This is a genomic window from uncultured Marivita sp., from assembly GCF_947488135.1.
Taxonomy (GTDB): Bacteria; Pseudomonadota; Alphaproteobacteria; order Rhodobacterales; family Rhodobacteraceae; genus Marivita.
Genome location: NZ_CANKYW010000003.1, coordinates 165,402 through 337,787 on the forward strand (window position 1 = coordinate 165,402; position 172,386 = coordinate 337,787).

At 62.0% G+C, this 172,386-nt stretch carries 190 protein-coding genes, 4 tRNA genes and 1 other RNA gene (1 of these 195 cut by a window edge); 115 read left to right on the forward strand and 80 right to left on the reverse strand.

Annotated elements, in window-relative coordinates:
• The 6 genes from Q1B16_RS11640 to Q1B16_RS11665 form a co-directional block, all read left to right on the forward strand.
• Positions 1-231, forward strand: the 3' end of a protein-coding gene (locus Q1B16_RS11640; RefSeq protein WP_299788375.1) for a hypothetical protein. Its footprint begins 345 nt before the window's first position; 231 of the gene's 576 nt are visible here — the last part of the coding sequence; the start codon falls outside the window, past its left edge; it ends in the stop codon at positions 229-231.
• A gap of 44 nt (positions 232-275) precedes the next feature.
• The gene (locus Q1B16_RS11645; protein ID WP_299788377.1) at positions 276-758 is read left to right on the forward strand and encodes a bacterioferritin; all 483 of its coding nucleotides are present in this window, start codon (positions 276-278) and stop codon (positions 756-758) included.
• 53 nt (positions 759-811) lie between these two features.
• Complete coding sequence (locus tag Q1B16_RS11650; RefSeq protein WP_299788380.1) at positions 812-1,369, forward strand: HdeD family acid-resistance protein; 558 nt, start codon at positions 812-814, stop codon at positions 1,367-1,369.
• A gap of 105 nt (positions 1,370-1,474) precedes the next feature.
• Positions 1,475-1,831 (forward strand): carboxymuconolactone decarboxylase family protein, encoded by a 357-nt coding sequence (locus Q1B16_RS11655; protein ID WP_299788383.1) that lies wholly within the window; start codon positions 1,475-1,477, stop codon positions 1,829-1,831.
• Between the two features lie 30 nt (positions 1,832-1,861).
• Positions 1,862-3,703, forward strand: a complete 1,842-nt coding sequence (ftsH, locus tag Q1B16_RS11660; RefSeq protein WP_299788386.1) for an ATP-dependent zinc metalloprotease FtsH — start codon at positions 1,862-1,864, stop codon at positions 3,701-3,703.
• Between the two features lie 31 nt (positions 3,704-3,734).
• On the forward strand, positions 3,735-4,313 hold the full coding sequence (locus Q1B16_RS11665; protein WP_299788389.1) for a hypothetical protein: 579 nt from the start codon (positions 3,735-3,737) through the stop codon (positions 4,311-4,313).
• A gap of 61 nt (positions 4,314-4,374) precedes the next feature.
• Here the strand turns inward: Q1B16_RS11665 and Q1B16_RS11670 are convergent, their stop codons facing one another.
• The 9 genes from Q1B16_RS11670 to Q1B16_RS11710 all read right to left on the reverse strand — a co-directional run bounded on the left by Q1B16_RS11670 (position 4,375) and on the right by Q1B16_RS11710 (position 14,217).
• Complete coding sequence (locus Q1B16_RS11670; RefSeq protein ID WP_299788392.1) at positions 4,375-5,229, reverse strand: universal stress protein; 855 nt, start codon at positions 5,227-5,229, stop codon at positions 4,375-4,377.
• A gap of 184 nt (positions 5,230-5,413) precedes the next feature.
• Positions 5,414-5,848 carry a hypothetical protein gene (locus Q1B16_RS11675; RefSeq protein WP_299788395.1) on the reverse strand — a complete coding sequence of 145 codons (435 nt, stop codon included), beginning with the start codon at positions 5,846-5,848 and terminating at the stop codon, positions 5,414-5,416.
• Between the two features lie 208 nt (positions 5,849-6,056).
• Positions 6,057-7,502: an efflux transporter outer membrane subunit gene (locus tag Q1B16_RS11680; protein WP_299788397.1), complete on the reverse strand. Its 1,446-nt coding sequence runs from the start codon at positions 7,500-7,502 to the stop codon at positions 6,057-6,059.
• A gap of 27 nt (positions 7,503-7,529) precedes the next feature.
• A complete protein-coding gene (locus Q1B16_RS11685) occupies positions 7,530-8,774 on the reverse strand; it encodes an acetate/propionate family kinase (protein WP_299788400.1) in 1,245 nt (414 codons plus the stop codon).
• The gene (locus Q1B16_RS11690; RefSeq protein ID WP_299788403.1) at positions 8,771-10,168 is read right to left on the reverse strand and encodes a bifunctional enoyl-CoA hydratase/phosphate acetyltransferase; all 1,398 of its coding nucleotides are present in this window, start codon (positions 10,166-10,168) and stop codon (positions 8,771-8,773) included. The genes Q1B16_RS11685 and Q1B16_RS11690 overlap by 4 nt, the downstream gene beginning before the upstream one ends.
• A 30-nt stretch (positions 10,169-10,198) precedes the next feature.
• Positions 10,199-10,468: a hypothetical protein gene (locus Q1B16_RS11695; protein WP_299788406.1), complete on the reverse strand. Its 270-nt coding sequence runs from the start codon at positions 10,466-10,468 to the stop codon at positions 10,199-10,201.
• A 34-nt stretch (positions 10,469-10,502) separates the two neighbouring features.
• Positions 10,503-11,690 (reverse strand): acetyl-CoA C-acetyltransferase, encoded by a 1,188-nt coding sequence (locus Q1B16_RS11700; protein WP_299788409.1) that lies wholly within the window; start codon positions 11,688-11,690, stop codon positions 10,503-10,505.
• A gap of 34 nt (positions 11,691-11,724) precedes the next feature.
• Positions 11,725-12,495 carry an enoyl-ACP reductase FabI gene (fabI, locus tag Q1B16_RS11705; protein WP_299788411.1) on the reverse strand — a complete coding sequence of 257 codons (771 nt, stop codon included), beginning with the start codon at positions 12,493-12,495 and terminating at the stop codon, positions 11,725-11,727.
• Between the two features lie 6 nt (positions 12,496-12,501).
• A complete protein-coding gene (locus tag Q1B16_RS11710; protein WP_299788974.1) occupies positions 12,502-14,217 on the reverse strand; it encodes an alpha/beta fold hydrolase in 1,716 nt (571 codons plus the stop codon).
• A 323-nt stretch (positions 14,218-14,540) separates the two neighbouring features.
• On the opposite strand from Q1B16_RS11710, the gene Q1B16_RS11715 reads away from it, so the two are divergent.
• From Q1B16_RS11715 to Q1B16_RS11805, 19 genes are all read left to right on the forward strand, one after another.
• Entirely contained in the window at positions 14,541-15,521 is a 981-nt protein-coding gene (locus Q1B16_RS11715; protein ID WP_299788414.1) for an HlyD family efflux transporter periplasmic adaptor subunit, read from the forward strand.
• Positions 15,518-18,250: a ribosome-associated ATPase/putative transporter RbbA gene (gene rbbA, locus Q1B16_RS11720; protein WP_299788417.1), complete on the forward strand. Its 2,733-nt coding sequence runs from the start codon at positions 15,518-15,520 to the stop codon at positions 18,248-18,250. Before Q1B16_RS11715 ends, rbbA begins: the two co-directional genes overlap by 4 nt.
• A gap of 1 nt (position 18,251) precedes the next feature.
• Positions 18,252-19,379: an ABC transporter permease gene (locus Q1B16_RS11725; protein ID WP_299788420.1), complete on the forward strand. Its 1,128-nt coding sequence runs from the start codon at positions 18,252-18,254 to the stop codon at positions 19,377-19,379.
• A gap of 108 nt (positions 19,380-19,487) precedes the next feature.
• Positions 19,488-20,870 carry a glutamate decarboxylase gene (locus Q1B16_RS11730; protein WP_299788424.1) on the forward strand — a complete coding sequence of 461 codons (1,383 nt, stop codon included), beginning with the start codon at positions 19,488-19,490 and terminating at the stop codon, positions 20,868-20,870.
• Positions 20,863-22,737: a transporter gene (locus Q1B16_RS11735; protein WP_299788427.1), complete on the forward strand. Its 1,875-nt coding sequence runs from the start codon at positions 20,863-20,865 to the stop codon at positions 22,735-22,737. The genes Q1B16_RS11730 and Q1B16_RS11735 overlap by 8 nt, the downstream gene beginning before the upstream one ends.
• 135 nt (positions 22,738-22,872) lie before the next feature.
• Entirely contained in the window at positions 22,873-24,342 is a 1,470-nt protein-coding gene (arcD, locus tag Q1B16_RS11740) for an arginine-ornithine antiporter (RefSeq protein WP_299788430.1), read from the forward strand.
• A 27-nt stretch (positions 24,343-24,369) separates the two neighbouring features.
• Positions 24,370-25,602: an arginine deiminase gene (locus Q1B16_RS11745; protein WP_299788433.1), complete on the forward strand. Its 1,233-nt coding sequence runs from the start codon at positions 24,370-24,372 to the stop codon at positions 25,600-25,602.
• A gap of 17 nt (positions 25,603-25,619) precedes the next feature.
• Entirely contained in the window at positions 25,620-26,621 is a 1,002-nt protein-coding gene (locus tag Q1B16_RS11750; RefSeq protein ID WP_299788436.1) for an ornithine carbamoyltransferase, read from the forward strand.
• Between the two features lies 1 nt (position 26,622).
• A complete protein-coding gene (gene arcC, locus Q1B16_RS11755) occupies positions 26,623-27,549 on the forward strand; it encodes a carbamate kinase (RefSeq protein ID WP_299788439.1) in 927 nt (308 codons plus the stop codon).
• Positions 27,546-28,316 carry an SDR family oxidoreductase gene (locus Q1B16_RS11760; protein WP_299788442.1) on the forward strand — a complete coding sequence of 257 codons (771 nt, stop codon included), beginning with the start codon at positions 27,546-27,548 and terminating at the stop codon, positions 28,314-28,316. Before arcC ends, Q1B16_RS11760 begins: the two co-directional genes overlap by 4 nt.
• 3 nt (positions 28,317-28,319) lie before the next feature.
• Positions 28,320-29,708 (forward strand): F0F1 ATP synthase subunit beta, encoded by a 1,389-nt coding sequence (gene atpD / locus Q1B16_RS11765; RefSeq protein WP_299788445.1) that lies wholly within the window; start codon positions 28,320-28,322, stop codon positions 29,706-29,708.
• On the forward strand, positions 29,705-30,115 hold the full coding sequence (locus tag Q1B16_RS11770) for an ATPase (protein ID WP_299788448.1): 411 nt from the start codon (positions 29,705-29,707) through the stop codon (positions 30,113-30,115). Before atpD ends, Q1B16_RS11770 begins: the two co-directional genes overlap by 4 nt.
• On the forward strand, positions 30,112-30,399 hold the full coding sequence (locus tag Q1B16_RS11775; RefSeq protein WP_299788450.1) for an AtpZ/AtpI family protein: 288 nt from the start codon (positions 30,112-30,114) through the stop codon (positions 30,397-30,399). Before Q1B16_RS11770 ends, Q1B16_RS11775 begins: the two co-directional genes overlap by 4 nt.
• Positions 30,400-30,404: 5 nt before the next feature.
• Complete coding sequence (locus Q1B16_RS11780; protein WP_299788977.1) at positions 30,405-30,695, forward strand: ATP synthase subunit AtpR; 291 nt, start codon at positions 30,405-30,407, stop codon at positions 30,693-30,695.
• A complete protein-coding gene (locus tag Q1B16_RS11785; RefSeq protein WP_299788453.1) occupies positions 30,692-31,387 on the forward strand; it encodes a F0F1 ATP synthase subunit A in 696 nt (231 codons plus the stop codon). The genes Q1B16_RS11780 and Q1B16_RS11785 overlap by 4 nt, the downstream gene beginning before the upstream one ends.
• Positions 31,384-31,671, forward strand: a complete 288-nt coding sequence (locus Q1B16_RS11790; protein ID WP_299788456.1) for a F0F1 ATP synthase subunit C — start codon at positions 31,384-31,386, stop codon at positions 31,669-31,671. Before Q1B16_RS11785 ends, Q1B16_RS11790 begins: the two co-directional genes overlap by 4 nt.
• Positions 31,672-31,675: 4 nt before the next feature.
• The gene (locus tag Q1B16_RS11795) at positions 31,676-32,431 is read left to right on the forward strand and encodes a F0F1 ATP synthase subunit B (protein WP_299788459.1); all 756 of its coding nucleotides are present in this window, start codon (positions 31,676-31,678) and stop codon (positions 32,429-32,431) included.
• Positions 32,428-33,975, forward strand: a complete 1,548-nt coding sequence (locus Q1B16_RS11800; RefSeq protein ID WP_299788462.1) for a F0F1 ATP synthase subunit alpha — start codon at positions 32,428-32,430, stop codon at positions 33,973-33,975. Before Q1B16_RS11795 ends, Q1B16_RS11800 begins: the two co-directional genes overlap by 4 nt.
• The gene (locus Q1B16_RS11805; RefSeq protein WP_299788465.1) at positions 33,959-34,909 is read left to right on the forward strand and encodes a F0F1 ATP synthase subunit gamma; all 951 of its coding nucleotides are present in this window, start codon (positions 33,959-33,961) and stop codon (positions 34,907-34,909) included. Before Q1B16_RS11800 ends, Q1B16_RS11805 begins: the two co-directional genes overlap by 17 nt.
• A 60-nt stretch (positions 34,910-34,969) precedes the next feature.
• Here Q1B16_RS11805 and Q1B16_RS11810 read toward each other — a convergent pair whose 3' ends face one another.
• Positions 34,970-35,593, reverse strand: a complete 624-nt coding sequence (locus Q1B16_RS11810; RefSeq protein WP_299788468.1) for a cyclic nucleotide-binding domain-containing protein — start codon at positions 35,591-35,593, stop codon at positions 34,970-34,972.
• Positions 35,594-35,991: 398 nt separating this feature from the next.
• On the opposite strand from Q1B16_RS11810, the gene Q1B16_RS11815 reads away from it, so the two are divergent.
• The 11 genes from Q1B16_RS11815 (at position 35,992) to Q1B16_RS11865 (ending at position 47,720) form a co-directional block, all read left to right on the forward strand.
• A complete protein-coding gene (locus Q1B16_RS11815; RefSeq protein WP_299788471.1) occupies positions 35,992-37,611 on the forward strand; it encodes a hypothetical protein in 1,620 nt (539 codons plus the stop codon).
• A gap of 158 nt (positions 37,612-37,769) precedes the next feature.
• Positions 37,770-38,075 (forward strand): hypothetical protein, encoded by a 306-nt coding sequence (locus Q1B16_RS11820; protein WP_299788474.1) that lies wholly within the window; start codon positions 37,770-37,772, stop codon positions 38,073-38,075.
• 440 nt (positions 38,076-38,515) lie between these two features.
• Positions 38,516-39,256 (forward strand): hypothetical protein, encoded by a 741-nt coding sequence (locus tag Q1B16_RS11825; protein WP_299788477.1) that lies wholly within the window; start codon positions 38,516-38,518, stop codon positions 39,254-39,256.
• 28 nt (positions 39,257-39,284) lie between these two features.
• Positions 39,285-39,944 carry a PEBP family protein gene (locus Q1B16_RS11830; RefSeq protein WP_299788480.1) on the forward strand — a complete coding sequence of 220 codons (660 nt, stop codon included), beginning with the start codon at positions 39,285-39,287 and terminating at the stop codon, positions 39,942-39,944.
• Positions 39,945-39,996: 52 nt separating this feature from the next.
• Positions 39,997-41,289 carry a DUF1566 domain-containing protein gene (locus Q1B16_RS11835; RefSeq protein WP_299788483.1) on the forward strand — a complete coding sequence of 431 codons (1,293 nt, stop codon included), beginning with the start codon at positions 39,997-39,999 and terminating at the stop codon, positions 41,287-41,289.
• A 38-nt stretch (positions 41,290-41,327) separates the two neighbouring features.
• Complete coding sequence (locus Q1B16_RS11840) at positions 41,328-42,668, forward strand: ferric reductase-like transmembrane domain-containing protein (protein WP_299788486.1); 1,341 nt, start codon at positions 41,328-41,330, stop codon at positions 42,666-42,668.
• Positions 42,669-42,690: 22 nt separating this feature from the next.
• Positions 42,691-42,900, forward strand: coding sequence for a 4Fe-4S dicluster domain-containing protein (locus Q1B16_RS11845; RefSeq protein WP_299788489.1), 210 nt, complete (start codon positions 42,691-42,693; stop codon positions 42,898-42,900).
• A gap of 4 nt (positions 42,901-42,904) precedes the next feature.
• Positions 42,905-43,576 carry a ferric reductase-like transmembrane domain-containing protein gene (locus Q1B16_RS11850; protein ID WP_299788492.1) on the forward strand — a complete coding sequence of 224 codons (672 nt, stop codon included), beginning with the start codon at positions 42,905-42,907 and terminating at the stop codon, positions 43,574-43,576.
• Positions 43,577-43,649: 73 nt separating this feature from the next.
• Entirely contained in the window at positions 43,650-44,501 is an 852-nt protein-coding gene (locus tag Q1B16_RS11855) for a hypothetical protein (protein WP_299788496.1), read from the forward strand.
• Between the two features lie 124 nt (positions 44,502-44,625).
• Complete coding sequence (locus Q1B16_RS11860) at positions 44,626-46,368, forward strand: FAD-binding protein (protein ID WP_299788499.1); 1,743 nt, start codon at positions 44,626-44,628, stop codon at positions 46,366-46,368.
• Between the two features lie 59 nt (positions 46,369-46,427).
• The gene (locus tag Q1B16_RS11865) at positions 46,428-47,720 is read left to right on the forward strand and encodes a sulfatase-like hydrolase/transferase (RefSeq protein WP_299788502.1); all 1,293 of its coding nucleotides are present in this window, start codon (positions 46,428-46,430) and stop codon (positions 47,718-47,720) included.
• Between the two features lie 111 nt (positions 47,721-47,831).
• Here Q1B16_RS11865 and Q1B16_RS11870 read toward each other — a convergent pair whose 3' ends face one another.
• On the reverse strand, positions 47,832-48,377 hold the full coding sequence (locus tag Q1B16_RS11870; RefSeq protein WP_299788505.1) for an EF-hand domain-containing protein: 546 nt from the start codon (positions 48,375-48,377) through the stop codon (positions 47,832-47,834).
• Between the two features lie 238 nt (positions 48,378-48,615).
• On the opposite strand from Q1B16_RS11870, the gene Q1B16_RS11875 reads away from it, so the two are divergent.
• On the forward strand, positions 48,616-49,326 hold the full coding sequence (locus Q1B16_RS11875) for a response regulator (RefSeq protein WP_299788508.1): 711 nt from the start codon (positions 48,616-48,618) through the stop codon (positions 49,324-49,326).
• Positions 49,323-50,660 (forward strand): ATP-binding protein, encoded by a 1,338-nt coding sequence (locus Q1B16_RS11880; protein WP_299788511.1) that lies wholly within the window; start codon positions 49,323-49,325, stop codon positions 50,658-50,660. The genes Q1B16_RS11875 and Q1B16_RS11880 overlap by 4 nt, the downstream gene beginning before the upstream one ends.
• A gap of 230 nt (positions 50,661-50,890) precedes the next feature.
• On the opposite strand, the gene Q1B16_RS11885 is transcribed toward Q1B16_RS11880, so the two are convergent.
• Positions 50,891-50,966, reverse strand: a tRNA-Thr gene (locus Q1B16_RS11885).
• 147 nt (positions 50,967-51,113) lie between these two features.
• Here Q1B16_RS11885 and Q1B16_RS11890 point away from each other — a divergent pair.
• Positions 51,114-51,995: a hypothetical protein gene (locus Q1B16_RS11890; RefSeq protein WP_299788514.1), complete on the forward strand. Its 882-nt coding sequence runs from the start codon at positions 51,114-51,116 to the stop codon at positions 51,993-51,995.
• Between the two features lie 31 nt (positions 51,996-52,026).
• On the opposite strand, the gene Q1B16_RS11895 is transcribed toward Q1B16_RS11890, so the two are convergent.
• A complete protein-coding gene (locus tag Q1B16_RS11895) occupies positions 52,027-52,287 on the reverse strand; it encodes a DUF2312 domain-containing protein (protein WP_299788517.1) in 261 nt (86 codons plus the stop codon).
• Positions 52,288-52,408: 121 nt separating this feature from the next.
• Here Q1B16_RS11895 and Q1B16_RS11900 point away from each other — a divergent pair, with 121 nt between their 5' ends.
• Positions 52,409-52,624, forward strand: coding sequence for a hypothetical protein (locus tag Q1B16_RS11900; RefSeq protein WP_299788520.1), 216 nt, complete (start codon positions 52,409-52,411; stop codon positions 52,622-52,624).
• Positions 52,625-52,626: 2 nt separating this feature from the next.
• On the opposite strand, the gene Q1B16_RS11905 is transcribed toward Q1B16_RS11900, so the two are convergent.
• Together Q1B16_RS11905 and Q1B16_RS11910 are read right to left on the reverse strand one after the other, a co-directional pair.
• Complete coding sequence (locus tag Q1B16_RS11905) at positions 52,627-54,603, reverse strand: enoyl-CoA hydratase-related protein (protein WP_299788523.1); 1,977 nt, start codon at positions 54,601-54,603, stop codon at positions 52,627-52,629.
• A gap of 93 nt (positions 54,604-54,696) precedes the next feature.
• Entirely contained in the window at positions 54,697-55,680 is a 984-nt protein-coding gene (locus tag Q1B16_RS11910) for a glyceraldehyde 3-phosphate dehydrogenase NAD-binding domain-containing protein (RefSeq protein WP_299788526.1), read from the reverse strand.
• Between the two features lie 119 nt (positions 55,681-55,799).
• On the opposite strand from Q1B16_RS11910, the gene bhcR reads away from it, so the two are divergent.
• Entirely contained in the window at positions 55,800-56,624 is an 825-nt protein-coding gene (bhcR, locus tag Q1B16_RS11915; protein WP_299788529.1) for an HTH-type transcriptional regulator BhcR, read from the forward strand.
• Here bhcR and metF read toward each other — a convergent pair.
• Positions 56,621-57,487 carry a methylenetetrahydrofolate reductase [NAD(P)H] gene (gene metF, locus Q1B16_RS11920; protein WP_299788532.1) on the reverse strand — a complete coding sequence of 289 codons (867 nt, stop codon included), beginning with the start codon at positions 57,485-57,487 and terminating at the stop codon, positions 56,621-56,623. The genes bhcR and metF overlap by 4 nt on opposite strands.
• A gap of 95 nt (positions 57,488-57,582) precedes the next feature.
• Between metF and Q1B16_RS11925 the strand changes: the two genes are divergently transcribed.
• Positions 57,583-58,488 (forward strand): LysR family transcriptional regulator, encoded by a 906-nt coding sequence (locus Q1B16_RS11925; protein ID WP_299788535.1) that lies wholly within the window; start codon positions 57,583-57,585, stop codon positions 58,486-58,488.
• A 3-nt stretch (positions 58,489-58,491) separates the two neighbouring features.
• Here Q1B16_RS11925 and Q1B16_RS11930 read toward each other — a convergent pair whose 3' ends face one another.
• Entirely contained in the window at positions 58,492-58,698 is a 207-nt protein-coding gene (locus Q1B16_RS11930) for a cold-shock protein (protein WP_299788538.1), read from the reverse strand.
• 185 nt (positions 58,699-58,883) lie between these two features.
• Between Q1B16_RS11930 and Q1B16_RS11935 the strand changes: the two genes are divergently transcribed.
• Positions 58,884-59,198 carry an ArsC/Spx/MgsR family protein gene (locus Q1B16_RS11935; protein WP_299788541.1) on the forward strand — a complete coding sequence of 105 codons (315 nt, stop codon included), beginning with the start codon at positions 58,884-58,886 and terminating at the stop codon, positions 59,196-59,198.
• On the opposite strand, the gene Q1B16_RS11940 is transcribed toward Q1B16_RS11935, so the two are convergent.
• Positions 59,195-60,940: an ABC transporter ATP-binding protein gene (locus tag Q1B16_RS11940; protein ID WP_299788544.1), complete on the reverse strand. Its 1,746-nt coding sequence runs from the start codon at positions 60,938-60,940 to the stop codon at positions 59,195-59,197. The genes Q1B16_RS11935 and Q1B16_RS11940 overlap by 4 nt on opposite strands.
• A complete protein-coding gene (locus tag Q1B16_RS11945) occupies positions 60,937-61,653 on the reverse strand; it encodes a tyrosine-protein phosphatase (protein ID WP_299788547.1) in 717 nt (238 codons plus the stop codon). Before Q1B16_RS11945 ends, Q1B16_RS11940 begins: the two co-directional genes overlap by 4 nt.
• Before the next feature lie 146 nt (positions 61,654-61,799).
• Here Q1B16_RS11945 and Q1B16_RS11950 point away from each other — a divergent pair, with 146 nt between their 5' ends.
• The gene (locus Q1B16_RS11950; protein ID WP_299788980.1) at positions 61,800-62,996 is read left to right on the forward strand and encodes an aminotransferase class V-fold PLP-dependent enzyme; all 1,197 of its coding nucleotides are present in this window, start codon (positions 61,800-61,802) and stop codon (positions 62,994-62,996) included.
• Here the strand turns inward: Q1B16_RS11950 and Q1B16_RS11955 are convergent.
• Positions 62,985-63,194, reverse strand: a complete 210-nt coding sequence (locus Q1B16_RS11955; protein ID WP_299788550.1) for a histidinol phosphate aminotransferase — start codon at positions 63,192-63,194, stop codon at positions 62,985-62,987. The two genes, Q1B16_RS11950 and Q1B16_RS11955, sit on opposite strands and share 12 nt — an antisense overlap.
• 116 nt (positions 63,195-63,310) lie before the next feature.
• The gene (locus Q1B16_RS11960; RefSeq protein WP_299788553.1) at positions 63,311-64,417 is read right to left on the reverse strand and encodes a pyridoxal phosphate-dependent aminotransferase; all 1,107 of its coding nucleotides are present in this window, start codon (positions 64,415-64,417) and stop codon (positions 63,311-63,313) included.
• 349 nt (positions 64,418-64,766) lie between these two features.
• Between Q1B16_RS11960 and Q1B16_RS11965 the strand changes: the two genes are divergently transcribed.
• From Q1B16_RS11965 to Q1B16_RS11975, 3 genes are all read left to right on the forward strand, one after another.
• Positions 64,767-66,053, forward strand: a complete 1,287-nt coding sequence (locus tag Q1B16_RS11965) for a lipoprotein-releasing ABC transporter permease subunit (protein WP_299788556.1) — start codon at positions 64,767-64,769, stop codon at positions 66,051-66,053.
• Positions 66,046-66,729 carry an ABC transporter ATP-binding protein gene (locus tag Q1B16_RS11970; protein ID WP_299788559.1) on the forward strand — a complete coding sequence of 228 codons (684 nt, stop codon included), beginning with the start codon at positions 66,046-66,048 and terminating at the stop codon, positions 66,727-66,729. Before Q1B16_RS11965 ends, Q1B16_RS11970 begins: the two co-directional genes overlap by 8 nt.
• A 114-nt stretch (positions 66,730-66,843) precedes the next feature.
• Positions 66,844-67,506 carry a DUF3047 domain-containing protein gene (locus Q1B16_RS11975; protein WP_299788562.1) on the forward strand — a complete coding sequence of 221 codons (663 nt, stop codon included), beginning with the start codon at positions 66,844-66,846 and terminating at the stop codon, positions 67,504-67,506.
• A 24-nt stretch (positions 67,507-67,530) separates the two neighbouring features.
• Here the strand turns inward: Q1B16_RS11975 and Q1B16_RS11980 are convergent, their stop codons facing one another.
• Positions 67,531-67,965: a DMT family transporter gene (locus tag Q1B16_RS11980; RefSeq protein WP_299788565.1), complete on the reverse strand. Its 435-nt coding sequence runs from the start codon at positions 67,963-67,965 to the stop codon at positions 67,531-67,533.
• Positions 67,966-68,111: 146 nt separating this feature from the next.
• Between Q1B16_RS11980 and Q1B16_RS11985 the strand changes: the two genes are divergently transcribed.
• On the forward strand, positions 68,112-68,534 hold the full coding sequence (locus Q1B16_RS11985) for a c-type cytochrome (RefSeq protein WP_299788568.1): 423 nt from the start codon (positions 68,112-68,114) through the stop codon (positions 68,532-68,534).
• 66 nt (positions 68,535-68,600) lie between these two features.
• Here the strand turns inward: Q1B16_RS11985 and Q1B16_RS11990 are convergent, their stop codons facing one another.
• From Q1B16_RS11990 to Q1B16_RS12005, 4 genes are read right to left on the reverse strand one after another with little or no spacing between them, the layout of a single operon-like run.
• Positions 68,601-68,795, reverse strand: coding sequence for a PLDc N-terminal domain-containing protein (locus tag Q1B16_RS11990; RefSeq protein ID WP_299788571.1), 195 nt, complete (start codon positions 68,793-68,795; stop codon positions 68,601-68,603).
• Between the two features lie 20 nt (positions 68,796-68,815).
• Positions 68,816-69,028, reverse strand: a complete 213-nt coding sequence (locus Q1B16_RS11995; RefSeq protein ID WP_299788574.1) for a DUF2945 domain-containing protein — start codon at positions 69,026-69,028, stop codon at positions 68,816-68,818.
• A 4-nt stretch (positions 69,029-69,032) separates the two neighbouring features.
• Positions 69,033-69,296, reverse strand: coding sequence for a Rho termination factor N-terminal domain-containing protein (locus Q1B16_RS12000; RefSeq protein ID WP_299788577.1), 264 nt, complete (start codon positions 69,294-69,296; stop codon positions 69,033-69,035).
• A 5-nt stretch (positions 69,297-69,301) separates the two neighbouring features.
• The gene (locus Q1B16_RS12005) at positions 69,302-69,490 is read right to left on the reverse strand and encodes a hypothetical protein (protein ID WP_299788580.1); all 189 of its coding nucleotides are present in this window, start codon (positions 69,488-69,490) and stop codon (positions 69,302-69,304) included.
• A 164-nt stretch (positions 69,491-69,654) separates the two neighbouring features.
• Here Q1B16_RS12005 and Q1B16_RS12010 point away from each other — a divergent pair, with 164 nt between their 5' ends.
• Entirely contained in the window at positions 69,655-71,037 is a 1,383-nt protein-coding gene (locus Q1B16_RS12010; RefSeq protein ID WP_299788583.1) for an MATE family efflux transporter, read from the forward strand.
• A gap of 4 nt (positions 71,038-71,041) precedes the next feature.
• Here Q1B16_RS12010 and Q1B16_RS12015 read toward each other — a convergent pair whose 3' ends face one another.
• The 8 genes from Q1B16_RS12015 to Q1B16_RS12050 form a co-directional block, all read right to left on the reverse strand.
• Entirely contained in the window at positions 71,042-71,755 is a 714-nt protein-coding gene (locus tag Q1B16_RS12015; protein ID WP_299788586.1) for a gamma-glutamyl-gamma-aminobutyrate hydrolase family protein, read from the reverse strand.
• Entirely contained in the window at positions 71,740-72,723 is a 984-nt protein-coding gene (locus Q1B16_RS12020; RefSeq protein ID WP_299788589.1) for an amidoligase family protein, read from the reverse strand. Before Q1B16_RS12020 ends, Q1B16_RS12015 begins: the two co-directional genes overlap by 16 nt.
• Position 72,724: 1 nt before the next feature.
• Entirely contained in the window at positions 72,725-73,750 is a 1,026-nt protein-coding gene (locus Q1B16_RS12025) for an AI-2E family transporter (RefSeq protein WP_299788592.1), read from the reverse strand.
• The gene (locus tag Q1B16_RS12030) at positions 73,750-74,514 is read right to left on the reverse strand and encodes a hypothetical protein (protein ID WP_299788595.1); all 765 of its coding nucleotides are present in this window, start codon (positions 74,512-74,514) and stop codon (positions 73,750-73,752) included. The genes Q1B16_RS12025 and Q1B16_RS12030 overlap by 1 nt, the downstream gene beginning before the upstream one ends.
• Entirely contained in the window at positions 74,507-74,908 is a 402-nt protein-coding gene (locus Q1B16_RS12035) for a phage holin family protein (protein WP_299788598.1), read from the reverse strand. The genes Q1B16_RS12030 and Q1B16_RS12035 overlap by 8 nt, the downstream gene beginning before the upstream one ends.
• A complete protein-coding gene (locus Q1B16_RS12040) occupies positions 74,905-75,348 on the reverse strand; it encodes a hypothetical protein (RefSeq protein WP_299788601.1) in 444 nt (147 codons plus the stop codon). The genes Q1B16_RS12035 and Q1B16_RS12040 overlap by 4 nt, the downstream gene beginning before the upstream one ends.
• A gap of 25 nt (positions 75,349-75,373) precedes the next feature.
• Entirely contained in the window at positions 75,374-75,808 is a 435-nt protein-coding gene (locus tag Q1B16_RS12045) for a DUF2383 domain-containing protein (protein WP_299788604.1), read from the reverse strand.
• Positions 75,809-76,096: 288 nt separating this feature from the next.
• Positions 76,097-76,825 (reverse strand): Crp/Fnr family transcriptional regulator, encoded by a 729-nt coding sequence (locus tag Q1B16_RS12050; RefSeq protein ID WP_299788607.1) that lies wholly within the window; start codon positions 76,823-76,825, stop codon positions 76,097-76,099.
• Positions 76,826-76,905: 80 nt separating this feature from the next.
• Here Q1B16_RS12050 and Q1B16_RS12055 point away from each other — a divergent pair, with 80 nt between their 5' ends.
• Positions 76,906-77,274 carry a hypothetical protein gene (locus Q1B16_RS12055; protein WP_299788609.1) on the forward strand — a complete coding sequence of 123 codons (369 nt, stop codon included), beginning with the start codon at positions 76,906-76,908 and terminating at the stop codon, positions 77,272-77,274.
• Here the strand turns inward: Q1B16_RS12055 and Q1B16_RS12060 are convergent.
• Entirely contained in the window at positions 77,271-77,561 is a 291-nt protein-coding gene (locus Q1B16_RS12060; protein WP_299788612.1) for a hypothetical protein, read from the reverse strand. The two genes, Q1B16_RS12055 and Q1B16_RS12060, sit on opposite strands and share 4 nt — an antisense overlap.
• 116 nt (positions 77,562-77,677) lie before the next feature.
• On the opposite strand from Q1B16_RS12060, the gene Q1B16_RS12065 reads away from it, so the two are divergent.
• Entirely contained in the window at positions 77,678-77,839 is a 162-nt protein-coding gene (locus Q1B16_RS12065; protein ID WP_299788615.1) for a DUF1328 domain-containing protein, read from the forward strand.
• A 56-nt stretch (positions 77,840-77,895) separates the two neighbouring features.
• Here the strand turns inward: Q1B16_RS12065 and Q1B16_RS12070 are convergent, their stop codons facing one another.
• The gene (locus Q1B16_RS12070; RefSeq protein WP_299788618.1) at positions 77,896-78,705 is read right to left on the reverse strand and encodes a response regulator; all 810 of its coding nucleotides are present in this window, start codon (positions 78,703-78,705) and stop codon (positions 77,896-77,898) included.
• A 108-nt stretch (positions 78,706-78,813) separates the two neighbouring features.
• Here Q1B16_RS12070 and Q1B16_RS12075 point away from each other — a divergent pair, with 108 nt between their 5' ends.
• The 15 genes from Q1B16_RS12075 (at position 78,814) to Q1B16_RS12145 (ending at position 87,733) form a co-directional block, all read left to right on the forward strand.
• A complete protein-coding gene (locus Q1B16_RS12075) occupies positions 78,814-78,975 on the forward strand; it encodes a NepR family anti-sigma factor (protein WP_299788621.1) in 162 nt (53 codons plus the stop codon).
• Entirely contained in the window at positions 78,972-79,520 is a 549-nt protein-coding gene (locus tag Q1B16_RS12080; RefSeq protein ID WP_299788624.1) for an RNA polymerase sigma factor, read from the forward strand. The genes Q1B16_RS12075 and Q1B16_RS12080 overlap by 4 nt, the downstream gene beginning before the upstream one ends.
• Positions 79,521-79,560: 40 nt before the next feature.
• Positions 79,561-81,072 (forward strand): phospholipase D-like domain-containing protein, encoded by a 1,512-nt coding sequence (locus tag Q1B16_RS12085; RefSeq protein ID WP_299788626.1) that lies wholly within the window; start codon positions 79,561-79,563, stop codon positions 81,070-81,072.
• Positions 81,073-81,130: 58 nt separating this feature from the next.
• Positions 81,131-82,099 (forward strand): YihY/virulence factor BrkB family protein, encoded by a 969-nt coding sequence (locus Q1B16_RS12090; protein WP_299788629.1) that lies wholly within the window; start codon positions 81,131-81,133, stop codon positions 82,097-82,099.
• Between the two features lie 37 nt (positions 82,100-82,136).
• Positions 82,137-82,295, forward strand: coding sequence for a YqaE/Pmp3 family membrane protein (locus tag Q1B16_RS12095; RefSeq protein ID WP_299788632.1), 159 nt, complete (start codon positions 82,137-82,139; stop codon positions 82,293-82,295).
• A complete protein-coding gene (locus Q1B16_RS12100; RefSeq protein WP_299788635.1) occupies positions 82,267-82,665 on the forward strand; it encodes a DUF4112 domain-containing protein in 399 nt (132 codons plus the stop codon). The genes Q1B16_RS12095 and Q1B16_RS12100 overlap by 29 nt, the downstream gene beginning before the upstream one ends.
• A complete protein-coding gene (locus Q1B16_RS12105) occupies positions 82,658-82,870 on the forward strand; it encodes a hypothetical protein (protein ID WP_299788638.1) in 213 nt (70 codons plus the stop codon). Before Q1B16_RS12100 ends, Q1B16_RS12105 begins: the two co-directional genes overlap by 8 nt.
• A complete protein-coding gene (locus Q1B16_RS12110) occupies positions 82,860-83,324 on the forward strand; it encodes a host attachment family protein (protein WP_299788641.1) in 465 nt (154 codons plus the stop codon). The genes Q1B16_RS12105 and Q1B16_RS12110 overlap by 11 nt, the downstream gene beginning before the upstream one ends.
• A gap of 60 nt (positions 83,325-83,384) precedes the next feature.
• Positions 83,385-83,627: a hypothetical protein gene (locus tag Q1B16_RS12115; protein WP_299788644.1), complete on the forward strand. Its 243-nt coding sequence runs from the start codon at positions 83,385-83,387 to the stop codon at positions 83,625-83,627.
• A gap of 16 nt (positions 83,628-83,643) precedes the next feature.
• On the forward strand, positions 83,644-83,841 hold the full coding sequence (locus tag Q1B16_RS12120; protein ID WP_299788648.1) for a CsbD family protein: 198 nt from the start codon (positions 83,644-83,646) through the stop codon (positions 83,839-83,841).
• Between the two features lie 159 nt (positions 83,842-84,000).
• Positions 84,001-84,708, forward strand: coding sequence for an ABC transporter permease (locus tag Q1B16_RS12125; RefSeq protein ID WP_299788651.1), 708 nt, complete (start codon positions 84,001-84,003; stop codon positions 84,706-84,708).
• Positions 84,701-85,456: an ATP-binding cassette domain-containing protein gene (locus Q1B16_RS12130; RefSeq protein ID WP_299788654.1), complete on the forward strand. Its 756-nt coding sequence runs from the start codon at positions 84,701-84,703 to the stop codon at positions 85,454-85,456. The genes Q1B16_RS12125 and Q1B16_RS12130 overlap by 8 nt, the downstream gene beginning before the upstream one ends.
• A gap of 25 nt (positions 85,457-85,481) precedes the next feature.
• Positions 85,482-86,300, forward strand: a complete 819-nt coding sequence (locus Q1B16_RS12135) for a substrate-binding domain-containing protein (RefSeq protein WP_299788657.1) — start codon at positions 85,482-85,484, stop codon at positions 86,298-86,300.
• Between the two features lie 150 nt (positions 86,301-86,450).
• A complete protein-coding gene (locus tag Q1B16_RS12140; RefSeq protein WP_299788661.1) occupies positions 86,451-87,416 on the forward strand; it encodes a fatty acid desaturase family protein in 966 nt (321 codons plus the stop codon).
• Positions 87,413-87,733, forward strand: coding sequence for a non-heme iron oxygenase ferredoxin subunit (locus Q1B16_RS12145; RefSeq protein ID WP_299788664.1), 321 nt, complete (start codon positions 87,413-87,415; stop codon positions 87,731-87,733). Before Q1B16_RS12140 ends, Q1B16_RS12145 begins: the two co-directional genes overlap by 4 nt.
• An 8-nt stretch (positions 87,734-87,741) precedes the next feature.
• Here Q1B16_RS12145 and Q1B16_RS12150 read toward each other — a convergent pair whose 3' ends face one another.
• Both Q1B16_RS12150 and Q1B16_RS12155 read right to left on the reverse strand, forming a co-directional pair.
• Complete coding sequence (locus tag Q1B16_RS12150) at positions 87,742-88,779, reverse strand: aromatic ring-hydroxylating dioxygenase subunit alpha (protein WP_299788667.1); 1,038 nt, start codon at positions 88,777-88,779, stop codon at positions 87,742-87,744.
• A gap of 96 nt (positions 88,780-88,875) precedes the next feature.
• Positions 88,876-89,823, reverse strand: a complete 948-nt coding sequence (locus Q1B16_RS12155; RefSeq protein ID WP_299788670.1) for a LysR substrate-binding domain-containing protein — start codon at positions 89,821-89,823, stop codon at positions 88,876-88,878.
• An 89-nt stretch (positions 89,824-89,912) separates the two neighbouring features.
• On the opposite strand from Q1B16_RS12155, the gene Q1B16_RS12160 reads away from it, so the two are divergent.
• On the forward strand, positions 89,913-91,019 hold the full coding sequence (locus Q1B16_RS12160; protein WP_299788673.1) for a hypothetical protein: 1,107 nt from the start codon (positions 89,913-89,915) through the stop codon (positions 91,017-91,019).
• Here Q1B16_RS12160 and Q1B16_RS12165 read toward each other — a convergent pair.
• From Q1B16_RS12165 to Q1B16_RS12180, 4 genes are read right to left on the reverse strand one after another with little or no spacing between them, the layout of a single operon-like run.
• A complete protein-coding gene (locus Q1B16_RS12165) occupies positions 91,016-91,891 on the reverse strand; it encodes an amino acid ABC transporter permease (protein WP_299788676.1) in 876 nt (291 codons plus the stop codon). The genes Q1B16_RS12160 and Q1B16_RS12165 overlap by 4 nt on opposite strands.
• Positions 91,892-91,948: 57 nt before the next feature.
• Positions 91,949-92,782 carry a transporter substrate-binding domain-containing protein gene (locus Q1B16_RS12170; RefSeq protein ID WP_299788679.1) on the reverse strand — a complete coding sequence of 278 codons (834 nt, stop codon included), beginning with the start codon at positions 92,780-92,782 and terminating at the stop codon, positions 91,949-91,951.
• 50 nt (positions 92,783-92,832) lie between these two features.
• Positions 92,833-93,672, reverse strand: a complete 840-nt coding sequence (locus tag Q1B16_RS12175) for an amino acid ABC transporter permease (protein WP_299788682.1) — start codon at positions 93,670-93,672, stop codon at positions 92,833-92,835.
• The gene (locus Q1B16_RS12180) at positions 93,672-94,418 is read right to left on the reverse strand and encodes an amino acid ABC transporter ATP-binding protein (protein ID WP_299788685.1); all 747 of its coding nucleotides are present in this window, start codon (positions 94,416-94,418) and stop codon (positions 93,672-93,674) included. The genes Q1B16_RS12175 and Q1B16_RS12180 overlap by 1 nt, the downstream gene beginning before the upstream one ends.
• 216 nt (positions 94,419-94,634) lie before the next feature.
• On the opposite strand from Q1B16_RS12180, the gene Q1B16_RS12185 reads away from it, so the two are divergent.
• Positions 94,635-95,642 carry a succinylglutamate desuccinylase/aspartoacylase family protein gene (locus tag Q1B16_RS12185; RefSeq protein WP_299788688.1) on the forward strand — a complete coding sequence of 336 codons (1,008 nt, stop codon included), beginning with the start codon at positions 94,635-94,637 and terminating at the stop codon, positions 95,640-95,642.
• Here the strand turns inward: Q1B16_RS12185 and Q1B16_RS12190 are convergent.
• From Q1B16_RS12190 to hutI, 5 genes are all read right to left on the reverse strand, one after another.
• On the reverse strand, positions 95,630-96,205 hold the full coding sequence (locus tag Q1B16_RS12190; protein ID WP_299788691.1) for a peroxidase-related enzyme: 576 nt from the start codon (positions 96,203-96,205) through the stop codon (positions 95,630-95,632). The two genes, Q1B16_RS12185 and Q1B16_RS12190, sit on opposite strands and share 13 nt — an antisense overlap.
• A gap of 67 nt (positions 96,206-96,272) precedes the next feature.
• Positions 96,273-97,943, reverse strand: a complete 1,671-nt coding sequence (gene hutU / locus Q1B16_RS12195; protein WP_299788694.1) for a urocanate hydratase — start codon at positions 97,941-97,943, stop codon at positions 96,273-96,275.
• Positions 97,940-98,731, reverse strand: a complete 792-nt coding sequence (hutG, locus tag Q1B16_RS12200) for an N-formylglutamate deformylase (RefSeq protein ID WP_299788697.1) — start codon at positions 98,729-98,731, stop codon at positions 97,940-97,942. Before hutG ends, hutU begins: the two co-directional genes overlap by 4 nt.
• Positions 98,728-100,254: a histidine ammonia-lyase gene (gene hutH / locus Q1B16_RS12205; protein ID WP_299788700.1), complete on the reverse strand. Its 1,527-nt coding sequence runs from the start codon at positions 100,252-100,254 to the stop codon at positions 98,728-98,730. Before hutH ends, hutG begins: the two co-directional genes overlap by 4 nt.
• Positions 100,251-101,453: an imidazolonepropionase gene (gene hutI / locus Q1B16_RS12210; RefSeq protein ID WP_299788703.1), complete on the reverse strand. Its 1,203-nt coding sequence runs from the start codon at positions 101,451-101,453 to the stop codon at positions 100,251-100,253. Before hutI ends, hutH begins: the two co-directional genes overlap by 4 nt.
• A gap of 72 nt (positions 101,454-101,525) precedes the next feature.
• Between hutI and Q1B16_RS12215 the strand changes: the two genes are divergently transcribed.
• The 3 genes from Q1B16_RS12215 to Q1B16_RS12225 all read left to right on the forward strand — a co-directional run bounded on the left by Q1B16_RS12215 (position 101,526) and on the right by Q1B16_RS12225 (position 104,446).
• Positions 101,526-102,890, forward strand: coding sequence for a formimidoylglutamate deiminase (locus Q1B16_RS12215; protein WP_299788706.1), 1,365 nt, complete (start codon positions 101,526-101,528; stop codon positions 102,888-102,890).
• Positions 102,887-103,588, forward strand: coding sequence for a GntR family transcriptional regulator (locus tag Q1B16_RS12220; RefSeq protein ID WP_299788709.1), 702 nt, complete (start codon positions 102,887-102,889; stop codon positions 103,586-103,588). Before Q1B16_RS12215 ends, Q1B16_RS12220 begins: the two co-directional genes overlap by 4 nt.
• A gap of 78 nt (positions 103,589-103,666) precedes the next feature.
• Entirely contained in the window at positions 103,667-104,446 is a 780-nt protein-coding gene (locus Q1B16_RS12225) for an inositol monophosphatase family protein (RefSeq protein WP_299788712.1), read from the forward strand.
• 5 nt (positions 104,447-104,451) lie between these two features.
• Here the strand turns inward: Q1B16_RS12225 and Q1B16_RS12230 are convergent, their stop codons facing one another.
• The 5 genes from Q1B16_RS12230 to Q1B16_RS12250 are packed head-to-tail and all read right to left on the reverse strand — an operon-like array spanning position 104,452 to position 109,863.
• The gene (locus Q1B16_RS12230) at positions 104,452-105,018 is read right to left on the reverse strand and encodes a histidine phosphatase family protein (protein WP_299788715.1); all 567 of its coding nucleotides are present in this window, start codon (positions 105,016-105,018) and stop codon (positions 104,452-104,454) included.
• 3 nt (positions 105,019-105,021) lie between these two features.
• Positions 105,022-106,095 (reverse strand): ABC transporter ATP-binding protein, encoded by a 1,074-nt coding sequence (locus tag Q1B16_RS12235; protein ID WP_299788718.1) that lies wholly within the window; start codon positions 106,093-106,095, stop codon positions 105,022-105,024.
• Positions 106,092-108,311, reverse strand: a complete 2,220-nt coding sequence (locus Q1B16_RS12240) for an iron ABC transporter permease (protein ID WP_299788721.1) — start codon at positions 108,309-108,311, stop codon at positions 106,092-106,094. The genes Q1B16_RS12235 and Q1B16_RS12240 overlap by 4 nt, the downstream gene beginning before the upstream one ends.
• A gap of 3 nt (positions 108,312-108,314) precedes the next feature.
• Positions 108,315-109,340, reverse strand: a complete 1,026-nt coding sequence (locus tag Q1B16_RS12245; RefSeq protein WP_299788724.1) for an ABC transporter substrate-binding protein — start codon at positions 109,338-109,340, stop codon at positions 108,315-108,317.
• Between the two features lie 55 nt (positions 109,341-109,395).
• Positions 109,396-109,863 (reverse strand): NUDIX hydrolase, encoded by a 468-nt coding sequence (locus Q1B16_RS12250; RefSeq protein ID WP_299788727.1) that lies wholly within the window; start codon positions 109,861-109,863, stop codon positions 109,396-109,398.
• A 235-nt stretch (positions 109,864-110,098) separates the two neighbouring features.
• Between Q1B16_RS12250 and Q1B16_RS12255 the strand changes: the two genes are divergently transcribed.
• From Q1B16_RS12255 to ugpC, 10 genes are all read left to right on the forward strand, one after another.
• Positions 110,099-110,914 carry a DeoR/GlpR family DNA-binding transcription regulator gene (locus tag Q1B16_RS12255; protein ID WP_299788731.1) on the forward strand — a complete coding sequence of 272 codons (816 nt, stop codon included), beginning with the start codon at positions 110,099-110,101 and terminating at the stop codon, positions 110,912-110,914.
• A gap of 42 nt (positions 110,915-110,956) precedes the next feature.
• Positions 110,957-111,931, forward strand: coding sequence for a phosphate/phosphite/phosphonate ABC transporter substrate-binding protein (phnD, locus tag Q1B16_RS12260; protein WP_299788734.1), 975 nt, complete (start codon positions 110,957-110,959; stop codon positions 111,929-111,931).
• Between the two features lie 65 nt (positions 111,932-111,996).
• Positions 111,997-112,791: a phosphonate ABC transporter ATP-binding protein gene (gene phnC / locus Q1B16_RS12265; RefSeq protein ID WP_299788737.1), complete on the forward strand. Its 795-nt coding sequence runs from the start codon at positions 111,997-111,999 to the stop codon at positions 112,789-112,791.
• Positions 112,788-113,603: a phosphonate ABC transporter, permease protein PhnE gene (phnE, locus tag Q1B16_RS12270; protein ID WP_299788740.1), complete on the forward strand. Its 816-nt coding sequence runs from the start codon at positions 112,788-112,790 to the stop codon at positions 113,601-113,603. Before phnC ends, phnE (Q1B16_RS12270) begins: the two co-directional genes overlap by 4 nt.
• Positions 113,603-114,418: a phosphonate ABC transporter, permease protein PhnE gene (phnE, locus tag Q1B16_RS12275; RefSeq protein ID WP_299788743.1), complete on the forward strand. Its 816-nt coding sequence runs from the start codon at positions 113,603-113,605 to the stop codon at positions 114,416-114,418. Before phnE (Q1B16_RS12270) ends, phnE (Q1B16_RS12275) begins: the two co-directional genes overlap by 1 nt.
• Positions 114,415-115,320, forward strand: coding sequence for an HAD-IIA family hydrolase (locus Q1B16_RS12280; RefSeq protein WP_299788746.1), 906 nt, complete (start codon positions 114,415-114,417; stop codon positions 115,318-115,320). Before phnE (Q1B16_RS12275) ends, Q1B16_RS12280 begins: the two co-directional genes overlap by 4 nt.
• Positions 115,321-115,420: 100 nt before the next feature.
• Positions 115,421-116,731, forward strand: a complete 1,311-nt coding sequence (gene ugpB, locus Q1B16_RS12285; protein WP_299788749.1) for a sn-glycerol-3-phosphate ABC transporter substrate-binding protein UgpB — start codon at positions 115,421-115,423, stop codon at positions 116,729-116,731.
• 45 nt (positions 116,732-116,776) lie between these two features.
• Positions 116,777-117,658: a sn-glycerol-3-phosphate ABC transporter permease UgpA gene (gene ugpA / locus Q1B16_RS12290; RefSeq protein ID WP_299788752.1), complete on the forward strand. Its 882-nt coding sequence runs from the start codon at positions 116,777-116,779 to the stop codon at positions 117,656-117,658.
• A gap of 17 nt (positions 117,659-117,675) precedes the next feature.
• Positions 117,676-118,512, forward strand: coding sequence for a sn-glycerol-3-phosphate ABC transporter permease UgpE (ugpE, locus tag Q1B16_RS12295; RefSeq protein ID WP_299788983.1), 837 nt, complete (start codon positions 117,676-117,678; stop codon positions 118,510-118,512).
• Complete coding sequence (gene ugpC / locus Q1B16_RS12300; RefSeq protein ID WP_299788755.1) at positions 118,512-119,513, forward strand: sn-glycerol-3-phosphate ABC transporter ATP-binding protein UgpC; 1,002 nt, start codon at positions 118,512-118,514, stop codon at positions 119,511-119,513. The genes ugpE and ugpC overlap by 1 nt, the downstream gene beginning before the upstream one ends.
• Before the next feature lie 76 nt (positions 119,514-119,589).
• On the opposite strand, the gene Q1B16_RS12305 is transcribed toward ugpC, so the two are convergent.
• Positions 119,590-119,663: transfer RNA gene (locus Q1B16_RS12305), tRNA-Cys, on the reverse strand.
• Positions 119,664-119,825: 162 nt separating this feature from the next.
• Here Q1B16_RS12305 and Q1B16_RS12310 point away from each other — a divergent pair.
• From Q1B16_RS12310 to Q1B16_RS12320, 3 genes are all read left to right on the forward strand, one after another.
• A complete protein-coding gene (locus tag Q1B16_RS12310) occupies positions 119,826-120,479 on the forward strand; it encodes a protein-L-isoaspartate O-methyltransferase (protein WP_299788758.1) in 654 nt (217 codons plus the stop codon).
• A gap of 53 nt (positions 120,480-120,532) precedes the next feature.
• Positions 120,533-121,942: a TolC family outer membrane protein gene (locus Q1B16_RS12315; RefSeq protein ID WP_299788761.1), complete on the forward strand. Its 1,410-nt coding sequence runs from the start codon at positions 120,533-120,535 to the stop codon at positions 121,940-121,942.
• A gap of 69 nt (positions 121,943-122,011) precedes the next feature.
• Positions 122,012-123,217: a hypothetical protein gene (locus Q1B16_RS12320; RefSeq protein WP_299788764.1), complete on the forward strand. Its 1,206-nt coding sequence runs from the start codon at positions 122,012-122,014 to the stop codon at positions 123,215-123,217.
• Positions 123,218-123,324: 107 nt separating this feature from the next.
• On the opposite strand, the gene Q1B16_RS12325 is transcribed toward Q1B16_RS12320, so the two are convergent.
• Entirely contained in the window at positions 123,325-123,648 is a 324-nt protein-coding gene (locus Q1B16_RS12325) for a DUF6280 family protein (RefSeq protein ID WP_072776460.1), read from the reverse strand.
• 215 nt (positions 123,649-123,863) lie between these two features.
• Between Q1B16_RS12325 and efp the strand changes: the two genes are divergently transcribed.
• Both efp and Q1B16_RS12335 read left to right on the forward strand, forming a co-directional pair.
• Positions 123,864-124,427, forward strand: a complete 564-nt coding sequence (efp, locus tag Q1B16_RS12330) for an elongation factor P (protein ID WP_299788767.1) — start codon at positions 123,864-123,866, stop codon at positions 124,425-124,427.
• 86 nt (positions 124,428-124,513) lie between these two features.
• Positions 124,514-124,975, forward strand: a complete 462-nt coding sequence (locus Q1B16_RS12335) for a GNAT family N-acetyltransferase (protein WP_299788770.1) — start codon at positions 124,514-124,516, stop codon at positions 124,973-124,975.
• A gap of 6 nt (positions 124,976-124,981) precedes the next feature.
• On the opposite strand, the gene Q1B16_RS12340 is transcribed toward Q1B16_RS12335, so the two are convergent.
• The 6 genes from Q1B16_RS12340 to thrS all read right to left on the reverse strand — a co-directional run bounded on the left by Q1B16_RS12340 (position 124,982) and on the right by thrS (position 130,535).
• Positions 124,982-125,716 (reverse strand): folate-binding protein, encoded by a 735-nt coding sequence (locus tag Q1B16_RS12340; RefSeq protein ID WP_299788773.1) that lies wholly within the window; start codon positions 125,714-125,716, stop codon positions 124,982-124,984.
• Between the two features lie 59 nt (positions 125,717-125,775).
• The gene (locus tag Q1B16_RS12345) at positions 125,776-126,348 is read right to left on the reverse strand and encodes a DoxX family protein (protein WP_299788776.1); all 573 of its coding nucleotides are present in this window, start codon (positions 126,346-126,348) and stop codon (positions 125,776-125,778) included.
• A 27-nt stretch (positions 126,349-126,375) separates the two neighbouring features.
• The gene (locus Q1B16_RS12350; RefSeq protein WP_299788779.1) at positions 126,376-127,110 is read right to left on the reverse strand and encodes a DNA-binding domain-containing protein; all 735 of its coding nucleotides are present in this window, start codon (positions 127,108-127,110) and stop codon (positions 126,376-126,378) included.
• On the reverse strand, positions 127,107-127,964 hold the full coding sequence (locus tag Q1B16_RS12355; RefSeq protein WP_299788782.1) for a DUF692 domain-containing protein: 858 nt from the start codon (positions 127,962-127,964) through the stop codon (positions 127,107-127,109). The genes Q1B16_RS12350 and Q1B16_RS12355 overlap by 4 nt, the downstream gene beginning before the upstream one ends.
• Positions 127,965-128,048: 84 nt before the next feature.
• On the reverse strand, positions 128,049-128,354 hold the full coding sequence (locus tag Q1B16_RS12360; protein WP_299788785.1) for a DUF2282 domain-containing protein: 306 nt from the start codon (positions 128,352-128,354) through the stop codon (positions 128,049-128,051).
• A gap of 234 nt (positions 128,355-128,588) precedes the next feature.
• On the reverse strand, positions 128,589-130,535 hold the full coding sequence (gene thrS / locus Q1B16_RS12365) for a threonine--tRNA ligase (protein WP_299788788.1): 1,947 nt from the start codon (positions 130,533-130,535) through the stop codon (positions 128,589-128,591).
• A 307-nt stretch (positions 130,536-130,842) separates the two neighbouring features.
• Between thrS and Q1B16_RS12370 the strand changes: the two genes are divergently transcribed.
• The 13 genes from Q1B16_RS12370 (at position 130,843) to Q1B16_RS12430 (ending at position 141,671) form a co-directional block, all read left to right on the forward strand.
• Positions 130,843-131,088: a hypothetical protein gene (locus tag Q1B16_RS12370; RefSeq protein WP_299788791.1), complete on the forward strand. Its 246-nt coding sequence runs from the start codon at positions 130,843-130,845 to the stop codon at positions 131,086-131,088.
• A gap of 132 nt (positions 131,089-131,220) precedes the next feature.
• On the forward strand, positions 131,221-132,468 hold the full coding sequence (locus Q1B16_RS12375) for an MFS transporter (RefSeq protein WP_299788794.1): 1,248 nt from the start codon (positions 131,221-131,223) through the stop codon (positions 132,466-132,468).
• A 69-nt stretch (positions 132,469-132,537) separates the two neighbouring features.
• A complete protein-coding gene (locus Q1B16_RS12380) occupies positions 132,538-133,278 on the forward strand; it encodes an alpha/beta hydrolase (RefSeq protein ID WP_299788797.1) in 741 nt (246 codons plus the stop codon).
• Positions 133,279-133,379: 101 nt separating this feature from the next.
• A complete protein-coding gene (gene hisD / locus Q1B16_RS12385; RefSeq protein WP_299788800.1) occupies positions 133,380-134,705 on the forward strand; it encodes a histidinol dehydrogenase in 1,326 nt (441 codons plus the stop codon).
• 117 nt (positions 134,706-134,822) lie between these two features.
• On the forward strand, positions 134,823-135,830 hold the full coding sequence (locus Q1B16_RS12390) for an ester cyclase (RefSeq protein ID WP_299788803.1): 1,008 nt from the start codon (positions 134,823-134,825) through the stop codon (positions 135,828-135,830).
• Positions 135,809-136,237 (forward strand): VOC family protein, encoded by a 429-nt coding sequence (locus tag Q1B16_RS12395; protein ID WP_299788805.1) that lies wholly within the window; start codon positions 135,809-135,811, stop codon positions 136,235-136,237. The genes Q1B16_RS12390 and Q1B16_RS12395 overlap by 22 nt, the downstream gene beginning before the upstream one ends.
• A 14-nt stretch (positions 136,238-136,251) precedes the next feature.
• The gene (locus Q1B16_RS12400; RefSeq protein WP_299788986.1) at positions 136,252-136,860 is read left to right on the forward strand and encodes a hypothetical protein; all 609 of its coding nucleotides are present in this window, start codon (positions 136,252-136,254) and stop codon (positions 136,858-136,860) included.
• Between the two features lie 75 nt (positions 136,861-136,935).
• Complete coding sequence (locus Q1B16_RS12405) at positions 136,936-137,694, forward strand: SDR family oxidoreductase (RefSeq protein ID WP_299788807.1); 759 nt, start codon at positions 136,936-136,938, stop codon at positions 137,692-137,694.
• Positions 137,691-138,704 carry a LacI family DNA-binding transcriptional regulator gene (locus tag Q1B16_RS12410; RefSeq protein ID WP_299788809.1) on the forward strand — a complete coding sequence of 338 codons (1,014 nt, stop codon included), beginning with the start codon at positions 137,691-137,693 and terminating at the stop codon, positions 138,702-138,704. The genes Q1B16_RS12405 and Q1B16_RS12410 overlap by 4 nt, the downstream gene beginning before the upstream one ends.
• Positions 138,701-139,663, forward strand: a complete 963-nt coding sequence (locus Q1B16_RS12415) for a nuclear transport factor 2 family protein (RefSeq protein WP_299788811.1) — start codon at positions 138,701-138,703, stop codon at positions 139,661-139,663. Before Q1B16_RS12410 ends, Q1B16_RS12415 begins: the two co-directional genes overlap by 4 nt.
• A gap of 17 nt (positions 139,664-139,680) precedes the next feature.
• The gene (locus Q1B16_RS12420; RefSeq protein WP_299788813.1) at positions 139,681-140,649 is read left to right on the forward strand and encodes a cupin domain-containing protein; all 969 of its coding nucleotides are present in this window, start codon (positions 139,681-139,683) and stop codon (positions 140,647-140,649) included.
• A 66-nt stretch (positions 140,650-140,715) separates the two neighbouring features.
• Positions 140,716-141,225, forward strand: coding sequence for a GNAT family N-acetyltransferase (locus Q1B16_RS12425; protein WP_299788816.1), 510 nt, complete (start codon positions 140,716-140,718; stop codon positions 141,223-141,225).
• A gap of 38 nt (positions 141,226-141,263) precedes the next feature.
• The gene (locus Q1B16_RS12430) at positions 141,264-141,671 is read left to right on the forward strand and encodes an STAS/SEC14 domain-containing protein (protein WP_299788818.1); all 408 of its coding nucleotides are present in this window, start codon (positions 141,264-141,266) and stop codon (positions 141,669-141,671) included.
• A 65-nt stretch (positions 141,672-141,736) separates the two neighbouring features.
• On the opposite strand, the gene Q1B16_RS12435 is transcribed toward Q1B16_RS12430, so the two are convergent.
• Together Q1B16_RS12435 and mgtE are read right to left on the reverse strand one after the other, a co-directional pair.
• On the reverse strand, positions 141,737-142,297 hold the full coding sequence (locus tag Q1B16_RS12435; protein WP_299788820.1) for a 5-formyltetrahydrofolate cyclo-ligase: 561 nt from the start codon (positions 142,295-142,297) through the stop codon (positions 141,737-141,739).
• Positions 142,294-143,688, reverse strand: coding sequence for a magnesium transporter (gene mgtE / locus Q1B16_RS12440; RefSeq protein ID WP_299788822.1), 1,395 nt, complete (start codon positions 143,686-143,688; stop codon positions 142,294-142,296). The genes Q1B16_RS12435 and mgtE overlap by 4 nt, the downstream gene beginning before the upstream one ends.
• A 137-nt stretch (positions 143,689-143,825) precedes the next feature.
• On the opposite strand from mgtE, the gene guaD reads away from it, so the two are divergent.
• A complete protein-coding gene (gene guaD, locus Q1B16_RS12445) occupies positions 143,826-145,115 on the forward strand; it encodes a guanine deaminase (protein ID WP_299788824.1) in 1,290 nt (429 codons plus the stop codon).
• Between the two features lie 39 nt (positions 145,116-145,154).
• On the opposite strand, the gene Q1B16_RS12450 is transcribed toward guaD, so the two are convergent.
• The 8 genes from Q1B16_RS12450 to Q1B16_RS12485 all read right to left on the reverse strand — a co-directional run bounded on the left by Q1B16_RS12450 (position 145,155) and on the right by Q1B16_RS12485 (position 151,729).
• Entirely contained in the window at positions 145,155-146,099 is a 945-nt protein-coding gene (locus Q1B16_RS12450) for an aminoglycoside phosphotransferase family protein (protein WP_299788827.1), read from the reverse strand.
• Between the two features lie 184 nt (positions 146,100-146,283).
• Complete coding sequence (rpmG, locus tag Q1B16_RS12455; protein ID WP_028958297.1) at positions 146,284-146,451, reverse strand: 50S ribosomal protein L33; 168 nt, start codon at positions 146,449-146,451, stop codon at positions 146,284-146,286.
• 123 nt (positions 146,452-146,574) lie between these two features.
• An RNA gene (gene rnpB, locus Q1B16_RS12460) (RNase P RNA component class A) lies at positions 146,575-146,951 on the reverse strand.
• Positions 146,952-147,087: 136 nt separating this feature from the next.
• The gene (locus tag Q1B16_RS12465; protein ID WP_299788847.1) at positions 147,088-147,798 is read right to left on the reverse strand and encodes an alpha/beta hydrolase; all 711 of its coding nucleotides are present in this window, start codon (positions 147,796-147,798) and stop codon (positions 147,088-147,090) included.
• A gap of 3 nt (positions 147,799-147,801) precedes the next feature.
• Complete coding sequence (locus Q1B16_RS12470) at positions 147,802-148,935, reverse strand: cobalamin-independent methionine synthase II family protein (RefSeq protein WP_299788849.1); 1,134 nt, start codon at positions 148,933-148,935, stop codon at positions 147,802-147,804.
• Positions 148,936-149,045: 110 nt separating this feature from the next.
• Positions 149,046-150,377 carry an 8-oxoguanine deaminase gene (locus Q1B16_RS12475; protein WP_299788851.1) on the reverse strand — a complete coding sequence of 444 codons (1,332 nt, stop codon included), beginning with the start codon at positions 150,375-150,377 and terminating at the stop codon, positions 149,046-149,048.
• Positions 150,378-150,494: 117 nt separating this feature from the next.
• Positions 150,495-151,295: a histidinol-phosphatase gene (hisN, locus tag Q1B16_RS12480; RefSeq protein ID WP_299788852.1), complete on the reverse strand. Its 801-nt coding sequence runs from the start codon at positions 151,293-151,295 to the stop codon at positions 150,495-150,497.
• A 53-nt stretch (positions 151,296-151,348) separates the two neighbouring features.
• Entirely contained in the window at positions 151,349-151,729 is a 381-nt protein-coding gene (locus tag Q1B16_RS12485; protein WP_299788888.1) for a helix-turn-helix transcriptional regulator, read from the reverse strand.
• A 297-nt stretch (positions 151,730-152,026) separates the two neighbouring features.
• Here Q1B16_RS12485 and Q1B16_RS12490 point away from each other — a divergent pair, with 297 nt between their 5' ends.
• Positions 152,027-152,992 (forward strand): NADPH:quinone oxidoreductase family protein, encoded by a 966-nt coding sequence (locus tag Q1B16_RS12490; protein WP_299788891.1) that lies wholly within the window; start codon positions 152,027-152,029, stop codon positions 152,990-152,992.
• A 24-nt stretch (positions 152,993-153,016) separates the two neighbouring features.
• Here the strand turns inward: Q1B16_RS12490 and Q1B16_RS12495 are convergent, their stop codons facing one another.
• Entirely contained in the window at positions 153,017-153,895 is an 879-nt protein-coding gene (locus tag Q1B16_RS12495; protein ID WP_299788894.1) for a LysR family transcriptional regulator, read from the reverse strand.
• A gap of 124 nt (positions 153,896-154,019) precedes the next feature.
• Between Q1B16_RS12495 and Q1B16_RS12500 the strand changes: the two genes are divergently transcribed.
• Positions 154,020-154,241 (forward strand): DUF1127 domain-containing protein, encoded by a 222-nt coding sequence (locus Q1B16_RS12500; RefSeq protein WP_299788897.1) that lies wholly within the window; start codon positions 154,020-154,022, stop codon positions 154,239-154,241.
• A gap of 165 nt (positions 154,242-154,406) precedes the next feature.
• Positions 154,407-155,150: a Bax inhibitor-1/YccA family protein gene (locus Q1B16_RS12505; RefSeq protein WP_299788900.1), complete on the forward strand. Its 744-nt coding sequence runs from the start codon at positions 154,407-154,409 to the stop codon at positions 155,148-155,150.
• Positions 155,151-155,321: 171 nt separating this feature from the next.
• On the opposite strand, the gene Q1B16_RS12510 is transcribed toward Q1B16_RS12505, so the two are convergent.
• Positions 155,322-155,723 (reverse strand): hypothetical protein, encoded by a 402-nt coding sequence (locus tag Q1B16_RS12510; protein ID WP_299788903.1) that lies wholly within the window; start codon positions 155,721-155,723, stop codon positions 155,322-155,324.
• Between the two features lie 189 nt (positions 155,724-155,912).
• Here Q1B16_RS12510 and Q1B16_RS12515 point away from each other — a divergent pair, with 189 nt between their 5' ends.
• The 4 genes from Q1B16_RS12515 to Q1B16_RS12530 all read left to right on the forward strand — a co-directional run bounded on the left by Q1B16_RS12515 (position 155,913) and on the right by Q1B16_RS12530 (position 160,666).
• Positions 155,913-157,598, forward strand: a complete 1,686-nt coding sequence (locus Q1B16_RS12515; RefSeq protein ID WP_299788906.1) for an NAD(P)H-dependent oxidoreductase subunit E — start codon at positions 155,913-155,915, stop codon at positions 157,596-157,598.
• 64 nt (positions 157,599-157,662) lie between these two features.
• Complete coding sequence (gene ftsY, locus Q1B16_RS12520) at positions 157,663-159,063, forward strand: signal recognition particle-docking protein FtsY (RefSeq protein WP_299788909.1); 1,401 nt, start codon at positions 157,663-157,665, stop codon at positions 159,061-159,063.
• Positions 159,064-159,160: 97 nt separating this feature from the next.
• Positions 159,161-160,063, forward strand: a complete 903-nt coding sequence (locus Q1B16_RS12525) for an EamA family transporter (RefSeq protein WP_299788989.1) — start codon at positions 159,161-159,163, stop codon at positions 160,061-160,063.
• Between the two features lie 3 nt (positions 160,064-160,066).
• On the forward strand, positions 160,067-160,666 hold the full coding sequence (locus Q1B16_RS12530) for an inner membrane-spanning protein YciB (RefSeq protein WP_299788912.1): 600 nt from the start codon (positions 160,067-160,069) through the stop codon (positions 160,664-160,666).
• A 64-nt stretch (positions 160,667-160,730) separates the two neighbouring features.
• Here Q1B16_RS12530 and Q1B16_RS12535 read toward each other — a convergent pair whose 3' ends face one another.
• Positions 160,731-161,165: an Lrp/AsnC family transcriptional regulator gene (locus Q1B16_RS12535; RefSeq protein WP_299788992.1), complete on the reverse strand. Its 435-nt coding sequence runs from the start codon at positions 161,163-161,165 to the stop codon at positions 160,731-160,733.
• Positions 161,166-161,282: 117 nt separating this feature from the next.
• Here Q1B16_RS12535 and Q1B16_RS12540 point away from each other — a divergent pair, with 117 nt between their 5' ends.
• The 4 genes from Q1B16_RS12540 (at position 161,283) to Q1B16_RS12555 (ending at position 166,493) form a co-directional block, all read left to right on the forward strand.
• Positions 161,283-162,464, forward strand: a complete 1,182-nt coding sequence (locus tag Q1B16_RS12540) for a type III PLP-dependent enzyme (protein WP_299788915.1) — start codon at positions 161,283-161,285, stop codon at positions 162,462-162,464.
• Positions 162,465-162,504: 40 nt separating this feature from the next.
• Complete coding sequence (locus tag Q1B16_RS12545; protein ID WP_299788918.1) at positions 162,505-164,802, forward strand: xanthine dehydrogenase family protein molybdopterin-binding subunit; 2,298 nt, start codon at positions 162,505-162,507, stop codon at positions 164,800-164,802.
• The gene (locus tag Q1B16_RS12550) at positions 164,780-165,838 is read left to right on the forward strand and encodes a DUF2235 domain-containing protein (protein ID WP_299788921.1); all 1,059 of its coding nucleotides are present in this window, start codon (positions 164,780-164,782) and stop codon (positions 165,836-165,838) included. The genes Q1B16_RS12545 and Q1B16_RS12550 overlap by 23 nt, the downstream gene beginning before the upstream one ends.
• A 187-nt stretch (positions 165,839-166,025) precedes the next feature.
• The gene (locus Q1B16_RS12555; RefSeq protein ID WP_299788924.1) at positions 166,026-166,493 is read left to right on the forward strand and encodes a CoA-binding protein; all 468 of its coding nucleotides are present in this window, start codon (positions 166,026-166,028) and stop codon (positions 166,491-166,493) included.
• A 99-nt stretch (positions 166,494-166,592) separates the two neighbouring features.
• On the opposite strand, the gene Q1B16_RS12560 is transcribed toward Q1B16_RS12555, so the two are convergent.
• Together Q1B16_RS12560 and hisF are read right to left on the reverse strand one after the other, a co-directional pair.
• A complete protein-coding gene (locus Q1B16_RS12560) occupies positions 166,593-166,898 on the reverse strand; it encodes a phosphoribosyl-ATP diphosphatase (RefSeq protein WP_299788927.1) in 306 nt (101 codons plus the stop codon).
• Positions 166,895-167,656 (reverse strand): imidazole glycerol phosphate synthase subunit HisF, encoded by a 762-nt coding sequence (gene hisF / locus Q1B16_RS12565; RefSeq protein WP_299788930.1) that lies wholly within the window; start codon positions 167,654-167,656, stop codon positions 166,895-166,897. The genes Q1B16_RS12560 and hisF overlap by 4 nt, the downstream gene beginning before the upstream one ends.
• 87 nt (positions 167,657-167,743) lie before the next feature.
• Between hisF and Q1B16_RS12570 the strand changes: the two genes are divergently transcribed.
• Together Q1B16_RS12570 and Q1B16_RS12575 are read left to right on the forward strand one after the other, a co-directional pair.
• Entirely contained in the window at positions 167,744-168,502 is a 759-nt protein-coding gene (locus Q1B16_RS12570; protein ID WP_299788933.1) for an SDR family oxidoreductase, read from the forward strand.
• 85 nt (positions 168,503-168,587) lie between these two features.
• Positions 168,588-169,040, forward strand: a complete 453-nt coding sequence (locus Q1B16_RS12575; RefSeq protein WP_299788936.1) for a DUF302 domain-containing protein — start codon at positions 168,588-168,590, stop codon at positions 169,038-169,040.
• 59 nt (positions 169,041-169,099) lie between these two features.
• Here Q1B16_RS12575 and hisA read toward each other — a convergent pair whose 3' ends face one another.
• On the reverse strand, positions 169,100-169,825 hold the full coding sequence (hisA, locus tag Q1B16_RS12580; RefSeq protein WP_299788995.1) for a 1-(5-phosphoribosyl)-5-[(5-phosphoribosylamino)methylideneamino]imidazole-4-carboxamide isomerase: 726 nt from the start codon (positions 169,823-169,825) through the stop codon (positions 169,100-169,102).
• A 137-nt stretch (positions 169,826-169,962) separates the two neighbouring features.
• Here hisA and Q1B16_RS12585 point away from each other — a divergent pair, with 137 nt between their 5' ends.
• Complete coding sequence (locus tag Q1B16_RS12585) at positions 169,963-170,346, forward strand: DUF2147 domain-containing protein (RefSeq protein WP_299788939.1); 384 nt, start codon at positions 169,963-169,965, stop codon at positions 170,344-170,346.
• Between the two features lie 93 nt (positions 170,347-170,439).
• Here Q1B16_RS12585 and hisH read toward each other — a convergent pair whose 3' ends face one another.
• Together hisH and hisB are read right to left on the reverse strand one after the other, a co-directional pair.
• Positions 170,440-171,072, reverse strand: a complete 633-nt coding sequence (hisH, locus tag Q1B16_RS12590) for an imidazole glycerol phosphate synthase subunit HisH (protein ID WP_299788942.1) — start codon at positions 171,070-171,072, stop codon at positions 170,440-170,442.
• On the reverse strand, positions 171,073-171,660 hold the full coding sequence (gene hisB, locus Q1B16_RS12595) for an imidazoleglycerol-phosphate dehydratase HisB (RefSeq protein WP_299788944.1): 588 nt from the start codon (positions 171,658-171,660) through the stop codon (positions 171,073-171,075). It lies immediately after the preceding gene.
• A 126-nt stretch (positions 171,661-171,786) separates the two neighbouring features.
• Between hisB and Q1B16_RS12600 the strand changes: the two genes are divergently transcribed.
• Positions 171,787-172,197: a hypothetical protein gene (locus Q1B16_RS12600; RefSeq protein ID WP_299788947.1), complete on the forward strand. Its 411-nt coding sequence runs from the start codon at positions 171,787-171,789 to the stop codon at positions 172,195-172,197.
• A gap of 15 nt (positions 172,198-172,212) precedes the next feature.
• On the opposite strand, the gene Q1B16_RS12605 is transcribed toward Q1B16_RS12600, so the two are convergent.
• Positions 172,213-172,287 (reverse strand) — tRNA-Gly (locus tag Q1B16_RS12605).
• Positions 172,288-172,309: 22 nt separating this feature from the next.
• A tRNA-Gly gene (locus Q1B16_RS12610) sits at positions 172,310-172,384 on the reverse strand.
• Positions 172,385-172,386: the final 2 nt, after the last annotated feature.

The window sequence follows — 172,386 nt, forward strand, 5'->3', positions numbered from 1 at the left end:
GCGGCCTCAATCGCCGCGATCGCCATCGGGGGTGGACCTGCGGCTGTCGTCGGGGCGCTTCTGGCCCGACGGGTGGGAAAACACCACAAGGATTACTACGCGCAACAGATCAGCAACGGTGGCATCCTCCTTTGGGTCAGGACGGTCGACAAGGAGCATGAGGACTTGGCCGTGAAGATCCTGAAAGGCCATTCGGGCCGGGATGTGCACGTACACGATTGGAGCGAATAGCGATCGACCATCGTGGATTTAATCAGAACGGAAAGGTCAGAAAGATGAGCGACATCCAAAAGACACTTGAAAACCTGCAAACGGCCCTGTCGATGGAGCTCTCAGCGGTCAGCCAGTACCTCCATCACATCCTGACCACCGAGGATTGGGGCCTCGACAAGCTGGCCGAAAAGATGCGTGCCGAAATGCTCGAAGAGCTGGGCCATGCCGAGGAATACGCAAGACGGATGATCTTTCTCGGCGGCGTTCCCGAAATGAAACCGGCAAAGATACCGGCCCAGGCGCAATCCTTGCAGGACATGTTCGAAGCCGATCTGGCCGATGAAAAGGAGGCGATCAGCTTTTATTCCCGCGCCGCGCGGGAGGCGGATCAGGCCCATGACATCGGGACGCGCACATTGTTCGAGCGCACGGCAATGGACGAGGAAGGCCACATGGCGTGGTTGGACCTACAATTGTCGCTCTTGAACCGAATGGGAGAACCGGCCTTCATCGCGATGCAAATCGGCCAGCCCAACGCTGAGTGACACGGCGCGTCTGCGATGATGTAAACGACCAAACTGAAGAGGGATGCAAATCCATGGCCCATGACCCGAACGCCGACCCGAATGAAAGCGTGTTGCAGCGACTTCAAAAAATCTGGCTTTGGGTCGGGATCGTGATGATCGTCCTTGGGGCAGGGGCCTTGATCATGCCTGTGCTCAGTTCGCTGGTCATCGGCATCCTGATTGGCTGGCTGTTATTCATCAGTGGCGTGATAGCCGTGGCTTCGGCGTTTTCGGTTCGGGGCACCGGGCTGTTCGTATGGCAGCTTGCGGCTGGTCTGGTCCCGCTGCTGGCGGGCGCGTTGCTGATCGTGTACCCGGCGCAGGGGCTGATCGCGCTGACGCTTATCGTCGGCATCGTTTTCCTTTTGACCGGCGTTGCGCAGTCCTCTTTTGCGGTCTGGATGCGTCCGGCTCCCGGCTGGGGCTGGATGCTTGCTTCGGCCGTGGTGAGTATCGGGCTGGGTGTCTTCATTCTCGTCGCGCTTCCCGAAGCCTCGGCCGTGATGCTGGGCATCCTGTTCGGTTTCGATTTTCTGAGCACGGGTCTTGCCATGGTTTTGATAGCGACATCCGCCCGCCAAAATCCCTGATCGGGACAAATGATTGAATGCGGAGAGACCGGCGTCCAAACATGGTCTCGGCACCCCGCATGTGCATGGCGGGCGGAACCTCAAGGAAACGGAAAGGCGACTATCGTGAAAGACTATCAGACCATCGCCCGCGAATATCGTATGGGCTACGCCGATCTGGCGGCCGAGATCCCGGACCCGACCGCTGCCTTCGGGCGGTTGGTGATGGGCGCGACCGCAGGTGGGGCGCTGTCGACCAAAGTCAAGGAACTGATCGCGTTCGCCATTGCGATCTCGGTCCGGTGCGACGGTTGTATGGCGCATCACTCGCAGGCTGTCGTCAAGGCCGGTGCCACGCGGCGGGAAGTGGCCGAGATGATCGGCGTTGCCATTGTCATGGGAGGCGGTCCTGCTTCGGTTTACGGCGCTGAGGCTCTGCGCGCCTACGACGAAGCGGCAGGGTCCAAGTCCGCTTCGACATAGGCATGTGGACCGGGGGAAGAGGAAGCCGCAATGGAAAAGCGAAATCAATTCAACTGGGGCTTCTGGCTGATTGCGGCGCTTGTCTGGCTGGGGATACAGGCGTGGATCGGGTATCGTGATGTCGTGTCGATGTCTTACAGCGACTTCCTCGCCGCTCTCGAAGAGGGCAGCGTCGCCGAGTTGATTGTTACCGAAAGCATGATCGAAGGCAGCTTCACCACGCCGCGCGATGGCCGCGACCGCTTTATCGTGCATCGTGTGGACCCGGATTTCGCGGAGCAGCTGGAGCAATACGATGTCTCCATCACCGGCGCATCTGACCAGACGTGGCTGACAACTCTGCTGTCCTGGTTTCTGCCGGTCTTGCTGTTCTTCGGCCTCTGGATGATCCTCATCCGTCGCATGTCAGGGTCGCAGGGGTTCGGAAGCCTCGTCAATATCGGCAAGTCGAAGGCCAAGGTCTACCTGGAGACGAAGACCGGCGTGACCTTTGACGATGTGGCCGGGGTCGACGAGGCCAAGGGCGAATTGCAGGAGATCGTCGCATTCCTCAAAGACAAGGAGAAATACGGTCGCCTCGGGGCGCATATCCCCAAGGGTATTCTGCTCGTGGGTCCGCCGGGAACCGGCAAGACGCTGCTGGCGCGCGCAGTGGCGGGCGAGGCGGGCGTGCCGTTCTTTTCGATCTCGGGATCGGAATTCGTCGAGATGTTCGTGGGCGTCGGGGCCGCCCGCGTGCGCGACTTGTTCGAACAGGCGCGTCAGGCCGCGCCCTGCATCATCTTCATCGACGAGTTGGACGCGCTTGGCCGCGCGCGCTCGGCCGTGTCGGGCTATGGCGGTGGCGACGAGAAGGAGCAGACGCTGAACCAGCTTCTGTCCGAGTTGGACGGGTTCGACCCACGCGTGGGCATCGTCCTGCTGGCGGCGACCAACCGGCCCGAGGTGCTGGACGCGGCGCTTCTACGGGCAGGCCGCTTTGACCGGCAGATCGTCGTGGACCGGCCCGAGCGCAAGGGGCGTACGGCGATCCTGAAGGTTCATGCCAAGCGCGTGAAACTTGCCGCCGATGTCGATCTGGATCAGGTCGCCGCGATCACCGCAGGGTTTACCGGTGCCGATCTTTCCAATCTGGTCAACGAGGCGGCCATCGTCGCCACGCGGCGTGACGGCGACACGGTGACGATGGAGGATCTGACGGCGGCGGTCGAACGGATCGTCGCGGGCGTTGAACGCAAGTCTCGGGTTCTGGGCACGGAGGAACGTGCGCGCGTCGCCCATCACGAGATGGGTCATGGGCTTGTCGCGGCGCACGTGGTGCATGCCGACCCGGTCCACAAGGTCTCGATCATTCCGCGTTCCATCGGGGCGCTTGGCTACACCATGCAACGCCCGACCGAGGATCGCTTTCTTATCACGTTTTCCGAGCTGAAGGACCGCATGGCCGTTCTCATGGCGGGCCGCGCGGCGGAGGAGTTGATCTTCGACGAGGTTTCGACCGGTGCCTCGGACGATCTGGCGAAGGCGACGGACATCGCCCGCGAATGCGTGACCCGCTTCGGGATGACGGCGGAGGTCGGCCAGGCCGTTCTCGAGGACAAACCCGGCCAGTATCTTGACCAGCATGGTCCCATGTTGACGACCCGTGACTACGCGGAAGAAACGGCACGGGAGATCGATCTTGCGGTGCGGGAATTGATTGAACAGGCTTACGAGCAGGCCAAATCCATCCTGGCCGCGCATCTGGCCGATCTCAAGACAGGGGCTGCCCTGCTGCTGGACCGCGAGACGATCACCCCGGAAAATTTTCCGCCGATTGCCCGCCGGTCGAAGATCGTTGCTGGCGCGGCAATTGTCGACCGGGCCGGTTGATCGGGTTCAGGATCAACAGAGGAGACACGCAATGAGCGACAGAATATCCGGCCTTGTCCAGCGCATCCGTGATCTGGAAAGCGAGCTTGAGGAAGAGATCGACCGTCGGCGTGCCGCCTTCGAATACACGGTCGAAAAGCGCCGGGTCGTTTTCGAGACAGAGGTCAGGGAGCGCCATCGCGCATTGCGGCAGACGCTGACCTCCTATCTCTCCGAGGCCCGCCCGATGGTCATCCTGACGGCGCCGGTCATCTATTCGGTTATCGTACCGCTGGTCTTGCTCGATCTTTTCGTAACGCTCTATCAGGCGATCTGTTTTCCGGTTTACCGGATCGAAAAGGTGCGCCGTGCCGATTACGTCTCGATCGACCGTCGTCATCTGGCCTATTTGAACGGCCTTGAAAAACTGAATTGCGTCTACTGTGGCTACGGCAACGGCCTTCTGGCCTATGCGTCCGAGATTGCCGCCAGAACCGAAGCTCATTGGTGCCCGATCAAGCACGCAGCGCGTATGAAAGGCACCCACGCGCATTACGCCGGTTTTCTCGATTATGGCGATGCCGAAGGGTACAAGCAGAAAAAACGCGAACTGCGCGAAAGCACGCGATGATCTGCACCCGACCCTGACTCGGATCGGGTGCCTTACGCATCACCGGACGGGAGCGGGCCGGTCAATGCGCCAGGAATACGGGTTGATCCCTCTGATCGATCAGTGTTCGCGTGGTGCCACCGAACAGAGCCTCGCGCGCACGGGAATGGCTGTAGGCGCCCATGACGATCAGATCGGAACCGATCTCTCCGGACCGCTCGAGAATGCACTGCCCGACATCGTGGCCGCCAGAGGGATACTGCTGGACGGTCACATTGCACCCATGATGCGTGAGCCATTTCGCGACATCGACACCAGGGTCTTCCCCGGAACGGTCTTCGTTCATGACCGGGTCGATGATCCCGATTGTGACCTCTTGGGCCGCGCGCAGAAGGGGCAAAGACTGATGAACCGCACGCGCCGTATGCAGGTGCGTCGTCCAGGCGACAAAGATACGCTTCGGCCGATCAAGTGTCGCGGCCGCCGCGTCGTTCAATAGAACGCCGACTGGAGATTGGAAGAGCACGCCGTGAACAACCTCCCGAAACAGCGCGTCGGTATCGCGCAGATCGTCGCTGATTAACGCGATGTCGCTTACCATAGCGTGTTGTGCGACTGCGTCGGAAATGCGCGATGGATCGGTCGAAACAACGCTTACACCGCCAGTGACATCGTGTTTCTCAAGAAGCTCTTCGATCGCGTCCTGTTTGGCTTTCAGATCGGATTTGGTCTTGGCCAGGGCGTCTTGCCACTCCGAGGGAATGCTCACCTCTCCATACGGGGGCACACCAATGGCGTAGTAAGGAAACTGCGGCACCTCGCCGACGACAACAATGGCAACCTGTGCCGGGATCGCCCGAATGGTTTCGAGTTTGTCGGCCAAAGCATCCATCGAGACTTGCTTGCCGACGGCAATCAGTACGGTGCTGTCTTTCATTTTCAATCTCCCTACCGTCTAAGCCTGTATAAACCGAGCGCCACCCTGCCGTTTGACATTCGTCACTTGCAGGTCACACAGGGTTGCTATGTCCAGCGTCTGTCGCCCATTCCACGTCAGAGTGAAATGACCGCAGGACTCTTTCTCTGTCTCCGAGCCTTAGCCCGCCAGCGTTGGGGCGACCTCAAACAGGCTCGGATTTCGCCGACTTTGTTGCACTTTTCGCACTGGCGACGGTTTCATCCACCGCCTCGACTTCGTTCGAGATCACGGCGGCGGCGCAGCCTGTCATCATGGCAAGGTAGTCCCGCGCATCCTCGGCAAGACGCTCCATGGAATGAGTTTGCCATTCTGCGAGGATACTCATCGCAGCCATCGGATCGCCCATTGAACGCTCGGCCAATTTCTTGGTGGCGTCCAGTGCGCTTTGAGTGGCCTCGTGGCGGCGTTTGAACCAGGCTTCCGAGAATGCCTCGCACTCCTTGAGAACGGTATCCTGCGCTTTCCAGAAGTGGGCGCCTTGAGACCCTGCCGCCGGTATCGCCGTAGCAAATGATTGCGTTGATTTCGCAAATTGCTCCAAGGTCTTGACTGCTGTGCTCAATTCCACAAGCTTCATCCTCCTGCATGTTCAAATTCGTTGAAAGACACGACAGGACGGGCCGCAGCGCGACTCGACTGCCTGAAGGTATCGTATCAAATCCGCACGGCCCTGTTTTGATTAACATCAATTTGCTGACCGAAGAAGGATTGCGGCCGTCATTCTCGGTACACAGACCATCTTCCAGAGCAGCACCCCGCAGTAGCGAGGGAGGCGACCGCTCAGATCACTCTGCCTGCGCGCTTGCGCTTGATCGCGACACCGAAGCCCACCCGCTCCCCGTTGCGATCTGCAATGCCAGCCATTCGGACGCGGATTGTTGCACCGCTTGCGCCAGACCGACACGCGCTTCGGTCAGCGTCAGTTCGGCCGAAAGCAGGTCCAAAAGCGGGATGGCCCCGTCCTCGAAGGCGCGTTCGGTCAAGGTGAAGGCCGTGCGCGTTGCAGAGACTGCCTCCTGCAACTGGCTGACCCGCCGCCGCGACAATCTATAGGCGCTTTGGGCCGTCTGAACATCCCGTACCGCGCCGAGAACGGACGCGCGCCACGCCGTTTCGGCCTTCTGCGCAGTGGCTTTGGCTGCATCACGCCGGGCCGTCAGCGCGCCGCGGTTGAAGACGGGAAGCGCGAGACTCGGACCGAACAGCGATGCATCGAGACTGTCTGACGCCGAAATGGTCCCACTGAGCGTGAGCGTGGGATAGAGCTGTGCCTCGGCGACGCCGATGGCGGCGACGGCCGAAGCGTAGCGCCGTTCGGTCGCGCGGATGTCGGGACGGTTGCGCAACAGGTTGGCGGGCGTTCCCACTTGCGGTGCGCTGCGTGGGATCGGCTGCGGTGCGCCCGCCTGCAAGGTCTTGATCAACGGTTCTGCCGGTTCCGACAGAAGTGCGGCAATGCCATAGACATTCGCCAGAAACGCGGATTCAAGGCTGGGTTGCTCCGCCGATACGCTGGCAAGCTGCGCCTTGGCCCGAGCCACGTCGAGTTCGGCAGCTTGGCCAAGGCTGCGTTCGCGTTCGACGATCCGAAGGATACGGGTGTTGTCGACGATGGATTGGCGCGTCAGTTCAAGAGTTTCCTGGAAATACCGCGCGTCGATATAGGCCCCGACGAGGCTCGACAGATAGGCCAGCCGTGCGGTGCCCACATCCAGTTCGGCCGCCTCGAGCCCGGCAAGGGCCGCTTCCTGTCGGCGGTCCATGCCCGCAAGGGCCGTACCGGCACTCAGAGTGGCGGAGCGGACCTGATCCGGGATGATGCCAAGCGCATCCTCGCTGACATCAACGCCTGTCACCGAGGCTCTGACGCCGCCGCTGATCTGATTTCCGAGACCCGCCGCGCGCGCGTTGGCCCGGGCTTCGTCGACGGCTTGCAAGGCGGCTGTGACGCTGAGGTTTTGCGCAAGGCCGCGTGCCACGAGATCGTTCAATTTTTGGTCGCCAAGCTCGGTCCACCAGCGCGATACGGCAACATCACCTGTTTGCGCCGCAGCGTTTTCGGCAAAGCTGTCCGTCAGTGTGATGGTGGGTGGCACATAATCAGGACCAATACCGCTGCATGCCGCAAGGCCGGACAGGGACGCCAGCAGAAAGCCCCGTCTGTCCCAAGATGCGACATGGGCTGAAACCTGGTCGGGGCCGTCGGGCATCTCTCTGAAGTCGCCCTTCATCGGATCGGTCCAGTTTGCGTCAGTGCTTCATCCATGTTCGGCAGCCTTTGAGGTGTTCTGTGAGGGAAGGGGCGCGCCTGCCTGGTCCGTGGATCGCAGGTGTTGCCGGCAGGCGGTTGCCATGACCGCCTCTTCATTGGTGGGCAGCACCAGGACATCTACGGCAGATGCGGCTGAACTGATCCTGACGGCATTTCCATCATTCGCCGCCGCGTCTATCTCTACGCCGAGCCAGTCAAGGCGGTCGCAGATCGCGCGCCGGATGTGGGGGGCGTTTTCCCCGATGCCCGCAGTGAACACGATGGCGTCCAGCCCTCCAAGCGCGGGTATGAGGCCCGCAAGTGTTTGGGCGGCGCGGTAGACGAAGAGGTCTATCGCCTCACGCGCGGTCTGGGCGTCGCTGTTTTCGAGAACCTGCATGTTGTTGCTGATACCCGACACCCCCATCAGCCCGGATTGCGTGTAAAGCAACGCCTCGATCTGGGCGGCGTCCATGCCCTTGGCCTGCATCAGGTAGAGCACGACGCCGGGGTCCAATGCGCCGCAGCGTTGCCCCATGACAAGACCGTCGAGGGCTGTGAACCCCATGCTTGTGGCAACGCTCTTGCGGTCTTTCATCGCGCACATGCTGGCACCGTTGCCAAGATGGGCGACGACCACCCGGCCGTCCGCCTTTTCCCCGAGGTGATCGGGCAGCACGCTTGCGATGTAATCGTAGGACAGGCCGTGAAACCCGTACCGGATGATCCCCTCATCGGTCAGGTCGCGGGGCAGGGCGAAGAGCGTGGACAGTCGATCTTGCGTGCGGTGGAACCCGGTGTCGAAACAGGCGATCTGCGGCAGATCCGGTCGCCATGTCGCCACGGCTTGGATCGCCGCGAGGTTATGCGGCTGATGCAGCGGGGCAAGGGGAGCAAGCGCTTCGAGATCGCGCATGACACGGTCGTCGATGCGCACGGGTTGGCTGAAATGACGCCCGCCATGCACGACCCGGTGGCCGACGATCGCCAGCGGCTGGTCCCTGAGCTGCTGGTCGAGCCAATCCAAGAGCAGCGCGATCAGGTCTTCGTGGCTCGACGCCTTGTCAAGCTCATCGAACTGCGCGCTGGACAAGGCGGCACCATCGGCATCCCTGGCCGAAAAGGCCGGCGCGCGTCCGATCCCCGCGATCTTGCCGGTGATGCGGGCCTCCGCGTCCGCGCTCTCGGCTGCGAACACTGCGAACTTCACGCTGGACGATCCGGCATTCAGGGTGAGGATATCCCCCGTCATACCCTGATCTCCGTCGCTCGCCGGTGCACGAAAAGCTGCGCCATCGCGGCGGAGGCCAAGCGGGACATCACCCCATCCGACCGGCTGGTCAGCACGATGGGGATCCGCGCGCCCAGCACGAGACCGGCGGCATCGGCGCCTGCGAGATAGATCAGCTGCTTGGCGATCATGTTGCCCGCCTCGAGATCCGGCACGATCAGGATGTCGGCGTCCCCGGCCACGTCAGAGAGGATCCCTTTGGTCTCTGCGGCAGTTTTGGAGATGGCGTTGTCGAAGGCCAGCGGGCCGTCCAGCAGACCCCCGGTGATCTGTCCGCGCGCCGCCATCTTGCAGAGCGCCGCCGCGTCGACCGTTGAGGGGATGCTGGGCGTGACCGTCTCGACCGCAGACAGGATTGCCGTTTTCGGACAGTCGATCCCAAGCGCCTGTCCAAGGTCTATGGCGTTCTGAACGATATCCCGCTTGGCGGCGAGATCGGGGAAGATGTTGATGGCCGCGTCGCTGATCAGAAGCGGTTTGGGATAGTTCGGCACGTCGAGCACGAAGACATGGCTGATGCGGCGCTCCGTGCGCAGCCCGGTCTGTCCGTTGACCACGGGCTCGAGTAGTTCGTCGGTGTGGAGCTTGCCTTTCATCAGCATCTGCACCTTGCCCGCCCGCGCCAGTGCCACGGCCTGTTCGGCGGCGGCGTGGCTATGTGGCACGTCTACGATGTCGATATCGGTCAGGCTTTCTCCGATCTCCTCGGCGGCGGCCTCGATTTTTGACCTTGGGCCGACAAGGACAGGAATGATGATGCCCTGCGATCCCGCCTCCAAAGCGCCTTGCAGCGACAGCGCATCACAGGGGTGAACAACGGCCGTCGGCACCGGGGCCAATGCCGCCGTTGCGTCGATGAGGTCACGGAACCGGGCCGCGCGCGTGTGCAGGTGAACCTCCGGCAGGACGGCGCGCGGTCGGCGGACTTTCTCCGTCGGCGCAATCACCAAGGCTTGCCCCTCGATCACCGTCTCGCCGCTCTGGTTCAGGCACAGGCAGTCAAGGGTGACATGGTGGTGTTCGGGCCGCTTGTCAGTCACCGTGACCCGGACCGTGACCGTATCGCCAAGACCGACGGGGTGGCGGAAGCTCAGGTTCTGGTTGAGGTAGATCGTTCCGGGTCCGGGCAGTTCGGTCCCCAGCACCGCCGAAATCAATGCGCCGCCCCACATACCGTGGGCAATCACCTTGTGGAAGATATCGGACTTGGCGAAGGCCTCATCAACATGGGCCGGGTTCACGTCACCGGACATGACCGCGAAGAGCTCGATGTCCTGCGCGGTCAGCTTGCGGGTCAATTCGGCACTGTCGCCGATCTCGATCTCGTCGAAGGTCCGGTTTTCGATGAATTGCATGGATGTATCGCCCTTTCCGGCGGCAGGGTTTCAGGACGCGTTTGGATCGCTGTCGGATTTCTGTCCCTCGATCTCTTCGGCGATATCCTCGACCGCACGGAAGGCATCGCCTTCGGAGCGCTTGCCCTCCACATGCGCGGCCTGCTTGCCGTCGATCTTGAGATCGGCGTCACCCCAGGGATGCGTGTCGATTTCCAGATCGTCGCCGTTGGCAGAGGCGGTGAACCGCTGCTCGGTCGCCCCTTTCCCGGCCGGGTAGCTGAGGTCGGGTGTCCAGGTCAGTTTTTTCTTGTCGCTCATGGTTGTTCTCCGGAACAAAAATGCAAAAAAGTGGTCAGTCAAGCGTTTCCAATGCGAGAGCGATCCCCTGGCCACCACCGATGCAAAGCGTGACCAGACCGCGCTTGATACCGTCGCGCTTCATGGCGTGAATGAGGCGGGTTGTCAGGATCGCGCCCGTCGCCCCGATCGGATGGCCATGAGCGATGGCGCCGCCTTCCACGTTTACCACATCCTCCGACAGACCCAGTTCGCGCGTTACGGCGATGGCGATGGCGGCAAAGGCCTCGTTGATTTCCACCCGCTCCAGATCGGCGACGCTCCAGCCCGCGCGCTCCAGCGCCTGATGCACTGCCGGAACCGGGCCGAGGCCGAACATGCCGGGCTCGACCGCCCCGACGCCATAGGACACGAGGCGAACCAGCGGCTCGGCCCCATGCGTCTCGGCCCAGGCACGGTCGGCCACCAACATCGCCGCACCGGCGCTGTTCAGGCCCGGCGCATTGCCTGCGGTGATGGTGCCGTCTTTGCGGAAGGCGGGGCGCAGCTTGGCAAGGGACTCCGCCGTGGTGTCGGGGCGGTTGTGTTCGTCCTTGACGAATTCCGTGGTGCCCTTGCGGGACTTGATCTCGAACGGAGCGATCTCGGTCTCGAACAGGCCCGCCGCTTGCGCCTTCGCAAAGCGTTCCTGCGAGCGGAGCGCCCAGCGATCCTGATCCTCGCGGGTGATGTGGAATTTCTCTACCAGATCCTCGGTATGCCAACCGGAATGCTGGCCCGAAAATGCGTCGTTGAGCCCGTCGCGCAGCATGCTGTCCTGGATTTCGGCACTGCCCATGCGGTAGCCCCAGCGCCCACTGCCCAGCAGGTACGGGGCCTGGTCCATGTTCTCCATGCCGCCTGCCACAGCGCTGGCAATGTTGCCCAGCCAGACCTCTTGCGCGGCCGACGCGATGGCTTGCGCCCCCGACCCGCACACCCGGTTGACGGTCATCGCGGGTACCTCGACCGACAGACCCGCTCCGATTGCCGCCTGCCGGGCGGGGTTCATCCCGGCACCGGCCTGCACGACCTGGCCCATCACGACGCCCTCGATGTCGGCATCTGCGACACCCGCGCGATCCAGACTGGCCTTGATGGCCGCCGCGCCAAGATCGGTTGCCGGGCTGTCCTTGAGAGTGCCGCCATAGGTTCCGATGGCGGTGCGCACCGGGGCGCAGAGAACGACGTCTGATTTTTTCATGGGGGGTGGTCCTTTCAGGTCTTGAATGTCTGTCTCACGCGATCACGTGATAGCCGCCGTCGACATGGGTGATTTCGCCTGTCACCTTGGCCGAGAGATCACTGAAGAGGGCGGTGGCCGCATGTCCGATGTCGTCGAGCGTCACGAGGCTGCGTTCCGGCGCCCGTCTGCGGGCGTCGTCGATCAGTGCATCGAAATGCGCGATGCCCGACCCTGCGCGCGTCTGAACCGGACCGGGAGAGAGGGCGTTCACCCGGATCTGTTGCGGGCCAAGTTCGGCGGCGAGGTAGCGGACCGTGCCCTCGAGCGCGGATTTGACCGGACCCATGATGTTGTAATTGTCCACGACCTTTTCCGCGCCGTAGTAGCTCATCGTCAGGATGCTGCCGCCGTTCTGCATCAAGGGCACGGCGGCCCGGGTCAGGCGAATGAGCGAATGAACCGAGATGTCCATGGCCCGCGCAAAGCCTTCTTTCGAGCATTGGCTGACAGGGCCATGGAGGTCGTCCTTCGGGCAGAAAGCGATTGAATGGAGCAGGAAATCCAGTTGGCCCCATTCGGCTTGAATGGCATCGAAGACGGCGGTCATTTCTCCGTCCTGCTCCACATCCAGTGGCAGAAAGATCGATGCCTCCAAACCTTCGGCGACGGGCGCGACATAGGGTTTCGATGTCGTGTTGGCGTAGGTGACGGCAAGCTCGGCACCGGCGGCGCGGAGAACCCGCGCGCAGCCCGCCGCGATGGAATGCTCGTTGGCGATCCCCACGACCAGGCCGCGTTTGCCCTTCAGAAGTGTCCCCGACATCTGCCGTCACTCTTGAAAAACGTAAGTGCCGGGCGCATCGCAGAGCGGCGGATAGCCGGTGTCCTTCGACCCCAGCGGCGGAGGCGGTACCGGATCGCCCGAGCGCGCGGCCAGCCAATCGGTCAAGGCGGGCCACCAGGACCCGTCTGTGACAGGCGTTTCCGCCATCCACCGATCCGGGCTGATATAGGGCGCATCTTCGGCGCGCGTCGCGATGCGGTAATGGCGATGCGGGTGGCCGGGTTCCGAAACGATGCCCGCATTATGCCCTCCGCTGGTCAGAACGAAGGTCACATCGGTGTCCGAGAGCAGATGGAACTTGTAGACCGAATGCCAAGGCGCAACATGGTCGCGTACTGTTCCGACACAGAACACCGGCGCGCGGATATCCGAGACGGTCACAGGCGCATCGCCGACCGTGTAGCGCCCTTCGGCAAGATCATTGTCGAGATAGAGTTTGCGCAGGTATTCAGAGTGCATTCGATAGGGCATGCGCGTGGCGTCTGCGTTCCACGCCATGAGGTCGATCATTGGCGTGCGTTCGCCCATCAAGTAATCGTGGATCATATATGACCAGATGAGGTCGTTCGACCGCAAAAGCTGAAACGTTCCGGCCATTTGGGTCGTGTCCAGATACCCCTGGTTCCACATCATGTCCTCGAGAAAGGTGAGCTGGCTGTCATTGATGAAGAGCTGCAACTCGCCCGCTTCCGTGAAGTCCGTCTGCGCGGCGAGAAGCGTCAGGGTCTTTAGACGCGCATCACCGTCGCGTGCCATGGCCGAAGCCGCGATGGACAGCAGCGTGCCGCCAAGGCAGTAGCCGATGCCGTGCATCTTGTCGCTCGCGGCGATGGTCTGCGCGGCGTCGAGCGCCGCCATCACCCCCTGAGACAGGTAATCGTCCATGCCGAGATCGCGGTCCTCGGCATCGGGGTTTCTCCAGGAAACCATGAAGACGGTGAAGCCCTGATCGGTCAGGAAACGGACAAGCGAATTCTCCTCGCTCAGATCGAGAATGTAATATTTCATGATCCAGGCGGGCACGATCAGGATCGGCTCGGGCCGGACCGTGTCGGTCGTCGGCGCATATTGGATCAACTCGATCAGATGGTTGCGATAGACGACTTGTCCGGGGGAGGTGGCAAGGTTGCGCCCGACCTCGAACGCCTCGGCCCCTACGGGCTTTGCACCGTTGGTTGCGCGAAGGGCATCTTCCATGAAGTTCTGCCAACCGCGCACCAGATTCCATCCGCCTTCGCGCAGCGTCTTGTGCAGGACTTCCGGGTTGGTCGCGATGGAATTGGCCGGTGAAAACACGTCGAGCATCTGGCGCGCGGCGAATTCGACGACGTTTTCATGCTGTTTGGTCATTCCGTCGACCCCGGTCGTGGCATTGTGCCACCACTGCTGGTTTAGCAGAAAGCTCTGATGGATCACGTTCCAGGGCCATGTCTGCCACGCCTCGCCGCGAAAGCGTTTGTCCTGAGGCAAGGGGTCGATGCAGGTCTGCGGGGTCTCCGGATGAGCGGCGCAAAAGGCGGCGTATCTGGCCAGTTTGCCGGTCTTCTTCGCGGCCTTCTCGACCAGTTGCAGCTGCTTGCCCGGTGCTGTTGCGAGATGCAACGCCCAATCGGTGTAGGCCGCAGCCAACGCGATCGGCGAAAGACCCGCCGTGAACTTCGCAACCGCGGCTTTCAGCCCCTTGTCCAACGCCTCTTCCATGCTGGTATGCGCGTGCGGCAGCCGACCGATGTCCGAAACGGGAAGCGCTGCAGGCGATACGTGCTGCGCGACCTCGGGCAAAGCTGTTGCGACAGCCGGTCCTTCCTCGTGTTTTGCTGGGCGTGCCATGGGAATGTCCTTCTCTCGTTATTGAACCACGAGGTAAGTCCGCGTTCAGTCAATTGCTACCGCAGCGTCGCGTGCGGCGATTGACATTCGTCAATCTCCGGATCGGTGCGGATGGCACATGAAAGCCAAGCGAAAAGGCGCTCGGCTGATCGGTCGCCTGATGTCGAGGGCGCAAGAATGATGGGTAACGAACAATGAAGCAGATTTGGCCGATCCTCGTGATCGCTGTGTTGGGTGCAGCAGGGGCGGGCGCCTATTGGTGGCAAAATGCCGTGGCCTCGGCGCTGCCCGATGGGATCAGCGCGTCCAACGGCCGGATCGAAGCCGAGCGGATCGAAATCGCCACCCGCCTTGCTGGGCGTATTGCCGAAGTGCTTGTGGACGAAGGCGATTGGGTTGAAGCCGGGGATCTGATCGCCCGGATGGACACGCTTGAACTCGACGCCCAGTTGCACGCAGCTCAGGCCGCGGTGCGCCAGGCGGAGCAGCAGGAGCTTCAGGCAGAGGCCCTGTTGCGCCAGCGCCGGTCCGAGCTTGTGACTGCGCAGGCCGAATTCGACCGGGTGGCCAAATTGTCCGATGACGGGTTCTTCAGTGAGGCGCAGGCGGATGCGCAACGCACCGTTCTGGAGACAGCACAGGCGGCGGTTGCGGCGGCGGAAGCGGGCATTTCCCTCGCCGAAGCGACGATTGCGGCCGCCGAGGCATCGGTCGAAAGACTCCAATCCTTGATCGACGACGCCAGCCTGACCGCGCCGCGGGCCGGACGTGTGCAATACGTCCTGGCGCAGGAAGGCGAGGTTCTGGGGGCAGGCGGGCGCGTGGTGACGCTCACCGACCTGTCGGACATGTATATGTCTATTTTCCTGTCCACGGGGGACGCGGCAAGGCTGGCCATCGGTGACGAGGCCCGGATCATTCTGGATGCTATCCCCGACTATGTGATCCCGGCCACCGTGACGTTTGTTGCGAGCACGGCGCAATTCACGCCGCGCTCTGTCGAGACGGCGGATGAGCGCACGCAACTGATGTTCCGGGTCAACCTGACGATCGCCCCGGAGATTTTGGCGGAATATCAGGACCGCGCACGCGCAGGCGTTCCCGGGATGGGCTATGTCCGTGTAGATCAAAGCATCGAGTGGCCCGACGATCTTGCCGTCAACCTGCCGCAATGACATCTTCTGTCGTTTCCTTATCCGGCGTCACTCATCGCTACGGCGAGATCGCGGCGCTGGAAAACGTTAGCCTCGATGTGCCCGCCGGCTGCATGGCCGGTCTGATCGGGCCGGACGGCGTAGGCAAATCGACATTGCTGGCGCTCTCGGCCGGGGTTCGGCGGTTTCAGACCGGGGATCTGCAGGTCTTGGGCGGCGACATCCGTTCGCCGCACCATCGCAAGGCCTGCACGCACCGCATCGCCTACATGCCGCAGGGGCTGGGGCGAAACCTCTATCCGACGCTGACGGTCGCCGAGAACCTCGATTTCTTCGGCAGGCTCTTTGCGCAGCCCGCCGCTGAACGCCGGGCCCGCATCGCGGATCTGTTGCAGGCGACGGGCCTTGACCCATTTCCCGACCGTCCGGCGGGCAAGCTTTCCGGGGGCATGAAGCAGAAACTGTCGCTCTGCTCTGCGCTGATTCACGACCCCGATCTTCTGATCCTCGACGAGCCGACGACGGGGGTTGACCCTCTGTCGCGGCAGCAGTTCTGGGACCTGATCGACCGCATCCGTGAAGGCCGTCCCGACATGAGCGTGATCGTCGCGACCGCCTATATGGAAGAGGCCGAGCGGTTCGATTGGCTGGCGGCCATGTCGGATGGGCAGGTGATCGCGACCGGATCGCCGGCCGAGTTGCGCGAGCGGACCGGACAGGAGACCCTCGACGGGGCCTTCATCGCCATGCTGCCCGAAGCCGCCCGGGCCGGTCACGAAGAGGTGCGCGTTCCCCCCTTCGCGCCCACCAGCGACGGCCCGGCGGTCGAAGCAAAGGCGCTGACGCGGAAGTTCGGCGATTTCACCGCCGTCGACAACGTCGATTTCAAGATCGCGAAGGGTGAGATTTTCGGCTTTCTGGGCTCCAATGGCTGCGGCAAGACGACGACGATGAAGATGTTGACTGGCCTGCTGCCCGCGAGCAGCGGCGAGGCGCTTTTGTTCGGTGAGCCCTTGGACGCAGGCGATATGGCGACCCGCCAGCGCGTTGGGTACATGTCGCAGTCCTTCTCGCTCTATAGCGAGTTGACCGTGCGCCAGAACCTTGACCTGCATGCAGATTTGTATCGATTGCCCAAGGAAACGCGGGCAGGTCGGGTGGCGGAGATGCTGGAGACGTTCGAACTGGTCGAGGAGGCGGATGAGCGGCCGGAGTCTTTGCCGCTGGGGCTGCGGCAGCGCCTGCAATTGGCCGTCGCGGTGATCCACAGCCCCGAGGTGCTGATCTTGGATGAACCGACATCGGGGGTCGATCCCGTTGCGCGCGATGCCTTCTGGCGGCTTCTGGTCGGGCTGTCTCGTGAACAGGGCGTCACGATCTTTGTTTCGACCCATTTCATGAACGAGGCCGAACGCTGCGACCGGATTTCGCTGATGCATGCGGGGCGTGTTTTGGCGATCGGCAAGCCGGACGAGATCGTTGCCGCAAAAGGCGCGACCAGCCTGAACGACGCCTTCATCAGCTACCTTCGTGAGGCGGATGCGGACGGGGACGCACCGCTCGGGGAGACGGCGCAACCTGTCGGGGCCGTTCCCGCGCACCGGGCCGACAGCCGTGACCGCCTGTTCGACCCCGCCCGAATGTGGGCCTTCGCCCGGCGCGAGACGACGGAAATCCTGCGCGACCCGCTGCGGCTCGCTTTTGCCTTGCTCGGGCCGGTGATCCTGATGTTGACCTTCGGCTACGGCATCTCATTTGATGTGGAAGACCTGCCATATGCCGTGGCCGATCAGGACCAAACAGCCGAAAGTCGAGAGCTTTTGCGGGCCTTTTCAGGATCGCGGTTTTTCGAAGAGCAATCCCCCGCCGCCGACACCGAGGATCTGGACGCCCGCCTTCGTGCGGGCGAGATCGCCATCGCCATCGAGATCCCGTCGGGTTTCGGGCGCGCGTTGCTGAAAGGTGAGACCCCGGAGGTCCGCGTCGCGCTCGACGCCGCCATGCCCTTCCGCGCCGAAACCGCGCGGGGTTATCTACAGGGATTGGCCTTGTCCTACATGGAAAGCCAAGTCGAGCAGACCTACGGCGAGGTCGTCGATACCTCCGGTGCCGGGATCGAAACGCGCTACCGCTACAACCAATCCTTTCAAAGCGTGAACGCCATGGTGCCCTCGGTCATCATGATGATGTTGGTGCTGATCCCGTCGATGATGGCCGCGATGGGGGTGGTGCGAGAAAAGGAAACCGGGGCGATTGCCAATTTCCGTTCCACCCCGGTGACGCGGGGCGAGTTTCTGCTGGGTAAGCAACTTCCCTATGTCGTCATTGCGCTCATCAGCTTCGTGACGCTTCTGGCGATGTCTTATCTGGTGTTCGACGTTCCGATCAAAGGCTCTGTCGCGGCGTTGTTCCTCGGCACGTTCATCTACATTCTTGCGACGACAGGCTTCGGTGTCCTCGTCTCCACCTTCACCAAGACACAGGTCGCCGCGACCTTCGCGACCGCCGTCATCGCCATCATCCCGGCGGTCAACTTCTCGGGGTTGCTCGTTCCGGTCTCGTCGCTGTCCGGCGGCGCACGCCTGTTTGGCCTTGGCTTCCCGGCGGCGTGGTACCAGCAGATCAGCATCGGCACCTTTACCAAAGGGCTGGGCTTTGCCGAGCTTTGGGTGAACCACGTCGCCCTGGCCGTCTTCGCGGTCCTGTTTGTGGCGGCGTCCATCCTGCTGCTCAAGAAACAAGAGGCGTAAGGTGACACGCTGGCTCTTCAATATCTGGCTGCTGGGGGTGAAGGAGTTGCGCAGCCTGCTGGCCGACCCGATCCTGCTCTTGCTGGTGGCCTATATGTTCAGTGTCGCGATCTATGCCGTGGCAACTGGCGCGCGGACTGAAGTGCGCAACGCCGCCGTGGCTTATGTGGATCTCGATCAATCCGGTCTGACCGGGCGGATTGTCGAAGCCATCCTGCCGCCCGAGTTCGAAGCCCCACAAGGGATCGATCTCTCAGAGCTGGAGCAGGTGATGGACAGCGGCGATTTCGTCTTTGTCCTGTCCTTTCCACCACGGTTCGAGGCCGATGTTATCGACGGAAATTACCCGTCCGTGCAGCTGAACGTCGATGCGACGGCGATGACGCAGGCGGGGAATGGCGCAATTTATCTTCAGGAAATCATCACCGCCGAAGTGACCCGTTTCATCACCGGCGATGATACTGCCAGCAGCCTTCCGATCGATCTGGTGGTCACGGCGCATTTCAACCCGAACCTGCAATCCATCTGGTTCACATCTGTCATGCAGATCATCAACAACGTCACCATTCTGGCCGTCCTGCTGACGGGCGCGGCCCTGATCCGCGAACGCGAGCACGGCACGATCGAGCATCTTCTGGTCATGCCTGTGAATGCCTCCGAGATCATGCTGGCGAAGATTTGGGCCAATGGCCTCGTGATCGTCATCGGTGCGGTCTTGTCGCTCTGGCTCGTGGTGCAGGGGGTCCTTCAGGTGCCGGTGGCCGGGTCCATCCCGCTCTTCGTGGCGGGAACGGTGCTCTATCTGGTTGCGGTCACGGGACTTGGCATTCTGCTGGCCACCTTCACGACGTCGATGCCGCAATTCGGTCTGCTGGTCATCCCGGTTCTCGTGATCATGAATCTGTTGTCGGGCTCCACGACACCGATGGAGAGCATTCCGGTCTGGTTGCAGACCATCATGCAGGCCTCGCCCTCGACCCATTTTGTCGCCTTTGCACAAGCGATACTCTACCGCGGCGCGGGGTTGGAGACGGTTTGGACGGATATGGTGGTTATGGCGTCGCTGAGCGCTTTTTTCTTCGCAGTTTCGCTCCTGCGGTTCCGTCAGACGATGGCGACGAGCCAATAACCTTCCCGATATGTCCTTCGGATTGATGATCGTCAAACCCGCACGCGCGGGGTGCGGCAGGTCTGGTCCAAGTGCCGACCAAACTGATGATCAGAAAAGGACACGCCCATGCCCATCCACACAGTGACGGATCACGCGCATTCCGACATCGAGGATATCTACTCCACCAGATCGTCCGAACGCAGCCTGCCGAAGTACCGGATGCCCGACGGGCTGACCGAACCGCACGCGGCCTACGCGCTGGTGCGCGACGAACTGCTTCTGGACGGCAACGCGCGCCAGAACCTCGCGACCTTCTGCACCACATGGGTCGAGGACGAGGTCAAACAGCTCATGACTGACGCTGTCGACAAGAACATGATCGACAAGGACGAGTACCCCCAGACCGCCGAGATCGAGAGCCGCTGCGTCCATATCCTCGCCGATCTGTGGCACGCCGAGAAATCGTGGGACACAATCGGCTGTTCGACCACCGGGTCGAGCGAGGCCGCCATGCTGGGTGGGCTGGCGCTCAAGTGGAAATGGCGCGCCCGGCGCGAGGCCGAGGGCGAGGACACGAGCAAGCCCAACATCGTGACCGGCCCGGTTCAGATCTGCTGGAAGAAATTTGCGCGTTACTTCGATGTCGAAATTCGCGAAGTACCCTTGAAAGGTGACGCGCTCGGTCTTCAACCGGACGACCTGCGCGACTACTGCGACGAGAACACCATCGGCGTGGTGGCAACGCTGGGTGTCACTTTCACAGGCATCTACGAACCGGTAGAGGCGCTGGCCCGCGAGCTTGACGCGATGCAACGCGATCTGGGGCTGGATATTCCGATCCATGTGGACGCGGCCTCGGGTGGATTCATCGCGCCTTTCATCCAGCGCGATCTGGTCTGGGATTTCCAGATCGAGCGGGTGCGGTCGATCAATGCGTCCGGGCATAAATACGGACTTGCCCCCTTGGGCGTCGGTTGGGTGGTCTGGGCCTCCAAGGACGATCTGCCCGACGATCTGGTTTTCTATGTCGACTACCTCGGCGGCAATATGCCCACCTTCGCGCTCAACTTCTCGCGCCCGGGCGGCGAGATCATCGCGCAATACTACAATTTCCTGCGGCTGGGGCGCGAAGGCTATACCGCGATCCAGCAGAGTTGCTCGGATACGGCGCAATGGCTCGGCGCCGAGCTGGCGAAGCTCGGACCGTTCGACATGGTCTATGACGGCCATGGCGGCCTGCCCGCCGTTGCCTACAAGCTGACAGACGGCGATCACGGCTTCACGCTCTATGACCTGTCCGAACGGGTGCGGATGCGCGGCTGGCAGATCGCCTCCTACCCGCTGCCTGCGGACCGGGAAAAGACCGTGGTTCAGCGTATCCTGATTCGCCATGGCGTCAGCCGCGATCTGGCCGCGCTGTTGCTGGAAGACATCAAACGCGCGCTGGAACATCTGTCGCAAAACCCGGTCCCGAATTCGACCGCCGGGCCGGGGTTTCATCATGGCTGACCGATTGAAGTATCGTCTGGCAGCTTTTGTGCCGGTCTCGCTTTTGGCCAAGCCGGCCTTTGCGCAGGAGGGGGCGGTTGCCGAAGCGGAACGGGTCATCGGACAGGTCTTTGACCGTGTCGAGCCGGTGACGGAAGAAGGCCTTCACGGCTTCTTCCAACTGCTCGGCAATCAGCCGATCGCTTTCATCCTGCTGGCGCTGGCCCTTGGGACGCTGATCGGCAAGGCCAGCGTCAAGGGCATCTCCCTCGGCTCCACGGCGGGCACGCTTCTGGTGGGGGTAATCCTGTCGATGATCGCCGAGGCCGCGTTCGACATCACCTATTCGATCCCTGGCATCCTGTCGTCCTTCATGCTGCTTTTGTTCATGTATGCGCTTGGGCTGAAGGTCGGGCCACAATTCTTTTCCGGACTGCGCAAGGGCGGTCTGGCCTTCGTCGGGATCGGCCTCACGGTCTGGATCCTGAACTGGGTGATCTGCTATTTCGGCGCGGCGTTGGCGGGGCTGGACCCGGGTTACGCGACCGGCCTCATCTCGGGCAGTTACACGATCACCGCGATCCTCGGCGTCGGGCAAAGCGCGCTGGACAGTGGCGCCTATCTCCCGCCCGACGGGATCAGCGCGGAGGAGGTGGGTGCCAACATGGCCGCCGCCTATGCGATCAGCTACGTGCTTTCCAGCGTCGGGATCATCCTGCTGATCCGCTACCTGCCGCGCATCTTCGGGCATGATGCGGCCGCCGACGCCAAGCTGGCCGAGGCGGAATATAGTGGCGGCGCCACCGATCCCGTGCCCGGCGCGCCCGGGGCGCTGACCATGGGCTTTTCCCCCTACGATCTGCGCGCCTTCACCGTGACCCACAAGGGCTTCATAGGTCGCAGTGTCGCGCAATTGGCATCGGACTTCCCCAAGGCTCCCATCCTGCGGGTCGTGCGGGATGGCGCAGTTCTGGACCCCGCCGATAATCCCACAATCGCGTCAGGCGACATCGTCACCGTACGCGCAAACGTGCATGATTTGATCCTCGAAGAGGGCGAGCTGATCGGACCGGAATCCGACGATATCCTCGCGCGAAACATCCCGATGGAGGTGGCCGACATCCATGTCGGATCCCATGCGGTCAGCGGGAAATCGTTGACGGAGCTGGAACGCGAAGGCCATGGCGGTGTGGAGGTACAGGCGCATTTTCGCGCGGGCAACGAACTGCCGCTCGGGCCGCAGAGCGACGTGCGCTTCGGCGATGTGCTGCGCCTGACGGGCCCTGATGCCGCGCTCAAGGCGGCGGCGCACCAGCTTGGCGGGCGGGCGATCCTGCCCTCGTTCAAGTCCGAGGTGCTTTACCTCGCGCTGGCCATGCTGGTGGGTTACCTCGTCGGTATCGTCACGGTGACGATCTCCGGCATCCCTTTCGCGCTCGGCACATCCGCGGGCTGCATCCTTGCGGGCGTCGCGGTCAGTTATGTCCGCAGCCGCAACCCCGAGTTCGGCGGCCCGGTGCATGAAGGCGCGCGCAGTTTCCTGCAAGATTTCGGCCTGAACACGTTTGTGGCCGTGCTGTCGGCGAATGTCGGACCCAAAGTCATCTCGGCCTTGGGGGGTGACACGATCCTCTGGCTGGCGCTGATCGGAACGGCCGGTGCGCTTATCCCGCCCCTGATCGCCTTCTGGGTCGGGATCAAGGTCTTTGGCCTGAATTCCGTCATCGCCGATGGGGCCACGACCGGCGGGCGCAACAGCACACCGGGCCTGAACGCGATCATCGAGGAATCCGGCAGCTCCGTCGCGGCCGTGCCGTACCCGGTGAGCTATGCGCTCACGACTGTTCTTGCGCTGATCGGCGGGTATTTCTCGATGATCCTGTCGTGACGCGCAGCTTTCCAGAGGCGGACAGGACCACCGCAAGTCTGGAAATTGACGAACATCAAACCTGCAACATCCAGTCCTGTCACTTCTAACGTGAACAAAGGTGCAAGCGCCCCTTGAACACAGAGGAGAAAGCCGATGCCGACCGACGTGATTGCAAAGGACGATCCATCGACTCAAAGCAACTCCGGCTCCTTGGGGCTTTTGCCGCTGACCGCACTCGTGGTCGGTTCCATGATCGGCGGCGGGGTTTTCAGCTTGCCGCAGAACATGGCGCGCGGCGCATCCGCCGGGGCAATCACCATCGGTTGGCTTATTACCGGTGTCGGGATGCTGGCGCTTGCCTTCGTCTACAAAAACCTGTCCACCCGCAAACCCGGGCTGGACGCGGGACCCTATTCCTATGCGCGCGCGGGTTTCGGCAATTTTGTCGGGTTCAACAGCGCCTGGGGCTATTGGCTCAGCGCCTGGCTCGGCAACGTGTCCTACGCCGTTCTGATCTTTGGCGCGCTCAGCTACTTTTACGCGCCCTTCGGCGAAGAGGGGAATACCTGGCAGGCCATCGTCGGCGCTTCGGTCTGCCTGTGGCTTGTCCACGCGCTGGTTCTGGCAGGTGTGCGACAGGCCGCAATCATCAACCTGATCACGACGATCGCCAAGCTGGGGCCGATTTTCCTGTTTATCGTGCTCGCCCTCGTGGCGTTCAACATGCCGACGTTCCAGCTGGATTTCTGGGGCACCGAAACGCTGTCACTGGGCAGCATCACGACCCAGGTGCAAAGCACGATGCTGGTCACACTTTGGGTGTTTATCGGGATCGAAGGCGCCAGTGTCGGATCAGGACGCGCGCGCAAGCGCAGCGACATCGGCAAGGCCACCATCCTTGGTTTCGTGACGGTGCTGCTGCTCTACCTGCTCGTGTCACTCTTGTCGCTTGGCGTCATGTCGCAACCAGAACTCGCGGCGCTGCCTGCCGCAGCGTCCATGGCAAACGTTCTGGAATCCGTGGTCGGGCCCTGGGGATCGGTGCTGGTCAGGATCGGTCTCGTGATCTCGGTCGCCGGCGCTTTCCTGAGTTGGACCCTGCTGGCCGCCGAAATTCCGTTCCGCGCCGCGAAGGAAGGAATGTTGCCCGAGATATTCGCCAAAGAGAACGACAATGGCTCCCCGTCCGGTGCACTCTGGATCACCAATGTCTGCGTTCAGATCGTTCTCATTGTGACGCTCTACGCGAATTCGACCTATCTTGCGCTTTTCTACATCGCATCGACGGCCATCCTTGTGCCTTACGTGTTCTCGGGCGCCTATGCGCTCAAGCTTGCGATCACCGGCGAAAGCTATGGTTCGCAAGAGGGGCGTGGAGGCGACATGGCCATCGGAGCGTTGGCAACGGTCTATGGCGCGTGGCTCGTCTATGCGGCAGGTCCGGCATATCTGTTGATGTGCGCCATCCTCTATGCCGTGGGCATTCCGGTCTATCTTTGGGCCCGCAAATCACATGACGAAAAAGCCTTCGCTCCTGCCGAAGTCCTGATTGCGATCGGGCTTGTCGGAGCCGCGATCGTCGCCGCCTACCTCATGTCGACCGGCGCGATCAGCGCCCTGTGATTCACGTAATTGGAAAGGAAGCCTGTCATGGAACGTGATGACAAACTCGGCGTGTATTCCGAAACCGGACGCTTGCGACAGGTCATCGTCTGCCGCCCCGGGCTGGCCCATCGCCGCCTGACGCCCGCCAACTGTCAGGACCTGCTGTTCGATGATGTTTTCTGGGTCAAGCAGGCGCAGAAGGATCACGATGTTTTTGCGCAGACTATGCGCGACGAAGGCGTCGAGGTGCTGGATGTGAACGACCTGCTGGCCGAAACGCTGGACATCGCGGAGGGCCGCGACTGGATCCTCGATCACCGCATCACACCGGATCAAATCGGAGTGGGGATGCTGCCGGATCTGCGCGCCTGGATGGACGAATTGCCGGGCACGAAACTGGCCGAATACCTGCTGGGCGGTCTCGCCACCGACGATCTGCCCTTCACGCCATCGGGGCTGTTCGGCAGCTACCTCGGCCCGCATGGCTTCATCCTGCCGCCGCTGCCGAATGCGCTCTTTACGCGGGACAATTCGGCGTGGATCTTCGGCGGGGTGTCGGTGAACCCGATGTTCTGGCCCGCCCGGCGACCCGAAACGCTGCTCAACACGGCGATCTACAAGTTCCACCCCAAATTCGTCGGCAAGACCACGATCCACTTCGGCGATCCGACGCTCGATCATGGGCTGGCGACGGTCGAGGGGGGCGATATCATGCCCGTCGGCGATGGCACCGTGCTTGTCGGCATGGGGGAACGTTCCTCGCCGCAAGGTATCGGCCAACTGGCCGAGGCGCTGTTCGACACGGGCGTGGCGCAGCGGGTGCTGGCCTTTGCCATCCCAAAATCGCGGGCGGCGATGCATCTCGACACGGTGTTCACGCTATGCGGCGGCGATGTCGTGACCACGTTCAAGGAGGTCGCGGACGAGTTGGTCTGCTACGACATCCGGCCGGGCGAAGGGCTGGCCCCCTTGCAGTTCCGCCACGACCCCCGGCCCATCTTCGACATCGTGGCCGAGGTCCTGGGCTACAAGCGCCTGACCGTTGTTCCCACCGGCGGCGATACCGAGGAAGAGCGGTCGCGCGAGCAGTGGAACGATGGCAACAACGTGCTGGCGCTCAGGCCCGGTGTGGTCATCGGTTACGACCGCAATGATGACACCAACGCCGCTTTGAAAGCCGCCGGGATCGAGGTCCTGGCCATCCCGGGCGCCGAGCTGGGCCGTGGGCGTGGCGGCGGGCACTGCATGAGCTGCCCGACCATCCGTGACGCCGTCTGAAGCTGAAAGGAAAGACAATGGCCTACAATCTCAAGAACCGGCATTTCCTGACGCTGCGTGATTTCACACCGCGCGAGATCGCGTTCCTGCTCAAGCTGGCGACTGATTTGAAGGCGGCGAAATACGCCGGGACCGAACAGCCCAAGCTGCAAGGCAAAGACATCGCGCTGATCTTCGAGAAGGACAGCACGCGCACGCGGGTGGGCTTCGAGGTGGCGGCCTACGACCAGGGGGCGCGTGTGACCTATCTGGGTCCGACGGGTTCGCATATCGGGCACAAGGACTCGGTCAAGGATACCGCGCGGGTGCTGGGCAGGATCTATGATGCCATTGAATATCGCGGGTTCGGCCAAAAGGTCGTGGAGCAATTGGCCGAATTCTCGGGCGTGCCGGTGTATAACGGCCTGACGAACGAGTTTCACCCGACCCAGATCCTCGCCGATTTCCTGACCATGCAGGAGCATGTCGAAAAGCCGTTGCACCAGGTGGCCTATGCCTTTCTCGGCGATGCCGGGAACAATATGGGTGACAGCCTTCTGATCGGCGGGGCGAAGATGGGCATGGATGTGCGGCTTTGCGCGCCCAAGGCCTGCTGGCCGAAGCAAGAAATCATCGACGAGGCCGAGGGAATCGCGCAGCACACCGGCGCGCGTGTAACGATCACCGAAGATGTGGATGCGGCCGTTGAGGGCGCCGATTTCATCTACACCGATGTCTGGGTGTCCATGGGCGAGCCAAAGGAGAAATGGGCCGAACGTATCGCTCTGCTCAAACCCTATCAGGTGACGACAGAGATGATGGCGAAAACCGGCAATCCGCGCGTCCGGTTCATGCATTGCCTGCCCGCTTTCCACAACACAGAGACGATTGTGGGCGCCGAGATCAAGGCGGAGTTTGGCCTGGATGCGATGGAAGTGACGGAAGAGGTGTTTGAAAGCCCCGCCTCGATCGTGTTCGATCAGGCGGAAAACCGGATGCACACGATCAAGGCGGTGCTTGTCGCCACATTAGGGGCCTGAGATGTTGGTTGTCGCGGCTATAGGGGGTAATGCCCTGCTGCAACGGGGTGAACCGCTGACAGCGGAGCGGCAGCGCGCCAATGTGCGGGTTGCAGCGACGGCTCTGGCGCAGATCGTGCGCGCCGGTCACCAATTGATCGTGACCCACGGCAACGGCCCTCAGGTAGGTTTGCTGGCTCTTCAGGGCGCCGCCTACAAGCCGGATGAGGCCTACCCGCTGGATGTGCTGGGGGCCGAGACCGAAGGGATGATCGGCTACCTGATCGAGCAGGAGCTGGAAAATGCTCTGGGACACGATCACGCCGTTGCAACCCTGCTGACGCAAGTGGTCGTCGATCCAAAAGACCCGGCATTCCGTAACCCGACAAAGTTCGTCGGTCCGGTCTATTCCCAAGCCGAGGCAAAGGCCCGCGCGCAAGCGGCTGGATGGACCATTGCGCAGGATGGGGACCACTGGCGCAGGGTGGTGCCGTCCCCGAAACCGATCGAGATTCCCGACTTGCGGGTGCTGCGCCTTCTGCTGGATCAGAACGTAACTGTGGTGTGCGCCGGAGGCGGGGGCATTCCGGTGATGCGCCGCGACGATGGGTCGCTGGCCGGCGTCGAGGCCGTGATCGACAAGGACGCCGCCAGCGCGCTGCTGGCGTCTGACATCGGGGCGGACGCGCTGTTGCTGCTGACCGATGTCGATGCGGTCTATCAGGGCTTTGGCACCGATCAAGCGATGCCCCTCGCCGATCTGACGCCTGACGAAGGTCGCGCGCTGGACATGCCGAAGGGGTCGATGGGCCCGAAACTTCTGGCGGCGTGCGACTTTGCCGACCGCGGCGGCCTCAGCGGGATAGGCCGCCTGGCCGACGCCCTTGCGATCCTTAACGGAACATCCGGCACCCGGATTACGCGAAACAAGACAGGAGAGAACCAATGAAACGACTGGACAACAAGATCGCGCTGATCACCGGTGGGGCGGCCGGCATCGGGCTGGAAACCGCGCGGGTGTTTCTGGACGAGGGCGCAAAAGTCGCATTGGTGGATCTGAAGGCCGAAGAACTGGAAAAGGCCGCCGCCGATCTTGGCAATGGCGACGATGTTCTGACCATCGCCGCCGATGTTTCCTCGCAAGAGGACTCGGCGCGCTATGTGCAGGCGGCGCTTGAGCGGTTCGGTCGCATCGACATTTTTTTCAACAATGCCGGGATCGAGGGCAGGGTCGCGCCGCTGGTCGATCAGGACATGGCTGATTTCGACCGGGTGATGGCGGTCAATGTCCGAGGGGCATTTCTCGGGCTGAAGCATGTCCTGCCGGTGATGATGCGCCAAAACTCCGGCAGCGTCATCAACATGTCCTCCATCGCCGGACTAAAGGGCAGCCCGAATGTGGCCCCTTACATCACATCGAAACATGCCGTCGTGGGCCTGACCCGCGCCGCCGCGATCGAGGCGGCATCGGCGAGTGTACGCGTCAATTCCGTGCACCCCTCGCCGGTCAACACGCGGATGATGCGATCTCTGGAAGAGGGGTTCGACCCCGGCCATGGCGCCGAAATCCAGCAGCAACTTGCGGCGTCGATCCCACTTGCGCGCTATGGTGAGACACGGGATGTCGCGAACCTTGTGCTTTTCCTTGCGTCTGACGAGTCGGCGTTCATAACCGGGGCGCAGTTCCCCGTCGACGGCGGCATGGCCGCAGGCTGAGTCATGGCTGATCCGGCAACCGCACAACAGGAACCATCGGGCACCATCGCCGCCATTCGCGGCGGTGTGGTCGATGTGGCCTTCGATGGCGCGGTGCCGCGCATCCACGACCTGCTCTATGCGGGCGATGTGCCGATGGAGGTCTCCGCGCTGATCGGGCAGGGGATGGTGCGTGCGATGGCCATGGCACCGGTGCGTGGGCTGGGCCTTGGCATGACGGTACGGGTTACGGGTGGACCTATCGAGGTGCCTGTGGGTGACGCCGTGCTCGGGCGCATGCTCGACGTTTTCGGCACACCGATCGACGGACGCCCCGCGCCGGACACCGGATTGCGTCGGTCGATCCATCAGGCACCGCCGCGCCTCAGCGACCGTGTCGTGCATTCGGCGTTTCTCGAGACCGGGATCAAGGCCATTGACCTGCTGTCGCCCATTGAACGGGGCGGCAAAACGGGGCTTTTTGGTGGGGCAGGAGTCGGCAAGACCGTCCTTATCACAGAACTGATCAATAATACCGTCCAGCACCACAAGGGCGTCAGCCTGTTCTGCGGCATCGGCGAACGGTCGCGCGAGGCCGAAGAACTGTACCGCGAAATGGGCGAGGCGGGCGTGCGCGAAAAGACCGTGATGCTCTTCGGCCAGATGAACGAGGCTCCGGGCGTGCGGTTCCTGATCGGAAACACTGCCCTGACCATGGCCGAGTATTTCCGCGACGATAAAGGGCAGGACGTGCTCCTGCTGATCGACAACATCTTCCGCTTCGTGCAGGCAGGCTCCGAGGTGTCGGGGTTGATGGGGCGGATGCCCTCGCGCGTGGGCTACCAGCCGACGCTGGCCACCGAGCTGGCTGCGCTCGAGGAGCGGATCACCTCGACAAGCCGGGGCGCGATCACCTCGATTCAGGCGGTCTACGTGCCCGCCGACGATTTCACCGATCCGGCAGCAGCGCATATCTTCTCGCATCTTTCGGCCTCGGTCGTGCTGTCGCGCAAACGGGCCAGCGAGGGTCTTTATCCGGCGGTCGATCCGCTTTCCTCGGCCTCCGTGATGCTCACGCCTTCTGTCGTGGGCCAAAGGCATTACGACATCGCCCGCGCGGTGCGCAGCACGCTGGCCGCCTATGATGAGCTGCGCGACATCATTGCGATGCTCGGGCTGGAGGAACTGTCCTCCGCCGACCGGCTCACCGTTGCGCGGGCGCGCAGGTTGGAACGTTTCCTGACGCAGCCCTTCGTGACAACCGAAGCCTTCAGCAGCATGAGGGGAAAGACCGTGGCCATTGCCGAGACGCTCGACGGGTGCGAGACAATTCTCGATCAGACCGACTTCACCCTGCCCGAAAGCGCCTATTACATGATCGGCGGCCTGGGCGATTTGGAGGACGCATCATGAGCATGGCCGAAAGCATGACAGTGACGCTGCGCCTGCCCACGCGCACGCTTTTCGAGGGCCGCGCTGAACGTTTGACGGCGGTCGCGCCCAACGGGGCGTTCGGGATCTGGCCGAACCATTCTGATTTCGTCACGGGACTGGTGCCATCGGTGATGACGCTGCGCCTCGCGGACGGCTCCGAGGCGATTTTCGGTATTGACGAAGGCTTGCTGGTCAAGAAGGGCCATAGCGTTGCAGCCGCCGTGCTGCGCGGGGTGCAAGGAGATGAGCTTGGCGGCCTGTGGGAGACGGTCCGAACCAACTTCGTGCGGCTGGACGAAGAGGAACGGCAGGCGCGCGCGGCGCTGTCGCGGCTGGAAGCGGACATGGTTCGCCGCTTTGCCGAATTGCGCAGGCAAAACTCATGAATTCGGATCCTGACAAATCCGCCGATGACATCGCGCGACACGCCAAGCGAATGAAATCCGCGCGCGAAGATCCGGGCCCAAGTCCGCTGCGCGGCATTGGCACCTTCGGAATGATCGGATGGTCCATCGCGGTGCCGACGGTTGGGGGCGCGTTTTTGGGGATATGGCTGGACCGCGTGGCGCCGCAGGGTTTTTCGTGGACCATTGCGCTAATCCTGGGCGGTGTCGTTCTGGGTGTGTTCATCGCCGCCGCCTGGGTGCAAAAAGAAGGAGACGGGAATTGATTGCAGTGGATTGGACGGCACTTGCCTTGGGGAGTGCCGCCGGGATGTTCATGAGCGTGCTTTTCTTCGCCGGACTTGCCCTTGGCATGAAACGCGCCATACGCACAGAACTCGCGGTTCAAACGCTTATCTTCAGCGCGGCCCTGCGGATCAGCCTGTTCCTGGCTTCGGGCTGGCTGGTCGTCATGCAGGCAGGGCCGTGGGCCTTTGCGGGATACGGTATCGCTTTTTTTGTTTGCCGCCGGATCGCCACTTCGATCGCCCGCAACCAGATCCCACAGGAGATCGGGGAATGACGCTTTCGCCCGACGACATGATCATGTTTGTGGTTTGGGGAATTCCCATCAATGCGACTGTTTTCTACACGTGGATCGTGATGGGGGTTCTGACCGTCGCTTCCATGCTCCTTACCCGCAACCTGCGTGCGGATGTGCCTCCGAACCGCTGGCGCACCGCGCTCGAAGTGATCGTGCAGGGCATTCAGAGCCAGATCGAGGAAATCGCCGGGGGTCCGTCGCGGCACCTTCTCTATTTCGCAGGCACGCTGTTTCTGTTCGTCGCGGTATCCAACCTCCTCCTGGTGATCCCGGGGTTCGAGCCGCCGACCTCGTCACTCTCCACAACGACAGCTCTGGCCCTGTCCGTTCTCGTGGCCGTTCCGCTCTTCGGTATCACCAGCCGGGGCCTGGGGGGGTATCTGAAAACCTACCTCGAGCCGTCATTCATCATGCTGCCCTTCAACATCATCTCGGAGTTCTCGCGCGGCATCTCCCTCGCGATCCGTCTTTACGGCAACATCATGAGCGGTGCGGTGATTGCGGCCATCCTGCTGACGGTGGCGCCGTTCTTCTTCCCGGTCGTTATGGACCTGCTCGGCCTGCTGACCGGCATGATTCAGGCCTACATTTTCGCGATCCTCGCCACCGTCTATATTTCAAGCGCGACCGCGCCTTCAAACCCGCCCACAACACAGGAGAACACTCCATGACCGATCTTGCGATTATCGCAGCCGTCTCCATCTTCACAGCCGGGTTGACGGTGTCCTTCGGGGCCATCGGCCCGGCATTGGGCGAAGGCAGGGCGGCGGCCACGGCTTTGAGTGCGATCGCCCAGCAACCCGACGCGGCTTCGACCTTGTCGCGCACGCTATTCGTCAGCCTCGCGATGATCGAGTCGACGGCGATCTATTGTTTCGTCGTCGCCATGATTCTGATCTTCGCCAATCCGTTCTGGAACGCGGCTGTCGAAGCCGCAACGGCGGCGGGCGGCTGAGCCCATGTCCATCGACTGGATCACGGTCGCGGCCCAGCTTGCCAACTTCCTGGTGTTGGTCTGGCTGCTCAAGCGGTTTCTCTATCGCCCCATTCTGGACGGCATCGACGCCCGCGAAGCCGAGATCGCCGAGCGCATGCAGATCGCGGTGCGCGCCAGAGAGGAGGCCAAGGCGACCGAGGCAGACTATCGTGCTCGGCTGGAGGCGCTGCAATCGGAGCAGACTTCGACAACCGAGGCGGTGCGTCGTGAGGCCGAAAAGGAAAAGGATGCCCTGCTGGCAGAAGCGCAGGCCCGCATCGAGCGCGAACGCGCTGCATGGGCTGCGCATCTGGACGAGGAGGCGCGGAGTTTTACCGGCAAATTGCAGCGCGCTGGCGCGAACGCCCTGCTGGACCTGACCCGCAAGGCGCTCGGCGATCTGGCGGACGATAGCCTGGAGGCCCGCATCGCCGCTCAGCTGGCCCGGAAAATGCGTGAAACCAATGGCGAACTCGAGCGTGCGGTCGGCAATCCGGAAGATGCCACGATAACGAGCCATGAGGCTCTGTCGCAGTCGACCCGCGATCTTATCGCGGCCGAGTTGCACAACCGCTTCCCCGGCCTTGCCCTGCGCTTTGAGACCGATCCGGCCCAGGCGCCCGGGTTGACCCTTCGCATCGGCAGGGCACAGCTTGCCTGGACGGTCGATACCTATATCGAAGGTCTGGGCGATCTCATGGCCGACCAACTGGGCTCCAACTCCGGGCAGAAAGCATGACCGCGATGGTTGTGAACCCGAGGACCCCCACCATTGATCCGGATGATCTGCTCCGCACCCTCCTGAACAGCCCGCCGCCCGGGCCGCGTCTCAGCGAAGTGGGAATAGTGGCCGAAGTCGGTGACGGAATCGCCGTTGTCAGCGGGCTCGAGCGCGCCCTGGCGGAGGAAGTGTTGGAGTTCGAAAGCGGTGTACGCGGCCTCGTGCTCGACCTTGAGCCTGGCCGACTTGGGGTGGTGCTGCTCGGGCCGTCGGACCGGGTGAGGGTCGGCGAACGGGTGACCCGGTCGCATCGGGTGGTCAGCGCGCAGGTGGGCGAGGGGCTTTTGGGCCGCGTCGTTGACGCCCTCGGCATCCCCAGCGACGGGAAAGGCCCTCTGAAAGCGGCGACGCTGCGGCCGGTGGAGGCTGAAGCTCCGAAGATACTCGCGCGCCGCGCGATCTCGCGCCCATTGGCGACGGGCCTCAAGGCCATTGATGCAGCGGTTCCCATCGGGCTTGGGCAGCGCCAATTGGTGATCGGCGACAGGCAGACAGGCAAGACCTCGATCTCGGTCGATGCGATCCTGAACCAGAAAGACACCGACGTGATCTGCATCTATTGCGCCATCGGGCAGAGAGGCGATGCGGTGGCCAAGGTCATCGCCGCGATCCGCGACGGCGGCATGATGGACCGCACAATCGTCATGGCCGCTGGGGACGAGGAGGCGGCGGGGCTGGCCTATGTCGCGCCCTATGCCGCGATGACGATGGCGGAGTATTTTTCGGGGCAGGGCCGGGACGTGCTGGTCGTCTTTGACGATCTGACACATCACGCGCGGTCCTACCGCGAATTGTCGCTGCTTTTGCGACGCCCGCCGGGGCGCGAGGCGTTTCCGGGGGACATCTTCTACATCCACGCCAGGCTGCTGGAGCGCGCGGGGCAGTTCACCGACGCGGCGGGTGGAGGCTCGATCACCGCGCTGGCCGTGGTCGAGACGCAGGCAGAGAACCTGTCGGCCTACATCCCGACAAACCTGATTTCGATCACGGACGGGCAAATCTACCTGTCCCCACGTCTCGTGCGGAAGAACCAGTTTCCCGCGGTCGACCTGGGCAAATCGGTGAGCCGGGTGGGCGGGAAGGCGCAAAGCCCGGCCTTCCGGTCGGTGTCCGGCAACCTGCGCGTGACGCTGTCGCAATTCGAGGAACTGGAGGACTTCGCCCGCTTCGGCACCCGGCTCGACGAGGCGACGCGCGCCCGCCTGACCCGCGGCGCGGCTGTGCGCGGCGCGCTGCGCCAAGCCGAGCGTGACCCGATGCCCGCCATCGAACAACTGGCCGTTCTGATCGCCGCGAATGCCGGCGTTCTGGACGGGCTGAGCGAGGCCAGGTCCGACGCGGTGATGGCAGACATCAGAGGCATGACGCAGCGCGAGCTTTCAGACATCGCCGCGCAGATCGGCTCCGGCGCGGCGCTCAATGAGGCGGCGCAAGAGCGGATGAGCGCCCTCGGCCGACAAGCACGGGCGGAAAGGGAACGGGCAGATGGCCCAAACGCTTGAAAGCCTGACCCGACAGATGGGCAGCATGGAGAGCATCCACAGCGTCGTTCGCACGATGAAGACGCTGTCGGTGATCAACTCCGCGCCCTACGAACAGGCCGGCCGCGCGATCGAGGCCTATTACCAGACCGTCCTTGACGGTTTGCACGCCTTTCTCAAGGCATCCGGTCCGCTGGATTTCAAAGCACAGGTGGTGGGTGCCTGGGTCGTCGTCGTGTTCGGATCCGATCACGGTTTGTGCGGCAACTACAACGAAATACTTGCGGCGCATGTGGCTTCTGGCTTGGGCTCGGATGATGGTTTACAACCCATCGTGTTGTGTGTCGGCGCGCAAATGGCCGACGCGCTGGCGGACCGGTCGATCGAGGTCGAAAAGGTGTTTCTACCGCCTGCATCGGTGGATGGGATCGGGCGGTTGGCGAACCGGGTGACGCAATATCTCGACGATGTCCGGAACCGAACGCGCGCTTCCGAGATCGCAGTCAACCTGGCCTTCACCGCTCGAAGCGACTCTGGTGGACAGATCGCCCGGACGGTCGCTCTGTTGCCGCTCGGTACGGGCGTTCTGAACGAACTTGAGCGAAAACCGTGGCGGTCCCGAAGCCTGCCCGGTTTTTCGATGCCCGCAGACACACTCTTCCCCGCGCTGATCCGCGGTTTTGTCTTCGCGAGCCTCTTCAAGGCGTCTGCGGAGGCTATGGTCACGGAAAACGCAGCGCGGCTCGCCTTGATGAGCCAGGCCGAGCAATCCGTTGAGGACCGGCTCGAAGCGCTCCGGTCAGACGCGAACGCGCTGCGGCAAAGCGGCATCACCACCGAGCTTCTGGATGTCATCATCGGCTTCGAGGCATTGAAGAACTCCGCGCGACGCAAACCGGGCGCGAAGGAAAACAAACTTGACCCGGCACCCGGTCGGGATGATCGGAAGACGTGAAGGCGCTGTCATACCTTCCCTGAGCAATGCGATTTCGGCCGTACAGGCCTTACCGACGGATCAAACATCGAACGGTCGCGGGGCGGACCCCATCGGCTCTTCCGCTTTGTAGACGATCTTGTATTTCTCGTGGGATTTCAGATGGATTCGACCGGTCCGCTTCAACTCGCTGAAGGCGCGGCTCACGCTCTCCATAGACAATCCGATATGGTCGCCTATGTCGCGGCGGCACATCGGCAGCACCACGTGCTCTGTGTTGGACCGGCTTTCGGCATAATCCTCAAGAAACCGAAACAGACGCTCCGGGCCTTTGATCGATGACATTGTAAGCAACTGCCGCTCGCGTTGCGCAAGAAGGCCACGCATGTAGGCTCCGATTTCCAGACGCAAAGCGGCATTGACCGCCAGATGTTGTTCCAAAGTCAGTCGCGGCAGAGATTTGACGATCACATGGTCGACGGCCTCTGCCGTGAAATGCCAATGATCCATGTCGGATATGCCGATCAGGTGTCCTTTCGTCGGGAAAGCGAATATCTGCCGATTGCCGGTGGAGTCGATCGTACAGCAGCGCACGGTGCCCGACACGAGCAGATAGAGATTATCCGCCGGGTCTCCGTGCAGCATCATCGTGCTGTCGGGCCGAAAATGCTGTTCAAACGCGCTGTCCCGGAATAGGGCAAGCAACTCCGTGCTGTCATGTCCGGTCTGCTGTCTTTCGGTGCGGCCCGGTCGAGGGGAAGTGAAGGTCGCTCCCGGTCGGGAAGACACGGTCCGGGATCGCGGGATGGAGTGTTTGCCAGGATTTGCGCTCGCAAAAGATGCAGTCATATCATTCATGAAACGGGTCCCATCCTGGAAATTCGGCCGACGTTCGAGGGCCGTGTTACGACGATATTCTGCTTACAGAACTGAAAAAGCGCCTACGTGAACCCGCGAAGCATTGGTAAAGCTTGCAACTTCCGCAGGAGCTTCCGGAGCCTGCATTTCCAACGTATGGTGTTTGGAATATATCTTAAGTGACTCACAGTGAGTCGGATAGTTAATCCGCTGAAATTCAGAACCTGATTGACGCAGGAGCGCCGATGACGAAACCTATGGAGCCCATATGTGCGTCATCGTTGACCTGCGATGCCGTGAAGGAACAATTGGCGCGTGTTGTTGCAAGCCGCCAGTTTCGCAACGCCCCTCGTCTGTCACGCTTCCTGACTTACGTTGTCGAACAGGACCTTGCCGGTCGGTCGGATCAACTCAAAGGCTACACGATCGGGATTGAGGTGTTCGACAAGGACGACGATTTCGATCCGCAGACAGACACCATCGTGCGGGTTCAGGCCCGCGCGCTGCGCCAAAAGCTGGAGCAATACTATCGGCAAGATGGCGCTGACGATCCGATTCATATCGTCATCGCGAAAGGCGGGTACGAACCGAAATACCAACAGACCGTCATTGATGACCGAACGGATGTGGAAGACGCATCCGCGGACGTCGATGAACGGCCATCTGAGAAACCTTCGATTGCCGTTTTGCCCTTTGAGAATATCGGGCGCGGCGACGAGCATGACTTTCTGTCGCTGGGGTTGACGGAGGGTGTCATCTCGGACCTGTCCCGTTTCAAATACCTTTCCGTGTTTTCACGCTCGACGACGGAAAAGGCCAAAGGCCAGCAGTTGAGCATTGCGCAGATATATCAGAGTTTCCAACCGGATTTCGTGCTGGAGGGGACGTTCCGGGTGCGGAATGATCTGATCGAAACACGGATCAAGCTGATCGACGCCGCACAGGACTCTGTCCTCATGACCACTCAAATCGACATGCGGATGGACCCACAGCATATCTTCGATGCACAGGACGAGCTGTGTACCCGTATCGCCGCGCGCATCGGGGTCGATGCCTCCATCGGGCAACTCGCGCGGCTGGCGCAGCGGTCTCGGCCCGCAATCAGATGGGACACGTATTCGTGGATGTCTCGATACTTCGAGTACGGCTTTCAGTTGGGCAAGGCCGAACGCGACGAGATCGAGGCTGGTCTGAAGCATGCGGTGAGCATTGATCCTACCTCGGCGGAAGCCCATGCCGCGTTGGCGATGATCGAAGTCGAGTATTACCGGACGATGTCGGCGGATGTGGGCGATCCTGTGCGACTCGAACAGGCGATGAGACACGCGAAACGTGCCGTGCGTTGTGATCCACAGAATGCAATGGCACATCAGGCCTTGGCGCTTGCTTGTTTTCATTCCAAGCGATTTGTCGATTTTCGCGCTTCGGTCAAACGGGCTTTGCAACTCAATCCGGGCCACGCTGACATGCTGGCCATGTTCGGCATGTGTTTCGTCCGACTCGCGGAGTGGGACGAGGCGATGCCGCTGCTCGACCGTGCCCTGGCCCTCAACCCGCTACATCCCGACTGGTATCACATGCCGAAAGCGATGTTCCTGATGATGAATGAAGGCCCTGAAGCGGCGATCGCAGAGTTCAAGAAGCGGCCGATGCCTGGCTTCTTCGCGTTTCACTACATCATGATGTGGTTCCAGATAGAAGTGGGGAATATGGAGGCGGCTGAAGTCGAGAAAGCCCGCCTCCTCGATATTGCGCCCGATACCGAGCAATTCACGCGTCGCTATTTCGATGCGATCTGCTTGTGCGACGAAATCGCGGATCGTGCACTCGCTGCTGCGCGAAAGGTGGGTTTGCAGATCGCCTAGCGTTCATTGTCGACGGCTGGCCCGTTTGAAGAGCGGCGTTTTCGTCCTGCCAACCCTGATCGTGCGCGGTCATTGACGTTCGTCAATCCTGTCCGATGCCCGCGACCTAGGACTGGTCTTGCTCAATCGAGCGAAACCAGAACCTAAGGAATATCAAAATGACAAATGTGAATACACTGAAACTCGCCGGCGTTTTCGTTCTCGCATCGGTTGGCATGGCTGCCGCCGACGTGACAATGGTGGATTGCGAAGGCACCGTGATCAGCATGTCCGACAGCATTGCCGCCGCCGGTCAAGAGCAAGCCTCGTCGATGGCGGAATGGGAAAACACGGTCTGCGAAGTTGCTCAGCAGTTGCCGCTCGATTCATACGAAGGTCCGACTGTCGTTCCGATCGTCATCGAACCCTACGGCATTGAAACCCGGGTCGTCATTTTCCCTGTCGAGGCAAGCACCGACAATTGATGTCTCATGGCGTCAGCTTGGTGAACGGTGTGGCCTCACACGTCGTTCACCAAAATCGCCTTCGGCGGAACAATCGTTTTTTCGGGACTCCGAACATGAAGAGCAAGACGAGCCCTGCTGTGATAATCGCCTTTGCGGCCCTTAGCTTGGTTCCAGAGGTACATGCGGGACCGCAGCTAGACGCAAATGAGTTCGCGCAAACCGAGCCTTCTTTACAGGGCGGGCCTAAAAGCGGCCCTCCACCCCGGGAGGCAGTGAACGCTTGTTCGGCATCGATCGAAGGCGATTTCTGTGCGTTTTACCTTGATGGATCGGAAATCACGGGCGTCTGCCGCCAACCTCCCCGAAGTACCGGGAATGGTCTGGTCTGCGTGCCGTCCGACCCGGCCGAAGGTTGAAACAAGCGGGTTTCGGAATGAGCGATGCGACAAGAGAGAACCATGATTCCGAACGCGGATATCCAGCCAGCGAAGATGAACGGCACGCCTGACGGAAGCGTCGGACGGGTTCTCATGACGTTGCTCCTTGTGGCGGCCCTCTGGACCTTGTCCAGCGAAGCCTACTATGCGCTGGTCGACGCACTCGGGCTCGAAAGTGGCTATGATGGCGCGCCGATCTTGTTCACGGCATATTACCTTGGTTGGGCGGCGTTGGCGGCGTGGCTGTTTCGCTCCTGCTTCAGCAATGTCTTCGACCGAAATCGCGTGGTGCAAGAAGGGCTGACCCTGCTTCCGATCCTCACGGGCTTCGGGCTGTTCGTGGTCTATGTCCTGCCGCTCCTGCCGGATGTGTCGGAGGTCCGCGCACCCCCGAACCCGCCGGAGTTCATGTTCGCTTCTGCCTGGTATTACCTGCCGAAATCCGCCGATATCCTGTTTCAGCAGGTCCTAGTTGCCGCGCTCATCTTTTCGGGCATCCGCGCAGGATTTGGACTCACAACGGTAAGCGTGGGCATGGCACTGGCGTTCGGCCTGTTTCATCTCGGTCTGGCCTTCGACGGTTTCACCCCGCTCTATGTCGCCCGCTTCACGCTCGCCGCCGTACTGTTCGGCGCGATGCTCCCGTATCTCTACCTGCGCGTCCGAAACGGCTTTCGATGGGCCTATTCGCTGCACTGGAGCTTTTACGCGGCCGACGCGATGCTCACCCATTTGATCCTTGCCGTGCCCCCTTGGGCATGAACCGCCAAAACCCAGAAAGGATGCCACCATGTCACTGAACACAACACTCAAGGCAACTGGCAGCGGCATTCTGCTGCTCGGACTTCTCCCGAACATTCTCCTGGCCGAAACTTTTCTTGCCGATGTCTGGGCCGACAACTGGTTCGAGATGCGCGTCAACGGCGCGCTGGTTGCAGAAGACAGCGTGCCGATCACCACCGAGCGGTCCTTCAACGCGGAGCGTTTCCATTTCGAAGCCGACCGGCCCTTCGTGATCGGCGTCGTGGCAAAGGATTTCAAGGAAAACGACACCGGGCTGGAATACATCGGAACGCGCCGTCAACAGATGGGCGATGGCGGTTTGATCCTACAGATCAGGGACGTCTCAGATACCCTCGTCGCGGTCAGCAATGCCGACTGGCAATGCCTGACCATCCATACCGCGCCGCTCGACAAGGCTTGCGAAGCCGAGGCCGATCCTGTCGCGGGAAAAGACCCATGCACCTTCGAAGCGTCGGACGAGCCCGACGGCTGGGACAGCACCGGGTTTGACGCGTCCGCCTGGCCGCAGGCGACTGTCTACACGGCCGCTCAGGTCGATCCGAAAATGGGCTACGACGACATCGCATGGTCTTCGCAAGCCGAGCTGATCTGGGGCGCGGACCTCGAACAGAGCAACACGGTGCTATGCCGATTGGTCGTCGAATGAGCAAAACCGGTCTGACAGTCACCCAAACGCAAACCCAAAAGGGATCGTTTCCATGATCAAGACATTTGCCACAGCATCCGCTCTGGCGGCACTGCTGGCCCAGACCGCGCACGCCCAAAACCTGACATATCCTGTCGTCGACACGATGCAGGACAGGTGTTTCGGCCTCACGGGTGACGAGATCGCCTGTCCGGCCGAAGGTGAGGACCTGTACGGTCAGGATGCGCAATATCCGGGGCTTTCCGCCGTGTATGTCGATAATGGTGACGGCACGGTGACAGACACCAACACGGGTCTTGTCTGGCAGCAGACGCCCCAGAACGACCGCCTTCAATACACCGACGCCTTGTCCTATTGCGGCGACCTGAACCTCGGCGGACGGGATAACTGTCGGGTGCCCTCCATCAAGGAGCTCTATTCGCTTGCCGACAACCGTGGCGAGTTGCTCAAGCCCGAAGAGGGCGAGCCGACCCCATACATCGATACCAGTGTATTCGACTTCACCTATCCGGACGGGGAGATGGCCTTCGCGGGCCAGTACTGGAGTTCGACGCTATACGTCAAAGGCCCGGTTCAGAACGGCCGCAACCAGGCGGCGTTCGGCTTCAACTTCGCCGATGGCCACATCAAGGCCTACGGGACCGGGCTCGATTTCTATACCGGCGCAATGTCATCCAGCAGCGCGCTGCCCGATATGCAGTCGGATGACAGCACGGCGACGCCGCCACCACCGCCGGGAAGTGGGGGCGCGGGCGCCGTTGCCGCCTCCGATGGAGCATCGCCCAGTCCGGCCCTTTCGGCCCCGGGAAATTACGTGCGCTGCGTCAGCGGTGATGAAGATGTCTATGGCATCAATGCATTCGTCCCAAATAACGACGGTACGGTGACTGACGCCGCCACCGGCCTGATGTGGCAGCAATCCGATGACGGAACCCGCCGCGAGTGGAAAGAGGCGCTGGCCTATTGCGAGGGGCTCGACCTTGCCGGGCACGCGGATTGGCGGCTGCCGAATTCCAAGGAACTGCAAAGCATCGTCGATTACCCTCGCACGGGGTTCCCGGCCATTGACGAAGCTGTCTTCACGATCTCGGAAGACTCCGAAACGCTGGATTTCTGGACCAGCACGACCTTCGGTGACTGGAAGACCTACGCCAATGTCATCGCCTTCGGCAAAGCCCTCAGCAAGTCGGGCGACCAGACCGAATACACCGATTGGCACGGCGCAGGCGCGCAACGGTCCTCGATCAAGACGATCGTCGGTCAGGAGATGACCGAAGACACGACCTGCTCGGTCAATGCCTGTGACTACAACCGCTCCGACAACCTCGTGCGTTGCGTGCGCTAGGCGTTCGCGGGGGCGCGGGTCAGCACTGGAACTGAAACATGAAACCGATACGCATCACCCTCTGGAGCCTGCTCGCCGGGCTGAGCCTTCTCTGGATCGCGGCCAATTTGCCGCTGCCCGAAACGCTCACCGTCATCGCCTTGCGCAACCTCGCGGTCCAGTATTTCGGCGTGATCGCCATTGGCACGATGAGCGTTGCGATGATCCTGGCCATGCGCGCGCCTGCGGTGGACCGCTGGCTGAACGGACTCGACAAATCGTACCGGTTGCACAAGTGGCTCGGTATCTCGGCGCTGGTCGCGGCGCTCGTTCATTGGATTGTCGTCAACGGGCCGAAATGGGCCGTTTCTTTGGGCATCATGGACGCTCCGGAGCGGCGCCCGCCCGGCGGTGACTTGCCGGATCTGGGCGCGGTGCAGACGTTTCTGAACAGCCAGCGCGGCACGGCCGAGGGTTTGGGCGAATGGGCGTTCTACGCCGTTATCGCGCTCATCGTTGTCGCGCTGGTCCGACGCATTCCTTACCGGTTCTTTGCGGCGACCCACGCATTGATAGCCATCGCATATCTTGTCCTGGTTTTCCACGCCGCCGTCCTGATGGACTTCGATGCCTGGATGCAGCCCGTGGGCATTGTCACGGCGCTCCTGATGGTGGGCGGCGTCGTCGCGGCGGTACTGGCGCTGACACGGCAGATCGGCCGCCGCCGCAGGGTGTCCGGCAAGATCGCGGCCTTTCGACAATTCCCGTCGATGAGGATCACCGAAACGGAAATCACGGTCGATCAAGACTGGCCGGGCCACGAGGCCGGGCAATTCGCTTTCGTTACCTTTGACCGCAAGGAGGGCGCGCATCCTTTCACCATCGCCTCGGCCTGGGATCCGGCGACCCGGTCGATCACCTTCATCTCCAAGGCGCTCGGCGACCACACTGAACGCCTGCCCGAAATCCTGTCGGTGGGGGCTGATGTCAGCGTCGAGGGGCCCTATGGCCGCTTCACGTTCGACGATCCAATGGACCGCCAGATCTGGATCGGGGCGGGCATCGGCATCACGCCCTTTATCGCCCGTCTGAAACACCTGGCGACGGCCCCGGACGGCCGAACAGTCGATCTGTTCCACACCGTGCCCGAGATCGCACCAGACCCCGAGGCGCTGCTTCAGGCCGATGCAGCCGCCGCAGGGGTCGACCTACACTTGATCCGCGATGGCAAGGACGGACTTCTCACCGGAGCGCGCCTGCGCGAGAGACTGCCCGATTGGAAGGGCGCCAGCATCTGGTTCTGCGGCCCCGCCGCATTCGGCGATCAGCTGCGCCGCGATCTTGTCGCCAATGGACTCAAGCCCGGCGATTTCCACCAGGAACTTTTCAACATGCGCTGAGGCAAGCGTCAGGAGACCGCCAATGACCATCAAGAGCATCACCGGCTGTATCGGCTGCGAGGAATGCGTGAAGTCCTGCCCCTGCGACGTGATCCGCATGGAGGACGGCAAGGCTGTCATCACCTATGCCGCCGACTGCCAGATCTGCCACCTGTGCCGGATGTATTGCCCAGTCGACGCCATCGAGATGTCACCCGAGAAATCCATTCCCGTCATCGTACCGTGGGGGTAGCGCCATGAAATTCACCGTTCAACGCGCAACCATCCTTTGCGCCATCGCCATCTTCGTTGGCCTGCCTCTGATGTTCTACGCGCTCGGCGACGCGCCTCGCCGGTCCCTGCTGAAAGAGGCGATCTCGCTGGCCACGCTTCTGGCCTTCGCCGCCATGCTGGGCCAGTTCTTCATGGCGCGCAGCAACACCTGGCTTCTGAGCGTCTTCCAGCCGCCACAGATCCAGAAGGTCCACAAGTATATCGCCTACACGGCGGTCGCGGTGATCCTGGCCCATCCCGCCCTGATCGTCCTGCCGCGCGCGTTCGAAGGTGGCATCCGCCCCTGGGACGCGCTCATCACGATGGTCACGACCTTCGACAATCTGGCGCTGATGGCCGGGTTCTTCGCCTACCTGATCCTTGTGGTGCTGGTCGTCACCGCCTTCTTCCGCAAACCCATCATCAAGCGCCTCTCCACCCATTATCGCGGTTGGCGTTATGTTCATGGCGGGCTGGCCGTCAGCTTCACGGTGCTGGCGCTGTGGCACGCGATTGCGCTTGGCCGTCACACCGATATCGCCCTGTCCGTGTTGTTTCTGGGACTGGCCGTCACCGGCTTTGGCATGTTGGCCAAGCTGTATTGGGCGGCTCGGCCGAAACCGCACAAATCCATCCAGACAGAACCGGCATCATGACCACGAGATCAAGGACAGTCACCCGACGCGAAACAGGTGCATCGAACATAGCAGAGACACAAAGGACCACGCCATGACTTGCAGACCCATCATGATCGCTTTTGCCGCATCGACCGCGATACAGGCAAACCACGCAGCCGCGCAGGACTATACCCCCGCCGAAGGGTTTTATGACCTCTCCGGGATGCCCGAAACCGGCATGTACCCGCAGGGCGGATCGAAGCCGGGCGCGGGCAATGCCTCCGGGCCACCGCCGCAAGACGACGTGCAACTGCAGGAGGTTCGGGTTGGCCCCGCGACCTTCAGCGTCAATTACCCGATCTTCGGAAGCTTCGACGCACTGCCCGAAGACGTGGACCTGACCCGCGAACCGATCCAGAGTTTTACCCGCCCCGAAGGCGGCACGCATTACTACGAGGTCGTTCTGGTAGAGAGCATGAACATCAGCTGGGTGCAGGCCGCGATCCTCGCGGAAAACGAAGGCGGCTATCTTGCCTCGCTGACATCCCCGGAAGAAAACGCCTTCGTCTTCAGCCTGGTCAATGACGACACGTATTTCTGGCAGTTCCCCGACGACTACACGCCCGACAGCCACTACCGTATCAAGATCGGTCCGTTCCTGGGTGGTGTGCGGGTCTCTGACACCGAGGAGTCTCTCGACGGGTGGCAGTGGCTCTCCGGCGAGCCGTGGGACTACACCAACTGGGCTCAGAATCTTGACGACGGCGTCACCGACCGCGATCCGCGCGACAATACCCAGCCCAACGGGGCGGGGCGCCAGAACGTCATGGGCTTTGGCGAGTTGAACGTGCCCGTGCCCACCTGGGGCGATTATTGGGACACCGTCGCCCAATATGGCGAACGCGGGATGCCGACCGGGTACAACAGGGGCTTCGTCATCGAATACGATAAAATGCCGAACTGATCCCACAACAGCTGCCATGCGCCTTCAAGCGCGGGGCAGCCCACTTTCTCTCCCACGGCTTCCGTCAAACACCCCCTTTCCCCGAACTGCCCCAATCCAGCTCCGTACAAAGAGGCATCGCATCATGACCACGACGTCAGAGACATCCGGTCCAACCCGCCGCGCGTTCATGGCCTTTAGCGGCGCGAGTGCCGGGCTGGCTGCCATAGGTATGGAGGCCTGGGCGCAGAACGCCGTCGAGATCGATCCGGACGCCATCACCAACACCGACCATGTGACCGACGTGCTGGTGATCGGCGGCGGCATGGCGGGTCTGTTCGCGGCGGTGAAGGCGCATGACGCAGGGGCCGCCACGATGATCGTCTCGAAGGGGAGGCTGGGCTCTTCGGGCCTGACGCCCTTCGGCAAGGGTTTCTTCGTGTTCGATCCCGCGACGGAACCAGGCAGCATCGACGACTTCGTCGACACCGTGTCGCGCTCGGCCCTTGGCACCAACAACCCGGTCTATACCCGCCAGCTCGCCGAGCATTCGATGGACCGCGCGGTAGAGCTGCGCGACTGGGGATACTTCAACCAGACGCTGGCGAACCGCCCCTTCATGCGACCCATCGATGACCGGGACATCCCGCTGCTGGAACGGGTGACGATCACCCACCTCATCAAGGAAGACGGCCGCATCGCCGGTGCTGCCGGCTTTCGGCTCGACGCCGAGGAAACCGTCACGATCCGGGCAAAATCCGTGATTCTGTGCACCGGGGCAGGGGGCTTCAAACCGAACGGCTTTCCGCTCGGCGACCTGACGCATGACGGCACGGTGATGGCCTACCGGATTGGGGCCAAGGTCACGGGCAAGGAATGGAACGACGGCCACATGACACGCGCCGACCATCCTGCGGCCACCTTCGACACCTGGGGCGACATGTTCGAGCGTGTGCCCTCCACCAACGGCGTCGAAGTGCACCACGATCTGGGCGTCGACCTGAACTACCGCGCCTATGTGCTTGGCAATCCCGTCGCGGGCGGGCCCGGTGCGCCGCAGGAGACCGCGGAGGTTGCGGGCGGACCTTACGTGCCGCAGGAGTTCCAGCGCACTTCCGACGCGCCCGCCGATGGCGACGGCCCGCCACCCGGCGCGGGTGAGGGCGGAGCCCCCGGCGGCCCGCCTCCGGGCTTCGCTCCAAGCGCCAATGTCGGGGGCGCCTCGGCGGGCATGGCGATCCACAAATCCGAAGGGCTGGTGCCCTACGACGACCGCTGCGCGTCCAACATCCCCGGCCTCTATGCGGCGGGCGACGCGCTTGGCAGTCACATGGCCGGTGGCATCTACACTCAGGTCGGTTCGTCGCTGGCAGGCTCTGCCGTGCAAGGGGCCATCGCGGGCGAGGCGGCAGCGGAGTATGCCTCCGGTGTCGAAGCGCCAATGATACCCGACACGCGGCTGGCCGAGATCACGGACGAGATCCTCGCCCCCCTGCGGCGTGACGCGGGCTACGGCCCGGCCTGGGTCACCCAGACACTACAGGGGATCATGATCCCGAACTTCGTGCTCTACATCAAGAAGGCCGCGATGATGAACGCGGCACTGGCCTACATTGAAGAGCTCCGCGACCACCACGCCCCGATGCTGCGCGCGGCCAATATGCACGAGCTGCGGCTGGCATGGGAGACGCGCAACATGATCCTCAGCGCCGAGATGAAGCTGCGCGCCTCGCTTTTCCGGACCGAAAGCCGGTGCAGCCACTACCGGCTCGATTACCCCGAGGTGGACGACGTGAACTGGCGCGCCTGGATCAACATCCACCGCGCCGATGACGGAACGATGGAACTGACCAAGCAACCCTTCGGCACATGGCCCGATCAGGGGTGAGCGCGCCGTCACGCCCTCTCGTCCCACCGAGCCGAGCACTTAAACAAGGAGAAACCCGAATGCGCATGATCTCAAGACTGGCCACTGCCCTGACACTTGCCTTGCCCGGCGCCGCCTTCGCGGAGCCGAACATCCTTTTGATCATCGCCGATGACATGGGGCTCGATGCGTCACGCTGCTATTCGCTTGGCGATCAGCAGGCACCAATGCCAAATGTCGAGGCCCTGTGCGCATCCGGAATGGTGTTCGACAATGCCTATTCAGCCCCCGTCTGCTCGCCAACCCGCGCGACGATCATGACCGGGCAATACGGGTTTCGCACCGGGGTCGGTGCGGCCATTCCGCCCGACGGGACCAACGGGTTGTCGGCAGACGTCACGAGCCTTTTCGATGTGCTCGCCACCACCGACTACAGCGCAAACCTGATCGGCAAATGGCACCTTGCCGGGGCGGATGCAGACCGCAACCACCCGGCTGAGTTGGGCGTGCCGGATTACTTCGGTCTGTTCATGGGCGGCGTGCGCAACTACTCGGAATGGACGGCCGTCACGGGCGGTGAAGAGGTGCAGGTCGACGGTTACGCGACCACAGTTCTGACCGACCGCGCCATCGACTGGATCGACGCGCAGAACGATCCCTGGTTCCTGTGGTTGGCCTACAACGCGCCGCACACGCCGTTCCATCTGCCACCGGCCGATTTGCATGGTTTCGACGAACTGGCGGATGATGCCGATGCCATCGCAGAAAACCCCTTACCCTACTACAACGCCATGCTCGAGGCGCTCGACACCGAAATCGGCCGCCTGCTCGGATCGATGCCCCAGGAAGAACGGGACAATACCGTTGTGATCTTCATTGGTGACAACGGCTCGCCGAACCAGGTCACGCGCGGTTTCTATGGCGATCACGACGCCAAGGGCACCATCTACGAGGGTGGCACCCATGTTCCGCTGGTCGTCACCGGGCCCGGCATCGAACCGGGCCGCACGGCTGCGTTTGTCGAAACCGTGGACCTGTTCACGACCATCGCCGGCATGATCGGTGCCGAGGTCTCTGCCGGCGACGGCCACGACTTCGCGCCCGCGCTGACAGGCGGCGAAACCACCCGCGACTTTATCTATGTCGAGCATTTCGGCGACCCGGAGGACGCCAAGCCCAGCGACGTCTTCGGCTGGGCACTTCGGGAAGGTATCTACAAACTGGTGCAGGAAGTGGGCGAAGAGCCGGAGCTCTATGACCTTTCCATGGATCCGCGCGAGCAGGTCGATCTCCTCGCGGACGGCATCTCTGCGCACGAAGCAGCCATCATCTCACAGATCAAAGAGCGCCATGCGGCCGTTCGCGGCAACTGAGCGTGCCTGGCTTCGGGGATCATGCTTTGACAATCGCAATGGCGGATCAGGCACATTGACCGATCCGAAAGCTCGAAGGTGCGGGGCAGCAATGCGCCGCCCCGCCCGGGATCAGTTGTCGCCTTGCGGGGCACTGCGCCGTTGCAAGGTCAGCGCGCCATCGCCGTCCCGGTCGAGCCGTTCGACCATCCGCGCGATCCGGGTGTCGAGCTCTTCGGGCGCGATCTGCCCGTCGCCGTCGCTGTCCAGCGATTGGAAGGCATCAACCATGCGCGAGCGGGTGAAGGACCGGTAGAGCTCGTCGAACTCCTCGATCGACAGCGCGCCATCGCCGGAGGCGTCGACGGCGCCGATCTGCGCGGCGCGGTAGGCGTCGATCTCGGCCTGGGTCACGGACCCGTCGCCATCGGCGTCGGCGGCGTCGAAGACGGTGCGGAACATCTCGCCGCCGAAGCCGCCGCCACGATGACCGCCGCGATGGCCGTCGCGTCCGCCGCGCCCGTCACGGTCGCCCCGCATATCGGCGCGCGTCATTTGTGCATCCGCGGATAGCGCATCGGGCGCCACGGGCGCTGTCTGGGCCGTTGCAACCATCGCGCCGGTGCCGGCAAGCGCCAGAACGAGAAAGCCGATGGGGAGTGCTTTGGAAGATTTCATGTCATGTTCTTTCGGTTGGTTCGGCAGGCTGCCTCGCCTGCGACAATTCCGATATGGAGGGTCGCGCCCCGGAATGTGTGTCAGCACCGGACCCGTTTTGTCGCAAGGTGTCGCAAGGGCCGGACCGGCGACGCTTTGCGACAATTTCCTGCGTCGCCCCACACGATTGGAGGTGGGAAACACCCTCCGCTTGCCCCTATTGTATTGAAACGCAACCGAAACACGCTGCCCATCTGACATGACCCCAGCCGAGCCCCAAATCCTGATCGTCGACGATGCCCGCGACATTCGTGAGCCGCTGGCGCAATACCTGCGCAAACAGGGGTTTCGCACCGAGCTTGCCGCGAATGCGGGCGAAGCGCGGCGGATCCTCGACAAGGGGAACCCGGCACTGGTGGTGCTCGATATCATGATGCCGGGGGAAGACGGGCTCAGCCTGTGCCGTTGGCTGGTGGCCCGCGGCGGTCCGCCGGTGATCCTGCTGACCGCGATGGCCGACGAAACGGATCGCATCGTGGGATTGGAGCTGGGTGCCGACGACTACCTCGTCAAACCATTTAACCCCCGCGAACTCCTCGCCCGCATCCGCGCTGTCCTGCGCCGCGTCCCGCAGGCCGCGCCGAAGGTCGCCTCGGGTATCCGCCGGTTCGGATCTTGGCGGCACAACGCCGATACCGGCGAGGCGCGCCACGACGACGGGCGCACCGTTTCCCTGACCTCAGGGGAAAACCGGCTCCTCGGGATCCTCCTTGATCACCCGCACGAGGTTCTGAGCCGCGATCGGCTGCTCGATCTGACCTTGGGGCGTGACGCCAAGGCCTACGACCGCGCCATCGACAATACCGTGAGCCGCCTACGCCGCAAGATCGAGGATGACCCGAAAGCGCCACGCCTGATCATGACGGAATGGGGCGGCGGCTACCGGCTGGCCGTGGACGTGGAAGAATGAGCCTGCGCGCACGCTTCCCGCTTGACGGTCTCGCCGCCCGTTTCGCAATTTTGCTTGCATTGGCACTTGTGGCGGCGAACCTCATCGCTGCGACGGTTCTCTATATCGACCGGCTGCAACAAGAGAATGCGCTCAGGATTGAGCGGGAGGTCGAGCGGATCGTCTCGCTTGTTCCCGCGATCGAGGCGGCCCCGGCGGGACTGCGCGAGGCGGTGGCAAGAGAGGCATCCACGCGGGTGTCGCGGCTCTCGGTTGATCCGCGCCCCATCGTTGAGGACATGCCGACCGCACCGCGATCGGTCGCGCTGAGCGACGATCTCGCAACCGCACTCGATGACCGGGAGGTGCGCGCCGCCATCATGGTCCGGCCATCCGACAACGGTCGCCGCGGCGAAACGGTTGCCCTGTCGATCCGTCTGCGCGGAGAGGATGCGACCCGCTGGCTCAACTCGGTGTCGCGGGAAGACCGCCGCGCGGCGCCCCCCGGCCTCCCGGGCGACGTGATGTTTCTTATCCTCGGGATTTCGCTCGCCGCAGTGCTGGGTGTGGCGCTGGTGTTCCTGCGCCGACTTACCCGGCCATTGAATGATCTTGCCGCCGCCGCCCGTGCCGCCGGGCAGGGGGATCGAACCGCGCGGGTGAAAGAAACCGGTCCCCGGGAATTGCGCGAGGCGTCCGCCGCCTTCAACGACATGCAGGACCGTATCGCGCGGTTCGATGCCGAGCGAATGCGAACGCTGGCTTCCGTGGGCCATGATCTGCGAACGCCGATCACCTCGCTGCGGATCCGCGCCGAAATGCTGGACGAGGATGAGGCCAAACCGATGATCCGCACGCTCGACGAGATGACGGTTATGGCCGATGGCCTCGTCGCGTACGCCCGTGGCGCCGGTGACGGAGAAGCGACGCAAGAGATCAATCTGGGACAGATGCTGGCCCGGCTCTGCGAAGATCGCGGCGCATCGTATCAAGAAGGACGCGCGATGCGGATCGTCGGTCGTCCGGTTGCGCTTGGTCGTGCCGTGGGGAACCTGATCGACAACGCCATGCGCTATGGCGACGTGGCCCGCGTTTCACTCGCGCGTGAGGGCGACGATGCGGTGATCAGTGTCGAGGATGACGGCCCCGGAATCCCGCCGGAGCGCCTGTCGCAAGTCCTCGAACCCTTCGTGCGCGGCGAAGACAGCCGAAGCCTCGAAACCGGCGGCGCGGGTCTCGGCCTCGCAATCGCACGCAACATCATGGCCTCTCACGGCGGCTCCCTCGTGCTTCAGAACCGCCCCGAAGGCGGCCTTCGCGCTACGGTCCGGCTCCCATTGGAGCCCGTGGGATGAATGTGATCCTTACCGACGGGCATTGTCGTCCGCCATGTCTGGTGAGGGGGAGCTGTGAAGACATCTCTGGCACGCGCTACGAGGTGCATCGCGACGTTAACCAAAATAGAGGATCTGCGTTTGAGGCTTGTCGTCAAATCGAGCGCGAGGCGCATCAATGGCATTAGCAGACAAAGATCAGACAAAAAGGCACTGACAGCCGAGGAATCTAAGGTGTCTGAGAAATCCAATGGTGCCCCCACACGGACTCGAACCGCGGACCTACTGATTACAAATCAGTTGCTCTACCAGCTGAGCTATAGGGGCTCCGGGGGCGTGATTACTGAGTGTCGCGCGGCTGTGCAAGAGGCAATCTGGCGAAATTTCCTGAATTGCGCCGGGACGTCAAAGCTGGTTTTCATCCCGCGCTGCGCGCCTATAATGCGGTGAGGCAGCGAGAATAATTGAAATCAGATGCAGGTTGTCCTTCACACGGGCCTTCACGAGACCGACAGCGACCGGCTGTTCAAGACGCTTTTGCGCAACCGCGACGGGTTGCGGCCGGAAGGTGTCGCGATTCCAGGTCCGGGGAGGTATCGCAAGCTGATCTCGGAAATGCTGAACACGCTGGGCGACATGCCCCCGTCGCCGGACGCACGCGATGTGCTTCTCGACAGCATTCTTGACGAAGATACCGGGCATGTGGACCGCTTGATCCTGTCACATGAGAACCTGTTTTCCGTGCCGAAAATCGCGTTTCAGGGGGGCGTCGTCTACCGCAAGGCGGAACAGCGGCTGCGCACCCTGCGCGAGGTTTTTTCCGGTGACGTGTTCGAGGTGTTCATCGCGCTGCGGAACCCGGCGACCTATCTTCCGGCGCTGCTTGGCGCGACACCGCACGAGACGATCCCGCAGTTGATGCAGGGGCTCGATCCGGCGCAGCTGCGATGGTCCGATCTGATCGCCCGGATCACCGGCGCCTTGCCGGGCGTTCCGGTCACGGTCTGGTGCGACGAGGACAGCCCGCTGATTTGGGGCGAACTGGTGCGGGAACTGGCCGGTGTTGAGCCAACCCATCCGATCATCGGCGCCTATTCGCGGATGGCGGATATCATGTCGCAAGAGGGGATGACGCGGTTCCGCGCCTATCTGGCCGAAAAGCCCGATCTGACCGAGATTCAGATCCGCCGGGTGATGGTGGCGTTTCTCGACAAATACGCCGATGAATCCAAGGTCGAGCACGAACTGGACCTGCCGGGTTGGGACGCGGATTTGATCGAGGATCTGACCGATCAGTACGAAGAAGATATCTTCGACGTGGGCCGGGTGCCGGGCGTAACACTGATCACGCCTTGAGCGGCATCGGCCCATCTGTGCCGCCGAAAACTCAGCTCATGCCGAGCGCTTCCTTGTACATATCCAGTACCGCTTCTTCCTCGGCGATGTCATCGGGTTCGCGTTTGCGCAGGGCGATGACCTTGCGCATCACCTTCGTGTCGTAACCGCGGGCCTTTGCCTCGGCCATGACCTCTTTCTGCTGGTCGGCGATGTCTTTCTTCTCGGCGTCCAGCCGTTCGATCCGTTCGATGAACTGACGCAGCTCATCTGCGGTGACGCGGTAGTTGGCTTCGATTGCGCTGTCGTCCATGTCCGGCTCCCATTCGATTTGGATGGTGTCGTAGCGATGGCGGCGCGGGCCTTCAAGGGCTTGTCACCGGGCGGGTGATGAATTACCGCCGCCCGAGGTGAGACCACTCCGGGAGAGCATCATGGACATTCTGATCTGGTCGGGCGCTGCGGTGTCATTCGCGGGCTTGTGCGGGCTGGTCTATTGCATCCTGCGGGTCGGCAAGGCGCGCAAGGCGGGGCTGAGCGATGACGCGCTGCGCTCCGAAGTGCAGAAGGTCATGCCGATAAATCTCGGGGCCTTGTTCGTGTCGGTACTGGGACTGATGATGGTGATCCTCGGGATCTTCCTTGGCTGAGGTCACAGGTCGTCGAAGCGACGCCCGTATTTGATCAGCTCGGCAAAGACCGGGTCCGGTGTCCAGAGCGCACGGTCGGGATGATCCACGCTTTCCATTGCGCGTGTGATTTGCAGCAGCCCGGCCTCTCCGGCCGCGTGCATGATGCCGCCGTGCCATGTCGGGGCGAGATGGGTGAAGACCGAGATCACGTCGATGTCGCCGGAGCGCGGCACCACGCCCTCGCGCAGCGCCTTCGCGCCCTCATTGGCCATCGCACCGAGGGTCAGCCGCACGATCTTCTCCGCAGGCATCTCGGGTTGTGGCGCGCGTTGGCTCTCGATCAGGGCGAGCGCACCGGGGTCGGGCTGCGGCGGCTCTGACGGCATGTGTGTGTAGTAACCCCGCCCGGAGCCACGGCCCTGCCTGTCTGACCGGGCGAGGAGGGCGGTCCAGTTCCGGCTGCCTTCGGGCCTGTCTTGCCGGGCCACGGTGTCGAACCCAAGCAGGTCGGCCATCTCGTAGGGTGGGTGCGGCATCCCCCAGTGTCGCAGCGCCGCGTCGATGGAAAACGGCGATTGGCCAAGGTCCACAAGGCTGTCCGCTGCACGCCAGAGGGTCTGGCGCAACCGGTCATAGATCCCGGCGCCGGATGTCGTTTCCACCACCGGGAGTTTGTTCAGACGTCGGGCCAGCGCCAGCGCCGCGAGGCGGTCCGTGTCGGTGCTTTGAGGTCCGAGGATCACCTCCACAAGGCGCGAGGTCGACGCGGGTGGGGCGAAATGCAGGGCAAGCCTTGGATCGGTTCCGGGCAGGCAATGCGCCAGCGGGATGCCGGGCGGGACCGACACGCCACGCTGGCCCCGCGTGGCGCGCAGGACGATATCCGCATCGGCGATGACGGCGTCAGTGTCGCCGTAACGCATGAGGTCGAGGCTTCGTGTCAGACGGGCCTCGTCCATCTGTCCGGACGTCACCGCGTCTTTCAGAACGCTGCGCACATGACCGACACTGTCGCGTTGTTGCTGCGGGTCCTTGATGAGCCAGTTCACCGCGACACCGCTTTCAAGCGCGGCGAGCACGATCTGAACCGCGATCGGACTGCCTCCGAGCACCGCGATCGTGGACATATCCGGCAGGTCAGCGCGCCGCGTTTGCGCGCTGACGGCTTGTTCGGCGTGGAAGAGATGCGCGAGGGCCGCCGATTGGTCGGTCGCCGCGCAGTCTTCGGCCGCGGCCTGCTCAAAGGCGAGGCCCGCGTCGATCGGTAAGAGCATCGCGGCCTCGACGGCGGAGAGGATATGTTTCGGCGTCACTTCGGGCGAGGCGTCGATCTGCACGCGGGCTCGTTTCACGGCGGCGTGGTAGGCGGCCGCATCCGCAAATCCGACGCGCCGGTCTGCGGTCGGTCGGGGTTTGGCCCCTTTGCTGCGAAGATCGCTGATGAACCGTTCGATTGCCGCCTCGGCCGTATCGTCGAAAACCTGGTCGACAAGCGCAGAGAGCTTGCCCGATGTCATGGGCCGCAGGTGGCCGCCGAGCAAGAGATCGAGCGTTTCCTCGGCTCCGACAAGGCGGGGAAGCCGTTGCGTGGCGCCCGCGCTGGGCACGAGACCAAGACGGGCGTGCGGGAAGCCGATACGCGTCTGCGCCTGAGCAAGCCGGTAGTGGCAGGCCAGCGCGATCTCGACGCCCGCGCCGACGACCGTTCCCGTCAGAACTGCAACCACCGGTTTGGCGCTGGATTCGAGGCGCTGGCACAGGTCGGAAAGGTGATTGCCGCGATCGTCCCCGCCCCCTTGCGGTTCGGTGATGCCGGAAGGAAAGCTCGCGCCCTTGCCCCGGATCACGATGATCTCGACGGTGTCGTCCTCGGCAAGCTGGGTCAAGGCCGCATCCAGTGCAGCAATGACGCGGTGGTTCAGTCGTGCCGAAGGACCGGCGTCCAGCACGACATGCGCGACCCCGTTCCTGACCGAAATGTCGGTTTCTGCGCCCATCCGCTGCTCCGATGGCCTGTTTTTGGCTCTTCCGCCTCGTCTTTGCAGCGTATTAGAGGCCATTGTTGCCCATCTGGCAACAATCCTGCACGATTAGGCGCGTATGTGCATCATTCGTGCGACATCCAGCATCCGCGCGGAAAAGCCCCATTCGTTGTCGTACCAGCCGAAAATGCGAAGTTGATCGCCGGTCTGGAGCGTTTCGTTGGGCGCGATGACGAGCGACTCGGTTCGTGCGCGCATGTCGACGGACACGCAGGGGTCTTCGACGCGCCCGATCACCGGGTTTGCATCGGCCAGATCACGCAAAGCGTTGGCCGCGTCCGCCGGAGGGCGCGCAAGCCGCACCACGAGGTCCACCGCCGACACGCTGATCGCGGGCACCCGCACGGCGGCTCCGGTGACACGCCCGGCAAGATCGGGCAGCACGTGGTCGATCAATTCCGCAGCACTCGTCGTCGTCGGGACCATGCTGACGGCCCCGGCGCGGTTGCGGGCAAGATCGGGTCCGCGCGGCGCATCGACCATCGGCTGGCTGCCGGTATAGCAGTGGATCGTCGTCATATGGCCTTGGATCAACCCGAACCGAGCATCGAGATCGCGCAGCAGTGGCGCCAGCGCGTTGGTGGTGCAGGACGCGTTGGACACGACCTTTGCATCGCCGATCCGGTCCTCGTTCGCGCCTTTCACGATGGTGATGTCGGCGATGTCGGACGGGCCAGAGATCAGCACGGATTTGGCCCCCGCCGAGAGTGCGGCCTCAACGGTCGTGCGGTCCTTGGTGGCGCCGGTGCAATCCAGAACGAGATCGATTCTGTTCAGGGGAAGGTCGCCCATCCTGACCCCGGTGAGCAACGGGATCCTGCGCTGGCCCGCGTGCAAGCGTCCGTCTTCGTAGGTGACGCCGCCGGGCAGGGGTCCGAACACGCTGTCATACTTGAACAGATACGCGCATGTGTCCGGCTGTGCGAGGTCGTTGACCGCAACCACCTCGATATCGGCATGGGCCGGGTCGGTCAGGATCTGTCGCAGGATCACCCGGCCGATCCGACCGAACCCGTGAATTACGATGCGCATATCTCACCCCTCGTCCTGCGGTCAGGAACCTGTGCGTTACGGCTTGCATTTCAACTCTGATTTTTTCACATTGTAAAAATGTTTTTTGTATCGAGACAATGCAGCTGACAGGGGCCGGCATGAACGCAGAGACAGGACCAGAGCGGCGCGCACGGGGTCGGCCTCGCGCGTGGAGCGACACGACCGAACAGAACAAGATCAAGTCTCTGGACCGCGCGCTTGTCATTCTCGAACGGCTGAGCGAACGCGGGGGCGCCACGCTCACCGATCTTTCTGAAGATCTAAAACAATCCCCCGCAACGGTCTACCGCGTCCTGTCCACCTTCGAAGGGCGCGGCATGGTGGATTTCGATCCCGTCGCGCAGACCTGGCATATCGGGGCAGGGGCGTTCCACATCGGATCGCGCTTTCTGCGCCGCACGTCGCTGGTGGAACGGGCCCGTCCATTCCTGCGTGAGTTGATGCAGCAGACCGAGGAAACCGCCAATCTGGGCGTGTCGCGGGACGGGCATGTCTTGTTCCTGAGCCAGGTCGAAACCCACCACAACATCCGCGCCTTTTTCCCACCCGGTGCGATGTCGCCCATGCATTCGTCCGGTATTGGCAAGGCGCTACTGGCGCAGATGGAGGACAAGGAGGTCGCGGCGATCATCCGCAAGCACAAACTGCCCGCGTTCACCGAGAATACCCTGACCACGCCCGAAGCGCTGGCCGCGGATCTGGCCGCCACGCGGAAGCGGGGATATGCCTTTGATGCGGAAGAGAAGAACGACGGAATGCGCTGTATCGCGGCGCCGGTGTTCGACATGCATGGCGAACCTGTCGCGGGGGTCTCGATCTCGGGACCGTCCGCGCGTATCCCTGATGAACGGATCGAAAGCCTGGCCGCGTCGGTCAAGGCGACGGCGGCCAAGCTGACCGCCGCGCTGGGCGGTCCGACCTAGGCGACGTTCTTGAGGTCGAGCTTGGGTGTCACACCCAGCGCATGGCACACGTCGCGCGTCAGTTCCGGGCGGTTGAGCGTGTAGAAATGCAGCGTGTCGACGCCGCCATCGATCAGGTCCGAACACAGCTCTGCACAGATCGCCGTCGCCAGCAGATCTTCGCGCCTGTCGCGTTCAGCCTTTTCGAACGCATCCACAACCCATGCCGGAATGTCCGTGCCGCATTTCTTGGCAAAGCGCGCGGCCCCCTTCCAGTTCTCGATCGGCAGGATCCCCGGCGTGACCGGCTTGTCGATCCCGGCCTTCTCGCAGGCGTCGCGGAAGCGGAAGAAGGTTTCGGCCTCGAAGAAGAACTGTGTCAACGCCTCGGACGCGCCCGCGTCGAATTTACGCTTGAGATAGGCCACGTCCGCCTGGCTGTCTGCGGCTTCGGGATGCGTGTCGGGGTAAGCGCCGACGCGGATGGTGAAATCACCCGCCTCGCGTAGGCCTTCGATCAACTCCACACTCGACGCGAACCCGTCGGGATGCGGCACGAATCCCGCCTCACCCTTGGGCGGATCGCCACGCAGGGCCACGATGTCGGTCACGCCCGCGGCGGCGAAATCCTGCGCGATGGCCAGCGTTTCGGCGCGCGTCGCGTTCACGCAGGTCAAGTGCGCCGCGACCGGCAGGCCCGAGGATTTGTGCAAGGTCGCCACCGCCTCGCGCGTCAGGTCACGGGTTGTGCCGCCTGCGCCGTACGTCACGGACACGAAACGTGGCTGGAGCGGGGCCAGCACCTGAACCGTGTCCCAAAGGCGGAACGACGCTTCGAGAGTCTGCGGCGGGAAGAATTCGAACGAAACGGACGGTGTTGTCATCGTGAGGTTCCTTGATGGCGTTGAGGCCCTTGTCGCACGTGCAGCATTGTGAGACAAACTCATAAATCTAATCTTCAACATGAATACGGTTGATAATGCACATCGAGTTCAGACACCTGCGTACCATCAAGGCGATCCATGATTACGGCGGCGTCGCGAAGGCGGCGGACCAGCTTCACATCACCCAGTCGGCCCTCAGCCACCAGATCAAGGCGCTCGAGGATCAGGCCGGGGTCGAGCTCTTCGTGCGCCGGTCCAAGCCGATGCGCCTGTCGGCGGCGGGCATGCGGCTCTTGCGGCTGGCCAACCAGGTCTTGCCGCAGGTCGAGGCACTGGCGGCGGAATTCGACGGGCTACGCGACGGGTCGTCCGGGCGTATGCACATCGCCATCGAATGCCATGCGTGCTTCGAATGGCTGTTCCCGGTGCTCGAAGCCTTCCGCAAGAGCTGGCCCGACGTGGATGTCGACATCCGCCCCGGTCTGGCCTTCGACGCGTTGCCCGCCTTGCAAAAGGAAGACGTCGATCTGGTCGTGTCCTCCGATCCCGAAGATATCCCCGGCGTCACCTTTACCGAGCTTTTCGATTACAACGCCGTGTTCGTGGCCTCTGCGTCGCACCCTCTGGCTGACAAACCCTATATCGACGCCGAGGATTTCCGCGGGCAGACGCTGATCACCTACCCGGTCGAACGATCGCGCCTCGATGTGTTCAGCCAATTGCTCATCCCCGCAAAGGTCGAACCGGCCAGCGTCCGTCAGGTCGAACTGACGGCGGTGATCCTGCTCCTCGTGGCCTCCAACCGCGGCGTTTCGGTGTTGCCAGACTGGGTGGTGCGCGAGGTGAAATACAGCTCCGACTATGTCACCAGACCGCTGACGGAAAACGGCATCACACGCCGTCTCTACGCCGCTACGCGGACGGCGGACACGGACAAGCCCTTTGTCGCCGAATTGATCCGCCTCGCCCGGCAAGAGGCGCAGCGGCTGCAATCCGCCTGACGTTCAGAGTGCGGTGATGTCGGATGCCATCATGCGGCCGTCGCGCCCTTCGGTCATCTCGAAGCTGACCTTCTGGTTGTCGCTCAGGCTCTCCATCCCGGATTGCTGGACGGCGGAAATGTGGACGAACACGTCCTTGCCGCCATCCTCTGGGGAAATGAAGCCATAGCCTTTGGTTGCGTTGAACCATTTCACGGTACCGTTCGGCATGATCCCGTGTCTCCTCTTGTCGTCAATTCCGACCGGTTTGGGTCGCTGTTATTGCGACCGGGGCAGCATTCTGCGACACCCGGTCACACAACATGAGATTGATCGCTCTGACCTAAAGGCAAGTATGAAATGCACATTTTCGCGTGCCGTTCTGCGAAGGGTCAGAGCACGACGGGGAGACAAAAATGGTTCTTTACGGACTAAAAAACTGCGACACCTGCCGTAAGGCATTGAAAGCGCTTCCAGACGCAGAATTGGTGGACGTGTCGGTGACCCCTGTGCCGGAGGAAACGCTCGACCGCGCACTGGCTCTGTTCGGCGACAAACTGGTCAACACGCGCTCAACCACGTGGCGCGCTCTGGACGAGGTCGAGCGGTCCAAGGACGCCAAGGCGCTGCTGGTTGCGCATCCAAAGCTGATGAAGCGCCCGCTGATCGCCAAAGGGGACACGCTGTATCTCGGGTGGGACAAGAGCACCCAATCGGCGCTTGGGGTCTAATCGCGCATCTGCATCTGGTGAAGCGCGGCGTAGGTGCCGGATTTTGCCAGCAGCGCCTCATGCGTGCCTTGCTCGATCACGCGGCCTTGGTCCATCACGACGATCTTGTGCGCATCCCGCACCGTCGACAGGCGGTGTGCAATCACCAGCGTGGTGCGGCCCTTGGACAGTTCGTCCAGCGCTTCCTGCACCTTGGCTTCGGACCCGGTATCCAGAGCCGACGTCGCCTCGTCCAGCAACAGGATCGGCCGGTTCCGCAGCAACGCGCGGGCGATGGCCACGCGTTGCCGTTGACCGCCCGACAGCGACGATCCGCGCGGCCCGACCGGCGTGTTCAAGCCGTCAGACAATTGCGGCAGGAAGTCCGAAACATGTGCTGCATCCAATGCGCGTTTCAGGTGGGCGTCGGACACCTCGCGCTGGCCCAAAAGGATGTTCTCCAGCACCGTATCATCGAACAAGAGCGCCTCTTGCGACACCACCGAAAAAAGACCGCGCAGATCTGCGAGCGCCATTTCCGAGACAGGCAGGCCACCTATCGTCACGTCTCCATGTGATGGGTCAACGAGACGCGTCAGGACATTAAAAATCGTGGATTTTCCGGCGCCAGACGGGCCAACCAGTGCGGTCGTCTGTCCGGTCTCGGCGGTGAAGCTGCATCGGTCAAGAACCGTTGTATCTCCGTAGCTTAGCGACACATCCTCAAGCCGTATCTCCGGCACGCCCGTCGGGGCGGGTTTGGGCTGCGCCGGGCTTCTCAGGTCAGGCTTGGTGTCGAGGATTTGGCGGATCCGTTCGATCCCGGCGGCGGCCACCTGCCAGACACCCGCCACGTTGCCCAGACGCCGTAACGGTTCAAACGCCAGACCAATTGCGGTGAAGAAGGCCATGAAATCGCCGACAGTTTTCTCGCCCGACAGGATTTCGCTGCCGCCGTAGAACAGCACCCCCATGAAGCCCAGACCGGCCATGATGTCGATCATGCCGGGGATCGTTGCCTGACCCAGTGCACTGCGGGTTTCGACGCGGACGCGCTCTTCGGTCAGCGTCCGGTACTTGTCGGATTGATACCGCTCCAGCGCGTTGAGCTTCACCGGCGTGATCCCGTGGAACGCCTCATTCAGCCGCACCGACAGCTTGGCCGCCACATCCCGCGCGCGGCGCGCTTCCTTGCGCACGTAGCGTTGCAGAAACACCGACGGCGCGATCAGGATCGGCGCACCCAGAAGCGCCACGAGCGTCCAGCGCCAATCGACGGAAATCGCCACCGCAAAGAGCGAGATCAGCGCGATCACGTCGCGCCCGGCGCCGGTGATGATGGTGCGCCAGACCTTGCTGATCGCGTCCACGTCACCTTCGACCCGTTGCATCAGGTAGCCGGGCGAATGGGTCTGGTGATACGCCGTGTCCAGCACCATCAGATGCGCCAGCAGGTCCTGCCGGATGTCGGCCACGGAAAGCTGCGAAATCCCGGTGAGAAGTACCTTTTGAACGATGCTGGCCACCGCGCGGACGATGAAAATCCCCAGGAACAGCAAGCCAACCCAGAGGATCGCATCCGCCTCGCCGCCGACAAAGACTCGGTCGAACATCGGCTTCATCATATAGGACAACGCCCCGAACATGCCGCCTTCCAACGCCATGAAGACCATCGCGACGATGAGAAGCCGCCAATGCTTGGACAGGTAACCGCGCCAGACCCAGAGCAGAAGGCCCCGCGGATTGACCGCGGCCTCGGTCATGTCAGCGATGCCGCAGGCAAGGCCAGCTTGTGTGCGGGCACCCGATCATCGAACCCGGCTTGGATCGCCTTGCCGTCGTATTCGGTGCGGATCCAGTCTTCGAACCCGATGGGATCGCGTGCCGCGCGGGCGGCATAGACATCGAGGATATAGTCCTGAACGCCGGTCGCGGTGAAATCGAGGTGAATATACTTCAACGACAATTGCTTGCGCGCGATGTCTATGGGTTGGTTCTCGAACACCATGAGGTACAGCGCCGCCACGAACCCGGCCCGATCGGCACCGGATTTGCAATGAAACACGAAGGGTTTTTCCGCCTGCCGCAACGTGTCGATCACATGCAGGATCTTTTTGCGGCTGACCGCGTTGCGGGCCTGTAGCTTGGTGTTCAGAAGCTTCAGCCCAAGCGCTTCGCAGGTTTCCTTTTCAAAAAGGTAGTGGGCGTATTTGTCTTCGCCGCGCAGGTTCACCACCGTGTTGATGCCCATGGCCTTGTATTTCACGAACCGGGCGTGGGTCGGCTGGTTCGACCGGTAGACACCGGGCGCGATCTCGAAGAAGTTGGTCCAGAAGGTGCGCAGGAACGCGTGGTCGAACACGTGGTAATGAAAGGTCGACCAGCGCCGGGCGCCCGGGTCGGTGATGTCTTTGCCGAACGACCGACGCAGCTTGCGCTCTGCGTCTTCGATCTTTGTCCACAGCCGTTTCAGCATCCGGTCCCCTTTGCGTCAGGCGCGGATGTAGAGACTGCGACGCGTGCTGGCAAGCGCCGCACGTTATTGACGGCGCGGCGCAACGGGGTAGGGTGCGCGCCAACCTGTTCATTCGGCAGGTCATTCCCATCCTGTCGAGGTTCGTCATGTCCCTGTCCAATGGTCGTACATATCTTGCCATTCCCGGCCCCTCGGTCGTGCCGGATGCCGTTCTTCGGGCCATGCACCGGGCGTCGCCGAACATCTACGAGGGCGAATTGCCGGACATGATGGACGGTCTCATGCGCGACCTGCGGCGCGTGGCCCGCACCGAGGGTCATGTCGCGATCTACATCAGCAACGGCCATGGAGCGTGGGAAGCCGCACTCGCCAACACCGTGGCGGCGGGCGAGAAGGTGCTGGTGCTGGCCACCGGCTTTTTCGCCATGGCCTGGAGCCGCATCGCCGAAGCGCGCGGGATCGATGTCGATGTGCTGGATTTCGGCAACGGCGGGACATTCGATCTCGACCGGGTCCGCGAGACGCTCAAGGCGGACAGCGCCCATGCCTACAAGGCGGTGATGGCGGTGCATGTCGACACGTCAAGCTCGAACCGCAACGAATTCGCGCCGCTGCGCGCGATCCTGGACGAATTGAACCACCCGGCGCTTCTGATGGCCGATTGCATCGCCGCGATGGGCTGTGACCGGTTTGAGATGGATGCCTGGGGCGTCGATGTTGCGATGACCAGTTCGCAGAAGGGGCTGATGTGCCCGCCGGGTCTGGGCTTCGTGTTCTTCAACGACAAGGCCGCAGAGGTGCGCCGCCGCATGAATCGGGTCAGCACCTATTGGGACTGGACCCAACGCGCGGCCCCCGAGGCGTTCTACCAGTATTTCAGCGGCACCGCCCCGACGCACCACCTTTACGGTCTGCGCACGGCGCTCGACATGATCCACGAAGAGGGGCTCGAGGCGATCTGGGCGCGTCACGCGACGCTGGCCCGCGCCATCTGGGCCGCCGTCGAACATTGGGGCAAGGATGGCCCGCTCAGGCTCAATATCGCGGATCCGGCGCTGCGCAGCCACGCCGTGACGGCGCTGGCGATCGGAAAACCCTACGGCACGCAACTGCGCCGCTGGTGTTCGGATCAGGCCGGAGTCACGCTGGGCATCGGGCTTGGCATGGCAAACGAGGACGATCCGCAGAGCGACGGGTATTTCCGCTTTGGCCATATGGGTCACGTCAACGCGCACATGATCCTCGGACTGCTTGGCGTGGTCGAGGCGGGGCTTGGCGTCTTGGGTATTCCCCACTGCGCCGGAGGCGTGTCGGAAGCGGCGAAAGTGATTTCAGGCGTCTGACGGCCACCGGATTTCGCGGCTGGCGCGATACTGTGCCAGCCGGGTGATCCCGTGATTGAGCGCCCAGCCCAGCAGAATCACGGCGGCAAGACCGAATTGCGCCCAGATGACGCCGAAGATCCAAAGCAAATTGACGAAGATCAGGATGAGACTGGCGGTCGTGTAATCCTCGACCCGCTTGGGATGATGTTGGTCCATCGGCCTCTCCGCACGCATTGCCTGTCTTCACTGCGACAGAATAGCGCAGAAAACCGAAGCGTCAGCGATAAACTGGCCAAAATGCCCAAATTTTCCGTGAAGACCGCGCGATTTGCTTATCCGCGCGCCGTCTTGAGCGCTTTGGGCAGCGCCGCTTCGAGCACGTCCAGATCGGAGGCCCGCCCCGCGCTGATCCGGATCGCCCGGTCGCCGGGTGACACGAACGGCATGCGCACGAACACGCCTTCGTCGATGAGAGCGGCGAGAACCGCCTTGGCGAAGGCACCATCGCGTCCGCAATCCACCGTGACGAAATTGGTGGCCGAGGGCAGCGGCGTGAGTCCATTGGCTTTGGCGATCGTCCCGATCCGCTCGCGGGCTTCGGAAACCAACGCGATCACATCTTCAAGCCAAGCGGCGTCTTCGAACGCGGCCAGCGCGCCGGCTTGCGAAATGCGCGACATGCCGAAATGGTTGCGCACCTTGTCGAAGCTCTTGATCAGCTCGGGCGCGCCGATGCCGTAGCCCACCCGTGCGCCCGCCATGCCGAAGGCCTTGGAAAAGGTGCGCATCCGGATCACGCGCGGATCGTCGGCGTCGATGGTGGGCGCGGTGCCGTCGGGGGCGAACTCGATATAGGCTTCGTCCAGGATCAGGAGCGTGCCATCGGGAAGCGACTCAAGCGCCTTTTCAATCTTCGCACCACTATGCCAGCTGCCCATCGGATTGTCGGGATTGGACAGGTAAACCAGCTTTGCGTCGACCTCGGCCGCCTTCGCCATCAGCGTGTCGATGTCTTCATGGTCGTTCTTGAAGGGGACCTTGTGCAGGATGCCGCCGAAACCGCCGACATGGTAGTTGAAGGTCGGGTAAGCGCCGTCCGACGTCACCACCGCGTCGCCGGGCGCCACGAGAAGCCGCACGACGTAGCCCAGCAACCCGTCGATCCCCTCACCGATGATGATGTTGGCGGGACGGACGTTCAGACGGGTCGAAATCGCGTGGATCAGGTCGTAATTCGTGGCGTCTGCGTATTTCCAGCACTGGCCAGCCGCATCCTGCATCGCGGCCACGGCGAAAGGCGAGGGACCAAAGACGCTTTCATTCGCGCCGAGCCGCGCCAGGAACGGCGCGCCGCGCTGGCGTTCCTGCACTTCGGGCCCGACGAAAGGGACGGTGGCTGGCAGGTTGGCGATGAGGTCAGGGTATCTGGGTCCGGGCATGCCCCGTCTATGCCAAGCGCGCGCCCGGTGAACAAGCGTCGAAACCATGCAACGCCAGGTTTCAGCCGGACACTGCCTTTCGAAACATGAACCCCGCCGCCCAGATTTTTCGTACGAAAAATCTTTGGCCCCTTCCATAAATTATTGGCGAATTGTTAAGAATGCGTTCGCTTGGTCCAGAAAACCCTGCCTGGGCCAAAATGGTGCTGGTCTTCGGGTTCAAAACACGTCAGCCTTGCTGACCGAATGTTTCGCACGCGAAACAATAGGTCCGAACCGGACCCATGTCCTGCGCTTGACCCGCCCGGATCAAGCGGCCACTTATCACCCAGAGCAGCAAGAGACCGATATGGCCCAGACCCCACCGCCCTTTGCCCCATTCGAATGGATGATCGCCTGGCGCTACCTGCGCGCGCGACGTGCCGAAGGCGGGGTAAGCGTGATGACCTGGATCAGCCTGATCGGCATCACTCTGGCCGTGTTCGCCTTGATCGCCACATTGGCGGTCCGCTCCGGGTTTCGCGCCGAATTCGTCGACACGATCCTGGGCTCCAACGCCCATGTCACGGTCTATTACACTCAGCAAACCGATGAATTCGGGCGGGCCAGCCGCACGATCGCGGATTACGAGACCCTCGCGCAATCCGTCGCCGCCGTGCCGGGCGTCACCCGTGCGGCGCCGCTGGTCAAAGGCCAGGTCATGGCCACCGCCAACAGCCGCAACGCCGGTGTGGAGGTGTTCGGCATCGCCGAGGAGGACCTCGCCACCATCCCGCGTATCGCCGATCCCGAGACCGCGCAGGGCGATCTGGGCCGGTTCACCGAAGGCATCGCCATCGGGTCCGGCGTCGCGCGGGAATTGGGCATTGCACTTGGCGATCCGGTCAAGCTGATCTCACCCGACGGTGTGCGCACGGCCTTCGGAACCAGCCCGCGCGTCAAGGCCTATGAGGTGGTCTACATCTTCACCGCCGGGCGCTATGACATCGACCGCACGCGGATCTACATGCCCTTCGCCGAGGCGCAGCTCTATTTCAACCGCGAAGGCGTCGCCGACGAGATCGAGGTGATGGTCGAAGACCCGGACCGGGTTGAAGACATGACCCTGCCGATCGTGCAGGCCGCCGGGCAGCGCGGTCTGGTCTGGACATGGCAGGACGCGTCGGGCGGGTTTCTCCGCGCGCTCGCGATCGAGGACAATGTCATGTTCATCATCCTGTCGATCCTCGTTCTGATCGCGGCGATGAACATCGTGTCGGGCCTGATCATGCTGGTCAAGAACAAGGGCCGCGACATCGGGATCCTGCGCACCATGGGCCTGACCGAGGGGGCGGTCCTGCGTGTGTTCTTCATCTGCGGCGCCTTCACGGGCCTGATCGGCACCGTCGCAGGGGTGATCCTCGGCTGCCTCTTCGCGCTTTACATCGACCCGATCTTTTCCTTCGTGAACTACGTCGCGGGCGGCGGCGTCTGGGATCCGGCGGTGCGGGGGATCTATGAATTGCCCGCGCAACTGCGGCTGGGCGATGTGCTCAGCGCGGTGGCGCTGTCGTTGGGATTGAGCTTTGTCGTCACCATTTTCCCGGCGCGGCGTGCGGCGCGGATGAACCCGGTCGAGGCGTTGCGCTATGAGTGATGTTTCGCTGCGATTGACCGGGGTTACCAAGACCTACAACGCGGGTACGCCCGGCGCGGTGGAGGTGTTGCGCGGTGTGGACGTGACGCTGACCAAGGGCGAGGTTGTGGCGCTTGTCGCACCGTCCGGGGCGGGCAAGTCGACGCTCTTGCACATCGCCGGTCTTTTGGACACGCCCGACAGCGGCACGGTCGAGGTTGCCGGTGCGGACGTCACCGGGGCGTCGGATCGCAAGCGCACGGTGGTGCGGCGCGACGAGGTGGGGTTCGTCTACCAGTTCCACCACCTGCTGCCCGAGTTCAGCGCTCAGGAGAACATCGTCCTGCCGCAGCTTGCCGCCGGAGTGGCGCGCGGTGCCGCGGATGCGCGGGCGCAGGACTTGCTGGAGATCGTCGGCATCGCGCCGCGCGCGCATCACCGGCCGGCGGCTCTGTCGGGGGGCGAGCAGCAGCGCGTGGCCTTTTGCCGGGCGCTGGCGAACCGGCCTTCGGTGCTGCTGGCGGACGAGCCGACGGGCAATCTCGATCCAGCGACATCAGATACGGTGTTCGATGCGCTGATGACGCTTGTGCGCGAAACCGGGCTGTCGGCGCTGATCGCCACGCACAACATGGAGCTTGCCTCGCGGATGGACCGGCGGTTGCGGCTGGACCAGGGCGTTTTGGCCCCCGTCTGATCGTTAGGATTGGTTAACAGAGGTAAACAGGCGCTTAATCGCCCTGTGTGCTGACACATGGCTTCACGGGATCGTTTGATGCAGGTGAGGCGCGAAGACTGGTAGGACGAGGCCATGAACGAAAGGTTTACCATGTCCCGCAGTCTCGCCGCCGCCGCCCTTCTGTCCCTCATGGCCCTTCAGGTCGGTGCCGCGCCGGTGTCCTTTGACGGGTCGTGGAAGACACAGAAATTTTCCCTGTTTTCGTCGAACACCTACGGGTTCAACGGCAATTCGGTGAGCGTGGCGTCGGACGGATCGGTATCCTTGGCCTATCGCCAACTGCCGCAATCCTATTGGGATGCCACATCCGCCCAGTGGTCGTGGAGCGTTCAGGAAGGCGTGCCTGCCACCGATTTGCGCAAGAAGGGCGGGGACGATCGCAACCTTGCGCTTTACTTCGTGTTCCTGCCGGCAAACCAGGCCGAGGCGCTGCAAGGCGCCAGCGTGCGCCAGCTACTGACAAACGATGCGGCCCGCGTTCTGGTCTATGTCTGGGGTGGGGTGCACAACCGGGGCGCGGTGCTCAATAGTCCGTATCTGGGCAACCGCGGAAAAACGGTGGTTCTGCGCGGGTCCGGCACGGGCTCTGCCAGCGAAAACGTGAACCTCGCGCGGGATTACGCCAACTCTTTCGGCGGCGGCGAGGCCGCGTTGGTGGGGATTGCGCTGTCCGGGGACAGTGATGACACCAACAGCCGCATTCGAGCATCGATCAGCGGGCTGAGCGTCAATTGAACCTTTGATCCGACGGCCCAACGGTCACGCGCGTTGAGTGATCCAGACGCCGAGGGCCATCACGGCAATGCCGGTAGCACGGGTGAGGCTGAGCGGGCTGACCCGCGCGCCAAAGAGGCCGAAATGGTCGATGAGCGCGGCTGAAATCAGCTGTCCCAAAAGCACGAAGAACACCGCGTTGCCGATGCCGAAATGCGGCGCGATGTAGGTGATCGACAGGACGTAGAACGCCACGAACAGCCCGGCGAAGAAAAGATGCCTTGGCGCCAGTGGCAGGTTCACAAGCGCGCGTGGTCCCGTCACCAGGGTGACGATCGTTGTGGCGAGAAGGGCGACGCAGAACAGCACCATCGCCGCGGCCGCCGGAGATCCGATCCGCACGCCAAGTGCCGCGTTCAGCGCGGCAAGTAGTGGGATGCCGATCCCGGCGGCAAGCATGGTCAAAGCGAAGATCGGCATGGGGCGACTCCGTTGAGCGATGTTCGGGACAGACTGCGCCGGGTTCTGCCGATTGTCACCCGGGATCGCGGCCGGACGCCACGGCGCGTGGTTGCGCGATTGTCGAAACACAGGCACTCTGCGCGTGTTCGAGCAAGGAGGCCAAAATGCGCCCACATCTATTCAGCCTGACCATCGGCGCGCTAGCCGCTGGCCTGATCGCGGCCTGCACCCCCGAGGAGATGCCGCAGGCCAGCGACGGACGGGCATTGTTCATGGAAAACTGCGCCATCTGTCACAGCGCGGATGCCAAGGGCAACGGCCCGATGGCCCGCGCGATGGAAAAGGCGCCGCCAGATCTGACGCTGATCGCCGTGCGTAACGGTGGCGAGTTTCCCCGTGTCGAGGTGCTTTCAACCATCGATGGCTATACCAAGGCTGATCTGAACGTCCCGGATATGCCGGAATTCGGAGCCTTGCTCGAGGGCGATCTGGTGCCGCTGGATACCGGGGATGGCGTGATGACGCCGACACCCCGCAAGCTGGTCGCGCTTTTGGAGTATCTCGAAAGCATTCAGGCAGCGCGATAACGCCTGCCAAGAGGTATTTGTAATTCAAGAAAAAAGCCCCGCAACATTGCGGAGCTTTTGGACGCGTCAGACTTTGGCCGGTGCTGATCTCGGTCCGGCAATCAACCAGATGATAAACCCGAGGATCGGCAGGACCAACACCAGCAGGCACCATAGAACTTTCGAGCCCGTGGAGTTGTTCGACCCGATTATCGACACGAAAGCCCAGATGTTCAGTACGAGAAGAATGAGACCTCCGATGCCCGTGATTTCAATTCCCATGATCTTTTCCTCCGGCCGCCTCAGGCGGCGCTGACTTCACTTTCGCTTTTCAAAACTTCGTCGCCGTCGTCCTGTTCGATCAGATACGCCGGTTCATCCTCACTGGCATCCCGGGTGATTTCGGACCCGTCGATCTTGACGGTGGTCTTTTGGGTGTAGACCTTCGTGATCGTTCCCGATCCGGTGCCATTGCCCCACTCCCATTGGACTTTATCGCCTTCGCTGCGTGACATGAGCTTACCGATCGCGCAGAGCCGAGATCAGCTCGTTCTTGGTCATGTCCGATCGCCCGTCGATGTCGAGCTCCTGTGCGCGGTCGTAAAGCTCGTCCTTGGTCCAGTCTTCGTAGGGCGGCGCCTTGCCACCTTTCTTGGACGGGTTCTGACTATCGCTGGCCTGCGCGTTCGCGATGCGCGCGGCAGCCTCCTTGCTGTAGCCGTCGTCGCGCAGGGATTCGTAGGTTTCGTCGTCTTTGATCGAGGATCCGTGATTGTCAGCCATCGGTCTTACCCGTCCGTCGTCGCGGCCGCCGCCGGTGCTTCGGTCTCTTCGCCCGGCTCATTGCCTTGTGCAGAAAGGTTGGCCAGATAAGCGAAGAACAGCACGGCAACAAAGATCGCCACTGCAATGAAACCCCAGATGACCGGGCGGTGGCGTTTGGATTGTTTGTCGACGTTTGTTGATGGAGCGGACATTCGTGTACCTCTCGAATTCTGAATTTCACCCGCCCAACGCATAATTCTGTTGAAAGTTCCCACACTGTTGCGTCGGAACCGGTGGCGGGAAAGCGCGTTAAGGGGCGAAGGTGGCGTGGTTTGCGACCGCCCATCCCGATTTATTGTCTGAAAGGAATTTGTGCATGGCCACGGCTGATCTGACCAAAGGACCGACCTGGAAAGCACTCGCCTGGGTGTCCGCGCCGATGACCTTCGGCATTTTCGCGGTTCTGAGTGTCGGTTTGGCAGACGCCTATTTCCTTGGACAATTGGGGCAGGCGCCCCTGGCGGCGGTGGGTTTTATCTACCCGGTGACAACTGCGCTGACGTCGCTGTCCATCGGGCTGTCCGCCGGGGCCAACGCGGTGGTGTCGCAGACCATCGGCCGCGATCGGGATGATACAGAGGCACCTATCCGGCTTGCGCTGCATTCGCTGGGGCTTGGCCTTGGGTTAGCCATTCTGGTGGCGCTTGGGTTTCATTTCTTCGCGCCGACGCTTTTTCAGTGGATGGGCGCAGAAGGCGCCGCGTTGGAAGAAACGCGGGCCTACGTGCCGTTCTGGGCGCTGTCCTTTCCCTTTCTCGTGCTGATGATGGTGTGCAATGCGGTGTTCCGCGCACATGGGGACGGTGCCACCTCGGCGGCGATCATGGTTCTTGCGGCGGTGGTCAATATCGCCATCAACCCGCTGCTGATCTTCGGCTGGGGGCCGATCCCCGGCATGGGAACCGAAGGCGCAGCACTGGCCACAACCATCGGACGCGCCGTCGGTGCGGGTACGGCAGTTTGGTACGCGTGGCGATGCGGGATGCTCACTGTGTGCGAAAAACCCCTGAAAGGCCTGTGGTCCTCGATACGCGAGGTGATCGCGGTCGGTGTTCCGGCAGCCGGGTCGAACGCGATCAATCCGGCGGGTATGGCGCTAGTGACGGCGGCGGTTGCGACACTTGGCGAAGCGGCCGTAGCCGGGTTCGGAGCGGCAACGCGGGTGCAATCGGTTGCGCTCGTGGCGTTGTTTGCGCTGTCTGCCGGGATCGGTCCGGTGGTCGGGCAGAATTTTGGTGCGGAAAAGCAGGACCGGGCCCGGAGTGCGCTCAAGCAGGCGTGGTTGTTTTGTGTTGTCTACGGGGTGGTTCTTGCCACAGGTGTCACGATATTTGCCGACCAGATCGCAGGGTTCTTTGCCGACGGCTCCGAAGCGCGGGACTACGCGGCGCAATATCTGCGGATCGTCAGCTGGAGCATCATGGGCTACGGCATCCTTGTCATTACCAACGCCGCCATGAACGCGCGGTCGAAAGCGGCCTATTCGCTGGGCCTGAGCCTGTCGCGGATTTTCGTCGTCTATGTGCCGTTGGCCTGGGCGTTGATGTGGATGTTCGACTACACCGGCATTCTGATGGCGGCAGTTCTGGCCAACACCTATGCCATCATCGGCGGTTTGTTCTGCGCGCAGGCGACCGGGATGATGACATCCGTGCAGGGGCGTGAGGTCCCGAAGATCTTGCCACAAGCCAACGGGTGAGCGGTCAGGCCAGCTCGTCCCGCATGGCGCGGGTCTGGTTGCGCTCCTGACGATAGGCGTCGGCGGCTGCAACCAGCGCGCGGAAGATGGCACGCTGGCCGTGCGCGTAAAACAGGTGCTCCGGGTGCCACTGCACGCCAAGTGCGAAAGGGTCGCGCACACGTTCGATCGCCTGAACCATGCCGCCGGTGTCACGCGCCGACACGCGCAAGCCTTCGCCAAGCTTATCCACCGCCTGCGTGTGCAACGCGTTAACCTTCATCGGTTGTTCTCCGCTGATCAGCGACAGGTGGGTCGCTTCTTCCACGCAGATCTCGCGCTTTGGCAGGATCGTCTTGATCTTGCGATCAGGGCCGTAGGTTGTCCACGCATCCTGATCCAACGTCCCGCCAAGCGCGACGTTCAACATCTGTGAGCCACGACAAATGCCCAAGACGGGGATGTTTTGGTCGAGCGCCGCTTCGGCGAGGCAGCGCTCCAATTCGTCACGGTCGGGATCGAGCCGCGCGGAAATGCCCAGCTTGCCACCGTAAAGCTCTGGCCCGATATCATCGCCACCGCCGATGATGAGGCCGTCCACGTCCTCGAGATCCACGACACGCCCGACACCCCAGCGCACACCCCGACCTCCGGTGATCCAGAGGTTCAGATTGATGAGCGGAAACACCCGCCATCCCGTGCGCGACGAGGTGGTGACGGCGATCAGAGGTCGTTGCATATATCGGCCTTTGCCTTGTGCTGTTCCAGCAGGGTGTCGATGGTGCGCACCCAGACGGATTTTCGTTCGAACCATGCGGAATCGTGGGTCTGCCACGCGGATTTAAGCGCCGCGAGAAGATCGTCATTGGCAGCGACCAATTCGACCTGCCGCCAAAGCTGCCAGGGTTGACGAAGGGACCAGTCCGCTTCGTCGATGCGGCTGTCGGGCAGGCGGAAGTGGAAGGTCGGACGTGCTGAAGTTTTGTCGTCGATATTGAAGATCTCGGCAAAGAGATCGGGTTCCGCGTGTTTGAACAGCGGCAGAAGATCGAGGCTCTGGTTGCGGCTTTTGATATGCCTCGCCGCAATGCGCATCAAATCGGCCAAGGTGTCAAAGCGGGTGTTCGCGAGGGCCGAGATGAAGCCGTTGGGCCAAGCGCCGACGAAGGGCATCATGCGCCGCGTCGCGTCGACCTGTTCCTTTGCCCGCAGCCAGGGTTCGAGCATCGCGTAGGCCGTGATGGTGTCGAGCGTGAAGCGGTGATCCGGCGCGACCACTTCGGGGTTCACGTGAACGCCGAAGCCGAGCAATACCCCGCTGCGCGAACCCATTGCGCCGATGTTGCGCAGGGATTGGCAGATCGCGTTGAACTCTTCGAGTTGGCTCCGGCTCAGCGGCGGGGTGACCACTTCGACCGGGATGAGACCTCGGAACGCATCGAGGCTTTCCTGTAGAAACGGCAGGTCCTCGCGTTTGCGCAGCGAAATGTCGAGTTCGACCTCAATGTCTCCGAATTTCGTGTCGCAGACCGTCACGCTGTGATCGCCACGATCTTTGAGCGTTCCGCCAAAATCCCGCGCGATGAGTTCACCGGTCTCCATTTCCGTCGGGCCAGCGAATTCGATCTCGATGCCGCACAGGCGCTCGTGACCGTCTGCGGTGGTGTCCATCGGCAGGGGAGGGAAGTGTGGATCGTTTTGTATCATGTCACGCCTGTGTCGGAGCGATGTCCTTGCTGATCTCAGGCTGGCTCTCAGGCGCGTGCGCCAGATAGGCGGTCGTCCATACCAGCACCGGGAGCGACACAATCCCACCGATTGGACCCCAGATCCAGAGGCCGAAGAGGATTGCCAGGAAGACGACAAGCGGGTTCAGTTGTAAACGTTGGCCGACAAGGGTGGGCGTGACGAATTGCGCCTCGGTCATGTTCAAAGTGAAATAGGCCAGCGCGGGCAGAAGCGCATACGCTCCGTTGAATTCGGTAAATCCTGCAACACCGAAGGCCACCAGCAACATGACGGGCCCGAGATACAGCACGAAGTTGAGAATGAATGCGGCCGCGCCCCAAAGGAGCGGGTTCGGGAGACCGATGATCGTCATGGCGGCAAACACAGCCGTGCCAAGCCCGGCGTTGATCGCGGTGACGGTGACAAAATAATGCGACACTGCCCTGTCGGCTTGGCGCATCGAGGAGGCGCGGCCGGGGAAATAGGCGTAGATCTCATTTTGCGTCAGTGTGAAGAAGAAAAACGTGCCGGCAAAGGTGAGCAATTGCGCCGCGAAATTCGGCGCGACCCAGAGCGCGTCCAGAATGCCGGGCATCGCCTCTTCCATCGCTTCGCCATCTTCGGCGAGGCTTTGCTCCAATTCGAACTGGACCGACTCCAGCCCCCGGATCGCGCGGCTGGCCTCGATCACCCACCAACGGATTTCATCTTCGATCCGCGGCAATTGACCGATCAAGTCCATCACGATTGGGCCCAACCCGGCGATCAGCACGACCGTGATGATGGCGACGATCAGCAGGCTGATGCTGGCACTGACCGCACGCGGAACACCCAGCCGCGCCAGAAGGCGCATGCCGGGTGCCGCGACGATCGCGATGATGAGACCCAAAGTCACCGGGGCGAGCAGGCCCATTGCCAGTTTCATGGCAGTGACGACCGTGACCAGTGCAACAAGCACCATGCAGATGGTCTGCGTTTTGGCGCGTGTCTCGGAATGTGACAGCATCAGGCGCGCTGCTGCGCGTCAGAGAATTCCGATCGCGCTTCGCGGATGCCGCTTTCGACGGCAGCTTTGCCTTGGCGTTCCAGCTTGGCCAATTCTTCATGCAGAACCGCTTCGGCATCGCGCATCACCTTGTCACGCGTAGCCCCCATCAGGTCGGCCTCGGCCTTGGTCGAGGGCAACAGCGCACCGATGAGAGCCCCGATTCCGGCAACGATGGCACCGGTGAGGAAGGGCTGGCTGTCATGCGCTTCGCGCGCCTGCTTCGATGCGCGGCGGGCCTGGCGTTCGACCTTTTCCTGCGCGTCGATCACCTTGAGGCGTGCCTCGGTCACGCGGGCGCGAGCTTCGGGCGGCAGTTTGTCGAGCCCCTTGTCCAATGACTTGCGCAAGGTCGAGGACGACTGCGCCCCTGCAAATCGACCGGAACGGGCCTGCGCGCGTGCTTTCATCTGCGCGTCGGCGCGGGCGATGCGATCGTCGTGGCCTTCCATCTCATCGTAAGATCTCAACTGCGGCTTGGACGACGCGTTGCTGTTGAGCGCAATCAAAGCCGCGCCCAGCCCGATCAAGGCCAGGCCCGTCGGTGCACGCTTTGCTCCGTTGAAAAGGGCGGTGGCGACCGTCTGGCCCAGATCGGCCGTTTGGCCGACCGCGCGTTTCGCGGTTGCCTCGGGGTTGACCGAATTGGCGAGGGCGCTGATGTGATCGGTCAGATGCGCCCGGTGTGTTTCTGCGTTGCGTTCGAGTTGGTCTGCGTTAGGCACGGGCCATCTCCTTTACTGCGTCAATGTCGGATTTGACTTGTTTCAGGGTACGTTTCGGGGCGAGCGATGCGGCCGAAATGCGGGATTTGCCGATCAGAGCAAAGATCAGGGCGATCGCCAGAAATGCGATGGCCACGATCAGTGCAGCCCAAGGCATGGGCACGCCCAGAGCGGCCACGCCAAGAACTGCTGCGACGGCCAATGCGCTGAGACCGACGAAGGCGACAAGTGCCGCGATGACGAAGAGCACAAGCCCTCCACCGGCGCGGGACGCGTTCTCGGATAATTCGCGACGGGCCAGTTGCAGTTCGGTGCGGAACAAGGCCCGCGCCTCGGTCAGGATGCTTCCGATCAGACTGCGGATATCGTGGGGTTGCGGGGTCGGCTGGGTCACTGGTCGGTCTCCGTACGGCTCAGGTGACCGGACCACGGATCGTCGTAATCCGCGACATGAGCCCCTTCGCTCGATTTCAGGAAGCGCGCGGCTGCGAAACCAACGAGAGCGGCACCACCAAGAAAGAGAAGCGGGTTCTTGCGGGCAAAGACGGCAACGTCATCGACCATCGCGTCGATCGGCTTGTCTCGCAACTGTGTCGCGACCGCGTTGATTTGGGCGCTGATTTGCTCCAAGGCCGCAGATTGCAGTGAATACGGCTCGAATTCATCACGGGCCGCATCTGCAGCGCTTGCCGCATCGTCCATCTCGTCAAGCGCCTGCGCGCGGGCGGCTTCGGCCTGTTCCTTGGCAGACGCAGCTGCCAGGTCTTTGGCGTCAGAGGCGATTTCCGTGGCGCGATCCTTGGCTTTGTCGAATTTGTCTTGTGTCGTGCTCATGGGGTTCTCCGTCGTAAAATTTCAATCAGGCAGCTGAAAACAGATCGCCGATCTTGCTGCGCAGGGTTTGGCGCTGTCGGGTCAGAACGGTGTGAAGCTCGTGATCCTCCGGCAAATCCTTGATCGCGGAATCGTAGCGCTTCACGACCGTTTCTTCGCCACCGGCAATCGCTTCGAGCACATTTGGCCCGAGTTTCGAGACATGGTCCCGAAACTTGACCACCACTTTTTGTACGTCACTCATCAAGGTGCCCGAGCTGTCGAGTTCGATGCCGCATCGCTTTGCGGTTTTATCGATCTCCGCGATATCCTTTTCGTGCTGGTCAGCCATATCCCGGATCAAGCCGCGGATGGAGGCATCAGCACGCTGGACAAGCTCTTCATATCCCTCGCTGACGTCGACCAACGTATCGAAAAGGGACTGCACGCAGTTGATGCTCACGTGATTTGTGTCGGACATGATGACCTCCTTGGCTTAGGACGGAACGCGTCAAACTGTTGACGGTTCCGTGAGCGCGCGGAGAGTTGCCGAGTGGCGTGGGGTCAAGCGTCGTCCGCTTGCGGTCTTTTCGGTTGTCCCGCACGGTGTATTCGAAGACGCAATCAGGCAGAGCCTTTGCTTACGAGGAGTGTCGACCTCTTGCGCGCCCAACCCTTCGACAAGCAACTGCTTAGCCGGACGAACCAATTTGCTGTGTCATAGCAATAGTTTCCGGATGAAAAAAGCTATTCAAAGACACCGTAAATTTCAGATCAACGGGCGTTTGACGATTTCAACGCCGACCGAATGTGCGGCTTCGGCAAGCTTGTCCGGGCGGTGGACGGTAAGGGTGTCATCGGCCCAAGTGGCGATGCCCTGCTCGCGCAGTTTCGCAAGCGTTTTGTTCGTATGTACCAAGGACAATCCCATTGCGTCCGCGATGTCCTGCTGCCGATAGGGAAGTGGGACCTGGTCGTTTTCGTTCAATCCCAGAGCCGTCAATCGGCGGAAAAACCGGTTCAGCACCCAAGCGATTTTCGCGAGCCCGTCCATCTGCCCAACGGCCGTCAGCATCTCGCCGAGAACCATCTCTTCTGTTGCGGCAACATGAGTCAGATCGAAGGCGCGTCTGGGCTGATTGCGGAACAATTCCCAGAATTCGGACCGGTTGAAGACACACATCGTCATGCGGGTCGTTGCTTCGACAGAGTGCTGCATTTCGCCCATGATGCCGCTCTGCAACCCGACAAAATCGCCCGGCAAAATGAACCCGACAACCTGTCTGCGACCGTCCTCCAACGTCTTGTACCGCAGACCCATGCCTTCGAGGGCAGTGTATAGCTGCGACGAGGATGCGCCTTCCGCCAGTAGTTCTGTGCCGGGCTGGGCTACGAACTCCCCGGTTTTGAACCTGGTCATAAAGTTCGCCTCGTCCTGCGACATGTCGTCGAAAAGATCGAGCTGGCGGAGCGGGCAGTTTTCGCAATTCGTTGTCATGATGCCTTGCTATGTCACAGTTTAATGAGAAGCGGTGCGATTGATGTCATAAACGGACAAACTCCAAAGGATTCTGACGTATGACCGAGGTGCTTTCAGCAACTCCAAAAACACTCATTGTATCCGACAACGTCGTCGAAGCCGAGGATTTGACCGAAATGCTTGCCGAGTGCGGTCTTGGGCCGATTGCGCATGCGCGCGATGTTCGGGGCGCGCGGGACCTGTTTGCTTCGACGAACGGATCATTGGAATTGATGATTTTCGGATTGTCGCTTCACAAGCCGGACGCCAAAGGGTTTCTTGAAACCGTGGCATCCGAGCGAAAGCCGCTAGTGGTGATCGACGGCCAGAAGGATGCGGCCGAATTGAACGGGGCGGGCATTCTGCTCCGCCCCTTTTCGACCAATGATGTGATGGCCGCACTAAAGCATGTCGGGCTAAGCGATTAAGCACGCTTATTCAGCGCCATTCCGATGAGAACGCCGACACCGATGGCGCCAAGCACGGCCAGTGTCGGATTTCGGCGGACCGCACCATCGAATTCGCTTTGGAAAGTATGCGCCGCATCGGCTGTCGTATCAGCGACGTGGGTTGCCGTTTCCTTCACCGATTGCGCGACGGTATCGACGCTTTCCTGAGTTGCCGAAACGACATCCTGTAAGCGATCTTTGCTCTTTGTTTTGGTGCTGGGTTTGTCGGTCTGTGCGGTTGGGGCAGATGCGGTTGTTTGTGCCATGATACTGTCTCCTTTTTCTGGACGCCCAACGCGCCGTGACAGCCAAAGTTCCTCGGAACTCTTTGGATGCGCGGCGGGTTTACCGCTCAGTTGATAATGAAAGGAAGGACGGACTCATGTTATACTGGGCGGCAATCTTCTTAGTCATTGCTCTCATCGCAGCCTTGTTTGGCTTTGGCGGCATCGCATCGGCATCGGCGGGGATCGCACAGATCCTGTTCTTTGTATTCCTGGTGCTCTTCGTCGTCACCCTGATCGTCAGAGCGGTCAGATCGTAAAACGAAAAAAACCGGAGCAAAATGCTCCGGTTTTTTCTTGTGTGTTTCCTGAAAATCTACGCCTTGAGCGTTTCCGTGGAGGAAAAGAACATCGCTTGGCTGACAGCCGACCGAACTTGCTCTTCGGTATAGGGTTTCGAGATCAGGAACGCCGGCTCCGGGCCTTCGCCGGTCAGCAAACGTTCAGGGAAGGCGGTGATAAAGATCACCGGAATTTCCGGATCGTCTTCGACAATCTTGTTCACAGCGTCGATGCCACTTGATCCGTCGGCCAGTTGGATGTCCGACATGATGAGATGCGGTTTCTCGGTCTTGTAAAGATTGACGGCTGCGTCGGCGGTGCGTGCAATGCCAGTCACCGCGTGACCCATATCGGCGACGATCGCTTCGAGGTCCATCGCGATGATTGCTTCGTCTTCGATGATCATCACGCGACCGGCCAAGGATTTCGCCATTTCTGTATAGGCAATATCGACAAGGTTTTCCGCCTCCGTCGGGCTCACGTCCAGAACGGTCGCCACATCTTCGAAGGAAAGCTCCTCGATCGTGTGCAGCAGAAGGGCCTCACGGGTGCCGGATGTTAGTCGCGACAAATGCTCTTGTGCTTTCGCGGCGGGGCCGGTTTCGGATTCGGTGAGGGTTGCACCCGACGTGGACCAGATAGAATGGAACACCTTGAACAGCGCCACCTTGTTGGACGCCTCATGATCGAAGATGGAGGTGTCGCTCAGGATCGCTTCCAAGGCGGCAACCGCGTATTTGTCACCTTCGACCTGTGATCCGGTAAGCGCGCGAGCGTATCGACGCAGGAATGGGAGGTTGGCCCCGATTTTCGAGGTCAGGTCCTGGGGTTGGTCGGTCGACATAGAGAAAAGCTCCCACTTTTTTTATCTGTTGCGGGAACCAAACGCATTAGGTTGCGTTAGGTTCCAGCCAACGCGCGACTAAATCTGAAAAAACATCTGAAGGGCTACATGAAACAGGATCGGAAAATATCAAGCCTTGAGCAGGAGATCGAGGCGAACCTCAAGCGTGTCTACGAAGACGTCGCAAAGCAGGATGTCCCTGATCGCTTTACGGAACTTCTGAACAAACTCCGCGAGGCCGACAAGTCGTCTGCGGGGCAACCCAAATGAAGGATCCCAAAGAAGAAATTGTCGAGCATCTGAGCGCGATGCGCGCATTCGCGATGAGCTTGACGCGGAATTCCGCACTTGCCGATGACATGGTGCAGGACGCGCTGGTCAAGGCTTGGACGAAAATTGACTCCTACAAACCCGGTACGAACATGCGTGCCTGGCTCTTCACGATCCTGCGGAACACGTACTACTCGCACCACCGCAAAGCCCGACGCGAAGTGGCCGACGTGGATGGCGAAATGGCGGCATCGATGGCCCAGAAGCCTGATCATGACGGGCGTCTTCAGATGCGGGATTTCAACCGCGCGTTCGATCAGTTGAACGACGAACAGCGGGAAGCTTTGGTGCTTGTTGGTGCGGGCGGCTTTTCCTACGAAGAAGCGGCAGAAACCTGCGGCGTTGCCGTCGGCACGATCAAAAGCCGGGTCAACCGCGCACGCAAACAACTGGTCGAGATCCTGAAAATGAGCGATGATGAGGTGATGGAGGCGACCGATATCGTCACCACCGGCATCGTCTCGAACCAGAAAAACGTCGCTTGAGCCCAATGTTGATCCTGTGGACCTGCTGAAAGAGGAAGACGTGTCCGATCCAGCAAGAGCGCCGTTGGCCGACGACGAGCCGGAGTTCGACGTTCTGATCACAGCAGAAGAAGCTTGGCCCGCCTTTGAGCGGGCCGTTTTTCGTGCGAAATCGCATGTCCACGGATCGTTTCGCGTGTTTGACCTGCGAACGAAGCTGCGAAGCCAAGAAGCGCAGACCGTCGGGGAGGATTGGTTTGATCTTCTGGCGCACGTCATCAAGCGTGGGGTGCGTGTGACGCTGATCGTCAGCGATTTCGATCCAATCATGGCGACGCCGCTCCATGAGTTGACATGGCAGACCGTCCGGCAAGCGACGGCTTTGACCGAGGTGGCCGATGCGGCGCCGGGGCAGGTGACGATCAAGGCCGGGTTGCATCCCGCCCGTGCCGGTGCCTTGCCGTGGGGGCTTTTGTTGCCTGCGGTCATCAAGCGGAAATGGGATCAAGTCGCCGGCTTGTCGAAGGATCGATTGAAGCGGCAGGCGGTGTTGCTCAATCGCAAGGCCATGCCAGAACTGCGCACCGTCTCCCATCACCAGAAGCTTGCCGTGATAGACGACGACACGCTGTTCATCGGCGGTCTTGATCTGAACGAACGCCGATTCGATACGCTGGATCACGACCGACCGGCACGCGAGACATGGTCGGACGTGCACCTCTTGATGCGCAATGGGCCAGAAGTGGCGGAAGCGAAGGCCCATCTCGACAGTTTTCTCGAAGTCACGGCCGGGACGCGTGCAGCGCCACCGCTCAGCCACATTCGCCGCACGATGTCGGCGCCCCGGCGTATGCAGTTCCCATATCTTTCACCGCGCACCGTGGTGAATGAGATCGAGACAGCGCATATCGACAGCTTTCAATCTGCCAAACATCTGATTCATATCGAAACCCAGTTCCTGCGTTCCAGCGTCATCGCCAACGCTTTGGCCGAGGCCGCCGTCAAGAATGCCGATCTCCGGCTGGTTGCGATCTTGCCTGCGCTGCCCGAGACGCTCGCGTTCTACGACGAAGACGGTCTCGACACCCGGTTCGGAATGGCGCTTCAGAAAGAGGCGGTCAGCACGGTTCAGAGCGCGTTCGGAGACCGGGCCACTATCGCGTCTCCGGTGCGGCCCGTCATGTCATCGCGCGAAAGCCGTGCGGTGCTGGCGGGTTCGCCTATGGTCTATGTGCACAACAAGGTTCTGGTCAAAGACGACAGTTACGCCCTCATCGGGTCGGCCAATCTCAACGGGCGGTCCATGCGGTGGGATACGGAGGCTGCGGTGTCGATCACCCAGCCGTCACAATTATCAAAGCTGCGCGACAGGCTTCTTTCGCATTGGTGGTTCGACGATCTTCCCGACGAAGCGCTTCGCCCAGAGACGCTGCAACAGTGGTGGGCCAGCGCAATCGCCAAAAACGGCGTTTGCCTGCCGGAAAACCGAACTGGATTCCTCGTGCCCTATGACCCGGACAACCATGTCGAACTGGCGCGAACCTTGCCTGGGATCACGGAAAACATCGTGTGACGGAACTTGACAGGGGAATGATCGGTTCTTCTTGTGATCAACAAGGAGTAACTTGCTTATGAGCCGCGGACGCACCGCCTATCGCCCCACAGAAATTCCCTGGAAGGGCATTTTGGATGTTCTGGTCCGGATGTGGCACAAGCAAGCCGAATTGAACTTGGGGCTCATCGCAGCCGGGATCGCGTTTTACGGATTGTTATCGCTGTTTCCCGGCATCACCGCCGCGGTCGCCTTCGCCGGGGCGTTCCTGCAACCGGGCATGTTGATCGAAAACAGCTCCGAGATCACGGCGATGCTTCCCGAAGCAGCGGAAGATATCGTTATGGGGCAGTTGCAAGACGTCGCGAATGCAGACAGCTCCACCCTCAGCTTTGCAGCGCTTTTCAGCTTGGGCATCGCGCTGTATTCCGCCTCAAAAGCGGTCGCGAATTTTATCGCGGGTCTGAATTTCATTTATGAAGAAAAAGAGAAGCGGAACTTCTTTTTCCTAAAAGCCTTGACCGTTTTTTTGACGATCATCCTCATTTTCGGCCTTCTGGTTGCAATCATCGCAGTCGCGGCCATCCCCGTCGTTGCCTCGATCTTCGGCGATTATGGCAGGATCGATGACCTCGTCATGTTCCTGCGGTGGCCCTTCCTGTTCCTGATGGGCGCATTCGGCATCGCCATCCTCTACCGCTTTGGTCCCAGCCGACGGTCGGCGAGATGGCGGTGGCTCACTCCCGGGGCCTTCATCGCCTGCGCGCTCTGGGTCGCGGGCAGTTACGGCTTCAGCCTCTACGTGCAGTCTTTCGGGTCGTATAACGAAACCTTCGGCGCGCTGGGTGGGGTGATTATTCTTCTGACCTGGCTCTGGCTGTCCGCCTTCATCGTGCTTCTCGGAGCGCTGCTCGACGCGGAACTCGAAGCCCAGACCAAACGCGACAGCACCATTGGTGAAGACCGCCCGATGGGCGAACGCGGTGCGGTCAAGGCGGACACTCTTGGTGCCGCGCGGGGCGACGAAATGACGGAACCCCTAAGCTGATCGGACGTTGACCCTCCAGAAACGATTGGAGGGGTCAATGGACCTTCTACGCATCATCGCAGCCGTCTTGCTTCCGCCTTTGGGGACCTTCCTCGAAGTTGGCCTGAGCAAGCATTTCTGGATCAACATCCTGCTTACCATTCTTGGTTATATCCCGGGGATCGTCCATGCCGTCTACATCATTGCCCGCCGCTGACACGGCAAACCGCATGGCCCGCATCGAACGCGTTGCAGGTCTTCTGGACACCCGCTTTCGCTTGCCGGTCATCGGCGTCCGCGTGGGCTGGGACTCCATCATTGGTCTCATCCCCGGTCTCGGCGACGCGATTACAACCATTCCCGCAGGTTGGATGATCTGGAACGGCTATCAGATGGGGGCGCGCAAAAGCACTCTGGCACGCATGGGTCTGAATGCGGGGATCGATCTTGTCGTCGGCAGTATTCCCATCATTGGCGATATGCTCGACGTGGCCTTCAAATCGCACAAGAGAAACCTTGCGCTGCTGCAATCTGACATGCAGCGCAAAATCATCAACGCAAGCTCCCAGGAGGTGGCACATGGCTGAACGTCATAGATCGAAAGACGGTCGTAGCGAGACCAAGGAAATATTCGGAGACCAGGCCGACATTGATCAGCAGGGTCGCAGTGGTGGCCGTCTGTCCCGCACTGTCGGAACCAAGGACGAAATGAAGCGGGCAACTGAGCGTCCGGCAGGCGCAACCCGCGTCACCAAAAGCCTTGAAGATGAGGAGGGCAACGATGACTCGTAAATCCGGAGTGCCGCAGGACGCATGGGTTGTCATCGCCGACGGCGAAAAAGTGCTCTACCTCGTCAACAAGGGTGATGAGATGGATATGAACCTCGTCGTCCGTGACAAGGAAGAGCAGGACAATCCGCAAGCGCAGGATTGGGCCGCAAACCGTCCGGGCCGTTTCAACGACGGTCCATCGGTTCAACGTTCCGCCGTCGATGACACGGATTGGCACCAGCTTGAGAAGGAGCGGTTTGCCAAAGATGTGGCGGATCAATTGTATAAGGACGTGCACAAAGGTCGATTCAAGGACCTGATCATCATCGCCAGCCGACCAGCTCTCAGCGAGTTGCGGAAGGAAATGCATCCCGAAGTGGAAAAAACGCTCATCCTCGATGTCGCGAAAGTGCTGACGAACCATCCCATCGACGAGATTGAGGAGCTTTTGAGCCGAGAGATGGAAAACAGCTGACCGGCGATGGAACCTTCCATGGGTCTCCGGGTTAACCATCTGATAAAAGGAGATTTTGACATGAAGACTGGAGCAATCATCGCAGGTGTCGTGCTCATCGCGGCCGTAGCATTCGGAGTATACATGGTCGATATCGATCAGACGCAGGAAGGAAGCCTTCCAACCGTGTCGATCGATGGCGGTGAAATGCCCGAATACGATGCAGACGTCGGCGACATCGAAGTCGGCGAACGGGACGTGACCGTCACCGTACCGACTGTCGACGTGGAAACGCCCGAAGAAGATTCGGTCGCGTCGAACTGATAAAGAGGAGGTTCAATTGGACCGCGATCTTATCGAAGGCAAGTGGACGGAAATCAAAGGTCAGCTCCGCGAGACATACGGCGAGTTGACCGACAACGATCTTGAAGAAGCGAAGGGAGATCGTGAACAGATGGAGGGCGTGCTTCAGCAGAAGCTTGGCAGGTCCAAGGATGAAATCCGCCAGACTGTCGATCAGATCCTGAACAAGGTCTGATCCCTTTTCCTGAATTGAATGAAAGCGCGGCTGAATTTCTCAGCCGCGCTTTTTTGTGCGCTGTCGCGCGACGAAAGTCTCGGAGGCCGGACTTGAACTTCTAGTCTCTACCTGCATAACTTGCAGTACGATGGGAAATTATGCAGTTTGGGGTAGATTTTGCAAAGCATCGGAGACGCCTTGGGCTTGGCCTTCGCGCTGGTGCTGTCCGGCGATCCTGATCTTCTGGAAATCGTTGTCCTGTCATTGCGGGTGAGCCTGACCGCAACCGTTATTGCCTGCCTGATCGGACTGCCCATCGGAGCGCTTGTCGCAATCGGGCGCTTTCGGGGGCGCAACGCTGTCTTGATCATGATGAATGCCCTGATGGGCCTGCCGCCGGTTGTGGTGGGCTTGTTGGTGTATCTGCACCTCTCCCGATCGGGTCCGCTTGGCTTTCTCGGGCTGCTTTACACGCCCGCCGCCATGATCATCGCGCAGACGATCCTGATCGCGCCGATTGTCGCGGCGCTGTCGCGTCAGGTGATCGAGGATCTGCACTCCGAGTATTCCGAGCAATTCCGCTCTCTCTGCCTGACCCGGCTGCAAACCGTGCAGGCGCTTTTGTGGGATGCGCGGTATTCGCTTTTGACAGTCGGCTTGGCCGGGTTTGGCCGGGCCGTGGCCGAGGTCGGCGCGGTGATCATCGTCGGCGGAAATATCGACCATCTGACACGGGTCATGACCACGGCCATCGCGCTCGAAACCTCCAAGGGAGATTTGGCGCTGGCCCTGGCCTTGGGCATCATCCTTCTTGTGATCGCGTTGGCGGTGAATGCAGCGGTGCAGTCCGTGCGCATGACGGCGGTGCGGCAAGCCTATGTCTGACGTGGCCAGCTTCACCTCTGTGCCCCTCACGCGGCATAAAACGGCGGTGCCGGTCTTACCGCTCTCGGTCGCCGATCTTGTGCTGCGGTTCGGCGACGCGACGGTGCTTGACGGGGTACAGCTCGAACTCGGGGCCTCCGGGTGTACCGTCATCATGGGGCCCAACGGCGCGGGGAAAACGCTGTTCCTCAAACTGCTGCACGGGTTGATCCCGCCCACATCCGGGCAAATCTCGTGGGGCGGCTTGACCACATCCGACGCGATGTCTCGTCAAGCGCTCGTGTTCCAGAAACCGGTTCTTCTGCGCCGGTCCGTGGCCGCGAATATTGACTTCGTTCTCAAGTCACGCGGGAAGGATCGAAACCGGCGGACCGATCTGTTGCGCCATGTCGGCCTCGCGCACAAGGCGGACCAGCCCGCCCGCCTGTTATCCGGCGGTGAGGCGCAGCGTCTGGCGCTGGCCCGCGCGCTGGCGACCGATCCCGACATCCTGTTCCTCGATGAACCCACGGCAAGCCTCGATCCCGGCTCCGTCCTCGCCATTGAACACATCGTGACCGAGGCGTTGGCCCGCGGCGTGCGTGTCGTGTTCGTCACGCATGACATCGGTCAGGCACGGCGCATGGCGGATGACGTTGTGTTCCTGCATCGCGGGCGTGTCGCCGAACACAGCCCGGCGTCCGAGTTCTTCCCCGAACCGCGCAGCGCGGTCGCGCGCGATTTCCTCAACGGGCAGCTTCTTGTCTAAGTCCTCAACATCGAAAGTGACCACCATGCTTGCAAAATCCCTTGCCGCAACCGCTCTGGCCCTCGTCATCGGAGGCACCGCCTGGGCGCAAACCTCGTCTATCATCGTGCAATCCACGACCTCGACAGCGAATTCGGGCCTTTACGACTACCTCCTGCCGATCTTCGAAGAGAAAACCGGGATCGAGGTGAATGTCGTGGCGGTCGGCACGGGGCAGGCGATCCGCAACGCCGAGAATTGTGACGGTGACGTGCTTTTGGTTCACGCCAAGGCGTCGGAGAAAGCCTTTGTCGCGGCCGGGTTCGGCACGACGCGCACCGATCTGATGTATAACGACTTCGTCATCGTCGGTCCCGAGGCTGATCCGGCAGGTGTCACCGGCGAAACCGACGTTCAGGCGGCTTTGGCGAAAATCGCAGAGACCGGTGCACTCTTCGCCTCGCGCGGGGATGACAGCGGAACCCACAAGAAGGAAATGGCGCTCTGGTCCGACGCGGGCGTCGATCCCACGACCGCCAGCGGTGGCTGGTACCGTGAAACCGGGTCGGGCATGGGCGCGACACTCAATACCGGGATCGGCATGGGGGCCTATGTCCTGACAGACCGCGCAACCTGGATCACCTTCGGCAACAAGCAGGATTACCGGATCGCCGTCGAAGGCGACGAGGATATGTTCAACCAATACGGTGTGATCCCGGTGAGCCCCGAAAAATGCCCGAGCGTCAACGCCGAGGCCGCGCAGGCCTTCGCCGACTGGTTGGTCTCGGACGAGGGGCAAGAGGCGATCGCCGGGTACAAGGTGGCCGATCAGCAGCTTTTCTTCCCGAACGCGCCGGAAATGTGATTGGCTTAACGCAGTCTTGAACCCGAACACTGCCCTGAAAACCGTCATCGCGGGTGGTTTCCAGGGCTGCCGGTCAATCAGGCCATCATCCGCGATTGCAGTGCCCGCTCCCTGACCGTATTTTCACGGCACCCAACCCGGAGCACCGAGATGACAGCCGATGTCCGCACACCGATCACGCAGGCCATGCAGGAAGGCGCGCTCACACGGCGCGAGCTGAAGGCGCTGATGACCCGCTCCAACGGGCCGGCGTTGATCCGCGTGGCGGCATTCGCGGTGGTGCTCGCGCTGACCTCCAGCCTGATCGCCTTGGCGCAGGGAAGCTGGTGGATATGGCCCGCGATGTTCCTGCAAGGCGTGGTGATCGTGCACCTATTTTCGCTTCAGCACGAATGTGTGCATTACACCGTGTTCAAGACACGCAAGCTCAACGACATTTTCGGCAATATCTGCGGCTACGCGATCATTCTGCCGTTTCAGCAGTTTCGATACGAGCATTGCAACCACCACACGTACACGCAGCTCAAGGGTCAGGATCCCGAACTGATCGAGTTGCCGATCTCGGTGTGGACATACCTCTGGTACATCTCGTCTGTGCCCTACTGGCGCAACAAGTTCTCGCAGATCATCCGCAATGCCTCTGGCCGTCTGAACGACGAGGATCGAACCTTCCTGACCAAGCACGAAGCGCCTATCATCATTCGCGAAGCGCGGCTGATGGTGGCGTTCTACGCTACGGTTCTGATCGCCTCGCTGCTCTTGGGGTGGAGCGCGCCGCTCTGGTACTGGATCATTCCGCTGTTCCTGGGCGAACCGGTGATGCGCGCGATCCGCCTGTCCGAGCATGTGGGGCGTCCCAATGTGGATGACATGACAGAAAACACCCGCACGTCGCTGGTGTCAGGGCCGATGCGGTTTCTATGCTGGAACATGAACTACCACGCCGAACATCATTACGCAGCCTCGGTCCCGTTTCACGCGCTGCCCAAGCTGCATGAAAAGCTGCGCGGCTACGTCTATGTCGAAGAGCGCGGCTATCTCGGGGCGCATATCGACATCATCAAGCAGTTGATCGGCCGCAAGCCCCGCAGCGACGCAGAGACCCGCCAGGCGTGAGCATACGGGAGAAGGTCTGGACCGACGTGATCGCCGTACGCGATCTCGAACCGGGGGACGCGACGCTGGTGACATTGGGATCGCGCAACCTGGCGGTGTTTGACGCAAAGGACGGCATTTTTGTGACGTTGGCCCGCTGCACCCACGGTGCGGCGAACCTGTGTGACGGGCATTTCGACGGCACGCAGATCGAATGCCCTTTGCATCAAGGCTTGTTCGATGTGCGCACTGGGCAACCCAAGGCGGCCCCTGCGCGGGTGCCGCTTCGCAGGTTCGACACCCGCGTCGTTCATGGCATGGTTCAGATCCTGATCTGAAGGCTGTGTTACGCGGTTTCCGGCTGTTTCTGCTCGGCCTCGATGGTGCGGGACACCATCTGCCGAAACAGCTTAGCCCCGGCATCGAGGCCAAGGTCGATATAGGGCGTTTTGGGGTTCTTCATGCCCTGATGGACCTTTTCAAGTACCGCGCGATCTTCCTCGAACGCCATGCGCGCACCGGCATTCATGCGCTCTGACACGTCCTTGTCATGCGGATCGGTGTTGCGGTGCTGGAACCAGAAATAGCGCGTCTTGTCTTCAGTGATCGGGGTCATGAAGTTGTACGAGATATTGATGAGCGTGGTCTCGACCGGTGTGCTGTCCGGCCCGCCGGTGCCCGGAGGGGTATAGATCGACTTGTTCAGACCAATCCCCGGCAGGCACATCTCGTAATGCTGGAGCCGGTCACAAACGCCGTCGAACTTCACCAGCTTGGCGTAATAGGGCGAGGGCGGCTGGCCATAGATCCAGCGCGCGACGATCACGCCGCGGTCGGTCTTGTTCACGTCCAGCGGCCCGTCATCGGTGCCCGCCCCGGCAAATGACGTGACATGCACCCAGGCCACATGGCTTGGGTCCAACAAGTTGTCGCAGACCCAAAGATAGTGACAGTCGATATCCAGCACGCCGCCATCGGTGTAGCCCCAATCGGGATTGTCGAAATTCTCGATCGGGAAGATGAGCTTCGGGTCGGCCTTATCCGGGTCACCCATCCAGATCCAAAGCAGGCGATAGCGATCCACCACCGGATAGGATTTGACCACCGCGCGGCGCGGGATCTGGCCGCGCTGGGTCGGCGCATCGACACACGCGCCAGAACAGGCGAAGGTCAGCCCGTGATAGCCGCACTCCACCGTGTCGCCCTTGAGATTGCCTTCGGAGAGCGGCAGCTTCCGATGTGGGCAGGCATCTTCCAGGGCCACCGGATCCCCGGCCCCTGTCCGGTAAATGACGACGTTTTCGCCCAGATAAGTCTCGGCCTTGAGGGACCGGCCGAAATCCTTGGACCAACCAGCCACGTACCAGGCGTTTCGGATGAACATGCGGTGCCTCGTGTTCGTTCAAGCGGGATACGCAAAGAGTGCATCGGATCACTACGCGACACCAGTGCGAACCACTGATTGTTCGGATTATCCTGACTAATCGATCGCGTGCCGCTCCAACGCGGTGGACAGAAGATTGCTCTGTGCCTTGGCTTCAGCCGTGATCCAGTCGAGGAAAAAGGCGATCTTTTTTGACCGCCGTTGGTCGTCCGGATAGACCAGCCAGTAATTCAGCGGCGATGGCACGATTTGCGGAAACGGGCGGACAAGCCTGCCGTCCCGCATGGCGTCCATCACCAGCGGGCTGCGCCCCATGGCGATGCCGTCGCTCTGCAAGGTCGCCTGAACCACCATGTTCGACTGGCCGAAACTGCGGATCCGGGCGGGTGTCGGCAGCGTTTGCCCGGTTTCCCGCGCCCAGTATTCCCAGGTCGGCAGGTCCGTGGTGGTCGGCGCGAATTCGTCCCGGATCTGCGTGTGATGCGCCAGATCGTCCAGCGTTCTGAGGGGGACAGGTCCGTTCAGCAGGCCGGGTGCACAGACGGGAAACAGCACCTCGTGCATCAGGGGCTGAACGCTGTACCCCGGGAAATCGCCGGTGCCGTACCTGATCGCGATATCCGCCTCGGCCCGCGCAACGCCGCGCAGCCCGGTGTCCGTGGTGATCGAGATGGCAAATTCGGGATGCGCCTGATCGAAGCTCAGAAGCCTTGGAAACAACCAGATGAACGCAAAGCCGGGATGGCAGCTGATGACGATGGTCCGGTCGTCGCGGCCCTTGTCGCGGATGTCTTCGCAGACCTCCGAAATCTGGCCCAACCCGTCCGAGATGCTGAGCGCCAACCGCGCGCCGTCCCGCGTCGGGACAGAGCGCCGTGCCCCTCGGGTGATCAAATCATGGCCAAGCCATTCCTCCAATGCCTTGACATGTTGGCTCACCGCGCTTTGGCCGACGCCCAGCTCGTCGGCTGCGTCGGAAAAGCTGCCGTGCCGGGCAACGGCCTCGAACGCGCGCAGGGCGGCAAAGGGGAGATTCAAGATCATATTAGCAAGACTAATGACATTCATGCCTGCTTTCAATTGGCGCCCGCGTTGGCGTGATCTTACCCTCCTCGACACAGGAGAGCGGGACGATGACTGCGACTGCGGGCGCGAGAAACATGTTGCTGAACTGCGCCAATGCGCGACCGGGCGAGCGTGTTCTGATCGCCTATGAACCCCCGGAGTTCGGCTATTTCGACGCCCGTGTCCTCAACACCGTGACCCGTGTCGCGCATGACATCGGTTTGCGTGTGACCACGGTGAATGTCGGCTTCGACCCGCATGCCCGTTCTCTTCCAGAGCCGCTGCGCATGCAGATCGAAAAGGTCGACATCGTGATCTTTCTGGCGCGCCTGGGCGATCAGTTGCGGTTTCGCGCGATGCCCGAGGGCAAGCGGATCGTGGTTAGCTTCGCGCTAGATGTCGGCCTCTTGGGATCGGGGTTCGGAACGACCTCCCATACGGCGATGGTGGCTTTGAAAGATCTCATCACCGAGACCTTCGCGCAGGCGCGATCCGTACAAGTCACCTGTCCGAACGGTACGGAATTCGGCGGCACACCGCACATGCCCGACACCCGAGGCGGCGACACAAACATCCTGCGCTTTCCCATGTCGGTCTTCAAACCCGTTCCGGCGCACAGCTTCAGCGGCAAGGTCGCGCTGTGCGGGTTCCTGACGGGGACCGGGTCGCACTATTACGAGGGCTACACGGTCGAATTCGAAGGGCGCGTGCTTGCCCATTTCCGACAGGGGCGGCTTTTGGGGTTTGGCGGCTCGGCGCGGGATGTTGCCGCCGCCAATGCACATTACGACCGTGTCGCCACACGCCTCGGCGTCGATCGTGACTGCGTTCATTCGTGGCACGCAGGCATTCATCCGGGCTGCGGATACGAACAGCGCGCGTCCGAGAACTATGAGCGGTGGAGCGGCGCCGCGTTCGGGAATCCGCGTTTGCTGCATTTCCACACCTGCGGCGACTATGCACCCGGCGAGATTTCCTGGAACGTGCTGGACCCCACGATTTTGATCGACGGTGTCCCGGTCTGGGAAAACGGCGTGTTCCACCCATCGCGCCTTGCAGGCGGGCAGGGCATACTAGACCGCTACCCGGACGCGGCGCGTATCTTTGCGCACCCGGATGCCCATGTGGGATTGCGCGACCAAGACGCGCCATCGATGCTGGACGCGATGTCCTAGGACCTGCGCTTTTCCAGCCGCCGGAACAGCATCGACAGGCCGAAGCAGATCACGAAATAGAAGGCCGCGGTGGTGATCCACGCCTCGAAGATCAGCCGGGTGGAGGCCACCAGTTCGACCGTCTTGAAGGTCAGTTCCTGCACCGAGATCAGCGAGATGATTGCGCTGTCCTTGATGAGCGTGATGAACTGGTTTGCCATCGGCGGCAGCACGCGCTTCATCGCCTGCGGCAGCACGATATAGCGCATTTCCTGGTAGCGGCTCATACCGATGGACCGGGCCGCTTCGCGCTGGCCTTTCTCGACGGACTGGATACCGGCGCGGACGATCTCGCCGACAAAGGCGCTTTCGAACAGGGCCAGAACGATCACGCCCGACACAAGAGATGGAAAGCGGCGCATGTCGCCGAAGAAGAATTCCCAGACAGCCGGATTGTCGGACCGCGCAATCTCGCGGGCCCAGCTTTCGATGTTCAGCGCGTTGATAAGCTGTTGGGACAGGAAGAAAAAGAAGATGAAGATGACGACAACCGGAGGGATGTTGCGCAGAAACTCGAGATAGGTGCGCGCCAACATGCGGATGGTCAGGTTCTTGGCGCAGCGCGCGATGCCCAGGATCGTGCCAAGGATGACGGCGAGGATGCTGGCGTAGATCGAAATGCGGATCGTGGTGATCAGCCCCTGCATCAGCACGTTGGCGAACCATTCCTCGCGCTCGGTATGGTAGCGGAAAATGTAGTCTGGGATAAGGTGCCAACGCCAATTGTAGTTCAGCGTGCCTTCGATCTTCCACCAGATATAGCCGAAAAAGCCCACGACCACGGCCAGCACAAGCCAGTCGAGCCAATGGAGCTTTCTCAGACGGTTGATCACGGCGGTATCCCCGCATTGGCCTGCCCCCGGCCATGTGGACCGGGGGCAGGGGACGAATTATTCGGGAACCTGATCGGCCCAGTCGTTGCCACGGAACCAGTAGTCGTGGCGTTCCTTCAGCCAGCCGGTGTTCGTCTTGGCGGTGATCCAGCTGTTGAAGAAGGCCAGCGCGTCGGGATCGCCCTTGCGCACGGCAAAGCCTTCGCCGCCGGCCTGGAACGCCTGGTTGAACGGCACGCTCAGGACATCGGGGTTCAGGCGCGCTTCGGTTGACGGGGTCGGCTCAGAGGACATCGTCGCGTGAGCGTTGCCATTCAGGACTTCCTGCGTCGCGGCACCGTCCTCGTCGAAGAGCAGCAGTTCCGCCTCGGGGAACATATCCGCGATCACGGTCGCCGGTGTGGCCCCGCGACGAGCGGCGAAGGTGACGTCCGGGCTGTTGTAATCCTCAAGCGTGAAACCTTCGGTCATCGCGGTGTTGGCGAGGATGGTCATGCCGGAATAGGCGTAGGGGATTGTGAAGTTGACCGTCAGGTTGCGCTGCGGCGTGATCGTCATGCCGCTGATGATCGTGTCGAAATTGCCCGCGACCAGCGCAGGGATGATGCCGTCCCACGAGGTCGGTACAAATTCCACCTCGACGCCCATGTCCTCGGCCAGTTGGCGGCCGACATCCAGTTCGAACCCGATCAACTCGCCGTTCAGATCGCGCATCGACCACGGCTTGAACAGCGACAGACCGATCTTGATGACGCCGCGTTCCTTGATGTCTTCGATGACACTCGCGCTGGCGATCTCTTGCGCCGTGCTTTGTGCAAGTGCGGGCAGGACCGCCGTGGTGGCAAGCGCCGCGCCAAGGGCTGCGCCCAAAAACCGTCTTGTGATGTTCATTTTAGAACTCCCTGTTCTGGTTAAATGCGCGGCGTGCGCCACGCGGGTTATCATTCTACGGCGTACCGTTTTTCGACGTAGGAGACGCCGACCGACAGGATCAACGTTACCACCATGTAGACGGCGGCGATGGTGAACCAGATTTCAAAACTCATGAACGTGTCCGAAATGATGTTGCGCCCGATGGTCGTGAGCTCGGCAACCGCGATCACGCTGACGATGGCCGAGGATTTGACCATGTGCACCGCTTCGCCCGTCATGGGCGGCAGCATGAAGCGGATGGATTGGGGCAGGATGATATAGCGATAGGCCTGCCCGCGCGACATTCCGATGGACGTGGCCGCCTCCCATTGGCCCTTGGCAACCGAGTTGATCCCGGCGCGGAAGATCTCGGAGATCAGGACCGAATGGAACACCGCAAGGCACAGGATGCTGGCCCAGTAGCGGTCGAAGCCGAAGATCGGGCCGAGGACGTAGTAGAACAGGTAAAGCAGCACCAGAAGCGGGATGTTTCGGATCAGTTCCAAAAACCCGATGGCCACCGCCGTACACACGACGAGCCCCGACAGGCGCAACAGCGCGGTGATCAGCCCCAGCACAATGGCCAGCGCAAAGGCCGTCGCCGACAGGGTCAACGTCTTGACCAACCCGGTGCTGATTTCGCCCCATTGGAACCCATCGTCAGTGACGGTGTAGAAATATTGCGGGATGCGGTACCATTGCCAATTATACCCCATCGCCTGCGCGCCCGAGTAGGACAGCATCACCAGCCCACCGACGATGATCGCGTAAAGGATCACCGAAAAGGTCACGGAATCGATCACCCGTGCAATCGGCCTGCGACCGGGAAGCGCGCGACCCTTGGGGGCGTATGTATCGAGCGTGGTCATCAATGATCGAGGATCTGGTCAAGGAACGCCCGGCACCGGGCGCTGGCGGGGTTGGTGAAGAAGGTCTCTGGCGCCGCGGTTTCCACGATCTCGCCCGCGTCCATGAACACCATCGTGTCGGCGACCTTGCGCGCGAACCCCATCTCGTGCGTGACCACCACCATCGTCATGCCGGTGTCGGCCAGTTCGACCATCACATCGAGCACTTCGTTGATCATCTCGGGATCGAGCGCCGATGTCGGTTCATCAAAGAGCATGATCCGGCTTTCCATGCACAGTGACCGGGCAATCGCCACGCGCTGTTGCTGCCCGCCAGATAAAGCGGCGGGGTACTTGTCGGCCTGCTCGGGGATGCGGACGCGTTCGAGGTACTTGCGCGCGGTGCGTTCCGCCTCGGATGGCGAGACCTTGCGCACCTTGATCGGGCCTATGGTCAGGTTTTCCAGAACGGTCAGGTGCGGGAACAGGTTGAATTGCTGGAACACCATCCCGACCTCCTGACGGAGCCGATAGATGTGTTTGGACTCCTCGTGCACCTCGACCCCGTCCACAGTCAGCACGCCGGAATTGTGAAACTCCAGCCCGTTGATGCAGCGGATCAGCGTCGATTTGCCGGATCCTGACGGACCGCAGACAACCATCCGCTCGCCTTCGCGCACGGTGATCGAAATGTCCTTCAAGGCATGGAAATCGCCATAGAACTTGTCGACACGGTCGAACGTGATGATCGGCGCGTTACCCGACATGCAATGCGGTCATCTATCAATGGTCCCCCAGATTGACGCCATCAAACCAAGGAAGCCCTTGTCGGCGCAAGGTAAACTTTCGCAGAGCTTTGCGGCGAAGCGGTCAATCGGACGATCTGCTGCAATTCTGGTCGCTCCTGCTGATGCTCCGGGAGTTGATGTTTCACCCGGTTCAGGGTCAGGTAATGTGAGGACCGCAAGAGGCAACCTGACACCATGAAAACTGCCAGCCGCATCGCTTTGACGATTGACCTGTCGCATCCTGGCAAACAGACCGGCGACGCGATGCTGCGGTGGTCGGACAACACGAACCCGCTGGGCTATCATCCCATTCCCGTGGTTTCGATCAAGGGGCAGGACGGTCCGGTCCTGCTCCTCACCGGTGGCACGCATGGCGACGAATTCGAGGGGCCGTCCGCGATCATGCGTGTGCTTCACTCGGTCAAAGCGTCCGAATTGCGTGGTCAAATCATCGCCTTTCCGGCGTTGAACATGCCTGCCTTTGTGGCCTCGTCACGGGTGTCCACTTTGGATGGCGGCAATCTGAACCGGGCCTTTCCCGGCGACCGCGATGGCAGCGCCACCCAGATGATCGCGCATTTTCTCGAGACGGACATCCTGCCTCGGTGTGATGCCGCCATCGATCTGCACTCGGGCGGCAAAGCCTCGGTCTTTCAATCCTGCGCTTTGCCGACACATACCGCCGACCCGGTGCTTGCCGATCGGAACATGGACCTTGCCCGCGCGTTCGGCTTGCCGCTGATTTGGCGGCTGGGGGCGCATAACGACAACCGTTCGGTCAATTCCGCGGCAGAGCGGGCGGGGGTGCCGATGATCGCCGCCGAACTGGGTGGCGGAGGCGGGGTTGATCCGGGGAACACCGATGCAGCCGAGACCGGTATCCGGAACATCCTGTGGCATCTCGGTATGCTCGACGGAGAGGTTGAGCGTTCCGCCCAACCCCGAGTGGTGGAATTGCGCGACCCTGCGGCCTCGCTCTATGCCACCGGAGAGGGGCTTTTCGACCGCGCGCTTACTGCCGGGCAAAGCGTCTCTGCCCGGGACGAGGCCGGATGGTTTCACTACGTCACCGAACCCGAACGTGCGTCCGTCCGGCTGACCGTGGCTGCCGACGGCTTGGTCCTCGCGCATACAAATCGCGGTTTGGTCAGGCGCGGCGAATTGCTTCTGCTTGTGGTGCAGGACGTGGATCAGGCTTTGTAATAGCCCACGATATCCCCTTCGGTCGTTGCACCAAGACCGTTCAGCAAGCGGTTGGAATAATTGAAATAAGCGCAGACCTGGTTGACCTCGAGGATCTCGCCATCATCGCAGCCCGCGATCTTGAGCGTCTCGAAATCCGATTTGACCATCTTGCCCACGTCCACCGTCAGCTTGGCGGCATAGCGCAGCAGCGCCAGTTCCTTTCCGTCGAATTCATCCTCGGGCCGATGCGCCTTGAGCGCGGTGAAAATCCGGTCAGACCGCGGCTGATCCTTGAGCAGGTTGCGCACGTTCATGAAGTGATGCGTCAGCGAATAGGTGCAATCGTTGAGGATCGACGTGTAGCTGGCGACGACCTCCAGAAACCAGAACGGCAGGGTGTTGTCGTCGGAATGCAGCACCGACCGATAGAGCGTGACATGCCCGTGCATGGTTTCCGGGCGCAGTGAATGCACGCGCATCACCGTATCCACCGTGCCATGCGGCGTGTGGGCGTTGTCCAGCAGCTCTTTCAGGCGCGGAGAGGCGTCTTCGTCGGAAATCATCTCGATCCAGGCGGACATGGGCGGGCTCCTTGGCTGGGGTGATCAGGGATGTCTAGCAGGTCGGGGCGTGTTTGGAAGCCATGCCTCAACCAAGGATGCGCGGCAGGCGCAGCCCGTGTTCGCGGGCGCAGGCGATGGCGTCCTCGTACCCCGCATCGGCGTGCCGCCAGACACCGCTGGCGGGATCGTTCCACAACACGCGTTCCAGCCGTTTCGCGGCCTCTGGCGTGCCGTCGGCGCAGATCACGACACCCGCGTGCTGGCTGAACCCCATGCCGACGCCGCCGCCGTGGTGGATGCTGACCCAGGTCGCGCCTGAGGCCGTGTTCACCAGCGCGTTCAGCAGCGGCCAGTCCGACACGGCGTCCGATCCATCCATCATCGCCTCGGTCTCGCGGTTGGGGCTGGCGACCGATCCCGCGTCCAGATGATCGCGCCCGATCACCACCGGTGCTTTCAACTCGCCGCTGGCCACCATGTCGTTGAAGGCAAGCCCCGCCTTGTGACGGTCCCCCAGCCCGATCCAGCAGATGCGGGCGGGCAATCCTTGGAACGAAATCCGCTCCCGCGCCATATCCAGCCAATTGCGCAGATGGGCGTTGTCCGGGAACAGCTCCTTCATCTTGGCGTCGGTCTTGTAGATATCCTCGGGATCGCCCGATAGCGCGCACCAGCGGAACGGCCCGATGCCGCGACAGAAAAGCGGGCGGATATAGGCGGGGACGAAGCCGGGGAAGGCGAAGGCGTTCTCCAGCCCTTCGTCCAAAGCCACCTGCCGGATGTTGTTGCCATAGTCGAGCGTCGGCACGCCCGCGTTCCAGAAATCCACCATCGCGGCGACGTGGGTTTTCATGCTGGCCCGCGCGGCCTTTTCCACTGCCTTGGGGTCGGTTTCGCGTTTGGCGCGCCATTCGGCCATGCTCCAGCCCTGCGGCAGGTAGCCGTTGATCGGGTCATGCGCGCTGGTCTGGTCGGTGACGATGTCGGGCCGCACGCCGCGTTTCACAAGCTCCGGGAAGACATCCGCCGCATTGCCCAGCAGCGCCACGGATTTCGCCTCGCCCGCCTTGGTCCAGCGGTCGATCATGGCCAGCGCCTCGTCCAGCGTCTCGGCCCGTTCGTCCACGTAACGCGTGCGCAGACGGAACGCGATGCTGTCGGGGTTGCATTCGACGGCCAGACAACAGGCCCCTGCCATCACCGCCGCCAGAGGCTGCGCACCGCCCATGCCGCCAAGACCCCCGGTCAGGATCCACTTGCCCGTCAGGTCGCCGCCGTAATGCTGCCGCCCCGCCTCGGCGAAGGTCTCGTAGGTGCCCTGAACGATGCCCTGCGTGCCGATATAGATCCACGACCCGGCAGTCATCTGGCCGTACATGGCCAGTCCCTTTTTATCCAATTCGTTGAAATGGTCCCACGTCGCCCAATGCGGCACGAGGTTGGAATTGGCGATCAACACGCGCGGCGCATCGGTGTGGGTCTTGATGATGGCGATGGGTTTGCCCGACTGGACGATCAGCGTCTCGTCGGTCTCCAGATCCTTGAGGCTGGCGACGATGCAGTCGAAATCCTCCCATGTCCGCGCGGCGCGTCCGATGCCACCGTAGACCACAAGCTCATGCGGGTTCTCGGCCACGTCCGGGTGCAGGTTGTTCATCAGCATCCGCAGCGGCGCTTCGGTCTGCCAGCTTTTGGCGGTCAGGTCCGGTCCGGTCGGTGGATAGACATCGCGGGTGTTCTTGCGGGGGTCGCTCATGTGGGCCTCCAGTCGGACAGGGTTTGCAGGATGGTCTTGAGATGCCCGCGCAGCCGGTCGGCGCGGAGGGCGTCATAGCTCCAGGGCGGCGTTTCCGAGGCAAGATAGGTGGATTGCGCCAGTTCCATCTGGATCGCGTGCAAGCCGTCTTCGGGGCGGCCATAGTGCCGCGTCGTCCAGCCGCCCTTGAAGCGGCCGTTCAGGATGCTGGTGTAGCCATCGGCGGCTTTGCAGATTTGCAGGACGGTTTCCTGAATTTGCAAAGCGCAGGTCACGCCCAGATTGGTGCCGATGTTGAAATCGGGCAGGGTGCCGTCAAAGAGAAACGGGATCTGCGACCGGATCGAGTGGCAATCGTAAAGCACCGCGAACCCGTGCAGTGCCTTTACCCGATCCAGTTCCGCTGCCAATGCCGCATGATAGGGCGCGTGATAGGCCAGACGCCTTCGTTCGACTTCATCCGCGTCCGGCTCCTGACCGTCACGGTAGATCGGCGCACCGTCGAAATTGGTCAGCGGGCACAGCCCCGTGGTGTTCTGACCGGGATAGAGGCTTTTCCCGCTAGGATCGCGATTCACGTCGATTACGTAGCGGTGCACACGCGTGCGCACGCTGGTCGCACCCGGCACCAACCCCGCATAAAGCCGGTCGATATGCCAATCCGTATCCGCCATCGCGCGCCCGGTGTCGTTCAGCCGGGCACGGCAATCGTCGGGAATATCGGTGCCGGTATGGGGCAGGCCCAGAACGAGCGGGCTGTCGCCGCGTGTGACCTCGATCCCGGTCATAGAGCCAACTCCAACCCCGCCGCCTGCGCCAGTCGGTCGCTGGTGACGCAGGCAGCGGCGCGTTGGATGTCCGGCGCAAGATAGCGGTCCTGTTCCAGACGCGGTACATCTGCGCGCAGGCAGGTCAGGACGGCTTGCAACGGGGCAGAGGTAAGAAGCGGCGCGCGCTCCTCGATGCCTTGGGCGGCGCACATCGCTTCGATCCCGAGGATTACCGACAGGTTCGCGGTCATCCGCCCCAGCCGCCGCGCGCCGTGGGCGGCCATGCTCACATGGTCTTCCTGATTGGCGGATGTCGGCGTGCTGTCGGTGGAACAGGGGTTCGCCAAGTGCTTGTTTTCGCTCATCAAGGCCGCAGTCGTGACTTCGGCGATCATCAGGCCCGAGTTCAGCCCCGGCGCGGGTGTCAGGAAGGGCGGGAGGTCGAAGGACAAGGTCGGGTCCACCATCAACGCCACGCGGCGCTGGGCAATCGCGCCGATTTCGGCCACGGCCAGCGCGATCTGGTCGGCGGCAAAGGCCACGGGTTCGGCATGGAAATTGCCACCTGACAGGATCTCGCCCGTGTCGGCGATCACCAGCGGGTTGTCGGTGACGGCGTTGGCCTCGATCTCCAACGTACGTCCGGCAAAGCGCAAGAGGTCGATGGCGGCCCCCGTGACCTGAGGCTGGCAGCGGATGCAGTAGGGGTCCTGCACGCGGGTGTCGCCGTCGCGGTGGCTTTCGCGGATGGCGCTGCCGTTCAACAGGCGGGACATGGCGGTCGCCACGTCGATCTGTCCCCGATGCCCGCGCAAGGCGTGGATCGCGGGGTTCAGTGGCGCGGTCGATCCCATGATCGCGTCGGTGGACAGGGCCGAAGTGGCAATTGCCGCCCGCGCCGCGCGCCATGCCGTGAAGAGGCCGGTGAGCGCACAGGCGGTGGAAAACTGCGTGCCGTTGATCAGGGCCAGTCCTTCCTTGGGGCCGAGCACCACGGGTGTCAGACCGGCTTTCTTGAGGGCTGCGCCGCCCGGCATGGCCTTTCCGTCAAAGGTCGCCTCGCCTTCGCCGATCATGACCGCGGCCATATGCGCCAAGGGGGCCAGATCGCCCGACGCGCCGACCGATCCCTGCGCCGGGATGACCGGCAGCACGCCTTTCGCCAGCATCGCTTCGATCTGCGCGCAGATCTCCCACCGCACGCCCGACGCGCCGAGCCCCAGCGACAAGAGCTTGAGCGCCATCATCAGGCGGGTGGTTGCCGGGTCCAGCGTATCGCCCACGCCGCAGCAATGCGACAGGATCAGGTTGCGTTGCAGGGTTTCGGTGTCCTCGGGCGCGATGCGGACCGAGGCGAGTTTACCGAAGCCGGTGTTGATCCCGTAGACCGGCGTGCTGCCCTTCGCCGCCCGCGCGACGACCACCGCCGATGCGTCGATGGCACCGCGCGCCGCCGGATCGAGCGTCACCGGCGCATCGTCGCGCCACAGGGCTTCGAGGTTGGGCAGGGTGGTGGCACCGGGTGTCAGCACATGGGTCACAAGACACCTCCGAAAATGCGTGCGTGCAGCGGGGTGATGCCGATGCCGTAGGAGAGTTCCGCCGGATCGGTCACGTCCCAGACCGCCAGATCGGCGCGCAGTCCGGGGGCGATCATGCCGCAATCGGTCAGCCCAAGCGCGCGGGCGGCGTTACGGGTCGTGCCGGCCAGCGCCTCTGCCGGGGTCAGGCGGAACAGGGTGCAGGCCATGTTCATCGCCAGAAGGAGCGACCCCAAAGGGGACGAGCCGGGGTTCCAGTCGGTGCCCACCGCCATCGGCACGCCGTGATCGCGGAACGCCTGAACGGGGGGCGGTTGCGTTTCGTGGATCGTGTAGAACGCACCCGGCAGCAGCACGGCGACGGTTCCCGACGCGGCAAGGGCCTTGGCATCGTCCTCGGTCGCGTATTCGACATGATCGGCGGACAGGGCCTTGTATCGTGCCGCAAGGGCCGTGCCGCCAAGGTGGCTGAGCTGTTCGGCGTGCAGCTTCACGGGCAGACCCAGCTCCTGCGCCACATCGAACACGCGGGCGATCTGATTGGTGTCGAAGGCGATGCCTTCGCAGAAGCCGTCCACCGCATCAACCAGCCCTTCGGCTTGGGCCGCGCGCAAGGTCGGGATGCAGATGTCGTCGATATAGGCATCGGCGTCGGACCCGGCAGGCACGGCGTGCGCGCCCAGAAAGCTGGTCACGATGCGGATCGGGCGCTTTTGCCCAATCGTTCGGGCGACACGCAGCATCTTGAGTTCGGTCTCGGTATCGAGGCCATAGCCCGACTTGATCTCGACCGTGCCGACCCCTTGCGCGATCATCGCGTCGATGCGGGGCAGGGCGCTGGCAAGCAACGCCTCTTGCGATGCGGCGCGGGTCGCAGCCACGGTCGCCACGATCCCGCCGCCCGCGCGGGCAATCTCTTCATAGCTGGCCCCGTTGAGGCGCATTTCGAATTCCCGCGCGCGGTTGCCGCCATGCACGATGTGGGTGTGACAGTCGATCAGCGCAGGCGTGATCAACCGCCCGTCCATCGGACGCTGTTCAAATCCTGCGAAGTCAGAGGGCAGATCGACCTCCGGGCCGACCCACGCGATCCGCCCGTCCCGCACCGCAACCGCCGCATCCCGCACCAGGCAGTAAGGGTCGGCGCTGCCTGCCATCGTGGCGGCGGTCACTCCGGTAAGGACGAAGGGCGCGGACATGTCTGGTCCTTGTGCTGAAAGCTACATAAGATTAATATGTAGCTACATATTTATGTCAACGGAGTTCTCGCCGTGCAATTCATCCATGCGGACCAGTGCCTCATGCCCGAAGGTTGGCGGCGTGATGTGCAGGTTGATATCGGTGCCGATGGTCGGATCGCCGGGGTGGGTGCTCGGATCGGGCGGGCGACAACCCGCGTTGATCTTCTGCTTCCGGCCCCTCTCAACCTGCACAGTCACGCCTTCCAGCGCGCGATGGCCGGTCTGACCGAAGCGCGCGGCCCCGACCCCAGCGACAGCTTCTGGACCTGGCGGCGGCTGATGTACGCGTTTCTGGATCAGCTCACGCCCGACCATGTCGAAGCGATTGCGGCGCTGGTCTACATGGAGATGCTGGAGGCCGGGTTCGGCGCGGTGGCCGAGTTTCACTACCTGCATCACGACGTGGGCGGGACGCCCTATGGGCGGCTGGCGGAGCTTTCGGACAGGATCATCGCGGCGGCGGTCGAGGCCGGGATCGGTCTGACGCTCTTGCCGGTGCAGTATCAGTACGGCGGCTGCGACCGGCGCGCGCTTCAGGGTGGGCAGCGACGGTTCGGCAACGATCCGGACCGTTTCCTGACGCTCCATTCGCAGGCGATGGCCGCCCTGGCCACAGGACCCAAGGATTACGCGGGCGGGGTCGCGCCGCATTCGCTGCGCGCGGTCGATCCGGCCGGGTTGCGCACCTTGTTGGACACTGCCACCTCCGGCCCGATCCACATGCACCTTGCCGAACAGGTGGCCGAGGTGGACGAGGTGCTGGCCCATCTGGGCGCGCGTCCGGTGGACTGGCTGCTGGCCAATCACGATGTCGATGCGCGCTGGTGTCTGATCCATTGCACGCAGATGACCGAGGCCGAGACCGACGCACTGGCCGCGACCGGGGCAGTGGCAGGCTTGTGTCCGCTGACCGAGGCCAATCTGGGTGACGGGATTTTCAACGGGACGCGGTTTCTTGGGCAGGGGGGGCGTGTTGGCGTCGGGTCCGACTCCAACATCCAGATTTCGCTGTTCGAAGAACTGAAGTCGCTCGAATATTCGCAACGGCTGCGGGATCGCTCGCGGGCGGCGCTGGCGAGCCGGGATCGGTCCACCGGGAGGGTGCTGTTCGATGCGGCGGCTGCGGGCGGGGCGCAGGCGGGTGGACGACATTCGGGCAAGATCGCGCCGGGATTCTGGGCCGATTTGATCGCGGTGGACACCGATACGCAGTGGCTGTGCAACCGGCAGGGCGATACGCTGCTCGATAGTCTGGTCTTTGCCGGGGGGCACGCGTCCATCCGAGATGTCTGGAGCGCGGGGCGCCATGTGGTCAAAGAGGGTCGTCATAGTCACAGGGACACGATCGTGTCGAATTTCAAACGGGTCATGAGACAGTTGGAGACCTCCATTTGACCGACCAGACACGGCTTTCCTGGACCGATGTACGCGATGAAATCCGCGCGCGGATCCTGAACCGGACCTACGCTCCGGGCGACCGCCTGCCGCGTGACGAGGACATTGCGCAAGAGTTCGGCTGTGCGCGCACCACCGTGCACCGCGCAATGCAGGACCTGTCCCAGACCGGGCTGGTGGAGCGCAAGCGCCGGGGCGGTACGCATGTGCTTTCCGATCCGGTCACGCGCGCCACGTTCGATATTCCGATCACCCGGCGCGAGGTCGAACAACGCGGCAGCAAGTACGATTACCAGCTGATCCGCCGGTCAGTCGAGCTGACGCCGCTCACCATCATGGCGCGGTTCGGGATCACATCTGCGATCAAGATGCTGCGGGTCAAGGCGCTGCATCTTGCCGACAACCGTCCCTATATATTCGAGGATCGCTGGATCGACCTGCGGTCGACGCCCGCCATCATGGAGGTCGACCTGACCCGCCAAAGCGCGAATGAATGGCTGGTGCACAACAAGCCGTACAGCCGACTTGACGTGCGGTTCTCGGCCATGTCCGCCGAAGGTGAAAGCGCGCGCTTTTTGGAAGCCCCCGAAGGCAGCGCGCTTTTTGTCATTGAACGCACCACCTGGATCGGCACTGCGCCGATCACGACCGTTCAGGCCATCGCGGCGCCGGGATACCAACTTGCGGCGCAAAGCTGAGCCGGGATCGGTGAAAGCCTTGTTGCGCTATGTGCATCCGTGTCAGACTGGTTTTCAATGACTTGGGAGGTGCACTTGATGGAGCAGCTGAAGGACCTTGCCGTCCAGATTTGCAAAGAGGCCGGTGAGACCGCTTTGGCGTATTTCCGGGACCGTGACGCTTTGGTCGTCGACCAGAAGGGTGCGCAGGATTGGGTCAGCGAAGCGGATCGGAATGTCGAGATCCTGATCCGCAAGCGTCTTGCGGAGTTGCAACCCGAGGACGGTATCGTCGGCGAAGAGCAGGACGCGAAACTTGGGACCAGCGGCTTGACCTGGGTCATTGATCCGATCGATGGCACGACGAATTTCGTCAACGGCATTCCGGCTTGGACGATTGTGCTTGCCTGTGTGTCCGAGGGAAAAACGCGGGTCGGCGTGATCTACGACCCGATCCATGACGAGACCTTTGCTGCGGTCGAAGGGGGCGGCGCATTGTTGAACGGCGCGCCGATGCGCGTTGCGGCAGGGGTTGCGATCTCGAACGGCACGGTTTCTGTCGGCTATTCCAATCGGGTGGAGTCGGAAAACATCTTGCCGGTGGTCGAGGCGGTGGTGCGCGAAGGGGCAATGTTCCACCGAAATGCGTCGGGCGCGCTGTCGCTGGCCTATGTCGCGGCGGGCCGGTTGCTTGGTTATGTCGAGGAACACATGAATGCGTGGGACTGTCTTGCGGGCCAGCTTTTGGTCGCGGAAGCCGGTGGTCGGATCGAAGACCAGAACGCCGACGACATGATCGCACACGGTGGCCGTGTGGTTGTCGGGACACCGGACGTGTTCGATACGCTGCGCCGGATCGCGGATGACGCCTGGGCCTGACCGGCTCAGCCGATGGAGCGCCAGCCGTGTTCGAGGATCAACGCAGGCAGTTCGGCTGTCCAGTAGTGGCCCTGTGAGGGCTGATCCTGTGTCCGGTCGATCGACAACCCGCGAAGGTGGCAGTAGAGCAATGTGCCCACCGCGCCATGCGAGATGATAGCGAGATCCCCGCCGCTGTGCTGCTCGACGATACGATGCACCGCCGAGACGATGCGGCTCTGCGCGTCTATGGCGCGTTCCCAGCCGTTGAAGCTTTGGTCGGGCTCCGCGAAGAACCGGTTGGCGGCGCGTTCGAACTCGGCTGGCGGCAGGAAACCCGTCGCGCTGCGGTCGTTTTCACCGAGGTCAGGCGCGTAAGACACAGGAATGGCCGTATGATCGGCAAGGATGGCGGCCGTTTCGCGGGCTTTTGTCTCGGTGCTGGACCAGAGATGTGTAACCCCGCGCAAGATGCCTGACTGCGCAAAAGACCGTGCCCTGCGTCGTCCGGTATCGCTCAGAGACCAGTCCTGAACCGGAATCGACAGATCGACGCGTACCTCGGGATGAGTGACGAAGATCAACCGAGCCACGGATCAGGCTTCCGGCAGGAGCACCGGTCCCTTGCCCGCGAAGGACATGCGCACCTCGCGGCCCACCTTCAGCGGATCGTCGACATCGTCCTGAACCGCAAAGACCTGTCCGAACGCGCCTTCCAGAGTGTATTCCATCCGCACGCCGACATAGGTGGCTTTGGCGATGGTGGCCTTGATCCCGTCATCGGCGCCGATGCGCAATCGTGATGGACGCACCGCCAGCGTGGCCGGGCCTTGCGACAGGCCACGTGACGGGAGAGTGTACCGGAAGCCTTCGATCTCGATGGTCGCCATGTCGCCCTCCACGTCGACGATCTGGCAGGCGATCAGGTTCGCCTCGCCGATGAAGTCGGCGACGAAGCGGTCGTTCGGGGCCTCGTACAGTTGGCGCGGCGTGCCCATCTGGGCGATGGCGGCGTTGCGCATCACGACGATCTGGTCGGACACGGCCAGCGCCTCTTCTTGGTCGTGGGTGACGTAAACGACGGTGAGGCCAAGGTCCTGCTGGATCGCGCGGATGTCCTCGCGCACCTGACGGCGCAGCTTGGCGTCGAGGTTCGACAACGGTTCGTCGAACAGGAGCACCTGCGGTTCGAGGACAAGCGCCCGCGCCACCGCGACGCGTTGTTGCTGGCCACCTGACAGTTCGCTGGGCAGGCGGGTGTCGTAGCCCTTGAGCCCAACCAGATCGAGTCCGTGTAGCGCGCGGGTGCGGGCCTCGTCCTTGTTGAACCCGGAAAAGGTCAGGCCGTACATGACATTCTCCAACACGGTCATGTGCGGGAAGAGCGCGTAGGACTGGAACACCATCGACACATCGCGGTCGGTTGCGGGCAGTTTGGTCACATCACGATCGCCGATCAGGATACGACCAGACGTGGCCATTTCCAGCCCGGCGATCATCCGCAGGGTCGTGGTCTTGCCGCAGCCCGAGGGGCCGAGCAATGTGACCAGCTTACCGGCTTCGACATGCAGGTCGATGTTGTCCACCGCGACGACATCCTTGCCGAACCGCTTGGAGACGCCGTCGAACCGAACGGGAGCGGCCTTGCTTGCGATTTTGGTGTCGCTCATGTCGTCTTCTCCGATCCGTGTTGGGTTCGTCGCCCGATCTGGACGCGGCCCACCAGCAGTTGCAACAGGCCCACCGCCGCGAGCATCACGAAAATCAGCGTTGTGGAATAGGCGATGGCAAGCCCGTAGTCGTTATTCTCGACGCGCCCGATGATGTAGCTGGTGGCCATGTCGTATTCCGCCGACACAAGGAAGATCACCGCCGAGATTGCGGTCATCGCGCGGACGAAGCTGTAGACCAGCGCGGCAAGGATCGCGGGGCGCAAAAGCGGCAGGATCACGCGGCGGAAGGTCTGCCACGAATTCGCGCCAAGTGTCAGCGACGACTCGTCCAGCGATTTGTCGAGCTGGCTCATCGAAGCGATGCCGGCCCGCACACCCACGGGCATGTTGCGGAAGATGAAGCTGATCACGAGGATGATTCCGGTCCCCGTGATCTCGATCGGGGGCACGTTGAAGGCAAGGATGTAGCTGACGCCGATCACCGTGCCGGGGATGGCGAAGGAGAGCATCGTGCCGAACTCGAAGGCGTCCTTGCCCGCAAAGCTTTGGCGGGTCAGCAGGTAGGCCGTGACCAGCCCGACAGCAGCGGTCAAGGGGGCTGCGATGGCGGCGATGGTGATGGTGGTCCAGAAGCTGTCCCACGCGGCCCCGGTCCATCGGATGCCTTCCTCTTCGAAGCGCACGCTGAACGCGGTCACGTAATGTTTGAAGGTGAGCGAATTGTTCACGCCCCAAAGTTCGACCACGCTGCCGTAGATGATCATGGCGTAGACCAGCGCGGTGAACAGTGCCCAGGTCAGGGCGACGATCATCACCGGGATAGCAAGGCCGGTGGGCATAAGCGGATGGACGCCTGCATCGCCCTTGCCGGACACGGTGGTGTAGCTCTTCTTTCCGAGCCACGCGCGCTGGGCGTAAAAGGCCGACAGGGTGAAGAACAACAGCACCATCGCCAGAACCGCCGCGCGCCCCTGATCGTATTGCGCGCCGACGATGGCGAAGAAAATCTCGGTCGAGAGCACGTCGAAATTGCCACCCAGCACGAGCGGATTGCCAAAATCGGCCATGCTTTCGATGAAGCCCAGCAGGAATGCATTGGCAAGACCGGGGCGCATCAGCGGTAGGGACACGGTGCGGAACACCTGCCATTTGTTTGCCCGCAGCGTCTGCGCAGCCTCTTCCATCGACGGGCTGACGCCTTCGACAACGCCGATCAGGACAAGGAAGGCGATGGGGGTGAAGGCGAGGGTCTGCGCGATCAGGACCCCGGGCATCCCGTAGAGCCAGCGGGTGGGTTGCACGCCGAACAGGTCGGCCATGAAGACGGTGATCGAGCCGGAGAGACCGAACAGGAGGATCAGCGCGAGGCCGATGACGAAGGGCGGTGTGATGATCGGCAGCACGGTCAGCGCTCGGATGGCGCGTTTGTAGCGGAACCCTGACCGCGTCACGACCAGCGCGAAGGCCAGTCCCAAAGCCGTCGTCAGGAAACCGACACAAATCGCCAGGAACAAAGAGTTCCACGCCGCCCCGCAGCGCGCGCCCCAGAGGCAACCCAGGCCCCAGAGCCGATCATCGAAGAATTTTGCGAAAAAGACCGCGATGGAATATGCGCCGTCTTCGGTGACGAAGGCCGCGAAGAGCATCTTGGCGATGGGGAAGAAGACGAAGGTGGTGACGATCACGATCACGCCGCCGATGGCGCTAACCACGAAGACGTCACCATTGACTGCCCCACGCGCGGCGATGCCTTGGGTGAAGAGAAACAGGAAGGCCGTCGCGCAGATCATCGCGCCGTAGCCCATGCCGTACTGGCGGTCGCCGAGCTCTCCGAACAGTACTTTCAGCCAGTCATACGTGAATCCGCGGATGCCGATGCCGAATCCCTGCGCGATCAGCCAACCGAACCCGAGAGCCCCGGACAGGATCAGGATGCGAGCGTAAAGCGGGTCGGATTTGAGCCGTCCGAGAACGAGCAGGGGCAGGGCCAACGGGATCACAAGCGGCGCAAGCCAGAGCTTTTCGCTCTGTCCGATCAGGAAGGCTGCGGGGGCGTAGTCGGTGTCGAACGGATAGCCATCCGTCAGCCAGCCGAACGACCAGAAGCCGTCCTCCAGCATGTACCACGGCAAGAGGCAGAACCCGACCCAACCGGCGATGATCCAGAAGATCAAAACCGGGTGGGTGGTCTTTTCAGTGCTCGAGAGGCGCACGATTTACTGCGGCAGGACCGAGACCTCTTCGTCCCACTTTTGCAGCAGACGCTTGCGTTCGTCGGACGATCCGTACTTCACGAAGTCATAGTCGATGAGCTTGATCGTCGACATATCGGGTGCCTTGTCCGATGTCTCTGCGCCCTTGTTCGATGGCACCTGGAAGGCGTTGACCTGAAGCGCGAGGTTTTGCGCGTCCGTCGACAAGGCCCAATCGTAGAACTGCTTGGCTTCATCCATGTTGCGCGCGCCATCGATGATCGACATAGAGCCGATCTCGTAGCCGGTGCCTTCGCAAGGTGCCACGACCTTGACGGGGAACCCGGCCACGGCCTGGGCGACCGCGTCGTGCATGAAGACGATGCCGATGGTGTTTTCACCGCGACCCGCCGCCTTGATCGGGGCCGATCCCGACTTGGTGTATTGGTTGATGTTGGCGTGCAGGCCTTTCATGAAGTCGAAACCTTCGTCTTCGCCGAAGATCTGCACCATCGAGGCCAGTGTGGTGTAGGCCGTGCCGGACGAGTTCGGGTTCGCCATCTGCACATGGCCCTTGTATTCGGGCTTGAGCAGGTCCTTCCAGCAGGACGGTTCGGGCAGATTATTGGCGGCCAGCAAATCGGTGTTGTAGCCATAGCCAAGCGCGCCGGAATAGATGCCGATGGTGCGGTTGCCGGCGCTTTCGGCCTGGTTGATCGCCCAGTCGTGCAGCTGATCGCGCATTGGAGAGATGTATTCGGCGGTCAGACCTTCCTCGGCGGCCTGCAAGTGCGGATCGCCGGTGCCGCCCCACCAGACATCGCCCTTGGGGTTCGACGCCTCGGCGCGGATCTGGGCAAAGGTTTCGCCCGAGGATTTGCGGGTCATGTTGACGTCGATGCCCGTCGCATCCTCAAAGCTGCGCGCCATGAGCTGGCACCAATCTTCCTGCGCGCTGCAATAGAAGGTGAGCTTGTCGGCGTAAGAGGCCGTCACGGATGCGGAAAGCGCGATCAGAGATCCGGCCAGAGTCAGGGTGAGTTTCTTCATGGTTTTCCTCCCAGGATAAATGAAGGGCCGGTTGATCCGACCTCGTGTGTCGCTCTCAGGACGCCTTCAGCACTGCCTCCATGCCCGGTTGATCCTCGGGTCTTTTGGTGAGTGATTTGAGCAAGTCAGACAATTCCTTTTCCTCCACCAGCTTGGCCGCCTTTTTCGGCGAAAACCAGTGTCGTTTGCGTTCCTTGCGTTCTTTCCATCGACGTTTCAGCTTTTTGACCATCATCGGATACACGGTCACGCGGCAGCGCACCTTGGTTCCATCGTCCAGCCGTTTCCAATAGTGATAAACGCCGATTTCCGTGTCAGAAATGGAACCGACCGCCCCGGCCTCTTCCAGAGCTTCGATCTCGGCGGCGTGCCACGGTTTCTTGCCGTTCATCAGCCATCCCTTGGGCATGACCCATCGCCCGGTATCGCGCGAAGTGACCATGAGGACGTAGAGCTTGCCGGTTTTGTCCTGGCGAATGGGCAGGGCCGCGATCTGGTCGGCCATCACGTCAGAGTGTTTCATCGCACACCCAAGATGCCGATTTTGGCCGCAACCGGAACGGCCCCGCTGGGATTGATCTTTCGCGGATGTGTTGGCCTTGACCCCAAACTTCTTCCACTTGCCACTTTCAACAAACCCCGCCCGATGTCGGGTATGTCAGAAATACCAGCACCGAATTGCCCGTTATGCAACAAAAATATTGCATTAACGCCCGTATTTCCACAATTCTGAAGCCCCAACGCGAGTCGGTAGGTGCATGGCAAACGTCTCGGCCAAAGACAGGAAAAAGAGATCGTCGCCGGATCGGATCAGGAAATCCGAGCGTCGACGGCAGATCTTGCTCGAACTCAAACTGCGCCCGCATGTGCGCATCAGCGAGCTGTCGGACAAGTTCCAGGTGTCCACCGAAACCGTCCGCCGGGACTTTGACGCGCTGGCCGACGACGGGCTCATCAGCCGCGATCACGGCGGTGCGTCTGCGCCGGCGCAGGGCCATTACCCCAGCCTCGACGAACGCACGAACGCGCAGATCGAGGAGCGCGCCCGCATTGGGCGCAAGGCGGCGGAGCTGATCAAGGACGGCGAAACCGTCATGATCGATTCGGGATCGACGACAATCCAGATGGCGCGGTCGCTGGCCTATCTTGGCACGCAGTGCACGGTCATCACCAATTCGATCCCAGTGGCGATGACGCTTGGTCATGGCGCTCCGGATGTCCTGCTTTGCCCGGGACAATATCTTCCTGCGGAATCGGCCCTGGTGGGGACCGAGACGATCGAATTCCTGAGACGCTTCCATGTCGATCACTGCATGATCGGCGCATCGGGATTGTCAGAGGAAGGTCCTTCTGAAACAGTGCAGGGGTTCGCGGCTGTCAAACGGGTGATGCTTCGCCAGGCGGCGCGCGGACATCTGTTGATCGGGTCACATAAATTCGGCCGCAAGGGCCTTGCTCTTGTCGGAGCGCTTGACGAACTCGAAACAGTAATCGTGGATGACAAACCGGAGGGAGAGCTCCTTTCGGCGCTCGATGGAGGGAATGTCACAATTCTGATTGCTGACAGAGATTAAAAACAAAAAAGGCCATCAAGGCCTGAACCTTGGGAGAAGAACATGACAACGAACATCAAACTCATTCTGAGTGCGTCCGTCCTTGCGTTGATGACGATGGGCAGCACGGCCTCTGCGCAGGATTGCCCGCGCGGCGATCTCGACGACCGCTTCTGCGACGTGGACGGCGACCTGCTTGCCGATACGCCGACCGATCCGGCAGAGCAGGTCGATCCGGACACGCTCATCTTTGCCTATACCCCGGTGGAAGACCCTGCCGTCTACAAGGAAGCGTGGTCGGATTTCCTGTCCCATCTGGAAAACGAGACCGGCAAATCGGTCGTCTTCTTCCCGGTTCAGAACAACGCGGCCCAGATCGAGGCCATGCGCTCGGGCCGTCTGCATATCGCTGGTTTCAACACGGGGTCCAACCCCTTGGCGGTGAACTGCGCGGGCTTCAACCCGTTCACCATCATGGCGTCGGAAGACGGCAATTTCGGCTACGAGATGGAGATCATCACCTATCCCGGTTCGGGCATCGAGTCGCCCGCCGACATCGAAGGCAAGCAACTGGCCTTCACGTCGCCCACATCCAACTCGGGTTTCAAGGCGCCCTCCGCCATTCTGAAATCGGAATTCGGGCTTGAGGCGGAAAAGGATTTCGAGCCGGTATTCTCGGGCAAGCACGACAACTCGATCCTGGGCGTGGCCAACAAGGACTATCCCGCAGCCGCCATCGCCAACTCGGTGATGAGCCGCATGATCGAACGCGAGGTGATCACGCCGGATCAGGTGACGTCGATCTACAAATCGCAGACCTTTCCGACCACGGGTTTTGGCGTGGCCCACAACCTGAAGCCGGAGCTGAAGGAGAAGATCAGAGACGCGTTCTTCAACTTCGAGTGGGAAGGCACAACGCTCAAGGCCGAGTTCGAGAAGTCGAACGAGGGTCAGTTCCTGCCGATGACCTACAAGGAATTCTGGGACGTGATCCGCAAGATCGACGCGGCCAACGGCGTCTCCTACGCCTGCGAGTAAATCGAAAACCACTGTCTGGCAGGCCCGTCATGGGCCTGTCATGAACCCCGAATAAGGGTCGTCTCATGCTGCGCCTTCAAAAGCTTATCAAAACGTACAAGACCGGGGATCAGGCGCTCAAGGCGATTGATCTTGAGGTTCCCGCCGGTCAGGTTCTGGCCCTGATCGGTCCATCGGGGGCGGGCAAATCGACGATGATCCGCTGCATCAACCGGCTGGTGGAGCCAACGAGCGGGTCGATCCTGCTCGACGGCACCGACCTTGCCAAGCTGGGGGCCACGCAGTTGCGCAAGGCGCGCCGGTCGATGGGGATGATCTTTCAGGAATACGCATTGGTCGAACGTCTGACCGTGATGGAGAACGTTCTGTCCGGGCGGCTTGGCTATGTCGGGTTCTGGCGCAGTTTCCTGCGGCGCTATCCGCAATCCGACGTCGACGAGGCGTTCCGCTTGTTGGACCGTGTCGGATTGCTCCACATGGCCGACAAACGTGCCGACGAATTGTCAGGCGGGCAGCGTCAGCGTGTCGGCATCTGCCGTGCGCTGATCCAGAACCCCAAGCTTTTGCTGGTCGATGAACCGACCGCTTCGCTCGATCCGAAAACCAGCCGTCAGATCATGCGCCTGATCACCGAGCTGTGTCAGGAACGCGGATTGGCGGCCATCATCAACATCCACGATGTCGCCCTTGCCCAAATGTTCGTGCCGCGCATCGTCGGCCTTCGCTTTGGCGAGATCGTCTTCGACGGTCCGCCCACCGCGCTGACCGCAGACAAGCTGACCGAGATTTACGGCGAAGAGGATTGGGAAGCGACCATCACGCCCGACGACACCGACGAAGACATCGAGGCCGCGGAATGAGCCATCGCGAATTGGACGATATGCTGGGAACGGCATGGCGCAAGCCGCATTTCGTCGCGAACCCGATGCTCCGCTGGGGGCTTGTGGCCGGGTTTGTCGCCTACCTGATCGCCGCGTTCATGACCATCGAGGTCGATTGGGGCCGCGTCTACGAAGGGCTCGACCGGGGCGCGCAATTCGTTTTGGCCTTCACCAGCCCGGACTTCGTGAGCCGAGCCGGAGATATCTGGGAAGGCCTGCTGGAAAGCATCGTGATGACCGTCGCGGCGTCTGTGGTGGGTATTCTCATTTCCATCCCCATCGGCCTTGGGGCGGCGCGCAACATCGCGCCGATGCCGATCTACCTGATCTGTCGCGGTATCGTGGCAATCAGCCGGGCTTTGCAGGAAATCATCGTCGCGATCCTGTTGGTGGCGATCTTCGGCTTCGGTCCGTTGGCCGGGTTCCTGACGCTGAGCTTCGCGACCATCGGGTTCCTGTCCAAGCTGTTGGCCGAAGACATCGAAAGCATGGACAGGGTGCAGGCCGAGGCCATCAAGGCAAGCGGCGCACGCTGGTCGCAATGGATCAATTACGGCGTGCAACCCCAAGTCATGCCACGCCTTGTCGGGTTGTCCATGTACCGCATCGACATCAATTTCCGCGAAAGCGCGATCCTTGGTCTGGTCGGTGCGGGCGGAATCGGGGCGACGCTGAACACCGCGTTCGACCGCTACGAATACGATACGGCGGCGGCGATCCTCATCCTGATCATCGTGATCGTCATGGCGCTTGAATACCTGTCGGGCATCATTCGGGCGAGGGTTCAGTAATGCCGGTCGTCGAACAGGGAAGCTCCCGCATCTGGCATCGCCGGACCCGCAACGAAAGCCTGATCCGCTGGTTCGGTTGGCTGCTTGGTGTGGCGGTCTTCGTGGTCTGCTGGCAGCGTATCTCGGAATCCACCACGTGGTTCTTCGTTTGGGATGCCCCACGCATCGCAAACGACATCTGGACGCGCGCGACGCCGCCGCGCTGGGAATACATCACCCAGCTTGGCCGCCCGATCTGGGACACGCTCAACATCGCGACCTTGGGGACGATGATCTCTCTCGTCCTCGCAGTCCCGGTGGCGTTCCTCGCCGCGCGCAACACGACGCCGTCAAAGCTTTTCATTCGGCCCATCGCGCTCTTGGTCATCGTCTCGACCCGGTCGATCAATTCGCTGATCTGGGCGTTGCTTTTGATCGCGATCATCGGGCCGGGCGTGTTCGCCGGGGTGATCGCAATCGCGATCCGGTCGATCGGGTTCTGCGCCAAGCTGTTGTACGAGGCGATCGAAGAGATCGACCATGCGCAGGTCGAAGCCATCACCGCCACGGGCGCGTCGCGCTGGCAGGTCATGGCCTACGGGATCGTGCCGCAAATCCTTCCGGCGTTCGCGGGAATCGCGGTCTTCCGTTGGGACATCAACATCCGCGAGTCCACGGTGCTCGGGCTTGTCGGGGCAGGGGGCATCGGCCTTCAATTGTCCTCGTCGCTCAACGTGCTGGCCTGGCCGCAGGTCAGCCTGATCCTGCTTGTCATCCTCGCTGCGGTTGTCATCAGCGAATGGGTGTCCGCAAAGGTTCGGGGCGCGATCATATGAGCATGGTCACCGCAGATCAGGCCTTCCGGGCCTATGAAGCGGTGCGCCACCGTCTTCCCCCCGCCGTGGGGCAGGGAGGACCTGTTCGTCATGTCGAAACACTGGCCGAGATCGCAGATGCGTTCGACGTGTTCCTGCTCGATGCGTTCGGCGTTCTGAACATCGGCGAAACCGCCATTCCCGGAGCGCCGGAGCGGATTGCCGATCTTCAGCAAGCCGGCAAGACGGTGATCGTCGTGTCCAACGCGGCCAGCGTTCCCGCAAAGGATTTGCAACAGAAATATCGTCGGCTTGGCTTCGAGTTCGAGTTGTCCCGGATCGTGACCAGCCGCAGCGCGATGGCCGTCGCGATGAACGGGCAGCGCGGCACCCATTGGGGCGTCATGGCCCCCGAACATTCCGAGTTTGGCGATTTCGATGGGTTGAACAGCGTCCTTCTGGGGGACGATGCCGAGATATTCGATGAGGTCGAGGGGTTCCTCTTGATGGGCAGCGGCACTTGGACCGAGGCGCGTCAGACCCTGCTGGAAACTGCGCTCAAGACAAGGCCGCGTCCGGTGCTGGTTGCCAATCCCGATATCGTTGCCCCGCGTGAGGACGGGTTTTCGCAGGAACCCGGCCATTTCGCGCATCAATTGGCGGATCGCGTCGGGGTGGAGCCCGTTTTCTACGGCAAGCCGTTCTCGAACGTCTTCGATCTGGCGCTGTCCCGCATCGGACCTGTCGACAAATCTCGGGTCATCATGATCGGAGACAGCCTGCACACCGACATTCTGGGCGCGCAATCCTGCGGGATCGCATCCGGTCTGATTGCTAAGTTCGGCTTTTTCGCCGATCTCGACGTCATGCGTGCAATCGAGAGCGCCGGGATATATCCCGATTTCGTGGTGGAGCGTCCCTGATGCTGCGCCCGGATCGGACATCGGAATTCGTGCCTCGGCACGATGAGAACGCGGGCCGCAGAATGTCCGCTGACCACCAGTCACAAATGGGAGAACTTCAATGAAATATACCACCTCCATCATCGCGGCAGGTGCTGTCCTGTGTTCGACGCAGGCTGCATTCGCCCAGACCGAGATCGAATTCTGGCATGCCTTCACCGGGCGTCTGGGCGAACTCGTCGCCGAACAGGTCGAGACCTTCAATTCGAGCCAGGACGAGTACACCGTCGTGGCCAGCCACAAGGGCAACTACTCCGAAACGCTCAACGCAGGCATCGCGGCGTTCCGCGCCGGTGAACAGCCCGACATCCTGATGGTGTTCGAGGTCGGCACAGCCACAATGATGGCGGCCGAAGGTGCCATCAAGCCAATCTTCGAGGTTATGGAAGAGGCCGGTGCTGAGTTCGATCAGTCCAAGTATATCGGGTCGGTCAAGGGCTACTACACCGCCGCAGACGGCAACATGCTGTCGCTGCCGTTCAACTCGTCCACGCCGGTTCTGTGGGTGAACCGCGACAAGCTCGAGGAAGCAGGGATCGACCCCGATACGGACCTGAGCACATGGGAGCAGGTCGGCGAGGTGCTGGACCAGCTCAAAGAGGCCGGCGTCGAATGCCCGATGACCACCGCGTGGCAAAGCTGGATCCATCTCGAAAATTTCTCGGCCTATCATGACGTGCCCTTCGCGACCCAGGACAACGGCTTTGGCGGCACCGATACCGAGTTGGTCTTCAACAGCCCGGCGCAGGTCGCGCATATTTCGGCGATGGGCGAATGGGCGCAGGACGGCAAGTTCATCTATGCCGGTCGCCGCAACGAAGGCGGTGCCAATTTCCGCGCCGGCGAATGTGCGCTCTTCACCGAAAGTTCGGCGGGCTATGCTGGCATCGAAGCGGAAGCCGAATTCGATTTCGACGTCCGCCCGCTGCCCTATTGGTCGGCCGTCGCAAGCGAGCCGCAGAACACCATCATCGGCGGTGCGTCCCTCTGGGTGATGGAAGGTCAGACCGACGAGGAATACAAAGGCGTGGCCGAGTTCCTCAACTTCCTGTCCTCGCCCGAGATTCAGGCGAAGTGGCACCAGGACACGGGCTATCTGCCGATCACTACCGAAGCCGGTGAATTGACCCGCAGCCAGGGCTTCTACGATGAAAACCCGGGCACGGACATCGCCGTGATCCAGATGACGGCCAAGGAACCGACCAGCAATTCCAAAGGTCTGCGTCTTGGCTCGTTCGATCAGATCCGCGGCATCATCGACGAAGAGCTCGAAGCCGTTTGGTCCGGTGACAAGGATGCGCAAGCCGCTCTCGACAGTGCCGTCGAACGGGGCAACGCATTGCTGCGCCGTTTCGAACAGTCTTCACGCTAAGTTCTGAAAGGCCGCCTCGGGCCTCCCGAGGCGGCCATTTGCACCATGGAAAAACGCGTCACGTTCAAAGGCATCTGGTTGCCGATCCTGCTGGTCGCCCCGCAGATCGCGATCACGGCCGTGTTCTTCTTCTACCCGGCAGGGCAGGCGATCTGGCAATCGCTGTTCATTCCCGACCCGTTCGGGTTCTCGATGCAATGGGTGGGGCTGGGGAATTTCGAATTCCTGTTTTCCGACCCGTTCTATCGCGCGTCCTTCGTCACCACGGCGGTCTTCTCGATCCTTGTCACGGTTGTGTCGATGGGCATCGCGCTTTACCTCGCGGTGCTGGCGGACCGGCTGATCAAGGGGTCTGGCACCTACCGCACGCTGCTGATCTGGCCCTACGCGGTGGCGCCCGCGGTGGCAGGTGTGCTGTGGCTTTTCATGTTCAACACGCGGGTCGGCGTGGTGTCGTGGTATCTGGGCCAGTTGGGCTATGATTGGAACCACGTCCTGAACGAAGGCGAGGCGATGGGCCTTGTCGTCGTCGCGTCGGCTTGGGGCCGCATCAGCTATAATTTCCTGTTCTTCCTCGCCGGCCTGCAAGCGATCCCGAAATCGGTGATCGAGGCTGCCGCGATCGACGGCGCGCGCTTCTGGACGCGGTTCCGCACCATCGTGTTCCCGCTTTTGTCCCCCACCACCTTCTTTCTTCTTGTGGTGAACATCATCTACGCCTTCTTCGAAACCTTCGGCGTGATCCACACGATCACCAGCGGTGGCCCGCAACAGGCCACGACGATCCTGGTCTACAAGGTCTATTCCGACGGCTTCGTCGGGCAGGACCTTGGCTCGTCCGCGGCGCAGTCGGTGGTGCTGCTGGTCCTCGTGTCGATCCTCACCGTCGTGCAGTTCAAGTATATCGAACGCAGGGTGCATTACTGATGTCTGACCACACTGGCATGGTGGAAAAGCGCGGCGTCGGTCTTTGGCTGACGCATCTGGGCCTGATCATCGGGGTGTTGTTCATCTTCTTCCCGATCTGGCTGGCCTTCGTCGCCTCCACTGTCACGCAACCCGAAATCGTCCGCCCGCCGATGCCTCTTCTGCCGGGGGACCAGTTCTTTGAAAACTACGGGCGGGCCCTGACCTCCGGGATCAACGCGCCCGTGGCGCTGATGTTGTTCAATTCGCTGGTAATGGCGATGGGCATTGCATTGGGCAAGATCGCGATCTCGCTCCTGTCGGCCTTTGCCATCGTCTATTTCCGCTTCCCGCTGCGCAAGACGTTCTTCTGGCTGATCTTCCTGACGCTCATGCTGCCGGTCGAGGTGCGGATCGTGCCGACCTACGAGGTGATCGCGAATTTCGGGATGCTCAACTCGTACCAGGGCCTGATCCTGCCACTTGTCGCCTCCGCCACGGCAACCTTCCTCTTCCGGCAATTCTTCATGACCGTGCCGGATGAGCTGGCCGAGGCGGCGCGGGTCGATGGCGCGAAACCGATGCGGTTCTTTGTCGACATCCTTCTGCCCATGAGCCGTACCAATATCGCGGCCCTCTTCGTGATCCTGTTCATCTATGGCTGGAACCAGTACCTCTGGCCGCTGCTGATCACGACCGACCCCGAGATGAACACCATCGTCATGGGCATCAAACAGATGTTCCCGTCCGGCGACGATACCGCCGATTGGCCGGTGATCATGGCGACCTCGATCCTGGCGATGGTGCCGCCGGTTCTGGTGGTTGTCGGGATGCAAAGGCTGTTCGTACGCGGACTGGTAGAGAGCGAGAAATAATGGCGACCGTCACACTTCGTAACGTCAAAAAATCCTTCGGAAAAACCGATGTCATCCACGGCGTCGATATCGACATCGCGGATGGGGAATTCATCGTCATCGTCGGCCCTTCGGGCTGTGGCAAGTCGACCCTGCTGCGGATGGTGGCCGGGCTTGAGACCATCACTTCCGGCGAAGTGCAGATCGATGGCAAGGTGGTCAACACGATCGAACCGATGGAACGCGACATCGCCATGGTGTTCCAGAACTACGCGCTCTATCCGCATATGTCGGTTTTCGACAACATGGCCTATGGGCTCAAGATCGCGAAGGTTCCGAAATCCGAAATCGCGGACCGGGTCGCGACGGCAGCCAAGCTCTTGCAGCTGGAGCCCTACCTGCAACGCAAGCCGCGCGAACTTTCCGGCGGTCAGCGTCAGCGCGTGGCGATGGGGCGTGCGATCGTGCGCAAGCCAGCGGTGTTCCTCTTCGACGAACCGCTCAGCAATCTCGATGCCAAACTGCGTGTGCAAATGCGGCTGGAAATCAAGGCTCTACAGCGCGAACTCGGCGTCACTGCGCTTTACGTCACGCATGACCAGGTCGAAGCGATGACGCTTGCCGACCGCATGGTCGTGATGAATGGCGGTGTCGCGGACCAGATCGGCAAACCGCTCGACGTCTACGCCGATCCGCAAACCGCCTTCGTCGCCGGCTTCATCGGCTCACCGCCCACCAACTTCCTCGACGGTGGCCTCGTGCCCGGCCTCTCCAACGGTGTCACGCTGGGGATCCGACCCGAGCACATCCAGATGGGCGACCCCGGCCGCCTCTCCGCCCATGTCGCCTACACCGAAGCGCTCGGAGCAGAGACCCTGATCCACTGCCGCCTGACCGACGGCAGCCAACTTACGGCCCGCCAAGACGCCTCCGTACCCATCCCGGCCGAGGGCCAAAGCATCGGCATCACATGGGAAGACGGCCACGCCATGACCTTCGACGCGAATGGGCGCAGGCTCTAGGCGATGTCGCCGATAAGCACGAAGGGTGCCGCGACCCGGCGGCATCTTTCGTGTCTGGAATGGTGAAAAAAGTGATTGGAGGCGAGTACCGGAATCGAACCGGTGTACACGGATTTGCAATCCGCTGCGTCACCACTCCGCCAACTCGCCAGAGTGGAGGTCTGATTAGGCGCTCGGGCGATGCGCGTCAAGCGGATATCGGATGTGCGGGCCAACACAGGATGTGGCAGTATTTCGCGCGTTCTGCGCATTGCTGAAACCGGTCAGCTATGGCAGAAGTCCTACAGCGAACTGAACGGATGAGTTTAGCCAATGACTGATTTTGCCGCCCGCCGGATCATGATGGTCGACACACAGGTGCGTCCGTCCGATGTGACCAAGTTTCCGATCATCGACGCGATGCTGTCCGTTCCGCGGGAGCTTTATGTGCCGCGCGAGCAGACCGAGGCGGCGTATATCAGCGAGAACATCACGATCGCGCCCGGGCGCGTTTTGCTCGAGCCGCGCACTCTGGCCAAGCTGCTGGACGCGCTCAACGTGTCGGGCGACGAGCTCGTGCTCGATATCGGGGCAGGGTACGGGTATTCCTCTGCGGTAGTGGCCCGGATGGCCGAGGCGGTGATCGCGGTGGAAGAGGACGAAACCATCGCTGCCGAAGCGCAGGCCATCCTGTCGGACCAGGGCGCGGACAACGTGGTGATCCATGTCGGACCTCTCACCGAGGGGGCCGCGCAGCACGGGCCCTACGATGCGATTCTCATCGAGGGCGCGGTCGAGCAGGTTCCACAGGCGTTGATCGACCAGATCAAGGACGGCGGTCGCATCGGCTGTGTCTTCATGGAAGGCGCTCTGGGTGTTGTCAGAATCGGTCACAAGATCGATGGTGAGATGTCGTGGCGCTTTGCGTTCAACGCCTCCGCGCCGGTCCTGCCGGGATTCGCGAAAGAAACGGCTTTCGCATTGTAAGAAACGCGTCGCAAGATAGATAAGAACCGAACGGTCTTTTGGGGACAGCAGGCATGGCAAAACGGACAAAACTGGCTGCACTTGCAGTCGCGCTGGGGCTGACCATCACGGCCCCCGTGGCGCAGGCGGACACACTGGCCGACGCGATGATCGGCGCCTACAACACCAGCGGGCTGCTCGAACAGAACCGTGCGGTTCTGCGCGCCGCCGATGAGGACGTGGCGCAGGCGATGGCCGGGCTGCGCCCAGTGATTGCGTGGTCGGCTGATGCCACACGCCAGTTCGGCACGACCCGGAGCGCATCGACCAGCAACACGATCATCCCGTCCGTTTCGAACACGATCTCTGCCAGCCTGAGTGCGGAACTGACGATCTTCGACAACGGGCAGACCAAGTTTGCCATCGAGACCGCCAAGGAGGCGGTGCTCGGGACACGCCAGCAGTTGATCAATGTCGAACAGCAGGTGCTCTTGCGGGCGGTCGAAGCCTATCTCGAAGTCCAGCGCGCCATTGAAAACGTCGGCCTGCGCGAAAACAACGTCCGCCTGATCGCGCAGGAATTGCGCGCGGCGCAGGAACGTTTCGAAGTCGGCGAAGTTACCCGGACCGACACGTCGCTTGCGGAGGCCCGTCTGGCAGCGGCCCGCAGCCAGTTGGCTGCCGCCGAGGGCGCGCTGACTGTCGCGCGCGAGGAATACCTTGCCGTTGTGGGGCGTCTGCCGGGGCAACTCGAACCTCTGCGCAGCCTGCCGAACCTTCCTGACACGGTCGAAGCGGCCAAGGCGATCGCGGTGCGGGAACATCCGCAGGTCAAATCGGTGCAACACCAGGTGGCCGCTGCCGAACTGAACATCCTGCGCGCCGAGGCCGCAATGAAGCCGACGGTGAACCTGACGGGGCGGTTGACTGTTACCGAAGGCATCAACTCCGACCGGTTCTCCCGTGGTGGCACAGTGGGTATCGAAGCCGGTGGTCCGATCTACCAGGGCGGTCGTCTGACGTCGCTTGTGCGGCAGGCGATGGCGAACCGGGATGCGTCCCGTGGTCAGCTCCTGCAGGTGATCGACCAAATCTCGCAGAACGTCGGCAACGCTTATGCGCAGTTGCGGATCGCACGTGCGAGCCTCGATTCCACTGATCGGCAGGTGCGCGCTGCGACCGTGGCTTTCCGAGGTGTGCGCGAAGAAGCGGCGCTTGGGGCCCGGACCACGCTGGACGTTCTGAACGCCGAGCAGGAACTGCTGGACGCCCGGTCGGCGGCGATTTCGGCGGAAGTGGATGAAAACATCGCGGCCTATCGCGTGCTCTCCACCTTGGGTCGGTTGACCGCGACGAACCTTGGCCTGAACGTGCCGCAGTATGACCCGGTGAGCTACTACAACCTCGTCAAGGACGCGCCGATTCAGAAAAGCAAGCAGGGCCAGCAACTTGACCGTGTTCTTCAGTCTCTAGGAAAAAACTAAGTTTTTCATCATCTGTTGTGCGAAACGCGCGGCCAAGCTACTCTGCCGCAGAGGTAGCAGTGGTGAACCATGTCTGATCCCGTGACAAACGTGGAAATCGAGGACGTTCTGTCGTCCATTCGAAAGCTCGTGGCTGAAGAGACACGCGCCACCCCACCTGCGGCCAAGCCCAAGGCAGAACGTCCGGGTCGGCTCGTTCTCACGCCCGCGCAGCGGGTGAAGGATGATGATCCGGCACCCAAGGCACCCGTTTCTGAGCCTGTTCTGCTGACCCAGCCGATATCCAAACCTTCGGAGCCGGTTGGCGAACGTGCCATTGACGAAATTCCGGGCGATGCGCGGTTGGCGGAATTCGGTCAGGTCGAGGGGGCCTTTCCGGATCTTGATGATTTTGACGAGACCGAACCTGAGACTGCGGTTTCTCCGCAGGAACAGGAGCCGGAAGAAGAAGACATCGCTGCGCGGGGCAACCTCAGTCGCTTGATCGAACAGGAGGTGGCGTCCGCGCTCGGAATGCACGCGCAGGAACAAACGGTAGGGGAAGAGGATTCCGACGCGGTGGCCGAAGCTGGAGCCGCCGACGAGACTTGGCTCGATGAGGGCTGGGAAGAGGCCGAGTGGGACGGGCCGGAAGAGCCGGACTATGCCGCTTCTGTGTCCGACGCGCTGGATGAGATTGAGGCGCTGGATGAAGACGGAACGTCGGATGACGAGATCATTCCAGAGCAGGCGGCCGCATTTGTCTCTGAGGACGTGCAAGACGATGATGGTGATGCGCCTGCGCCCGAACCCACGGTCGACGCGGAACCATCGCCGCCGCTCACACTGGAAGACAAGGTGGCAGCACTCGGTCGTCTCGTCGCGCGCGATACAAACGAGTTCGAGGAGGAGCGCGATCGCCCGGATGCGGACGAATTGTCAGCCGCGTCCGAACCGATGGCCTGGCCCGATCCTGCTCCGTTTGAACACGTGCACGACGACACACCCGAGGTTGGCTCTAACGTCCTGCACGCGCGGAATGCATGGCCCCAGAATCAAGCACCCGAAGAGGTGGCCGAGGACGCGCCAACCGAAGAGGACGACGCGCAATTGCCGGCTGTCACGACAGACCAGTCCGCGCCGATCGAGATCGATGAAGAGATGCTGCGCGATCTGGTGGTGGATATCGTCCGCCAAGAGCTTCAAGGCGCGCTCGGGGAACGCATCACGCGCAACGTGCGTAAACTGGTGCGCCGCGAAATCCATCGGATGCTGATCTCTCAGGACTTCGACTGATCTTTCGCAACGTGACACAGGCGTGCTGACCTGCGCGCATCAATCTTTGACACGCAAAAGAAAACGCGCCCCGAAGAGGCGCGTTTTCTGCCAATAGGCTTCGTGATTTAAGCGGCTTCTGCCTGCTGAGCAGCGGCGTTGCGACGCTCACTCTCTTCGCGCGACAGCGCAACAGAGGTGCGGACACCCTTGCCCACAAATTCCATCAAACCGGCGACCACGCGTTCGTTCGGGTCAATTCCGGCACAGCTCAGAACTTCGCGTCCGTCACGCGACCGCGCCCAACGCGCGATTTGTTCTGGTCCGTTTCCATACTTCTTGTCGTCTGCGATTGCATCGTCCAAAGCGGCAAGAACCACGGCAGCAAACAGCTTGCGCGCGCGATTACCTTGCTCGGCGTTGAAGGCGGTACCGTCAACGAAATCTTTCATGATCCGTCCTGTGATTATTGGTCTTGTGTTTTCCGGCGTGAAGCTTCTTATGGCGTATTCCAGTCGATTCGGATACCCTATATTTGCATACCTTTTATGCACAAAGCGCATGGCTTTCTGCGGGTGCAACACGATATCTGGTTGTCTGGACAGCCTCTCATAGGCCAGATATAGGACCGGTCACAAATCCATCAACCTTTTGCCAAAGTTTTGCCATGCCAAAGATCAACGGAAACGAGATTCGCCCCGGTAACGTGCTGGAGCATAATGACGGCCTCTGGGCTGCGGTCAAAGTCGACCATGTAAAACCCGGCAAGGGCGGAGCGTTTGCCCAGGTCGAGATGAAAAACCTGCGCAACGGGTCCAAGCTCAACGAACGTTTCCGCTCTGCCGACAAGGTCGAGCGCGTGCGTCTCGAGCAGAAGGACATGCAGTTTCTTTATGAGACCGACGGAATGCTCGTGTTCATGGACACCGAAACCTACGATCAGGTCGAACTGCCCGCCGACATCCTTGGCGAACGCCGCCCCTTCCTCCAGGACGGCATGACCATCGTCGTGGAATTCCACGAGTCCGAGGCACTGAACGCGACGCTGCCGCAAAAGGCAACGTGCAAGATTGAAGAGACCGAACCGGTAGTCAAAGGCCAGACCGCGGCCAACAGCTTCAAACCTGCGATCCTCGACAACGGGGTTAAGGTCATGGTGCCGCCCTTCGTCGGGCAGGACGAAATGATCGTCGTGAACACCGAAACGATGGAATATTCCGAGCGCGCCTGATCTCGGGACCCGTGCGCACATCCCCCGAAACCGCCGGGGGTCCAACATACGAAAAGGCCTCCGGCATCTGCTAGGAGGCCTTTTTGATGGACATCGTCGAACCACACCCCTCTCGTGTTATTTCATTGTTCCGAGCGCTGCACACTTTCCATGCGGAATTGTCGCCCGGGATGTATCACTGCGACGGAACCGACGCGGACTACCAGACAATCCTTGAAAACATCTGCGCCGGTGGAGGGCGTATCTTCGCGCATGATGACGGTTGGGGCTTGGTGTCCTATGTCCTTGCACGACCCGATGTTTTGCCACGCACCGCCATGCGCTGTGAAAGGCGTCTCTTGGTGATCGAGCATTTCTATGTCGCCCCCGTTGTCCGTGGCATGGGGTTGGGTCGGCAACTGATCGCGCGCGTCGAGGACTGGGTGCGGGATCTGGGTCTCGACGGATGGCATCTGACGCACCACGCCAGCAATTCCGACGCAGAACGTTTTTACCGCTCTGTTGGAGCCGAACCTAAGATCAGTGTCAGCGTCAAATCGGTCGTCTGAGACAGGCTAGACCGGATACCTGACAACCGCGTCGCCCGCCGCCAAATCGCCGGTGGCGCGGTCAAACCGCAGATAGGCAAGGCCCTTGCCGCCCGCCTGCGTATAGAGCGTCCCGGCTGGTTTGCCATCTACCAGAATTTCCGTCCCCACGGGGACAGGAGAACTCACACGGACCTGCGCCAAACCCTTGCGCAGTTCGGTCTTGTGCTTCATCCGCGCCGTGACTTCCTGCCCAACATAGCAGCCCTTGCGGAAATCCACGCCGTTCAACCGCTCGAACCCCATTTCGAGAATGAAACTGTCCGGCGTCAGTTCGACACCACTTTCCGGCACGATGGCCTCCACGCGCAGCGCGTCCCAATCGACGTCCTGATCTCCCGGTTGTCCATCGTAGCCGCGCCAGCCCAAAGTCGGATCGCGCGGATCGGCAAAGGCACCGTCGGGGATATCGCCGAGCCCACGCGTGACGGTGCGATCGGTGTCTTCGATCTCTACGGCAGAGCGCAGTTTATACATCATGAGCGCCTGCTTCAGTCCGCCCGCCAAGGGCGTGGCCACGTCCAGGAGAGTGTCTGTCCCCATGGGGACAAGAAAGAAATCAGCGCGATACTTGCCCTGCGGCGTGAGCATGGCGGTGTAGACAAGCCCCTGATCGAGTCGCTCGACATCGTTGGTGACAAGCCCTTGCAGGAAGTGCCGCGCGTCCGCTCCGCTGATCCTCAGAACCGTTCGATCCGTCATGTCGCCCCCTGACTGTGTTCCCGCCAGAGATAACGGTCATGTGCCGGGGTACAAGGGGGTTACACCGTGGCCGGATCACCCAAGACCTGCCGCGACAGGATCCGGTCGAGCGACAACGCGCCTGCGCCTTTGATGACAAGGGTGATCAGGATCAGCATCCAGAACGCCCGCTGGTCGAGGATCGCGCTGTCCGGGATCCGGTCGAACCATGCTCCAAGCGTTTCGGCGTGGGCGATGCCGCCGTGACCGTAGAGGTCGGTCAGGGATTGCACCACGACGAAGCCGATCATTCCCAAGGCGGCCAAGCGGGTGAAGAGGCCGATCACGATCAGCAGCGGCAGGATGAATTCCGCCCAGGTTCCCGCGACGACAACGGCCCAGTGGAAAACACCCAGTTGCGACACGTCGTAGACAACAGCTTCCATCTGGCGGGGGAAGATCTGCGCATAGGCCCCGGTCGAGGGCACGAAGATGCCCGTAATCCCGTCGCCAAGCTTGGTCATGGCCGAAGACCAGAAATAGACCAGCAGCGTTGCGGCAAAGACGAAACGGGCCAGCAGCGGAACAAGGCCCGAAAGCGATCTCTCGATCGTCGAGAATACCGAAGAATGAAGGAAAACGAGACGGTCCATGATGTGATCTTTCCGGTTAACGATTTGTTAATAATTCAGCGCGGTTATGGCGTTTCGCGAAAGAAGAACGTTCAGAAGCATCGCAAGGTCGAACCGGTCATCCGCCGTTTCGATGGCGGACCCGAACGGCGTCTGGGATTGCAGCGCGATCACCACATCCGCAGCAGCCGCCCCGAGGATGACCGGCTCCGGGTCGTACTCGGACCGCAGGATCAGCACGTCCTCGCCGTTGCCGGTTGGTTTGGGACCTTGGCGCAGCGTGTAATGCCAGATCGACCCGATGGGCCATTTCGAGCGAACAAGGATCATCGATGGAGCGAAACCGAACCGCGAGTTCAAAAGCGTGTTTTCGTCAAGCGCCTGCAAGTCGGCCGGGTCGATCCCGGCGCTGTCCGCCGCGTGATAGCTTTGGCGCATGGCCACGTCGATCCGTGCGACATCGGCAAGATAGGGCAGGGGGGCAAGCTGTTCGACCGTTGCGAGGAAATCGGGAAACTCCGCGCCGTAATGCATCATCAGGGGCGAGCCTGGCGGCGATTGCCGCAGAAAGGCGCGGGCAAGGTGATCGAAATTCTCGCGCCCGATCAGACCGACGATGGACGGGAAGCCTTCGGCCAGAGCCTCTCGAAGGGACACGGTGACATTGTTGCGATAGACGCCGTAGCGCCGTCCCGCGGGTCGGTTCTGACCGTCCGTGAGGCCCGCAGGGATCGGGGCGGTCGGGCTCAGAAGCCCCGCGTGAAAGGCGCTCTGGTCGGTCACGCCAGCGCCCGGGTCAGCGCGGCTTCGGCGCGGCGCGCCTCGTCGGCCAAGACGGGCCAGTCGGGCACGTCGGTGTCCCATTCCACCAGCACAGGCCTGGGACCCGACTTGTCGAGCGTGAAATCCAGCAGCGCCCAGACCGGGTCGACAACCTCGCGACCGTGGCTGTCGATCAGCAGGGGGGCGCCGTGATCGTCTTCATCTTCGTCATGGCCGCCAAGATGGATTTCCCCGACAGCGTCAAGCGGATATGTGTCAATATAGCCTTGGGGCGAATAGTCGAGATTGGTGGCCGACACGAAGACGTTGTTCACGTCGAGCAACAACCCGCAGCCGGTGCGGCGCACGATCTCGGCCAGAAAATCGGTCTCGGACCATATGCTTTCGGTGAAGGCCAGATAGGAAGACGGGTTTTCCAGCAGCATCCGACGGCCCAGCACGGATTGAACTTCGTCGATGTGATCCGCGACGCGGGTCAGCGTGTCATCTGTGTAGGGCAGCGGCAGCAGGTCATTGAGGAAATGGCTGTCATGGGTGGACCATGCCAGGTGCTCGGAAAAGCTGGCTGGATTGAGCCAGTCGCAGAGGTGTTTCAGCCGGGCAAGGTGGTCCGGGTCCAGACGGGCTTCGCCGCCGATGGACAGACCAACGCCGTGAACGGAGATCGGGAAACGCTCGGCCAGTGCCCGCAGTTGCGCGAGCGGTCGACCGCCGTCGCCCATGTAATTTTCGGCATGGATTTCCAGCCAACCCACGGGGGATGGATCGTTCAGGATGTCCGTGAAATGCTGCGGCTTGTAGCCGACGCCCGGTCGGGAGGGCAAAGCCGGGAAGGCATGTGAGGCGTCAGGCATCGTCTTTTCCTTTTATGTAGGCCGCGCCTGTGCCCGGCCTACGAGTTTTGATTGAGGAGGGCGGGACAGCGCCCGCCTCCACTTTTAACCTTGCGGCAGGTCGCGCTCGAGCTCTTCCAGCGAACCCATGCGCTCTGACCCATCGGCCATGGCAGGCAGCTCGATTTCCGTGCAGGTGCCTGCATCGACCAGCGTCCAGGCATTGCCCTGATAATCGACGGTTGACGTACCTGCGCAGGTCGTGCCGGGGCCGGCTGCGCAGTCATTCTGACCGGCGAGGGACACACCGAAACACTTTTCTTTTGCTTGTGCCGAGGCAGTTGTGGTGTGCGCGGCGAGGCTTGCGGCAACGGCACCGACGAGGGCAACGGTTTTGATGGCTTTCGACATGAGGATGGTCCTTTTTGATAACTTGAACGTTTGAACTGGGTCGACGGAGCGTCCGCCACGTCGATGTATCAACCATGCCCCGCGACAGGCTGTCGCGCTACTCACGGCGATGTGTGTCACGCGTGCGTGACGTTAGGTGAGGCTCGTTTTTGCGAATTCTTTAATGGTTTCAGTAAAATAGAAAAGGCCCCGTAACAAAACGGGGCCCTTTTGAAAGTTTCCAGTGCTGGAATGTTACAGCAGATCGGGCGGAGTCGCCTCTTTTCCAAGGCTGCTCACGATCTCGGTCAGCGATGTTACAGAGGTCTGTTTCTCGCCAAGACGCCGCACGGTGACCGTGCGTTCCTCGACTTCGCGATGGCCGATGGCGAGGATGACCGGAACCTTGCCGACGCTGTGTTCGCGAACCTTGTAGTTGATCTTTTCGTTGCGAATGTCGGCCTCGGCGCGCACGCCGGCCTTGGTCAGTTCCGCGACGACCTCATGCACATAGTCATCCGCCTCGGACACGATGGAGGCCACGACGACCTGACGCGGGGCCAGCCAGAAGGGCAGCTTGCCGGAATGTTCCTCGATCAGGATGCCGATAAACCGCTCGAAGCTGCCCAAAGTCGCCCGGTGCAGCATGACCGGTCGATGCTTGGCCCCGTCCTGACCGATATAGGTGGCGTCCAACCGTTCCGGCAGCACGAAATCCACTTGGTGTGTGCCGCACTGCCAGTCGCGTCCGATCGCATCGGTCAGAACGAATTCCAGTTTCGGTCCGTAGAACGCGCCTTCACCGGGGTTCAGCTCGAACTCGCAACCTGCGGCAATCGTAGCGGCCTTGAGGGCTGCTTCGGCACGATCCCAGACCTCGTCCGATCCGGCACGGGTTTCGGGGCGATCCGAGAATTTGACCTTGAAGTTTTCAAAGCCGAGGTCGCGGTAGATTTCTGATAGGAAGTCGATAAAGCGTTTTGTTTCATCTTCGATCTGGTCCTCTCTACAGAAAATATGGCCGTCATCCTGGGTGAACCCGCGCACGCGCATGATGCCGTGCAGGGCCCCGGAGGGTTCATATCTATTGCACGAGCCGAATTCGGCCATACGCAATGGAAGATCGCGGTAAGACTTTAACCCCTGGTTAAAAATCTGGACGTGGCAGGGGCAATTCATCGGCTTGAGCGCATTGACCGCCTTTTCGCGGGCGTGGTCCTCGTCGACTTCGACGATGAACATATGCTCCTGGTACTTTTCCCAGTGCCCTGACGCTTCCCACAGCTTTCGGTCGACCACTTGTGGGGTGTTCACCTCGACATAGCCGCCCGTGCGTTGCTTGCGGCGCATGTAGTCTTGCAATTCGGTGTAGACGCGCCAGCCATTTGGATGCCAGAAAATCTGGCCCGGTGCCTCTTCCTGCATGTGAAAGAGATCCATCTCGCGGCCGAGGCGGCGATGGTCGCGCTTGTCGGCCTCTTCGAGGAAGGTCAGGTATTTCTTCAGGTCGTCGCGGTTCTTGAACGCCACGCCGTAGATGCGTTGCAGCATAGGGCGGCTGTTGTCGCCAAGGAAATAGGCGGCACTGACGTTCATCAGCTTGAACGCGTCGGCCGGCACTTGGCCGGTGTGCTGGAGGTGCGGGCCACGGCACAGGTCCATCCAGTCGCCGTGCCAATACATGCGAATGTCTTCGCCCTCGGGGATCTTGTCGAGGATTTCGACCTTATAGGGCTCGTTGTTGTCGGTGTAGTACTGGCGCACTTTTTCGCGCGACCACAGTTCGGTCCGCACGGCGTCGCGGGCATTGATGATCTCTTTCATCCGCTTCTCGATCGCGCCAAGGTCTTCCGGCGTGAACGGCTCTTCCCGGTCGAAATCGTAGAACCAGCCATTGTCGCGCACCGGGCCGATGGTGACTTTGACGTCGGGCCAGATCTCCTGCACCGCGCGCGCCATGATGTGCGCAAGGTCGTGCCGTATCAGCTCGAGCGCGGGTGCGTCGTCCTGCATCGTGTTGATGGCGATCTGCGCGTTGTCCTGGATCGGCCATTGCAGATCCCAGTGCGCGCCATTCACCGTGGCGGAGATGGCTTTCTTGGAGAGCGATTTGGAAATGCTCTCGGCAACCTCGGCAGGGGTCACACCCTTGTTGAAATCGCGCGCATTGCCATCGGGGAAGGTCAGGGAAATCTGGCTCATCGGCCTAGCTCCTCGTCAGTTTGGCGCCCACGGAACGCCCGGTTGCGGGTTATGTATCGTGCGCGGCTTTTGGCAGGGGGGGCGCAGGACGTCAAGACAGAGCGGGCCCGAAACGACGGGTGAGTCGGGGGTTTTGCACATGGCCGCGAAATATTCTTGCGCGGTATACCAATGTATTATTGGGAAGCGTTTATAAACAAAGGGTTATAATTCTGGTTCCCTATGGACGAAAGCGACGTAATTGCTATGTATAGCGACATTCCAATATCGGAAACTTTTTGCGTCACGCAGCACGGGGGAGCAGGCCATGCCCGGTTACAACACCAAGTTCGATCTGACCGTCGAAGATATGGAACTGATCGAGGACGCGCTGCGGACCACGAAGCGTTCGCTCAATTCAGCGGTGATCGAGCAGGCGGCTGACCCACTTCGCCCGTGCGAAAACACGCGGGACGTCGATGCGTCGATGAAGCGGATCAATGATCTGCTCGGGCGTCTGCACAACCAGAAGAATTTTTATCGCCCGAAAGGCGGTGCCTATATCGGCGGGTGATAGGCACGGATTTTGCGCTGCCTGAGATTGAGCGCGCAGGTCGGACGGCGTCTTGGTCGCGCAATCAAGGCGGGAACCTTTCCAATCGTCGCGCGTTAGGGTGCGGTCAGAAACATCCGCAGGAAATTCCCCATGAGTCATCCCGTCACCGAAGCCTATGAGGAGATCACAGGGGCAGAGGAGGACGTACGGGATCGCGAGGCGCGAAACGGGCTGCGGCACATGGTGAGCCTGTCGATGACCAAGGTGGCGGATGGCCTCATAGACCCCAAACTGGTGCTGAGCTGGCTGGCCGGAGCGCTGGGAGCGCCTGCTGCATTGACCGGCTTGCTCGTCCCGATCCGCGAAGCCGGTGCCTTGTTGCCGCAGATCGCGCTGGCCGGGTGGGTTCAGTCACTCTCTCATCGCAAATGGGCCTGGATCATAGGGTCCGCAGGTCAGGGGATCGCTGCCTTGGCCATCGTGTTCATCGCTCTGACGATGGAAGGATTGGCCGCCGGGATTGCGCTTTGCGGCGCCTTGGCGGTGCTGGCTCTGTCGCGGGCGGCCTGTTCGGTCAGCTATAAGGACATCCTCGGCAAAACGGTGCCAAAGACCCGACGTGGTGCGGTCACGGGTGTGGCCGGTTCTGTCGCGTCAGTGGCGGTGCTCGTGTTTGCCGGATTACTCTTGTCGGGCCTCCTGCGCGACGTGACCCCTGTTATCATCGCCATCGCGCTGGCCGCGGTGTTGTGGGGAACTGCGGCGCTTCTGTTCTCACGTCTCGAAGAATCCGCGTCCGACGAGACCGAAGACACATCGGTCGACTTCACGCCGTTGAAGGAAGACAAGCAATTCCGCCTGTTCATCGCGGTGCGCGGTCTTTTGACCGTCACGGCACTGGCACCGCCGTATTTTGTTCTGCTGGGCGGCGGGCAATCGGCATTGGAAGGCTTGGGTGCCTTGCTACTGGCCTCGGCCGCGGCGGCATTCGCCGGGTCCTATGTTTGGGGCCGGCTCTCGGACCGGTCATCGCGCAAGGTGCTGTTCCTCTCCGGCATGTTGGCCGCAGGGTTTGCCACGCTCGCCGTCCTGTCGGAACTGACCGGGTGGGCGACCACGGCTTGGGTGATTCCGATCATTCTGTTCTTCTTCATGCTGTCCTATCAGGGCGTGCGGTCGGCGCGGTCGGTCTATCTCGTGGATATGTCGCCCGAGGATGCACGGTCGTCCTATGCGGCGCTGGCCAACACGGCGATCGGGGTTTTGCTGCTCATCACCGGGGCGTTTGGCGGGCTGTTGGCCCTGGCCGGACCTGTCGCCTCGCTTACCGGGTTCGCCGCATTGTCGCTGATTGGCGGGATTCTGGCGCTGCGTTTGGACGAAGTCGAAAAGGGCTGATCGCGTCATCACCCCTTGGGTTTCGGTGCGTAGTGCGTAAAGTCGCGGAAACCCTGAACGGAGGCACCGGTGACTGCGATCAAACATCTCGACGGACCCAATGGTACGAAGCTTGCCTATGCCACGACCGACGGCGACGGCCCGACCATCGTATTCCTGTCCGGCTACAAATCCGACATGGAAGGCACCAAGGCAGTACATCTCGAGGCATGGGCGAGGCTGGAAGGACGGGCGTTCCTGCGGTTCGACTATTCCGGCCATGGCGTGTCCGGTGGCGTTTTCGAGGACGGCTGCATCGGCGATTGGGCGCGGGATGCACAGGCAGTGATCGAAGCCACGACCGATGGGCCGGTCGTTCTGGTCGGCTCATCCATGGGTGGCTGGATCGCCTGTCTCCTGGCGCAGCGGTTGAAGCATGTGGTCGGATTTGTCGGGATCGCCGCAGCGCCTGATTTTACCGAGGATGGCTTTTGGGCCGGGTTCTCGGAAGAGCAACGCCGGACCATCATGGAGGACGGTCAGATCGCGCTGCCGTCGGACTATGACGACCCTTACATCGTGACCCGTCGCCTGATCGAAGATGGGCGCGAAAACCTCGTGCTCCGCACGCCGTTGCACATGCCCTATCCGGTGCGACTTGTCCAAGGCACGGAAGACACGGCCGTCAGTCGCGAAACGGCGTTGCGCCTGCTGGATCACATAGACGGGCCGGACACTCGCCTCACCCTGGTCAAGGGCGCGGGCCACCGATTTTCCGAACCGCAGAACCTGCGCCATATCGAAGACGCGCTTCTTGAAGTTCTGTCATGAACGGCTCGGACAGTGTGTTTTGCAATCGTGTGCAAAATTCGCTTGAGAGGCGCTGAACCCTCGCTATGCTGATCCCTGACATTGGATAGGGGGAGGCTGGCATGGCCGAATATCTCAAACGCGGAAAGCCCGAAACCGAGCGCGCCGAGGATGACGCCAAGACCCGTGCGGTCGTCGAGGCGACGCTTGCCGATATCGAGGCGCGCGGCGATGCTGCGGTGCGCGATCTGGCGGCGAAGTTCGACAATTATACGCCCGAAAGCTTTCGGCTGAGCCAGGCCGAGATCGACGCGCTGATCGCGGAGCTTACCCCGCGCGAGCTGGCCGACATCAGGTTCGCGCAGCAGCAAGTGCGCAACTTCGCGCAAGCGCAGCGCGACTCGATGCTGGATATCGAGGTCGAGACGTTGCCGGGCGTGATCCTCGGGCACAAGAATATTCCGGTGCAATCCGTGGGCTGTTACGTACCCGGCGGCAAATTCCCCATGGTGGCGTCGGCCCATATGTCGGTGGCGACAGCCAGCGTTGCCGGTGTGCCACGCATCGTCGCCTGCACGCCTCCGTGGCAGGGCAAACCGAACCCGGCGGTGATCGCCGCGATGCATCTGGGCGGCGCGCATGAAATCTATGTTCTGGGCGGAATTCAGGCCGTGGGCGCAATGGCCATCGGCACCGAGACGATCGATCCTGTGCATATGCTGGTCGGCCCCGGCAATGCTTTCGTGGCCGAGGCCAAGCGGCAACTCTTCGGCCGCGTTGGCATCGACCTTTTCGCCGGACCGACCGAGACGATGGTGATTGCCGACGATACCGTGGACGCCGAGCTCTGCGCGACCGACCTGCTGGGACAGGCCGAGCACGGCTACAACTCGCCCGCCGTTCTGGTGACGAACTCGCGCAAGCTGGCGGAGGAGACGCTGAAAGAGATTGATCGCCTGCTGACCATTCTGCCCACCGCCGACACCGCGTCGGTCAGTTGGCGGGACTATGGCGAGGTGATCCTCTGCGCCGACCACGACGAGATGCTGGCCGTGGCCAACGACATCGCCTCCGAGCATGTGCAGGTGATGACCGATCGCGACGATTGGTATCTCGAGAACATGACCTGCTACGGCGCGCTGTTCCTTGGCGCACGCACGAATGTCAGCAACGGGGACAAGGTGATCGGGACAAACCACACTCTGCCGACCAAGAAGGCGGGACGCTATACTGGCGGGCTGTGGGTGGGCAAGTTCCTCAAGACCCATTCCTACCAGAAGATCACCACGGACGAGGCGGCAACACTGATCGGCGAATACGGATCGCGACTGTGTATGCTCGAAGGCTTTGTCGGCCATGCGGAGCAATGCAACGTCCGTGTGCGCCGCTATGGCGGTGTGAACGTGCCCTATGGCGAAGGCGCGCCCTATCGCGAGGCGGCCGAGTAGGGCGGACGGACGACGATGCGTCGACGCATCGCCTGTTTCCGTTGACGGAAACATTTGGGGGTCCAGCCCCCCAAAACCCGCAAGCGTATTTGGAAAGCGAAGAAGCAGGGACCGATCATGACCGAAACTGCTCGCGCCAAAGGGGTGATGGAGCCTGTCTTTGCAGCGATGCGAGACGGTCAAGATGTTTCGGGCGCGGTTGCGCGGAGTGCCCCCCGTGCAGTGTTTCGGATGTGCCATCCGTTCGGGGATGTGCACGGCGCGGATGCTTTTGTTGCAGATGTCTACGCGGCCTTGCGTGCGGCACTCCCCGATCTGGAGCGTCAGGAATTCATCCGCATCGCCGGGCGTGAGGCAGATGGCGCGATGTGGGTTGGGTCGGGTGGGCAGTATACCGGGCAATGGGTGAACCCGTGGTTGGGGATCCCGGCCACCGGGCGTCGCGCGGTGATGCGGTTTCACGAGTTCTACCGGATCGAGGGCGACACCTGCGTGGAGATGCAGGCGATCTGGGATATTCCCGAGATGATGATGCAGGCGGGTGTCTGGCCGATGGTGCCTCAACTGGGGCTGTTCGCCCATGCGCCGGCACCGATGACGCAGGACGGGCTTGGTCCGCATGACGCCGCGCTGTCGGAGGCAAGTGCCGCGCATGTGATCGACATGCTGGCGGCGATGGTGCGGCACCCGTCGCAGGGCGGGCCCGAGGTGATGGAGCTTGGGCGGTACTGGCAACCGGACTTCATGTGGTACGGGCCTGCCGGGATTGGCACGGCGCGCGGCTTCGAAGAGTTCAGGCGCTTCCACCAGATCCCCTTCCTCAAGGCCATGCCCGACCGAGGGCAGCATCCCGAAGGCACGTCGCATCACTTCATGGCCGAAGGGGCCTATGTCGGTGTGACCGGCTGGCCCAACATGCAGCAGACGTTGACCGGGGATGGCTGGCTTGGCCTGCCACCCACGGGACAGCGGATCACCCTGCGCAGCCTCGATTTCTGGCGGTTGGAGGATGGCCTGATCCGCGAGAACTGGGTTCTTGTTGACCTGCTGCACGCCTACGCCCAACTTGGCGTGGACGTGTTTGCCCGGATGGAGGAACTGGCATGGAGCAAAGGGTATCGCTGATCACCCTCGGGGTGGAGGATGCTGATGCGACCGCCGCGTTCTACGACGCGCTTGGCTGGGCGCGGGTCGACACGCAGGACGGCGTAATCGCCTATGATCTGCTGGGTCAGACGCTGGGGCTCTATCCGTTGGCGAAGCTGGCCGAGGACATCGGCATCGAGGCGTCCAGGCTGGGGCGCGGGGCGATGACGCTGGGCTACAATGCGCCCGATAGGGCCGGGGTCGATGACGTTCTGGCCCGTGTGGAGGGCGCTGGCGGCACCGTGTTGAAACCTGCGCAAGAGGTGTTCTGGGGTGGCTATCACGGCTATTTCAGCGACCCCGAAGGTCATATTTGGGAAGTCGCGCACAATCCGTTTTCGCCGTTGCGCGACGGTGACAACGCCTTCCGCTGGAACGGGTATTGAGACGCCCGCAAAGCATGTGGAGCCTCGAAACACTCGGGCGCGTGCGGCTCTCAAGGCATTTCTACATGCGCGAGTTTCTGTATTCCGAGATCGGCAATTTTCACCGCATCCAGAACATTCCCGACGATCCCGATCTGGCCATCGCGCGGGGGCGGGCGTTTTGCGAAACACTGCTCGATCCGTTGCAAGAGACCTTTGGCCGGATCGGGGTACGGTCGGGCTATCGGTCTTCGGCGCTCAACAGGTTCGGCAATGAGAACGGCCTGAATTGCGCGCGCAACGACTACCCGCTGGAGTGTCACATCTGGGACCTGCCGGATGTGGAGGTGGCCGGGGCCAGCATCGTGATCCCGTGGTTTGCCGATCAGTACGAGCAGGGGCGCGATTGGCGGGATCTGGCGTGGTGGCTCTACGATCATCTGCCCTTTGCCGAGGCGTGGTTTTCCCCCAAGCTCTGTGCCTTCAACCTGTCCTGGCGGCCTGAACCGCAGCGCCGCATCGACAGCTACATCGCGCCGAAAGGCATGCTAGTCCGCAAGGGCCGGACCCCACCGGAGGACGCGGACGCGCGGGCTGCGCGCTACGCGGATTTCCCGGCCTTTCGCGGGATCGTCTATCCCTGACGCAGGGGCTGGACAGAGCGCGGTGGCGGGAGTAGCGTGATTTTGCACACCTATGCAAGCCTCGGGAGCCTGACCATGACACTGCCCAGAACACCGTCGTTCCGGTTGGACGGAAAGCGGGCGTTGGTGACGGGCGGATCGCGCGGAATTGGTTTCGGCCGCGCCGTGGCCCTGGCCGAAGCGGGCGCGCATGTGATCGTTGCCGCGCGTGGCGCGACACAGGTGCAGGCCGCGGTGAACGAAATGGCGCAGGCCGGGTTGAGCGCAGAGGCGCTGGTCCTTGATGTCACCGATATCGAGGCCGTGCGGGACGCGTTCGATGCGCACAAGTCCATTGATATCCTTGTCAATTCCGCCGGTCTGGCCCGGCACAGCCCCGCGCTTGAGACGACGCCCGAGGATTTCGACGCGGTGGCGGCGGTCAATATCCGGGCGGCCTATTTCCTGGCCCAGACCGCAGCGCGCCAGATGGTCGGGCGCGGTGGGTCTATAATCCAGATCTCCAGCCAGATGGCCCATGTCGGAGGCATCGACCGGGCGGTCTATTGCGGCACCAAGCACGCGGTCGAGGGCATGACCAAGGCGATGGCGATCGAATGGGGGCCGGAGAATATCCGCGTCAACACGATCTGCCCGACCTTCATCCTCACCGACCTGACCAAGCCCACCTTTGACGACCCTGAAAAGCGTGCCTGGATCGAGGCCAAGATCAAACTGCCGCGTGTGGGGCAGGTCGAGGACATCATGGGCGCGTGCCTGTTCCTGGCATCCGACGCCAGCGCGCTGGTCACCGGGACACCGCTTCTGGTCGACGGCGGATGGACGGCGGGATGAGCAGGCGCGTGACCTCTCTGGACGTGGCGGCGCGCGCTGGGGTCAGCCAATCGGCGGTCAGCCGGGTGTTCTCGGGCGCGTCGGCGAGCAAGGACACAGCGGCCAAGGTACGCGCGGCGGCCGAGGCGCTGGGCTACCGGCCCAACGTGCTGGCGCGCTCGCTCATCACCGGGCGCAGTCGGATCATCGGGATGGTGGTGGCCTATCTGGGCAACCCCTTCTACCCGGATGCGCTGGAGCGGTTCAGCCGCATCTTGCAGGACGAAGGGTATCACACGCTGGTCTTCACCCTGCCCGAAGGCGCGGGCGACACGGATACCGACCGGATCGTGCAGCAAATGCTCGACCACCAGGTCGATGGCATCATCCTCGCCAGCGTGGGTCTGGGCGACGCGCTTGCCGCGCGCTGCGAGGCGGCGGGCATTCCGGTGGTGCTGTTCAACCGGGGGCAGGCGGGCAGCGGTCTGGCGCAGGTCACGTCCGCCAACCGTCTGGGCGGTGCCAAGGTTGCGGAGTTCCTCGTCGCGGGGAACCATGCGCGGATCGGCCATGTCGCCGGGTGGCAGGGGTCGTCCACCGGGCGGGATCGGACCGAGGGATTTCTGGACCGGCTGGTCGCCCTCGGAACCGAGGCGGTTGGTGTCGAGGACGGGCGCTATGACCATGCCGAGGCGGTGCGTGCGACGGATATCCTGATCGCCAAGGGGTGCGATGCGCTGTTTGTCGGCAACGATCACATGGCGTTTGCCGTGATGGATCACCTGCGGTTCGATCTTGGACTGTCGGTGCCCGGAGACGTGTCGGTCGTCGGTTATGATGACGTGCCGATGGCGGCCTTTGCGGCCTATGACCTGACCACTGTGCGCCAGCCGGTCGGGCGCATGGTGAAGGCGACGGTGACGGGACTCCTTGACCAGATCGAAGACACATCGGCGCGCGCAGACATCACTGAAATCGACGGGCCGCTGATCCTGCGCGGATCGGCCCGCATACCGGAAGGCTTGAAATGAGAGGGTTCGACAACCGTTTCGCGGATTTCCCCGACTACATCCTCGGGATCACCAAGGAGATTTGGGAGGATCGCGGCCTTGGCGCGCGGATGAAGGACTATTACCACCCCGAGGTGATCGTCCGCACGCCTGCGGGCATCGGGTTCGGCGAACCGGCAATGACGGCGGCGACGATGGCGACCTGCCATGAATTCCCCGACCGGCAGTTGCTGGGCGAAGACGTGATCTGGTCTGGCAGGCCCGAGGTGGGGATGCTGTCCTCGCATCGCATCCTGTCCACGGCGACCCATGTAAATGACGGGCAATTCGGTCCCGCCACGGGGCGCAGGATCAAACTGCGGGCGCTGGCGGATTGCTATGCCAAGAACAACATGATCAGCGACGAATGGCTGATCCGCGACAACGGCGCGATTGTGCGGCAGTTGGGGTACGACGTGAAGGACTGGGCGCGCGAACGGATCGCACGGCTCGACCCGGAAACGCAACCGTTCCGCCCGGAGATCGATGTGCAGGGGCCCTATACCGGGCGCGGCAATGACAACCAGTGGGGCGAGGCGTTCGCGGCGCTTCTGACCCGGATGATGGCCGGTGAATTCTCGGTCATTCCCGACCAGTACGACCGCGCCATCCACGCCGAGTATCCGGGTGCGCAAACCGTGCACGGCACCGGCGGCGTCGATGCGTTCTGGCTGGGCCTGCGGTCTTCCTTCCCTTCGGCCAAGTTCGAGATCCACCACCAGATCGGCATGGAGGAGGCGAACATGCCGCCCCGCGCCGCGATCCGCTGGTCGCTGACCGGCAAGCACGATGGCTGGGGCACATTCGGCACCCCCACAGGGGCCGACGTGCACGTCATGGGGATCAGCCACGCAGAGTTCGGCCCACGCGGGCTGCGCCGGGAATGGACGCTCTACGACGAAACCGCGATCTGGATGCAAATTCTGGCCCGTCAGGGCTGACCAAAAGGACCACGACAATGACACCGCAAGAGATGGAAGCCAGCATCGTCCGTTACGGCGACCTGCAACCCTGCCGCACCGCGTTTATCGACGCCCACACGCCGGGCAGCGATCAAAAGGAGAACTTCACGATCATTGGCGGTGGTGTGTCCGAAAGCGCCGATCAGCACGTTCACATCACCGAAACCCCGGGCTTCAACATCGGTGCTGCGGGCCAGCCGCCCAAGTGTCGCAACTCTCTGCACAGCCACCGCACCGCCGAGGTGTTCTTTGTCCTCAAGGGCCGCTGGCGGTTTTTCTGGGGGCGCTGGGGCAACGCCGGCGAGGTGGTGCTCGAAGAGGGCGACATCTTCAACATCCCAACCGGCATCTTCCGGGGTTTCGAAAACATCGGCACCGATTACGGGATGATCATGGCGATCCTCGGCGGCGACGATGCAGGCGGTGGCGTGATCTGGGCACCGCAGGTGATCGAGGACGCCAAGGATCACGGACTGGTTCTGGGCGAAAACGGCAAGCTTTATGACAGCAAGAAGGGGCAGTCGCTTCCCGAGGGTGTAAAACCGATGCCGCTCTTGACCGATGACGAACTCAAGGGATTTCCCGAACCGACCACGGCCGATGTCATTCCCGGTCATATCGCCCGATACTGGGACCTGATGGCGCTTGCGGACAAGCAACCGGCCAGGGTGATCGGCCCCGACGCCAAGCTGAAGGATCGGCCCGGTTTCGACGTGGATTTCATCACGCGCGGGTCGATCCCCGAAGAGATGTATACCGTCGACAACCACGAAGTGCTGATGCCGATGCGCGGCCATTGGCGGCTGACTTGGGAGGGCGGCACGACCGCGCTCAATCCCGGTGACACGGTCGCCGTGCCACCCGGGCTGGCGCATAGTTTGACCCCGGCGATGACGGGCGAGGTGTCGATGTACCGCGTACGCTCGACCGACGATCCGGCCGGGACGACCTGGACAGGCGCGTAAAGCTCCGACTTGTGCCCCGGTCGTCGCGACCTACCATCCTACCCCACAGCGTCGGAGGAGGCCGCGATGACCGGAGACACATTGACCCTGCGCCCCGCAGAGCCGTCGGATACCGACGACCTCGACCGCCTGTTCGGGCAAAGCTACCCGGTGCTTCTCAAGCCCGACTACCCGCCCTCGGTTCTTGTGACGGCGGTGCCACTCATCTCCAAGGCGCAACCCGCGCTGATCGCGTCGGGCACCTTCTTCGTCGTCTGCGACGGACCCGAGATCGTGGGCGCAGGCGGCTGGACCATGCAGGCCCCCGGAGGCAAGCCGGGCGCACGCGGGATCGGACATATCCGGCACGTTGTGACCGACCATCGTCGCACCCGCCAGGGCATCGGGCGGCGGCTCATGGACCATATCGTGCTGCACGCCCATGCCTGCGGCATGACCCAGTTGCACTGTCAGAGCACCCGCACCGCCGTGCCCTTCTATGAGGCGATGGGCTTTGTCGCGCAGGGCGAGATCGACATCCCTCTGCGTCCGGGCATCGACTTTCCTGCGGTCTTCATGGTGCGAATTCTCGTCTGACCTTTGACGTGTGTCATGGCGCGCGGCCTCGATTTGCTGTGAACTGTCAGTCTCAGCCAAAGGAGGGGACCATTCTGACAATCACCAAACCCGAACCGAACCGCGTCGATATCGACCTGTCCGGCAAGATTTCGTCGGACGAAATGGCCAAGGGGCTCGATGAACTGCTGGAGCTGTCGCAGGATGTGAACGACGGTGTGATGCTGTATACGATCACATCCTTCGCCTTTCCTGATTTCGGTGCGATCGCCGTCGAGATGGCGCGGCTTCCCAAGCTGTTCAGCCTCTTGGGCCGGTTTGACCGCTGCGCCGTTCTGAGCGACGCCGCATGGCTTCGAACGGCGGCCGAGGTGGAAGGGGCTTTGCTGCCGGGGCTCGAGATCAAATCCTTCGATCTCACCGCCCGCGAAAAGGCGGAGGCCTGGCTGAAGAGCGGGGTCGCGTGATCAATCGGTAGGTCAGCATTGTTTACCCAATGTTTCGCGCGCGAAACATTGGGTCCGTTCTGGACCTATCTCTGAATGTCGATCACTTCGCGTTCCGTCACGATCATGTCGAGCGGTTGGTCCGTTGCCTCGAGCGGCAGGTCGTTGTCTTCCTGCGCGCCATAGGCAAAGCCGACGGCCAATGTCGGCTGGTTGGCTCGCAAAGCTTCCAGCGTGCGGTCATAGAACCCGCCGCCATAGCCCAGTCGACCCCCCGTACGGCTGAAGGCCACCAAGGGTACGATCAGCACCTCTGGAATCATCAACCTTTCGACCGCAGGGACGGCGGCCCCGAACGGCCCGTCCGCAAGCGCGCAGTCCGGCTCCCATTGGGAGAATACCAAGGGCTGACCCTTGGCGCGGATCACCGGAACGCCGACGACACCATGCGCCGCAGCCTCGGCCATGGCGGGCAGGGGGTCTATCTCGGTCCGGATCGCCAGGTAGCCCGACACCGGAACGCCGCGATATCCTGCGAGCACCTCGCTCAGATGCCCGGCCGCCCCCGGATGCGCCGCCTCATGCGCCGCCTTGCGCCGGGCGAAAGCGGCCTTGCGGGCCTCGGCTTTGCGCGCCTCCAGCGTCATAGCAAGACGATCACGGCAAGGCCGAGGAAGGCGAAGAAGCCGACCACATCGGTCACGGTCGTCACGAAGGCACCCGAGGCAAGGGCCGGGTCAATGCCCAGCTTTTCCAGAACGATCGGGATGCCGGTGCCCGCCAGGCCCGCCACGATGAGATTGATTACCATCGCCGCCGCGATCACGCCACCCAGCGCCAATGATCCGAACCAGACATAGCCCACTATCCCCATGATGACCGCAAAGGCCAGCCCGTTGATCGCCCCCACCAGCACCTCGCGCCGGATCACCCGCCAGACGTTCGATCCGGTCAAATCCTTGGTCGCCAGTGCACGAACAGCCACGGTCAGCGATTGCGTCCCGGCATTGCCACCCATCGACGCCACGATCGGCATGAGCACGGCCAACGCCACGATGGTGGCGATTGCATCCTCGAACTGGGCGATCACGAGGCTGGCGAGGATCGACGTGACAAGGTTGACCAGAAGCCAGGGAAACCGCCGCTTGGTGGTTTCGCGAACCCGGTCCGAGACCGAGCTTTCACTGTCCACACCGGCAAGGCGCAGGATGTCTTCCTCGTGTTCTTCGTCCAGCACCGCCATCGCGTCATCAATGGTGATGACGCCGACAAGCCGTTCGTTTTCATCGACCACCGGGGCCGAGATCAGATGGTACTGGTTGAACGCATAGGCGACATCGCCTTCGTATTGCGTGACCGGAATCACGTGGAACGTGTCCTCGACCAGCGACTTGAGCATCACCTCGCGGCGCGACCCCATGAGCTTGCCCAGCGTGACATTGCCCACAGGGCGAAGCTTTGGATCGACCAGAACGATATGGTAGAACTGCTCCGGCAGGTCATCGGAATTGCGCAGATAATCAATAGCTTCGCCGACATTCCAGTGTTCGGGCGCCATCACCACCTCGCGCTGCATCAGGCGACCGGCAGAGTATTCCGGGAAGGTGAGCGATTGCTGAACCGCGACCCGGTCACTGTCTTCGAGCGCGTCGAGAATGGCGTCCTGCTGCGGTTGATCGAGGTCTTCCAGAAGGTCGACCACATCATCGCTCTCAAGCTCGCGCACCGCGTCTGCCAGCACTTCGGGCGACAACAGGTCGATGACCTCTTCGCGGATCGATTCGTCGAGTTCCGACAGGATGTCGCCGTCGAATTCCTTGTCGTAGAGCTTGATCAGCCGCATCCGGTCGAACGCGTTGATCTGTTCCAGAAGGTCGGCGATATCCGCAGGGTGCAACGGATCCATCAGCGCGATCAGCTGCTCCCGGTCGTCGAGATCAACCGCGTTGAGGATTTGCGCAACCGCCTTGCGGTCGAGGGTGTAGGCGTCTTCGGACTCTTCAGCCTCGGGTGTCTCGATGGTTTGGTCGTCGCTCATCCTGCCCGGTGCCCCCTGTGCGTCAAAGATGTGGTTCGTTTACGCAATTCGTGCGGCAGACAACAGAGCCGCGGCGCAATTTACCTCCTCACATCGACGCGATAGGTTCGCGCTGCACAGGTCGAAAAGGGCCCTCCATGTCAGATATCACGCTTCACCTCGGCCAGACCCTCTGGTTCGACGGCAACCCGATGGTCGAGGGGCCCGAGGCCGCCCGCGTCGCGACACGCGGGGCCATCGCGGTGCAGGGCGGGCATGTGCTGGCGCGGGGTACGGCGGACGATCTGCGCCGGGATTACCCGCAGGCGACGGTCGAGGATCATGGAGCAGCGCTGATCCTTCCGGGTTTTATCGACGCCCATGTGCATTACCCGCAAACCGCGATCATCGCCAGTTGGGGCAAGCGGCTGATCGACTGGCTGAATACCTACACATTCCCCGAAGAGATGCGCTTTGGCGACCCGGACTACGCCGCAAAGATCGCGGAGAGCTATCTCGACCTCGCCTTGGCGAATGGCACCACGACGATGTGCAGCTATTGCACGATCCATCCACAAAGTGTGGACGCCTACTTCAAAGCCGCCGCGATGCGCGGGATGCGCGTGCTGGGCGGCAAGACCTGCATGGACCGCAATGCGCCCGACGGTCTGCTGGACACCGCTCAATCCGCCTACGATGACAGCAAGGCACTGCTGGAGCGGTGGCACGGGCAGGGCAGGGCGTCCTACGTCATCACGCCGCGATTCTCGCCCACGTCGACGCCCGAGCAATTATCGGCACTGGGGGCGTTGTGGGCCGAACACCCCGATTGCCTGATGCAGACCCATCTGAGCGAACAGACCGACGAAATCGCCTGGGTGCGCGGCCTGTTCCCCGCGGCGCACGATTACCTCGACACCTACGAGGCGCACGGGCTTCTGGGCGCGAACGGCGTCTACGGCCACGCCATCCACCTCGAGCCACGCGAACGCGACCGCCTGCGCGAGGTCGGCGCGGCTTTGGTGCATTGCCCCACATCCAACACTTTCATCGGGTCGGGGCTCTTCGACATGGCGGGGCTAGTGGCCGAAGGTCAACGCGTTGGTCTGGCCACGGATACCGGCGGCGGGTCGTCTTTCTCCATGCTCCGCACTATGGCGGCAGCCTACGAGGTGGCACAACTGCGCGGCACGGCGCTGCACCCGTCGGCCTTGCTGTGGCTGGCGACCGAAGGCTCGGCCCGCGCATTGCGCATCGCGGATCGCGTCGGGACGCTGGCACCGGGGAGCGAGGCGGATTTCATCACGCTGGATCTGGCGTCTACCCCCGCCATTTCGCAGCGAAGCGGACAGGCCGAGGACATCTGGGAGGCGGTGTTCCCGACGATCATGATGGGCGACGACCGGGCGGTGTCCGGGGTTTGGGTGATGGGGGAGAGGCAGGTGTAAAGGGTCGCTTTGCGGACGAAGCCGGCCTTCGAGGCTGAATTAAGGTAAAGTGACACGCAACAGTTGCCGAATGTGCTGAGTTGCTTTTTCCAATCTGTGCGACTTACCGGGGAGCCGGGACCGTGATGAATGATGCATCGCTACGGCGGCAGAGAAGGAACGCGCTAATTGGGGGCAAGTCTGAGCTGATCGAGTGTTGCTAGAGTATGCGTCATAAACTGCTGCGAAATTAGCTTCTCCGTGAAAATAATAAACCGAACCTAGGTCCCAATGGCGGTCAAGAATGGAGGCATCTCCAAAGTCAATCAGCGCCGCCAGCCTGTTATCAGAACAAATCAACTGTCTTTCATGAATGTCAGAATGGCAAACAACGGTTTCACCCTCACGAACCCGCTCTGAAACATCGCGGAGAAGAGCGAGTGTGGCCACCGCAAGGTCGGGCAAAGCTTTCAACAGTGGATGATCGAAACCATCGCGCCACAATTCTGGCAGCGGATTTTCAAACCGCTGCGCAACCCCTTCAAACGGATTGCTTTTCTGACCTACAATACAATCCTCATGCACTTGAAGCGGGCGACCGAACTCGACTGAACGAAGCTCATGTAGTGCGGCAAGCGTCTCTCCTAATCTTCTCCCTATTTGCTGTGACAGTGCCCCTCGTCGTGGATGGCTACCTGTGATGAAAGGCTCAAGACACCAACGTTTTCCTTCAAATGACTGACCGGTCGTTTCGGAGTTCAGTATGGGGGCCACAATCGCGCACCCTCGTGCGGACAACGAACTGCGAATAAAAGCGTCAACCACACCGTCCAGCACTCGGTCGCCGCCATTGAAAACCCGAAGCGCAAACAATCGGTTTGTCGACTGCACACGCCAAACGTCGCAAGTCGCGCCTTTCGCGAAAATGCTCGCTTGCAATGGTTTCTCGCCAATCTGGGACAAAAGAGACGTAAGAAAGTTTATGTCGATCTCTGCGGAACCCATGGCTCCTCCAGAATGTTTGACTTAGTCGGCAATTGATATCGGACATGCCACCACTGCAAAGTAGTGTCTGGGCTCCAAACTGCCATTCGGCGCCCCAGCATTAGTGCAACCTTACCACGTAAAAAAAGCCGCGTCAGGATCACCCAACGCAGCTAATCTTCACTGTCCGTGTGAATCGGAAGGCTTACTTGATCTTGCCTTCTTTGTACTCGACGTGCTTGCGCGCGACGGGGTCGTACTTCCGAACAGACATCTTTTCCGTCATCGTCCGCGCGTTTTTCTTGGTCACATAGAAATGACCCGTTCCCGCAGACGAGTTCAGGCGGATTTTGATTGTGGTCGGCTTCGCCATGGGTCGTCTCCTGCACCGGGCAAGGGATGCCCGTGAATTCCAGTATGAAAGCCGCCTTCTACCCGTGCGCGCGGGTGAGTCAACCCTTCAAGGTCGGCTTCTTTGTCGAAAGGGCCACAAAAAACGCGCGGAGGGCCTGTAAGCCGGATTCTGTCCACGGCGGATTGCTCCACCGATAGATGACCATTCCTCTGGGACCATTGTCGCCAACGGCCTCGTGCTGCCAACCCGGGGATCTGGGCTGAAGCGACCCTGCCGACGCGCGGCGCGATCCCCCTATTCGGCATTGCTCCCGGTGGGGCTTGCCATGCGGGGACTGTTGCCAGCCCCCCGGTGGGCTCTTACCCCACCGTTTCACCCTTGCCCCGGCGGACCGGGGCGGTCTGTTCTCTGTGGCGCTTTCCGTCGGGTTGCCCCGCCCGGGCGTTACCCGGCACCGTTGCTTCAGGGAGTCCGGACTTTCCTCCCCTTTTGACAGGGGCGGCCATCCGGCCCTCCGCGCAAGTGTCGGGTAGTCCAGCCGATGCGTGCCGTCAATCGAAACCGCCGCACGCTTCTTTGGGCCTGAAATACCTCAGGGGGGTCGGGGGGCTGTCCCCCCCCGATCGATCGGATCGGCCGCGCCGATCCGATGCTTCAGCGCAAGACGTAGGGCTGGTGCAGCCATTCCCATAGCGCATCATTGGTCTCGTCCGGCGTCTCCAGCGTCGGCAAATGGCCTGCGTCGTCCAGCACAACCAGACGCGCGTGCGGGATCAATTCGGCCATGAAGGTATGGCGCTTGACGGGACAGAGCGCGTCATGCGCCCCACACAGAACCAGCGCGGGCTGCTTGATCTTGCGCAGGGTCGACTGTTGGTCGCGCCGGCGTTGCAGGGCGCGCGACTGGTGGACAAAGACCTCGGGCCCTAACGTGTGCGCCATGTCCATCACCGTCTGGAGAACCGCCGGGCGGCGCGGGCCGGGGGCGAGGTAGTTGGGCTTCAACTCGTCCCGCATCACCTCGGTGAGCTTGCCGGAGCGGACCTTGACGATCTGCGGCTCGCGGTTGGCGGCGACCTGCGGCGTCTCGGCCAGGCAATTGGTGTCCATGAGCGCCACGCGCGTCACCCGTTCCGGGGCGCGACGCAGGACTTCCATCGCGACGATGCCGCCCATGCTGAGGCCCGCCAAAGCGAACTTTTGTGGCAAGAGCGGAAGGAGGCCCGAGGCAATCTCCTCGACCCTCTGGCCGTGGGTGATGGGCGCGACCATCACCGGGTGCGTCGCCGAGAACGCGCGGATTTGCGGCTCGAAAAGCCGCGCGTCGCACATCATTCCGGGCAGGAAGACGATGGGTTCGATCATGCGTCAGACGCGGCCCGAGGCCAGCTTGGCACCTGTCGCGAGCGTGGCCAGCTTGGCGTAGGCGATCTCGGGATCGACCGCGCCGAAGCCCGCGAAGGTGCCAAAGCCGCAATCGCTCCCCGCGATCACGCGGTCGGCGCCGACAATCCCGGCGAACCGTTCGATCCGCTGCGCCACGACTTCTGGGTGTTCTACGAAGTTGGTGGTCGAATCGATGACGCCTGGCACCAGCACCATGTCGTCGGGGATTTCGGTTTTGCGGTCGCGAAACACCGTCCACTCATGCGCATGGCGCGGGTTCGAGGTTTCGAAAAGCACCTGCCGCGCGCGGACCTTCATCAGGGTCGGGAACACCGTGTCCATGTCGATGTCGCAGACATGCGGGCCCTCGTAATTGCCCCAGCAGATATGTACCCGCACCCGGGAGGGGTCGATCCCGTCCAGCGCGTGATTCATCGCTTCGACATGAGCGTCCGCGATCTTGACGAACTCGGCATCGCTGAGATCGGTGAAGAGCATGTGACGCGAAAGCGCGAGATCCGGGCAGTCGAGTTGCAGCATCAGCCCGCTGTCCGCGATGGTGCGATATTCGTCCTTCATCGCGTCGGCGAGCGCGGCCAGATAGGCGTCGCGGGTCGGGTAGTAATCATTCTGCAAGAAAAGCGAGATAACGCCGGGAGATGCGGCGTTCATGAAGGCTTCCTGCGCGCCATGCGCCGCCATGCCGGCCTTGAGATTGGCGATGTCGGTTTCCAACTCGCCCTGGCCCTTGGATTTGACCTCGCCCACGCACATCGGGCGGGCGTATTGCGGTGTGCCGCCATCGTCCTTCAGCCGTTCCAGGAAGGTCGGGTAGAGCTTCAGGTCCGCAGGTGCGTTGCGGGGGCTGTCGCCATCAAAGCCGGTGTAGCGGTCCTTGACGTAGGTGGCGTAGCTGATCTTGGAGGTTTCCCCATCCGACACGATGTCGATCCCGGCCTCGACTTGGCGGCGCACGGTGTCTGATGCGGCTTCGGTCATGGCGGCGTCGAAGGCCTGCACGTCGTAATCCTGACCGTGTTCCCGCGCGAAAATGAAATCAACGACCTTTTGCGTTCGGGGCAGCGATCCGACATGGGTGGTCTTGATGCGCGTCATGGGGGCGGCCTCTTCTTGTGCATAGGTTTGCAGGGACACTAACAAATACCGCGCCGGGTGCCAGATGCTTCGAAGCATCTGGCCGCGCTTTTCCGAAAGCGCGGCGGCGCTCAGCCCATCAGCGCGCGGGCCAAGCTGTTCTGACGCTCGATCACGCGGGGCAGGTCAATGGTGGTCACATGGCCGTCGCACACGATCTGGCGTCCCTCGACCAACAGGTGCTTGACCCGAGTCGGTCCGGCCAGGAGCAGCGCCGGCGGGTCCCAGCTTCCTGCGCTTTCCACCCCCGTGACATCCCAGATGGCGAGATCGGCACGCTTGCCCACCGCGATCTGGCCGCAGTCGGTGCGACCCAGAACCTCGGCCCCGCCGCGCGTTGCGATGAACAGGGCCTCACGCGCGCTCATCGCGTTTGCACCATTGGCGACCCGTTGCAGCAGCATGGCCTGGCGCGCTTCGGCGATCAGATTGCCGGTGTCATTGCTGGCCGACCCGTCGACACCCAGACCCACGGGCACGCCCGCATCCCGCATGGCACGCACCGGGGCAATGCCAGAGCCAAGGCGGCAGTTCGAACAGGGGCAATGGGCAACACCGGTTCGGGATTTCGCAAAAAGGTCAATCTCTTGCCCGTCGAGCTTTACGCAATGCGCGTGCCAGACGTCCGGTCCGGTCCAGCCCAGGTCTTCGGCATATTGACCGGGGCGACAGCCGAATTTTTCCAGGCTGTAGGCAACGTCCTCGTCATTCTCGGCCAGATGCGTGTGCAACATCACCCCCTTGTCGCGCGCCAGTAAGGCGGCGTCGCGCATCAGGTCGCGACTGACCGAAAACGGCGAGCAGGGGGCCACGCCCACCCGCACCATCGCGCCGTCGCTGGCATCGTGATGGGCGTCGATCACGCGGATGCAGTCTTCGAGAATCGCCGCTTCGCACTCGACCAGACTGTCCAGGGGCAGGCCGCCATCGCTTTCGCCGATGCTCATGGCCCCGCGGGTTGGGTGAAATCGCATCCCGACGTCCTGCGCGGCGGCGATGGTGTCATCCAGCCGCGCGCCGTTGGGATAAAGATAGAGATGATCCGATGTCAGTGTGCAGCCGGACAGCGCCAGCTCTGCCAGCCCGATCTGGGCCGAGACATGGATCTCTTCGGGGCCAAAGCGCGCCCAGATCGGGTAGAGCGTCTGCAACCAGCCGAACAGCAGCGCGTCCTGCCCGCCGGGGACGGCGCGGGTCAGGCTTTGGTAAAGATGGTGATGGGTATTCACCAAGCCCGGCGTCACGACACAGCCACGTGCGTCGATGCTGTCGCCGGTGGCGTCCAAACCCGGTCCGATTTCCGCGATCACGCCGTCGGCGATGCGGATGTCCACGTTCTTCGGTTCGGACAGTGCCGTGTCCATCGTAAGGACGATGGTCGCGTTCTTGATCAGGATGGCCATGCCGTTCCCTCCACACATATCGTGCCCTTTTCAGTCGGGTGAGCCCGCCGGGGCGACAGAAAAGGAGCGGAAGGACTCGCCCTGGCGAGACAGGTGTAGCGCGAATGGGCGTCCGTGTCAGCCTTTGAGCAACGCCAAGGCCGCCGCGTGAAGCTCTGGCGTGGCGGCGGCAAGGGCCGTCCCGCCATCATGCGCGGGCGAGCCGTCCCATTGCGTGACCACGCCGCCAGCCGCCTCGATCACTGCGATGGGGGCTTGAATGTCGTAGGCGTTCAGCCCGGCTTCGATCACGAGGTCGATCTGACCGGCGGCAAGAAGCGCGTAGGCGTAGCAATCGCAGCCATAGCGGGTCAGCTTGACCTCGCGCGCCACGCGTTCGAACGCCACCCGCTGATCGGGTGTGCCGATTTCCGGGAAGGTCGAGAAGAGGATCGCCTGTGACAGATCGGTCGTCGCCTTGGTGCCTAGAGCCGCCTTGCGCCCCGGTCCCGTCCAGTCGCAGCGACCCAAGCCACCCATGAACCGTTCGCCGACATAGGGCTGGTCGATCATGCCCATGACGGGGCCGCTGCCGTTCGACAGGGCGATCAACACGCCCCAGGTCGGAGTGCCGCTGATGAAGGAGCGTGTCCCGTCGATCGGGTCGAGCACCCAGGTCAGACCGCTCGTTCCATCGACGGTGCCGTGCTCCTCGCCAAGGATGGCGTCGTCGGGGCGCAGTTCCGCAAGGACATCGCGCATCGCAGTTTCCGCCGCGCGGTCGGCGATGGTCACGGGGTCGAATCCGCCCGCGAGCTTGTTGTCGGTGTTGAGGCTGCTCGACCGGAAATGAGGAAGAATCTCATCGCGTGCGGCATCCGCCATACGTTCGGCCACTGACCAAAGGTCAGCGGCGTCGGTCGAAGTGAATTGTGTCATGAAACGCCTCCTGCAAGCAGCCCGTCAAGGGCTACCCCAGGCGGCAGGACGGCTCAAGCGACGTCTGACAGCACACGCGCCAGTTCGAAGAGGCGGCGTCTTTGGTTTTCCGGGATCGAATAGTACGATCGGATCAGGTCCAGTGCTTCCTTGTCGCCCAGAAGATCGGCAGGGATTGCTTCGGTCGGGAGACCGGAGGCCTGCTTTTCCTGCGCATCTTCCATGCCTTCGAAGAAAAAGGCGACCGGAACCTCGAGCGCGTCCGCGATATCCCAGAGGCGGGAGGCGCTGACCCGGTTGGCACCGGTTTCGTATTTCTGGATTTGCTGGAACTTGATTCCAACCTTTTCCGCCAGTTGTTGCTGGGTCATCCCAACCAGCCATCGGCGATGCCGAATGCGTTTTCCGACATGAACATCAACAGGATGCGCCATTTTAATCCCTTTCGCCAGAAGCAGTCTGTGGTCTTTTTATGTCGGAAGGCAGTGTAGTCTAGGCGAATTGACCAAAGACTAACGAGGACAACCTATCCGATTATTGATGCAGGAACGCTATAGCATGACAGGTATGAGGGCAAGAAAATTGGACCGCCTTGTCAGAAAAGGGTTAACAAATTGCAATCAAAACGGGATCTTTCGTAAGATGTTAGCGTAAACGGCGACTGCTTGCGGTGTTGGGCCGGTCTGCGTAAGTCAAAGTGAGACAATGAAAATTCAATGCAGGAGCCTGCCATGAAGGCATTTCAGGTCCAAAGTCACGATGTCGCGCCGAATATCGCCGATGTATCAGTGCCCGAACCGGCCCCCGGAGAGATTCGCGTCAGAATCCACGCCTGCGGGTTGAATTTCGCGGACTTGCTGATGGTGAAAGGCACCTATCAGGACACGCCGTCGTTGCCGTTCACTCTCGGGATGGAAGTGTCGGGCATTGTCGATGCGCTGGGCAGCGATGTGACCGGGCTCGCGCCGGGGGATCGTGTGGCGGTGTTTGGCGGTCAGGGCGGGCTGGCCGAGTACGGCTGTTTCGACGCGCGCCGTGCCGTGAAGATCCCCGATGCCATGTCCATGGTCGATGCTGCCGCGTTTCAGATCGCCTACGGAACGAGCCATGTCGCACTCGACCACCGGGCGCGTCTGCAACCCGGTGAAACGCTTCTCGTGCTCGGCGCGGCGGGCGGGGTCGGTCTGACCGCGGTCGAGATCGGCAAGCTCATGGGCGCCACGGTCGTGGCCTGTGCCCGCGGTGCGGCCAAGTTGGACGCCGCGCGCAAGGCGGGGGCGGATCACCTGATCGACGCCGAAACGCAGGACATCCGGGCGGAGATGAAGGCGCTTGGCGGTGCGGACGTTGTGTATGACCCGGTGGGCGGCGCGCAATTCGATGCGGCGTTTCGGTCCTGCAAGCCCGAAGCGCGTCTTTTGCCGATCGGATTTGCCAGCGGGGAGGTGCCGCAGATCAAGTCGAACCATCTCCTGGTGAAAAACCTGTCGGTTCTGGGCGTCTACTGGGGCGGCTACCTGCAATTCCGGCCGGAAATCGTGACCGACAGCCTGGCGACGTTGATGCGCTGGTATTGCGACGGGAAGCTCAAGCCGCATGTCAGCCACACGCTGTCTTTCGACGCCGTCGCCGAAGGTCTGGAATTGCTTCGGTCGCGAAAATCCACCGGGAAAGTGGTGATCGACATCGCCTCTTGATCGAAACCGTAAGACGGGCTGCTGCTATTCAGCAGCGGCGCGCAGGTCGACGCCTGAAATTGCCGCGAATTCGCGGCGCAGCAGGTCGCAGAGCGGCTCGATGATCTGCGGTCGTGCCGTGCCGCGATAGAGTGCGACGGACTGATGCCCCAGCTCCGGCAGGTTGGCAGAGGTCGGGATCGCTTCGAACTGCGGCGGCTCGTGCCCTTCGAGCACCGAGGTGATTGCCAGATCGGCGCTGACCGCGACTTCGATGGCGCGGTCGCTGTCCGAGGACAGCACCAAATCCCAGGGCGCACCTGTCTTTTCGAGTTTGCCAAGCGCAACTGGGCGAAATGAACAATGGTTGCAGAACGCGACGGGCAGGGGGGTCATCTTCCAGGCCTGTCCACCCGGCGCACCGTACCAGCGCAGGGGCACCTTCATCAGAATCTCGGCAGCGCCATCGGGATGGGTTTCCGTCGTCAGAATCACATCCACTTCGCCACGAGCGAACCGTTCCTTGAGATCGCTGGAATAAGAGCTGTGCAGTTGCACCTTCACACGCGGGAAGTCGCGTTGCATCGCTTTCATCACATTCGGGATCGCCGGATATATAATGTCATGCGGCACGCCGAGGATGATCTCGCCTTCCCACACGGTGTTGGTCAGCTTGCCGTACACCTCGTCATTGAGATCGACGATGCGTCTCGCATAAGCCAGAAGCTGCTCTCCGGCGGAGGTCAGAACGACGCCGCGCCCCTGTCGGTCCAAGAGCGTGAGATCAAGACTTTCTTCCAACCGTTTGATCTGCATCGACACGGCGGATTGCGTCAGGTTCAGGAACGACGCCGCCCGAGTCACGCCCCCCGCATCCGCGACGGCGATGAACGATCTGAGCGTGGTGATGTCGAGGTTTCGCATTCATCATATTCCGTGATCAATGAGTTCAATAACATTCGTTTCACAAATGTGAGTACCATCTCCATATACATCAGGAAAGGCGATGGTTTCAGGGGAAAGCATCACAGATGTGAAAGGAAAGATCATGATGAGCCTGATGGATTCAGTCTTTGGCCGCGTGCAGCACACGAAATCACGCGGCACCGTTTTGGACCGTTTGAACGCGGCGATGGCACTGCATCGCAGCCGCGCTCGGTTGGCGGCGCTCGATGCGCATCTTCTCGACGATATCGGTCTCGACCAACGGACCGCCGAGAGAGAGGCATCGCGCCCGATTTGGGACGCTCCGGGGACCTGGACACAGTAAAATTGCGCAAGCTTCACGCTTGGCTGACAGAAAAATGTATATTGGATGCATTTTTCGACACATCCCTTCAAGTTGAGCGCTTGAAATGCGGAGCAGAAGACCCGATATTCGTGTCATCTGTCTCCGCATGTGCGCGAGACGCCTGAGTTTTATTCGGAGGGATAAATGGCTGAGTACAACACAATCCGGACGACCGGCGTTGCTGGCGCCCGAGCCGCCCAGATTGATGAGGGGCTGCGAACACATATGAACAAGGTCTATGCGACCATGTCGATTGGCATGTTGCTGACCTTTGCGGTCGCTTGGGCCGTGGGCACCAGCCCCCAGTTGCTGGCCGTTTTCCGCGACCCAGTGACCCTGTCGCCCAACATCTTGGGCTGGATCGTCATGTTCGCACCGCTGATCATGGTTTTCGCGTTCAGCGCGATGATCAACAAGATATCGGCCGCGGCGGCGCAGACCTTCTTTTACGTCTTCGCATCCGTCATGGGCCTGAGCCTGAGCTGGATCTTCGTGGCCTTCACCGGCATGTCGATCGCACAGGTCTTCCTCGTGACATCGATCGCCTTCGCGGGCCTGTCGCTCTGGGGCTATACGACGAAGAAAGACATCTCGGGTTGGGGATCGTTCCTCATCATGGGTGTGATCGGTCTCATCGTGGCGTCGATCATCAACATCTTCCTGGGATCGCCCGCGATCATGTTTGCGATCTCGATCCTCGGTGTTCTGATCTTCGCGGGTCTTACCGCCTATGACACGCAGTCGATCAAGAACGAATACATCGAGCACGCCGCCCACGCGGACAGCGAGTGGTTGCAGAAGTCAGGTATCATGGGCGCGCTGCGTCTCTACCTGGACTTCATCAACATGTTCATGTTCCTGCTGCAATTGCTTGGCAATCGCGAATAACCGCAGCGAGCTTTGACCAAATTGGGGCTGGCCTTTAGGGGCCAGCCCTTTTTTGTTCAAGCGTCCGGCTTTCCCAGAATTTTATGGCGCACGCCCAGAAACTTCGTACGAAGTTTCTGAGAGCGGAATGAAGAATTTGTTAATCAGAGAAGAGGCCCTAACGTGACGGCCTCAGACCCCAACATCAGGTCCAAGACACATCATCGGCTCGTCGTTCTGCTGCGCCTCATAGAGCGTCGTTGCATTCGGATCGTTCTCGAAAATCGCGCGAAGCCCGTTGGCCTCTTTGAAGAACGACCAGCATTGCGGCGTCGGGTTGTCCTCGTAGACAAAGCAGATCATGCCCTGATCTTCGTACCAGACCCCGTCCTTGCACTTCCCATCCAGAAACGACCAACGCACCCGTCGATTCTCGAGATATTCCTCGACCCCGTAGGCTTCACCGTTCTGGCCGAAATAAAGCGTCTTGCCAGTCACATAGGCTTCGAATTGCGCGCCGCTCAAAGGCTCGGCGGCCCAGACGGGTGCTGCGAGCAGGGCGGCACAAGCCGCGGAAGTCAGAAACTGTTTCATGGTGTCGAGCCTAGCCAAGAGACGGCTCGCACACAAATGACATCGGCGTAAGTTTTCCGAAAAAACGCAGACGTTCCCGATCCGCCTCGCGGCTCCGGCGCAGGGGTCCTGTCGAGCGTCGCTTTCAGGCTCGTCGGCGGGTCGCCTCTGTGCCACTCTGCCACCAGACGGAAGCAAAGGACGATCCCGATGGCATTGGACGAACGCAAGGGGGTGTGGAAATCCGGACGCGGCAAGGGCCGTGTGACGCCCAAGGGCCGTCAATATTCGGACGATGCACTGGCCGAGGTTCAAGCGCTTCTTGGCACCCGCCCGCGTCGCCGTGACCTGCTGATCGAATTCCTGCATCTGATCCAGGATGAGTACGGGTATCTGAGCGCGGCCCATCTTCGGGCTTTGGCCGAAGAAATGCGCCTCAGCATGGCCGAGGTTTACGAGGTGGCCACCTTCTACGCGCATTTCGACGTGGTCAAAGAGGGGGAAACACCGCCGCCCGCGCTGACCATCCGTGTGTGCGACTCGCTCTCCTGCGAACTGGCTGGCGCTCAGGCCCTGCAAGAGGCCTTGGAAGAGGGGCTCGATCCGTCCGAGGTGCGCGTCGTCCGCGCGCCCTGCATGGGCCGTTGCGACACCGCCCCGGTGCTGGAACTGGGCCACAACCATATTGATCACGCGACCCCCGAAAAGGTACAAGCGGCCATCGCGGCAGGCGACACCCACGCGCATATCCCCGACTATCAGGATCTCAACGCCTATCTCAAAACCGGCGGCTACTCCGCGCTCATCGACCTGCGCGTCAATGGGGATTGGCAAGAGGTTCAGGACACGGTGCTGTCCTCCGGTCTGCGCGGTCTGGGTGGAGCGGGCTTTCCGTCCGGCAAGAAATGGGGCTTCGTGCGTGCCAATCCCGGACCGCGTTACCTCGCTGTGAACGGCGATGAGGGCGAGCCGGGCACGTTCAAGGACCGCTTCTACCTCGAACGGGTGCCGCATCTCTTCCTCGAAGGGATGCTGATCGCCGCCTGGGCGGTCGAGGCCGAGACCTGTTTCATCTACATGCGGGATGAATACCCGGCCGTGCTCGAAATCCTGCGCCGCGAGATCGCCGCTCTGGAGGCGGCCGGCATGATAGCCCTCGGCTATATCGATCTGCGGCGCGGCGCCGGGGCCTATATCTGTGGCGAAGAATCCGCGATGATCGAAAGCATCGAGGGCAAGCGCGGCATCCCGCGCCATCGCCCGCCTTATGTGGCGCAGGTCGGGATTTTCGACCGTCCGACCCTCGTTCACAATATCGAAACGCTCTACTGGATCGCCCGCGTCTGCCGTGAGGGGCCAGAGTGTCTGAACACCACCGAACAAAACGGTCGCACCGGCCTGCGCTCCTATTCCGTGTCCGGCCGTGTGGCGAAACCGGGGGTCTATCTCCTCCCCGCTGGCAGCACGATCACCGACATCATCGCGGCGGCTGGCGGCATGGCCGAAGGTCACAGCTTCAAGGCTTACCAACCCGGTGGCCCGTCCTCGGGCATCCTGCCTGCGTCGATGAACGACCTGCCTCTGGATTTCGACACGCTGCAACCCCACGGAAGCTTCATCGGTTCCGCCGCCGTCGTGGTTCTGTCTGACAAGGACCGTGTTCGCGACGCCGCGCTCAACATGCTGCGCTTCTTCGAGGATGAAAGCTGTGGTCAATGCACGCCCTGCCGGGTCGGTTGCGAAAAGGCGGTCAAGCTCATGCAGGCCGAGCATTGGAACCAGCCGCTTCTCGAAGAACTGTGTCAGGCGATGGCCGATGCGTCGATCTGTGGGCTGGGGCAGGCGGCGCCGAACCCGATCCGCCTGACGATCAAGCATTTCCCGGACGAGGTCTGAGCCTTCCATCTTGGCGGTGAAAGCACTAGGTGAAGGGCAATGACCCAGTAACGGACGGCCCGCCATGTCCTTTTTCGGCAAGCTGAAATCGAAGCTCTTCAAATCCTCCTCCAAGCTGGACGAGGGCTTGGATGCCATCGTCGCTGATGGTGGTGAGGAAACCCCGACACCCGAGGCACCGCCGCCGAACGATCCGCCGCCACCCTCCGAGCCGGAGCCGCAGACACCGCCCCCGGATGTCCCAGCGCCCGAGACACCGGAAGAGGTGCCCGAGCCGGACCTGCCGGAACCCGATGCACCACAGGAAGTGCCGCAACCGGATTTGCCCGAACCGGAGGCCCCGCAAGAGGTGCCTCAGCCCGACCTGCCGGGACAGGATAGACCCGCCCCCCCCGGCCCGGACATGCCCGCGCCCGAACCGACACCGGTCAGCCCGCCCGCGCCTCCGCAGGGCGTGCCGCAACCCAGCGATCCGATCCCGACACCACCATCCGAAATACAACCCGCCACGCCGACCGAGATCCCGGTGCAATCGGTGGGGATCGCCGATGTCGCCCCGACAGCCGAGGCGGCCAAACCGGGGTTCCTGGACCGTCTTCTGGGCCGCAAGGCCGCGCCGACCGAGATCCGGCGCGAACTGGATGACGACATGCTCGAACAGCTCGAGGAGCTGCTGATCCAGGCTGATATGGGCGTCGATACCTCGCTGCGCGTGACCGCCAATATCGCCGAAGGCCGATACGGAAAGAAGCTGAGCGTGCGCGAGATCAAAGAATTGCTCGCAGGCGAAGTCGCCCGCATCATGGATCCGGTTGCCAAACCGATGCCGCTCTACCCCACCAAACCGCAAGTGGTGCTGGTGGTCGGTGTCAATGGCTCGGGCAAGACCACGACCATCGGCAAGCTCGCCAGCCAGTTTCGCGCGGCGGGCAAGAAAGTCGTGATCGCCGCGGGCGACACCTTCCGCGCCGCTGCCGTCGAACAGCTCCAGGTCTGGGGGGACCGCGCAGGCGTCCCCGTACTCACGGCGCCAGAAGGCTCCGACCCCGCCAGCCTCGCATTCGACGCCATGACCAAGGCGCAGGCCGATGGCGCGGATCTGCTGATGATCGACACCGCAGGCCGCCTGCAAAACCGTCAGGACCTGATGGAGGAACTTGCCAAGATCGTCCGCGTGATCCGCAAGAAAGACCCGGACGCGCCGCACAACACGCTTCTGGTTCTTGATGCAACAACCGGACAGAACGCGCTCTCCCAGGTCGAGACCTTCCAGAAGCTGGCCGATGTCTCTGGTCTCGTGATGACGAAACTCGACGGCACAGCCAAAGGGGGCGTGCTGGTCGCACTGGCTGACAAGTTCGGCCTGCCCATCCACGCCATCGGCGTGGGCGAACAGATCGACGACCTGCAACCCTTCGACCCAGAGGAATTCGCCGCTGCTTTGATCGGCCTCGAGACGGAATGAGGGTTTCTTTGGGCCCCAAGTACCTCGGGGTGAGGCGCGCAGCGCCGAGGGGCAGCGCCCCTGACACGGATTTTGCAAAATCCGTCCACCGCCCATGATCAGCGACTGGCTGATTTCCATCGAAGGCACGGAGGCCGGAGCGCAACTCGCCCTTTGGCTGGCGTTGCTGGCGGCCGTGTTGCACGCGGCGTTCGGTGCGCTTCAAAAGGGGCGTCATGATCCGTGGATGTCACGCGGGGCGATCGACGCCAGCTACGGGCTGATGGCCGCGCCCTTCGCGCTTTTCGTCGTGCCCTGGCCAGAACCGCATATGTGGCCCATCTTCGCGGGCGCGTTCATTATTCACCTCGGTTACAAACTGCTTCAGGCGCAGGCCTACACAAAAGGGGCCTTCACCGTCGTCTACCCCGTGGTGCGCGGCACCGGACCGCTTTTTGCGGTGATTGGCGCCTACCTGATTTTCGGCGAAGTCTTCTTGCCGATGCAATGGCTGGGGCTCGCGGTGCTGCTTGCCGGGATCTTCGGTCTCGCGGTCTACAACCTGATCTTCTTAGAGGCCGAGCGCGACACCTTGCCGACTGCCCTGGCGCTTGCGATCGCGACGGGTCTTTTCGTGGCGCTCTATACCACCTACGACGCCTTCGGCATCCGCGCCACGGCGGACCCGTTCACGTTCCTTGCGTGGTTTTTCATGATCGACGGCATCTCCATGCCGATCATCGCCACGTTGCGCTATCGGTCCATGGCGCACAAACCGGCGCTCGGACCGCTGGCTGTCAGAGGTGTGATCGGCGGGCTGGTGGCTTTTCTGAGTTTCGGCTCCATTATGGTCGCAACGCGCCTTGACCAGGTGGGCGAAGCGGCGGTGCTGCGCGAAACATCGACCGTCTTTGCCGCGATCATCGGGTGGGTGTTCTTGAAAGAGACCGTGGGGCCGCGCAGGATTGCGCTCATGGCCCTGATCGCGCTAGGGGCTGTCATCGTGGAATTCGGAGGCTGAGCAGTGGCACAACGAAATATCCCCCAATGGGTGAAATCGACATTGGAGCTGGGCCCGGTGATCGGGTTTTTCGTCGCCTATCTCTGGCTCAAGGAAGAAGTGTTTACCTTCGCCGGGACCGATTACGACGGCTTCATCGTCGTCACCGCGCTGTTCATTCCGGTCATTCTGGCGTCGATGGGTGTGCTCTGGTGGCTCACCGGGCATATCAGCCGGATGCAGATCGTCACCGCCGTCTTGGTCGTGGTCTTCGGTGGGCTGACGGTCTGGCTCAACGACGACCGTTTCATCAAGATGAAGCCAACGATGGTGTACCTCCTCTTGGGCGGCATCCTCGCCGTTGGTCTGCTGCGGGGGCAAAGCTATCTTCGGGTGGTCATGGGCGAACTGCTCCCGATGGAGCAGGAGGGATGGATGATCCTAACCAAACGCATGACCGCGTTTTTCTTCCTGCTGGCGGCGTCGAACGAAATCGTCTGGCGCACCCAAAGCACTGAATTCTGGGTCTATTTCGAAACCTTCGTGCTGACCGGGGCGACCTTCGTTTTTTTCATCGCCCAAGCAGGCGTGATCCAGAAATACAGCACGGCCGAGGAAGATTAAGTCCCCACCGACCGGACAACGCAGCCTCAAGTCTGCGTAAACGCCGCGTTCACGCGGCGTCCGCCTAACCCCGACGATCCATCTTTGTCGACAGGTGGATAAAACTCTCGGAGCTTTGCACGCCTTTCGCCTCGGCGATATCGTCAAGCGCGCGGTCGAGATCCTGCGTCGTTTTCGCGCTGATCTCCACCACCAGATCGACGCGCCCCGACACCGTGAACACGGCATCCACGCTGGGCAAGGCCCGCAACCGCGACAGGACCGCGGGGCCGGTGCGCGGCGCAATCGACACCAGTACCGTCGCCCGAATGGGCGCGGCCAACGCGTCCCCTGTCCGTAAGGTGAAGCCTGCAATCGCCCCGCGTTCCAGCAACCGGTCGATCCGCGTTTGCACTGTCGTGCGCGCCAGCCCCAGTTTCCGGGCCAATTCCGCCACCGGCGCACGGGCGTTTCGCTTGAGAAGGGCGATCAATTCCGCGTCGGTATCGTCGATTTGTATGGTCATGTCGTCAGTTTGGCAGAAAATGAGTCTGTTTTGCAAGAAGTGCCGATGCGATCTGACAGGGAATGCCTGCACACTTTTGTAAAACAACACGGCTCAATGAACGAGGCCAAGATGAGCGCAGGCGAAGACGATATCAAACATGCCCGGTTCGATCAGGCGCGGGCCGCCGATGTGATCCGAAACATCCGCCCTGATGATCCTCTGGCGCTTTTCAGGCCGGATACACTAGCGCGGACAGCGCAGACCTTTCGGCGCGGCTTTCCCGGCCATGTCAGCTATGCGGTCAAGGCCAATCCGGCACCAGAGATTCTGAAAGAGCTGGCCTCTGTCGGGGTGACGACCTTCGATGTCGCATCGGTGGCCGAAATGCGGGCAGCGCGGCTGGCCGATCCTGCGGCGCGGCTGCATTATCACAACCCGATCCGGTCCTTGTCCGAAATCGCCGAGGCCAAGTCCCTTGGCATTGCCTCTTGGTCCGTTGACCGACTTTCGGAGCTCAACAAGCTGGGCCCAGTGCCCGCCGGGACCGAGATCGCCGTGCGCCTGTCGTTGAAGCGCGGTGGCGGGGCCTATGATTTCGGCTCGAAATTCGGCGCAAGCCCGAATGAGGCGACAGAGCTTCTTCGAACCGTCGCCAAGCGTGGCCTTACGCCCGCGATGACCTTTCATCCGGGCACCCAATGCACCGATCCGTCGAGCTGGGCCGACTACATCGCCGCCTGCGCCGGGATCGCGCAAGCCGCAGGGGTGCGCCTTGCCTCGCTGAATGTCGGCGGCGGGTTTCCGGCATCGGGCGATCTTGTTCCCAGCCAGTTGCACGTGATCTTCGCGGCCATCGAAAGGGCGGTTGCCACACATTTCCCGGCTGATCCGCCCCACATCTGGTGCGAACCGGGGCGCGCGATGGTGGCTGACTCGGTCTGGTTGCTCTTGCGGGTCAAGGCGCGGAGCGGTCAGACGCTCTATCTCAACGATGGGCTCTACGGTGCCTTGGGCGAATGGCGCGACATGCCGGTGCCGGAGCGTCAGGTCGCACTGACACCGACCGGTCAGCCGGTCACCGGGTCGGATGTGGCCTTCACTATTTTCGGCCCCACCTGCGACAGTCTCGACCGGGTGCCGGGCGTTTGGGATTTGCCGGAGGACACCAATGAGGGTGACTACATCCTGCTCACCGGTGCCGGGGCCTACAGCCTTGCGCTCGTGACCGGCTTCAACGGCTACGGCACGCGGGACTTTGCGACCTTGCAGTCTTTCCGCGATCGGGCTGGACAGCACCCGCATGGAGGCTAGTGTCCCGCAGGCAAGATGAAGTGTCTGATGCGAGGGCAGCATGGAAAAATTCGGCAAGTCGCAACCGGTGAAACGCGTAGAGGACGTGCGTTTTCTCAAAGGCACCGGGCGGTATGTCGATGACATTGCACCCCCCGACGCGCTGCGGGGCTACGTCTTCCGGTCCTCCGTGGCTTATGCCAAGATCGACACGCTGGACGTGTCAGAGGCCCGGACGGCGACCGGTGTGCATCTTGTCCTGACCGCCGCGGATTTAAAAGACGCGGGCTATACGCAAGGTCTTTGGGGCACGATCGTGCCCAACCGTGACGGCACGAAAGGCGCGTCGCCCTTCCGACCCATTCTGGCGTCGGACACCGTGCGTCATGTCGGCGAGCCGGTGGCCTTCATCGTCGCCGACAGCGTCGATGCGGCACGTGACGCGGCCGAACTGATCGTCTTCGACTATACCGACAAGCCAGTTCATCTGGGCCTCACCACCGGAGGCGCGCAGATCCACTCGGAAGCGCCTGAAAACCGCGCCTTCGACTGGGGTATGGGCGACGAAGCGGCCGCCGAGGCGGCGTTCAAAGCGGCGCATCGCACGGTGACGCTCGATGTCGAGGACAACCGTATCATCGTCAACGCGATGGAGCCGCGCGGGTGCTACGCCGAACCTGAAGGCGACCGGCTGCATTTCTCGGTCAACGCGCAAGGCGTCTGGGAGCACAAGAAACAAATGGCCCGCGTCCTGAACATGGACGAGGACGACATCCGCGTGACCAACCCGGATGTTGGCGGCGGGTTTGGGATGAAGGCCATGCCGCACCCGGAGAACTTCCTGACCGCAATCGCGTGCCGGATACTGGGCAAACCGGTGCGCTGGATGTCGGACCGCACCGAGGCGATGCTGTCGGACAATGCGGGACGCGATCTGCGCCACACTGCCGAACTGGCTTTCGACGAAAACAACCGCGTGACGGCCTACCGGGTGAAGACGGTTGCCAATATGGGCGCCTATAATTCGCACTTTGCCCAGGCGATCCAGACCAGCCTTTTCGCAAAGGTGCTGATGGGGGTCTACGACGTTCAGACGTCCTGGCTGCATGTCGAAGGGGTCTATACCAACACCACCCCCGTCGATGCCTATCGCGGGGCAGGGCGGCCCGAGGCGATCTATCTTCTGGAACGCGTGATGGACCGCGCGGCCAGAGAACTGGGTGTCGATCCGTGGGAGCTGCGGCGGATCAACTTCATCAAACCGCACCAGTTTCCGTACAAGACGACGACCGGAGAGACCTACGACGTCGGTGATTTCGACCGCGTGCTGACCCGAGCGGCGCAGTTCGCCGATCGCGATGGCTTCGACGCCCGCCGCGTCGCGTCCGAGGCCAAGGGCAAACTGCGTGGCATCGGGCTTTGTTATTACATCGAAAGTATCCTTGGCGCACCGGTCGAGGACGTGAAGGTGACGTTTGACGACGATGGCGGTGCGTCGATCTACGTAGGCACACAGTCGAACGGGCAGGGGCACGAGACCGTGTTCACCCAGTTCCTGTCGGACCAAACCGGTATTCCGGCAGACAGGATTCGCTTTGTGCAGGGCGACAGCGATCTCATCGCGCGGGGCGGAGGCACCGGCGGATCGCGGTCCGTCACGATCCAGAACACCGCAACGCTGGCAGCCGTGGACAAGATCATCACCGCCTTCACGGCCTTTCTGGCCGAACAGCAGGGCGTGGACGAAAACGACATCAGCTTTGATGACGAGCAGTTCCGCGTCGGCACCTCGAACGTCACACCCACCATGCTCGAAGTCGCCGACATGGCGCGGGCGGCGGGCCGGGACGATCTGCTGACCTTCGATGCGACAGCCACGCTCGACGCGCGCAGCTTTCCCAACGGGGCGCATGTGGCCGAGGTGGAGGTCGACCCGGACACGGGCCATGTGACCGTGGAGCGCTATACGGTGGTCGATGATTTCGGCAACCTCATCAATCCGATGCTGGCCGAAGGTCAGGTACATGGCGGAGTGGCGCAGGGCCTGGGTCAGGCGCTGACCGAGCGGGTGGTCTATGACGAGGATGGGCAACTCCTCACGGCAACGTTCATGGACTACGCGATGCCGCGTGCCGATGATGTTCCCATGATTGGTTTTACCACCGAGGCCACACCCTCCACCACGAACCCGATGGGAATGAAAGGGTGTGGCGAGGCCGGCACGGTGGGGGCGTTGGCCGCCGTGGCGAATGCCGTGCAGGACGCGATGTGGTCGCGGGGTGTGCGCCAGGCGGACATGCCGTTCACGCCTCAACGGGTCTGGGGCATGTTGCAGGATGCGCGCGTCGCGGCTGAGTGACACGATCCTCGGCTGGTTCCGCGCAAAATTCGCGAGGGGCCAGTCGCAGGTCTCCGTGCGGCGTGGTCGCCGGGACCACGTCATCATTCTGGACGGCACGCTGTCTTCGCTTGAACCCGGGCACGAGACCAATGCCGGGCAACTCTACCGGCTGTTGCAGAGCGTCGGGGGCGACCTGTCGCTCTATTACGAATCCGGCCTGCAATGGAGCGATTGGCGCAGCGCCTCGGACATCATGGTCGGGCGCGGCATCAATCGGCAAATCTGCCGGGCCTACGGGTTCCTGGCCTCGCGGTACAAACCGGGCGATCGGATTTTTCTCTTTGGCTATTCCCGCGGCGCCTATGCCGTGCGGTCGCTGGCGGGGGTGATTGACGAGATCGGGTTGCTGCGCGCGGAACACGCGACCGAACGCAACATCCGGCAGGCCTATCGGCTCTATCGCTATGCCAAGGCCAATGGCACCGCCCGCCGTTTCGCGGCGCTCTATTGCCATGACGCGCCGAAAATCGATCTCGTCGGCGTCTGGGACACGGTCAAGGCGCTTGGGTTACGTCTGCCGATCATTTGGCGCTTCACCAATGACAAACACGACTTCCACAACGATCAGCTCGGCCCGTCGATCCAGCACGGATTTCACGCGCTGGCCTATCACGAGCGCCGGATGGCCTACGAACCGGTCCTCTGGTCCTGTCCGCCCGGATGGTCCGGCCATGTTGAGCAGATGTGGTTCCGGGGCGTTCACGGCGACATCGGCGGTCAGTTGCGCGGCCACGAGGAGGCGCGGCCCTTGGCGAATATCCCGTTGGTCTGGATGCTGGAACGCGCCGAAGGCGTGGGCCTACCGCTGCCAGACGGCTGGCGAACCCGTTTTCCGCAGGATCCACACGCTCCGTCCTCCGGCAATTGGAAAGGGTGGGGGAAACTTTTTCTCTATCGCCGACATCGGCAGGTCGGAAATGATCCGTCCGAGAAAATCCACGAAACGTTGCATGTCACACAACCGCAGGCAGTATCGGAGCCTCTTGTCCCGTGAATGCTGACGAATCTGTGACCGGGATGGCGGGAAACTCCCTTTAATTGCCGGAATTCGCCCCTATCTCTTTCTCAGGAGCGCAGGAATGGAACACCTGCAGCACCTTCACTGTCCCTCGTTCCAACACTGGCGCCCAAGGTATCCTTGGGCGCTTTTTCTTTTTCTATGGACGGGCTAGGACTGGCGTATGAGCTATTCCGATGATTTCCTGTGCACCATCCTGAAACGGACCAAGACCGTGGCCGTTGTCGGCGTGTCGATGAACCCTGTGCGCCCGTCGTATTACGTGGCGCGCTATCTGTCGCTGAAAGGGTTTACGGTGATCCCGGTCAATCCAGGCCACGCTGGCAAGACGCTGTTCGGGGCCGAGGTCAAGGCGTCGCTCTCGAACATCGAGGGCGGAGTGGACATGGTGGACATCTTCCGCAGGTCCGACGCCGTGCCGCCCATCGTCGATGAAGCACTTGAGCATTTCCCGGAGTTGCAGACCATCTGGATGCAGATCGGCGTCGAACATCCGGAAGCGGCCGCCAGGGCCGAGGCGCGGGGTGTGGACGTGGTGATGAATCGCTGCCCCAAGATCGAATACCAGCGTCTGTTCGGCGAGTTGCGCATGGGTGGGTTCAACACCGGGATCATCTCGTCCAAGCTCTGACGCCGGGCCGGCGATGCGTCGACGCATCGCGTGTTTCCGTTGACGGAAACACTGGGGCTCTGCCCCAGACTCCGAGGTGTTTGAGGCCCAAAGAAGCCGTTAGCGATTGGCTTTTTCCTGCAACCCGGATTGCCCTTGGCGGCGGTCCAGTTCGGCCATCACGTCTGCCAGCGTGACATCGCGCGATCTGAGCATCACGAGCAGGTGAAAGAGCACGTCGGCGGCTTCAGAGGCCAGGCAGTCACGGTCGCCCTTGACCGCTTCGATCACCGCCTCGATGGCCTCTTCCCCGAATTTTTCGGCGCATTTTTCGGGGCCTTTGGCCAGCAGCTTGGCAGTCCAGCTTTCGTCGGCGGACGCGCCTGCGCGCGTGGCGATGATCTGTTCGAGCTCTTCCAGCGTCATGTCAGCCTCACCGGGATACCGGCCTGTGCCATATGCGCCTTGGCCTCGCCAATTGTGTATTCGCCGAAATGAAAGATCGACGCGGCCAGCACCGCACTGGCGCCGCCTTCGGTGACGCCTTCGACAAGGTGGTCCAAAGTGCCGACCCCGCCCGAGGCGATGACCGGCACATTCACCGCGTTCGATATCGCGCGGGTGAGCGGCAGGTTGAACCCGGCCTTGGTGCCGTCCCGGTCCATCGACGTCAGCAGGATCTCCCCGGCGCCCTTGGCGACGACGGTTCGGGCGAACTCTACCGCGTCGATGCCGGTCGGCTTGCGCCCGCCATGGGTGAAAATCTCCCACCGGCCCGGCTCCACCGTTTTGGCGTCGATGGCGACCACGATGCACTGGCTGCCGAACTGGTCCGCCGCTTCGGCCACCACGTCCGGGTTGGCGACCGCCGCCGAATTGAACGACACCTTGTCCGCTCCGGCCAGCAGCAGTGCCCGCACATCCGCAACGGTGCGCACGCCGCCGCCGACGGTCAGCGGAATGAAGCACTGCTCGGCCGTGCGTGTGACCACGTCGAACATCGTGCCGCGGTTCTCATGCGTCGCGTGAATGTCGAGAAAACAGATCTCGTCTGCCCCCGCTGCGTCATAGGCGCGGGCGGCGTCCACCGGATCACCGGCATCGCGCAGATCGACGAAATTGACGCCTTTGACCACGCGGCCATCGGCGACATCGAGACAAGGAATGATGCGGATCTTCAACATGAACAGCGGCGTACCCCGAAGAACACCGCTTGTGAAGCCTGCGTGATGCGCATTATGCCTGTCGGGTCCACGAAAGAGGAGGGTCCCATGTCAGACAGTTTCGCACGCTATCCCAGCCTATCCGGCAAAACGGTCTTCATCACCGGGGGTGCGTCCGGCATCGGCGCCGAAATCGTCAAGGCCTTCGCGGCACAGGGCGCCAGGGTGGGGTTCGTCGATCTGGACGCCGAGGGCGCACAGGCTCTGACAGACGCGACCGAGGGAAGGGTCGCCTGGGAACAGGCCGATCTGCGCGATATCGCGGCCTTGCAGGAGGCCTTTGCCAAGCTGAAGGCGGCGCTTGGCCCCGCCGCGATCCTCGTCAACAACGCCGCCCGTGACGACCGTCACGACTGGCGCGAGGTGACGCCGGAATACTGGGACGAACGTCAGGCCACCAACCTGCGCCATATGTTCTTCGCGATCCAGGCCGTCGCGCCCGACATGATCGACGCGGGCGGCGGGTCGATCATCAACATGGGCTCCAACAGCTGGTGGGAAGCGGGCGGCAACATGCCGGCCTACACCACGGCCAAGGCGGCAGTGCATGGCTTGACGCGCACCATGGCGCGAGATCTTGGGGGACACCGCATTCGCGTCAACACGGTTGTCCCCGGCTGGGTCATGACCGAGCGGCAGAAAGAGCTCTGGGCCAACCCCGAGGCGCTCGAAAAGCATCGCGATCGGCAGTGCCTGCCTGACCTGATCGACCCTGTCTACCTTGCCCGGATGGTGCTGTTCCTGGCCTCTGACGACGCGGCGATGTGTACGGCCAATAACTACATGGTCGAGGCCGGCTCGATCTGAGCGCCCCTCTGCCGCTCACGTCATCGTGCATATCAATTGAGCCCGCTCTGGCGGAGGGTTCGCGCATCACAACGAGGGGTTATCTATGAAACATATGATCTTTGCTGCCGGTCTTGCATTGGCCGCCACGACGGCAAGTGCTGGCGAAAACGGCCTGATGCTCAAGGAGAGCCCGCAGGGTGTGACCGAAACCGTCGATGCCATGGTCACCGCGATGGAAGCCGCCGGGATCACCATCTTCGCGCGAGTCGATCACGGGGCAGGAGCCGAGTCCATCGGTGAAGACATCGGCGCGTCTCAGCTTTTGATCTTCGGCAATCCCAAGGTTGGCACCCCCGCGATCAAGGACGATCCGGTGGCAGGGCTGTATCTGCCACTCAAGGTTCTGGTTTACGAAGACGATATGGGCGGAACGAAAATCGTCTACGAAGACCCGGCAGCCATGCTCGGTGATCTGGGCGGTGTATCAGAGGACGCGGCCTATCTTCAGACGATGGCCGGTGCGCTCAAGAACTTCACGGACACCGCGTCGCAGTAGACTTGTGCCGACGCGGGCTGCCCCTTGCGGGGCGGTCCGCTCCATCCGAAGGCGCAGGCCTACGCCGCCTTCAGCGCGGCAAGAGCCTCTTTCAGAACGAGCGCCCCATCATACAGCGCCCGGCCCGAAATCGCGCCGTTGAGGCCCGCACCGCAATCGCGCAACGCGATCAGGTCGTCCAGCGACGAAACCCCGCCCGACGCGATCACCGGGATCGACACGGCACGTGCCAGATCGGCGGTGGCCTCCACGTTCGGGCCCTGCATCGCGCCGTCGCGGTTGATGTCGGTGTAGATGATCGCTGCCACGCCCGCATCTTCGAACGACCGGGCAAGGTCTGTCACCATCACGTCCGTCTCTTCAGCCCAGCCCTTGGTCGCCACCCGCCCGTTGCGGGCGTCGATCCCGACAGCCACATGACCGGGAAACGCCTTCGCTGCCTCGCGCACGAGGTCGGGGTTCTCGACAGCCACCGTCCCAAGGATCACCCGCTGCAAACCCTTGTCCAACCAGCGTTCGATGGTCGCCATGTCGCGAATTCCGCCACCCAGCTGTGCGGGCACCTTGCAGCGCGACAGGATCGCCTCGACCGCAGCGGCGTTCACCGGTTCACCCGCGAAGGCTCCGTTCAGATCGACGAGGTGCAGCCATTCGCACCCAGCCTCGACGAACTCCATTGCCTGCGCTGCCGGATCATCGTTGAACACGGTTGATTTCTCCATGTCGCCCCGCAAAAGGCGCACGGCCTGTCCGTCTTTGAGGTCGATGGCGGGGTAGAGGATCATGGTGCTGTCTCCGGTCAGATTGCCCGCGCGCTTTGGCATGACGGAACGGCACATGCAACGCGACCTTGCGTCAATCTTGATCGGAGGCGGCACCTGCGGTCAGGATTTCGCTACCACTCAGAGGGAGGAGACCCGAGATGAAACTGACAGCACTGATCGCCGGATTGACCCTGGCCGCAGGCGCCGCCTTTGCCGACCCGGTCGAGGGCACATGGCAGACCCAGCCGGACGAAGGCAATTACGCACATATCCGCATGGTGCCCTGCGGCGACATGATCTGCGGCGTCATCGCGCGCAGCTTCAACGCGTCAGGCGAGTTCAATTCGCCCAACACCGGCAAAACGCTGGTCATCAACATGGTGCCGCAAGGTGATGGAAAGTACGAGGGCAAGGTCTGGAGACCGTCCAACGACAAGATCTACATGGGCAAGATGCAGCATCGCGGCGACACGCTCGATCTGTCGGGCTGTGTGGCCGGTGGATTGCTGTGCTCCAAGCAGACTTGGACCCGAGTGAAATAAGGCTTGCATCGCAGAGGCTTTGCCTCTGCGATCCGCTGGGGGGTTCACCCCCCAGACCCCCGAAGGTATTTGGAAAACAGAGAAGATGGGGAGTCAGGGCGCCCATCGCAGGAAGTTGGCGATCATGCGCAGGCCCGTGGCGGCGCTTTTTTCCGGGTGGAACTGGAAGCCCACCCTGTTGTCCCGCGCGACGATCGCGGTGACGTCGCCGCCATAGTCCACATGCGCGACACGCTGTGACGGGGTGTCGACGCGCATCTGGTAGCTGTGCACGAAGTAGGCGTGTTCACCGGTTGTCACGCCGTCCAGCACCGGATGCGGCGTGTCGATCACCAGATCGTTCCATCCCATATGCGGCACCTTCAGCGCCGTGTCGGGTGTGATCCGCTCCACCACCCCGTCGATCCAGCCCAGACCCTCGGTCGGTTGGTACTCCAGCCCTTCGCGCGCCATCAACTGCATGCCGACACAGATGCCCAGGAACGGCCGCGCCTTCACCTCGACCGCCTCCACCATCGCGGCAAAGGCACCCGATGCCCGAAGTGCAGCGGCGCAGGCCGGGAAAGCGCCGTCGCCGGGCAGCACGATGCGATCGGCCCCGGCGATGACCTCGGGGTCCGACGTGACCACGACCGATCCAGCGCCCACCTCGAGCGCCATGCGCTGGAACGCCTTTTCGGCAGAGTGCAGGTTGCCGCTTTCGTAATCGATGATCGCTGTCAGCACTTACAAGGCACCCTTGGTCGACGGGATCGCGTCCGACTTGCGCGGATCGACTTCCAGCGCATCGCGCAACCCGCGCGCCACCGCCTTGAAGGCGGCCTCGGCGATGTGGTGGCTGTTGATCCCGTGCAGGCAATCGACATGCAGGGTGATCCCGCCATGGGTGCTGAATGCCTGAAAGAACTCGCGCACCAGCTCGGTATCGAAGGTGCCGATCTTGGTCGTCGGCAGAGCGACGTTCCACACAAGGAAGGGCCGGGCCGACAGGTCCAGTGCCGCACGCACCAAGGCGTCATCCATCGGCAACAGGCAGGCGCCATAGCGCACGATCCCGCGCTTGTCGCCCATCGCCTGTGTCAACGCCTGACCCAAAGTGATGCCCACATCCTCGACCGTGTGGTGATCGTCGATATGCAGATCACCCTCGCACCGGATTTTCATGTCGATCAGCGAATGGCGCGCAAGCTGGTCCAGCATGTGATCGAAGAACCCGACACCGGTCTGGTTGTCGTATTGCCCGGTGCCGTCCAACCCTATTTCGACGGTAATCTTGGTCTCGGCGGTATTCCGGGTCACTGTGGCGTTGCGCATGTCGCCTCTCCTTTGGCACTCTCGCGGCCTTATAGGCACGTGCGCCGCTCGCGCCAAGCCGTGATCACCGGGTTGACAGGTGCTCCGTCCGTGCGATGGAACGTTGTCACAAATGGACACAGGGACATGATCACACGATCCTTTAACGCAGGGCTGGTCTACGGGCTGAGCGTCTTCGCCCTCGGTTTTGGTCTGGGCGTCCTGCGCACACTTCTGTTGCATCCGCTTTTCGGAGAGGTCTGGGCCGTCGCGCTCGAGATTCCGGTGATGCTCGCCGCGTCGTGGATCATTTGCGCGACACTCGTTCACCGCCTGTTAGTGCCCTCGCAATGGTCCGACCGCCTGACCATGGGCGGTGTCGCACTGGCCTGCGTGCTGGTGGGCGAAGCGTTGGTTTCCGTGGGACTGTTCGAGCGCACGCTGGCCGAATACCTGGCTCTTTACGGCACCCCCAGATCGGCATTGGGACTGCTGGCGCAAATCGCCTTCGCGCTGATGCCGGTGGCGCAACTGCGCCGCGACAGGAAAGGAGACTGAGAGGAGGAGGACCGATGGAGCGGGCGAGGCGATTCGAACGCCCGACCCTAACCTTGGCAAGGTTATGCTCTACCCCTGAGCTACGCCCGCGCTGCCATCGATGTGACCGGATTGGAGCGGGCGAGGCGATTCGAACGCCCGACCCTAACCTTGGCAAGGTTATGCTCTACCCCTGAGCTACGCCCGCGC

Bases quoted from the DNA above. Each gene is read 5' to 3' on its own strand.
- Q1B16_RS11645 (WP_299788377.1), top strand. From the start codon at position 276: ATGAGCGACATCCAAAAGACACTTGAAAACCTGCAAACGGCCCTGTCG.
- Q1B16_RS11650 (WP_299788380.1), top strand. From the start codon at position 812: ATGGCCCATGACCCGAACGCCGACCCGAATGAAAGCGTGTTGCAGCGA.
- ftsH (WP_299788386.1), top strand. From the start codon at position 1,862: ATGGAAAAGCGAAATCAATTCAACTGGGGCTTCTGGCTGATTGCGGCG.
- Q1B16_RS11665 (WP_299788389.1), top strand. From the start codon at position 3,735: ATGAGCGACAGAATATCCGGCCTTGTCCAGCGCATCCGTGATCTGGAA.
- Q1B16_RS11670 (WP_299788392.1), bottom strand. From the start codon at position 5,229: ATGAAAGACAGCACCGTACTGATTGCCGTCGGCAAGCAAGTCTCGATG.
- Q1B16_RS11675 (WP_299788395.1), bottom strand. From the start codon at position 5,848: ATGAAGCTTGTGGAATTGAGCACAGCAGTCAAGACCTTGGAGCAATTT.
- Q1B16_RS11680 (WP_299788397.1), bottom strand. From the start codon at position 7,502: ATGAAGGGCGACTTCAGAGAGATGCCCGACGGCCCCGACCAGGTTTCA.
- Q1B16_RS11685 (WP_299788400.1), bottom strand. From the start codon at position 8,774: ATGACGGGGGATATCCTCACCCTGAATGCCGGATCGTCCAGCGTGAAG.
- Q1B16_RS11690 (WP_299788403.1), bottom strand. From the start codon at position 10,168: ATGCAATTCATCGAAAACCGGACCTTCGACGAGATCGAGATCGGCGAC.
- Q1B16_RS11695 (WP_299788406.1), bottom strand. From the start codon at position 10,468: ATGAGCGACAAGAAAAAACTGACCTGGACACCCGACCTCAGCTACCCG.
- Q1B16_RS11700 (WP_299788409.1), bottom strand. From the start codon at position 11,690: ATGAAAAAATCAGACGTCGTTCTCTGCGCCCCGGTGCGCACCGCCATC.
- fabI (WP_299788411.1), bottom strand. From the start codon at position 12,495: ATGTCGGGGACACTTCTGAAGGGCAAACGCGGCCTGGTCGTGGGGATC.
- Q1B16_RS11710 (WP_299788974.1), bottom strand. From the start codon at position 14,217: ATGGAAGAGGCGTTGGACAAGGGGCTGAAAGCCGCGGTTGCGAAGTTC.
- Q1B16_RS11715 (WP_299788414.1), top strand. From the start codon at position 14,541: ATGAAGCAGATTTGGCCGATCCTCGTGATCGCTGTGTTGGGTGCAGCA.
- rbbA (WP_299788417.1), top strand. From the start codon at position 15,518: ATGACATCTTCTGTCGTTTCCTTATCCGGCGTCACTCATCGCTACGGC.
- Q1B16_RS11730 (WP_299788424.1), top strand. From the start codon at position 19,488: ATGCCCATCCACACAGTGACGGATCACGCGCATTCCGACATCGAGGAT.
- Q1B16_RS11735 (WP_299788427.1), top strand. From the start codon at position 20,863: ATGGCTGACCGATTGAAGTATCGTCTGGCAGCTTTTGTGCCGGTCTCG.
- arcD (WP_299788430.1), top strand. From the start codon at position 22,873: ATGCCGACCGACGTGATTGCAAAGGACGATCCATCGACTCAAAGCAAC.
- Q1B16_RS11745 (WP_299788433.1), top strand. From the start codon at position 24,370: ATGGAACGTGATGACAAACTCGGCGTGTATTCCGAAACCGGACGCTTG.
- Q1B16_RS11750 (WP_299788436.1), top strand. From the start codon at position 25,620: ATGGCCTACAATCTCAAGAACCGGCATTTCCTGACGCTGCGTGATTTC.
- arcC (WP_299788439.1), top strand. From the start codon at position 26,623: ATGTTGGTTGTCGCGGCTATAGGGGGTAATGCCCTGCTGCAACGGGGT.
- Q1B16_RS11760 (WP_299788442.1), top strand. From the start codon at position 27,546: ATGAAACGACTGGACAACAAGATCGCGCTGATCACCGGTGGGGCGGCC.
- atpD (WP_299788445.1), top strand. From the start codon at position 28,320: ATGGCTGATCCGGCAACCGCACAACAGGAACCATCGGGCACCATCGCC.
- Q1B16_RS11770 (WP_299788448.1), top strand. From the start codon at position 29,705: ATGAGCATGGCCGAAAGCATGACAGTGACGCTGCGCCTGCCCACGCGC.
- Q1B16_RS11775 (WP_299788450.1), top strand. From the start codon at position 30,112: ATGAATTCGGATCCTGACAAATCCGCCGATGACATCGCGCGACACGCC.
- Q1B16_RS11785 (WP_299788453.1), top strand. From the start codon at position 30,692: ATGACGCTTTCGCCCGACGACATGATCATGTTTGTGGTTTGGGGAATT.
- Q1B16_RS11790 (WP_299788456.1), top strand. From the start codon at position 31,384: ATGACCGATCTTGCGATTATCGCAGCCGTCTCCATCTTCACAGCCGGG.
- Q1B16_RS11795 (WP_299788459.1), top strand. From the start codon at position 31,676: ATGTCCATCGACTGGATCACGGTCGCGGCCCAGCTTGCCAACTTCCTG.
- Q1B16_RS11800 (WP_299788462.1), top strand. From the start codon at position 32,428: ATGACCGCGATGGTTGTGAACCCGAGGACCCCCACCATTGATCCGGAT.
- Q1B16_RS11805 (WP_299788465.1), top strand. From the start codon at position 33,959: ATGGCCCAAACGCTTGAAAGCCTGACCCGACAGATGGGCAGCATGGAG.
- Q1B16_RS11815 (WP_299788471.1), top strand. From the start codon at position 35,992: ATGACGAAACCTATGGAGCCCATATGTGCGTCATCGTTGACCTGCGAT.
- Q1B16_RS11820 (WP_299788474.1), top strand. From the start codon at position 37,770: ATGACAAATGTGAATACACTGAAACTCGCCGGCGTTTTCGTTCTCGCA.
- Q1B16_RS11825 (WP_299788477.1), top strand. From the start codon at position 38,516: ATGATTCCGAACGCGGATATCCAGCCAGCGAAGATGAACGGCACGCCT.
- Q1B16_RS11830 (WP_299788480.1), top strand. From the start codon at position 39,285: ATGTCACTGAACACAACACTCAAGGCAACTGGCAGCGGCATTCTGCTG.
- Q1B16_RS11835 (WP_299788483.1), top strand. From the start codon at position 39,997: ATGATCAAGACATTTGCCACAGCATCCGCTCTGGCGGCACTGCTGGCC.
- Q1B16_RS11840 (WP_299788486.1), top strand. From the start codon at position 41,328: ATGAAACCGATACGCATCACCCTCTGGAGCCTGCTCGCCGGGCTGAGC.
- Q1B16_RS11845 (WP_299788489.1), top strand. From the start codon at position 42,691: ATGACCATCAAGAGCATCACCGGCTGTATCGGCTGCGAGGAATGCGTG.
- Q1B16_RS11850 (WP_299788492.1), top strand. From the start codon at position 42,905: ATGAAATTCACCGTTCAACGCGCAACCATCCTTTGCGCCATCGCCATC.
- Q1B16_RS11855 (WP_299788496.1), top strand. From the start codon at position 43,650: ATGACTTGCAGACCCATCATGATCGCTTTTGCCGCATCGACCGCGATA.
- Q1B16_RS11860 (WP_299788499.1), top strand. From the start codon at position 44,626: ATGACCACGACGTCAGAGACATCCGGTCCAACCCGCCGCGCGTTCATG.
- Q1B16_RS11865 (WP_299788502.1), top strand. From the start codon at position 46,428: ATGCGCATGATCTCAAGACTGGCCACTGCCCTGACACTTGCCTTGCCC.
- Q1B16_RS11870 (WP_299788505.1), bottom strand. From the start codon at position 48,377: ATGAAATCTTCCAAAGCACTCCCCATCGGCTTTCTCGTTCTGGCGCTT.
- Q1B16_RS11875 (WP_299788508.1), top strand. From the start codon at position 48,616: ATGACCCCAGCCGAGCCCCAAATCCTGATCGTCGACGATGCCCGCGAC.
- Q1B16_RS11880 (WP_299788511.1), top strand. From the start codon at position 49,323: ATGAGCCTGCGCGCACGCTTCCCGCTTGACGGTCTCGCCGCCCGTTTC.
- Q1B16_RS11890 (WP_299788514.1), top strand. From the start codon at position 51,114: ATGCAGGTTGTCCTTCACACGGGCCTTCACGAGACCGACAGCGACCGG.
- Q1B16_RS11895 (WP_299788517.1), bottom strand. From the start codon at position 52,287: ATGGACGACAGCGCAATCGAAGCCAACTACCGCGTCACCGCAGATGAG.
- Q1B16_RS11900 (WP_299788520.1), top strand. From the start codon at position 52,409: ATGGACATTCTGATCTGGTCGGGCGCTGCGGTGTCATTCGCGGGCTTG.
- Q1B16_RS11905 (WP_299788523.1), bottom strand. From the start codon at position 54,603: ATGGGCGCAGAAACCGACATTTCGGTCAGGAACGGGGTCGCGCATGTC.
- Q1B16_RS11910 (WP_299788526.1), bottom strand. From the start codon at position 55,680: ATGCGCATCGTAATTCACGGGTTCGGTCGGATCGGCCGGGTGATCCTG.
- bhcR (WP_299788529.1), top strand. From the start codon at position 55,800: ATGAACGCAGAGACAGGACCAGAGCGGCGCGCACGGGGTCGGCCTCGC.
- metF (WP_299788532.1), bottom strand. From the start codon at position 57,487: ATGACAACACCGTCCGTTTCGTTCGAATTCTTCCCGCCGCAGACTCTC.
- Q1B16_RS11925 (WP_299788535.1), top strand. From the start codon at position 57,583: ATGCACATCGAGTTCAGACACCTGCGTACCATCAAGGCGATCCATGAT.
- Q1B16_RS11930 (WP_299788538.1), bottom strand. From the start codon at position 58,698: ATGCCGAACGGTACCGTGAAATGGTTCAACGCAACCAAAGGCTATGGC.
- Q1B16_RS11935 (WP_299788541.1), top strand. From the start codon at position 58,884: ATGGTTCTTTACGGACTAAAAAACTGCGACACCTGCCGTAAGGCATTG.
- Q1B16_RS11940 (WP_299788544.1), bottom strand. From the start codon at position 60,940: ATGACCGAGGCCGCGGTCAATCCGCGGGGCCTTCTGCTCTGGGTCTGG.
- Q1B16_RS11945 (WP_299788547.1), bottom strand. From the start codon at position 61,653: ATGCTGAAACGGCTGTGGACAAAGATCGAAGACGCAGAGCGCAAGCTG.
- Q1B16_RS11950 (WP_299788980.1), top strand. From the start codon at position 61,800: ATGTCCCTGTCCAATGGTCGTACATATCTTGCCATTCCCGGCCCCTCG.
- Q1B16_RS11955 (WP_299788550.1), bottom strand. From the start codon at position 63,194: ATGGACCAACATCATCCCAAGCGGGTCGAGGATTACACGACCGCCAGT.
- Q1B16_RS11960 (WP_299788553.1), bottom strand. From the start codon at position 64,417: ATGCCCGGACCCAGATACCCTGACCTCATCGCCAACCTGCCAGCCACC.
- Q1B16_RS11965 (WP_299788556.1), top strand. From the start codon at position 64,767: ATGGCCCAGACCCCACCGCCCTTTGCCCCATTCGAATGGATGATCGCC.
- Q1B16_RS11970 (WP_299788559.1), top strand. From the start codon at position 66,046: ATGAGTGATGTTTCGCTGCGATTGACCGGGGTTACCAAGACCTACAAC.
- Q1B16_RS11975 (WP_299788562.1), top strand. From the start codon at position 66,844: ATGAACGAAAGGTTTACCATGTCCCGCAGTCTCGCCGCCGCCGCCCTT.
- Q1B16_RS11980 (WP_299788565.1), bottom strand. From the start codon at position 67,965: ATGCCGATCTTCGCTTTGACCATGCTTGCCGCCGGGATCGGCATCCCA.
- Q1B16_RS11985 (WP_299788568.1), top strand. From the start codon at position 68,112: ATGCGCCCACATCTATTCAGCCTGACCATCGGCGCGCTAGCCGCTGGC.
- Q1B16_RS11990 (WP_299788571.1), bottom strand. From the start codon at position 68,795: ATGGGAATTGAAATCACGGGCATCGGAGGTCTCATTCTTCTCGTACTG.
- Q1B16_RS11995 (WP_299788574.1), bottom strand. From the start codon at position 69,028: ATGTCACGCAGCGAAGGCGATAAAGTCCAATGGGAGTGGGGCAATGGC.
- Q1B16_RS12000 (WP_299788577.1), bottom strand. From the start codon at position 69,296: ATGGCTGACAATCACGGATCCTCGATCAAAGACGACGAAACCTACGAA.
- Q1B16_RS12005 (WP_299788580.1), bottom strand. From the start codon at position 69,490: ATGTCCGCTCCATCAACAAACGTCGACAAACAATCCAAACGCCACCGC.
- Q1B16_RS12010 (WP_299788583.1), top strand. From the start codon at position 69,655: ATGGCCACGGCTGATCTGACCAAAGGACCGACCTGGAAAGCACTCGCC.
- Q1B16_RS12015 (WP_299788586.1), bottom strand. From the start codon at position 71,755: ATGCAACGACCTCTGATCGCCGTCACCACCTCGTCGCGCACGGGATGG.
- Q1B16_RS12020 (WP_299788589.1), bottom strand. From the start codon at position 72,723: ATGATACAAAACGATCCACACTTCCCTCCCCTGCCGATGGACACCACC.
- Q1B16_RS12025 (WP_299788592.1), bottom strand. From the start codon at position 73,750: ATGCTGTCACATTCCGAGACACGCGCCAAAACGCAGACCATCTGCATG.
- Q1B16_RS12040 (WP_299788601.1), bottom strand. From the start codon at position 75,348: ATGAGCACGACACAAGACAAATTCGACAAAGCCAAGGATCGCGCCACG.
- Q1B16_RS12045 (WP_299788604.1), bottom strand. From the start codon at position 75,808: ATGTCCGACACAAATCACGTGAGCATCAACTGCGTGCAGTCCCTTTTC.
- Q1B16_RS12050 (WP_299788607.1), bottom strand. From the start codon at position 76,825: ATGACAACGAATTGCGAAAACTGCCCGCTCCGCCAGCTCGATCTTTTC.
- Q1B16_RS12055 (WP_299788609.1), top strand. From the start codon at position 76,906: ATGACCGAGGTGCTTTCAGCAACTCCAAAAACACTCATTGTATCCGAC.
- Q1B16_RS12060 (WP_299788612.1), bottom strand. From the start codon at position 77,561: ATGGCACAAACAACCGCATCTGCCCCAACCGCACAGACCGACAAACCC.
- Q1B16_RS12065 (WP_299788615.1), top strand. From the start codon at position 77,678: ATGTTATACTGGGCGGCAATCTTCTTAGTCATTGCTCTCATCGCAGCC.
- Q1B16_RS12070 (WP_299788618.1), bottom strand. From the start codon at position 78,705: ATGTCGACCGACCAACCCCAGGACCTGACCTCGAAAATCGGGGCCAAC.
- Q1B16_RS12075 (WP_299788621.1), top strand. From the start codon at position 78,814: ATGAAACAGGATCGGAAAATATCAAGCCTTGAGCAGGAGATCGAGGCG.
- Q1B16_RS12080 (WP_299788624.1), top strand. From the start codon at position 78,972: ATGAAGGATCCCAAAGAAGAAATTGTCGAGCATCTGAGCGCGATGCGC.
- Q1B16_RS12090 (WP_299788629.1), top strand. From the start codon at position 81,131: ATGAGCCGCGGACGCACCGCCTATCGCCCCACAGAAATTCCCTGGAAG.
- Q1B16_RS12095 (WP_299788632.1), top strand. From the start codon at position 82,137: ATGGACCTTCTACGCATCATCGCAGCCGTCTTGCTTCCGCCTTTGGGG.
- Q1B16_RS12100 (WP_299788635.1), top strand. From the start codon at position 82,267: ATGCCGTCTACATCATTGCCCGCCGCTGACACGGCAAACCGCATGGCC.
- Q1B16_RS12105 (WP_299788638.1), top strand. From the start codon at position 82,658: ATGGCTGAACGTCATAGATCGAAAGACGGTCGTAGCGAGACCAAGGAA.
- Q1B16_RS12110 (WP_299788641.1), top strand. From the start codon at position 82,860: ATGACTCGTAAATCCGGAGTGCCGCAGGACGCATGGGTTGTCATCGCC.
- Q1B16_RS12115 (WP_299788644.1), top strand. From the start codon at position 83,385: ATGAAGACTGGAGCAATCATCGCAGGTGTCGTGCTCATCGCGGCCGTA.
- Q1B16_RS12130 (WP_299788654.1), top strand. From the start codon at position 84,701: ATGTCTGACGTGGCCAGCTTCACCTCTGTGCCCCTCACGCGGCATAAA.
- Q1B16_RS12135 (WP_299788657.1), top strand. From the start codon at position 85,482: ATGCTTGCAAAATCCCTTGCCGCAACCGCTCTGGCCCTCGTCATCGGA.
- Q1B16_RS12140 (WP_299788661.1), top strand. From the start codon at position 86,451: ATGACAGCCGATGTCCGCACACCGATCACGCAGGCCATGCAGGAAGGC.
- Q1B16_RS12150 (WP_299788667.1), bottom strand. From the start codon at position 88,779: ATGTTCATCCGAAACGCCTGGTACGTGGCTGGTTGGTCCAAGGATTTC.
- Q1B16_RS12155 (WP_299788670.1), bottom strand. From the start codon at position 89,823: ATGATCTTGAATCTCCCCTTTGCCGCCCTGCGCGCGTTCGAGGCCGTT.
- Q1B16_RS12160 (WP_299788673.1), top strand. From the start codon at position 89,913: ATGACTGCGACTGCGGGCGCGAGAAACATGTTGCTGAACTGCGCCAAT.
- Q1B16_RS12170 (WP_299788679.1), bottom strand. From the start codon at position 92,782: ATGAACATCACAAGACGGTTTTTGGGCGCAGCCCTTGGCGCGGCGCTT.
- Q1B16_RS12175 (WP_299788682.1), bottom strand. From the start codon at position 93,672: ATGACCACGCTCGATACATACGCCCCCAAGGGTCGCGCGCTTCCCGGT.
- Q1B16_RS12180 (WP_299788685.1), bottom strand. From the start codon at position 94,418: ATGTCGGGTAACGCGCCGATCATCACGTTCGACCGTGTCGACAAGTTC.
- Q1B16_RS12185 (WP_299788688.1), top strand. From the start codon at position 94,635: ATGAAAACTGCCAGCCGCATCGCTTTGACGATTGACCTGTCGCATCCT.
- Q1B16_RS12190 (WP_299788691.1), bottom strand. From the start codon at position 96,205: ATGTCCGCCTGGATCGAGATGATTTCCGACGAAGACGCCTCTCCGCGC.
- hutU (WP_299788694.1), bottom strand. From the start codon at position 97,943: ATGAGCGACCCCCGCAAGAACACCCGCGATGTCTATCCACCGACCGGA.
- hutG (WP_299788697.1), bottom strand. From the start codon at position 98,731: ATGACCGGGATCGAGGTCACACGCGGCGACAGCCCGCTCGTTCTGGGC.
- hutI (WP_299788703.1), bottom strand. From the start codon at position 101,453: ATGTCCGCGCCCTTCGTCCTTACCGGAGTGACCGCCGCCACGATGGCA.
- Q1B16_RS12225 (WP_299788712.1), top strand. From the start codon at position 103,667: ATGGAGCAGCTGAAGGACCTTGCCGTCCAGATTTGCAAAGAGGCCGGT.
- Q1B16_RS12235 (WP_299788718.1), bottom strand. From the start codon at position 106,095: ATGAGCGACACCAAAATCGCAAGCAAGGCCGCTCCCGTTCGGTTCGAC.
- Q1B16_RS12245 (WP_299788724.1), bottom strand. From the start codon at position 109,340: ATGAAGAAACTCACCCTGACTCTGGCCGGATCTCTGATCGCGCTTTCC.
- Q1B16_RS12250 (WP_299788727.1), bottom strand. From the start codon at position 109,863: ATGAAACACTCTGACGTGATGGCCGACCAGATCGCGGCCCTGCCCATT.
- Q1B16_RS12255 (WP_299788731.1), top strand. From the start codon at position 110,099: ATGGCAAACGTCTCGGCCAAAGACAGGAAAAAGAGATCGTCGCCGGAT.
- phnD (WP_299788734.1), top strand. From the start codon at position 110,957: ATGACAACGAACATCAAACTCATTCTGAGTGCGTCCGTCCTTGCGTTG.
- phnC (WP_299788737.1), top strand. From the start codon at position 111,997: ATGCTGCGCCTTCAAAAGCTTATCAAAACGTACAAGACCGGGGATCAG.
- phnE (WP_299788740.1), top strand. From the start codon at position 112,788: ATGAGCCATCGCGAATTGGACGATATGCTGGGAACGGCATGGCGCAAG.
- phnE (WP_299788743.1), top strand. From the start codon at position 113,603: ATGCCGGTCGTCGAACAGGGAAGCTCCCGCATCTGGCATCGCCGGACC.
- Q1B16_RS12280 (WP_299788746.1), top strand. From the start codon at position 114,415: ATGAGCATGGTCACCGCAGATCAGGCCTTCCGGGCCTATGAAGCGGTG.
- ugpB (WP_299788749.1), top strand. From the start codon at position 115,421: ATGAAATATACCACCTCCATCATCGCGGCAGGTGCTGTCCTGTGTTCG.
- ugpA (WP_299788752.1), top strand. From the start codon at position 116,777: ATGGAAAAACGCGTCACGTTCAAAGGCATCTGGTTGCCGATCCTGCTG.
- ugpE (WP_299788983.1), top strand. From the start codon at position 117,676: ATGGTGGAAAAGCGCGGCGTCGGTCTTTGGCTGACGCATCTGGGCCTG.
- ugpC (WP_299788755.1), top strand. From the start codon at position 118,512: ATGGCGACCGTCACACTTCGTAACGTCAAAAAATCCTTCGGAAAAACC.
- Q1B16_RS12310 (WP_299788758.1), top strand. From the start codon at position 119,826: ATGACTGATTTTGCCGCCCGCCGGATCATGATGGTCGACACACAGGTG.
- Q1B16_RS12315 (WP_299788761.1), top strand. From the start codon at position 120,533: ATGGCAAAACGGACAAAACTGGCTGCACTTGCAGTCGCGCTGGGGCTG.
- Q1B16_RS12320 (WP_299788764.1), top strand. From the start codon at position 122,012: ATGTCTGATCCCGTGACAAACGTGGAAATCGAGGACGTTCTGTCGTCC.
- Q1B16_RS12325 (WP_072776460.1), bottom strand. From the start codon at position 123,648: ATGAAAGATTTCGTTGACGGTACCGCCTTCAACGCCGAGCAAGGTAAT.
- efp (WP_299788767.1), top strand. From the start codon at position 123,864: ATGCCAAAGATCAACGGAAACGAGATTCGCCCCGGTAACGTGCTGGAG.
- Q1B16_RS12335 (WP_299788770.1), top strand. From the start codon at position 124,514: ATGGACATCGTCGAACCACACCCCTCTCGTGTTATTTCATTGTTCCGA.
- Q1B16_RS12340 (WP_299788773.1), bottom strand. From the start codon at position 125,716: ATGACGGATCGAACGGTTCTGAGGATCAGCGGAGCGGACGCGCGGCAC.
- Q1B16_RS12345 (WP_299788776.1), bottom strand. From the start codon at position 126,348: ATGGACCGTCTCGTTTTCCTTCATTCTTCGGTATTCTCGACGATCGAG.
- Q1B16_RS12355 (WP_299788782.1), bottom strand. From the start codon at position 127,964: ATGCCTGACGCCTCACATGCCTTCCCGGCTTTGCCCTCCCGACCGGGC.
- Q1B16_RS12360 (WP_299788785.1), bottom strand. From the start codon at position 128,354: ATGTCGAAAGCCATCAAAACCGTTGCCCTCGTCGGTGCCGTTGCCGCA.
- thrS (WP_299788788.1), bottom strand. From the start codon at position 130,535: ATGAGCCAGATTTCCCTGACCTTCCCCGATGGCAATGCGCGCGATTTC.
- Q1B16_RS12370 (WP_299788791.1), top strand. From the start codon at position 130,843: ATGCCCGGTTACAACACCAAGTTCGATCTGACCGTCGAAGATATGGAA.
- Q1B16_RS12375 (WP_299788794.1), top strand. From the start codon at position 131,221: ATGAGTCATCCCGTCACCGAAGCCTATGAGGAGATCACAGGGGCAGAG.
- hisD (WP_299788800.1), top strand. From the start codon at position 133,380: ATGGCCGAATATCTCAAACGCGGAAAGCCCGAAACCGAGCGCGCCGAG.
- Q1B16_RS12390 (WP_299788803.1), top strand. From the start codon at position 134,823: ATGACCGAAACTGCTCGCGCCAAAGGGGTGATGGAGCCTGTCTTTGCA.
- Q1B16_RS12395 (WP_299788805.1), top strand. From the start codon at position 135,809: ATGGAGCAAAGGGTATCGCTGATCACCCTCGGGGTGGAGGATGCTGAT.
- Q1B16_RS12400 (WP_299788986.1), top strand. From the start codon at position 136,252: ATGTGGAGCCTCGAAACACTCGGGCGCGTGCGGCTCTCAAGGCATTTC.
- Q1B16_RS12405 (WP_299788807.1), top strand. From the start codon at position 136,936: ATGACACTGCCCAGAACACCGTCGTTCCGGTTGGACGGAAAGCGGGCG.
- Q1B16_RS12410 (WP_299788809.1), top strand. From the start codon at position 137,691: ATGAGCAGGCGCGTGACCTCTCTGGACGTGGCGGCGCGCGCTGGGGTC.
- Q1B16_RS12415 (WP_299788811.1), top strand. From the start codon at position 138,701: ATGAGAGGGTTCGACAACCGTTTCGCGGATTTCCCCGACTACATCCTC.
- Q1B16_RS12420 (WP_299788813.1), top strand. From the start codon at position 139,681: ATGACACCGCAAGAGATGGAAGCCAGCATCGTCCGTTACGGCGACCTG.
- Q1B16_RS12425 (WP_299788816.1), top strand. From the start codon at position 140,716: ATGACCGGAGACACATTGACCCTGCGCCCCGCAGAGCCGTCGGATACC.
- Q1B16_RS12435 (WP_299788820.1), bottom strand. From the start codon at position 142,297: ATGACGCTGGAGGCGCGCAAAGCCGAGGCCCGCAAGGCCGCTTTCGCC.
- mgtE (WP_299788822.1), bottom strand. From the start codon at position 143,688: ATGAGCGACGACCAAACCATCGAGACACCCGAGGCTGAAGAGTCCGAA.
- guaD (WP_299788824.1), top strand. From the start codon at position 143,826: ATGTCAGATATCACGCTTCACCTCGGCCAGACCCTCTGGTTCGACGGC.
- Q1B16_RS12450 (WP_299788827.1), bottom strand. From the start codon at position 146,099: ATGGGTTCCGCAGAGATCGACATAAACTTTCTTACGTCTCTTTTGTCC.
- rpmG (WP_028958297.1), bottom strand. From the start codon at position 146,451: ATGGCGAAGCCGACCACAATCAAAATCCGCCTGAACTCGTCTGCGGGA.
- Q1B16_RS12465 (WP_299788847.1), bottom strand. From the start codon at position 147,798: ATGATCGAACCCATCGTCTTCCTGCCCGGAATGATGTGCGACGCGCGG.
- Q1B16_RS12470 (WP_299788849.1), bottom strand. From the start codon at position 148,935: ATGACGCGCATCAAGACCACCCATGTCGGATCGCTGCCCCGAACGCAA.
- Q1B16_RS12475 (WP_299788851.1), bottom strand. From the start codon at position 150,377: ATGGCCATCCTGATCAAGAACGCGACCATCGTCCTTACGATGGACACG.
- hisN (WP_299788852.1), bottom strand. From the start codon at position 151,295: ATGACACAATTCACTTCGACCGACGCCGCTGACCTTTGGTCAGTGGCC.
- Q1B16_RS12485 (WP_299788888.1), bottom strand. From the start codon at position 151,729: ATGGCGCATCCTGTTGATGTTCATGTCGGAAAACGCATTCGGCATCGC.
- Q1B16_RS12490 (WP_299788891.1), top strand. From the start codon at position 152,027: ATGAAGGCATTTCAGGTCCAAAGTCACGATGTCGCGCCGAATATCGCC.
- Q1B16_RS12495 (WP_299788894.1), bottom strand. From the start codon at position 153,895: ATGCGAAACCTCGACATCACCACGCTCAGATCGTTCATCGCCGTCGCG.
- Q1B16_RS12500 (WP_299788897.1), top strand. From the start codon at position 154,020: ATGATGAGCCTGATGGATTCAGTCTTTGGCCGCGTGCAGCACACGAAA.
- Q1B16_RS12505 (WP_299788900.1), top strand. From the start codon at position 154,407: ATGGCTGAGTACAACACAATCCGGACGACCGGCGTTGCTGGCGCCCGA.
- Q1B16_RS12510 (WP_299788903.1), bottom strand. From the start codon at position 155,723: ATGAAACAGTTTCTGACTTCCGCGGCTTGTGCCGCCCTGCTCGCAGCA.
- Q1B16_RS12515 (WP_299788906.1), top strand. From the start codon at position 155,913: ATGGCATTGGACGAACGCAAGGGGGTGTGGAAATCCGGACGCGGCAAG.
- ftsY (WP_299788909.1), top strand. From the start codon at position 157,663: ATGTCCTTTTTCGGCAAGCTGAAATCGAAGCTCTTCAAATCCTCCTCC.
- Q1B16_RS12540 (WP_299788915.1), top strand. From the start codon at position 161,283: ATGAGCGCAGGCGAAGACGATATCAAACATGCCCGGTTCGATCAGGCG.
- Q1B16_RS12545 (WP_299788918.1), top strand. From the start codon at position 162,505: ATGGAAAAATTCGGCAAGTCGCAACCGGTGAAACGCGTAGAGGACGTG.
- Q1B16_RS12550 (WP_299788921.1), top strand. From the start codon at position 164,780: ATGCGCGCGTCGCGGCTGAGTGACACGATCCTCGGCTGGTTCCGCGCA.
- Q1B16_RS12555 (WP_299788924.1), top strand. From the start codon at position 166,026: ATGAGCTATTCCGATGATTTCCTGTGCACCATCCTGAAACGGACCAAG.
- Q1B16_RS12560 (WP_299788927.1), bottom strand. From the start codon at position 166,898: ATGACGCTGGAAGAGCTCGAACAGATCATCGCCACGCGCGCAGGCGCG.
- hisF (WP_299788930.1), bottom strand. From the start codon at position 167,656: ATGTTGAAGATCCGCATCATTCCTTGTCTCGATGTCGCCGATGGCCGC.
- Q1B16_RS12570 (WP_299788933.1), top strand. From the start codon at position 167,744: ATGTCAGACAGTTTCGCACGCTATCCCAGCCTATCCGGCAAAACGGTC.
- Q1B16_RS12575 (WP_299788936.1), top strand. From the start codon at position 168,588: ATGAAACATATGATCTTTGCTGCCGGTCTTGCATTGGCCGCCACGACG.
- hisA (WP_299788995.1), bottom strand. From the start codon at position 169,825: ATGATCCTCTACCCCGCCATCGACCTCAAAGACGGACAGGCCGTGCGC.
- Q1B16_RS12585 (WP_299788939.1), top strand. From the start codon at position 169,963: ATGAAACTGACAGCACTGATCGCCGGATTGACCCTGGCCGCAGGCGCC.
- hisB (WP_299788944.1), bottom strand. From the start codon at position 171,660: ATGCGCAACGCCACAGTGACCCGGAATACCGCCGAGACCAAGATTACC.
- Q1B16_RS12600 (WP_299788947.1), top strand. From the start codon at position 171,787: ATGATCACACGATCCTTTAACGCAGGGCTGGTCTACGGGCTGAGCGTC.